At 40.1% G+C, this 230686-nt stretch carries 211 protein-coding genes, 3 pseudogenes and 1 other annotated feature (2 of these 215 cut by a window edge); of the genes and pseudogenes, 88 read left to right on the top strand and 126 right to left on the bottom strand.

All coding sequences use genetic code 11. The features are described from left to right. Window positions 1-339, bottom strand: the 5' portion of a protein-coding gene (locus tag PROVRUST_RS01540) for an anthranilate synthase component 1 (RefSeq protein ID WP_006812912.1). 1236 nt of this gene lie to the left of the window's left edge; the window shows 339 of its 1575 coding nt (coding positions 1-339); it begins with the start codon at window positions 337-339; the stop codon falls past the left edge of the window. 26 nt (window positions 340-365) lie between these two features. Next, window positions 366-467 (bottom strand) — a sequence feature (Trp leader region). 162 nt (window positions 468-629) lie between these two features. Here PROVRUST_RS01540 and rnm point away from each other — a divergent pair. From rnm to PROVRUST_RS01560, 4 genes are all read left to right on the top strand, one after another. Further along, the gene (rnm, locus tag PROVRUST_RS01545) at window positions 630-1502 is read left to right on the top strand and encodes an RNase RNM (RefSeq protein WP_006812913.1); all 873 of its coding nucleotides are present in this window, start codon (window positions 630-632) and stop codon (window positions 1500-1502) included. Window positions 1503-1696: 194 nt separating this feature from the next. Next, on the top strand, window positions 1697-2317 hold the full coding sequence (locus tag PROVRUST_RS01550) for an L-threonylcarbamoyladenylate synthase (RefSeq protein WP_006812914.1): 621 nt from the start codon (window positions 1697-1699) through the stop codon (window positions 2315-2317). A gap of 136 nt (window positions 2318-2453) precedes the next feature. Then, entirely contained in the window at window positions 2454-3371 is a 918-nt protein-coding gene (gene rluB / locus PROVRUST_RS01555; protein WP_039854032.1) for a 23S rRNA pseudouridine(2605) synthase RluB, read from the top strand. Window positions 3372-3735: 364 nt separating this feature from the next. Next, window positions 3736-4638 (top strand): hypothetical protein, encoded by a 903-nt coding sequence (locus PROVRUST_RS01560; RefSeq protein ID WP_006812916.1) that lies wholly within the window; start codon window positions 3736-3738, stop codon window positions 4636-4638. Between the two features lie 41 nt (window positions 4639-4679). On the opposite strand, the gene cobO is transcribed toward PROVRUST_RS01560, so the two are convergent. After that, window positions 4680-5270, bottom strand: coding sequence for a cob(I)yrinic acid a,c-diamide adenosyltransferase (gene cobO, locus PROVRUST_RS01565; protein WP_006812917.1), 591 nt, complete (start codon window positions 5268-5270; stop codon window positions 4680-4682). A gap of 3 nt (window positions 5271-5273) precedes the next feature. Further along, window positions 5274-6038 carry a YciK family oxidoreductase gene (locus tag PROVRUST_RS01570; protein WP_006812918.1) on the bottom strand — a complete coding sequence of 255 codons (765 nt, stop codon included), beginning with the start codon at window positions 6036-6038 and terminating at the stop codon, window positions 5274-5276. Window positions 6039-6217: 179 nt separating this feature from the next. Between PROVRUST_RS01570 and sohB the strand changes: the two genes are divergently transcribed. Further along, complete coding sequence (sohB, locus tag PROVRUST_RS01575; RefSeq protein WP_006812919.1) at window positions 6218-7264, top strand: protease SohB; 1047 nt, start codon at window positions 6218-6220, stop codon at window positions 7262-7264. Window positions 7265-7367: 103 nt separating this feature from the next. Here sohB and PROVRUST_RS01580 read toward each other — a convergent pair whose 3' ends face one another. Further along, window positions 7368-7625, bottom strand: coding sequence for a DUF2498 family protein (locus PROVRUST_RS01580; RefSeq protein ID WP_006812920.1), 258 nt, complete (start codon window positions 7623-7625; stop codon window positions 7368-7370). A gap of 286 nt (window positions 7626-7911) precedes the next feature. Here PROVRUST_RS01580 and topA point away from each other — a divergent pair, with 286 nt between their 5' ends. Beyond that, window positions 7912-10527 carry a type I DNA topoisomerase gene (gene topA / locus PROVRUST_RS01585; protein WP_006812921.1) on the top strand — a complete coding sequence of 872 codons (2616 nt, stop codon included), beginning with the start codon at window positions 7912-7914 and terminating at the stop codon, window positions 10525-10527. Between the two features lie 394 nt (window positions 10528-10921). Next, entirely contained in the window at window positions 10922-11455 is a 534-nt protein-coding gene (sodC, locus tag PROVRUST_RS01590) for a superoxide dismutase family protein (protein WP_039854371.1), read from the top strand. Between the two features lie 181 nt (window positions 11456-11636). On the opposite strand, the gene PROVRUST_RS01595 is transcribed toward sodC, so the two are convergent. Beyond that, window positions 11637-13670 carry a M13 family metallopeptidase gene (locus PROVRUST_RS01595; RefSeq protein WP_039854033.1) on the bottom strand — a complete coding sequence of 678 codons (2034 nt, stop codon included), beginning with the start codon at window positions 13668-13670 and terminating at the stop codon, window positions 11637-11639. Between the two features lie 304 nt (window positions 13671-13974). Here PROVRUST_RS01595 and cysB point away from each other — a divergent pair, with 304 nt between their 5' ends. The 3 genes from cysB (at window position 13975) to PROVRUST_RS01610 (ending at window position 18366) form a co-directional block, all read left to right on the top strand. Continuing rightward, the gene (gene cysB / locus PROVRUST_RS01600) at window positions 13975-14949 is read left to right on the top strand and encodes an HTH-type transcriptional regulator CysB (RefSeq protein ID WP_006812924.1); all 975 of its coding nucleotides are present in this window, start codon (window positions 13975-13977) and stop codon (window positions 14947-14949) included. 107 nt (window positions 14950-15056) lie between these two features. Continuing rightward, entirely contained in the window at window positions 15057-17729 is a 2673-nt protein-coding gene (gene acnA / locus PROVRUST_RS01605; protein ID WP_006812925.1) for an aconitate hydratase AcnA, read from the top strand. Between the two features lie 187 nt (window positions 17730-17916). Continuing rightward, entirely contained in the window at window positions 17917-18366 is a 450-nt protein-coding gene (locus PROVRUST_RS01610) for a hypothetical protein (protein WP_006812926.1), read from the top strand. Window positions 18367-18471: 105 nt separating this feature from the next. Here PROVRUST_RS01610 and hemB read toward each other — a convergent pair whose 3' ends face one another. Next, entirely contained in the window at window positions 18472-19449 is a 978-nt protein-coding gene (gene hemB, locus PROVRUST_RS01615; protein ID WP_039854034.1) for a porphobilinogen synthase, read from the bottom strand. 229 nt (window positions 19450-19678) lie between these two features. Continuing rightward, complete coding sequence (gene ribA, locus PROVRUST_RS01620; protein ID WP_039854372.1) at window positions 19679-20275, bottom strand: GTP cyclohydrolase II; 597 nt, start codon at window positions 20273-20275, stop codon at window positions 19679-19681. Window positions 20276-20489: 214 nt separating this feature from the next. Between ribA and PROVRUST_RS01625 the strand changes: the two genes are divergently transcribed. The 5 genes from PROVRUST_RS01625 (at window position 20490) to yciH (ending at window position 23975) form a co-directional block, all read left to right on the top strand. Continuing rightward, the gene (locus PROVRUST_RS01625) at window positions 20490-21209 is read left to right on the top strand and encodes a phosphatase PAP2 family protein (RefSeq protein ID WP_006812929.1); all 720 of its coding nucleotides are present in this window, start codon (window positions 20490-20492) and stop codon (window positions 21207-21209) included. Between the two features lie 162 nt (window positions 21210-21371). Then, on the top strand, window positions 21372-21689 hold the full coding sequence (locus tag PROVRUST_RS01630) for a LapA family protein (protein ID WP_039854374.1): 318 nt from the start codon (window positions 21372-21374) through the stop codon (window positions 21687-21689). 6 nt (window positions 21690-21695) lie between these two features. Next, the gene (gene lapB, locus PROVRUST_RS01635) at window positions 21696-22868 is read left to right on the top strand and encodes a lipopolysaccharide assembly protein LapB (RefSeq protein WP_006812931.1); all 1173 of its coding nucleotides are present in this window, start codon (window positions 21696-21698) and stop codon (window positions 22866-22868) included. A gap of 46 nt (window positions 22869-22914) precedes the next feature. After that, entirely contained in the window at window positions 22915-23652 is a 738-nt protein-coding gene (gene pyrF, locus PROVRUST_RS01640) for an orotidine-5'-phosphate decarboxylase (protein WP_039854375.1), read from the top strand. Further along, window positions 23649-23975 (top strand): stress response translation initiation inhibitor YciH, encoded by a 327-nt coding sequence (gene yciH / locus PROVRUST_RS01645; protein WP_006812933.1) that lies wholly within the window; start codon window positions 23649-23651, stop codon window positions 23973-23975. Before pyrF ends, yciH begins: the two co-directional genes overlap by 4 nt. Before the next feature lie 57 nt (window positions 23976-24032). Here yciH and osmB read toward each other — a convergent pair whose 3' ends face one another. From osmB to PROVRUST_RS01695, 10 genes are all read right to left on the bottom strand, one after another. Next, window positions 24033-24239: an osmotically-inducible lipoprotein OsmB gene (gene osmB, locus PROVRUST_RS01650; RefSeq protein WP_006812934.1), complete on the bottom strand. Its 207-nt coding sequence runs from the start codon at window positions 24237-24239 to the stop codon at window positions 24033-24035. Between the two features lie 226 nt (window positions 24240-24465). Next, the gene (locus PROVRUST_RS01655) at window positions 24466-26409 is read right to left on the bottom strand and encodes an exoribonuclease II (RefSeq protein ID WP_006812935.1); all 1944 of its coding nucleotides are present in this window, start codon (window positions 26407-26409) and stop codon (window positions 24466-24468) included. Between the two features lie 122 nt (window positions 26410-26531). After that, window positions 26532-27173 carry an endonuclease III gene (nth, locus tag PROVRUST_RS01660; protein WP_006812936.1) on the bottom strand — a complete coding sequence of 214 codons (642 nt, stop codon included), beginning with the start codon at window positions 27171-27173 and terminating at the stop codon, window positions 26532-26534. Window positions 27174-27192: 19 nt separating this feature from the next. Next, a complete protein-coding gene (locus tag PROVRUST_RS01665; RefSeq protein WP_006812937.1) occupies window positions 27193-27909 on the bottom strand; it encodes an electron transport complex subunit E in 717 nt (238 codons plus the stop codon). Next, window positions 27909-28538, bottom strand: coding sequence for an electron transport complex subunit RsxG (gene rsxG / locus PROVRUST_RS01670; RefSeq protein WP_006812938.1), 630 nt, complete (start codon window positions 28536-28538; stop codon window positions 27909-27911). The genes PROVRUST_RS01665 and rsxG overlap by 1 nt, the downstream gene beginning before the upstream one ends. A gap of 9 nt (window positions 28539-28547) precedes the next feature. Further along, entirely contained in the window at window positions 28548-29627 is a 1080-nt protein-coding gene (gene rsxD, locus PROVRUST_RS01675; protein WP_006812939.1) for an electron transport complex subunit RsxD, read from the bottom strand. A gap of 11 nt (window positions 29628-29638) precedes the next feature. After that, entirely contained in the window at window positions 29639-31978 is a 2340-nt protein-coding gene (gene rsxC / locus PROVRUST_RS01680) for an electron transport complex subunit RsxC (protein ID WP_006812940.1), read from the bottom strand. Continuing rightward, a complete protein-coding gene (gene rsxB / locus PROVRUST_RS01685) occupies window positions 31971-32585 on the bottom strand; it encodes an electron transport complex subunit RsxB (protein WP_006812941.1) in 615 nt (204 codons plus the stop codon). The genes rsxC and rsxB overlap by 8 nt, the downstream gene beginning before the upstream one ends. Beyond that, window positions 32585-33166, bottom strand: coding sequence for an electron transport complex subunit RsxA (gene rsxA, locus PROVRUST_RS01690; protein WP_006812942.1), 582 nt, complete (start codon window positions 33164-33166; stop codon window positions 32585-32587). Before rsxA ends, rsxB begins: the two co-directional genes overlap by 1 nt. Window positions 33167-33254: 88 nt before the next feature. After that, window positions 33255-33695: a DUF2569 domain-containing protein gene (locus PROVRUST_RS01695; RefSeq protein WP_006812943.1), complete on the bottom strand. Its 441-nt coding sequence runs from the start codon at window positions 33693-33695 to the stop codon at window positions 33255-33257. A gap of 130 nt (window positions 33696-33825) precedes the next feature. Here PROVRUST_RS01695 and PROVRUST_RS01700 point away from each other — a divergent pair, with 130 nt between their 5' ends. Together PROVRUST_RS01700 and PROVRUST_RS01705 are read left to right on the top strand one after the other, a co-directional pair. Continuing rightward, the gene (locus tag PROVRUST_RS01700; RefSeq protein ID WP_006812944.1) at window positions 33826-34869 is read left to right on the top strand and encodes an oxidoreductase; all 1044 of its coding nucleotides are present in this window, start codon (window positions 33826-33828) and stop codon (window positions 34867-34869) included. A 60-nt stretch (window positions 34870-34929) separates the two neighbouring features. After that, complete coding sequence (locus tag PROVRUST_RS01705) at window positions 34930-35907, top strand: bile acid:sodium symporter family protein (RefSeq protein WP_039854036.1); 978 nt, start codon at window positions 34930-34932, stop codon at window positions 35905-35907. A 171-nt stretch (window positions 35908-36078) separates the two neighbouring features. Here PROVRUST_RS01705 and add read toward each other — a convergent pair whose 3' ends face one another. The 3 genes from add to manA all read right to left on the bottom strand — a co-directional run bounded on the left by add (window position 36079) and on the right by manA (window position 40148). Then, window positions 36079-37080 carry an adenosine deaminase gene (gene add / locus PROVRUST_RS01710; RefSeq protein ID WP_006812946.1) on the bottom strand — a complete coding sequence of 334 codons (1002 nt, stop codon included), beginning with the start codon at window positions 37078-37080 and terminating at the stop codon, window positions 36079-36081. Between the two features lie 133 nt (window positions 37081-37213). Next, window positions 37214-38863 carry a YdgA family protein gene (locus PROVRUST_RS01715; RefSeq protein WP_006812947.1) on the bottom strand — a complete coding sequence of 550 codons (1650 nt, stop codon included), beginning with the start codon at window positions 38861-38863 and terminating at the stop codon, window positions 37214-37216. Between the two features lie 109 nt (window positions 38864-38972). After that, the gene (manA, locus tag PROVRUST_RS01720; RefSeq protein ID WP_039854037.1) at window positions 38973-40148 is read right to left on the bottom strand and encodes a mannose-6-phosphate isomerase; all 1176 of its coding nucleotides are present in this window, start codon (window positions 40146-40148) and stop codon (window positions 38973-38975) included. Between the two features lie 179 nt (window positions 40149-40327). Between manA and fumC the strand changes: the two genes are divergently transcribed. Continuing rightward, window positions 40328-41725: a class II fumarate hydratase gene (gene fumC, locus PROVRUST_RS01725; protein ID WP_039854038.1), complete on the top strand. Its 1398-nt coding sequence runs from the start codon at window positions 40328-40330 to the stop codon at window positions 41723-41725. A gap of 60 nt (window positions 41726-41785) precedes the next feature. Here fumC and tus read toward each other — a convergent pair whose 3' ends face one another. Both tus and PROVRUST_RS01735 read right to left on the bottom strand, forming a co-directional pair. Next, on the bottom strand, window positions 41786-42694 hold the full coding sequence (tus, locus tag PROVRUST_RS01730; RefSeq protein WP_006812950.1) for a DNA replication terminus site-binding protein: 909 nt from the start codon (window positions 42692-42694) through the stop codon (window positions 41786-41788). Between the two features lie 285 nt (window positions 42695-42979). Next, entirely contained in the window at window positions 42980-44242 is a 1263-nt protein-coding gene (locus PROVRUST_RS01735; RefSeq protein WP_039854039.1) for an MFS transporter, read from the bottom strand. A 113-nt stretch (window positions 44243-44355) separates the two neighbouring features. On the opposite strand from PROVRUST_RS01735, the gene PROVRUST_RS01740 reads away from it, so the two are divergent. From PROVRUST_RS01740 to bioD, 3 genes are all read left to right on the top strand, one after another. After that, a complete protein-coding gene (locus PROVRUST_RS01740; protein ID WP_006812952.1) occupies window positions 44356-45270 on the top strand; it encodes a LysR family transcriptional regulator in 915 nt (304 codons plus the stop codon). A gap of 101 nt (window positions 45271-45371) precedes the next feature. Beyond that, the gene (locus PROVRUST_RS01745) at window positions 45372-46583 is read left to right on the top strand and encodes an ROK family protein (protein WP_006812953.1); all 1212 of its coding nucleotides are present in this window, start codon (window positions 45372-45374) and stop codon (window positions 46581-46583) included. A 142-nt stretch (window positions 46584-46725) separates the two neighbouring features. Beyond that, window positions 46726-47403 carry a dethiobiotin synthase gene (gene bioD / locus PROVRUST_RS01750; RefSeq protein ID WP_006812954.1) on the top strand — a complete coding sequence of 226 codons (678 nt, stop codon included), beginning with the start codon at window positions 46726-46728 and terminating at the stop codon, window positions 47401-47403. Between the two features lie 75 nt (window positions 47404-47478). Here the strand turns inward: bioD and PROVRUST_RS01755 are convergent, their stop codons facing one another. From PROVRUST_RS01755 to ydfG, 3 genes are all read right to left on the bottom strand, one after another. Then, window positions 47479-47715 carry a DUF1161 domain-containing protein gene (locus PROVRUST_RS01755; protein ID WP_039854040.1) on the bottom strand — a complete coding sequence of 79 codons (237 nt, stop codon included), beginning with the start codon at window positions 47713-47715 and terminating at the stop codon, window positions 47479-47481. Between the two features lie 51 nt (window positions 47716-47766). Then, complete coding sequence (locus tag PROVRUST_RS01760; protein ID WP_039854041.1) at window positions 47767-48135, bottom strand: DUF1283 family protein; 369 nt, start codon at window positions 48133-48135, stop codon at window positions 47767-47769. Between the two features lie 90 nt (window positions 48136-48225). Then, the gene (gene ydfG / locus PROVRUST_RS01765; protein ID WP_006812957.1) at window positions 48226-48972 is read right to left on the bottom strand and encodes a bifunctional NADP-dependent 3-hydroxy acid dehydrogenase/3-hydroxypropionate dehydrogenase YdfG; all 747 of its coding nucleotides are present in this window, start codon (window positions 48970-48972) and stop codon (window positions 48226-48228) included. A 165-nt stretch (window positions 48973-49137) separates the two neighbouring features. Here ydfG and PROVRUST_RS01770 point away from each other — a divergent pair, with 165 nt between their 5' ends. Then, window positions 49138-50088 carry an SGNH/GDSL hydrolase family protein gene (locus PROVRUST_RS01770; protein WP_006812958.1) on the top strand — a complete coding sequence of 317 codons (951 nt, stop codon included), beginning with the start codon at window positions 49138-49140 and terminating at the stop codon, window positions 50086-50088. Between the two features lie 372 nt (window positions 50089-50460). Then, a complete protein-coding gene (locus tag PROVRUST_RS01780) occupies window positions 50461-50751 on the top strand; it encodes a VF530 family protein (RefSeq protein ID WP_006812960.1) in 291 nt (96 codons plus the stop codon). Between the two features lie 39 nt (window positions 50752-50790). On the opposite strand, the gene PROVRUST_RS01785 is transcribed toward PROVRUST_RS01780, so the two are convergent. Together PROVRUST_RS01785 and PROVRUST_RS01790 are read right to left on the bottom strand one after the other, a co-directional pair. Further along, the gene (locus PROVRUST_RS01785; RefSeq protein WP_006812961.1) at window positions 50791-51273 is read right to left on the bottom strand and encodes a 2-thiouracil desulfurase family protein; all 483 of its coding nucleotides are present in this window, start codon (window positions 51271-51273) and stop codon (window positions 50791-50793) included. Window position 51274: 1 nt separating this feature from the next. After that, on the bottom strand, window positions 51275-51820 hold the full coding sequence (locus PROVRUST_RS01790; protein ID WP_006812962.1) for an AAA family ATPase: 546 nt from the start codon (window positions 51818-51820) through the stop codon (window positions 51275-51277). 213 nt (window positions 51821-52033) lie between these two features. On the opposite strand from PROVRUST_RS01790, the gene PROVRUST_RS01795 reads away from it, so the two are divergent. The 4 genes from PROVRUST_RS01795 (at window position 52034) to PROVRUST_RS01810 (ending at window position 55555) form a co-directional block, all read left to right on the top strand. Next, window positions 52034-52456, top strand: coding sequence for a GNAT family N-acetyltransferase (locus PROVRUST_RS01795; protein WP_039854043.1), 423 nt, complete (start codon window positions 52034-52036; stop codon window positions 52454-52456). Beyond that, the gene (locus PROVRUST_RS01800) at window positions 52453-52875 is read left to right on the top strand and encodes a MerR family transcriptional regulator (RefSeq protein WP_006812964.1); all 423 of its coding nucleotides are present in this window, start codon (window positions 52453-52455) and stop codon (window positions 52873-52875) included. The genes PROVRUST_RS01795 and PROVRUST_RS01800 overlap by 4 nt, the downstream gene beginning before the upstream one ends. A gap of 91 nt (window positions 52876-52966) precedes the next feature. Next, the gene (locus PROVRUST_RS01805; protein ID WP_006812965.1) at window positions 52967-54145 is read left to right on the top strand and encodes an MFS transporter; all 1179 of its coding nucleotides are present in this window, start codon (window positions 52967-52969) and stop codon (window positions 54143-54145) included. A 315-nt stretch (window positions 54146-54460) separates the two neighbouring features. After that, window positions 54461-55555 (top strand): porin, encoded by a 1095-nt coding sequence (locus tag PROVRUST_RS01810; RefSeq protein WP_006812966.1) that lies wholly within the window; start codon window positions 54461-54463, stop codon window positions 55553-55555. A 56-nt stretch (window positions 55556-55611) separates the two neighbouring features. On the opposite strand, the gene gss is transcribed toward PROVRUST_RS01810, so the two are convergent. Continuing rightward, entirely contained in the window at window positions 55612-57504 is a 1893-nt protein-coding gene (gss, locus tag PROVRUST_RS01815) for a bifunctional glutathionylspermidine amidase/synthase (RefSeq protein WP_006812967.1), read from the bottom strand. A 164-nt stretch (window positions 57505-57668) separates the two neighbouring features. Beyond that, a complete protein-coding gene (locus tag PROVRUST_RS01820) occupies window positions 57669-57932 on the bottom strand; it encodes a YjbD family protein (RefSeq protein ID WP_006812968.1) in 264 nt (87 codons plus the stop codon). Between the two features lie 144 nt (window positions 57933-58076). Between PROVRUST_RS01820 and mnmH the strand changes: the two genes are divergently transcribed. Further along, window positions 58077-59174: a tRNA 2-selenouridine(34) synthase MnmH gene (gene mnmH / locus PROVRUST_RS01825; RefSeq protein ID WP_006812969.1), complete on the top strand. Its 1098-nt coding sequence runs from the start codon at window positions 58077-58079 to the stop codon at window positions 59172-59174. 53 nt (window positions 59175-59227) lie between these two features. On the opposite strand, the gene PROVRUST_RS01830 is transcribed toward mnmH, so the two are convergent. The 4 genes from PROVRUST_RS01830 to PROVRUST_RS01845 all read right to left on the bottom strand — a co-directional run bounded on the left by PROVRUST_RS01830 (window position 59228) and on the right by PROVRUST_RS01845 (window position 62597). Then, window positions 59228-59875 (bottom strand): LysE family transporter, encoded by a 648-nt coding sequence (locus PROVRUST_RS01830; RefSeq protein ID WP_006812970.1) that lies wholly within the window; start codon window positions 59873-59875, stop codon window positions 59228-59230. 86 nt (window positions 59876-59961) lie between these two features. Beyond that, window positions 59962-60429: a YaiI/YqxD family protein gene (locus PROVRUST_RS01835; protein ID WP_039854381.1), complete on the bottom strand. Its 468-nt coding sequence runs from the start codon at window positions 60427-60429 to the stop codon at window positions 59962-59964. Between the two features lie 114 nt (window positions 60430-60543). Next, on the bottom strand, window positions 60544-61569 hold the full coding sequence (locus PROVRUST_RS01840; RefSeq protein WP_006812972.1) for a threonine aldolase family protein: 1026 nt from the start codon (window positions 61567-61569) through the stop codon (window positions 60544-60546). A 149-nt stretch (window positions 61570-61718) separates the two neighbouring features. Beyond that, window positions 61719-62597, bottom strand: a complete 879-nt coding sequence (locus PROVRUST_RS01845; protein ID WP_039854045.1) for an EamA family transporter — start codon at window positions 62595-62597, stop codon at window positions 61719-61721. Between the two features lie 84 nt (window positions 62598-62681). On the opposite strand from PROVRUST_RS01845, the gene PROVRUST_RS01850 reads away from it, so the two are divergent. Next, on the top strand, window positions 62682-63167 hold the full coding sequence (locus tag PROVRUST_RS01850) for a MarR family winged helix-turn-helix transcriptional regulator (protein WP_006812974.1): 486 nt from the start codon (window positions 62682-62684) through the stop codon (window positions 63165-63167). 31 nt (window positions 63168-63198) lie between these two features. Here the strand turns inward: PROVRUST_RS01850 and PROVRUST_RS01855 are convergent, their stop codons facing one another. The 5 genes from PROVRUST_RS01855 to PROVRUST_RS01875 form a co-directional block, all read right to left on the bottom strand. Beyond that, complete coding sequence (locus tag PROVRUST_RS01855) at window positions 63199-65253, bottom strand: SWIM zinc finger family protein (RefSeq protein WP_006812975.1); 2055 nt, start codon at window positions 65251-65253, stop codon at window positions 63199-63201. Next, entirely contained in the window at window positions 65250-66413 is a 1164-nt protein-coding gene (locus PROVRUST_RS01860; RefSeq protein WP_006812976.1) for a VWA domain-containing protein, read from the bottom strand. Before PROVRUST_RS01860 ends, PROVRUST_RS01855 begins: the two co-directional genes overlap by 4 nt. Next, on the bottom strand, window positions 66406-68964 hold the full coding sequence (locus tag PROVRUST_RS01865) for a DUF5682 family protein (protein WP_006812977.1): 2559 nt from the start codon (window positions 68962-68964) through the stop codon (window positions 66406-66408). The genes PROVRUST_RS01860 and PROVRUST_RS01865 overlap by 8 nt, the downstream gene beginning before the upstream one ends. A gap of 63 nt (window positions 68965-69027) precedes the next feature. Next, the gene (locus PROVRUST_RS01870; protein WP_006812978.1) at window positions 69028-70137 is read right to left on the bottom strand and encodes an ATP-binding protein; all 1110 of its coding nucleotides are present in this window, start codon (window positions 70135-70137) and stop codon (window positions 69028-69030) included. A 34-nt stretch (window positions 70138-70171) separates the two neighbouring features. Further along, window positions 70172-73906 carry a DUF4132 domain-containing protein gene (locus PROVRUST_RS01875; RefSeq protein WP_006812979.1) on the bottom strand — a complete coding sequence of 1245 codons (3735 nt, stop codon included), beginning with the start codon at window positions 73904-73906 and terminating at the stop codon, window positions 70172-70174. A gap of 385 nt (window positions 73907-74291) precedes the next feature. On the opposite strand from PROVRUST_RS01875, the gene PROVRUST_RS01880 reads away from it, so the two are divergent. From PROVRUST_RS01880 to PROVRUST_RS01895, 4 genes are all read left to right on the top strand, one after another. Next, on the top strand, window positions 74292-74684 hold the full coding sequence (locus PROVRUST_RS01880) for a RidA family protein (protein ID WP_006812980.1): 393 nt from the start codon (window positions 74292-74294) through the stop codon (window positions 74682-74684). Between the two features lie 24 nt (window positions 74685-74708). Then, complete coding sequence (locus PROVRUST_RS01885; RefSeq protein WP_006812981.1) at window positions 74709-75677, top strand: threo-3-hydroxy-L-aspartate ammonia-lyase; 969 nt, start codon at window positions 74709-74711, stop codon at window positions 75675-75677. A gap of 83 nt (window positions 75678-75760) precedes the next feature. Further along, entirely contained in the window at window positions 75761-76405 is a 645-nt protein-coding gene (locus PROVRUST_RS01890; RefSeq protein ID WP_039854046.1) for a helix-turn-helix transcriptional regulator, read from the top strand. Between the two features lie 110 nt (window positions 76406-76515). Beyond that, window positions 76516-77400 carry an alpha/beta fold hydrolase gene (locus PROVRUST_RS01895; protein WP_006812983.1) on the top strand — a complete coding sequence of 295 codons (885 nt, stop codon included), beginning with the start codon at window positions 76516-76518 and terminating at the stop codon, window positions 77398-77400. Window positions 77401-77445: 45 nt separating this feature from the next. On the opposite strand, the gene PROVRUST_RS01900 is transcribed toward PROVRUST_RS01895, so the two are convergent. Continuing rightward, window positions 77446-78330 carry a 4Fe-4S binding protein gene (locus tag PROVRUST_RS01900; RefSeq protein ID WP_039854047.1) on the bottom strand — a complete coding sequence of 295 codons (885 nt, stop codon included), beginning with the start codon at window positions 78328-78330 and terminating at the stop codon, window positions 77446-77448. 223 nt (window positions 78331-78553) lie between these two features. Here PROVRUST_RS01900 and PROVRUST_RS01905 point away from each other — a divergent pair, with 223 nt between their 5' ends. Both PROVRUST_RS01905 and ydeE read left to right on the top strand, forming a co-directional pair. Continuing rightward, complete coding sequence (locus tag PROVRUST_RS01905) at window positions 78554-79711, top strand: iron-containing alcohol dehydrogenase (protein WP_039854048.1); 1158 nt, start codon at window positions 78554-78556, stop codon at window positions 79709-79711. Window positions 79712-80037: 326 nt separating this feature from the next. Next, window positions 80038-81225 carry an efflux MFS transporter YdeE gene (gene ydeE, locus PROVRUST_RS01910; RefSeq protein WP_039854049.1) on the top strand — a complete coding sequence of 396 codons (1188 nt, stop codon included), beginning with the start codon at window positions 80038-80040 and terminating at the stop codon, window positions 81223-81225. Between the two features lie 134 nt (window positions 81226-81359). On the opposite strand, the gene PROVRUST_RS01915 is transcribed toward ydeE, so the two are convergent. Beyond that, window positions 81360-82544, bottom strand: a complete 1185-nt coding sequence (locus PROVRUST_RS01915) for an MFS transporter (RefSeq protein WP_006812987.1) — start codon at window positions 82542-82544, stop codon at window positions 81360-81362. 108 nt (window positions 82545-82652) lie between these two features. On the opposite strand from PROVRUST_RS01915, the gene PROVRUST_RS01920 reads away from it, so the two are divergent. After that, window positions 82653-83552: a LysR family transcriptional regulator gene (locus PROVRUST_RS01920; protein ID WP_039854050.1), complete on the top strand. Its 900-nt coding sequence runs from the start codon at window positions 82653-82655 to the stop codon at window positions 83550-83552. Here PROVRUST_RS01920 and PROVRUST_RS01925 read toward each other — a convergent pair. Continuing rightward, on the bottom strand, window positions 83549-84391 hold the full coding sequence (locus PROVRUST_RS01925; RefSeq protein ID WP_039854051.1) for a helix-turn-helix domain-containing protein: 843 nt from the start codon (window positions 84389-84391) through the stop codon (window positions 83549-83551). The genes PROVRUST_RS01920 and PROVRUST_RS01925 overlap by 4 nt on opposite strands. 141 nt (window positions 84392-84532) lie before the next feature. Here PROVRUST_RS01925 and PROVRUST_RS01930 point away from each other — a divergent pair, with 141 nt between their 5' ends. From PROVRUST_RS01930 to PROVRUST_RS01940, 3 genes are all read left to right on the top strand, one after another. Further along, the gene (locus PROVRUST_RS01930; RefSeq protein ID WP_006812990.1) at window positions 84533-85081 is read left to right on the top strand and encodes a GNAT family N-acetyltransferase; all 549 of its coding nucleotides are present in this window, start codon (window positions 84533-84535) and stop codon (window positions 85079-85081) included. A 199-nt stretch (window positions 85082-85280) separates the two neighbouring features. Then, the gene (locus tag PROVRUST_RS01935; protein ID WP_006812991.1) at window positions 85281-86708 is read left to right on the top strand and encodes a Na+/H+ antiporter NhaC family protein; all 1428 of its coding nucleotides are present in this window, start codon (window positions 85281-85283) and stop codon (window positions 86706-86708) included. A gap of 15 nt (window positions 86709-86723) precedes the next feature. Beyond that, window positions 86724-87713: a D-cysteine desulfhydrase gene (locus PROVRUST_RS01940; protein WP_006812992.1), complete on the top strand. Its 990-nt coding sequence runs from the start codon at window positions 86724-86726 to the stop codon at window positions 87711-87713. Window positions 87714-87754: 41 nt separating this feature from the next. Here PROVRUST_RS01940 and PROVRUST_RS01945 read toward each other — a convergent pair whose 3' ends face one another. Then, complete coding sequence (locus tag PROVRUST_RS01945; protein ID WP_006812993.1) at window positions 87755-88678, bottom strand: DMT family transporter; 924 nt, start codon at window positions 88676-88678, stop codon at window positions 87755-87757. 102 nt (window positions 88679-88780) lie between these two features. Between PROVRUST_RS01945 and PROVRUST_RS01950 the strand changes: the two genes are divergently transcribed. Next, window positions 88781-89659, top strand: a complete 879-nt coding sequence (locus PROVRUST_RS01950; protein ID WP_006812994.1) for a LysR family transcriptional regulator — start codon at window positions 88781-88783, stop codon at window positions 89657-89659. On the opposite strand, the gene yqfB is transcribed toward PROVRUST_RS01950, so the two are convergent. Continuing rightward, window positions 89648-89977 carry a N(4)-acetylcytidine aminohydrolase gene (yqfB, locus tag PROVRUST_RS01955; RefSeq protein ID WP_006812995.1) on the bottom strand — a complete coding sequence of 110 codons (330 nt, stop codon included), beginning with the start codon at window positions 89975-89977 and terminating at the stop codon, window positions 89648-89650. The two genes, PROVRUST_RS01950 and yqfB, sit on opposite strands and share 12 nt — an antisense overlap. Window positions 89978-90070: 93 nt before the next feature. Between yqfB and PROVRUST_RS01960 the strand changes: the two genes are divergently transcribed. Next, entirely contained in the window at window positions 90071-90877 is an 807-nt protein-coding gene (locus PROVRUST_RS01960; RefSeq protein ID WP_006812996.1) for a GNAT family N-acetyltransferase, read from the top strand. A gap of 43 nt (window positions 90878-90920) precedes the next feature. Here the strand turns inward: PROVRUST_RS01960 and PROVRUST_RS01965 are convergent, their stop codons facing one another. Then, window positions 90921-91847, bottom strand: a complete 927-nt coding sequence (locus PROVRUST_RS01965) for an acyl-CoA thioester hydrolase/BAAT C-terminal domain-containing protein (RefSeq protein ID WP_006812997.1) — start codon at window positions 91845-91847, stop codon at window positions 90921-90923. A gap of 500 nt (window positions 91848-92347) precedes the next feature. Between PROVRUST_RS01965 and PROVRUST_RS01970 the strand changes: the two genes are divergently transcribed. Beyond that, window positions 92348-93133 (top strand): GNAT family N-acetyltransferase, encoded by a 786-nt coding sequence (locus tag PROVRUST_RS01970; RefSeq protein ID WP_039854054.1) that lies wholly within the window; start codon window positions 92348-92350, stop codon window positions 93131-93133. Window positions 93134-93200: 67 nt separating this feature from the next. Here the strand turns inward: PROVRUST_RS01970 and ddlA are convergent, their stop codons facing one another. Then, on the bottom strand, window positions 93201-94304 hold the full coding sequence (gene ddlA / locus PROVRUST_RS01975) for a D-alanine--D-alanine ligase (protein ID WP_006812999.1): 1104 nt from the start codon (window positions 94302-94304) through the stop codon (window positions 93201-93203). Window positions 94305-94447: 143 nt separating this feature from the next. Beyond that, the gene (locus tag PROVRUST_RS01980) at window positions 94448-95314 is read right to left on the bottom strand and encodes a LysR substrate-binding domain-containing protein (protein ID WP_006813000.1); all 867 of its coding nucleotides are present in this window, start codon (window positions 95312-95314) and stop codon (window positions 94448-94450) included. A 151-nt stretch (window positions 95315-95465) separates the two neighbouring features. On the opposite strand from PROVRUST_RS01980, the gene PROVRUST_RS01985 reads away from it, so the two are divergent. From PROVRUST_RS01985 to PROVRUST_RS01995, 3 genes are all read left to right on the top strand, one after another. After that, window positions 95466-96086 carry a LysE family translocator gene (locus PROVRUST_RS01985; RefSeq protein WP_006813001.1) on the top strand — a complete coding sequence of 207 codons (621 nt, stop codon included), beginning with the start codon at window positions 95466-95468 and terminating at the stop codon, window positions 96084-96086. Window positions 96087-96243: 157 nt separating this feature from the next. Continuing rightward, window positions 96244-97329, top strand: a complete 1086-nt coding sequence (locus PROVRUST_RS01990; RefSeq protein WP_039854055.1) for an efflux RND transporter periplasmic adaptor subunit — start codon at window positions 96244-96246, stop codon at window positions 97327-97329. Next, the gene (locus PROVRUST_RS01995) at window positions 97326-100412 is read left to right on the top strand and encodes an efflux RND transporter permease subunit (RefSeq protein ID WP_006813003.1); all 3087 of its coding nucleotides are present in this window, start codon (window positions 97326-97328) and stop codon (window positions 100410-100412) included. The genes PROVRUST_RS01990 and PROVRUST_RS01995 overlap by 4 nt, the downstream gene beginning before the upstream one ends. Before the next feature lie 74 nt (window positions 100413-100486). Here the strand turns inward: PROVRUST_RS01995 and leuE are convergent, their stop codons facing one another. Further along, window positions 100487-101128, bottom strand: coding sequence for a leucine efflux protein LeuE (gene leuE, locus PROVRUST_RS02000; RefSeq protein ID WP_006813004.1), 642 nt, complete (start codon window positions 101126-101128; stop codon window positions 100487-100489). Between the two features lie 452 nt (window positions 101129-101580). Between leuE and PROVRUST_RS02005 the strand changes: the two genes are divergently transcribed. The 3 genes from PROVRUST_RS02005 to PROVRUST_RS02010 all read left to right on the top strand — a co-directional run bounded on the left by PROVRUST_RS02005 (window position 101581) and on the right by PROVRUST_RS02010 (window position 103174). Further along, window positions 101581-102294, top strand: a complete 714-nt coding sequence (locus tag PROVRUST_RS02005; RefSeq protein ID WP_006813005.1) for an AzlC family ABC transporter permease — start codon at window positions 101581-101583, stop codon at window positions 102292-102294. Continuing rightward, window positions 102282-102593, top strand: a complete 312-nt coding sequence (locus PROVRUST_RS19085; protein WP_071599528.1) for an AzlD domain-containing protein — start codon at window positions 102282-102284, stop codon at window positions 102591-102593. The genes PROVRUST_RS02005 and PROVRUST_RS19085 overlap by 13 nt, the downstream gene beginning before the upstream one ends. 116 nt (window positions 102594-102709) lie before the next feature. After that, complete coding sequence (locus tag PROVRUST_RS02010) at window positions 102710-103174, top strand: YehS family protein (RefSeq protein WP_039854058.1); 465 nt, start codon at window positions 102710-102712, stop codon at window positions 103172-103174. A gap of 37 nt (window positions 103175-103211) precedes the next feature. Here the strand turns inward: PROVRUST_RS02010 and PROVRUST_RS02015 are convergent, their stop codons facing one another. The 4 genes from PROVRUST_RS02015 to PROVRUST_RS02030 all read right to left on the bottom strand — a co-directional run bounded on the left by PROVRUST_RS02015 (window position 103212) and on the right by PROVRUST_RS02030 (window position 107182). Then, a complete protein-coding gene (locus PROVRUST_RS02015; RefSeq protein ID WP_006813008.1) occupies window positions 103212-104102 on the bottom strand; it encodes a LysR family transcriptional regulator in 891 nt (296 codons plus the stop codon). A 42-nt stretch (window positions 104103-104144) separates the two neighbouring features. Next, window positions 104145-105104, bottom strand: coding sequence for an acetyl-CoA carboxylase carboxyl transferase subunit alpha (accA, locus tag PROVRUST_RS02020; RefSeq protein ID WP_006813009.1), 960 nt, complete (start codon window positions 105102-105104; stop codon window positions 104145-104147). 106 nt (window positions 105105-105210) lie between these two features. Next, entirely contained in the window at window positions 105211-105774 is a 564-nt protein-coding gene (locus PROVRUST_RS02025; RefSeq protein ID WP_006813010.1) for a GNAT family N-acetyltransferase, read from the bottom strand. Continuing rightward, complete coding sequence (locus PROVRUST_RS02030; protein ID WP_438667000.1) at window positions 105755-107182, bottom strand: AMP nucleosidase; 1428 nt, start codon at window positions 107180-107182, stop codon at window positions 105755-105757. The genes PROVRUST_RS02025 and PROVRUST_RS02030 overlap by 20 nt, the downstream gene beginning before the upstream one ends. A 361-nt stretch (window positions 107183-107543) precedes the next feature. Between PROVRUST_RS02030 and PROVRUST_RS02035 the strand changes: the two genes are divergently transcribed. Next, complete coding sequence (locus PROVRUST_RS02035) at window positions 107544-107876, top strand: MliC family protein (RefSeq protein WP_006813012.1); 333 nt, start codon at window positions 107544-107546, stop codon at window positions 107874-107876. Window positions 107877-108114: 238 nt separating this feature from the next. On the opposite strand, the gene PROVRUST_RS02040 is transcribed toward PROVRUST_RS02035, so the two are convergent. Beyond that, on the bottom strand, window positions 108115-108597 hold the full coding sequence (locus PROVRUST_RS02040; protein ID WP_006813013.1) for a GNAT family N-acetyltransferase: 483 nt from the start codon (window positions 108595-108597) through the stop codon (window positions 108115-108117). Between the two features lie 80 nt (window positions 108598-108677). Between PROVRUST_RS02040 and pdxR the strand changes: the two genes are divergently transcribed. From pdxR to PROVRUST_RS20090, 3 genes are all read left to right on the top strand, one after another. Continuing rightward, on the top strand, window positions 108678-110165 hold the full coding sequence (gene pdxR / locus PROVRUST_RS02045; protein WP_006813014.1) for a MocR-like pyridoxine biosynthesis transcription factor PdxR: 1488 nt from the start codon (window positions 108678-108680) through the stop codon (window positions 110163-110165). 98 nt (window positions 110166-110263) lie between these two features. Next, the gene (locus tag PROVRUST_RS02050) at window positions 110264-110845 is read left to right on the top strand and encodes a YebB family permuted papain-like enzyme (RefSeq protein ID WP_006813015.1); all 582 of its coding nucleotides are present in this window, start codon (window positions 110264-110266) and stop codon (window positions 110843-110845) included. Between the two features lie 238 nt (window positions 110846-111083). Next, window positions 111084-111380 (top strand): hypothetical protein, encoded by a 297-nt coding sequence (locus PROVRUST_RS20090; RefSeq protein ID WP_006813016.1) that lies wholly within the window; start codon window positions 111084-111086, stop codon window positions 111378-111380. A gap of 91 nt (window positions 111381-111471) precedes the next feature. Here the strand turns inward: PROVRUST_RS20090 and PROVRUST_RS02060 are convergent, their stop codons facing one another. The 3 genes from PROVRUST_RS02060 to PROVRUST_RS02070 all read right to left on the bottom strand — a co-directional run bounded on the left by PROVRUST_RS02060 (window position 111472) and on the right by PROVRUST_RS02070 (window position 114358). After that, a complete protein-coding gene (locus tag PROVRUST_RS02060; protein WP_006813017.1) occupies window positions 111472-112503 on the bottom strand; it encodes a methionine synthase in 1032 nt (343 codons plus the stop codon). 27 nt (window positions 112504-112530) lie between these two features. Further along, window positions 112531-113508 carry a DUF1852 domain-containing protein gene (locus tag PROVRUST_RS02065; RefSeq protein ID WP_039854065.1) on the bottom strand — a complete coding sequence of 326 codons (978 nt, stop codon included), beginning with the start codon at window positions 113506-113508 and terminating at the stop codon, window positions 112531-112533. A 673-nt stretch (window positions 113509-114181) separates the two neighbouring features. Then, window positions 114182-114358, bottom strand: a complete 177-nt coding sequence (locus PROVRUST_RS02070) for a hypothetical protein (protein WP_248696617.1) — start codon at window positions 114356-114358, stop codon at window positions 114182-114184. Between the two features lie 266 nt (window positions 114359-114624). Between PROVRUST_RS02070 and PROVRUST_RS02075 the strand changes: the two genes are divergently transcribed. Then, window positions 114625-114996, top strand: a complete 372-nt coding sequence (locus tag PROVRUST_RS02075; RefSeq protein WP_039854066.1) for a hypothetical protein — start codon at window positions 114625-114627, stop codon at window positions 114994-114996. A 35-nt stretch (window positions 114997-115031) separates the two neighbouring features. Here the strand turns inward: PROVRUST_RS02075 and PROVRUST_RS19090 are convergent, their stop codons facing one another. Beyond that, window positions 115032-115280, bottom strand: coding sequence for an Ogr/Delta-like zinc finger protein (locus PROVRUST_RS19090; protein WP_006813021.1), 249 nt, complete (start codon window positions 115278-115280; stop codon window positions 115032-115034). An 85-nt stretch (window positions 115281-115365) separates the two neighbouring features. On the opposite strand from PROVRUST_RS19090, the gene PROVRUST_RS02080 reads away from it, so the two are divergent. Continuing rightward, complete coding sequence (locus tag PROVRUST_RS02080; RefSeq protein ID WP_006813022.1) at window positions 115366-116616, top strand: hypothetical protein; 1251 nt, start codon at window positions 115366-115368, stop codon at window positions 116614-116616. On the opposite strand, the gene PROVRUST_RS02085 is transcribed toward PROVRUST_RS02080, so the two are convergent. Further along, the gene (locus PROVRUST_RS02085) at window positions 116588-117679 is read right to left on the bottom strand and encodes a phage late control D family protein (protein WP_006813023.1); all 1092 of its coding nucleotides are present in this window, start codon (window positions 117677-117679) and stop codon (window positions 116588-116590) included. The genes PROVRUST_RS02080 and PROVRUST_RS02085 overlap by 29 nt on opposite strands. 158 nt (window positions 117680-117837) lie before the next feature. Between PROVRUST_RS02085 and PROVRUST_RS02090 the strand changes: the two genes are divergently transcribed. The 6 genes from PROVRUST_RS02090 to PROVRUST_RS02110 are packed head-to-tail and all read left to right on the top strand — an operon-like array spanning window position 117838 to window position 123599. Next, window positions 117838-119004 (top strand): phage tail sheath subtilisin-like domain-containing protein, encoded by a 1167-nt coding sequence (locus PROVRUST_RS02090; protein WP_039854068.1) that lies wholly within the window; start codon window positions 117838-117840, stop codon window positions 119002-119004. A 12-nt stretch (window positions 119005-119016) separates the two neighbouring features. After that, window positions 119017-119529 carry a phage major tail tube protein gene (locus PROVRUST_RS02095; protein ID WP_006813025.1) on the top strand — a complete coding sequence of 171 codons (513 nt, stop codon included), beginning with the start codon at window positions 119017-119019 and terminating at the stop codon, window positions 119527-119529. Between the two features lie 21 nt (window positions 119530-119550). Further along, on the top strand, window positions 119551-119856 hold the full coding sequence (locus tag PROVRUST_RS02100) for a phage tail assembly protein (RefSeq protein ID WP_006813026.1): 306 nt from the start codon (window positions 119551-119553) through the stop codon (window positions 119854-119856). Between the two features lie 38 nt (window positions 119857-119894). Further along, window positions 119895-120002 carry a GpE family phage tail protein gene (locus tag PROVRUST_RS20305; RefSeq protein WP_256596695.1) on the top strand — a complete coding sequence of 36 codons (108 nt, stop codon included), beginning with the start codon at window positions 119895-119897 and terminating at the stop codon, window positions 120000-120002. Further along, window positions 119999-123163: a phage tail tape measure protein gene (locus tag PROVRUST_RS18955; protein WP_006813028.1), complete on the top strand. Its 3165-nt coding sequence runs from the start codon at window positions 119999-120001 to the stop codon at window positions 123161-123163. The genes PROVRUST_RS20305 and PROVRUST_RS18955 overlap by 4 nt, the downstream gene beginning before the upstream one ends. Before the next feature lie 4 nt (window positions 123164-123167). After that, entirely contained in the window at window positions 123168-123599 is a 432-nt protein-coding gene (locus tag PROVRUST_RS02110; protein ID WP_006813029.1) for a phage tail protein, read from the top strand. A 110-nt stretch (window positions 123600-123709) separates the two neighbouring features. Here PROVRUST_RS02110 and PROVRUST_RS02115 read toward each other — a convergent pair whose 3' ends face one another. From PROVRUST_RS02115 to PROVRUST_RS02200, 18 genes are all read right to left on the bottom strand, one after another. After that, window positions 123710-125011: a GTP pyrophosphokinase gene (locus PROVRUST_RS02115; RefSeq protein WP_039854070.1), complete on the bottom strand. Its 1302-nt coding sequence runs from the start codon at window positions 125009-125011 to the stop codon at window positions 123710-123712. 273 nt (window positions 125012-125284) lie between these two features. Beyond that, a complete protein-coding gene (locus PROVRUST_RS02120) occupies window positions 125285-125788 on the bottom strand; it encodes a tail fiber assembly protein (protein WP_006813031.1) in 504 nt (167 codons plus the stop codon). Continuing rightward, entirely contained in the window at window positions 125775-127196 is a 1422-nt protein-coding gene (locus PROVRUST_RS20100) for a phage tail protein (RefSeq protein WP_006813032.1), read from the bottom strand. The genes PROVRUST_RS02120 and PROVRUST_RS20100 overlap by 14 nt, the downstream gene beginning before the upstream one ends. After that, window positions 127193-127804, bottom strand: coding sequence for a phage tail protein I (locus tag PROVRUST_RS02130; RefSeq protein WP_006813033.1), 612 nt, complete (start codon window positions 127802-127804; stop codon window positions 127193-127195). The genes PROVRUST_RS20100 and PROVRUST_RS02130 overlap by 4 nt, the downstream gene beginning before the upstream one ends. Beyond that, entirely contained in the window at window positions 127797-128708 is a 912-nt protein-coding gene (locus PROVRUST_RS02135; protein ID WP_006813034.1) for a baseplate assembly protein, read from the bottom strand. The genes PROVRUST_RS02130 and PROVRUST_RS02135 overlap by 8 nt, the downstream gene beginning before the upstream one ends. Window positions 128709-128712: 4 nt before the next feature. Beyond that, window positions 128713-129054 carry a GPW/gp25 family protein gene (locus PROVRUST_RS02140; protein WP_006813035.1) on the bottom strand — a complete coding sequence of 114 codons (342 nt, stop codon included), beginning with the start codon at window positions 129052-129054 and terminating at the stop codon, window positions 128713-128715. Next, window positions 129051-129680, bottom strand: coding sequence for a phage baseplate assembly protein V (locus tag PROVRUST_RS02145; RefSeq protein ID WP_006813036.1), 630 nt, complete (start codon window positions 129678-129680; stop codon window positions 129051-129053). Before PROVRUST_RS02145 ends, PROVRUST_RS02140 begins: the two co-directional genes overlap by 4 nt. Beyond that, entirely contained in the window at window positions 129677-130315 is a 639-nt protein-coding gene (locus PROVRUST_RS02150) for a phage virion morphogenesis protein (RefSeq protein ID WP_006813037.1), read from the bottom strand. The genes PROVRUST_RS02145 and PROVRUST_RS02150 overlap by 4 nt, the downstream gene beginning before the upstream one ends. Continuing rightward, the gene (locus tag PROVRUST_RS02155; RefSeq protein ID WP_006813038.1) at window positions 130308-130769 is read right to left on the bottom strand and encodes a phage tail protein; all 462 of its coding nucleotides are present in this window, start codon (window positions 130767-130769) and stop codon (window positions 130308-130310) included. The genes PROVRUST_RS02150 and PROVRUST_RS02155 overlap by 8 nt, the downstream gene beginning before the upstream one ends. Window positions 130770-130771: 2 nt before the next feature. Continuing rightward, window positions 130772-130939 carry a hypothetical protein gene (locus tag PROVRUST_RS02160; RefSeq protein WP_006813039.1) on the bottom strand — a complete coding sequence of 56 codons (168 nt, stop codon included), beginning with the start codon at window positions 130937-130939 and terminating at the stop codon, window positions 130772-130774. Next, window positions 130936-131457, bottom strand: a complete 522-nt coding sequence (locus PROVRUST_RS02165; protein ID WP_039854071.1) for a lysis system i-spanin subunit Rz — start codon at window positions 131455-131457, stop codon at window positions 130936-130938. The genes PROVRUST_RS02160 and PROVRUST_RS02165 overlap by 4 nt, the downstream gene beginning before the upstream one ends. Beyond that, window positions 131457-131993: a lysozyme gene (locus PROVRUST_RS02170; RefSeq protein WP_006813041.1), complete on the bottom strand. Its 537-nt coding sequence runs from the start codon at window positions 131991-131993 to the stop codon at window positions 131457-131459. The genes PROVRUST_RS02165 and PROVRUST_RS02170 overlap by 1 nt, the downstream gene beginning before the upstream one ends. Window position 131994: 1 nt before the next feature. Further along, on the bottom strand, window positions 131995-132282 hold the full coding sequence (locus PROVRUST_RS20465) for a hypothetical protein (RefSeq protein WP_006813042.1): 288 nt from the start codon (window positions 132280-132282) through the stop codon (window positions 131995-131997). An 18-nt stretch (window positions 132283-132300) separates the two neighbouring features. Next, window positions 132301-132504 (bottom strand): tail protein X, encoded by a 204-nt coding sequence (locus tag PROVRUST_RS02180; RefSeq protein WP_006813043.1) that lies wholly within the window; start codon window positions 132502-132504, stop codon window positions 132301-132303. Continuing rightward, on the bottom strand, window positions 132504-132992 hold the full coding sequence (locus PROVRUST_RS02185) for a head completion/stabilization protein (RefSeq protein WP_006813044.1): 489 nt from the start codon (window positions 132990-132992) through the stop codon (window positions 132504-132506). Before PROVRUST_RS02185 ends, PROVRUST_RS02180 begins: the two co-directional genes overlap by 1 nt. A gap of 109 nt (window positions 132993-133101) precedes the next feature. Continuing rightward, window positions 133102-133878, bottom strand: coding sequence for a phage terminase small subunit (gene gpM, locus PROVRUST_RS02190; protein ID WP_006813045.1), 777 nt, complete (start codon window positions 133876-133878; stop codon window positions 133102-133104). Between the two features lie 20 nt (window positions 133879-133898). Next, window positions 133899-134948, bottom strand: coding sequence for a phage major capsid protein, P2 family (locus tag PROVRUST_RS02195; RefSeq protein ID WP_006813046.1), 1050 nt, complete (start codon window positions 134946-134948; stop codon window positions 133899-133901). Between the two features lie 46 nt (window positions 134949-134994). Beyond that, a complete protein-coding gene (locus tag PROVRUST_RS02200) occupies window positions 134995-135816 on the bottom strand; it encodes a GPO family capsid scaffolding protein (protein ID WP_006813047.1) in 822 nt (273 codons plus the stop codon). A gap of 148 nt (window positions 135817-135964) precedes the next feature. On the opposite strand from PROVRUST_RS02200, the gene PROVRUST_RS02205 reads away from it, so the two are divergent. From PROVRUST_RS02205 to PROVRUST_RS02220, 4 genes are all read left to right on the top strand, one after another. Then, window positions 135965-137689 carry a terminase large subunit domain-containing protein gene (locus PROVRUST_RS02205; protein WP_006813048.1) on the top strand — a complete coding sequence of 575 codons (1725 nt, stop codon included), beginning with the start codon at window positions 135965-135967 and terminating at the stop codon, window positions 137687-137689. Between the two features lie 2 nt (window positions 137690-137691). Further along, on the top strand, window positions 137692-138753 hold the full coding sequence (locus PROVRUST_RS02210; protein ID WP_006813049.1) for a phage portal protein: 1062 nt from the start codon (window positions 137692-137694) through the stop codon (window positions 138751-138753). A 459-nt stretch (window positions 138754-139212) separates the two neighbouring features. Then, window positions 139213-140571: a hypothetical protein gene (locus PROVRUST_RS02215; protein ID WP_006813050.1), complete on the top strand. Its 1359-nt coding sequence runs from the start codon at window positions 139213-139215 to the stop codon at window positions 140569-140571. Window position 140572: 1 nt separating this feature from the next. Beyond that, window positions 140573-141337, top strand: coding sequence for a class I SAM-dependent methyltransferase (locus PROVRUST_RS02220; protein ID WP_039854072.1), 765 nt, complete (start codon window positions 140573-140575; stop codon window positions 141335-141337). A 1071-nt stretch (window positions 141338-142408) separates the two neighbouring features. Here PROVRUST_RS02220 and PROVRUST_RS02225 read toward each other — a convergent pair. The 3 genes from PROVRUST_RS02225 to PROVRUST_RS02235 all read right to left on the bottom strand — a co-directional run bounded on the left by PROVRUST_RS02225 (window position 142409) and on the right by PROVRUST_RS02235 (window position 145589). Beyond that, the gene (locus PROVRUST_RS02225; protein WP_006813052.1) at window positions 142409-145069 is read right to left on the bottom strand and encodes a toprim domain-containing protein; all 2661 of its coding nucleotides are present in this window, start codon (window positions 145067-145069) and stop codon (window positions 142409-142411) included. Between the two features lie 84 nt (window positions 145070-145153). Continuing rightward, window positions 145154-145375 carry a TraR/DksA family transcriptional regulator gene (locus PROVRUST_RS02230; RefSeq protein ID WP_006813053.1) on the bottom strand — a complete coding sequence of 74 codons (222 nt, stop codon included), beginning with the start codon at window positions 145373-145375 and terminating at the stop codon, window positions 145154-145156. Beyond that, on the bottom strand, window positions 145368-145589 hold the full coding sequence (locus PROVRUST_RS02235; RefSeq protein ID WP_006813054.1) for a DUF2732 family protein: 222 nt from the start codon (window positions 145587-145589) through the stop codon (window positions 145368-145370). The genes PROVRUST_RS02230 and PROVRUST_RS02235 overlap by 8 nt, the downstream gene beginning before the upstream one ends. A 389-nt stretch (window positions 145590-145978) precedes the next feature. Here PROVRUST_RS02235 and PROVRUST_RS02240 point away from each other — a divergent pair, with 389 nt between their 5' ends. Next, on the top strand, window positions 145979-146464 hold the full coding sequence (locus PROVRUST_RS02240; RefSeq protein ID WP_039854073.1) for a hypothetical protein: 486 nt from the start codon (window positions 145979-145981) through the stop codon (window positions 146462-146464). Here the strand turns inward: PROVRUST_RS02240 and PROVRUST_RS02245 are convergent. After that, window positions 146461-146787 carry a hypothetical protein gene (locus PROVRUST_RS02245; protein ID WP_006813057.1) on the bottom strand — a complete coding sequence of 109 codons (327 nt, stop codon included), beginning with the start codon at window positions 146785-146787 and terminating at the stop codon, window positions 146461-146463. The two genes, PROVRUST_RS02240 and PROVRUST_RS02245, sit on opposite strands and share 4 nt — an antisense overlap. Window positions 146788-146970: 183 nt before the next feature. Further along, window positions 146971-147237: a Cox family DNA-binding protein gene (locus PROVRUST_RS02255; RefSeq protein WP_006813059.1), complete on the bottom strand. Its 267-nt coding sequence runs from the start codon at window positions 147235-147237 to the stop codon at window positions 146971-146973. A gap of 101 nt (window positions 147238-147338) precedes the next feature. On the opposite strand from PROVRUST_RS02255, the gene PROVRUST_RS02260 reads away from it, so the two are divergent. After that, complete coding sequence (locus PROVRUST_RS02260) at window positions 147339-147638, top strand: helix-turn-helix transcriptional regulator (protein WP_006813060.1); 300 nt, start codon at window positions 147339-147341, stop codon at window positions 147636-147638. A gap of 66 nt (window positions 147639-147704) precedes the next feature. Then, window positions 147705-148694 carry a phage integrase gene (locus tag PROVRUST_RS02265; RefSeq protein ID WP_006813061.1) on the top strand — a complete coding sequence of 330 codons (990 nt, stop codon included), beginning with the start codon at window positions 147705-147707 and terminating at the stop codon, window positions 148692-148694. Window positions 148695-148952: 258 nt separating this feature from the next. On the opposite strand, the gene ahpF is transcribed toward PROVRUST_RS02265, so the two are convergent. The 5 genes from ahpF to PROVRUST_RS02290 all read right to left on the bottom strand — a co-directional run bounded on the left by ahpF (window position 148953) and on the right by PROVRUST_RS02290 (window position 156357). Further along, the gene (ahpF, locus tag PROVRUST_RS02270) at window positions 148953-150527 is read right to left on the bottom strand and encodes an alkyl hydroperoxide reductase subunit F (protein ID WP_006813062.1); all 1575 of its coding nucleotides are present in this window, start codon (window positions 150525-150527) and stop codon (window positions 148953-148955) included. Window positions 150528-150655: 128 nt separating this feature from the next. After that, window positions 150656-151219 carry an alkyl hydroperoxide reductase subunit C gene (gene ahpC / locus PROVRUST_RS02275; RefSeq protein ID WP_039854074.1) on the bottom strand — a complete coding sequence of 188 codons (564 nt, stop codon included), beginning with the start codon at window positions 151217-151219 and terminating at the stop codon, window positions 150656-150658. Between the two features lie 184 nt (window positions 151220-151403). Beyond that, window positions 151404-152531, bottom strand: a complete 1128-nt coding sequence (locus tag PROVRUST_RS02280; protein WP_006813064.1) for an ABC transporter permease — start codon at window positions 152529-152531, stop codon at window positions 151404-151406. Window positions 152532-152533: 2 nt separating this feature from the next. Continuing rightward, window positions 152534-155290 (bottom strand): ribosome-associated ATPase/putative transporter RbbA, encoded by a 2757-nt coding sequence (gene rbbA, locus PROVRUST_RS02285; RefSeq protein ID WP_006813065.1) that lies wholly within the window; start codon window positions 155288-155290, stop codon window positions 152534-152536. After that, window positions 155287-156357, bottom strand: coding sequence for an HlyD family secretion protein (locus tag PROVRUST_RS02290; RefSeq protein WP_006813066.1), 1071 nt, complete (start codon window positions 156355-156357; stop codon window positions 155287-155289). The genes rbbA and PROVRUST_RS02290 overlap by 4 nt, the downstream gene beginning before the upstream one ends. Window positions 156358-157122: 765 nt before the next feature. Between PROVRUST_RS02290 and PROVRUST_RS02295 the strand changes: the two genes are divergently transcribed. Next, window positions 157123-158871, top strand: a complete 1749-nt coding sequence (locus PROVRUST_RS02295; protein WP_006813067.1) for an ABC-F family ATP-binding cassette domain-containing protein — start codon at window positions 157123-157125, stop codon at window positions 158869-158871. 166 nt (window positions 158872-159037) lie between these two features. On the opposite strand, the gene PROVRUST_RS02300 is transcribed toward PROVRUST_RS02295, so the two are convergent. The 5 genes from PROVRUST_RS02300 to PROVRUST_RS02320 form a co-directional block, all read right to left on the bottom strand. Then, complete coding sequence (locus PROVRUST_RS02300; RefSeq protein ID WP_006813068.1) at window positions 159038-159238, bottom strand: hypothetical protein; 201 nt, start codon at window positions 159236-159238, stop codon at window positions 159038-159040. 1 nt (window position 159239) lies between these two features. Continuing rightward, window positions 159240-159785: a PadR family transcriptional regulator gene (locus PROVRUST_RS02305; RefSeq protein WP_039854075.1), complete on the bottom strand. Its 546-nt coding sequence runs from the start codon at window positions 159783-159785 to the stop codon at window positions 159240-159242. Window positions 159786-160035: 250 nt separating this feature from the next. Further along, complete coding sequence (gene tyrP, locus PROVRUST_RS02310) at window positions 160036-161184, bottom strand: tyrosine transporter TyrP (protein ID WP_248696618.1); 1149 nt, start codon at window positions 161182-161184, stop codon at window positions 160036-160038. Between the two features lie 81 nt (window positions 161185-161265). Beyond that, window positions 161266-163206, bottom strand: coding sequence for a pyridoxal phosphate-dependent decarboxylase family protein (locus PROVRUST_RS02315; RefSeq protein ID WP_006813071.1), 1941 nt, complete (start codon window positions 163204-163206; stop codon window positions 161266-161268). A 404-nt stretch (window positions 163207-163610) separates the two neighbouring features. Then, on the bottom strand, window positions 163611-164621 hold the full coding sequence (locus tag PROVRUST_RS02320; RefSeq protein ID WP_154611074.1) for an NAD(P)H-quinone oxidoreductase: 1011 nt from the start codon (window positions 164619-164621) through the stop codon (window positions 163611-163613). Between the two features lie 342 nt (window positions 164622-164963). Here PROVRUST_RS02320 and PROVRUST_RS02325 point away from each other — a divergent pair, with 342 nt between their 5' ends. Together PROVRUST_RS02325 and uspE are read left to right on the top strand one after the other, a co-directional pair. After that, the gene (locus PROVRUST_RS02325; protein ID WP_006813073.1) at window positions 164964-165719 is read left to right on the top strand and encodes an FNR family transcription factor; all 756 of its coding nucleotides are present in this window, start codon (window positions 164964-164966) and stop codon (window positions 165717-165719) included. Window positions 165720-165844: 125 nt separating this feature from the next. Then, a complete protein-coding gene (gene uspE / locus PROVRUST_RS02330; RefSeq protein ID WP_006813074.1) occupies window positions 165845-166792 on the top strand; it encodes a universal stress protein UspE in 948 nt (315 codons plus the stop codon). A 170-nt stretch (window positions 166793-166962) separates the two neighbouring features. Here the strand turns inward: uspE and pntB are convergent, their stop codons facing one another. Further along, window positions 166963-168351 (bottom strand): Re/Si-specific NAD(P)(+) transhydrogenase subunit beta, encoded by a 1389-nt coding sequence (gene pntB, locus PROVRUST_RS02335; RefSeq protein ID WP_039854394.1) that lies wholly within the window; start codon window positions 168349-168351, stop codon window positions 166963-166965. Window positions 168352-168364: 13 nt separating this feature from the next. Further along, window positions 168365-169895 (bottom strand): annotated as a pseudogene (pntA, locus tag PROVRUST_RS02340) (Re/Si-specific NAD(P)(+) transhydrogenase subunit alpha). A gap of 386 nt (window positions 169896-170281) precedes the next feature. Here pntA and ydgH point away from each other — a divergent pair. Beyond that, entirely contained in the window at window positions 170282-171232 is a 951-nt protein-coding gene (gene ydgH / locus PROVRUST_RS02345; protein ID WP_006813078.1) for a DUF1471 family protein YdgH, read from the top strand. Between the two features lie 310 nt (window positions 171233-171542). Further along, window positions 171543-172934 (top strand): amino acid permease, encoded by a 1392-nt coding sequence (locus PROVRUST_RS02350; protein WP_039854080.1) that lies wholly within the window; start codon window positions 171543-171545, stop codon window positions 172932-172934. A gap of 306 nt (window positions 172935-173240) precedes the next feature. On the opposite strand, the gene hrpA is transcribed toward PROVRUST_RS02350, so the two are convergent. Further along, complete coding sequence (hrpA, locus tag PROVRUST_RS02355; RefSeq protein WP_006813080.1) at window positions 173241-177140, bottom strand: ATP-dependent RNA helicase HrpA; 3900 nt, start codon at window positions 177138-177140, stop codon at window positions 173241-173243. Window positions 177141-177363: 223 nt separating this feature from the next. On the opposite strand from hrpA, the gene PROVRUST_RS02360 reads away from it, so the two are divergent. Then, window positions 177364-177963, top strand: a complete 600-nt coding sequence (locus tag PROVRUST_RS02360) for an FMN-dependent NADH-azoreductase (protein WP_039854083.1) — start codon at window positions 177364-177366, stop codon at window positions 177961-177963. A 58-nt stretch (window positions 177964-178021) separates the two neighbouring features. Here the strand turns inward: PROVRUST_RS02360 and PROVRUST_RS02365 are convergent, their stop codons facing one another. Genes PROVRUST_RS02365 through PROVRUST_RS02375 form a run of 3 tightly spaced genes read right to left on the bottom strand, consistent with a single transcriptional unit; the run spans window position 178022 to window position 181215 of the window. Then, entirely contained in the window at window positions 178022-178351 is a 330-nt protein-coding gene (locus tag PROVRUST_RS02365) for a YdbL family probable chaperone protein (protein WP_006813082.1), read from the bottom strand. After that, window positions 178348-178560: a YnbE family lipoprotein gene (locus tag PROVRUST_RS20470; RefSeq protein ID WP_006813083.1), complete on the bottom strand. Its 213-nt coding sequence runs from the start codon at window positions 178558-178560 to the stop codon at window positions 178348-178350. Before PROVRUST_RS20470 ends, PROVRUST_RS02365 begins: the two co-directional genes overlap by 4 nt. Window positions 178561-178578: 18 nt before the next feature. After that, on the bottom strand, window positions 178579-181215 hold the full coding sequence (locus tag PROVRUST_RS02375; protein ID WP_006813084.1) for a YdbH family protein: 2637 nt from the start codon (window positions 181213-181215) through the stop codon (window positions 178579-178581). Window positions 181216-181472: 257 nt separating this feature from the next. On the opposite strand from PROVRUST_RS02375, the gene PROVRUST_RS02380 reads away from it, so the two are divergent. After that, window positions 181473-182471, top strand: coding sequence for a 2-hydroxyacid dehydrogenase (locus PROVRUST_RS02380; RefSeq protein WP_039854085.1), 999 nt, complete (start codon window positions 181473-181475; stop codon window positions 182469-182471). 14 nt (window positions 182472-182485) lie between these two features. Further along, a complete protein-coding gene (locus tag PROVRUST_RS02385) occupies window positions 182486-182923 on the top strand; it encodes an META domain-containing protein (RefSeq protein WP_006813086.1) in 438 nt (145 codons plus the stop codon). A gap of 84 nt (window positions 182924-183007) precedes the next feature. On the opposite strand, the gene grxB is transcribed toward PROVRUST_RS02385, so the two are convergent. Beyond that, window positions 183008-183649, bottom strand: a complete 642-nt coding sequence (gene grxB / locus PROVRUST_RS02390; protein ID WP_039854087.1) for a glutaredoxin 2 — start codon at window positions 183647-183649, stop codon at window positions 183008-183010. Window positions 183650-184269: 620 nt separating this feature from the next. Between grxB and PROVRUST_RS02395 the strand changes: the two genes are divergently transcribed. Beyond that, complete coding sequence (locus PROVRUST_RS02395; protein ID WP_006813088.1) at window positions 184270-184581, top strand: helix-turn-helix domain-containing protein; 312 nt, start codon at window positions 184270-184272, stop codon at window positions 184579-184581. A gap of 116 nt (window positions 184582-184697) precedes the next feature. On the opposite strand, the gene PROVRUST_RS02400 is transcribed toward PROVRUST_RS02395, so the two are convergent. From PROVRUST_RS02400 to PROVRUST_RS02435, 8 genes are all read right to left on the bottom strand, one after another. After that, window positions 184698-185714 carry a fimbrial protein gene (locus PROVRUST_RS02400; protein ID WP_006813089.1) on the bottom strand — a complete coding sequence of 339 codons (1017 nt, stop codon included), beginning with the start codon at window positions 185712-185714 and terminating at the stop codon, window positions 184698-184700. Further along, a complete protein-coding gene (locus PROVRUST_RS02405) occupies window positions 185705-188179 on the bottom strand; it encodes a fimbria/pilus outer membrane usher protein (protein ID WP_006813090.1) in 2475 nt (824 codons plus the stop codon). The genes PROVRUST_RS02400 and PROVRUST_RS02405 overlap by 10 nt, the downstream gene beginning before the upstream one ends. Window positions 188180-188188: 9 nt before the next feature. Then, window positions 188189-188890 carry a fimbrial biogenesis chaperone gene (locus PROVRUST_RS02410; RefSeq protein ID WP_039854089.1) on the bottom strand — a complete coding sequence of 234 codons (702 nt, stop codon included), beginning with the start codon at window positions 188888-188890 and terminating at the stop codon, window positions 188189-188191. Window positions 188891-188981: 91 nt separating this feature from the next. After that, entirely contained in the window at window positions 188982-189557 is a 576-nt protein-coding gene (locus tag PROVRUST_RS02415; protein WP_006813092.1) for a fimbrial protein, read from the bottom strand. A gap of 1597 nt (window positions 189558-191154) precedes the next feature. Continuing rightward, window positions 191155-191595: a YcgN family cysteine cluster protein gene (locus PROVRUST_RS02420; protein WP_006813093.1), complete on the bottom strand. Its 441-nt coding sequence runs from the start codon at window positions 191593-191595 to the stop codon at window positions 191155-191157. A 20-nt stretch (window positions 191596-191615) separates the two neighbouring features. Continuing rightward, complete coding sequence (locus tag PROVRUST_RS02425; RefSeq protein WP_006813094.1) at window positions 191616-192272, bottom strand: fumarylacetoacetate hydrolase family protein; 657 nt, start codon at window positions 192270-192272, stop codon at window positions 191616-191618. 20 nt (window positions 192273-192292) lie between these two features. Next, the gene (locus tag PROVRUST_RS02430; protein ID WP_039854094.1) at window positions 192293-193396 is read right to left on the bottom strand and encodes a lytic murein transglycosylase; all 1104 of its coding nucleotides are present in this window, start codon (window positions 193394-193396) and stop codon (window positions 192293-192295) included. 48 nt (window positions 193397-193444) lie between these two features. Then, window positions 193445-193714, bottom strand: a complete 270-nt coding sequence (locus PROVRUST_RS02435; RefSeq protein WP_006813096.1) for a YcgL domain-containing protein — start codon at window positions 193712-193714, stop codon at window positions 193445-193447. A gap of 129 nt (window positions 193715-193843) precedes the next feature. On the opposite strand from PROVRUST_RS02435, the gene minC reads away from it, so the two are divergent. Genes minC through minE form a run of 3 tightly spaced genes read left to right on the top strand, consistent with a single transcriptional unit; the run spans window position 193844 to window position 195690 of the window. After that, window positions 193844-194569: a septum site-determining protein MinC gene (gene minC, locus PROVRUST_RS02440; RefSeq protein WP_006813097.1), complete on the top strand. Its 726-nt coding sequence runs from the start codon at window positions 193844-193846 to the stop codon at window positions 194567-194569. Between the two features lie 23 nt (window positions 194570-194592). Next, window positions 194593-195408, top strand: coding sequence for a septum site-determining protein MinD (gene minD, locus PROVRUST_RS02445; RefSeq protein WP_006813098.1), 816 nt, complete (start codon window positions 194593-194595; stop codon window positions 195406-195408). Window positions 195409-195411: 3 nt separating this feature from the next. Continuing rightward, window positions 195412-195690 carry a cell division topological specificity factor MinE gene (minE, locus tag PROVRUST_RS02450; RefSeq protein WP_006813099.1) on the top strand — a complete coding sequence of 93 codons (279 nt, stop codon included), beginning with the start codon at window positions 195412-195414 and terminating at the stop codon, window positions 195688-195690. 47 nt (window positions 195691-195737) lie between these two features. Here the strand turns inward: minE and PROVRUST_RS02455 are convergent, their stop codons facing one another. From PROVRUST_RS02455 to PROVRUST_RS02495, 9 genes are all read right to left on the bottom strand, one after another. Then, a complete protein-coding gene (locus PROVRUST_RS02455) occupies window positions 195738-196496 on the bottom strand; it encodes an energy transducer TonB family protein (protein ID WP_248696619.1) in 759 nt (252 codons plus the stop codon). 68 nt (window positions 196497-196564) lie between these two features. Further along, entirely contained in the window at window positions 196565-199597 is a 3033-nt protein-coding gene (locus tag PROVRUST_RS02460) for a TonB-dependent receptor domain-containing protein (protein WP_006813101.1), read from the bottom strand. Window positions 199598-199615: 18 nt separating this feature from the next. Further along, window positions 199616-201049 (bottom strand): surface lipoprotein assembly modifier, encoded by a 1434-nt coding sequence (locus PROVRUST_RS02465; protein WP_006813102.1) that lies wholly within the window; start codon window positions 201047-201049, stop codon window positions 199616-199618. Window positions 201050-201128: 79 nt separating this feature from the next. Next, window positions 201129-201881 carry a Slam-dependent surface lipoprotein gene (locus tag PROVRUST_RS02470; protein ID WP_006813103.1) on the bottom strand — a complete coding sequence of 251 codons (753 nt, stop codon included), beginning with the start codon at window positions 201879-201881 and terminating at the stop codon, window positions 201129-201131. 478 nt (window positions 201882-202359) lie between these two features. After that, window positions 202360-203481 (bottom strand): ribonuclease D, encoded by a 1122-nt coding sequence (gene rnd, locus PROVRUST_RS02475; protein ID WP_006813105.1) that lies wholly within the window; start codon window positions 203479-203481, stop codon window positions 202360-202362. Between the two features lie 104 nt (window positions 203482-203585). Then, window positions 203586-205274 (bottom strand): long-chain-fatty-acid--CoA ligase FadD, encoded by a 1689-nt coding sequence (fadD, locus tag PROVRUST_RS02480; protein WP_006813106.1) that lies wholly within the window; start codon window positions 205272-205274, stop codon window positions 203586-203588. A gap of 282 nt (window positions 205275-205556) precedes the next feature. Next, complete coding sequence (locus PROVRUST_RS02485) at window positions 205557-206159, bottom strand: Slp family lipoprotein (RefSeq protein WP_006813107.1); 603 nt, start codon at window positions 206157-206159, stop codon at window positions 205557-205559. Window positions 206160-206375: 216 nt separating this feature from the next. Beyond that, window positions 206376-207089: a tRNA (adenosine(37)-N6)-threonylcarbamoyltransferase complex dimerization subunit type 1 TsaB gene (gene tsaB, locus PROVRUST_RS02490; protein ID WP_006813108.1), complete on the bottom strand. Its 714-nt coding sequence runs from the start codon at window positions 207087-207089 to the stop codon at window positions 206376-206378. A gap of 104 nt (window positions 207090-207193) precedes the next feature. Next, entirely contained in the window at window positions 207194-209119 is a 1926-nt protein-coding gene (locus PROVRUST_RS02495) for a DNA repair helicase YoaA (protein WP_039854096.1), read from the bottom strand. A gap of 148 nt (window positions 209120-209267) precedes the next feature. On the opposite strand from PROVRUST_RS02495, the pseudogene PROVRUST_RS02500 reads away from it, so the two are divergent. The 3 genes and pseudogenes from PROVRUST_RS02500 to PROVRUST_RS02510 all read left to right on the top strand — a co-directional run bounded on the left by PROVRUST_RS02500 (window position 209268) and on the right by PROVRUST_RS02510 (window position 210928). Continuing rightward, a pseudogene (locus tag PROVRUST_RS02500) lies at window positions 209268-209616 on the top strand (RidA family protein). Between the two features lie 459 nt (window positions 209617-210075). Continuing rightward, a complete protein-coding gene (locus PROVRUST_RS02505) occupies window positions 210076-210516 on the top strand; it encodes a hypothetical protein (protein WP_006813112.1) in 441 nt (146 codons plus the stop codon). 1 nt (window position 210517) lies between these two features. Continuing rightward, window positions 210518-210928: a TIR domain-containing protein gene (locus PROVRUST_RS02510; protein WP_006813113.1), complete on the top strand. Its 411-nt coding sequence runs from the start codon at window positions 210518-210520 to the stop codon at window positions 210926-210928. 411 nt (window positions 210929-211339) lie between these two features. On the opposite strand, the gene mdtI is transcribed toward PROVRUST_RS02510, so the two are convergent. Both mdtI and mdtJ read right to left on the bottom strand, forming a co-directional pair. Further along, a complete protein-coding gene (gene mdtI / locus PROVRUST_RS02515; protein WP_006813114.1) occupies window positions 211340-211672 on the bottom strand; it encodes a multidrug/spermidine efflux SMR transporter subunit MdtI in 333 nt (110 codons plus the stop codon). After that, window positions 211665-212102, bottom strand: a complete 438-nt coding sequence (gene mdtJ, locus PROVRUST_RS02520) for a multidrug/spermidine efflux SMR transporter subunit MdtJ (protein ID WP_039854097.1) — start codon at window positions 212100-212102, stop codon at window positions 211665-211667. Before mdtJ ends, mdtI begins: the two co-directional genes overlap by 8 nt. A gap of 643 nt (window positions 212103-212745) precedes the next feature. Between mdtJ and pdxK the strand changes: the two genes are divergently transcribed. Further along, the gene (gene pdxK, locus PROVRUST_RS02525; RefSeq protein WP_006813116.1) at window positions 212746-213594 is read left to right on the top strand and encodes a pyridoxine/pyridoxal/pyridoxamine kinase; all 849 of its coding nucleotides are present in this window, start codon (window positions 212746-212748) and stop codon (window positions 213592-213594) included. Between the two features lie 40 nt (window positions 213595-213634). On the opposite strand, the pseudogene PROVRUST_RS20105 reads toward pdxK, so the two are convergent. Then, window positions 213635-213892 (bottom strand): annotated as a pseudogene (locus PROVRUST_RS20105) (hypothetical protein); the annotation flags it as partial. A 155-nt stretch (window positions 213893-214047) separates the two neighbouring features. Between PROVRUST_RS20105 and PROVRUST_RS20475 the strand changes: the two are divergent. The 3 genes from PROVRUST_RS20475 (at window position 214048) to PROVRUST_RS02535 (ending at window position 216838) form a co-directional block, all read left to right on the top strand. Continuing rightward, the gene (locus tag PROVRUST_RS20475; RefSeq protein WP_006813117.1) at window positions 214048-214236 is read left to right on the top strand and encodes a hypothetical protein; all 189 of its coding nucleotides are present in this window, start codon (window positions 214048-214050) and stop codon (window positions 214234-214236) included. Then, entirely contained in the window at window positions 214185-215774 is a 1590-nt protein-coding gene (locus PROVRUST_RS02530) for a lipase family alpha/beta hydrolase (RefSeq protein WP_336431398.1), read from the top strand. Before PROVRUST_RS20475 ends, PROVRUST_RS02530 begins: the two co-directional genes overlap by 52 nt. Window positions 215775-215869: 95 nt before the next feature. Continuing rightward, window positions 215870-216838: a T6SS immunity protein Tli4 family protein gene (locus PROVRUST_RS02535; RefSeq protein WP_169305263.1), complete on the top strand. Its 969-nt coding sequence runs from the start codon at window positions 215870-215872 to the stop codon at window positions 216836-216838. A 484-nt stretch (window positions 216839-217322) separates the two neighbouring features. On the opposite strand, the gene zwf is transcribed toward PROVRUST_RS02535, so the two are convergent. Continuing rightward, window positions 217323-218798 carry a glucose-6-phosphate dehydrogenase gene (gene zwf, locus PROVRUST_RS02540; protein ID WP_006813121.1) on the bottom strand — a complete coding sequence of 492 codons (1476 nt, stop codon included), beginning with the start codon at window positions 218796-218798 and terminating at the stop codon, window positions 217323-217325. Between the two features lie 448 nt (window positions 218799-219246). On the opposite strand from zwf, the gene PROVRUST_RS02545 reads away from it, so the two are divergent. Further along, window positions 219247-220092 carry a MurR/RpiR family transcriptional regulator gene (locus tag PROVRUST_RS02545; RefSeq protein ID WP_006813122.1) on the top strand — a complete coding sequence of 282 codons (846 nt, stop codon included), beginning with the start codon at window positions 219247-219249 and terminating at the stop codon, window positions 220090-220092. A 194-nt stretch (window positions 220093-220286) separates the two neighbouring features. Beyond that, entirely contained in the window at window positions 220287-221729 is a 1443-nt protein-coding gene (gene pyk, locus PROVRUST_RS02550; protein ID WP_006813123.1) for a pyruvate kinase, read from the top strand. Window positions 221730-221791: 62 nt separating this feature from the next. Here pyk and PROVRUST_RS02555 read toward each other — a convergent pair whose 3' ends face one another. The 8 genes from PROVRUST_RS02555 to znuA all read right to left on the bottom strand — a co-directional run. After that, on the bottom strand, window positions 221792-222802 hold the full coding sequence (locus PROVRUST_RS02555; protein ID WP_006813124.1) for a fimbrial protein: 1011 nt from the start codon (window positions 222800-222802) through the stop codon (window positions 221792-221794). A gap of 8 nt (window positions 222803-222810) precedes the next feature. Next, a complete protein-coding gene (locus tag PROVRUST_RS02560) occupies window positions 222811-225312 on the bottom strand; it encodes a fimbria/pilus outer membrane usher protein (RefSeq protein WP_006813125.1) in 2502 nt (833 codons plus the stop codon). 15 nt (window positions 225313-225327) lie between these two features. Continuing rightward, window positions 225328-225975 (bottom strand): fimbrial biogenesis chaperone, encoded by a 648-nt coding sequence (locus PROVRUST_RS02565; protein ID WP_039854099.1) that lies wholly within the window; start codon window positions 225973-225975, stop codon window positions 225328-225330. Window positions 225976-226032: 57 nt separating this feature from the next. Continuing rightward, window positions 226033-226554: a fimbrial protein gene (locus PROVRUST_RS02570; RefSeq protein ID WP_006813127.1), complete on the bottom strand. Its 522-nt coding sequence runs from the start codon at window positions 226552-226554 to the stop codon at window positions 226033-226035. Window positions 226555-226747: 193 nt separating this feature from the next. Further along, window positions 226748-227596, bottom strand: a complete 849-nt coding sequence (locus tag PROVRUST_RS02575) for a LysR family transcriptional regulator (RefSeq protein WP_039854101.1) — start codon at window positions 227594-227596, stop codon at window positions 226748-226750. A 195-nt stretch (window positions 227597-227791) separates the two neighbouring features. After that, window positions 227792-228766 carry a lauroyl-Kdo(2)-lipid IV(A) myristoyltransferase gene (gene lpxM, locus PROVRUST_RS02580; RefSeq protein WP_006813129.1) on the bottom strand — a complete coding sequence of 325 codons (975 nt, stop codon included), beginning with the start codon at window positions 228764-228766 and terminating at the stop codon, window positions 227792-227794. Window positions 228767-228885: 119 nt separating this feature from the next. After that, window positions 228886-230205: a murein DD-endopeptidase MepM gene (mepM, locus tag PROVRUST_RS02585; RefSeq protein WP_006813130.1), complete on the bottom strand. Its 1320-nt coding sequence runs from the start codon at window positions 230203-230205 to the stop codon at window positions 228886-228888. 29 nt (window positions 230206-230234) lie between these two features. After that, window positions 230235-230686, bottom strand: the 3' portion of a protein-coding gene (gene znuA, locus PROVRUST_RS02590; protein WP_039854103.1) for a zinc ABC transporter substrate-binding protein ZnuA. 508 nt of this gene lie beyond the right edge of the window; the window shows 452 of its 960 coding nt (coding positions 509-960); the start codon falls outside the window, past its right edge — the gene reads right to left on this strand; its stop codon occupies window positions 230235-230237.

The raw sequence follows: 230686 nt of genomic DNA on the forward strand, positions 1-230686 counted from the left end.
ATCTGGTGAGGAAAATGAGACCGTCAAGTGGTCAGCACAGATTTCAGCGCTTGCCATGTGATCAGCTAATTGATCTTGGATTAATGGCAGCAATGCTTGGCCATTTTCAGTTAAGGCTTCAATTTCTACGCGTTGACCAAACGCACGGATACGTAGGGCGCTATCAACAATCAGCAAGCTTTGAAGATTCGCTTTATTTGTCACTTCTGCTGATTCTAATAACATAGAGGCAGGCTTATTCTGGCATAAGTGATTAAATAGCAACGTTGGATCCGGTTGATAGTTTATTGGGCTATCCAGATGATTAAAATGTGCTAATGTTGTGTTTTGTTTATTCATTTTCTTGCCTTAAGCTAATTTTAGACATAAAAAAACCCGTCAGTTGAGGACGGGTTAGGCACTGAGGCATTAATAATCTATGCGTGTGCGGCTTCCGCCCAATTTGGGAAGTCGCGCCACCAACGATTTGATAAATTTAATACGCTCATAGAATGCCTCACTGGATAACTAAATTGATTTTAATCTTAACTAATCTTGCGTACTAGTAAACTGGATCGCGATGATTGTGTCAACCGCTATTTGTATTTATTTTAAATTTTCGTTAATTCGAAAATGGAGACGATAAAATTATGTCGCAAGAGTCGACGTCAATACTGACTCGCTATGACTTACATAGCCATACGAACGCTTCAGATGGAGATCTAACCCCCGCTGAGCTGGTCGAGCGTGCGATACAAATGGGAGTCAACATTTTATCCATTACTGACCACGATACTTGCGACGGCTTAATTGAGGCAAGAAATTATGTCGCAGAAACTCAACGCCCGTTGACGTTGGTCAATGGTGTAGAGCTTTCCACATTGTGGGAAAATATTGAAATTCATATTGTAGGTTTAAATTTTTCACCTTCGCATACGGCGATGGCGTCTTTACTAAATGCTCAATCTCAACGCCGATTAGAGCGTGGAGTTGAAATGGGGCGTCGATTACAAAAAGCAGGTATTGAAGATGCATGGGAAAATGCCCAAGCACTTTCTGGTGGAGGGCAGGTAACACGCGCCCATTTTGCACAATATATTGTTAAAATTGGCAAAGAAAAAACCATTAATAATGTATTTAAACGCTACCTTTCCAAAGGAAAAACCGGATATGTACCTGCGCAGTGGTGCAGTATTCAAGACTCTATAGACGCTATTCATGCTGCGGGCGGGGTCGCTGTGCTCGCACATCCATCAAAATATCAGCTGTCTAATAAGTGGCTTAAACGGTTAATTGCACATTTTAAAGAGTGTGGCGGGGATGCCATGGAGGTATCTCATTGCCAACAGCCAGCGAATGAAAAACGGTTTTTAGGTGAGTTAGCCTTGTCTGCGGAGTTAAAAACATCTGTTGGTTCAGATTTCCATCGACCTTGTTCTTGGATTGAGATTGGGCGTAATTTATGGTTACCCGATGATGAACAAGCCGTTTGGACACTTTGGGATCAGATAAAAACCGCATAATCATCTGAATATCGCCTAATTTATTGATGGAACATAGATTGGGTGTAAAATAGTTCACATAAAAATTGTTTCGTTTAACCACTGCCATGATGGCAAATTGAATGTGCTGTGGTTGTATTATTTAGCAAGTAGATAGTGCCATTTTTAGGTCATTTACCGGATGATGCTGTCGATATTAAAGATCAGAGGTCACTATGAGCCAGTTTTTTTATATCCATCCGGACAATCCACAGGCGAGGTTGATCAGCCAAAGTGTTGATATCTTGAATAAAGGTGGAGTTGTCGTTTATCCAACAGATTCAGGTTACGCCATTGGTTGTCGTTTAGAAGACAAAGATGCCCTTCAACGTATTTGCCGTATCCGTCAATTGGATGCGAACCATAACTTTACATTAATGTGTCGTGACCTCTCGGAAATATCAAACTATGCCCATGTTGACAACACGGTATTTAGATTGATTAAAAATAATACGCCGGGTAACTATACGTTTATCCTGAAAGGCACAAAAGAAGTCCCTCGCCGTTTGATGAACGAAAAGAAAAAAACCATTGGTTTACGCGTACCATCCAACCCAATTGCCCGTGATTTATTAGAAGCGGTTGGTGAACCATTAATGTCGACGAGCTTAATTTTGCCGGGGGATGATTTTACGCAATCTGATCCTGAAGAAATTCGTGACTTACTCGATAAACAAGTGGATTTAGTGATCCACGGTGGTTATATCGGGCAAAAACCAACAACAGTCATTGATTTTACTGATGATGTTCCAGTTGTTGTCCGTGTCGGAACTGGGGACCCAACCCCGTTTGAATAAGCCCAGTTAAGCCGAAGATTAGTAATAGGGGATTAAGATAAACCTGTGTATAATGCGCAGGTTTTCAAATTCATCACTTTTTGCTGATTGAGCGAGAAGTTATTTGACGCCTGTGAAGGCGACAACTGAGGATCTTATGAGTTCTAAACCGCAACAAACTGAAAAATTACAAAAAATTCTTGCCCGCTCTGGGCATGGTTCCCGCCGAGAAATTGAGGGCTTCCTGAAAGAAGGCCGCATTAGTGTCGATGGTAAAATGGCCACATTAGGTGACCGAGTTGAAGTTACAACATCAACTAAAATTCGTCTTGATGGTCGCCTATTAACAATCAGAGAGCCAGAAAAAGACATTTGTCGTGTAATGGCATATTACAAACCTGAAGGGGAATTGTGTACACGCCATGACCCTGAAGGTCGTCCAACGGTATTTACGCGTTTACCAAAATTAACTGGAGCACGTTGGATTGCTGTGGGTCGTTTGGATGTGAATACAAGTGGATTACTGTTATTCACGACGGATGGTGAATTAGCTAACCGTTTAATGCATCCAAGCCGTGAAGTTGAGCGTGAATATGCAGTACGCGTATTCGGTGAAATCACGGATGCAAAAATTCGCCAGTTAACCATGGGCGTCCAGTTAGAAGATGGTCCAGCCTCATTTAAAACGGTTTCATTCCGTGGTGGTGAGGGAATGAACCAATGGTATAACGTGACATTAACTGAGGGACGTAACCGTGAAGTTCGTCGCCTATGGGAAGCGGTTGGTGTGCAAGTTAGCCGATTAATTCGTGTTCGCTATGGTGATATTGACCTACCAAAAGGCTTGCCGCGGGGTGGTTGGACAGAGTTAGGATTAGAGCAAACTAACTATTTAAGAGAGTTAGTTGGTTTGTCTGTTGAAACTGAAAGTAAAGTTGCCGTTGAGCGAGATCAACGTCGACTCAAAGCTAATCAGATTCGCCGTGCAGTAAAAAGACATACTCAAGTCGCATCGCGTCCAGCATCAAAACGACAAGCTTCTCGACCTACGGCCAAAAAACGTACTCGAGCTTAATTAAATCGTTTTTGAAATATTATGAAGGCTATGGTGATTACCATAGCTTTTTTTATGCCTTAATTTAACCTGATTAGGTTGAATAATGATCTTATTTGGCTTATGTATTCATTTGTTTTATTTAAAAACAATAAAAGAAAATAAATTACTAATACTAATTATCTGTTTCAATGAAATAAATTGAATGACTTTTTTATATATCTAATGCTGCGGAATTATACATTGTAGTTATTAGCGTTTGAATTAAATAGGGGATTGTTAATTTTAATCGGGTTTTGTCACAAAGTTGCATTTTTATTTTGTTAAAACTACGTATTTAATATATTTTTAACAAAGCTCAATTATCAAAAGGTTCTAAGACTTCATGCAATGTTTAAAATCAGCAAAATGGCTGGCATTATTCAGTCTTGGTACAACCAGTTGCGATGTACACCAACCCTCAGTATCTGAAAATGGGCGATTTTTTTACGCTAATGAATCCTCTGATAATTATAGTTTCTTACTTGATGATAAACCCGCGGTTATTCCTAAATATACAGTAGGCAGTGTGATGCTAAAGCCGGGATTACATTCAATGGCCATAAACGGAGGTAAAGTTATTCATTTTATGGTTTACCCTGGAAATAAAGGGGGAATATTAAATCCTCAAAGAAATTTTTATTACACTTATAATTTTATTTATGGAAATAATGGAATTTCATCTATCTATCATTTAACAGTTCAAGAATTAGTGGTTGGGGATTATTTATTAAAAGGCAGATTACATAGCAGCAATAGCTATGTTATCGATAATAATGTTTTTAATTGTGATTATCCCATAGGGACAAAAATTCCGGAAAATTTAGATTCATCAACTACTGTGAGTAAAGTTAAAACAAAATGTTTCTCTCGAGAAGAATTAATAAAAAATCTTACAGAAGGTGAGATATTTATATCCCAGATGCTAGCGAGAAAAGGTGTTTTTTCACGAGATGAATCCGTTACATTATCATTCGAATATCCGTTAAATCGTCCAGATTTTCGAGATGAGAATATTCAGCATTATGCGGATAATATGATGGAAATTGTTAAGGTGTATCGTGAGTCTACAAACCCAAGCCAAAAGCAGGATTTTTATAATCAATATCATACGATAGTCTTAAAAATGGTAGAGATTTATGATAAGTGGGGAAGTGACGGTGTCTGTGTTGAAGAAAAACAAAAATATGAGGATTTTATGGTACAAACACGTGCAATTTTTAGTGCAGGCACATTAATTCAACAATAATGATAGCGATTATTGTGTTATATGCCTGAACTGAGGATAAGTTACCAATCAATACCTTTTTGAGCTTTAATTCCTGCATCAAAAGCGTGTTTTACTGGGCGCATTTCTGTCACTGTATCTGCAAAATCTAGCAATTCCCGATGGCAAGCTCGGCCTGTAATAATCACTGACTGATTTTCTGGTCGAAGCGTTAATGCATTAATAACGTCAGAAATAGGAAGATAATGATAACTCACCATATACGTGAGTTCATCGAGGGCCACTAAGTCATATTGTGGGTCTTGCAGCAGCTGTAATGCATTGTGCCATGTTTCTAAACAGGCTTGTGTATCTGTTTGCTTATTTTGAGTTTCCCATGTAAACCCTGTCGCCATTACATGAAATGGTACGCCTAAAGGTTCAAGAATATTGCGCTCACCGTTATCCCAATTCCCTTTAATGAATTGGACAACGGCGGCTTTTTTTCCATGACCGATTGCACGACATACCGTACCAAATGCTGCCGTTGTTTTACCTTTACCATTTCCCGTATAGACAATGACAATGCCGCGTTCCAGTTGCGCAGCTTCAATACGTTCGTCAACTTTTTGCTTCAAACGCTGTTGACGTTCGCCATGTCGGTCTTGGCTCATTGTTTACTCCGCTTTAATTGGCTTCAGGCTAGGTTGTGCATCTACGCTTGCGCCTGTTTGACCTAAACTATCATCACCCATTAAATAAAGGTAGGTTGGCATAATATCGGCTGGTGTTTTTAATGTTGTTGGATCTTCATTAGGGGCAGCACCAGCGCGCATTGCTGTACGGGTCCGTCCTGGATTAATGCAATTAACACGTAAGGTTGAATCTTTATACTCATCCGCTAATACTTGCATTAAACCTTCTGTGGCAAACTTAGATACGGCATAAGCGCCCCAATTAGCTCGCCCTTGTTTTCCTACACTCGAACTGGTGAAAATTAATGAAGCCTGTGGTGCTTTGAGTAATAAAGGAAGCAATGCTTGCGTTAACATAAAGCCTGCATTGACGTTGATCTGCATGACATCATGCCAAATGTGGGGAGGTTGTTCTGTTATTGGTGCAATGACACCAAGTGCTCCAGCACTGTGTAATACACCATCAAGATGAGAATGTTGTTTTGCGATATTGCTGGCGATAGTTTGACAATCTTCGCTGGTCGCATTAAGTAAGTCAATCAGGTGAGTTTCAGCCGTTTTTCCTGTTAAATCAAAAATATGTTTTTTCACAGCATCTAATTTTTGTGGGTTTCTGCCCAATAAGATTACTGAGGCGCCAAAGCGTGCATAAGTTAATGCCGCTTCTTGACCTATACCATCAGTCGCGCCGGTAATTAAGATAGTTTTACCATTTAAAAGATCTTGTCTAGGCTGATAATGAGGCATATTTTTTCCTATCGTATTTATTCGCGGTGATAGTTATCATCGCTGGGATTACATAGATAGCCCAATTTAACACATTTATTTAACTTCGGTGGTCGCTCGTCATTGTTTTTTTACTGGTTGTTTGTGACTAATCATGCGATTATTTTTTAGTTAGCGTTAAATATTAGAAGGATCAACTTGTGGAGTATTTCTCTTTGTACGGACTGTTTTTAGCAAAAGTAGTCACTATCGTGGTTGCGATTGTCGTGCTAGCGGTGTTTGTTTTTGGTGTGGGCATGAGACGCCAAGGGAGTAAAGGTGCCTTAAAAATCACTGATTTGGGCGAAGGCTATCGTGAGCGTCAGCGTCAAATGCAACAGACCAAAATGAATGACTCAGAGCAAAAAGCTTGGGCTAAGGCATTTAAAAAACAGCAAAAGGCAAAATCGAAAAATGAAAAAGCAGGGGCTAAAGTCGGGCAATCATCCGTTAAAAAGCCTTGTTTATATGTCTTAGACTTTAAAGGAAGCATGGATGCCCGTGAAGTTAGCTCTTTACGTGAAGAAATCAGTGCAATTCTGGCAGTTGCAGATCAGCAAGATGAAGTTTTACTTCGATTAGAAAGCCCTGGTGGTTTAGTGCATGGTTATGGTTTGGCGGCATCACAATTAATGCGCCTTAAAGAGAAAAATATTTCTCTTACTATTGCAGTGGACAAGGTTGCTGCAAGTGGCGGTTATATGATGGCGTGTATTGCCAATAAAATTGTCGCTGCACCATTTTCTATTATTGGCTCAATTGGCGTTGTTGCTCAAGTTCCGAATATTCATCGTTTACTAAAAAAACATGATGTTGATGTTGAATTGCACACTGCGGGTGAATATAAACGTACATTAACCATGTTAGGTGAAAATACAGAACAAGGGCGTAAGAAATTTGTTGAAGATTTAAATTCAACCCACGAACTATTTAAAGATTTCGTCCATCAAAATCGTCCGTCTCTTGATATTGCTGCGGTAGCAACAGGGGAATACTGGTATGGAACTCAAGCCTTAGAAAAAGGCTTAGTGGATGAAATTGGTGTCAGTGATGATCTGATTATTAATGCTATCGAAACTAAAGAGATTATTAGTGTTCGCTATGTCTTAAGTAAAAAGATGGTTGAGCGTTTTACTAGCAGCGCGGCAGAAAGCGCAGATAAGCTTTTATTACGCTGGTGGCAAAGAGGGCAAAAGCCACTATTGTAATTATCAGAATACATTTGTCATCATCAGATAATTGTTACCAATATTTTATTTTGGACTAACATTAAAAATACCGGCTCATAATATAGCCGGTATTTTTTGGTCATTACTCTGGGTCATTGAGTCGATATTTTTCCGAGAATAGATGGGTTAGATGTTTGTACATGTTAAAAGCGGCTGCGCTTTTAAAGGAGGGGATCCCATTTTCATCGAGGAAAAACTCGCCTTTAAAAACTAAAACATCGCTATGCTGTTCAACGTTATCAACAAACATCCCATGAATGTAATCATCGTGGTTTTTAATGATATCGTTGGCTTTTTCAAGCAGTTCCTGTTTTGAAATGTATTGAATTTCATTGCTCATATTATCGCTCTCTTGAAAAAATAATTGGTTGCTTCTAGCATTTTATCAGGTAGAGTGTGTGGTTTTCAATGTGGCTAAACACCATTATATGGTTAAAATCAGTCAACTAGAGCAGTTTGTATGCTTTTTAGAATAATGTGGCTGACCTACAAAATTTGTTCAAACACAAATTATTGTACGAAAAAATATTGATATATTGTGATTATATCGCAATATAAAAAAGAGATTCTCATTTTGCGCATATGGATAGAAAATGCGCCATTGTTGATATTAGGTAAAGGTAAATATGGGTAAAGCTCTTGTTATAGTGGAGTCCCCGGCAAAAGCCAAAACGATCAATAAGTATCTTGGCAGTGGCTACGTTGTGAAAAGCAGCGTTGGTCACATTCGTGATCTGCCGAAAAGCGGCTCTGGTTCACAATCCGGCTCACAAAAGAGTACAGACTCATCTACCGATAAAGCAAAAGATAAAACAAAGAAAGTCAAAAAAGATCCTCAAGAAGCGTTAGTAAAACGCATGGGGATCGATCCTTATCATGGGTGGAAAGCGAATTATCAAATTCTACCGGGTAAGGAAAAAGTCGTTTCTGAATTACAATCTTTAGCTGAAAATGCAGACCACATCTACCTCGCGACGGATCTTGACCGCGAAGGGGAAGCGATTGCATGGCATTTACGTGAAGTTATCGGCGGTGATGACTCGCGCTTTAGTCGCGTAGTCTTTAACGAAATTACCAAAAACGCAATTACTCAGGCATTTGACAGCCCTGGCGAATTAAACATCGACAGAGTTAATGCGCAACAAGCTCGTCGCTTTATGGACCGTGTCGTCGGTTATATGGTCTCTCCATTATTATGGAAAAAAGTGGCTCGAGGTCTTTCTGCTGGGCGTGTTCAATCCGTTGCGGTGAGATTAATTGTTGAACGTGAGCGCGAAATTAAAGCTTTTGTTCCTGAAGAGTATTGGGAACTTCATGCTGATTTAGCGGATAACGCGGCAATAAACCTGCGAATGGAAGTGACTTCTCAGTCAGGTAAAGCATTCAAGCCAGTTAATAAAGTACAAACTGAATCAGCAGTTAAATTGCTAGAAAAAGCGCGTTTTCAGGTTATTGACCGTGAAGACAAGCCGACTTCAAGTAAGCCAAGCGCACCATTTATTACGTCCACACTTCAGCAGGCTGCGAGTACGCGCTTAAGCTTTGGTGTGAAGAAAACCATGATGATGGCTCAGCGTCTCTATGAAGCGGGTTATATCACCTATATGCGTACTGACTCAACTAACTTGAGCCAAGATGCAGTAAACATGGTTCGTGGGTATATTTCTGACAATTTTGGTGAGCAATATTTGCCAAAAGATGCCAACGTTTATACCAGCAAAGATAACTCTCAAGAAGCGCACGAAGCGATTCGTCCATCCAGTGTCGATGTTTTACCTGACTCACTGAAAGATATGGAAAATGATGCTAAGCGCCTGTATCAGCTGATTTGGAATCAATTTGTTGCTTGTCAAATGACACCGGCAAAATATGATTCGACGACGCTAACAGTAAAAGCTGGGGATTTTGAACTAAAAGCTAAAGGGCGCACATTACGTTTTGATGGTTGGACGAGAGTCATGCCAGCACTACGTAAAAATGATGAAGATAAAACCTTACCGCCTATTCAGGTTGGTTCTGAACTATCTCTGCTGGAATTATTACCAAGCCAGCACTTTACTAAACCACCAGCACGTTTTAGTGAAGCTTCATTAGTTAAAGAATTAGAAAAACGTGGAATTGGTCGTCCATCGACTTATGCGGCGATTATCTCAACTATCCAAGATCGTGGTTACGTTAAAGTTGAAAACCGTCGTTTCTATGCAGAAAAAATGGGTGAGATTGTCACGGATCGTTTAGAAGAAAACTTCAGCGACCTGATGAACTACGACTTTACTGCACGAATGGAAAACCAGCTGGACCACGTAGCGAATCATGAAGCTGAGTGGAAAACGGTCTTAGATGAGTTTTTCTCTGACTTTAGCAAGCAGCTAGATGTTGCAGAAAAAGATCCTGAAGAAGGTGGAATGCGTACTAACCCAATGGTTATCACATCAATTATTTGTCCTGATTGTGAGCGTCATATGGGAATTCGTACTGCATCTACAGGGGTGTTTTTAGGCTGTTCTGGTTATGCATTGCCACCAAAAGAGCGCTGCAAGAAAACGATTAATCTGATCCCAGAAGATGAAGTTCTGAATATTCTCGAGGGTGATGATGCCGAAACCAATGCATTAAGAGCGAAACGCCGTTGTCCAAAATGTGGTACAGCGATGGACAGCTATCTCATCGATAATGGTCGTAAACTCCATGTTTGTGGTAACAACCCAGCATGTGAAGGTTATGAAATCGAAGAGGGCGAGTTCCGCATCAAAGGTTACGATGGTCCGGTGATTGAGTGCGACAAATGTGGTTCTGAAATGCACCTGAAAATGGGGCGTTTTGGTAAATACATGGGTTGTACCAATGACGAGTGTAAAAATACACGTAAGATCTTAAGAAGTGGTGAGATTGCGCCGCCGAAAGAAGACCCGGTACCGCTACCAGAGTTACCTTGTGAAAAATCGGATGCATATTTCGTACTGCGCGATGGTGCAGCTGGCGTTTTCCTTGCCGCGAATACGTTCCCTAAATCACGGGAAACTCGTGCACCATTAGTTGCTGAGCTGCAACGTTTTAAAGATCGCTTACCTGAGAAATTAGCGTATTTGGCCGATGCGCCAGCGCAAGATCCGGAAGGTAATCCAACAGTGGTTCGCTTTAGTCGTAAGACGAAACAACAATATGTTTCTTCAGAGAAAGACGGTAAGGCGACAGGTTGGAGTGCGTTTTATGTTGATGGTGGATGGAAAGCCAAAGAATAGTTTTTATTCTTCATACTTTGCACTGTAGCGGCGTTGGCTACACTCGCTAACCCTAGTCACATACTTGTGTATGCTCCTAGGGATTAGCTCGATTGCCGCCTTGCTACAGTACAAATTATTTTGAATAAATATATTCGTCATATTTCACGTGATATCCGCGCTAGCCGCCTTGTTCTAACGCGAACTATTTAGAATAAATTTTGGGAATTTTGTTACGAAGTTCAAAACACGAAACTCAAAGCTAGAATCATTATAGAAGAGTCCTCAGGGCTCTTTTTTTATGCATAATCCGACAGTTATCACATAACAAAAGCAGTAATCGCCCATTGCCATTTATTTATTATGCTAACGTTTAGGTTAAGGGTAATAATCACAGTAAATGACTGGAGGCGGTATGAAGTTCAAGTTATGTTTATTAGCTGCATTATTGACGACTAGTGCGGCGTATGCGGCACAAACTACGGTAGCGCTGAAAGAAGCGACAGCTAAAGGTGACGGTAAAGCCATTGGTGAAGTCGTCATTTCTGAAACCGAGTATGGTTTGCTTTTCACCCCTACATTATTTGGCTTGCAAGCAGGTGGAGTGCATGGCTTTCATGTTCACGAAAATCCAAGTTGTGAACCGGGTGAAAAAGACGGTAAAACTGTTCCTGCACTTAAAGCAGGAGGACATTTAGATCCAGCCAAAACAGGTATACACAAAGGGCCTTATGATAAAACTGGACACCTTGGTGATTTACCGGGTTTAGTCGTTGATAGCAAAGGTAATGCGACTTACAGTGTGTTAGCGCCAAAATTAAAATCCCTGAAAGATATCCAAAATCGTGCATTGATGGTGCATGCGGGTGGGGATAATTATTCGGATCATCCAGAGGTTCTTGGCGGTGGTGGAGCAAGGATGGCTTGCGGCATTATTCCTTCGTCATAATTCGCACTGTAGCTGTGTTGGCTACACTCGCTAACCCTAGTCACATATTATGTATGCTTCTAGGGATTAGCATGCTTGCCGCCTTGTTCTAACGCGAATTATTTAGAATAAATGGTTATTCAATACGTTGTAAAAAGGCGCTGAAACTAGCGCCTTTGTTTTATATATTTGCAATTTTAAACTACCAAATCTTAATACGCTTTTCTGGGGCGAGGTAAAGAGCATTATCCTTATCAACGCCGAAAGTGGTGTACCAATCATCGATATTGCGCACAACTCCATTAGCACGGAATTGGTTTGGGCTGTGTGGATCGGTTAGGATTTTATTGCGCTCAGACTCTTTATTAGACAACTCTTGCCAAGTTCTAGCCCATGAAATGAAGAAACGCTGTAATCCTGTTGTACCGTCAATAATTGGTGGTTCACCATTAGGATAATTTTCTTTAGCGAATTGCTTATAGGCGCTCAAGGCAATATTTAACCCGCCCAAGTCACCGATATTCTCACCAAGGGTTAATTCACCATTAACTTTTTGTCCATCCACCGCAAATCCATTGTATTGGTCGACCAACTTTGCAGTTTTTTCTTTAAAGTGAGCTTTAGCACTGTTGCTCCACCAGTTACGTAACTGGCCCGTACCATCATATAAGCTACCTTGATCATCAAAACCATGTCCCATTTCATGACCAATCACTGCGCCAATTGCGCCATAGTTATAGGCAGGGTCGACATTTGGGTCAAAGAATGGTGCTTGTAAAATAGCGGCAGGGAAAACAATTTCATTCTGGACTGGATTGAAATAGGCATTGACAGTTTGTGGTGTCATTCCCCATTCCCACTGACGGACTGGTTGACCAAGTTTACTCATCGCATCGTTATAGGACCAAGCTTCAACTTGCTTATAGTTATCGAGTAGAGCATTTGGCTTCAAATTAATGCTACTAAAATCATTCCATTTTTCGGGGTAACCCACTTTAACCGTAAATTGCTCCAATTTTTTCAACGCTTCTTGGCGAGTTTGTTCATCCATCCAATCATTATCTTTCAAGCGGGAATTAAAGGTACCGCGAACATAGCTCACCAGATCGTTAATTTTCTCTTTAGACTGAGGATTGAAATATTTCTCAACATAAATTTGACCTAATGGTTCACCTTGCAAAGAATTAACCGTTTGAATAGCGCGTTCTTGGCGAGTACGTTGCTTCTCAATACCATTAAGTTTTTTCGAGTAAAAATCAAAACGGGCATCGGAAAGGGCTTGATTTAGATAGCCTGCATGGTCACTGACATATTGGAATGTAAGATAATCCTTTAAGACAGAAACAGGCGTTTTTGCGAAAATTTGCGCAGTTTTTTCGACTGCCGTATCATTTTCAACAACAACTTTAGCTAACTGTTGGTCACTTAATTTCCAATGTTGGATAAAATTATTCCACTCAAAACCCGTGGTGAATTTTTTCATCTCAGATAGAGTCATTGGGTGGTAATTTTTGATAGTATCCCGGCGCGCTTCAGGGCTCCAATGAACTTCAGCAATTGATTTTTCTAAATCGAAAATTTGTTGAGCCTTTTTCTTAACATCTTTCTCTCCTGCCAGCTTTAATATCGTCGCAATATAAGCAATATAGTTTTTGCGGATCTCTTTCATCTGTGGCGTATCATCAAGATAATAATTGCGGTTCGGTAAACCAAGCCCACCTTGCCCAATATAGAGCACATAGGTATCAGGGGCTTTTGCGTCCAAATCTACCCAATACGAAATCAATGAACTGTAACCAGGGCGAGTCATCAATTGACTAATATCATCATGGTTTTTGGCTTGAGCAATATCCTTTAAATCCCCTTTAATTGGGGATAAACCCGCCTTTTCGATACTTTTTTCATCCAGATAGCTTAGGTATAAATTACGAATATTACGTTGGTTATGGTTGAGTTGGTTATCGGGTATTTTTTGAAGTTCTTCAATGATGGCTTGAGTTTGTTTTTCTGTATTTAAATATAAATTTACGAATGAGTTAATGCGTGGCATCCCTGTTGGGATCTTGGCGTTATTAATCCAATCTTTATTCACATATTGGTAAAAATCATTTCCTGGCTGAATTGCATCAGATAACACAATTTTTTGCTGGCCGTAGGATAGCTCTTTGGCTAATAAGTGTGGTGCAAAGGATATGGTCGACATGCCAATTACCATGGCTAAGACTTTCATACGCATTGATAGAACCTCTTATTTAATCGAAATAGGGTAATTCATAACTAAAATATTAGTCTAAAGGGAAATAAAAAACGGCATATTTACCATTCAAGCATAGTTAAAGGGAAAAATAACCTGACTTTGCAATACCTTACTTGCTTATTACCTTTTTATACTCGCTAGATGAAATATTGTCATCATACTGTTTATTCCTCATAATTTAATGTTATATTGGTTATATATATATTAATCAATATTACTTTTTGTTATATGTAATGTTTTTTAGCTATAGCTAAAACGGTTTCAAGCAAGGGGTGGAGCAATAATGAAATTACAGCAACTACGTTATATCGTTGAAGTGGTCAATCATGACCTGAATGTCTCTTCGACGGCGGAAGGCTTATTTACCTCTCAACCGGGGATCAGTAAGCAAGTCAGAATGTTGGAAGATGAGCTTGGAATACAAATTTTTGCGCGTAGCGGAAAGCATTTAACCCATGTTACGCCCGCGGGTGAAGAGGTTGTTCGTATTTCCCGTGAAGTACTTTCAAAAATTGAAGCTATTCGTTCAGTTGCCGGGGAACATACTGTTCCTGATAGAGGTAGCCTTAAAATAGCTACGACTCACACACAAGCACGCTACGCATTACCGCCAGTGATTAAAAGTTTTATTGAGCGGTATCCCCATGTTTCCCTTCACATGCAACAGGGTTCTCCAACCCAAATAGCGGAAGAAGTTTGCAAAGGAAACAGTGATTTTGCGATAGCGACTGAAGCCCTACATTTATACAGTGACTTGATTATGTTGCCTTGCTACCACTGGAACCGTTGTGTGATAGTTCCTAAAGGGCACCCACTGACAGAAAAAAAGAATGTCACAATTGAAGATATTGCTCAGTATCAAATTGTCACCTATACCCACGGTTTTACCGGGCGCTCGGAGTTAGATGTGGCTTTCCAAAAAGTGGGATTAGAGCCAAAAATTATTTTTACAGCAACGGATGCGGATGTGATTAAAACCTACGTTAAATTAGGTTTGGGCATCGGGATCATTGCGAGCATGGCGGTCGATCCTGAAGTTGATAAAGATTTAGTTGTTATTGATATGCGAGATAAATTTAGCTATAGCACCACGAAAATTGGCTTTAAACGAACCAGTTTCTTGCGCAGTTATATGTATGATTTTATCTGGCGATTCGCACCACATTTAACACGGGATGTGGTAGATAAGGCAATTGCCTTGCGAAATAATGAAGATATTGAAGAGTTCTTCAAAGATATTCCGCTACCTATTTTGTAAGTAACAAAACGACATTGGCACAAAATCTATAAAGGAAATTACTAGGGAGACTATGATTAATAGTGCTTAGTAAAAAAATAAGGTGCCCAAAACGCCAAGGAGGAGTTATGTCGTTGAGTTTAAAAACAGAAAGTGCAGCAACGCTGCATGTTGGTGACAAACAGTATAATTACTTCAGCTTATCCCGCGCAGAGCAAAAACTCGGTAGCGGGGAGCGCTTACCTAAATCCCTTAAAGTCTTACTTGAAAATCTACTACGCCATATTGATGGTAAATCTGTGGTGGAAGCTGACCTACAAGCCATTATTGATTGGCAAAAAAATGCTCATGCAGATAGAGAAATTGCGTATCGACCTGCACGGGTCCTAATGCAAGATTTTACGGGTGTTCCTGCGGTTGTTGACCTCGCAGCAATGCGTGAAGCAGTTCAATCCCTCGGCGGAAACGTCAACCAAGTAAACCCATTATCCCCTGTTGATCTGGTTATCGACCACTCAGTGATGGTCGATGAATTTGGCAATCAACAGGCATTTAGCGATAACGTCGAAATTGAAATGCAGCGTAACCATGAACGTTATCTCTTTTTACGCTGGGGGCAAAAAGCTTTTAACCGCTTTAGAGTTGTTCCTCCGGGAACGGGGATTTGTCATCAGGTTAACCTTGAGTATCTTGGCAAAGCCGTATGGTATGAAGAGGTTGGTGGCCAGCTAGTGGCTTATCCGGATACCTTAGTGGGAACAGATTCGCATACCACCATGATTAATGGGTTAGGCGTACTCGGTTGGGGTGTTGGCGGAATTGAAGCGGAAGCCGCAATGTTAGGCCAGCCAGTATCGATGTTGATCCCAGATGTCGTTGGCTTCAAATTAACGGGAAAACTTGCTGAGGGCATAACCGCGACAGATTTAGTGTTGACCGTGACCCAAATGCTCCGTAAACATGGTGTGGTGGGTAAATTTGTTGAGTTTTATGGTGATGGACTCGCCGATCTGCCATTAGCTGATCGTGCAACCATTGCCAATATGGCACCAGAATATGGTGCGACATGTGGATTTTTCCCCGTGGATGAAATCACACTGGCCTATATGACATTAACAGGGCGTCATCAAGATGAGATTGCGCTGGTGGAGTCCTACAGTAAGCAGCAGGGTTTATGGCGCTATCAAGGGGATGAACCCATTTTTACCAGTACATTAGAATTGGATATGGGCACGGTAGAATCCAGCTTGGCTGGACCAAAACGTCCGCAAGATAGAGTAGAGTTAAGCCAAGTACCTCAAGCGTTTCAAGGTGCAGTGGATTTGGAACTTAACAAAAAAGATAAACATGCTCATCCACGGATAAAATATCACGATCAAGAATTTGAACTGACTGATGGCGCGGTGGTAATAGCTGCGATTACCTCTTGTACCAATACTTCTAACCCGAGCGTGTTAATGGCTGCGGGACTATTGGCGAAGAAAGCGGTAGAAAAAGGACTTATACGCCAACCGTGGGTGAAAACCTCATTAGCTCCGGGTTCTAAAGTCGTTACAGACTATCTTGCATTAGCGGGCCTATCTCCTTATCTCGACCAACTCGGTTTTAACCTTGTGGGTTATGGATGTACTACCTGTATTGGTAACTCCGGTCCATTACCAGCACCGATTGAAGACGCGATAAAACAGTCCGACCTGACCGTCGGAGCGGTACTTTCTGGTAATCGTAACTTTGAAGGGCGCATTCATCCTCTGGTAAAAACAAACTGGCTCGCGTCTCCGCCCCTAGTTGTGGCGTATGCCTTAGCTGGAAATATGCATATCAACCTGAAGACGGAGCCTCTTGGCATCGATAAACAGGGCAATCCGGTTTATCTGAAAGATATTTGGCCATCCAGTGCTGAAATTGCCTTAGCGGTAGAAAAAGTGAAAACCGATATGTTCCGCAAAGAGTACAGCGCGGTATTTGATGGAGATGAAATATGGCAAACGCTGAGTGTTGAAAGCTCGTCAACTTATCATTGGCAAAAAGATTCTACCTATATTCGACATCCACCATTCTTTGAAAATATGCCAGCAACACCTAAACCAGTTGCAGATATTCATGGTGCCAACATTTTGGCGATCCTCGGTGATTCAGTGACCACTGACCATATTTCACCTGCGGGTAATATCAAGAAAGATAGCCCTGCGGGTCGTTATCTTCAGGAACATGGCGTTGCCGTCACAGATTTTAACTCCTATGGGTCTCGTCGTGGTAACCACGAAGTGATGATGCGGGGAACCTTTGCGAATATTCGTATTCGTAATGAAATGTTATCCGGTGTTGAAGGCGGCTATACCTTGCATATTCCAACGGGTCAACAAATGGCAATTTTTGATGCTGCGATGTTGTATCAGCAACAAAATCGTCCATTGGCTATCATCGCAGGAAAAGAGTACGGTTCTGGCTCTAGCCGTGACTGGGCGGCAAAAGGGACTAACTTATTAGGCGTGCGTGTGGTGATTGCTGAATCTTATGAACGAATTCATCGTTCCAACCTGATTGGTATGGGGGTTGTTCCTCTTGAGTTTTCGGGGGGTGAGACGCGCAAAACCTTAAAACTCAAAGGGGATGAGCTGATTGATGTTACAGGATTACAATCATTAACACCGGGACAGAATATTAACGTGAAAATTACCTATGGTAATGGAGATGTAAAAGAGGTAGTGACACGTTGCCGTATTGATACCGCGACTGAGATGGAATATTACCGCCATGGCGGGATTTTACATTATGTTATCCGCCAGATGTTGCATTAAATTATTGAACCAATGCCCGCGGCGTATCACTGTGGGCATTTTTTTACTGTTAATTCTTAAACTTTGTTATTTCTCAAGTTTTTCAGCCTAATTCTAAGCTATTGTGTTAGTCAGTATTCAGAAAAAGCTCTGTAGTTTGATGGAATGAAATTACCGCATTTATCGAAATAGCGTAAAGGAAATCAATATGGCAAATATCAATGAAACTGATTTTTATAAGGGCGCACTATGGGCAGCAGATATTTTATTAAGTACCTCTCATTGCGCTGGTGCCAATGATGAAGTACGCGATATTTTAGAACATATCCCCAATTTATATTCCGTCGTGATGAGAACCCCAGAGGCTGAGGTTCATGATTTAAGATTATATGCAGATAAAGAGTTCCCATTGGGAATGAATGCAGAATACACCGCAATTGCGATTGCACCACTGAAAGACTTCTTTGATATTTTGCCAATCACTGAACAAGATCTTGATTGTGCCAGTATGGATGTGGAAACCTGGGGTGTTGTGGCCGATTTACCTGACGGTAAGAAAGATTTATTAATCGCGGGGCTATTATCACCTGAAACCGCTCAAGTTTATGCACAGCGATTGTCTGAGCAGTTAAAATTGCAGCAAAGTACGGCTAATTAACGCTCGCCTTGTATTATAAGTAAGCAGAAATGAACAAAAACGCCGATACTGTATTTATATCCAGTATCGGCGTTTTTTATGACCGCTTTTTAATGTTCCGTAAGATTACAGAATTTTATCTTCTGCCAATTGCAATGCAAAATAGGTGAAAATCAAATCTGCACCGGCACGTTTAATGGCACCAAGGCTTTCTAAAGTGACGCGAGTTTCATCAATAGCACCGGCTTGAGCTGCAAACTTGATCATGGCGTATTCACCGCTAACTTGATATGCACCAATAGGTAATTGAGTGCATTCGCGTAGGTCACGAATAATATCTAAATAAGCCCCAGCAGGTTTTACCATTAACGCATCGGCACCTTCTTGAGCATCAATTAATGACTCATGTAAGGCTTCACGACGGTTCATCGGATTCATTTGATAAGTTTTTCTGTCACCTTTTAAGCATGAACCGGCAGCGTCACGGAATGGACCATACAATGCGGAAGCAAATTTTGTAGAGTAGGACATAATTGCAGTATCCGTAAATCCGGCTTCATCCAATGCGCGACGGATTGCGGCAACTTGTCCATCCATTGCGGCAGAAGGTGCGATGAAGTCAGCACCGGCACGAGCAGCAGCAACAGCTTGTAATCCAAGATTATGGATGGTGGCATCGTTATCAACGAAATCGCCGTGCATAACGCCACAATGACCGTGGGAGGTATATTCACAGAAACAAGTATCGGACATCACCACCATTTCAGGCACGGTGTCTTTACAGATACGTGACATACGAGAGACTAAACCGTTATCTTGCCATGCATCGCTGCCAGTTTCATCGAGATGATGTGAAACCCCAAATGTCATTACTGACTTAATTCCCGCTTTAGCAATGCGCTCAATTTCATAAGCAAGGCGCTTTTCTGGAATGCGAACTACCCCGGGCATGCTAGCGATTGGTGCATAGTCATCTAAGCCTTCTTCAACGAAGATAGGCAAGCATAAGTCGTTAATAGAGAGATGGGTTTCTTGGAATAGGGAGCGGAGTTGTTCACTTTTACGCAATCTTCTCATGCGTTGGATAGAATGCAGGTTATTCACAATATCTCCTTGTTAGACGAAGAATAGGCATACAAGATTAGGATTAATATGCGGTATTTTTTCGATGTAATTTTTTGATATAAAAGTTGCGAACAGTATAAACCCTAAAAAAAGAATGTGAATATAGCAATTAGCAAATGTATTACATTCGATTGTTTTGATGAAAATAGGGGCTAAGGCAGAATGATCAAGGAAGAGTGCAAGACACTCTTCCAAGTTGCAGAAAATGTTATTGATGCTTAAATAGCAGATGACCCATTTTTTCAGCTTTTACATCTAAATAGTGTGCATTACTTGGGTTACGACCAACAATTAATGGCACTCGTTCAACCACATTTATTCCCGCTTCACGCATGATATCAATTTTTTTCGGGTTATTAGTCAGTAAACGGACTTCATTAATCCCCAGCAATTTATACATGTCTGAGCAGAGGGTGAAATCGCGTTCATCCGCTTTAAAGCCTAGTTTAAGATTGGCTTCGACAGTATCTAAGCCCTGGTCTTGTAAAGCATAAGCACGGATTTTATTCAGTAATCCAATATTTCTGCCTTCTTGACGGTGATATAATAAGACACCGCGACCAATCTCACTGATTTGCTTAAGCGCAGCTTCTAACTGAAAGCCACAGTCACAACGTAAACTAAATAATGCATCTCCCGTTAAGCATTCAGAGTGAATACGGCTAAGTACCGGCTCAGCCCCTGAAATATCGCCAAAAATTAATGCGACATGGTCTCGACCTGTTGCAATTTCTTCAAAACCTACCATTAAAAATTCACCGAAAGGTGTCGGTAATTTTGCTTCGGCAACACGTTTTAGCTGCATATTTTCTTTCATTAGTTAAAGTAACTCTTGCTTAATTAATAACGTAAATCGATATAAGACAATTATTATAATATATCGATGCTATATGACGTTTGCATATAGAGTCAGGCATTCTTTGCACACTGCCGACGCTGTACTACTATAACAGAGTAAATAGGTTGTTCATGCAAGTTTTATTAATAAGGAAATAATGAATTTTTATGGAATACATTAAATGAAAAAGACAATTTATCTTATCGCTATTTTTACATTTTTATTGATGTTACCGCCGATAATTATGATAGGCATAGGCTGGCAATGGACACCAGAGCAGCAACCGACAATGAAAGGGTTACTGTGGTTAACGGACACTGCCGGAATGCCCTATAGCATTATCACGTTTATACTGCTGACCTTACTGACTTTGTTTGTCTTTCGTCAGTCTAAAGCGCAGTGGGTTAAACTTATCGTGATTATTTTAGTTTGTATTTTGGGCCAGCAAGGCCTTAAATCATTACTAAAGAGTAGCTTCCAAGAACCAAGACCTTATGTGGTCTGGATGGGCGCAACGTATGGGATTGATGCAACCAAATTTTATGAACTTAAACGCAGTGTGCGTGCAGACGTAGTTAAGGATACGGTTAAATCAAATGACCTGATCCCTAAATGGCAACGTAAACATTGGCAAGCTGAAACAGGATATTCGTTCCCATCTGGGCATATGTTATTTGCTGCGGGTTGGGCTTTATTGTTGATCGGTTTATTTTGGCAACGTCGTCAATATACATTAGCTATATTCTTAGGTCTTTGGGCTGAAGGGATTGGGCTAAGCCGAATGTTGCTCGGTATGCATTGGCCAATTGATATCCTGACATCAACGTTTATTAGCGGTTGTTTTGCTTTGATTGGATATGCCATCTTCAAATCACATTGGTTTGAAAGACGTCAAGCATAAGGGGCACTAATAACAGTCACTGGGACTATCTTGATGAAAAAGGAGCATTTTTAGTGCTGGAAGATACGGGCTGTTAATAATTTACTTTGTCTGGAAGCGCCGAAAATGCTACCTTATCAGATAGATGTTTTGGAACGAGAAGAACTGATAACGGGAACAAATGTGAAATACTTTCTGATTTTATTACTGGCGGTCGCTATTTTTATTGTGTCGATTACGCTCGGTTCAAGCAATGATCAGGTTATTACATTTAACTACCTGATTGCAAAAGGGGATTTTTCTTTGTCCTCGTTACTTGCTACCTTATTTGGTGTCGGTTTTGTGCTGGGCTGGTTGGTCTGTGCTGTATTTTATTTACGCACGATTGTTAGCTTAAAAAATGCACGTCGTAAAATTAGACGTTTAGAATCACAATTAGGTGCTGAAGAGAAAACTATTTCTGACTCAACCGAATTAGTGACGCCTCAGAACAAGGAATAGTCCTCAATGTTCGAGTTGCTTTTTCTGCTGTTACCTGTTGCCGCCGCATATGGCTGGTACATGGGGCGCAGAAGTGCTCAACAAGATAAGCAGCAGCATGCAAATCGCTTGTCCCGTGATTACGTGACAGGCGTTAACTTTCTATTATCCAATCAACAAGATAAAGCCGTTGATTTATTCCTTGAAATGCTCAAAACGGAAGATAGTTCCGCGTTTGAAGCGCATCTTACCCTTGGTAATCTATTCCGTTCCCGTGGCGAAGTTGAACGCGCCATTCGTATTCACCAATCGCTGGTGGAAAGCGCCGCATTATCCTTTGAACAGCGCCTGTTAGCGACTCAACAATTGGGTCGTGATTATATGACTGCGGGTGTGTATGATCGCGCTGAAAATATGTTTCAACAGCTGACGGATGAAGTCGATTTTAAACAGAGTGCATTGCAATCCCTATTAACTATCTATCAACTGACTAGTGATTGGGGCAAGGCGATTGAGACTGCCACTAAATTAGTGAAATTAGGCGCCGAAGAATTACGCGAGCAAATTGCACATTTTTATTGTGAATTGGCAACCCAAGAGCTTGCAAGTGATGATATTGACGGTGCGTTAAGTTTATTAAATAAAGGCGAGCAGGTAGATAAAAATTGTGCCCGAATTTCAATAATGAAAGGGCGTATTTTTATTGAACAAGCTAATTATGAAAAAGCGATTAACGCATTAAAGCAAGTTTATTCTCAAGATCGTGAACTAGTGTCTGAAACGCTACCTCTATTATACGAGTGTTATCAACACACGGGGCATTCTGATGATTGGGAAGCTTATTTACGTCAATGTGTTGAAGGTAATTCAGGGGCAATTGCTGAGCTTTATCTTGCCGATATTATTGTTGAAAAACAAAATCATGAAGCCGCTGTCAGTTATATTAATGATCAAATTCAACGGCATCCAACCATGCGTTTATTTTACCGTCTGATGGATTACCATTTAGCGGAAGCAGAAGAGGGTCGAGCTAAAGAAAGCTTGATTTTATTACGTAAAATGGTTGGTGAGCAAATCAGAACTAAACCTGATTATCGCTGCCTCAAATGTGGTTTTACATCCCGTGCATTATATTGGCACTGTCCATCTTGCCGCTCTTGGGACACCATTAAGCCCATCCGCGGGTTAGATGGCCAGTGACAACGTCACTTTTTTAATTACGTTAACACTCAATAAAGGCTATAGAATGATTTCCTCAACTGAGAACCTCACTCGCGTTACGACTCACTCGCCAATCATTGTGGCTCTTGATTATGAAGATGCTAATGCGGCGTTAGCGTTTGTCGATAAGATTGACCCGCGCGATTGCCGCTTAAAGGTGGGTAAAGAAATGTTCACTTTTAATGGTCCTCAATTTGTTAAGTCACTCCATGATCGCGGTTTTGACGTTTTTCTTGATCTGAAATTCCATGATATTCCTAATACGGTTGCTCGTGCGGTCTCTGCGGCTGCTGAGATGGGCGTTTGGATGGTGAATGTTCATGCGAGTGGTGGCGCTCGTATGATGGAAGCTGCTCGTCAAGCGCTCGAAGTTTATGGGAAAGATGCCCCTTTATTAACAGCAGTGACCGTTCTCACCAGTATGGATGCCTCTGATTTAGCAGGTATCGGAATCAACTTAACGCCAGCGGAATATGCAGAACATTTAGCATTACTCACTAAGCAGTGTGGCTTAGATGGTGTGGTGTGTTCTGCTCACGAAGCGAAAGCATTGAAAGAGTTATGTGGGCACGATTTTAAATTAGTGACCCCAGGAATACGCCCTGTGGGAAGCGAAGTCGGTGACCAGCGTCGTATTATGACGCCACAGCAGGCTATTGAAGCGGGTGTGGATTATATGGTCATTGGGCGACCAATTACTCGCAGTGACGATCCTGCGCTAACCTTGCAACAAATTAACCAGTCAATCAGAGAATTAGTATGAGTGACGCGAATAGCCGTTTAGTTTATAGCACCGATATTGGGCGGATTGAGGAAGAAAAACCACAAATCACTCGACCCAAAGGCGATGGTATTGTGCGTATTCGTCGCGAAACATCAGGTCGTAAAGGCAAAGGTGTTTGTGTGGTTACGGGGTTAGATCTCAATGATGTGGAGCTAACAAAACTCGCCGCTGAGTTAAAGAAAAAGTGTGGTTGTGGTGGCGCCGTCAAAGAGGGTGATATTGAAATCCAAGGTGATAAACGCGACTTGCTAAAACAGCTTTTAGAAGCCAAAGGCTACCAAGTTAAATTAGCTGGTGGCTGAAATGAAATAAAGAAGGGGAAACATTACGTTTCCCCTTTTGCTAGGATATTAAAGGACTTATTTCTTCACTTGATTTCCAATAATACCACCGATAGCCGCTCCACCTACAGTGCCGAGTGCGCTTCCATCTGTTAATATAGCTCCTCCGACAGCACCGATTCCAGCTCCAATTGCTGTATTTTTATCGCGTTTTGACATATTTGAACAAGCACTCACGCTGAATGCGACAGTTGCAATAATGGCCAAAGTGAGGATGCGTTTCATGATAATGACTCCAACATGGTTGTTTCTAGTGATAACTACCTATAAAAATATAGCAGAGTTAAAATATCACGAATAAGGTGTAAATTGATCAGAATAATCAGAAATAAATGTCAAGAAGTGTGGGTTATTTAACATTAAATGCTAATGTTTGAATTATGTAGAGTTTTGGACAAAAAAAGACCACGAGACAAAATCTCGTGGTCAGATAATAACGAAATCTTAGAAATTAAGCCGCTGGGCGAGCCACAATATTTCGTGTTTCCATACGTACTTCAGCAATGTTGACATCGATAATATCATTCAGCTGATAAGCTTTTTCACCTTTAATTAATACGCTACCCGTTTCTTGGCTACATTGAATTTCATCACGTACACTGTGCAAGAATGGTGCAGGGACAAAAGCGACCGCGCCGTTATTAACGAGTCTGACACGAACTCCACCGCGAGTGATATCGATGATCTCCGCAGGGAATTTAGTATCAGTACCCTCGAAAGGTTTCAGATAACGGGAATATAGCCAATCACCTACATCTCTTTCTGCCATACGGTTAGCACGACGACGTTCAGCCAACTTAATCGATAACTCTTCACTCGGTTTCTCAGTGGCTGGCGTTCCTGCAATAATCGACTTCAGCAGACGGTGGTTTACGATATCAGTATATTTACGAATTGGTGATGTCCATGTTGCATAGGCATCAAAGCCCAAACCAAAGTGTGGACCTGGATCGGCTTTCACTTCTGCAAAAGTTTGGAAGCGACGAATACGGCTATCTAAGAACTGGGTTGGTTGAGAATCCAGTTGACGGCGTAACTGACGGAAACCTTCAAGGGTGAGTAGCTCATCGCCATTCACTTCAATACCATTATCTTTTAACGTTTGAACTACTTGCTCGATTTGTACAGGGTCAAAGCCCATATGAACGTTAAATACACCAAACCCTAATTTATTTTTCAGTACATTAGCTGCACATAAGTTAGCGGTAATCATCGCTTCTTCAACAATACGGTTAGCCGTACGGCGACTCTCGGCAACGATATCGAGGACATAGCCATTCTCATCTAAGATAAAGCGATAATCTGGTCTATCTTTAAAGACTAATGCATTGTCATTACGCCATTTCAGGCGCTTATCAGCCATCTCTTTTAATAGCAAAATTTGCTGAGTATCGGCATCTGATTTTGGCTTCCATGTGCCAGTTTCTTCTAACCAATCAGAGACTTCATCGTAGACTAATTTAGTTTTCGATTCGACCCAAGCAAGGAAAAACTCAATATTGCTATCAATAGAGCCATCTTGCAGGATTTGAGTGATACAGACTAAAGCGGGGCGACGTTCATTAGGACGTAGGGAACACAGGTCATCTGAAAGTTGGCGAGGCAACATAGGAATGTTGAAGCCCGGCAAATAGTTAGTGTATGAGCGTGCTAATGCTAACTTATCTAACTCGCTACCTTCTTTAATATAGCTGGTTGGGTCAGCGATAGCGATGTACAGCTTTAAATTACCTTCCGCTGTTTTCTCGACATACAGCGCATCATCCATATCTTCGGTACTAGCACTATCGATAGTCACAAAGTGTAGGTCGGTTAAGTCTGTACGCTCGAGACCTTCATCATCGCGCTCGCTGTCAACCATTGCTGGTTCAGTACGGTCTAATTGGTGACGGCGTAACGTTACCCACCATGGGGCATAGTGGTCATCACCATACGTAATGAATTCAGTGATATCAGCGTAAAAGCCTTTATCGCCTTTTAATGGATGACGACGCATTTCTGCGACAACCCAGTCACCTTGTTTAAATTCGTGAGTGATCCCATTGACTGGACGGCAAGATATTGCGTCTTTTAAGAGCGGATGGTCAGGAATGACGAACAGTCGATTATCGTTATCTTTTTTCTGAATTTTACCGACAAAACGGTTAAGAAAAGGCTCAATCAACGCTTCTGGTTCAGCAAATTCACGATCTTTATCGGTGTGGATCGTGGCAGAGATCCGGTCACCATGCATCACTTTTTTCATTTGAGGTGGCGGGATAAAATAGCTTTTTTGTCCGTCGACTTCTAAAAAGCCAAAGCCTTTTTCAGTACTTTTAACCAGACCTTCAGCACGAGGTGTTTGAGCGTGCAACGTTTGTTTCAGTTGCGCTAATAATGGGTTGTCTTGAAACATACTTACCGTTTATTTGAGGTTGAGTTTGGCTCTATTGTTGCGTAAGACAAAGTCTTAGAGCAAGGAAAAAATGCGAATGACATCATATCTGTGTGGTAATTCGCATCTAAGAGCAAAGGGAGTTAATCTTCTGGATAAACTTTATCTTTAAATTCACATAAATCTTCAATAATACAGGATCCACATCGCGGCTTTCGTGCAATGCAGGTATAACGACCGTGTAAGATAAACCAATGGTGGCAATCGACTTTAAATTCAGCGGGAACTACTTTGAGTAGTTTTTCCTCGACTTCTACCACATCTTTTCCTGGCGCAAACTTAGTTCGGTTACACACGCGGAAAATATGGGTGTCGACAGCAATGGTTGGCCAGCCAAATGCTGTATTGAGCACAACATTGGCTGTTTTGCGTCCTACTCCGGGTAAAGCTTCGAGGGCTTCACGATTTTCAGGCACCTGACTGTGATGTTTTTCAATGAGTAACTTACAGGTCTTATACACGTTTTCAGCTTTAGTGTTAAATAACCCGATCGTTTTGATGTACTCTTTGATGCCATCGACGCCAAGAGCTAACATTTTTTCTGGCGTATCAGCGATAGGATACAGTTTAGCTGTCGCTTTATTAACGCTAACATCGGTGGCTTGAGCTGATAACAGGACAGAGATAAGTAACTCAAAAGGGGAGTTAAATGCAAGCTCCGTCGTCGGTTTTGGGTTGTCATCGCGCAGGCGAGTGAGAATTTCAATACGTTTAGTTTTATTCATTGCTCACAAAGCTTCAGGTTTAAGAAAGATGGCTGCCACAACCTTGTTCTTTTTGATATTCACGTGCAGGTTGTTGACCTAATTTTAGAGCGGCGCGCTTTTTCATTTTTTCATCGATAAGATATTTACCTGCCAGCATTAATGCTAGACCGATAAAAGCGCCCGGAGGGAGCATAGCGAGTAAAAATGGTGAGTCAAGGTGTAAGACCTCTATACGTAATGATTTTGCCCATGAACCAAGCAATAAATCAGCGCCATCAAATAGGGTTCCATTACCCAAGATCTCCCGTATTGCTCCGAGCACAAACAGGGCAGCGGTTGCTCCTAATCCCATCGCTAATCCATCAATTGCCGATAAAGGAACGGGGTTACGAGAGGCATAAGCTTCAGCTCGCCCAATCACGATACAGTTAGTCACGATCAATGGAATAAAAATCCCCAGAGACTCGTATAAGCCAAATGCGTAGGCATTGATTAACATTTGTACTGCACTGACTACAGAAGCAATAATCATCACATAAATGGGAATACGAATTTCTGAAGGAACCCAACGGCGAAATGCGGAAACGGCCACATTGGTACATACCAGAACTAATGTGGTTGCTAGCCCAAGACCAAGGGCATTTGTAGCGGTAGAAGAGACCGCTAGCAGAGGGCATAAACCCAGTAGTTGGACTAATGCAGAGTTATTTTTCCATAACCCTTGAGCAAATAAATCTTTCGTTTCACTACTCATTATTCATCCCCACAGATAGGATAATTGGCTAATTCTTCAGGCACAGTTTGAATAAATGCGGCAGTACGTTTTGTGGCATTAACGACCGCTCTTGGTGTGATAGTTGCCCCAGTAAATTGGTCAAAATCACCACCATCTTTTTTCACTGCCCAGTGAGGGTCTTTATCAGATTCAATTTTTTTACCCGTGAAATGCGTGATCCAATCGGAAATTCGGGTTTCAATTTTATCTCCGAGCCCTGGAGTTTCATGATGTTCAGTTACTCGCACACCCAGTACAGTACCTTTAAAATCGGCCCCAACGAGTACGTGGATTGCCCCAGAATAGCCATCTGGAGCCGTACTTTCTAGCGCAGCTGCCACAGGTTGACCATTTTTACGGGCAATATAAAGATGGCGAGGTTTTTTATTTCCTAGTATAGCTTCGTTAGTGACTAGATAGCACTCTTTGGACAGCTCATTATCATATAAAGATTCAGGAACGACTTGATCGAGTAGTTTTTGCTGCACTAATGCAGCTTGCTCCGCAATGGTATCTTTAGTCAGAGTATAAACAGCAGCACTTAATGCTGTTGTCCCTGCGGCAAACAGTGCCAGAATCACTCCATGACGACGCATTGTATTTAACATTCTGGCTCCTTATTTATGTCCGTACGCACGAGGCTGCGTATAGTGGTCAATTAATGGTACGGTGATATTTGCTAATAAGACGGCAAATGCTACCGCATCTGGGTAACCGCCGTAGACACGGATAACCCAGACTAAGAAGCCGATAAGTACCCCAAAAATAATTCGACCTTTTGGGGTTGTTGATGCAGTGACGGGATCCGTCGCGATAAAGAACGCCCCTAACATCGTCGCCCCTGACAGCAACTGTACCAATGGTGGTGAATAACGGGCATCATCGATTAACCAACTGACGATGGCGAGTACTGCCAACGTACCGATAAACGCTACAGGGATATGCCAGCTGATAATTCGACGGCTGAGCATAATTAATCCCCCCAGAAGATAGGCGATATTGACCCATTGCCAACCAATACCTGCAAGGGAGCCTTGGAGAATAGGTTGCTGCAATACTTCAGAGATCGAGTGAGTGAGTAAGCCAGTTTTAAAACTATCCAATGGAGTGGCTTGGCTCATGCCATCAATACCGGTGCGTAGCTGATCAAGAGTCACGCCGGTTGATGTATGCCCACTAAAAATAACGGCTAGGCTATCTAATCCGGAAATATGTAATTGTTGTAATTCTTGTGGTGGTAGCCAGTTAGTCATTTGGACAGGGAAAGAAATAAGCAGAACTACATATCCCACCATGGCAGGGTTAAATGGATTTTGTCCCAATCCGCCGTAACACTGTTTCGCAATAATAATCGCAAAAATAGTCCCTAAGACAATCAGCCACCAAGGCGATAGCGGCGGTAAACTGACCCCTAAAAGTAATGCAGTCACAATGGCTGAATTATCTTTTAGTACTGGGAGTACAGGCTGCTTACGCAAACGGATAGATATCGCTTCTGTTAATGCGGCAGTCGCCATCGCTAATGCAATTTGGTACAGAGTACCCACGCCGAAAAAGTATGTTTGAACTGCAATTCCGGGAATTGCAGCAAGTAAGACCCAAAACATTACCTGACTGGTACTTTGTTTATCATGAGTAAATGGGGCACTGGCTATTTTTAAACGGCGAGCTTTGTTATCAAGCGGTCTAAATTTCATCTTTTTATCACTTACTCTATAGTTGACTGTTCATTTGATTGTTGCGCTTTTTTCGCTTTGACTCGCGCAATGGCGGCAGCAACGGCAGCTTTACGTGGGTCGACTTCAGCGTCGATCTGCGGTGCAGGCTCAATCACTGATTCCGTGGCTTGCTGAGCAGCGGCTTTTTTGGCTTTTGCACGGGCGATAGCGGCCGCAACGGCGGCTTTGCGTGGGTCGACTTCAGCGTCGACCTGCGGTGCAGGCTCAATCACTGATTCCGTGACCTGCTGAGCAGCGGCTTTTTTGGCTTTTGCACGGGCAATGGCGGCAGCGACGGCGGCCTTGCGTTGGTCGACTTCAGCGTCGACCTGAGGTGCAGGTTTAATCACTGATTCCGTGGCTTGCTGAGCAGCCGCTTTTTTGGCTTTTGCACGGGCGATAGCGGCAGCGACGGCGGCCTTGCGTGGGTCGACTTCAGCGTCGACCTGCGGTGCAGGCTCAATCACTGATTCCGTGACCTGCTGAGTAGCGGCTTTTTTAGCTTTTGCACGGGCAATGGCGGCCGCGACGGCAGCTTTACGTGGGTCAACTTCAGCTTCAACCGGTGGAGCAGGCTCAATGTGTAATTCTGCTTGCTGTGCAGCTTTACGCGCTTTAACTCGAGCTAAGGCTGCATTCACCGCTGCTTTTCTTGGGTCATCACTTGAGACTTCGCTATTTTGCTCTGTTAACTCAGTCGCTTTCTGTGCTTGTTTTGCGCGCAGCTGTGCTTTGCGCGCTTCTCTAGCTGCAATGACAGCGCTATTATCAGGTAATTCTCCTGAAATAATCTTAATAGGTTCAGAAGACAAACCTTGTTTTGCCTTAACTCTTGCAAGAGCAGCATTGACGGCGTCTTTATCAACGTCATCAACTTGAACAGCAGCTTTTTTATGACGCTGTTCACGCGCTAATTTTTCGCGTTCCATACGCTGTTGTTTAGCTTCAAAGCGTAACTTAGCTTCTGCGGAACGACGCTCTTCTTGAGTAATTTCACGAATTTCCGCTTTTTCCTGACGGTAATATTGAACAAGTGGAATATTACTTGGGCAAACATAAGCGCATGCACCACATTCAATGCAGTCAAACAAGTTATGTTTTTGAGCTTTTTCGTGCTCATCGCCTTTACTAAACCAATAAAGTTGCTGTGGTAATAAGCCAGCAGGACAGGCATCAACGCACAAACCACAGCGGATGCAGGCCTCTTCGATTGGTTTTTTCCCCATCTCTTCCATTGTTGGGACTAATAAACAGTTGCAGATCTTCACAACAGGAACATTAAGGTCGGGGAGGGTAAAGCCCATTAAAGGTCCCCCCATTATTACCATTTGTTCATCTTCAGGCTCAAACCCAGCTTGTTGAAGTAGATGTTTTACTGGAGTACCAAGGCGAGCCCAGAAATTTCCTGGTTGTTTAATGGCATCACCGGTCACAGTGACCACACGCTCAATGAGAGGCTGCCCATCAATTACTGCGCGTTTGATAGCGACAACCGTTCCCACGTTTTGCATCAATACCCCTATTTGGGATGAGCGAGCACCAGAAGGAACTTCTTTACCTGTCAGTATCTTTGTCAGTTGTTTTGCGCCACCTGACGGGTATTTTGTTGGGATCACACGAATAAAAATTTGTCGGTCAGTCGATGTTAATGCCAGTTTTAATGCCTTGATGGCTTCTGGCTTGTTATCTTCAATTCCAATGAGTACTTGGTCTGGATTTAAAAGATGTTGTAATACACGGCAACCCTCAATAACTTCCTGAGCATGTTCTTGCATTAATCGGTCATCGGCGGTGATATAAGGTTCACACTCAGCGGCGTTGATAATTAATGTTTTAATCGCATCTTTCCCGCCTGCTAATTTAGGAGCAGTAGGGAAACCCGCGCCACCTAAACCCGCAATTCCCGCTTGTTCAATTTTATTAAGTAATTCATCACGGGAAAGTTGATGGTAATCAGGTGCTGGGTGTAATGGATACCAAGCATCTTGCCCATCGGAGGCAATCTTGACACACAGCTCTTTTAACCCTGAAGGATGAGCGGTAACCATGGGTTCAATAGCACTAATAATGCCAGATGTTGAGGCGTGAACAGGCACGGTACGACCAGTACCTTTAGTTAAAGGTTGCCCTTTAAGGACTTGATCGCCAACTTGGACAATCAATTCACCTTCTGGTCCCAAATGTTGCTGTAAAGGAATAATTAGCTCATTCGGAACGGTAGAAACTCGCATTGGTGTCTGACTTGACTGTAATTTATTTTCCGGTGGATGGATCCCACCGTCAAAGTCCCAAATATTATCTTTTTTCAGCCAGTTAAATAAATTAAACATGTGCATTACCTCTAGTTGAGGCTTGAGACTGAGCTAGAGGCTCTACGGTAATATTTTTGACTGGGATTGTATTTAAATCCCATTTCCAGTTAGTTGTGGTTGTTTTAACAGGCACCATTTCAATACAGTCGGTTGGGCACGGAGCAACACAAAGGTCACATCCGGTACATAAATCTTCAATTACGGTATGCATTGCGCGAGTGGCACCAACAATTGCATCCACAGGGCAAGCTTGAATACATTTGGTACAACCGATGCAATTTTCTTCATCAATAACAGCAACTTTACGAACAGGATTCTGTGCGTTCTCATCACCATCAATAGGTTGCGGGTCAACGTTCATTAACTCGGCAATTTTGAGCATAACTTGCTCGCCGCCGGGGGCGCATTTATTGATCATTTCGCCATTGTTTGCCACCGCTTCAGCATAAGGACGACATCCCGGATAACTGCATTGACCACACTGGCTTTGCGGTAGAATCGCATCCAGTTTTTCAACAATAGGATCTTCTTCAACTTTAAAACGTAATGAGGCATAACCTAAAATCAGACCAAAAATGAGTCCGAAAAAGGCTAATATGCCAATCGCAATCCATAATGACATCATTAGAATTTCACCAAACCACTAAAGCCCATAAATGCGAGAGACATCAGCCCTGCAGTAATTAGGCCAATTGACGAACCCTTAAAAGGTGCAGGCACATTTGCAACGGCTAGGCGTTCACGAATAGCGGCAAATAGTACCATGACAAAAGAGAACCCGACTGCGGCACTAAAGCCATAGACAGCGGATTGCAGGAAATTGTGGGATTGATTGATATTAAGCAGTGCAACCCCTAATACCGCACAGTTGGTAGTGATTAACGGTAGAAAAATCCCCAATAGACGGTACAGCGTTGGGCTGGTTTTTCTTACCACCATCTCAGTAAATTGTACGACGACGGCAATAACAAGAATAAAACTCAATGTACGCAGGTATATGAGATCTAAAGGGATCAAAATCAACGTATCGATCAGCCACGAACTAATTGAGGCGAGCGTCATCACGAACGTGGTCGCAAACCCCATCCCAATCGCCGTTTCGAGTTTTTTTGAAACACCCATAAATGGGCATAACCCTAAGAATTTAACCAGAACGAAGTTGTTTACCAACACCGTCGCAATAAAGAGTAATAAATAGTCAGTCATTACATTGCCTGAAATGAGAATAAAAGCCCAAAAACTGACCAATGTCAGTTTAACGGAGGCTATGATAACAAAGCTATTTTTGTGATGCTTATCGATCTTGTGTGAAAGTCATTTTCACGTGTTTCGAAACTTTCAAATAAGGAACAAAAAAAGCAGCACCTAACAGGGGCCATGCGAGGATTTGAATCGCGGTTTGGTCATCAATAGGCGAAAAGGCAAATGTTTTTAAGCCAATTAAAACTAAAACGAGTAACCAAATGGTAAAACGGCGTGGGAAATTACGGGAACGTTTGAACATCAATTGAGTGACATGCAGACTGAATAAGGTCATTGTGATACTGATGGCGAATGAAAGATACCATTCAGGAGTAATATAACCGCTCCAGTTATCAATGCTCGTTACAATCTCATAAAACTTGAGGCAGTACATTACCGTCATACTACAGACAGCGAAAAGAGTCAGTAATAGATAGCTTGCAGGTACTAATAGCCAACCCGTAATACGGCCAGCGTTATAAGCAGAAGTCATAAATTAAGAGTCCATTATTACTAAACAAGATAGATAATTTATAATCCTATCATAGATTTATTTGCCAATTGATTCGTTCTGATGATACTTTTTCAGAATAGCAAAATATAGCACTTACTGTGAGGTTCAAATGTCCAAACCAATTAAAGTCGGGATCGTCGGCTACGGTTATGCGAGTAAAACATTTCATGCGCCATTTTTAGCGATGCTTGATGGCTTCGAATTAACAACGATTTCCAGTAGTGACGCCAATAAAGTCAACATTGATTTTCCTGATGTAAAGGTTGTGGCAACACCAGAACAGCTATTTGCTGACCCTGAAATTGAATTAGTCGTTATTCCAACGCCTAATGATACTCACTATCCACTTGCTAGGGATGCATTGGCGGCAGGTAAACATGTGGTGGTCGATAAGCCGTTTACGTTGAGCGTTGAAGAAGCCGTTAAATTGAAAGAGCAGGCTGAAAAAGCCGGAAAATTGCTATCGATTTATCACAATCGCCGTTGGGATTCAGGTTTTCGAACAGTGCAAAAAATCTTGCGTGATGGCTGTTTAGGGGAAATTAAATATTATGAATCTCATTTTGATCGCTACCGACCGGTTGTTAGACAACGTTGGCGTGAAGCAGATATTCCCGGTGCTGGAATTTGGTATGATCTAGGTCCACATGTTATTGACCAAGTATTACAATATTTTGGAAAGCCGACAGGGATTACTGTGGATTTGGGAATTATTCGTCCGGGGGCTCAAGCTGTGGATTATTTCCATGCAATGCTGGAATATGGCGATAAAAAAGTCGTTCTGCACTCCACCACACTCGCTGCTGCACCAATGCCAATTTATACTATCCACGGTATGCAAGGTAGCTATGTTAAGTATGGCTTAGATACACAGGAAGATGCATTGAAAGGCGGTGCTATACCTCAAGGTGAGCATTGGGGGGAAGATCCTAACCTTGGAATTGTGACGTTGTCACAAGGCGATGACATGGTCAGCAAACCGTGGCCAAACGAAAAAGGAAATTATGGCGGCTATTATGACGCTATTCACGATGCTATTCGTCTTGGGAAACCGAATCCTGTAACCCCAAATGAAGCTATCGATATTATGAAGCTGATTGAGGCAGGTATAGCGTCAGCACAACAAAAGCGTACCATTGAAAATATTTTCTAAGGTTCACCGCTGAAGATAAAGCCAGTCATTAAATACTGGCTTTTATTTATGAGAAATCGAATGAATTTATTAGCAAAACTCAAGATAGACTCTTTCTTGTTAATCATGATTGGTGTTGTAGTTGTTGCCAGTATTTTTCCTTGCGAAGGGAACGTCAAAATATTCTTTCAATACTTAACGACTGCTGCAATTGCGTTACTATTTTTTATGCACGGCGCGAAGTTATCCAGAGAATCTATCGTAGCTGGAATGGGGCACTGGCGACTGCATTTACTGGTATTTGCGAGTACATTTATTCTCTTTCCGATCATCGGTGTCGCGTTGCGGTTCATGGTTCCTGAATGGATGTCTCCAACTGTTTACATGGGATTTTTATATCTATGTGCGCTTCCTGCTACCGTACAATCAGCGATAGCGTTTACATCAGTGGCAGGTGGAAATGTTGCATCTGCCATTTGTAGTGCATCGGCATCCAGTATTTTAGGTGTTTTTTTATCGCCTATCTTGGTGGGTATTCTGATGGATACGGATGGTAGCCAAGCGATGGATACCTTGAATGCTATCGGCTCGATTATGTTACAGCTGATGCTACCGTTTGTAGTGGGGCATTTATGTCGACCACTGATTGCTAATTGGATTAACCGTCACCGTCGGTTAGTGAATACAACAGATCGGTCATCAATTCTATTGGTGGTTTATGTGGCATTTAGTGAGGCTGTAGTAGAGGGGATTTGGCAAACAATTGATGCGTATTCACTGTTTATTATTACCTTGGTCTCCTGTTTCATACTCGTTGTGGTGATGGTTATTAATGTCATGTCAGCGCGTATTTTTGGCTTTAATAAAGAGGATGAAATTACAATCCTTTTTTGTGGTTCAAAAAAGAGCTTAGCCAATGGTGTTCCAATGGCTAATGTCTTGTTTCCTGCGGCTTCAGTGGGGATCATTTTATTACCATTAATGATTTTTCATCAAATTCAATTGATGGTTTGCGCCGTTATCGCCCAGCATTACGCCAAACGTTTAGACAAACATTAGTTTACATTGAATTTAAGAAGGCAGTTTATCTGCCTTTATTAATACTGATAATTTAGTTACAACATACAGGTGGGGTAATAACAAAAAAGAACATGGGCATCAGTGCAAATTAACTATAAAAGGAAAGGTTAAACAGGGCAGAATAGGTGCTCTGCCCAAAGATCAGAAGGGTTAGCGATTAGCCGCTTTACGTGTCAATTCCGCTTTTTCACTTTCGGATAAAAATGCCATGGTTAAACCATTTCGTTGTGCTTGCTCAATTTCACTCGAGGTTAGACCAGCTTGCGGGGCAGCAACATTATACTCATAAGGAAGCTCAATGCCTTGAACGGCAGGGTCATCGGTATTAATTGAAGCCAATACACCATGAGATAAAAATGTTTTCAGCGGATGTTGAGAAAGTGAAGCTACAGTACTGGTTTGCATATTGGAGGTTAAACAGCTCTCAATGCCAATGTGATTTTTAGCCAGATACTCAATAAGTTCTGGATCTTCAATAGCTTTAACACCATGACCAATACGCTGAGCACCTAATTCTTTGATAGCATGCCATATACTTGCTGCTCCAGCCGCTTCACCTGCATGAACAGTAATATTGAGCCCGGTATTACGTGCTTTAATAAAATGTTCTTCGAATAGAGCACCGGGGAAGCCCAGTTCATCACCAGCAAGGTCAAGTGCACAAAGCTTATCACGGTGAGCCAGTAAACCTTCGAGTTCAAGAGCGCAGGCTTGTTGACCGAAAGTACGGCTTAAAATACCGATTAAATTAACTTTAATATCATACTGGCGACAGCCTGCAGCAATACCATCAATAACGGCTTCTACAACGCTTTCAACAGGAAGCTGATGTTTCATCGCCATGTAGTAGGGGGAAAAACGTAATTCTGCATAATCAATACCAGCATTAAATGCATCTTCAACGTTTTCAAATGCGACACGTTTACAGGCATCTAAGTCTGCTAATACTGCAACACCCCAATCTAATTTAGTTAAAAAACCAACCAAGTCAGCTTCTTGCCCCATAATTTGGACGTGAGGTCTTAATGCTTCAATTTCATCGGCCGGAAGTTGGATATTGTGTTGCTGTGCAAGGGAAAGAATAGTTTCAGGACGAATATTTCCATCAAGATGACGATGGATATCGGTTAAAGGGAGTTGTCTATTTATCACAATAAATGATCCTTATGAATGTTCTGCCCCCATTTTGTCTGTAATTACATAAAAAGCAATGAAAAATATAGTTAATATAAGCAAAAACGCCAGTCATAAAGACTGGCGTTTAATCAATTTATCGTAGGATAAATTATTGTGCAGCTGGCGCAGCCGGTGCTTCTGCTGGTTGCTCAACTTCTAATACTTGCTCGCTAACTTCAGCGCCTTCAGCAGGTTGAGCTTCTTCTTCGTAGCCCATAGTATCTTCTGGACCAGACATCATTTTCATCTTAGTTAAGAATTCAGCTAAGGTATATTTGTCATCGTTGAAAGTCAGGTCATTACCTGCAAATTTAACAGTCATTGTTAAATCTTTTTCGCTATCGATCATCCAAGGATGTTTTTTCTCTTTTGCTTTTTCTGCACGCTGTTCGTCAGTCATGAACATTTCTTCGAACGGGTTAGAGAACATGTCAGCAGTCAACATTTGTTGAACACCTTCAAATTCAGCAGTAACTTGTTCTTGGATGGCCTTTTTATCTTCGGCAGCCGCTGGAACACCGCCATCTAAGATCATAGCTTGAGTCATTGACTCAATAATCATTGGCTTGTTCAGTTTCATGCTGAAGTCAAAAGAGGTGATCAGCTTTTTGAATGCTTCATCAACTTTATTAGACATTGCTAATGAAGTGACTTCGTCCTGATTCCACTGGTTGAAAGTGATATTCAGGTCGATAGAGCTTTGGCCAGCTTCGTTTTTCCAGTAGAACGGGCTAACAGTCAGTACTGGTTTGCTTTTCATTAACTCTGGTAAAGTAGTGGTGAGCATTTGCATTGCGATAGCTTCGCTTGCTTCAGATGGGTTACCACTTGCTAAGCCTTCAGCTAACGCTTTGTTATATTGTTCTACAAATTTACCTAATGCTTTCGCATCTAATTTTTCGATAGCAACAGTTAATTCACCAGAACCTAAGTTTTGTTCTAATGCTTTAACATCGCTAATTTTGTAAGTCATGTTACCTTTAACGTCTTCGCCGTTAATTGAGGTATCACTAGCAACACTTAGGTTTTTGAAAGAGAACTTAGTCTCTGGGATGTTAACGTCAGTATCAGCGATAACAAACTCTTGTTTACCTGTGTAGAAACCGTATTGAGTTCTCTTCACATTAGAAAACAGTTTTAGACCTTTCATGGTAACGGCTTCTGAATTATTTGCACTGCTAACAACGACGCTATCAGTGACTAATAATGCATCAACAGTTTCTAAGTCAGTACCTGTTGAGATATCTAATTTTGCACCACTGAACGAGAATTTGCTGTCATCTTTAGCATATTCAAGAGGAATCAGTTCAATGTTAGAGTCAACATTTTTGCTGTAACCGATAACCGCAGTACCATTCATGAATGGCTTACCTTTGGTAGCTTCGAACAGCTCTTTAGTTGCTGCTGTATTGGCTAATTCAACATTTACTGCGCCTAATTTAGGCATTAAGTTGAATTTAGCAACTTGCGTTAATGGTAATGGACCATGAGCAATATCTGCTTTGAATACGATATTTTCATCAGGTTTACCTGCTGAACCAATCACGATGTCTGCTTGAGAAGAGAAAACGCCACGTTTGTAGTTTTCCATTTTAAAGCTGACGTCTGAGCTAGGGTCGTTTGCTGTAACAAACTCATTTGATTTATCAATGACTTTTTTCAGTTCAGCTTCAACTTTAGAGCCTGTATACCATGATGCACCGGTCCATGCAGCACCTAGAGCAACGATAACACCAACCGCAACTAATGACTTTTTCATTGTAGACATCCATCCTTTCAGTACGAGCGTAGCGTACCTACGTATAAATAATATAAGTTTTATTACCCGTTTTACTGTGTGTGTAAACGGCTAAATACAGAATATGACACTAAATATTAAACACTCGAGCCAACTTACCATCTCCATAAATGGAAAGGTTATCCTCATAGGCAGGTAAAAAAACAGATTCACCAGAATTCATGTTTATTTCTTGAGTACCAGTGCGTAACACTAATTCGCCTTCAATACAGAATAAAATTGAAGCACTATTATTAGTAATGGATACTCCCGAGCGGCTAATAGAATATATATTAAATGAAAAATCTTCCACTGGGATCTTATATTTCCAGACATTTCCAGATTTTTCGGGGATATTGAGCAAATCGCGAGCTTTAGTTGACTTAAAATCAATATTATCAATCAGTTCTTTTGTATCAATATGTTTACTGGTCAAACCTGCGCGCAATACATTATCAGAGTTTGCCATAACTTCTAAGCCAACACCTTCTAAATAGGCATGAGGTGTTCGGGCATACAAAAACATTGCTTCACCTGGTTGTAATTCAACGATATTTAGTAGAAGAGGGGTAAATAGCCCGTTATCATCGGGATATAAACTTGTCATCTGCTTGATTGAATTCCATGGTTCACCTTGTTTACTATTTAGCGCAGCTTTTAATACACCTAATGCGAGATCTTTTTGCTCACCAGTCAAATTAAGAATCTGTGCAAATAATTTTCCTAGTTTTTCTTCTGTTGGCTCTTGAATAAATAATTGAATATCAGGATGGGCTGCAGAGATAAAATCTAAATATTCGACAATTTCGTCGATAGGACGAAACGCATTCATGGCTTTAAATGGTGTTAAAGCATAGATCAATTCTGGCTTATGGTTATCATCTTTATAATTACGAATAGGGGAATCTAAAGGAATTCCAGCAGCATTTTCTTTAGCAAATCCCGCTTTAGCATACGCTTTATTTGGATGTACTTGCACTGATAATGGTTGTGCAGCACACAAAACTTTAAAAAGATAAGGTAGGCGACCAAAGTGTTTAGCAACTTTCGCCCCTAAAATTCGCTCTGGGTCATCATTGATCAATGATTCAAGTGAAACTTTTTGATTTGTTTGCGGTGAAATCACCTCAGAACTTGCCTTTGGGTGGGCTCCCATCCAAAGTTCTGCCATAGGTAAATTGTCCGGGTTTGGGTAACCATACAGTTGGGTCAGGGCGGTTTTACTACCCCAATCATAGTTCTGGACTTTGTTTATCATTTTCAGCATAACGAAATTCTCTTTTTTGCAAAAATCAACTAATTTCCTTTTTACTACAGTACAATAAGCTCGACCAAGTCTCATAATTGAAATTCAATTTGTGGCATTATACTGCTCGGTTATTTGCTTACCTGCAAGCAGATGATTCTAAAATCAATTATTCTGAGTATGTACCTAAGGAGCTAGTAATGGCAGCCACTCGCATTGAAAAAGACTCAATGGGACCAATTGAAGTACCTGCTGACCACTTGTGGGGCGCGCAAACGCAGCGTTCTTTAGAACATTTCCGTATCTCTGTAGAAAAAATGCCTGTTGCCTTAATTCACGCATTAGCGGTGACTAAAAAAGCAGCGGCAAGTGTGAACATGGATTTAGGTTTGCTGCCAAAAGATCGCGGTGACGCAATTATCGCTGCGGCAGATGAAGTGCTCGCTGGCAAACACCCAACAGAATTCCCTCTTGCTATCTGGCAAACCGGTTCTGGTACTCAAAGTAACATGAACATGAATGAGGTGCTAGCTAACCGTGGTAGCGAGATCCTCGGAGGTCAACGTGGTAATGACCGTCTGATTCACCCTAATGATGATGTTAACAAGAGCCAAAGCTCCAACGACGTTTTCCCAACAGCAATGCATGTCGCTGCGGTTGTGGGGATCCGTGAACATCTCCTGCCAGAACTGAAAGTTCTGCACAAAACTCTCGACGCGAAAGCTAAAGAATTCAAAGATATCGTAAAAATTGGTCGTACTCACTTACAAGATGCTACTCCATTGACTTTAGGCCAAGAAATTTCTGGCTGGGCGGCAATGCTGGCTCACAATGAAAAGCATATTGAAAACTCAGTTCCACATGTTTGTGAACTGGCGCTAGGTGGAACAGCTGTTGGTACGGGTCTAAACACGCATCCTGAATATGCGGTACGTGTGGCGAAGAAAATTGCTGAATTAACCGGTCAACCATTTGTTACTTCACCCAACAAATTTGAAGCGCTCGCGACCTGTGATGCATTAGTTCATGCTCACGGAGCCCTGAAAGGCTTAGCTGCATCATTAATGAAGATTGCTAATGATGTTAGATGGTTAGCTTCAGGTCCTCGTTGTGGTATTGGTGAAATATCAATCCCTGAAAACGAACCAGGCAGCTCAATCATGCCAGGTAAAGTTAACCCAACACAATGTGAAGCATTAACCATGCTGTGCGCACAAGTGATGGGTAACGATGTAGCTGTTAACATCGGTGGTGCTTCAGGTAATTTTGAGCTGAACGTATTCCGCCCAATGGTTATTGATAACTTCTTACAATCTATTCGTTTACTCGCGGATGGTATGCGTAGCTTTAATGAGCACTGTGCTGAAGGTATCGAACCAAACCGTGAGCGTATTGAAAAATTACTGCATGAATCTCTGATGCTGGTAACGGCTTTAAATACCCACATTGGTTATGACAAAGCAGCTGAAATTGCTAAAAAAGCTCATAAAGAAGGTCTTACCCTGAAAGAAGCCGCACTGAAATTGAACTACTTAACTGAAGCTCAATTTGATGAGTGGGTTCGTCCAGAAGACATGGTTGGAAGTATGAAATCTTAATTTATCCATCACAATAAATTGAGGTCAGCCCCGATACTAACAATAGAATCGGGGCTTTTTTTATCGTTCGATATACAAATTTAATCTTGGAATGAGTAATTCTACAGGTTTAGATCGTGGACGATGGCGTAGCGCAATCTGATCAACATGGTAATCTGATAATTCACCAACCGTAATATCTTCAAGACTTTTTTCTACGGCAAAGATAAGCAATGGTGTTGCACAAGGATACTGAACCTGTTTCTGACTCTCTTTATCCCATACTCTGGCAATGGGCTGAACTTTTACAGGGCGCTGGGTTTTTAAAATGGCATCATGAGGAAGAGAGCGGATCAAGGCTATTTCATTCTCCAATTGCAACTGCCAATGTTCCCTCTGCATATGAGAAGGTGTTCGACCACTTTCTAAACTAGCCTGTAATCTACTAAGCATCTGTTCTTGAGTGACTTTATTAATAACTTTTTTATTTGCCCACCCAAAGCGAACCGTATCCACATCTACAATCGACGTGATTGTTCGATAGGTATTAAGGGTTAATAACCCATGAAGGCTCTCGCGTATAAACTCAAAACGATGAGATTCGTCAACCTGAGTAACGATATTTTTTATGCTTAGTTTTAATTGATTTATATCGGTTATTAACGATTGAAAGAGATGGTAATCGGGTAGGGATGCTTCGATAACGATGGCACCAGGCAAACGAATTGCCGCTTTATTACTAACAGATTCAGATTTATTGTGGATAAAGAGCAACTTAAATAGCTCAATAGTATGGTTAATAGCATCGATTCCAACGTGTTTATCAACAAATATCGAGGAAACTTCGTTATGTTCATCACCTTTAAGGACTTCAGGCAAACTGAATACACAGGCCTGAATGCGGTCTTGCTTAGTTAGATGATGGCAAAACTGGTTAATGTTGAATTCTAATTGATTAAAATGAGTGATTAATTCTTGTTTTTTACTCATCACAGAGCCTTTTTAGTTACAACATTCAGATGGGTGATAAACCAAAACTAACATTAGCTACTGTGTTTATCAATTAATTTCAACCAGGAAGAGAGGAACTAGGGATACCTATGTGATTATACTCTTATTACGATTCATACTGAAAGGGCTATATTCTATAATCCAATTTAATATCAATGTATTATCTAAATTTAACCTGAACATCGTCATTATTACCGGAATATAAATAATGCCGATGCTCAGGCTATCGAGCCTATTGACTAAAAATAAGCTCGATATTAGCCGCTAGCATTTATTCTTCAGCTTATAGCCGATAGCTACACCAAGTAATAGAATTACCGAAATGAACAATGCGACGCCATTCCATCCATAAAATGACCAGAAAACCCCACCTAATGTACCTGCAATGCTGGAACCTGCATAATAGCTAAAAAGGTAAAGAGATGAAGCTTGTCCGCGGGCACGCTTGGCTCGACGACCAACCCAACTACTAGCTACCGAATGTCCTGCAAAAAAACCAGCGGTTAACACAGTCATACCCGTCAATATTATCCATATGTTTGGGTGTAACGTTAATACCACGCCAATAAGCATCATACCAATAGCAGCAATGAGCACTCTGCCATAACCGTATTTCTGAGTTAAACTACCCGTTTTTGTTGCGCTATAAGTGCCTGTTAAATAGATAATAGATAAAAATCCAACAACTGATTGGCTAAAATTATAGGGTGGCTCCAATAAACGGTAACCAATATAGTTGTACATTGTGACAAAGGCGCCCATCAGCACAAAGCCTTCAATAAACAACCAAGGCAATCCCTTATCTCGTAGATGTAAGTGTAGGTTAACCCAAAGATTTCTAGGTTTGAGAGAGGTGGCCCTAAAATGTTGGGAAGGGGGTAATAAACGCCAAAAACCAATTGCGGCAATTAACGCTAAAGTGCCTAAAATAACGACCGCAACCCGCCAAGAATAATAATCAGCTACGACACCAGTCATTAGACGCCCGCTCATTCCACCAATCGAATTACCGCTAATATACAGTCCCATGGAGAGGGCTACATAGCTAGGATGGATTTCTTCGCTTAAGTAGGTCATCGCAACCGCCGCAACACCACTTAAAGATAGACCAACTAATGCTCGAGCAATCAATATTCCTTGCCAGCTTTGCATTACTGAACTCATTAACGTAAATATTGCTGCACATGTGAGGGATATCACCATCACATTTTTACGGCCAATAGCATCTGAAATAGGCCCAGTAACCAGTAAACCCAGCGCCATCAGCCCAGTACTGAGTGAGAGTGATAAACTTGCAGTTGCCGGAGAAACATTAAAATCGGAGGATAACATCGGTAAAATTGGCTGGACAAAATATAGGAGGGCGAAGGTTGCAAAGCCCACGGTAAAAAATGAGAGTGTCACCCGCAGATAGAGAGCATCATCCCGTTGGATATAATGCTTTTTTGGATCGCTGCTGATCAAGGTTTTAGTCGTTTTATCCTCCATGATGGTGTTCGTTGAAAGGCGATTTGATGACGGTTCCATAGGTATTCCTTGACGGTGCAACTCATTTGATTTCGATCAAAGAATAGAAAGTTTCAACTTTTTTGTCTAATATATTAATTATACATAATAATATCTTTAAAGTATCAATTACCATGAATATTGAATTACGCCATTTGCGCTATTTTATTGCGGTCGCAGAAGAACTACATTTTGGACGAGCAGCCGAACGCTTGCACATATCTCAGCCTCCATTAAGTCAACAAATTCAGTTACTTGAAGAGAAAATCAATGCGAAGTTACTGGAACGAAATAATCGAAATGTTGCACTAACCCCGGCTGGGGCTATGTTCTTAAAAGAAGCTTATCAAATCTTGGGACAAGTCGATGCCGCAGCGACCAAAGCCGCTCGAATGGAAAAGGGCGAACTTGGTGAACTCTCTATTGGTTTTACATCGACGACACCCTTTATGCACAAGGTCACGATGAGCTTACGTCAATACCGTGAAGCTTATCCCGACGTATCAATTCACATGCACCAGATGAACACTAAACAGCAAATTCCGCCACTAGTAACTGGGCGAATTGATATTGGCATCATGCGTAATACAATATTGCCGGAGCAACTTGATTATCAGTTACTGTTTAAAGAGCCTTTTATGGTGGCAGTTTATGAAGGTCACCCATTGTTAGCTTATGAAGATACTGGCGTTAGTATTCAGCAACTCGCAGCTTATCCTCTGGTCTTCTTTGAGCGAGAGGTGGGCACTGCATTATATGATGAAATAAATCATTTGCTGGCTTCTGAGGGCGTTGTACCCACGATTTCTCAAGAAGCTGGTGAGGCAATGACTATTTTAGGATTAGTTTCTGCTGGGATGGGAATATCAATTATCACTGAGTCTTTCACTCGAATGAAAATTGATGGTGTGAGGTACCTCAAGTTAGCGAACAGTCAGGCCACATCAGAAGTTTGGTTAGTTTACAATACAAGACGCACCCAGCCAGCTGCAGCGAAGAAACTAACCGAATTGTTATTACACAATATTGTCGGTCAATCGAATCAATAGATTAACGAGATATATATCACATTTCGTATGTAAATGAAGTCATGAATTTCAGCGCATAGGGCATAATCACGGGTAGCGTTATAACGAATTCTGAGCTAAAAATGACAAATCAAACGGGCCACATTGATCAAATTAAACAACTGAATACAGGAATTGTGTACCGAGTTATTGCTCAGCATGGTCCAATTTCTCGTATTGCGTTGTCTAAGCAATCTCAACTCGCGCCCGCAAGTATTACTAAAATCACCCGTGAATTAATGGATGCACACCTCATTCAAGAGCGTGAGTTTCCAGTCTTGGGTTTGAGAGGACGTCCGGCCATCGGTCTGGTGACCGAAAGTGAAGGCTGGCAATTTCTTGCAATCCGAATTGAAAACAATCAACTGACACTTTCACTCAAAGAAATTAGCTCGAAGACTCTTGCAGAAAATAGTTATTCTTTTGACGTGAAAGGAAATCAACAATTTTGCCTGCAATTATCTGCGCTAATGAGTCTGTTTTTTGAACAGAATAAGAATTGCTTGGAGCGAGTTACCGCAATTAGCATTCTACTCGATGGTATTCTAGATTCATCTTCAGGTGTCATTTATAGATTACCAAATTATGATTTAGATGCGTTGCCGATTAGCAATTATTTGACAGAACAAACTGGATTACCCGTTTACTTGAATCCCTCAGTAAACGCATTAGCGCTTATGGATAATTTAAGTTATTCAACCCAGCGAAGAAACAAAAACATTATTTATTTGCAGCTACATGATGTAGTAAATATTGCCGTACTCAATCAGGAAAAATCTTTAGATTCCAGTACCCGACATCCTATTTTATTTGGTCATATTCCTGTAGAGATCTTACAGGGACTTGATTGTTATTGTGGTGGGAAAGGGTGTTTAGAAACATTGGTATCCGTTTCATCCATATTAAAACAAGCGAGAATATTGCTTGCAGATTATCCGGCGTCGATATTAAACCAAAAAGAAATAAATATTGAAGCTATTTGTCAGGGAGCAAATATTGCAGATTCATTATGCTTAAAAATACTGGATTCTGTTGCTCAGCAATTAGCACACCCGTTAGCAATGATGATAAATATACTCGGCACTCAACTTATTCTTATCAATTCCCCATTAAATAGTTCAGATGAATATTGGTATACCCAATTGCATCATTATATCAATTTATATGTAAATCCCTTGTATCGTTCAAAATTACTTATTGAAAAGTCAACATTTTCTATTAAAGAAAGTGAAACTGCGGTTATTCATCACTCATTATATGATGGTTCGTTGTTACTAAAATTATTACAAGGTTAGTACAATTCGATAAAGTTCTTATTATCTTACACAAAATTGAGCTAACGCAAACTTCTTATTTTCCCATTCCCATAAACTGAATTCATGTCATTTTTACAGCATTTTGCTGCCACACAGTCTGTCACTTCAGGATAGAAAAAACATGATGAATCTATTTATTACCGGGACAGATACAGATGTCGGGAAGACGGTATCGACACTAGCAATATTACAAGCACTAAATAATCAAGGAATTAAGGCTGTAGGATATAAACCTATTGCCGATCAATGCATCGATACGCCCGAAGGGAAGCGCAATAAAGATGCTTTATTCATTCATAGCGTATCGAAAGATCTGGTTTCTTATGATGATGTGAACCCAGTTAGGCTTGATGATAACTATAGCCATGAAAATAAAATTGATTTCAATAAAATAAAATCAGGATTAGACCGTCTTCATGAGCAATGTGATACGGTGGTTATTGAAGGTAATGGGGGATGGCGTTATCTGCTTGATGATAATACTTTCTATGCAGATTGGCTCAAAGGGCAATCTGTCGGTGTTATTTTAGTGGTAGGAATTCAGCATGGCTGTGTTAACCATGCACTATTAACCGCTGAAGCAATAAGAAATGACGGGTTGCCGTTAATTGGCTGGGTCGCAAACAGAATTAACCCTGGCTTAGCTCATTACGCTCAAATCATCAAACGTATGCAGCAGCACATCAAAGCACCATTGCTTGGTGAAATCCCATATTTATTACGTCCTGAAGAAAAAGAGTTAGGGCATTATTTAGATGGGGAAAAACTGCAAGAATTCGTTGGCGTTCCTGCTCTATAACTTATCTACGTAATCAAAATAAAAGGGCACTTGAATGAGTGCCCTTTTTTGTGGAAAAAATTAATACGAGAAGATTTACTGATGACGAGTATAAATGATTTTATAAGTATCATTCTGGCAGTGTCCAACAACTTGCCCTTTAGCAGGGTCAACTTCATCATTGGGAACCGCAACTAAACTAAAACCATCTTTGGGTACGCCATTATTTATGATTTTTTGCCTAATTTCCTCAATGACGCTTTCACATGAAGCGTGAGCAAAAGCAGGGGCTAAAAGCGCTAAAAATAAGGGTATTACAATTTTGGTTTTCATCATTTATCCTACTTTAATACGTTTATGCCACATCAAAACCATGACAACAAATTACGGATTTGCGATTGGACGACCACTATTTACATCAAGACAACGTTGAGTATTGGGCTCCCAATAGGCATTCAGATTTAAACTTTTCTCACATTTATCTTTTGCATCAAATGCGGCATCGATTTTATCGAATTCTTTCTCTGTACGACTATTCACTTTAGAACGTAGCATTTTAGTTTCATCCCACTGTTCTTTTTCTTGGCGAGCCTGTTCCTTATTAAGAGGATCATTACCGCTACCGACAGAGACACAAGTGCTGCCAGCTGTACAAGAGGTATTAGCGGCTTGTGCGGCACTCATTCCCATTAGTGGAAGGCAAAAGCAAATCGCGGTAAGGCTCTTTTTAATAAACTGCATTGACGTGCTCATGTAAGTTCCTTCTGTGATCAAGCTAAGTGTATTAACGGAGTATAGCTAAAAATCAAGGGGTTCGTCTTTATAGAATAGTACGAAAAATTATCATTGTTTATGAACGGTTAATCCTGCGAATGTTTGACATACAGGCATCAACTCTAATGTATTCACATTCATGTGTGCTGGGAGTGTTGCAACCCAAAAAACGGTTTCAGCAATATCGTCTGGTGTTAACGCCTCAGCACCTTTATACGTATTGGTAACTTTATCATCATCCCCTTTAAAGCGCACATTGGAAAACTCGGTACCCCCAACTAAGCCCGGTTCGATATCGGTAACTCGAATTTTTTTACCGTATAAGTCTGCACGTAATCCTAAAGAAAACTGTTTTACAAATGCCTTAGTCGCGCCATAGACATTACCGCCTTTATATGGCCAAGAGGCTGCAGTTGATCCGATATTAATAATATGCCCGTGGTTTTTCTCGACCATATCCTGTAATACTTCGTAAGTCATGTTCACCAACCCTTTTGTATTCGTGTTGATCATCACTTCCCAGTCATCCGGGTTGGCATCAAAAGCAGGTTCTAACCCTAAAGCCAATCCCGCATTATTGACTAATATATCAATATTTTTAAGGTGAGAAGGTAGGCTAGAAATTGCGTGCTGAATAGCTTTTCTATCTTGAATATCAAGGGTTAACGGATAAAATTTATCACCTAATTCTTGATGCAAAGCATTTAATCTTTCTGTTCTGCGCCCTGTACCAATTACCGTGAAATTATGCTGAATAAATTTACGTGCAATTGCCTCACCAAAGCCTGATGTTGCACCGGTTACTAAAATAATCATAGGGACCTCATGTTGTTATCATTGTTTATTTATTGATTCATTCTAACTCTTTCTTCAGGAGTCTTCCAAGTCCCTTTAACTGGTTAGAATATCATCATTTTTTTAAAGAAGTAGGGAGGATATATATATAGGATCTTCTGCAATATTTAAAATAAGGTAAATGATATGAAGTTATATATAGATAGCATAAATAGCAGCCACTGCAATGATAATAGATATCTGTTATTAAAAAAATGCATAGAAAAAAATAGAGTGAGTAATATAAAAATAGATAATATAACTTCAATAAAAAATACAAATGAGAAATTAAATAACTTTGATAAACTGATTGTTCTAGGTGATAGCCTTTCAGATTCAGGAAATATTTTTAAAAGATTCAAAAGGATTTTCCCCTCAGCAATTCAATATTATAAAGGCCGATTCACCAATGGATTCACTTGGGTTGACCACTTAAGCAAACCCAATTTACTCTTTAATAAATGTGTGAATTTATCTTATGGTGGTGCTGTCGCAGGGAACTATAAGCTTAAAGAGGGATTTGCCTGCCATTTTTTGTCAAGTATTAAAAAACAGTTAAAAAAGGTAAAAACAACGAAAAACGATTTAGCGATAATGATGGCAGGTGCAAATGATTATATGACATACAAGAAAGATGATGTGGATAGGGTGATAAAAGCACAAAAATCCAATATGACTAAATTAATAAAAAAAGGCACTAAAAATATTATTATTGCTGGAATACCTGATATCTCACATACGCCATCAGCTAAAAGCAAAACTAACGAACAACGAGCGAGGTTAACCTCCTTAAGTATGGAGCATAATGAAAAAGTTCGTAGCTTAGTTAATGAGATGAGTTCTAAAAATAAAGATATTAAAATTCACTTTTTCGATACCAACAAAATCTTTGAATCAGTTATTGAAAAAGCCAAAGAATTACCCGGATATGTAATCGATAAGAGCTATTACAGCGGAAGTTATGTCGAATTAAATAAAATAGATGAAATGGTCTCTGATCATAAGCATATATTTAATGATAGAGTTCACCCATCAGAAGAGGTCCATGCCATTCTTGCTTATGAGTTTGAAAATTTCATAAAGGAAAAGTTTTTATAATTTGTAATAGCATAGCCATGGATGGCTTGAAAGTTAAAAAGCAAGGTACTAAAAGCACCTTAGATAAAAGTATAAAAAATACCCAGAAAAGCGATAAACAAACCAACACGATTAACCAGCCAGAACGCTGGATTTCTTCATTTTATACTTTAGTTCGCATAATGCATATTATGTTAAATAGCATTCATGGTTATATCAGTCTTTGTTAGTTATGCGGTTTAACGTCATTCCCTACTATTTAGCCGTTATTCTTGTATAGATGAAATGCTCTCGCAAAATCTAGAGGCTGTGAGTATTGATTGCCACTAACCTTCATTTCTTGTAATCTTCGCAGGCTTTAAAAACATAAGATAATGACACAGGATAATAATAATGAGCGAGCATACTTCCAAAGACCCATTGCATGGAATCACACTTGAAATGCAAGTGACTGCATTGGTCAATCGATATGGCTGGCCAAAATTAGGTCGTATCATCAAAATCAATTGCTTCACCAAAGATCCAAGTATCAAATCGAGCTTAAAGTTTCTTCGCAGAACACCATGGGCACGAGCTGAAGTTGAAGCTCTCTATCTTGATATGTTAGAAGAGAGTTCAATTGATGAAACTGATTTATCCCCTACTTCACCATGGGGAAATCACCACAATAAAAACGAAAGCTAACGGTGCGTGATTTCAAGATAGAGATATTGTTGGCGATGACTATTTAACCCATTCGACTAACTCATCAATCTGTGAGTGAGAAAACACAGAAATCCCTGATTGGGATAATAATGTTGTTGCGACCCCCATACCTGGAACTGTCTTGCCATTAAATGTTCCATCATAAATAAGATTTACTCCACAAGTGGGACTTCCATCGGTTAAAAGTGCAGCAACGCAACCTTCCTCTTCAGCCCGTTGCAAAGCAAGCCATGCTGCCAACTGATAATGTGAAGTCACATCAGTTCCCGTACTTTCAAGCATCTTAGCGTTACCTTGCATCACCTCATAACCAGTCGCTGAAATAATTTCTACAGGTAAGCGTGGAGTTGGTAACCCAGCGGCCAACTCAGGACAAAATATCACTAAACGCTGCTCTTCCTGCCAACGTAATAAAACTGTTTGTAAATGCGCTTTTGCTGTTCCGTTGTAGCGAACGTTATGTCCCATTAGGCAAGCACTAACGAGAATCTTTTTCTTCATTCTATTGGCTCATGTTCGAAAGAATAAAATTAACTCGCTCATCAACAGACAAACAAGGTATCTCAATCAATTTATAATTGTATTGCTCATATATAGAAACCATCGCATGGTAAGTCATCACTGAATCTTCAAAGGTCTGTTTTCTTTCCACATCCTGAACATAGATTTCTTTCCATGGCGGTGCTATAAATACTGTTTTTTGATATTCAAATATGCGAATTGCTCGGTCTAAATGCTTGGGTACTGCTATTTCACATAATTGTAAATAGCCTGCAATATCAGGCAATCCACGATCAAAAAAGCTTAACCCATTATTATTGTTCGCTAAATGCCATGAGCGAATTTCCCAGCATAGCATCATTTCAGCAAACGCTTGTTTATCTAGCCATGGCAGTGCACTGCCTCCAATACGTACCTGATCCTGAATAATTGCCCTACCAGACTCAGGTAAACAGTCATATTTTTGGGCAATCAATCCCTCAATGATTGCACTTTTGCCAGCCCCTGGACCGCCTGTAATAATGACTCGTTGTTGGATATCTGACACTTAATTTCCTCAATATTTTGTTATCTTGGTTGCTGTAATAAATGACCTTTTCCACGCCCTTTCTCAATAAAGTTTACTGACAGATTAGTTAAGCATTGAAACTTTAAATAAGTCATCAATCAAACATTTATTTCAAGATACTTACCCAATAAAATGTTATTACTGTATTCAGTCATTTTTAAAATGTAACTAATGGAGAATAAAAAGAAATTTATGTTGATTCGTCTTGCAGCTACAAATGATATTGCACCATTAATCCATATTGATAGCTATGCCAAATTTGATAATACTCGTGAACAACAAATTGAAAGTTGGGTTAAAAATGGGAGTTGCTATATTGCTGAAAAAAAGGGTGAGGTGTTAGGATATGGCGTATTACATTATCATTTCTTTGGTTGTGGTTTTATCGAGATGATCATGGTTGATGAACAGTTTCCTCACCAAGGTATTGGCTTAGCATTATTGGATGCCCTCAAGGTAAACTGCCATCATTCTAAGTTGTTTACCTCTACCAATCAATCCAATCTGTTGATGCAAAAATTGCTCTTGAGGTCAGGTTTTATCCTGAGTGGGCAAATTGATAATCTTGATAAGAATGACCCTGAACTCATTTTTTATACTGGTAAAACTTTATGAAAACTCTATCCATTACTCGAGTCTCTGAGCTTACGGGACTGACGACAGCAACGATCCGTTTTTATGAGAGTAAGGGATTAATTGCTCCGATTGGTCGAAAAGGGCTCACTCGAATTTATGCCCAAGAAGTCCTCACTCAACTCTCATTAATTATTTTGGCAAAACAAGCACAATTTTCATTAGATGATATAGTCGAAATGTTAAATAATTTTCCAGAAAAAGGCATCGAACGCCCTGTCCTTCGAGTTAAAATAGATGAAATCGAACAGAAAATTCAAGAATTACAAAAGCTAAAAGAAGGGTTACTCCATGTAGAGCAATGTTCAGCTGAAAACCATTTACAGTGCCCTAAATTTCAGAAAATTTTGTCGATTAGTTTAAAAAAAAATATGACAAAACTACTCAAAAATCCCTCTTGACTTAAAGTTAACTTGAAGTTGTATCATCCGGCATATTGAATCCAATTCCATTAGATGAATTATTTATCTCAATGAACAATAAGGAATTTTTATGCCACGTTCCGTTCTTTGGCTCGCTGCGGCTTTAGCTTTATTTACGACAGGAAATTCTCTTGTACTGTCTGTTGCTGTTTTAGTTGGATCCCAACTCACAGATGACCCAGCCTATGCCACGCTTCCCCTATTAACTCAATATATTGGATTAATTGCAGCATCAGTACCTATCGCTCATTTTATGATGCGGTTTGGTCGGCGTGCTGGGTTTATTCTCGGTGATATTGGTGGATTCGCCGGCGCCCTGTTAGCCATAGCAGGAATTTATACACAAAATTTATTTATTTTTTCTATTGGAACATTTTTCACAGGTACCGCAATCGGCATCGCGAAGCAATACCGATTTGCAGCATTAGAAGAAGCCCCATCCTCCCTAAGAGCCAAAGCCATTGGTCTGGTAATGAGCGGAGGAATTGTTGCAGTCTTAATTGGCCCATCACTGGCGATCTCAACACGAACAATCGTCTCTAATTATCCATTTATTGGTACATTTGGTGCTTTATCCATTATTTATATTCTTGCATTTATTCTGTTGTTATTCTTACCATTAAAACTCAACCCAATTAAAAAAACCAGCATAACACCTTCAATAAATCGCACGTATCGACAGCTTTATTCTCAGCCACTATTAAGGTTGATTGCCGTTGTGAGTGCGGTCGGCTATGCCTTAGTTGTCTACATGGTCGGGACATTCTCATTAGCGATGAAAGCTCAGGGATTTGATTTTGCTGCCATTGCATTTGTGTTCCAGTGCCACATATTAGGCATGTTTGCCCCTTCATTTTTTACAGGGCAACTTATCAGCCGTTTTGGCGTAAAAACCTTCGTTTGGATGGGCGCAATTTGCTTAGTTATTGCCAATATTGTTGGGTTAACAGGAACTAGCTACGCACATTTTCTCGTCACGATGACATTAGTTGGATTGGCTTGGAATTTTATTTTAATTACTACAACCCATTTATTGCCTCAGACTTATCAAGAAAATGAAAAAGCAAAAATTCAAGGTGCGACAGATTTTCTAATTTTCAGTTTTGGTGCTATTGGAAGCTTAATTGCAGGATTCGCATTCTATTTGATGGGATGGCATTCAGTAAATATATTTGGATTAGTCGTGGGTGCTAGCGTGATTATTATTATGATATGGCTACGTAATAGCTTAAGTACACAGCATTCCTGATAATGCATTAACTCAATTAAATGGCAGTAATTATTTTTCACCTATTTATTACGGCCATTTAACGTTCTAATTTTCACACTACGATTCCTTTAACACAATGATCCCCTCGACCCATTCTTCTCCTATTCGCAAAACATGGTCTTCTAGATATATATTGCGAGTAATCGGTGTTAATTCAGCGCAATCAACTTATTGAATAGTTCTCATTCAATTATAAATTGCTAAAGTTAGTCACTTTCATTGATAATATCTGCGCTTTATTTCCTATGCATACACAAAATCAACTGACTTACTCGTGATTTAAAGGGTTTTTATATGAAATACAATAAATTAACAGTGCTTGTTACAACACTTATGGTCGCAGGGACAGCTAATGCGGTAGAAGTATATAACCAAAATGGTAATAAATTTGATGTTTATGGCCAAATTGATGTGCGCCACTATATTGCTGACTCAAAAAGTGGTGAAGATGGCGATGACTCACGTGTTCGCCTAGGCTTTCGTGGTGACACGCAAATTACCGATCAATTAATTGGTTATGGTCGTTTTGAGTGGGAAACACCAACAAATAAATCTGAAAGTGATAACGAAAACCAAAATCGTTTTGCGTATGCAGGGTTAAAATTCGGTGATTACGGCTCTCTGGATTATGGTCGTAACTATGGTGTGATTTACGATACTAACGCATGGACTGACGTACTACCGTTATGGGGTGCAGACACCATGGACCAAGAAGATAACTTTATGACGGGTCGTAACCGCAACTTACTGACTTACCGTAATAATAATGCATTTGGTTACGTTGATGGCTTAAGTTTTGCTTTGCAATACCAAGGCAAAAATGGCGATCAAAACCTCTCCTCTAGTGATGATGCGTTGACTAATAACGGCGATGGCTACGGTTTCTCTACAGCCTATGAATTAGGTTACGGCGTCACTTTAGGCGGTGGCTACACTAACTCAAATCGCACCCCAGCTCAAAAGAATCAATCTACAGGCGCAACCGGTAAACGAGCTGAGGCTTGGAACGTTGGCGGAAAGTTTGAGTGGGAATCACTATATTTAGCAGCAATGTATGGTCAAGCATTGAACACCACTCGTTTTGGTGGCGATGATGAAGAATCTGTCGCGAACAAGTCAGAAAACCTAGAAGTTGTAGCATTATATGAACTGGATTTTGGTTTGACCCCTTCAATTGGTTATAACCAATCTAAAGGCAAAAATCTGGGCGAATTCGGCAATAAATATTTAGTGAAATACCTTGCTGTTGGTGCGGCATATGAGTTTAACAACAATATGTCAGCAGTCATCGATTACAAAATTAACCTACTGAATAAAAACGAATTTACTCGCGAATATAATATCAATACCGATAACGTGTTGGGTCTAGGATTAGTTTACCAATTCTAATCATGGGTAAATAGAATAGGCGCTACCGTACAATTTTATCGATAGCGCCTATTTTTTTATTTAGATTGTTTTAAAAAATCTTCATCATCGAGTACCCATAACGGCTCGATATCGCTATCTTTTTTAATGACCAGAGATGGGTCTGAACGTAGACAAACGCCTCCATAATGTCCCCCGATCGTGAAAGTACAGACTTGAATATAACGACCTGAAACCTTAGGCAAGCACCACAGCTGCTGATAAACATTTTCTTGATAATTAAATTGCCCATCAGTTTCATCCAAAACTTCATCCAGATGGTCAACTAAACCAATATTATCCCCACAGCGCCCTGCTATTGGCTTAACGGCGTAACCTGTTTGGCGTAACTCATCATTGATTTCAAAATCAGTGTTCAATAAATACGGATGATGAGGAAACAATGACCAAAGGATAGGTAGAATAGCTTTATTTCCAGGTATCACCGTCCATAAAGGTTCAAACACACGAATTTCGGGACGTAATAATACATCAATTAACCGAACATCATTATGGTGAGGATGCCCTGTGCAGATAGGTAAAGCAGAAAAGGTAATGTCGCTTTCACTTTCTTGGCGCAATTGCTCAAGTACAGTTTCCCATGCCCATGTTTTCCACACGCATTCTAATACACGCCCTTCACCATCAACCACTTGCCCCGTTTCATTCCACTCTAATTCGTCTAAACCATGAATAATTTTATACTCAAATCCAGCGGCTTTAATGGATTGAGCCATAAATAAGGCATGGTAGTCTTCCTCACCATCATTATCTTGCATGATGTGAATAAACGGTTTTGCCGAAGTATGCTTCCAAGTATCCGTTAATATCTCGTTAAGACGTTCCCCTGGATTCCAACCCGTTTTTAATCCGCCAACCTGTGCCCATTTTTCGATAATTAACCCAGTCTCAGTATGGCAAGATGCAGAGTCTGCATTATATTCATAGACTTTCAGACCCCGTTCATCCATACAGAAATCAACCCTTCCTGTGACCATATCATGACGACGGTTTTGCCATGACAAACGTAAACGTGGCCATAAAATTTCAGGAATATTAAATAACTTCAATAAATTATCGTCTTTTAGTACTTTTTCTGTCGCGTGAAGATACATTAAGTGGACTTCATTGGTCGCTTGCATCAACTTATTTTCAGCGGTGCTTGAGATAGTAAAGTACTCATGGGGATCTGCATTCAGCCTATGTCCACGCTTATCTTTGACATAAGCATGCTCAATTGGGTTAGATTCATCTAACCATCCATAGTTAAAATTGATTTGGCTATCTAATTTAGAACCATGCAGCTGCATGAGCTGCGGATTGACATCTGGCTCAATATAGGCGAACTGGTCATTTTCTGTCTGGACCATCCACCCGAGAATGGTGGTATCCGTGAAAGTATCGATTACGGTATAAATACCATTATCAAACTGCAAGGGAAGTTCGCGGGTCCACTGCTGCCCCACGGGAAGTTTATGATGTAAGACATTTTGCTCAACAACACGGACTTTATCGTCAAAAACATGTGTAATAACCGCCACGTGACCCGTTTTTTGAAATTCCCCTCCTTCAGCCCAAATTAATAGACTTCCAGCAACTGGCTTAACTTGACTGCCATTTTTAAATGCCCGTAGAGGTAAAATGTCATCATCAACCACATGACGTAAAAATCTCAGAGAAAAAATCTCGTATGCCATTCCAACATCAGTAAATACAACACCATAATTGAGATACAGAAAGCGGCGTGCAAACTCAACACACTGCCACTTATATCCCATATATTCGTTACCAATATAGCTACGAAAGGATATGTCATCATGCTTATCAATATCTTCTATGGAACTGTAATCTGATGAGTAAATAGCGACCCCGCCTGGGGCATAGCCAAGTAAAGTACCAAAAGGTTCATGTTGCGAAGTAATGTTACTCATATTACAGCTCCACTGATATTAATTAAATTGCAATTATAAGACTGCTAATAATCAGTATACGCTCGTAATATTGAAAAAACCTCGGTTTTTCATAGACAAAAAAAAGCACCTAAGTTATAGGTGCTTTATGGTGTTGAATTTATGAATTCAAGAGGATACGTATTTTAACGGTGTCCCCGGGTATGGTTGTTTGATGACCAACTGAAAGTAGAGCTAGTGTCCACCACTCGATCTTTTTTCTTTTGAACTCGTAATTTTTTAGCTTCTTTTTCAACTTCAGCGGATATTTCGGTAATGATTTGCTTTTTAACTTTGTTCTCTTCGCTATTACTTAATTCACGTCCAAGACTTTTACGCTCTTGCGCTAACCGCTGCCTCACTCGCATTCGTTGAGACTCGGTCATTTCTTGTAGTGTTAGAATTTTCATATCATTACTCCCTACGCAGGTTGAAGTCCTGTATTAATATAGCACGCTGATATTTTTTAGTCCTGCACTAGGTGCCATCAATACTGTTTAGGAGTATAGTAGCCAATATCGAAATTAGAATTGATATGAATCACTTTATTTATTATGGAATTAGCCTCATCCCCTCAAAATATTCGCCAACTCTTAATCTCTGACACGCCTATTATTGATGTCCGTGCTCCTATTGAATTTCAGCAAGGCTCTATGCCGTCAGCGTTGAATTTACCGTTAATGAATGATGACGAACGTACCGAAGTCGGTATCTGCTATAAACAGAAAGGCTCCGATAAAGCAGTAGCTTTAGGTCATCAATTGGTGTCTGGGGAATTACGTGAAAATCGAATAGCTGCATGGAAAGCAGCATGTCAGCGATACCCTGAAGGGTATATCTGCTGTGCTCGTGGAGGAATGCGTTCCCATATTGTCCAACAATGGTTAAAAGATTGCGGTATCGAATACCCTTTAATTAGCGGTGGATACAAGACATTACGCCAAGCAGCAATTGATGCCATTAACGAATTATCCCAGCGCCCCGTCATTCTTATTGGTGGCTGCACTGGCAATGGAAAAACGTTATTAGTACAAAATTTAGATGATGGTATTGATCTAGAAGGAATCGCACATCATCGTGGCTCCTCTTTTGGGCGTACACTAGAAGCCCAATTTTCACAAGCCACCTTCGAAAATTATCTCGCTGTATCCATGCTAAAAAAAGCCCCTAACCATAACCGTTGGATACTTGAGGACGAAGGTCGCGCTATTGGCATCAATAGCCTACCAGAGCCTATGCGAGCAGCAATGGAAGCCGCCAATATCGCCGTCGTCGAAGATCCATTTGAATTACGTATGCAAAGGCTAAAAGAAGAGTATTTCAACCGAATGACTCATGATTTTATTGCAGCCTATGGGGAAGAAAAAGGTTGGGATGCCTATAGTGAATATCTGCATCATGGGTTATATGCCATTCGTAAACGTTTAGGTTCTCAGCGTGCCATAGAGCTAACAGTATTACTCGATAACGCATTGATTGAGCAACGAAAAACAGGTCATACGGAAGTTCATTTTTCATGGTTAAGCCCACTACTCCATGAATATTATGACCCGATGTACCGTTATCAACTGAGTAAAAAGCAGCAACGCATCGTCTTCAAGGGGACGTTTGAAGAAGTGACTGAATGGGTTAAGTCAACCGCAAATAGGTAAATACTCCATTATAAAAGGTGACAGCGTCACCTTTTACCTACCAAATAACAAAATCACTTTCTAAGTGCTAGCTCACTCACACCTTGGTAAATCAATTTAGAGGCTAATCCCCCTAAGAGCAGACCAACCGCCTTCCCTACGACTTTATGGATCCGGGAATATGTCCGCCTAACGGAAGAAAGTGAAAAAGTTTGGCATAAAATAATCCGCCAAATTAGTGACGCCAACACAATTCCTAGCCAAATAACAATTTTAGTCCATAGCGGTGTCGAGGTTGAAATAGTTGTAGAAAAAATACTGACAAAAAACAGAACCGTTTGCGGATTGGATAAATCCGTGATTAATCCGCGACGAAAGTAAATTCCGGTAGGAAAAATTTCCGTTGCATTTTCAGTGGCTAAATTAAGTTGAGTTCTATTACGAAAAATACTCACTGCATAATAAAGTAGATACAAGCCGCCTAAAATCTTAATCACTGAAAAGAGAGACTCAAACTGGGTCATCAATGTCACCAACCCAAATAGCCCTAGCCCTGAATAAATAGCATCTCCCAGCACAACACCATATCCACATGTCAGCCCTGCTTTTTTCCCTGAGCTGAGGGTGGTTTGAACGACAGTAAATAAGTTAGCGCCAGGATTGAAAAAAGTGAGTACAAATAAAAACAGCGTAATGATAATGCTATGTAGAGGATCCATCATTGTCTCTCTAATCAGTCGATGATGTTTCCATTATAGACATTGAAAATGCTAAATTCCTGAATCTGTGTTCGTATTCAGATAAAAAATTAACCTTGTTGAGAAAGTGTTTTTCTACGCTGTAGTAACCATTTATCTAGCTCATTAGCAAACTGCTGACGATCCCGTTGGTTCATACTTGCAGGCCCTCCCGTTTGTACGCCACTTGCGCGCATGGTATCCATAAAATCACGGATAGTCAGGCGTTCACGGATTGTCGCTTCACTGTACCGCTCTCCACGAGGGTTCAAGGCAACCGCCCCCTTTTCCATGACTTCTGCTGCCAATGGAATATCCGCAGTAATAATCAAATCGCCAGCTTGAGCACGTAAAACAATTTCATTATCAGCAACATCAAACCCTGCTGGAACCTGTAAAGTTTTCAAAAAAATAGACGGTGGAACGGAAAGACGTTGGTTAGCGACAAAAGTAATTTGCACTTTATCCCTATCCGCGGCTCGATATAAAATTTCTTTAATCACTTTCGGACAAGCATCCGCATCAACCCAAATCACCATCATTTTCATTTAAACCTATTAAATTATTACTTTAGCGTATCATAACATGTTATCAGTAACTTAGGAGGTACAAACCTGAGTAAGCCCAAGGATTTGAGCTTACCGACAATACAATTAGCGCAAAGAATTGAACGTGCTGATAAAAGAATCGACATCTTGCTGAGTTGTTGACCATGAGGTGCACAAGCGTATGCAGGTTTTACCCGCTTCAGGGGCCGGCATGCTGCTTAACACATAATGAGCTAACAATTTAGTAGCTAGTTCGTCAGGCAGGATCACAAACACTTGGTTTGATTCAACGGGTGCGAGGAACTCAAAGCCTTGCTGAGTAAAGAAATCGGCTAAGTTATTCGCCATTTCATTAAGATGTTTACCCAGTTTAAAATAGAGGTCATCCGCAAATAACGCGTTAAACTGTGCTGCAAGTAACCATCCTTTTGCTTGCAATCCGCCCTTTTGCTTGATGCTAAAACGAAAATCTGATTTTAAGCTTGGGTTTAAAATAACTAAAACTTCCCCCGTTAATGCCCCAATTTTTGTTCCACCAATATAAAAAATATCGGTTAATTGCGCGATATCCTCAATGGTTAAGTCACTGGCATGGGACATCAAGCCAGAGGCTAAACGAGCGCCATCCATAAATAACAACAACCCATGCTGATCACAGACTTTACGTAGTGCTATTAGCTCTTCTTTACGGTAAACAGTGCCAATCTCAGTCGAGTTACTGATATATACCAATTTAGGTTGAACACAATGTTCATCGGTATGAGCGGCTAAAACCTGTTCAATCAATGCTGGAGTTAACTTACCTGACTCAGATTTAACCGTAAAAACCTTGTGTCCAGTGGCTTCAATTGCCCCTGTTTCATGCACTGCAATATGCCCTGAATCCACAGCAATTGCGGCTTGATGGGGTCTTAATACATGAGAAATCGCTGTTAAATTGGTGATCGTACCACCATTAAAAAAATGAATATCTGCATCCGGGCGCCCAATACGTTGTTTCAGTTGCTCAGCAACGCTGGCACATAACTCATCTGTGCCATACCCTTGAAAGCGCTTACCCGCTAAGCGATTTAACTCATCCATTACTGCTGGGTGCGCAATTTCATTATAATCATTGATAAAACTGTACATGGGGGCGACCTACCGTTAGCTAGTTGACTGTGTTCGAGATTCGAAATAAGCCAATAGTTATATTCGTATAGTATTCAATGTTCAATGATATTTTTTAGCAGATCGCACTTACTGATTAGCGTGTCGCCATAAAATGTCGGTTTTTCCCTTTAAGCAACTTGCTGGGCGATTTTTAATGCCAACTTGCGTTCCGTTCTTTGGCTTACCCACACACTGAGCAAAATCACTAACATGCCAATAAACTGTAAAGGGGTTAGCTGTTGCTCCAGCCACATCCATCCCAAAATAACCGCACTCATGGGACTGAGAAAACCTAATGATGCAACTGAACTGGGCCCGAGTATTGCCAACCCACGAAACCAGAGCGCATAAGTCAGTGCCCCGCCAATCAGTGTTAGATAACTTAATCCCACAAGATTGAGCATACTTAACGAAGGTAAGGCAGGTTCAAAAAATAGCGCAAAAGGCAATAAGACCAAACCCCCCGCAGTTAATTGCCACGATGTAAACGTCAAGGCTGACACGGGCGGCTGCCAGCGGCGACTTAATACCGTCCCTGCGGCCATGGATAACGCACCAAACAATCCTGCAATCACTCCGGTTAGATCCAATCTCGCACTTGGCGTTAGCAATAAGATAGCGACACCAAAGATCCCCGTAAATGCCGCCATAATTGAAATCCTGGATAGCTGGCTGTTAAGTAACCAACGACTCAAAAATAGCACAATCAGTGGCTGAACGGCTCCGACAGTAGCGGCAACCCCGCCAGGCAAGCGGTAAGCCGAAATAAACAATAGCCACCAAAACAGCGAAAAATTAAGAACACCAAGAATAATCACTCTCAACCACCAGATACCTTGGGGTAATTGACGGAGAAAGAGCAACAGTAATAAACCGGCGGGTAATGCACGTAATACCGCTAAAGTCAGCGGCATACCAGCGGGTAACATTTCTGTGGTAATCAAATAGGTACTTCCCCAAACAATGGGGGCTAGTGCTGTTAGAAACAAAACCCAATATCTATTCATCATTAAACTCAGCTTGATTTATCTTGAGGTCAAGATAAATTCAAACAATCTTGACGTCAAGATAATTTATTGTATGATTCGCCTATGGATAGAATCGATAAAATCACTCAACAATGGGAACGTGAACGCCCAGACCTTGATATTAGTGCCATGGGGCTAATTGGTCGCTTAGGTAACGTTGCTCATCACCTGACCCGAGAAATGGAGAAGGTTTTTACGCAATTTGGTCTGAACCGATCAAGTTTCGACGTACTTGCGACTCTACGTCGTGCGGGGTCTCCTTATACGCTGACCCCCAGTGAGTTGCTGGCAACCTTAATGGTGACTTCAGGCACCATGACCAACCGGATTGATCAACTGGAAAAAGCCGGTTATGTCACTAGGCACACCAACCCTGATGATGGACGTGGCTTTCTGGTAAGTTTAACGCCTGAAGGGTTAGATTTGATAGATAGCATGGTAACAGCACACACACTAAATCAAGCTCGTTTAGTCGCTGCACTGTCTGAAGAAGAGCAGCAGGCTCTTAACCAGTTACTTCGTGGTTTTTTAGCCTCATTAGAATCCTAAGCAATAGGGGAACTCCATTTCCCCTTTTCGCTTAGTTATTTAATTCAAAAGGTAACATTTTTTGTGAGCGTTCAAATTGGTCACACAGATACACTAATTGCAGCAGACTTTCTGGCGTTTGGTTATCTATTTGCAGATAGTTATCCAGCAACTTAGCAAACCATAGCATACCGAGATCTTGCAAAGTTCGGACAACATCGCTGAGCTCATCCGATTGGTTCTCTGACAACCGTTGTCTTCCAGTACAACCTTGGGTCTCTAGTACTGAAAAAATAGGGCGCGTTATTTGCTGAGCTAAGGTGGGTTCAGGTGCAAATGCCAGATTATCACGCTGCTTTTTAGCCATATATTCCGCAATCGTTGTCATAAACTGAGAAGCCTGTTTCTTACGCGGAATAGCGTCAAAATCAAGATAAAACAGTTCAATTCCCTGCTCTTTCTTCAACCATAATGTTTTTGGTATTAATTGGAGATGTTGCTGATTTTCATTAGCTTGTAGCGAAATAGCCTGGATATCCCAGCCTTTTTGGGTGATAAACCGTAGCTCCTCAATTTGATTATTTTCACTTCCTTGCCAATTTAAGCGCAAAAATACTCGGTTTTGGTGGATATCACAAACAGGCCAAATCACACACTGCTCAATTTCGTTCCATTGCAAAGGTTCATAGCTCGCGATGTGCAGCACAATGGGTTCAAATTGCACCTCTTCACTCAGATTAGACAAATATTCCGCAGCAACTTGCCAATCAGTAAAACCCAACTGACTTTTTAAGGATTGATAATCATCAAATGAGATAAGTTTATCGCGACTTATTGCGTAGCTTTCACCACTTGCTGAGAGCTTTCCTTCATCCGATATCCGAGGGGCATGCAACTCAAATCGTCCACGCATCAAATTATCCGCAGTCTGCTTCCAAATCGCTAAGGTTTGCCACACATTACGGCGATTAAATGTGGTATCAAGAGAATTGGCTCTTGCTTGGGAACATTGCACCACATTGTTCTCTTGATGATCCCAAAAACTCAATGTTGCCCCAATCGCACCGCTCTGAGTCTGCCACCACTGCGCAGCGATAGGCATCAACGACAAAATATCTGTCTTCGTATCATAATGACGTCGACCAAAAGCCCGTAGCGTTGCTATCTGGGATTCATTGGCATGGGCTAACTGATACACATAGGCGCTAATTTGTGCAATAAACCGCAGAACTTGACCTTCATCCATCGTGAAATGGCGCTGAGCTAATAACTTAGCTTGATGGCTTAACCGCTTCAAATAATTAGCCAATCTCGGTAATCCTTCGGCACGAGCGGACATATTCAGCAGATGTAATTGTGCTGCACTACTTTGGCTGATATGGGATAAACCTTGGCGCAGCATATCGTGAATAAAACGCTGTATGGTCTCAAGCACCTTATGTTCATCATCGCTAAGTTTCTGCTGATGGGGATTGACTTGAATAAGATCTTCAGGCCAATTCCATGGCTGATGGTATTGAATAAACAGCTTAGCAATGACCGCCAAATGCAGGGCTTTTTGCTGCTTTTCAGGCAGTGAGGACAATATCCCTTGAAAGCCGTTACCACGAATATAAATAATCGGTTCTTCGTATTGTGGAATAAAGATTTTCAGTTGGTTGGACTGATCGTCAAGAATCAAGCTCCGATCTTGCCAATCCTGTACGATCTTCACGGCTAATCGGCAATCAGGTTTACTATTCTGCTTAATCAGTGCCTGTGGATCTAAGCTGAGTAGCTCAGGTAATAGAGGCTCTAGCTCGATAGAACCTGAGGATTCAAGCTCCACGTCTGCACTTTGCTCATGATTATGGCTTTGTACCCACAAAACGGCAGCAAGAATATGCTTACAGCAACCTGTCGCTGAACAGTCACAACGAGACTTTTGGATTCCTTGAGGATCTAAAGTGACCTGTTGACCATCACTAATAAAAGTTCCATCCGCTAAACTTTCGGGATCTACCTTGTTATTTTCCAGATCTTTGCGTGCTCGACGCAGCAAACCTACGTTAGCAAATACCGCTAATGCATCATCGTCATAATGTAAATAGAGGTTTTTCCAACTCATTGCATCACCTCTGCCAACCAATGGGCGAAATGCTCTGGGGTTAATGCCGCCACATTCATGCCTCGATCCGCCAGCTTTTGGGCAATTTCAGTATCATAGACCGGTAAGGCTTCATCATCTAGCGCGGCCAATCCGAGCAGTTTAACTTGTTGGCTATTCAAGCGCTCAGTGCAACTAAGCAGATTATTCAGCGCCCCACCTTCTTCAAAATCACTGATAAGGGAAATCACCGTTCGTTTAGGATTGCGGATCAGGCTTTCACAATAATTCATCGCCTTGGCAATATCCGTTCCGCCACCAAGTTGTACGGTCATCAAAACCTCCACTGGGTCATGGGCTAGATGAGAGAGGTCAACGACTTGGGTATCAAATACCACGAGAGAAACCCGTACCGTTGGCAATGCAGCTAAAATACTGGCACACACTGCCGCATACATTATCGAACTGGCCATTGAGCCACTTTGGTCCACACACAGAATAACATCCCACGGCAAGTGCTGTTGTTGCCGAGAATTAAAATAAGGCGTTTTGATGACTAATCGCTGATGTTGAAGATCATAGTTCTTTAAGTTGGCGGCAATGGTTGCTCGCCAATCGAAATTACGGCTATTGGGAATTAATGAACGCCTAAAGCGATTGCGCCTGCCGGTTAGCGCCTGCCGAAATTGGTTGCGCATTTGGCTCAAAATATCATCCACAACTTTACGAATAATATTCTTTACCGCATCGCGAGTTTCCTCACTCATTTTTCCACGTAAGCTAAGCAAGGATTTTGCCAGTGCTTTGGTCGGCTCCATGGCATTCAGGGCTTGAGGATTTTTCAATAAGCTACTGATTTCATAACGTTCTAAAGCCTGTGTTTGCATTCTTTCAAAGGTACTATTGGGAAAAAGTTTACGGGCTTGATTTAACCAATTCACTGCGGTCAGTTGAGAAGCATCTAACGATCCGTGGCGTCCATTTTCTTGGCGTAACCCACGACGCTGGTATTCACGGCGATATAAAAAATCTAATGAGCGTTCGATTTTAAGCTCATTTCCATTAAATGTAGCCTGCCCCAATGCATTATCGGCATATTGCCCCAAGATCAAACGCCAACGTTTTGCCAGCTGGATCTGTTCTTCGGTTAATTTGAGTTCTTCCGGTTGCGGGTTATCCATGGGATGGCTCCTCACTGTGTGACTTAAACCAGCCAGTTAATCCTTGGTCAGCAAGTTGTTGTTGAATTTTTTGTTCTAATTCCATGGCTTGTAGAAGCTGCTGTTGATTAAATTGAGCTTGATGCAACGTGAGGTCGTGGGTCTCGATGGACAGTTTCTGAGCGACTACCCGAGCCATATTGGCATTTTGTTTTGGTGTGAGCTGACTGAATGCAAAACGCAGATCTGGCAGAACTTGAATAAAGCGATTGTCATCCCACTGGCTTAATAGCTGGTTCAGCAACTCGATTAGCAAGGGTAAACGTACCACTAATTCTGGCGCTGTACGCATGATCCCAATAAAGTAACCGATGGCGAGTTCCGGATCGCTCCCCAAACTGAATGTGCGTTCAATCTCTTTTGTGAGTACAGACTCGTCGATCTTTCCTCCCAGATAGCGGATCGCATCCACTGCCCCTTTAATTAATGGCGCATGATTAAGCTGTCCGTCTAAGCGATCGAGCTGTGCATAAAATTCAGTGGAATAGTCACTGTGTGGGTTGATTTCAGGAATGAAGGTGATGAGCTCTCGACATGAAAGTAGCGCATTAAAATCGTGCTCTTGTCGCTGTTCATCTCCTTGGCTAATCTGATCAAGGCAATAAAATGCTTGTTGCAGCACCTTATCGAGACGCTGGCGTATCCCACTATCCTGCTCAATATCAAAGACACTGCGACCTCGCCATAAATGCACTAATTTATGGCCACACGCCACCAATGATTCAAACTTGGCATCTTGCTGAATATAGCTATCAAGCAAGTTAAACAGTGTCGGAATACGCTGATGCAACCCAATCAATGCCGCTTGCATCAATAAGGTCACGGCACTTTGGCTTGAACGACTGACACCTTGCTCCTCTAACTGTTTCTCCATTTGTAAAATCTTATTCAATGCAATGGATTTCAGCTGAGTCCCTTTCTCGGATAACGCAATTAGCTCCCCTTCCACATTGGGTGTCCACGCGTACTGCCACTCTTCGAACAATAAATCCATCTGATTAACCGATAAAAAATTGGGTCCTGCAATTAATTTTGCAAAATGGATCTCTAGAAATGCTAAAAGATGTAGAAAGCGGCTACGTAGACGATGTTGCTTATTGCGGTAGACATCTAAACGACTAACTTTGGCTAACGTATCATCCAGTTTAAAACGAAAGGCTTTTGCAATGTCATAAGTTTCCGAAACTAATGGTGGCGTGATAGTGCCTTTGGGGATCTGCCCTAAGGTAAAACCAGAAAAACAGGTTTTTATCTCATGCCATAATTCATTTTGACTTTCATCTAAACTGCCTTTGATAAATGCACTTTGTAGCCCATCCAAAAGGTCATAGCGGCCTGGCCCCGTGTGTCCACGAAAAGCCGCTAATCTTAAGCTCTGTTCTGCGGCCAATTTAACCGATAAAAATCCCGGCGCGGCATCAAATTGTTTTTCTCTCAGGGATTCAGCCACTTTAGACAAAAATCCAATGCCTTGTTGATGACGATAAATGGCTGTAGGGATCATTTTTTGTTGCAGTTGGTCAGCACGTTGCTGTAGTAAGCCTTCCCAGACTTGCTGATAAAATGCAGGTGACGGCATCCCCGATGCATAGCCATTTAGTGCATCAAGACGGTCATAACTGTAGCGGATCAGCCAAGCGCTATCCTGCTCTGCCATTTTTTGCTGTTGGGTAAATTGTTTTTGCTGTACTGGTGTCAGTGCAAAGTGATGCTCAATGGACGGAGCTAATCCTTCAATTAATGCAAGGGTATGAAATCCCCCCGTCACTACCACAATTTTTGCGTTCGGCTCTTGGGATTTAATGGTTTGGATATGGGCTTGCATATGGGATTCACGTTGGGTCGACCCCTCAGAATCAAGAACTTCAGGCTCATAATCTAAACGAGCCAAAGCACACCAAATAAAACTGTCACGGAAAAATCCCGTCCAATTGGCAACGGACTCTAATGGGCGTAATTCGAATAAATGTTCCCATAACTCATCGTGATCTCGACAACCACATTTTTTAGCTAACTGGGCAATAAACAAGCTATGCGCAAGATAACGCTCTCGTTGTAAACTCTGATTTTGATTGTCTATTTTGTGGTCGAGAGCAATTTGTGCAGCCCAAGGTAAATCAATAAATCGAAGTTTTGCATTGTGCTGGTTACCAGCCTGTAAAGCCTGCCATTCTGGGGAGTATTCACAAAAGGGGAAGTATGCAGATTTAGTGACAGCGTCACTTTCACCTTGGTCAATATCCGCTATTTTTAGCTCCGTCTGCCCCATTATGGCGATCGGTGGACGAGTCTCGCCATCCAATAGGCCGACAATCAGTGAATTAAAACTATCCGGACCTTCAACTAACACATAATCAGGCTGAACCTGCTCAATTAAGGTCAATACGCTATACGCACACGCTGGGCTATGATGGCGAACAGGTGCAAAATAGATATTTTGAGACTCAAGGGATTGCCACTGATTGAGTGCTTGTTGTAGCCGTTCGGGTAAAGTGATGGATGACAAACTCACGGATTTACTCTCTTATTGAAAATAAATGACCAAGCGACCTTGGCCATTTCTGAGTGACTAACGTTATTGCCAAAACTCTCGCGAGGCTTCAAAAAAGGCTTTCCATTCAGGGCTCTGTTTGGCTCTTTCTCGTGCAACGTTATCAATGTAATAACGCATCCGTTTGATGTCATCCGCGTTATCTTTGAGCACCACCCCAATTAATTGACGAGCCACCGCGCCTGCACTTAATGTCCCATCCCCCAAATAGTGGGCTTCTAGCGCACAAGCATAGGCAATATTGACGGCTTCCGCGGTGGACATCACTGCATCAGGGGTTTTAATGCTTCCCCCATCTTTAGTATTTCCCGAACGTAATTCTTGGAATGTAGTGACTAATAATTCAATGACATTATTCGGAACGGTTACCTCTCCATCCAACTCCCCTAATTCTGCCGCTAATTGCTTATTAATCAGCTCAATTTCAAATGCAGGGTCTTGAATCGGTTTTACAGTTTCAAAATTAAAACGACGCTTCAGTGCTGATGACATTTCATGAACACCACGGTCACGTAAGTTCGCCGTACCAATCAGATTGAATCCAGATTTAGCACTGATCCGCGCATTATCTTTCATTTCTGGGATCATCATTTGCTTTTCTGACATCATGCTCACCAACACATCTTGAATTTCCGGTGGGCAACGGGTGATCTCTTCAAAACGGACAATTTTGCCCTCTTTCATCCCTTGATACAGTGGCGAACTCACCAAGGCTTTTTCTGTCGGACCTTCTGCAAGCAATAACGCATAGTTCCACGAATACTTAATATGGTCTTCCGTTGTTCCCGCTGTTCCTTGAATGGTTAACCCAGAATCCCCGCTAATTGCCGCGGCCAATAACTCAGATAACATGGATTTTGCCGTACCCGGCTCTCCCACTAACATGAGGCCTTGTTTACCGAGTAAAGTCACTATCGCTCTATCTACCAGCGCATCATCTCCGAAAAACTTCGGTGTAATTTGCAGTGACTCATCCCCTAAAATAAATTGCCTAACCGCTCTCGGTGAACGTAGCCATCCTTGTGGTTTCGGGTTAGCTTTATCCGCTTGTGTTAATCGTTCAAGTTCATCCGCGAAGCGCACCTCTGCGCTTTCGCGCAGAACACTTCCGTCTGATTTTTTTGCTTTCGCCATGTCTGTTTCCTAAATGAATGTGCTAATTATTGAATTACCAAGGGGTTTTCTTTTCCCATTCAGGGTCAAAACCGGCACAGGCATCAGCAACTTTCAGATAATCTGCATAACTTTCTGCCAGAAGGATCGGAGGAACATTTTTCAATTCAAGATAGCTGCGATTCCATGAACTTTTTTGTGATTGGTCAAAACTCAAAGAATAAAGTACCGCTGGAATATTTTCTTCAGGCACATAACTTCCACTAAATTCGATATATACATAGCAATCTAAGCTAGCAAAATATTTCGAATAGTGGCAAAAACTTCCACCGTCTTCGGCTTGACCACGTTGATAGCCCATCTTGGTTAATACGCCGCGTAACGTATAGGTATCCGTGACCCAACCTTTTCTATCTTCAATTTCTGTGAGTGTTAACTCTAATTCAGGAATTTTATGTTCCATTTGTGAGAACAAAAATTTCACTTTGTAATCTTTAAAATGCGCCATCCACGCTTTACGATCCGCATCAGACAATAACGCCGCATGGGCCAGTTTGATTGACGAATCCGCACTTAATTCGACCTCATCATCCTCAAGATCCAACAAACTCCCATCATCGGATGGACGGAACTGATTAATCACTTGGTCATCTTTAACTTCTAGCCAAACCAGTCTTTCAATTAAGCCACGCATAATGGGATGATTTTGAATATATTCTTGCCAATCTGCTGTACTCCACAAACGCTCTGCACACATTGCTTCATACAAACGGGCGGTTTGTAACTCGATGACTTGCTTTAGTTCTTTTTTACTTGATGTGAGTAATTTTTTCGATTCTTTAATCAATTCTTCATTGTCAGTTTTACGCGCCGCAGGTAAGGCTTTGATCTCTTTACCTTCAGGGTTAAATAGCACCAATTTTTGTTGGGCATCTAACTTGGCGGTAAAGTTTCGGTCACCATATTCCAATACCAATGTCCCCGTTTCATCCATACCGGCGGTTGGAATAGTACGATCTGCCAACTCATCTGCACTCCAGCCATTACGCTGTGCAATGATGGCAACTAATCCACGGGCTTTTTCCTGTACTGAGGTTGTCCGATAGCGGCGAGACAGTGACAATAATAGTTGGATAATCAGAGGGTCATTACTGACTGCAATCGCGTCAATCATCGCTTCGATTTGAGCACGGCGTTGATAATGGTCACGCATATAGTTACGGAGCATCGTGACGGCAATATGCCCTTCAATGCCACAAATTAGCGCCAACATGCCTTTATCACTGATAGCAGAACCTAAATAACGGCGCAAAACTTCATTTTTGATATCGTTATACGTCTGCTCCAGCGTGTAATTTTCATATTGTGAATAATACTCTGGCCAGCGTTTGAGCCAATTTTGATAGTTAGCCAGCCGCTGAGGAGCATCTCGCTCAGCTTCTGCCATTGCGACTTCCAAAGATGGGCCTGCAATATCTTGGTTGATAAAACTGTTCAGAATAAAACTACCCAGTTTACGCTGGCTATCTACGGATAATAGGCTGATATAACGCTGCAACAGCCCATTACCTGCTGGCATTTTTAATTTCACCGCAAGGATGATCCACCAGCGAATAATCGCCGGATCGACTGCTTTATTATCCTGCCATTTCAGCGCAGGGATCGCGCCTAAATCAAACCACGCCATACTAGCTGGCGCTTTACCTTTCAGGCCTGTTTGGGCTTCGGATAATAAGACTTTTGGCGATAAGTAGCTGGATATATCTTCACCGAGTTGTTCCAGAGCCGTCAGTAGTGCCGCACGAACTACTTCTCGTTTTTCTTTCTTCAGTAATGCATACAGCGGTTTTAATGAATCTGGGTGTTTTAAGCGCGCTAACCATTCAATTGCCGTGACACGAATTTCTTGCTTACCGGATTCTAATCCCTCAGCGGCACTCACATGAATATTTGGCAACGTTTCTAATAATTTTTGGGCGCTTAACCGGTGGGTTTTATTTTCCCCCAAGGCAAGTTCCATGATCCGCGGAATAAAGCGCGCAGGAACCTTTGGAAATAATGCTAAGACATCAATCGCGTTGGCAGCATCATATTCTTGGTAATTTCGGTGACCTTCATGCTGAGGGATCAATCCTAATGCTTCACTTAAGAAATCAGGATATTGCATAAAGAACGGCCAGACCTGCTCCGCGTCTTTAAACATGGATAGACCATCGGTATAAGAACGCAAACACAGATCGGCAATCAAGCGATTTGGGTTTTTAAAACGACACAGCTCAAGTCCAGCCTCAAGTTGACGCAATTCTATTTGGGAAATAATCCGTTGCGGCAGCCCTCGAGTAATATGGTAACTTGAGAAATTATCGGTATCTGGACGGTTATGGTTTATCAAGCGTAATGCATGAAATAACGTGAACTCAGGAAGATTAGAGATGCGTTCTTTATGCGTAATGACGTTATATTCATGGTCAGAAATCACCCCTACGCCGGTATTTAGTTTGGTTAATATCCCCGCACACTCATCTTCGTTGTGTTTTTGAAGTTCAGCATAGTGACGTTGTGCCCACGTATATTTATGTTTTTCTTGCTTATTTTCTTCTAATTCTCGTTCCGCATTTTCTTTAGCTTTTTGCTCCATTTCACGGAAGTTAGTCACTAAAATATCAACTGCACTTTCAGGAAGTGGCGTATCTTCAAGCATAATAATTTCAGGTAACTCAACCTCTTTCACTTCATTCGCGGTATCCATCACGTCGAAGCGGGAAATAGCGCTTTCAATACTTTTTAATACGGTTTTATTGGTTTCAACGTTTAACGCAGCTTCAAGTACATCACGATCTTTACCAATACGTGCAAACAGATCCGCCGCTTGAGTTCGCTGTTTAGGGGTGCCTTCCAATAACACTTTGGTTAAATGCATTTTGACAGATTCAGCGGGTAAGACTGCCACCACCGGCTCTGCAGCTGTACGTACTGTTTTTAATGCGCTGGTGGCAAATAACACCAAACTATCAGCAAATTCGCGGCTCAGATCCTGATCTTTTTTCAGGTGATCGATGAGTTGAATTTGCCCTGCTGCTGACAATGTATTAACCAAAGTCTGCTTAACAAATTCTTGCTCTGCCAGTAAATAGGCTTTTAATCCCGGAATGGCAAAGAATAAATTTAGGTGGTCATAGTGGTAATCAGAGAGATTTTGGCGATCAAAAATACCATACAAAATGGTATTGGCAGGTTGCTCAGCCTCTGTCTCAACTAACTGACTGAGTAGCTCTAAACTCCAATGTTTACGATGCTCGTACTTTGCATTACGGGAATTATCGAATGTCGTCCCAAATGCATCACACAGTAAATACATCATCCATGACGGTAGTTCAGGCGTCAGTACTTTTATATTCGCTTCTTGGCAAATGGCTGCGAGCACCTTTGCAAAGCGGGCAATTTGGATGGGGGTAATGTCATCACCGACTTTGGAATATAATTTATGACGGGCATTTTTACTTTGGCGAATTAGCTTTGAATACGGGTTAGCATCAAAATTATTACCTGGCCACCACCAATCAACAGTACCTGGTTTATCTAATAAAACGGTCACTTTTTCTTTATCTAATTGACCCAGTTTCATCAAAATTTCAGGGGATTTCCCCTCAATAACATAGTCAAACAGCTCTTTGGGTAAGCTTTCTTCAAATGCCGCTAATGGTAAGAGGGTTTCTTGTAAATATTGTAGCCCTACCGTTGCCCCTTTTTCACCATAAATTGGAAGAAGGTCAAATGTAACTTTCGCCATGTTAATTTCCTAAATGTATTTATATAACAAATTCTTACCATTTTTTGTGGTGAGTCTCAATTTGATTATTCTTATTCCTGATTATTTAATTTTTATCCTTAAATTTTCATTTGGAATTAAATGCCAATAATTTAAATATCCTCAATTAATCCCCCTCAAAAAACTGTACTAATCTCTTAATATTGGGGGATTCAATAACAATAACGGCGCAATGACAATTAACTCCAGAAATAACAGCTATATTTATTTTTATCCATTTTTGTATCTTTAATCATTGTTTTTTGCTCATGCTATTGCTCATTTAAACACCATAAATCCATTGACTAGATCAACAGTCTAATATTAGACTGTTTGTATATTTAATCTGAAACACTGGAAAACGAAAATGAAAAACTCGATTACTTACACAAATGCTCAAGGGCTGATCCCGCCTCGCGGGCATTATTCGCATTGCGTGACAGCCAATGGGTTTATCTTTATTTCAGGACAACTGCCTGTTGATAGCCACGGTACAGTCCACACAAATGTGCCTTTTGCACAACAAGCCGAACAAGTATTGTCAAATTTAGAGGCCTGTTTAACGGCGTGTGGCGTGGGCAAGCAACATCTTGTTCAAGTTCGTGTCTATATTGCAGATATGAATGACTGGCAGGTATTTAATCAAATTTATGCTACTTGGATTGGGGAATATCGCCCTGCTCGTGCAGTAGCAGGCGTTTCAGAGCTACATTTCGGCGCTGGCTTAGAAATTGAAGCCACCGCGGTTGCAGCAAACTAAATCATGAATCAATAGGGTCACACTATGAAAGAATTAATATTACCCACTTATCAAGATGTTGAAGCTGCCTCTGCACGCATTGCTAATTTTGCGCATAAAACCCCTGTAATGACATCCTCAACGATAAATAAACAATTTGGGGCTGAATTATTTTTTAAATGTGAAAACTTTCAGCGGATGGGTGCATTTAAGTTCCGAGGTGCACTTAATGCACTCGCACAATTCACGCCACAGCAGAAAAAAGCCGGTGTAATTGCGTTTTCTTCCGGCAACCATGCACAAGGGATCGCTCTGGCGGCACAAATTTTGAACATCCCTGCAACAATATTAATGCCTCTGGATGCCCCTGAAGTCAAAGTGGCCGCTACAGAGGGATATGGTGCAAGTGTTGTCAGATTTGATCGTTATACCCAAGATAGAGAGCAATTGACTCAAGAGTTGGCAACCCAACAGGGGCTTACAATTATTCCACCTTTTGATCATCCGCATATTATTGCTGGGCAAGGTACATCAGCCAAAGAGCTATTCGAAGAAGTTGGCGAATTGGATGCCTTATTCGTTTGCCTTGGTGGTGGCGGATTACTGTCCGGTTGTGCGCTGGCAGCGCGAGCATTATCCCCTAATTGTAAAGTTTATGGCGTAGAACCGGAAGCCGGCAATGATGCCCAACAATCGTTTAGAAGTGGCAAAATCGTGCATATTGAAACCCCAAAAACGATTGCGGATGGTGCGCAAACTCAACATATTGGGCATTATACTTTTGCCCTGATCCAACAAAATGTTGATGATATTTTGACTGCCACGGATGAACAATTGGTTGACTGCATGAAATTCTACGCTGAAAGAATGAAAATGGTCGTAGAGCCAACGGGGTGTTTATCCTTTGCGGCAGCGGTAAAGATGAAAGAAGAATTACGCGGTAAACGTATCGGTATTATTGTCAGCGGCGGAAATGTGGATATTAAACGCTTCGCAGAATTAATGTTAGCTTAAGCAATTAATGCCCCTTCTCTATTAGAATTTCTACAAATAGTTTAACATTGAACAAGATATCGAAAAGATGAAGGGGTATGGTCATGGCAAAACCAAAAGAAAATAGCCTACTGGCTCAAGTCGAAGCCATTGCAAAAGGTCTCAGTGAAACTTTTGCCCCGTTTTGTGAAGTGGTTGTCCATGATTTGAAAAATCCAGAGCGATCTATTTTATCTATTCATAACAATCTATCTGGGCGCAAAGTGGGTGAACCCACGACCGAATTAGGATTAGCCAGAATAGCATCCGCTGATTTTCCAAATATTATCGCCAATTATGCAAACCAATTTCCAGATGGCCGTCCGGCAAAAAGTACGTCGATCGGTATCAAAGATGAAAATGGTCAATACGTTGCAGCACTGTGCTTAAATTTAGATATGACACAGTTTCGCAGTATGCAAAGCATGCTTTCTCAATTTACCGAAGTTGGTTGCAGCCCAATTAAAGAGCATCTTGAGCCCATTGGTAGTGAAGCTATTCGCAGCCGTATTGATCAGTTTGCCGCCTCTCTTGCTGCGACGCCACGATCACTAAAAGCGGATGAGCGTGTCGCTCTCATTGAATTACTACGCCGGGAAGGTCTTCTGGATATCAGAAAATCTATGGATACTATTGCCCAGCATCTTGGCGTTTCTCGAGCGTCTGTCTATTTATACGCAAAAAAAGATAGCGAGTTTACTAAAAGTTAACAGGAACGAGGATAGTTATTTTTGTTGGTATTGATTATCTGTTTTTAGCCATAGCCTTTTAGACAGACTTACTGCATAAATAGCCTATCGTCACAAAACATGGAAATAAAATGACAAATACTGCGCCTTTACCTCTGTATTATGATTCTTTTGGGAAACCAGAAAACCCTGCCGTTGTACTGATCCCCGGTTTAGGGGGGCATAACATTAGTTGGACCACTGAATTTTGCCAACAAATTGCCGATGCGGGGTTCTATATTCTCCGCCCTGATAACCGTGATGCGGGTCTATCACCCCATTTATCTGATTATCCGTCGATTGATATTGCTGAACTCTCGAAGAAATTACAGGCTGGAGAGCCAATTGACGTTCCCTATACGTTATTTGATATGGCTGATGACTATATTGCGTTATTAGATAATTTATCCATTGAAAAAGCGCATATTGTCGGGCGCTCCATGGGAGGGTTTATCGCTCAAATCATTGCGGCGAAAGCTAACCATCGAGTACTCTCTCTGTGCCCAATTATGTCATCTACTGGTAATCCGAACTTACCACCAAGTGAACCTGACGTTATGCAGATGCTCACCAGTTCTGGTGCTGATCCTAAACAAGATTTAGATGCCTATTTAGCCGGACAAATCGCATTTTATCGTCGAATTGGCTCAACTTGCGTCCCATTTAATGAAGAACATTGCCGCAATTATCTTTTGCAAGCTTTAGCTCGAAATTATTCTCCTGAAGGAACTAAACGCCAGCTGGTTGCCACTGTAGTGACTGGTGATCTAAGGCCTCACTTACCCAACGTGACCGCACCAACATTAGTGATCCACGGAGCGGTTGACCCGTTATTCCCAGTTACCTCAGGTCAGGATATTTTTGACAATATTCAAAATGCTGAATTAGAGATTATTGATGGTATGGGACACGACACACCGCCAGAGTTAAATCCAATCATTGCCGACATGATTATTTCGCATATGCAAGGTTGCTAAGTCTGACTGAGTGCGGATTATTGTAAGCGCTCCTCTAGGAGCGTTTTACAACCATCCTTGTTTTTGATGTTGGGTACATATAGGACAGATTTTCTTATCCTGCTCCCATGAAAAGAATGGCAATTGGCATTTCTGGCAAGTGCTATCATGATAATGATAAATCGTAGGTTCGCTATTTTTTGCAACATGGGGATGTACATGAATAGATTGTGGAAAACAGACCACCTGACAACTCATACATCCCGTGCAACGCTTCTCATCCACTTTGAATTGGTGATCTTCAATTTCAATCGCTTGCTCATCGCACACTTTGGCGCAAGCGCCACATAAAATACAGCTCGCCGCATCTAATTCAATCTGAAACCAACTATCTTCAGGATAGAATTGTTTCCTCGCGTTTAAACCGGTTTTCACCATTCCTTTATCTAGGGGTTGCAGATCCAGTTTTTGACGAAATAACATTCTACGGCGTCCACTATCTACGGGAGCAGGCTCAGTGATTGTTAATCGCCAGATAGGCTCTTGTAGTGCTTGTAACTTGAGATTTAAGGCTGCCAACGTAGGCAACCACTTATCCACGAGTGGCTCAGGAATTTGCATTCCACGGATAGCATATTGGCGGTGCCATACAATAAGCTCTTCTGTACTGGCTAACGGTTCATCATGGCTAATCACCAAATCACTATCTTGGTAGGTTCGTTCATGTGGAAGAATATTTTCAATCGCATCGACTGGGCAACTAAATAAACAGTTACCACACTGGTAACAGAGTTGGTCATCAATTTTCGCATCCATAAAACCAAAAGAAATAGCGTCTACCGGACAATTGGTTGCACAGTTTTCACAGAGGCTATTTTTCAGTCGCTTTCTCACGCACCTATCATTGATAACAGGCTCAGGAGGAAGATCTAAATGGATAAAACGACGCATAACTCTTTTCCCAATCACATCGGATATTAGTTTATTTAATTCAACTCTAATCAATATAGTAGCGAATTTATTTATAAATAAAACAATATGACAAAATCTGCATATTTTATGGCGTATACTATATCAATTCATATTATTTGATAATCAAGTAACTGTTTTTGATCTGGCGTAAATCTACAGATGCCAAATGATTTTTCCTGCAATTCCCAACAAAGGTTTGTATATGAATAATTTTGAGTTTTACAATCCAACCCGTATCGTTTTTGGTGAAGGCAAAATTGGCGAACTAGATCGCTTAGTTCCTACAAATGCAAAAGTTTTAGTGCTGTTTGGTGGCGAAAGTGCTCGAAAAAATGGCACTCTTGATGAAGTCACGGATGCATTAAAAAGTCGCCAAGTTGGCTATTTTGGTGGGATCGAAGCAAATCCACGTTATGAAACATTAATCAAAGCTGTCGCCCTAATTGAAAATGAAGGCTATGATTTTTTGCTTGCTGTCGGTGGCGGTTCAGTGATTGATGGAACCAAGTTTATTGCGGCTGCGGTGAATTATCCCGGGGATAAATGGGAAGTTGTGACCAGCGGTGGATCAACCATTAAAACTGCCCTTCCTTTTGGTACCGTACTCACCTTGCCTGCGACCGGTTCTGAAATGAATAAAGGCTCAGTGATCACCCGCGAAGAACTGCATTCTAAACTGGCGTTTATGAGTGACAAAGTATTTCCACAATTTTCTATTTTAGACCCTGTTAAAACATACACTTTGCCCCCTCGTCAAATCAGTAATGGGGTTGTAGATGCATTCGTGCATGTTATCGAGCAATATTTGACCTACCCGGTCAATGCCAATGTTCAAGATGCGTTTGCTGAAGGCTTACTAAAAACCTTAATTGAAATTGGTCCTAAAGCGCTGGAAAACCCAACGGATTATGATGTCCGAGCCAATTTAATGTGGACCGCTACGTTAGCATTAAACGGTTTAATCGGTGTTGGTGTTCCCCAAGACTGGGCTACACATATGTTAGGACACGAAATTACCGTGCTATACGGATTAGACCACGCCCAAACTTTAGCAATCATATTGCCTTCCATGATGCATGAAAAACTAGCGCAAAAGCAGGCTAAAATGGCGCAATACGCTGAGCGAGTTTGGGGTATTCATGACGGTAGCGAGAAAGAAAAAGCGTTAAAATCTATTGAGTTAACTCGCCAATTTTTTGAATCAATGCAAGTTAAAACGCGTTTCAAAGATTATCAATTAACCCAAGATGTTGTTGAACCATTAGTCGACAGCTTAGTGGCCCATAATATGGTGACATTAGGTGAGCATGGGGATATTACACCGGAAGTTAGCCGTCGCATCTTTATCGCATCATTATAATTTGTTGAGATATTGACCCAGTATAAGAGCGCAATTTATTGCGCTCTTTGTCTATTAATAATTTAAGATGGCTCTATTTTAATTAATTAGAATAATTGATTTATTTTTTAGACAGTTATGTTAGCAGCAGATAACTCTGCTAAAGATTAAAGCTCGATTCATAGCCAGATCATTGATTGGCAATGGCACAATAGCCTACTCAAAATATTGTTTTAGTTTTCACTTCCTACAAGCCATTTATTAGCGTACTAATTTTATGTATTTTATATAACTGATTTGCATAAAACATGTGTATAACAAAAATATTGTCTTCTAGGTCGTGAGTCATGTTGTCTAAATCTAATATCTCCAATACAGCGCTGTTAGTTTCCTCACTTCTCCTCACTATTGGGCGCGGTGCAACTTTACCATTTATGGCGATTTACCTCACAAGGCAGTACCACATGGCAATCGACATTGTGGGTATTGCCATGACAATCGCGTTAACGGTTGGTGTACTCTTTAGTATGGGGTTCGGAATACTCGCAGACCGTATAGATAAAAAACGCTGCATGTTAATTGCGGTCATTGCATTTATTTGTGGTTTTATCGCCATTCCATTGATGAATAGCGCACTATTGGTAACCGTTTTTTTCTCATTAATAAACTGTTCTTATTCTGTATTTTCTACCGTCTTAAAAGGCTATTTTGCGGATACACTCTCCTTAGCCCTTAAAACCAAAGTATTTTCCCTTAATTACACGTTTATTAATATTGGATGGACAGTTGGCCCACCCATCGGCACTTGGTTGCTGATGTACAGCGTTAATTTACCGTTTTGGCTCGCGGCCATTTCTGCAGCTGCGCCTATCTTTTTTATTCAACGCTTCGTTCAAAGTACGAGACCGGCCAGTTATGTCGATGGTCAACCACGGGTATGGAACCCAAAAGCGATGCTACACGACCGTGCATTAGCGTGGTTTATTCTCTCCACATTCCTCGGTTCATTGGTATTCGGTTCATTCATGACATGGATCTCCCAATATATTATTACCGTTGCGAATAGCGATTTTGCTCAAGCTGTTATTGGGGTGATTTTACCGGTGAATGCGATTGTTGTTGTTTCTTTGCAATATACGGTTGGTAAGCGAATTACGCCTGAAAATTTAAGGCGACTAATGACCATAGGCAGTATGTTCTTTGTTGCTGGTTTAGCGGTATTTATGGGGGCTGGAAACAATCTCTATCTATGGGCACTGGGCTCGTTTATTTTCACCCTCGGTGAGCTTATTTACGCCCCGGGAGAATATATGCTGATTGATAGCATTGCTCCCGAAGGCATGAAATCGAGCTATTTCTCAGCACAAGCACTGGGGTTATTGGGAGGTGCATTTAACCCAATGATGACAGGATTCGTGCTAACCGAACTACCGGCTTATTCCATCTTTATTATTCTGATGGTTGTGACGGTACTGGCTTGGCTGAGTATGTTGAATGGCATGAGGATAAAAAATAATCAAACCTTGGCTATCTAAAAGAAATCCCGCTAATGATACCCTCCTTAGCGGGATTCTCTGGTAACTACTTTCTTTTTCCAGATTGAAAAATCATTTTATGCGAACTTTTTAAGACCTACATGGTGGTCTATAACGCTTCCAACGTTTTACGTTTAATGGCAAACACAGACAACGTTGAGTTCCTGGTCGGGTCGATTTTTCTTACGAATGATAAGCAAAATAACCATGCTACCCATCAATGCTAATAAGGTTCCCGTGAAGCTAATAACGGTATAACTATATCCATGGGATAAAATACCCGCCCCAACGGCAGCACCAATGGCATTTCCAAGATTAAAAGCACCAATATTAACAGAGGATGCCAGTGCTTGCGCCCCAACAGCCGCATTCATCACTAAGATTTGAATCGGTGGTACTAATGCAAAACTACAAATACTCCAGAATAATAAACCTAATGTTGCGCCTAATGTATTAACCGCAATAAACGGAAATAGCACCATACTGCTCGCCAACAATAGAAATAATAACATTAATGTAGGGTATAAGGATTTATCTGCAAAATATCCGCCAAGATAATTACCAATACTAAATCCAACACCAATGACCACTAACATAATAGTTATTGTTTGGTCAGACGCATTAATAAAGTGCATCAGCATCGGTGTAATAAATGTATATAAGGTAAACATTGCACTTGCCCCTAATACTGTAGACAGCATGCCGAGCATCACTAATGGACGTTTTAAAATACGCAGTTCATTTTTTACATTCACAGTACTGCCTTGAAGATGACTAGGAATTGCAAAAATTAAACTCACAATCGTCACCAGCCCTAATGCTGAAATCGCATAAAAAGCCTCTCGCCAGCCTATTAACTGAGTTAATTTGGTCACTAAAGGTACCCCTCCAATTCCCGCAATAGTTAGTCCCATAAACATGGCAGCAATCGCACTGGCTTGTTTTCCCGGGGGGACCACACTGGCAGCGACTATTGCACCTAGCCCAAAGAAAGCACCATGATTTAAGCTTGTAATTAGCCTAGAAAGTGACAGTGTCACTAAGTCAGGCGATAGCCCAGAAAGAAAATTACCCACTGTAAATATTGACATTAAAAACACTAAAGCTACTTTTGGGCGCTTACTGACCAGCAACAATGTCATTATAGGCGCACCAATCATCACCCCAAGCGCATAAATCACAACCACGGCACCGACAGAAGGAATATCTTCCTGAATATTTTCAGCAATATACGGTATCATTCCCATTGGTGAAAACTCAGTGACACCAATAGCAAATGCCCCGATTGATAATGCAATAAGCGCAGTATTTATTCTCATTTTAAGATCCTAATAAAGCCATCCAAATTGACCGACGGCAATTTTTCCATATTGAATGGCGTAGAAAAACCCGTTAAGGTGGGAATAACTTTTGCGAGAATTGCAACAATGAAAATTACTTTAGATGAGTTACAAACCTTTATTAGTGTGGTCGACAGCGGGTCAATCACTCGTGCTGCTGAACAACAATGTATGACTGTATCCACGGTAAGTAGAGCGCTATTGCGATTAGAAGAAAAAGTTAAAACCACATTACTCTATCGCACCACACGCTCGATTAAATTGAGTGAAGAAGGCATTGCATTCTTGCAAAAAGCGCGAGAAATCGTCAATTTAGCCCAAGAAGCTGAAGATTTGCTTTCAGCCAGGCAATCTATCCCATCAGGTAAATTACGAATTGACGCCTCCACCCCTTTCTTGACCCATGTTATCGCCCCTCTAATTCCTCTATTTTATGAGCGATATCCTCAAGTTGAGTTAGAGATCAATAATAATGAAGGCATTACTAACTTATTAGAAAAAAAGACCGATGTCGCTTTTAGGATCGGAACATTGAAGGATTCGTCCCTAAGCGCTACGTTACTTGGCTATAGCCAAAAAAGGCTCGTAGCAAGCCCTACTTATCTCGAGAAATATGGTACTCCTCAAAATATCGAGGATCTAAACAAACATTGCCTGCTCGGGTTTACAACACCGGAATCATTGAATTATTGGCCAATAGAAGATTCTAGTGGCAACTTATTGAAAATTCATCCGAATATTGCGGGCGCTAGCGGTGAAGTTTTGTACCACTTAGCATTACAAGGCACTGGAATTTTATGTTCCGCTGACTTTGTGACTTTAGATGCCTTTGCCAGTGGCCGCCTCGTCCAAGTTCTTGAACATAAAACTATCTCGATGAAACAGCCAATCAATGCGGTTTATTATCGAAATCAGGCAGTTTCCCCTCGCCTAAGCTGCTTTATTGATTTTATCAAAAAACATACAACCAAAATCGAACCCAGCTAATCCTTAGTTGGGCGTTTTCTAAACCCACTGAGTGTGATCCCAGTTTGTCGTTTGAAATAACGGCACAAATAGGAGGTATCTTCAAAATTAAGCTCATTGGCGATGCCTTGAATAGATAAGGTACCTAAATCCAGCAATGCTTTGATCTCTAAAACAACCTGCCTATCAATTAATGCTTTAGGCGGGTCTTTAAAGAAATCTTTTGTAATCTGAGATAAGTAAAATGGCGTAATAGACAGCTGTTTAGCGTAAAATTTAACGTCTCGATGTGTTTTGCAATGCTTTGTAATCAAATCCCAAAATCGCCAACATAATTGCGATTTGCGGCTACGATCTTCCTGTAAATCAATATTTGACTGTTCAACTTGATTCGCTATTTCTAAGAAAAAATTTTGCAAATGATGACGTAATTGCAGTTTGCTAAACTCACTTTGTTGTTGAAGATAATAAAGCAGAAGTTGATGCCAATGTGTAAACAGCGTTGATTGCAGTTGTGTCATGGGTAAAACAGGATAAATATTAAAGAATGCAAATAATGGATTCGGTAAAACAAAAGCCACATCGGCTGCAAATCTTTTATCTAGCATAATGTAGTCAATTGAAAAATTTTTAGATTTTTTCTTTAACATTAAAAATGTATCGTCATACAACACTAAAATGTCATTTTTACGTACTAGATATTGTTTAAAATTAATATTAAAAACACCTCGCCCCTGCCGACAAACACACAGAGTGACATAATCCGTAGACAATAATGTATCCTGCTTTTTGTCTAAATTTGTTATTCCTGCACTAACGATATCTTGCCAATGATACTGGTGGTTTTTTAAATTTCGCATACTCATATCCTGATATTTTCCATCGCATCCTAACATAAGTTGTCAAAAGTACCCAAAATGATCGATTTTTGCGCTTATAAAACATAAATAAATACCTAAAATAAGTACCATTCTATAATGCACAAAATACAAAGGTAAAAAATGGTGTTATATACAGAACGATTAATATTGCGTCCTTGGCAACTCACTGATGCGGAAGATCTCTATCATTACGCAAAAGATGAACGTATTGGCCCTATTGCGGGATGGCCTCCTCATCAAAGTGTTGAAGAAAGTACTGAAATTATTAAAACAATTTTTATGCGCGACAATGTATTCGCCGTGGCATTAAAAGAAAATAATAGAGCTATCGGGCTCATTGGCTTATCAATTGGAAAACAGAGTAATTTCCCTATTGGTGATAATGATGCTGAATTAAGTTATTGGATTGGAGTCCCTTTTTGGGGGCAAGGTTTAATTCCTGAAGCGATTCAAGAAATTATGCGCCACGGTTTTAAAAATATAAAACTCGATAACTTATGGTGTGGCTATTTTCAAGGCAATCAGCAATCAAAAATTGCACAAGAAAAATGCGGTTTTAAATATCATTCAACGTTAAAACCTCAATTTATTGAGTTGATTGGTGAAACTAAAACCGAAGAAATTAGCCGTATTAGTTACAATGAATGGATTAATTTTATTAAAAAATAATTACTGAGACGCTATCGTTTTTTAGATGGCGTTTTTTTTGGAGGATAATTTATTGGTAGTTTTCCCCGCCTTGCTGATCAATTTGTAACAATCTGCTGCAATTTTATGAAAAGATCCCACAGCCTGCATCCATCAATGCTATGATTTCCTGACACTTATAAACAACACATCATATTATAAAAATAACCAAGGTAAACACATGCAGGACTACGGTATTTGGACAATCATCACTCCCATCGTCACCATTCTTTTGGCGATCCTAACCCGGCAAGTGATGCTCTCATTGATGTTAGGGATCTTGGTTGGCTTCACTGTTATCAACGATCACAATATTTTACTGGGTGTTCGCGGTACAGTTGACGGAATTATCGATACATTTGCTTCCGCAGGGAATACACGCACCATCGTCTTTATGGTCATGATCGGTGGGATTATGCGCTTAGTTGTTGTCACGGGCGGTGTACGCGCCCTCGTACAGCTTCTCACAAACAAAACCAGACTAATTAAAAATCGAACAGCAACACAATTATTGGCAATTCTAATCACATCATTGATCTTTATTGAAAGCTCAATTAACCAGCTGGTGGCTGGTGCATCAACTAAGAATTTGGCTAGACAATATGGCGTTGCTCCAGAAAAAATGTCCTATTTAATTCAAACTGCCTGTGTTTCGGTCTGCTCTTCCGCCATTATTAACGGTTGGGGAGCGGTCATTATGGGGTTAATTGGAGTACAGATCTCTCAAGGACTGATTTCTGGCGAACCTTTTGATATTTTAATTAAGTCTATCGGTTATAACTTAATGGCATGGTTATCTCTCGCAACCATTTTATTCTATGTTCTCACCAATATTTCGTGGGGACCGATGAAAAAAGCCGAAGACAAATACCAGCAACACTTTGTTTCAGGAAAGCTGACTAACACAACAAAACAAAGTGAAGAAGACGAAATAATCGAGCACCCAAATGCCTATTCAGTTCTGAACTTTTTTATTCCTATTCTCTCCACTGTATTGATGGTGCCTGTTGCCCTCTATATCACTGGAGATGGTGACTTTACTAAAGGTAGCGGATCAACATCAGTCTATTGGGGAGTCATGTTCGGTACCGCCGTTTCTTTCTGCTGGTTTATCGGAAGAAGGCTACTGAATATCGATAACTTTTTTAAAGAATTATTTATTGGCTACGCCAGTATGCTAAAAATCAGTTCGATTATGATCTTAGCCTTCTTAATGGGTAATGTATCTTCGGAACTTAACACCGGCGCTTATATTGCCGAAGTGACCCATGGAATAATGGCACCTGGTTTTTCTATTGGCTTCATTTTCATTATCAGCGCCATCATGTCCCTCGCAACAGGGACCTCTTGGGGAACGTTTGCGATAATGATCCCCATCGGTGTGCAATTGGGATTATCTGTGGGTATGCCAATAGAATATATGATTGGCGCCGCTATCTCTGGTTCTATTTTTGGCGATATGACTTCACCCATTTCAGCCGATGCGATCGTGGCATCAATGGCGACAGATTGTGACCATATTGAACATATTCGTACTCAAATGCCATATGCAATAGTTACCGCAAGCGTGGTTCTTGCGATTTATCTCTATTTAGGTTTTACCAATTAATACAGGGGAATTTAGATGTCACTTCAACAAAAATTAACTCAATTCGCTAAAGTTGACTTGCTTAAAGCATCGACCCCACTGAATCGACTAGATAATTTATCTCGTTTGTATGGGCGCGAAATTTATATTAAACGCGATGATATGACCCCTCTTGCTATGGGTGGCAATAAGTTACGTAAACTCGAATTTTTAATGGCTGATGCACTCGAAAAAAATGCAAAAGTTATCGTCACCGCAGGTGCCATTCAATCTAACCATGTGAGACAAACTGCAGCTGTCGCCGCAATGTATGGATTAAAATGTGTTGCGTTATTAGAGAATCCAATTCAAAGCGAAGATCATAATTTTCTAAGCAATGGAAATAAATTACTCACCGATTTATTTGATACTCAGTGCGTAATGTGCGATGAATTAACCGACCCTCAAGCTCAAATGGCAGATTTAATTGAATCATTAAATCTTAACGATGCCTATATTGTGCCCGTGGGCGGTTCGAATGATATTGGTGCATTAGGCTACGTTCAATGTGCCATTGAAATTGCACAGCAAAAGCCCACTGATATTGAATTTGATAAGATTATTGTCGCATCGGGTAGCGCAGGAACCCATGCCGGGCTCGCTATCGGACTGCAAGAGTTACTCCCTAACTCACAACTTATCGGTGTGACAGTTTCTCGTAAGCAGCAAGATCAAGCGCCAAAAGTTGAAAAACTGCAACATGATTTAGCTAAGTTACTACAGATTGAAAAAACACCAAAAATTACCTTATGGGATAACTTCTTTGCGCCTATGTATGGTATGCCAAACCGTGGTGGTTTAGATGCCATTAAATTGCTAGCGCAAAAAGAAGGCATCCTACTGGACCCCGTTTATACGGGTAAAGCGATGGCTGGTTTAATCGATTATCTCGATAACTCATCAGAAAAAACACCCGTATTGTTTGTCCATACTGGTGGCGCACAAGCACTATTTGCCTATGCTGAAATCAACAAAACGATAAACTAATTTTAGGGCTCTATGGGAGATTAATTCCCCCATAGAGCGCTTTATTTATCTGTACTTTTCCGATTCGTAATCACTAAGCCAAGTACAATTACACAGCCCCCCAATAAAACCATTGACGTGATTTTCTCATTTAAAAAGAGTGTACCGATGATGACTGCCGTTAACGGATTAAGTGCAATAAATGAGCCCGCACTGGCTGCTCCTAACTTATCGACACCTTGGTAGTACCAAACATATGCCAATGCAGAGCCTAAGATGCCTAAATAAACCAAGCTAATAAAATCATTGGAGGATAAATGTGTAATCCCTTCTATTGTTAATACACCTGTCATTCCCGAGACTAAAATAAGTAACAATGTCCCAAATAAAACAGCGTAAGTAACCGTATGCAGTGCACCAACTTCACGAATAACATGCTTGCCAGCAACCGTATAGATCCCCCAACTCACTACGCAACCCAATATCGCTAAGTCACCTTTGTTCGTCAGAAAACCTCGAGTATCTGAGGTTTGATCGGACAGTAGTATTACCGCCCCCGTAACACAAAGTAAGATACCAATCCCTTTAATCTGCGTTACTTTTTCTTTCCAAAGTAAAAAAGAAATTAAGGCAATCATCGCTGGATTAATGGCAACTAATAGTGCTGCTCGTGATGCAGGAATAACCTGCAACCCGTAGAAAAATAAAATTTGGTAAACAAATATCCCGCTCGTACCGAGTAACATGATTTGCCCTAACTGGGATAATGTGATTTTTTTCCAACCAATCTTGGTTAAGCTAAGTAGTGAAATCAGCGCTATGCTAGCAAATATAAAGCGTATTGTGGCCGATAATAATGGGGAAATATCCGTTTGTAATACCCTGCCAGCAATAAAGGTTCCTCCCCAAATTATAGAGACAAAAACCATCTGTAACATCATCAGATTAATGGGTACTTTCTGAGTGACTATTTTACCTTTTTCCATTTCTGCCTCTTAGAATAAGAAAATTTGCATTTTATTGACCCAATGCAATAAGACAGATAAGTTATTTGTTATCTACTATCATAATCAAATGAGCATTTACTCATGACACTTGGACAACTTGAGATATTTACTATTGTTGCTGAATTGAAAAGCTTTACATTGGCCGCAATGCGCTTAAATATTTCCCAATCTGCCGTTTCCCATGCGATTAAATCTCTCGAAAAAGATTTAAATATCAGTTTATTTACTCGTGAACAAAATCAAATATCACTGACTGAAATTGGGCATTCATTACTGATTCGCGCTCATCATATGCTGAGCATTCAAGAAGCAATGAAACAGGAATCACTTGCAGCTAATGGTTTAAAAAAAGGTATTTTGCGGATAGGTTCATTTGGCCCAGGATCTTCTATGACAATTCTCCCTCCACTGCTTAATACTTTTCGCCAACAATATCCTTTTATTAATATTATTGTCGATGAAGGTGATGATGAAAGTGTGGCTCGCTGGCTGCAAGAAAAACGTGTTGATATTGGATTTGTTGTATTGCCCGATGAGCGATTTGATACGTTTAAAATAAGGCAAGATCAATTTGTTGCGATATTACCATTAGGGCACCCTCTTGCAGAATATGATAGCGTAACATTGAAGCAATTATGCGATTATCCATTTAATCTGACCCAAGCAGGATCAGGGAAAACAGTCATGGATTTATTTTCTGCACAAAAACTGACGCCCCAAATCCATTTTAGAACACGCCAGTTACTGAGTACTTTTGCCTTAGTCGCCCGTGGAGAAGCGGTCTCTATTGTTGCTCAACTCGCCATACCCGAAGAGACAACGAATTTAGTCATCAAGCCTCTATTTCCGAAAGTTGAAAGAAATGTCGCATTGGCGATGAATAACCAGAATGAAGCCTCTCCAGCGGCAAAGGCATTCATCAAGCTGGTAGAAAAAATAAGTGTTCGATTACCGGACTGAATTTGTTAGGCGATAATGAATGACATACAAGCAATCTTCTGTTGGATAAATCTCGCGGATTAAATTTTTCAATGTATCTAATGCCATCGCTTCTTGTGTGGCATGATAGTCAGAAATATCGTCATAGTTGAGCGGTTCAACCGAGAGTATTTCAATATCGGTATAGTATTTTCCCGTTTCTAGCGCATAAACTTTAACAATAGAGCCAGGAACATAATGGCTTTCACTTTGGTCACGAATAGTAATCACTTTCTCGCCAGAAACTACTAATGGCAATAAACGTTCAAAAAAAGTAATTGTGTCTGGGATATTTTTCACCGTTTTTCCTTAATCTTCTCTTAATTCAATAAATGCTATCCCATGTAGTATATCAACAGCAATCTTTCGATTATCAATATTATAAGGTTTACCATGAATTTTTCAGATCACACTGCAATAACGTATAACGAAAAAAATTTTTATACACTTGAGCATCATTTTTGGTCTGCTATTTGTTTATCAACCTATGATATTACACCGACAACTGTCGCCTACTTCTCTGAGCTAAATATGCCCATATTCAACTATATTTATTTACACTCAGGGGCGACGACAGCCAGTTTTGAAGTGGCGAATGACTTATTTAAGCAGCAATCAAAGCCCTACGTTTTAGTTGTCCATTCTGCGGAATTAGCTAAATTTTCAGCGTTGATTCAAGAGTATCAACTTGTTAATGATGGTGAATCAACAGCGATGGTATTAGAACAACAGGATTTAATTAAGCAGGCGCCATGCTGTTTACCTGATTTTTATCACATTGAACAATGTAACCAAAATTTATCATGTTGGGCTGAACCATTAGTTACTGCATTTCCAGTAGACTCTGATGTTGAGGTCAAAGATGAAGAGTCTGTTATTGATCAATATATTCGCTATCATCAGCGTGCGCTGGATAAAAATATCAATATGCTGCACTTTGTCTTATTCCATCATCAGCGCCCTGTCACCAGTTTAACGCTTACGATTTATAAGGATCTGGCTCGTTTAGATGATATTGGTACTGATATTGAATATCAACGCAAAGGCCTTGCAACTATGTTAATCAAACACGCCCTTCACATATGCCATCAACACGATATAAAACGGTGTTATTTAGAAGCATCTAGCGATGGGCTCTCTGTGTATAGTAAATTAGGATTTAAGCCTATCTTTAATTATTACAGCTATATATCCGAATAAAATGTTGCCCAACCGATTTCAGTTGGGCATATTTTTATTTTATTTATTTCACTTTAATCGTTGTATACCAATGTTGAATATCATTGACTATAACTGAAGTATGATTATTCCCAGAGCTGTCTTTAAAATAATGATCTAATGTTGGATAGGTTTTATACGTTATATTCGGATTAGCAATGTCATTCATCATTTTCTCTGAACTTTCAACATCAACATTAATATCTGCTAATGTCTGGATCACTAAATGCGGTTTGTTCACTGATTCAAGCAACTTTTTATTGTCAATTGTCAGAGCTTCATACCACCAATTTTTTCCATGGTTGCTAGGAAATTGGTCATCCTCTAATTGATTCTGTAATACAGCATTCGCGAACTGTTTAAATCCTTCAGTTGATGCTTCAACTTCCTCTGATGGAACACTGTTTTTTATACTATAAATAACGTCATCAATAAAATATTGCCCACCACCATTGAGTGAAATTGATGCATCAATAAAATCAATTTTTGATGCAATAATATTTGTCACTATTGCACCTTCACTACCACCCAGTAATACAATGTTTTTATAGTCTTTTTTTATTTCATTTAAGACTGTTATGTAGTTATCAACCCTTTCATAGTAAGAATCATTTTGCATATAGACTATTGGACAATCTTCAGTTAACGCACTTTCATTTTCCTTACCAGTTTGAGGGGTTAACCCTGTTTTTTCTACTAGTAAAATATCACTATTGGGTAATATCTGGCTAAAGTTAGCCATTATATTTTGATTATTTAAGATACTTTTACAATCTGACCCTTGAATTAAAACTAACAAATTTTCAGTTTTTTTTGATGTGTTTTTCAACAAGTAATAATGGATCTCTTTTTCGCCACTCTTCAGCACTTGTTTTTCATAATTGGTAGTTTCAGATAATGTAGTCACGGGATAGCTAAATACACACATGGCTATAAAAATAATTTTTTTCATTATTGCATCTCAATAAGCTTGATATTTAACCTGAAAATACAGCGTATTATTCAACAGTATCCATGATTTCTTTTGTAGATAACTTAAACCCCAATCAAGTAGCATATTCATGCCAATACGATGATTGAATTAAAGCTACCATAACAAATAAATTAATTAGATAGTATCATCTAGCTACAGAAAAAATTATCGCTCAGCGTAAACTGACCAAATAATACAATTTAGCAAGGGGACATGTATACCGCACAAAATGACCTGTTGACCTTGCTAATATGATTTATAGATATTGAATTGAAAATCTTTACATAGGAATGCGACCTAGGCCAGAAGATGAGATAGCAATCATCGAAAGTGTTGATGATTTTGAGGGTTGATATATTATCAGTAGATATACATCAATGGCTTTAGTACCAATAAGTTAAATAACAATCTTACATGGGATCAAACACGCTATATTAACCCCATATCGATTAACACGCTTTACATCAGGTAACTGAGACATGAATATTCCGCTCTACTATTTACGACATTACCAATCGATCGAAAAGACGTTTTGGACCTCGATTTGTGAGCACAGCATACAAATTGCACAACATACAATCTGTTATTTGACCCCGCTGAATTCTCCTGCGTTTAACTTTATCTACTTACAGCCTGACTCCACACATCACGCATTTATGCAGGCTTATAATCTGTTTGTGGCACAAAAAAAGAACCACACATTGGTAATCCCTGAAGAAATGTTGCCAAAAGTGGTCAAAGATATTGAAGCTCTTAATTATAAACGTGACAGCGTCACAACCGCAATGGCACTCTCATTATCCCAGCAAAAAGACGTAAATTTACCCGACAATCAAGTTGATATTGTTTTAGCCAACCATGACCTTTCCCTCTGGGCTAAACCTTTAGTTTCTGCATTTTATCTCTCAGAAGAACATGACTTAGTTATCCAAGAATATGTTCGTTATCATGAAGATGCCCTACAACAAGGTGCTCCACAATTTCACTTTGTACTGTTAGTTGATGGTGAACCCGCCACATCAATGACGATAACCATTGAAGGCGAACTTGCTCGATTTGATGATATTGGTACAGAACCTAGGTTTCAGGGAAAAGGCTATGCTTCTCAACTGATTGATTATGCATTAGCATTTTGCCGGCAACAGCGAGTTGAGCATTGTTTCTTGGATGCTTCTGAAGCAGGATTTGATCTTTATAAGAAATTTGGTTTCGAACCACTATTCCGTTATATCAATTATGTTTGGTGTGAAAATAATGCTCAGTGATTGATTTAAAAATGGATTACTACCACACTTTGCCGATAGCTAAAAACTATCGGCAAAGTGTTAGTGATTAAATTTCATCACATGCCGTTTTTAACGACGCCGTTTGCTCGAATTTTTCCATTCCCAGCTCAATTAAACGACTAATCAGCTCTTGATATGTCATTCCGCCTTGCTGCCATAATTTAGGATACATACTAATATTCGTGAAGCCCGGTAATGTATTAATTTCATTGATAACCACATCATTAGTATCAGTTAAAAATACGTCAACACGGGACATCCCACTACAATTTAAGGCTTGATAGGCTTCTAGTGCAATTTGACGAATTTTTTCACTAACAGCTTCGTCTAAATCGGCGGGAGCAACAACAGAGGCACCGTTCTCATCAATATACTTAGTGTGGTAAGCATAAAAACTATCGTGTAAAACAATTTCACCGCATGGGCTAGCGAGTGGCTGTTCATTACCTAAAACTGCACACTCAATTTCTCGCCCTTTTACTGCACTTTCAATCAATACTTTAACGTCAAATAGGAATGCAAAATCCAGCGCAGCATAAAACTCGCTCTCATTGTTTACTTTACTGATGCCAACAGAAGAGCCTTGATTGGCAGGTTTAATAAACAATGGTAAGCCCAGTTTTTCAACGGTTGCAGCATAGCTAATTTGCTCTCGCCCACTTTTTAATATCGTGATAAATGGTGCAATATTTAAACCTGCATCACGTAATAAGCGTTTGGTAACGTCTTTATCCATGCAGGCAGAAGAGCCTAAAACACCTGGACCTACAAATGGCAGATTCGCCATACGTAATAGGCCTTGCAGTGAACCATCTTCTCCTAGATTGCCATGAACAATAGGAAAAATAACATCAATTTGTGGGAGTGGTTTCGCATCTTCCAGAGAGATAAATTGTTCTTTTTGCTTTCCAGGAACGATAGCAATGCTGCGTTTTGGAGTGTTTAATGCAATATGAGCAGGGTCATCACCGTGGACTAAAAAGTTGGCTTCATCATATTCATGCCATTGCCCCTCTTTATTAATGCCAATCAAGCACACATCAAATTTATTACGATCTAAACCATTAATAATATTTTTAGCTGACTGAAGAGAAACCTCATGTTCAGTCGATTTTCCACCAAAAATGACACCAACCCGGATTTTGCTCATTATTTACTCCAACTTGAAAACATCAAAATATATCAAGGAAATATAGCACGCAGAGAAATAGTTATGTCATAAAAACTTTGTTTCTTATGGAGGTTCGATGATTTAATAACCAAATTTGCATGCTGGTATAAATTCTCGGTCTTCTACTGAGTCAGCTGTAGGCTTTGATTCACATTCTCGATTAGCCATTCCATGAAAATCCCCCCCGCACTGTGTGTATTTAACATTTTAGGCGCAAGAATATAGTAGGCAGAACCATCTTCTATGAAACCTTCCGGAGCCATTAGCTGTCCTGATTTAATCTCATCAGCAACCATCAAAAATGAAGCCATTGCGATTCCTTGCCCTGCCAACGCGGCCTGTAGGCACAAATAAAAGTGCTCAAAATTAATCCGTTTATTGCCTTGCAGATTCACGCCAGTTCGAGACTGCCATGTTTCCCATACTGTTGGCCGAGATGACGGAGTCAGTAAATTCATTCGCTGATATGGCGTATCATCGACACGTTTGACGACTCCCATTCTCTCTGCACAAATTCGTGTTGAATGAATATTATCATTCCATTTGAAATCATTGCGCCGTAGAGCCAAATCAACCCCAGTTTTAGCAAAATCGATAGGTCCGCCAGCCGCAATTAAATGGACGGTAATATCTGGATATTGCCGATAAAAATCGGTCAATCTCGGGATCAGCCATTTCATCGCTATGGTGGGCTCACAAGATAAATTCACGACTTGTATGTCCGGTGGCTGCTCTAGTTGCTTTACTGTTTCTGCAAGTTGTTGAAACATACTAGTTGTTGTTTGAAATAACAATTTTCCTTCTAACGTCAAGAAAATAGCGCGATTTCGTCGCTCAAACAAATGAATACCGAGGTGTTCCTCAAGTAATCGGATCTGGCGGCTAATTGCGCTATGTGTAACATGCAACTCTTGTGCCGCTTTCACAAAGCTTTCGTAACGTGCGGCCACGTCAAAAAAACGTAATGATGCTAATGGAGGTAGTTTCATAAATAGGTAACGAAATCTGACAGATTTACATGAGGATAAATCGCTTTTTCAATATCTGCAATCTATTGATAATAAAACTCTCAAATTAGATTGATTGACTTATCTTTCATCAATATTTAAGTCAGTTTTCATTGTCTTTAGGATATTAACTATGAATGAAATTCTTGCTGTCGCAACTATCACGATCCTCGCTGTGATTAGTCCTGGACCTGATTTTGCTATGGTAACTAAAAATAGCTACTCTTATGGTCGTAGAATTGGGTTATTTTGTGCTCTAGGTATAGCTATAGGAGTACAAGTTCACGTGCTATATACCATTTTTGGGGTCACGTTGATTATTATGAGCTCCCCCATGCTATTTCTTGTCGTAAAGCTCCTGGGGGTTGGCTATTTGGTTTATATTGGCTATAAATCATTAACAAACAAAACGCTAATCAGTACTGAAGATAAAATTGGCGACTTTATTGAACCATCAATATTAAGCGCATTTAAAACCGGTTTTTTAACCAATGCCTTAAACCCTAAGACCATGTTTTTCGTGGTATCTGTTTATACTCAAGTTATTCAAGCCAATAACTCACAATGGCTAAATTTTGGTTATGGATTATTTATTTCTTTTGCTCATTGGATCTGGTTTAGTTTGATTGCCCTCTTTTTTGCCGCACCATTAATCCGCAATAAGATCTTAAAATATCAACTCGCTATGGATCGGGTAATTGGGGGGCTACTCATTATTTTAGGTCTCTCTTTATTATTTTTTAATATTAACTGATTTGAAAATGTATTTTTACTTATCACTAGTGCTGTTATTTTTTTATAAAACAACAGGCTAAGCTTAACGAAAAATTAAGGTTTAACTTTCGTTAATGGTAATACTTGGCGTCTTTAACTAACGTGTTCCTAACGCTACTTTAGGAATAAATTTATTTATGAGCCGTCTATGTATTACCTTGATATATTTATATTTTATATCATTCTCTTCATTTTCAGAAAATATGCGCCTCAATGTCTCTCAGCCACAGAAAACACAATATATTCAAACTCTCACCTTGCCGGGAAAGTTTATTGCTCAAAATGAAATTTCAATCGGGTCACCATTACAGCAGCAAATGGTGACTGACGTTTTTGTTGAAGAAGGTCAATGGGTAGAAAAAAACCAACTATTAGCGACATTAGAATCTCCTGTTCAAACCGCGTCAGTTAAACAATTACAAGCTGAAATAGAGAAAGCAACGGCTTATATCAAACAGCAAAAAGCCTTATCTGTTCAAGCGCAAAAAGAATTGAACCGACTCATTCCATTAGCAAAATCAGGCGTAATTTCTGCCAGTGAGTTTGAAAAAACCAAGTCGGATTCTATCGCTGCGAACGCATTATTAGAAGCCAGCCGCGCAGAGTTACGACAATTACAAGCACAATTAACCAAAGAACAGAGCCAACAGGATAAATCACGAATTATTGCGCCTGTTTCGGGTGTAATCAGTGAGCGCTTAGCCATGCGAGGAATGCTTTCTGATAATCAATTACTGTTTAAAATTATCGAAAATAATCAAATTGAGTTTGAAGGGTTAGCTCATGCTTCGGAGCTAAAGAATTTATCACGTATAGATTCAATCGCCTTGAAAACCGAAGACAATCAGCAATTATCTGGAACTCTACGTTATCTATCCCCTAAGGTGGACTCACTCTCTCAGCAAGGGAAAATACGTATCAGTTTAGAGGGAAATCAATCCCCAATTCAGGTAGGTGAATCGGGCATAGCGATGATTTCGTATGCAGCGAAGCCACAAATAACCTTGCCATACAGTGCCATTCGAACACTCAATAATGGCATACGTATTATTTTTATCGTTGAAAATAATACAGTAAAACAACAAACAGTCACTATCGGAAAACCTCACAGCGGTTTAGTTGAAATATTATCGCCGATATCCCTCGATATTGATGTAGTCACTAATGCACAAGCTTTTTTAACTGAAAATGATGCAGTGACGCCAGTCAAGGATAGTGAATGAAACTGCAATTATCGTCATGGGCAATTACTCGCCCGATTCCAACTATCGTGATTTTTCTCGCACTCACCATCGCTGGAATATTTTCATTTAACCAATTATCTGTTACTGCTAACCCAGTGATTAACTTTCCAATTGTCACCGTCACCATCACTCAAGACGGTTCATCACCGACAGAAATGGAAAATGCAATTACTAAACCCGTAGAACGTGCTGTTTCGGGCATTCCTGGAATTCGTCATATTTCATCGACAATAACCGAGGGTATTTCAACCACTGCAATCGAGTTTGATTTAAATATTGACGCTTACATTGCGACCAATGATATCCGAGAACAAATAGCTCAAATCAGGAGTGACTTACCCCAAACCATTGATGAACCGTTAATCAATCGAATTGATATTGAAGGTGGTGCAATATTACGTTACGCGATTTCTTCTGATACTCAATCTATTGCCGACCTTTCATGGTTTGTTGATGACACGATTAGTAAACAGTTAATAATGACACCCGGCGTACAAAAAGTGAGTCGTCTAGGCGGTGCGGATAGCGTGATCCGCGTAGAACCAGATGCAAATAAACTCGCATCATTACAACTGTCAATTGTTGGTATCAATGAATTACTAAGAAGTGTTCATCAAAATTCGGCTGGAGGTTCTTCAAAATACAATTCACTGCAACATACGATTCGGATTTTAGGTGAAAAAAAGAGCGTTGACGATATTAAAAATATTCAGCTTCCGATTGGTGACCAACGTTGGATAAAACTTGATGATATTGCGACCATTTACCAAGGGCAAAAAACAGCCAAGACAATTTCACAGTTAAATAATGAAGATGTCGTGGGTTTTGCTGTTTTTCGTGCGAAAAACTCTAGTGATACTGAGGTTGCTAAAGGTGTTGAACAGGCACTTGAACAACTCAGGCTTAAACACCCTGAAATGTCGATTCAGTTAGTATCATCGACAGTGAAATATACCGAATCTAGCTACCATTTAACCATTCAGACCTTATTAGAAGGTGCATTTCTTACCATCATAATTGTCTTCTTTTTCTTAAAAAGTTGGCGTGCAACTCTTATTGCAGCAGTCGCATTGCCGCTTTCTATTCTTCCAACATTCTTTATATTGACTATTTTCGATTACACACTAAATAGTATAACTCTACTCGCCCTCACCTTAGTGATTGGCATTTTAGTCGATGATGCCATCGTTGAAATTGAAAATATTCAAAAATATATCGAGCGTGGTGAACGCCCATATTTAGCCGCATTAAAAGCCTCGGATGCTATTGGGTTTGCTATAGTGGCCATTACCCTTACCATTGTTGCCGTCTTTTTACCTGTCAGCTTTATTGGTGGTTTTATCGGTAAATACTTTGTTCCTTTTGGTATTACCGTTTCCGCAGCGGTGCTTTCCTCATTACTCGTTGCCAGATTAGTCACACCATTAATGGCTGCCTATGTATTACTACCAGCAAAAAATATTAACCACCAAAACTCCATTCCTAAATGGATTAAAAAATATACGCAGTTATTATCTGCAACGTTGAGGCACAGAAAACTCGCTTTATCTTTAGCCTTAATTTTTTTAATCGGCTCAATGTCTAGCATAACTTATTTACCCGTAGGCTTTATGCCTGACGGTGATATGAGTGTTAGCCAAATTGAGGTGGAATTCCCACCCGGAACTCCCGTGGAAAAGACACAACAAGCCATTAAGAATATGGCGCTAAAACTAAAAGATCGCTCGGAAATTAAATCAATATATACCATTGCAGGGATCAGTGACGATGCTGATGGTATTGCTCAGCATAAAGGTCAATTGATACTGACATTAACGGCTCCCAATGAGCGAAAAATGTCACAAAAGCAATTTGAAAATTCGATCTCTTATTTGTTGCAACAAAATCCTGATGCTCGATATACCTTTAGCAACAGTGATGGCAATAAAGAATTTTCACTCACGTTTACTGGATCCAATCCTGATGAATTAGAAGTTGCTATGCACAAATTGCGAGATGCGGTTGCAACCGTTAAAGGAATTAATAATGCACGAGTCGTCAAACCGTTATTGCGTAAAGAACTCATCGTCTCGCCTAACTTACCGGATTTGGGAAGAACCGCGGTAAATGTCGAAGAAATAGCGAATACTCTGCGGGTTGCAACTATTGGTGAATCCAACTCACGTAGTGCAAAATTCAATTTACCAGAGCGGCAATTAGCTTTACAGGTCACTTTACCTGACTACCAAAAAGACGATGTGGATGTTTTAAATAATTTATATGTCCGCAATAATGAACAACAAACAGTTCCTATTAAATCGGTAGCTAGCATCGATTTCAGCGATGGTCCATCCCAAATAGACCGGATCAATCGTTCCAGAAAAATGTCTATCGAAGGTAACTTAGAAGGCCTGACTTTAGGTGAAGCAATAGAAAATGTGATGGCTTTGCCAGAGTATCAATCCTTACCTATAAGTGTTGAACCACTGGAATATGGCGACATGGAATATATGCTTGATATGTTTGAGCGGTTTAGTTCAACGATGATATTTAGCATATTATTGGTTTTTGCGATTCTTGTTATCCTTTTTAAGGATTTTATCCAACCAATTACCATCTTAGCAGCCCTTCCGTTCTCAATTGGCGGCGCTATTATTGCCTTAGTACTTTATGACGCCATGATCGACTTACCCGTCATTATCGGAATACTAATGCTAATGGGAATAGTCACTAAAAACTCGATTTTATTAGTTGAGTTTATTTTAGAGAAAGAGCGCGCCGGATTACCCCGTGACGCTGCAATTATTGAAGCCGGCCAAGAACGTATTCGCCCTATCATTATGACAACATTAGCTATGATTGCTGGCATGATACCATTAGTGCTGACTAGCGGTGCAGATTCAGGTTTTAGAGCACCTATGGCGGTCGCGGTTATTGGTGGGTTAATAAGCTCTACGTTGCTCAGTTTGCTATTTGTGCCTGTAATTTATAGCTTTATGGATGATTTAAAAAAGAAAATCTTACCCTTACTTGCAAGATTCACATCAGTTACTCAAGAAGATAGAGACATAAAACACAGGTAGGAATAGTAAAACAAGGCTCCCCGAAAATGAGAACTACACCAAATTTCGGGGAGTTAGAAGTATGAGGATGCTAATTAGGCGGTCAATGCTAATTTTGCACCAAACATTAAGAATACAGCGCCAATACAGCTATTTGAAAACTTGGATAATTTTTTATTATGCTTAACCATATTGGTCACTGCGACTGCACCAAATATCAGCATAGATAAATAAAACATACTGCATGCTTCCAAGATCACGCCCAATACAAAGAATGGTACGCCTGCGTTTGGATATGCAGGATCAATAAATTGGATAAAGAATGAGACATAAAAAATAATCATTTTAGGATTTAACAGACTTAGGACGACCGCCTTTTTATAGGTTCCTTTAGTTTCTAAAATGATGCTATCAACATCTGTTGCTGACTCTTTTTTATGTAATACCGAATATAGCGTTTTAATACCTAAATAAAATAAGTAGGCGGCACCAGCATATTTAATAACACTAAAAAATATTGGTGAGGTTTTGACTAAAGACGCCACACCTAAAAATGATAAAAAAATGAGCAATGCATCACCTGTAAATACACCTAATGCTGCTTTATATCCATTTTTTACACCATATTTTGCACTGCTTGTTAAAACAAATAGAGAATTAGGGCCTGGTACCAGAGTAATAAAAATCACACCGATAAGATAAGTCCATAAGTTTGTAATACCTAGATTTTCAAGCATAGGAAACCCGCTAACTCAATAAAAGTTATAACAATAAATTCACATTCATACTGAATAGAGACTATGATACACACCTTTCATTTTCAATAAAAGATATCACTATATTATTAGTGATATAACAAATTTAAATTTTAATTTATTCGAAAAACCCAGATTAAACCAATTGAATCACAGTTATAATATGAAACAAAAAACCAAATTTATGATAGCAATCAGAAGCAAGCCAAAAACAAAATTAAAGCAATATTTTATTCTGAATAAAAAATAAAACTCGATATCTAATTCCGGTTAATTACCATGAATGAGGATAGTGAATTGTTTTAGATTTCAAGATATAACATGAGTAGCTACCGGTTATTATCCAAAAATGATTTTAAGCAAATAGCTGTAGATGTGTTGTTTGCTCTCTTCCATAAAATAAATTCAGCTTCATTAATAAATAGGTATTAATAATGTCAGTTCAGCAACAAAAACCTTGGCAACAAGCCCTAATGGATGGTGCAGTCCACACTTTACCGTTAAACCTTGCCGTTATCCCTTGGGGAGTTTTAGCAGGCTCAATGGCAGTAGAAACGGGATTAACGTTTTGGCAAAGTATTGCAATGTCTGCAATGGTTTTTGCTGGTGCAGCGCAATTAGTCACTTTGGGATTGCTAAACTCAGGGGCGGGCTATATCACTATCATCATTTCTGTATTTTTTATTACCTCTCAACATCTGCTATACGGATTAACACTGCGCCCACACGTGAAAAATTTCACTGCGCCACAGAGATTAAGTATTGGATTCTTATTAACCGACGAGTTATTTGCCATCAGTGCAGCCAAACGACAAGCATTAAGTTTCCCCTACTTATTTGGTGCTGGCTTTAGCTTTTATCTTGTTTGGTTGGTTACTAGCTTATGCGGCATTGTCATGGCCAATCTCGTGGGAGATCTGAGTAAGTTGCATCTCGATTTTTCTGTTGTAGCAACTTTATTAGCTATCGTGGTGCCATTAACCAAAAAGATCAGTACGGCTTGTGGAGTATTATTTTCACTGGTTACTGCCATCACCCTCTCAATGTATTCAATTAGCAGTGCGATTGTCATTGCCGGTGTGGGTGGAATGTTTGTTTCTGTTGGGGTTGCACGTTTATTCGGAGAAGAAAAACGATCTGGATTTTGATAATTAGCTTAACCGCGGTCGTTTTTTCTTTGCGCTATGTTTTCCTTATTCCTCAATTACCTATACGGTTACCTTTAATCGTTCGACAGGCCCTAAGTTATTCAGCTCCCTGTTTACTGACTGCCATTTGTGCTCCCGTTATTTTGCTAGAAAATCATGAAATTCGTAGTTTCCCGGATAACCCTTATTTATGGGGAGCGCTATTTTGTGTGGTTGTAGCATCCATACTTAAAAATATGCTGCTAACAGTAGGATTAACATTAGTCTTTTTCTATGGGCTGATTTACTTTATGGCATAATTGTTTTCTTATATTGCGTAAATTATAAAGCATCGGTGGCTACCTTTGCTTTATAATGCCCCCTCATTTGCTATTTTAAGCTTATTTTTTGTACCATTTATTGGAAAATTTACCCCATGTTGAATAACTATGTTTTACGAAGTGTTCGCTATATGTTGGATTTGAGCGATGCTCAGATGGTTGATATCGTAAAACTTGCAGACTTAACGGTCACTAAAGAAGAAATGGTTCTTTGGCTTAAAAAAGACACAGATCCTGATTATGTCGAATGTAATGACAATGTACTTGGACATTTTCTTAATGGATTGATTTATTTTCGCCGAGGCAAAGATGAAGAGCGTCCGATGCCTGAAGTAGAGACTCGTTTGAGTAATAACATTATTATGAAAAAATTGCGGGTAGCCTTCGAGCTTAAAGATGTTGATATGACTGAACTTTATCAGTTAGTTGATTTTCGTGTATCCAAGCCAGAGCTAAATGCTATTTTCCGTAAACCAGGTCATAAAAATTACCGTGAATGCGGGGATCAATTGCTACGCTACCTGCTTAAAGGACTCACTATCCGCTTACGTGGTGCTTAAGCACTATCCGTATAAAGGGGAAAACAATCCATTTTCCCTATAAATTTTGCGTTAAATAACTAAGAAATTTATCGACTATCGGTGATAGTGAACGGCGAGTGGCATAGACTGCTCGCAACTCAATGGGAGCTGGTTGAATATTTTCAAAATGAATTTCGACTAATTTCCCTTGCTGAAGATTATCCTGACAAGCCTCTTTCGATAATATTGCGTATCCTAAGCCGTTAATTGCCCCTACACTCGCAAGCATTCCACTATTTACTCTATATTGGCTCGTCACAATAACTTTTTTCTGTTGCCCATTTTTTTCTAAAAATATCCACGGCTGCCCATGCAATGCACTTAAACTAGAAATACATGGCATCTCGGATAATTGGCTAATCGTTTTAGGGGTCCCTGTAGTTTTAATTAACTCCGGAGAAGCCACGATAACACTTTCCCATGATTTAAGAAGTTTTGAGTGGTAACGGCTATCAGCCAGATCCCCACGATGAAATGTCAGTAATAAATCGATATCATCACTGATGACATCCAAGGGAACTAATTGGGTATCACAATGGATAGCTAATTTGGGGTGTTCGATAGCAAATTTGGCCAGTAATTCTGCCAATAACAAGCTTCCAGACTCACTGGGAATAGTGAGCCTTAAGGTTCCACAGAGCTCTCTCGGATCACGAATTTGTTGCAGTGTTTCTTCTAACTCACTATATAGTTTATGGCTTTTTTTCAGCAATAAAGCCCCTTGCTCGGTTAAACGCATTTGTCTTGTTGTTCGTTCAATAAGTTGACAATTTAATTGCGCTTCTAACTGCTTTATGGCGCGACTAATATTTGATGTTGGCATAGAGAGTAACTTTGCTGCATTCGCAAAGCTACCTTGTGACGCCACTGCGACAAAAATGCGTAATAAATTCAAATCAACCCGCATTTGACTACCTAATTCGTTATGACTAATAAGGCACTAATAACATTAGCAGTAACCAAATGCCATTATTTTTTGGTAACGCTGAGTGAGCAATGAATCAATATCGAGTTGGCTTAGCTCCGCTAAATCCGCCAGTAATTGTTGTTTCAGATGTTGCGCAGCTAATTGATAATTACGATGTGCGCCGCCTAATGGTTCTGGAATAATTGTATCAATAATTGCCAACTCTTTTAATCTAGTCGCTGTCATTCCCATCGTTTCAGCCGCTATTTGGGCTTTTTGGGAATCTTTCCATAAAATAGATGCACAGCCTTCTGGTGATATTGCTGCATAGGTACTGTATTGCAGCATATTAATTCTATCGCCAACCCCAATACCTAATGCGCCGCCTGAACAACCTTCCCCTGTGATCACGCAAATAATAGGCGTTTTTAAATGGGACATTTCCATAATATTTCTTGCGATAGCTTCAGCTTGACCCCGTTCCTCGGCGCCAACTCCCGGATATGCTCCCGCAGAATCAATAAAAACCACCACAGGTAAATGAAATCGCTCCGCCATTTTCATTAATCGCAATGCTTTTCGGTATCCCTCTGGAGAAGGCATCCCAAAGTTTCTCATCACTTTTTCTTTGGTATCTCGCCCTTTTTGCTGCCCTAAAACCATTACGGGTTGTCCATCCAAACGAGCCAGTCCCCCCACAAGGGCTTTATCATCGGCAAATGCGCGATCTCCAGCCAGCTCCTCAAATTCAGTAAAAATTAATGGAATATAATCAAGAAGATAGGGACGTAATGGATGCCTAGCCAATTGCACAATTTCCCATGCGCTCAATGATGAAAATATTTTTTTTGTTAATGAAACACTTTTTTCTTCAAGAAGTTGGATCTCTTCTTCAAGTTTTATTTCAGAAGCATGACTCTGTTGCTTGTATGCAACTAATGCATCAATTTTTTCATTGAGTTCAACAATCGGTTTTTCGAAAGCAAGAGAATGAATAGACATACACACCTTAAAATTAATATATCAATTTTAACAGTGTAAATAGAGAATCAATCCTATTCTATTGATAAAAATAGGATTGATTATTATCAATAATGGGATAATGCTATTATTCGTTCAGATTTTTACGTAACAATATCGAAATACTGCCATTCATAAAGACTTCTTTATCTTGAATATAACCTAATTTATCAGCAACTCTTAATGAACGACTATTTTTCGGATCAATGAAACAGATGCTCTGTTGATGTTTTTTCTGAGATATTAGCCAAGATAACGCGGCTTGCATTGCTTCTGTTGCGTAGCCTTTTCCTTGGTATTCCGCCGCGATTACCCATCCAGCTTCTGGGATCCCTTTGATGGGTGGCTCTACCGTTCGGTGGAAATCTGCAAAACCCAGATCCCCCACATAGACGCCAGTATTTTTATCTCTTACCGCCCAATAACCGAAGCCAAGTAACGGCCATAATCCCCCATAGGCGAGCATTCTCATCCACGATTCTCGCTCCGTGGAAGGCTTACCACCAATATGTTGTACCATCGATGTGTTGGCCCATAACTGTGTCAAAGCAGTAAAATCACTCACTTCATGTTTTGACAAAATTAACCTGTCAGTTTCCAGTGTCGGGATCAATTGAGTCTCCTTACTTTCATTACCTAAATGGTGGTTCATCAAATGTTCTTAATTTTCGAGAGTGTAACTTATCCCCCTCTTGTCTTAAGAGATCGATCGCACGAATACCAATTTGTAGATGTTCTGATATAGCTCCCTCATAGAAGCTATTCGCCTGCCCCGGTAACTTAATTTCACCATGAATTGGTTTATCAGAAACACATAACAACGTCCCATATGGTACGCGAAAACGGTATCCTTGAGCGGCAATAGTGGCGCTCTCCATATCGACAGCGACAGCACGGCTTAAACTAAAACGTCGAGCTGTCGCAAAGAAACGTAACTCCCAGTTTCTATCATCTGTAGTTACCACAGTTCCGGTACGTAAGCGCTGCTTAACTAACTCTCCGGGCATATTGCTTACTTGTTTAGTTGCGTCATATAACGCCCGTTGAACTTCAGCAATACTAGGAATCGGAATATCTGGTGGTAATACGTCATCTAGAATATGGTCATCCCGTAGATATGCATGAGCTAAGACATAGTCACCAATTTTTTGGCTTTCTCTTAATCCACCACAGTGACCTATCATTAACCATGCATGAGGGCGTAATACGGCTAAATGATCACAGATATTTTTTGCATTCGATGGACCAACACCAATATTAACAAGAGTAACACCAGCCCCATCTCGAGCAATCAGATGATATGCAGGCATTTGAAATTTTTTCCACGTTAAATCTGAGGTGGCTATTTGTGGGTCTGCATTTTCAGCTGTTAGATAATTATGACCTACACAGGATAAGGCAATATAGCGACTCTCCGGATCACAAATTTGCTCACATGCCCAGTTAACAAACTCGTCGACATACCGGTTATAGTTAGTAAATAAAATATATGGCTGAACGTGTTCTGGTGGTGTTCCTGTATAATGCTTTAGTCGAGCAAGGGAAAAATCAACCCGTAGAGCATCAAAATGGGAAAGTGGCATATCATCCGTGACATGATATAAGCCATCGGTAATATCATCACTAATATGCGATAAATCAGTAATTGGGAAATGAGCGGCTAAGCTACTGCTCATGCTTCTATCGAGTATTAAGTCAGACCCATCAATCACAAATGGATAAGGTATTTCAGTTTTAGAAGGACGAACTGCAAAGGAAACATCATAATCTTGCTGAAAAATTGTCAATTGCTCAACGAGATAAGCTCTAAATAAATCAGGTTGGGTAATTGTAATACTATAATCACCCTGCTTGACAAAGCGTGCATATGCGCGAGTTTTTTCACAATGGTCGACTTTACCAATCCAAGTAACACACAATTCTGGGTAGGCGAATAAACCATTTTCTCTCGCTTTTACATCTGGAATGGTTCCTTTTTCGATGTAGGTCGCGATTGCATTTCTTAATGCTTCGATCGCATTTGAATAGAGTAATGAAAGTTTTTCTATGGTCTCTTCAATCGAGAGATTTTCATATTTTCGGTATTGTTCCAAAGACACACCCAACTCCTTATCAAATGACGTAATTTTGCTGGATCAGTGTATGTTATTCATTGTCTTCTCACAAGAAATTGCTTTTATCGTCTGATTATTTAATAGATTATCTTTCGCAATTTTTATTAATTAATATTTAGTTAAATTTACGTAATTAATTTTATAAGTATAAAAATTATTTTAAGAAAAAACTTATAGTCCATCACCATTAATTTATGATTAATTACTTATGCATTATATATTTTAAAGTGATTTCATATTACTAACAGTATATAAGTTTATTTTTATAAAAGCTGTTTCAATACTTTATAGGTATTAAGGAAATTTAATGAAAAAAACACTTTTAATTTCATCTATCACTGCTTTATCTATTCTAGCAGCCTCTTCATCTGCATTCGCAGCTAAAACAGACACCTACAATTGTGATGGACAAAAAATTAAGGTTTCTTTTCCTAATCAAGATACAGCAGTGATGCTTTATAGCGACGAATTAATTGTTATGAAAAGTAAGGAAGCCGCAAGCGGAGCTCGTTATGTGGGTGAGAACTTCCAGCTATGGAGTCATAAAGGCGGGTTAAATCTGGCAACTATTTCTGAAGATGATGCAGTCAATAACCGTGTATCAGATGATAAAGGTCGTGATTGTAAACTGGTTAAGTAATTTAAATTAAGAATTAATGTACGGCATTAACTGTAATAGTCAATGCCGTATTTTTATTTAGAATAGCCAATACTAATTATTGGCCAGTAATTTTCTATAAAATTTAATTTGTTAGTTGAAATATGAAATTTTAGCACCATTGAAAAATAGGAGTAACTAAAAGTACGATTTACTATTCCACTAAATGAAAATTGTAATTAGGTCTCTCTATTGTTTTACCAACAACGGAGAACCTATTTTATAATGGCATTCTATACTCAATAACCCCTGGTTTTTCTGCAACCCAATTATACAACTTTTGTCCTCGTAAATTGGTTTCTTGTGTATGCCAATATAAACGTCCACATTGATTTTGTTTGGCCTGATTATGAACAAATTCAATCAGCTGTTTTCCCACATGCCTTCCTCTAATTTCTGGCGTGACATAGAGGTCTTCTAAATAACAGAAATTATTTTCTGCCCATGTTGAACGATGATATAAGTAATTCACAAAACCAACCACGTTATCCCCTTCCAATGCAACAGCACAGTACATCGGTTCATCTGCATTAAAAAAGCGTTCCCAGGCTTTTAATGTGATCTCTTCACTTAAATCAACGTTATAGAATTTTTGATATTCCAACCAATAAACTAACCATTGTGGGTAATGTTCTTGAGATACAAATTCAACTGTTACTGGTAATGTTGCACTATTCATAATAACCCTTCCATTTGTAGACATATTACATAATGGGGCTATAGTACTTAGCTATCTGGTACTTCATAAGATACACTTTTGTTATTTATTTAGGATCCACTTTAATGCGCCGAAAACAGCAAGCTCAATTTCCGCTTTTATTGATTGAAAAAGGGCGAATTAATGAAGGGGTATACCATACCATTCGGAATGCAATTCTAGATGGCAGAATTATTGCGGGAATTAAATTACCTTCCACGCGCGCCCTCGCAGAAATGATGTCAATTTCTCGCAACTCTGTGATTGCTGGTTTTGATCGTTTAGTGGATGAAGGCTATCTTTATACTAAATCAGGGTCTGGGACCTATGTATCCGCACAAATTCCGGATGAGCTAGTACGCACAACAAGTCAACCACAAGTGGACGATTCACCAGAAAATCATGCGGTTTTTCTTAACCCCATAATAAATGATTTAGATCACCTATGGGAACAATCTCGCCCTAATACCGATAAACATCAGGTATTTAATATAGGTATTGGTTGTGTAGACCAATTTCCTCATGACCTTTGGGGACGTCTATTAGGTCGAGTTTGGCGTAAATCAAAACTGGCTATTACCCACTATAATCACCCTGATGGTTATGCTCCGTTAAAAAAACTACTTGTAGATTATGTGCGTTCAACCCGAGGAGTACACTGTACAGAAAAACAAATTATTATTGTTAATGGTACCCAGCAAGCTATCAATTTAGTTGCTAAAGTATTATTAAAACAGAAAGATAAAGTTTGGCTTGATGACCCCGGATATGACAGCGCCCGGGCAATATTTACTGCAGCTGGCGCCTCAATTGCCCCAATTCCATCCGATGATGAAGGAATGGATATCGCCTATGGAGCCAAGAATCATGGGGATGCTAAGCTGATTTATACCACACCATCCCATCAATTTCCTTTAGGCATTACGTTAAGTTTATCTCGCAGATTAGCGTTATTAGATTGGGCACAACAAAACAATGCATGGATATTTGAAGACGACTACAACAGTGAATTTCGTTTTCTCTCTAAACCGATCCAAGCTTTGCAAGGATTAGATAACCACCAGAGGGTTATTTACGCTGGTACATTTTCAAAAATGATGTATCCAGGATTTAGGTTGGGATTTTTAATTGTTCCAGAAAATCTGAGTGCAGCATTTACTATGATGAAGTACTACAGCGATAGTCATTGTAGTTATTTAGAACAAGCAGCCTTAGCCCAATTTATTCAAGAAGGTCATTACGCACGTCATATTCGAAAAATTCGTAAAATATGCCATGAACGGCAAAATGCTTTCTGCCAACATATTCAATTATATGTTCCTCATTTATTTGATGTGCAAATGACTGATTCTGGTATCCATACAGTTTGCTGGATAAAACAAGGTTATAGTTTGGATATTATCCTAAAACAGTGTCGAGAGCTCAATTTTGGTGCCCAACCTTTGTCTCGCTACTGTATTAATAGCCCAAATAATAATGCAATTCTGTTTGGCTATGCGGCGCATACTGAACAAGATATCATCCAGAGTATTCAAGATTTAAGTCAAAAGCTGTTGAAGATATACCCAAGATAAACAGAAGTAATTTTCGCCCTCATTCTGATTGCTGCTAAGAACGAACAGCTTATAAGATAACTTTAATGCACACTTTATCACCATATTGAGGTTATCTTATGACAAGAATAAATTACCCGTCAGAACTTGAGGTTGGAGATATTATTTTCACCAGTATTGGCACTGAGTTATTTCGTCAAATAGCCTCCGCATCACTGTGCTGGAGCAACCATGTCGGTATGATTATTGGGCATAATGGCGAAGATTACTTAATCGCTGAAAGCCGAGTTCCGCTGTCAACAACTACGACACTATCACGCTTTATCGCTCGCTCAGCTGAGCATCGTTATGGTGTTCGTCGCTTATCGACACATCTTGATGAACACCAAAAACAGGCGCTTATTGATGAAGTTCCTTCAAGATTAAATAAGTTCTATCATACGGGGTTTAATTACGATTCATCTCGTCAATTTTGCTCAAAATTTGTCTTCGATATATATCAATCTGCCCTGTCCATTCAGATCGGAGAAATCGAGACATTTCATACATTATTGTCCAAAAATCCCGATGCAAAACTTAATTTTTGGAAACTTTGGTTTATAGGCTCTATTCCGTGGGAACGTACAACGGTGACTCCCGCAAGCCTATGGCAACACCCCGAGTTATCACTCATTTATCGCAGTCATGATGATATTCACTAAGCCAGATTAGTCGATTGATTGATTATTCCCTCACGCTATTAGCCCCATTAAAGTGGGGCTTTATCTATCATTTCAAGACTTTTAGGAGCAACTTCAGCTGTATACTTGTCATTTCTTTTGACTCTCTTCATCTGTCACCATACCCTCCTTAGCACAAATGATTTTTAGTCTCTTATTTGCTTGCTCAAAGGGCTGACTGGATGAGCAAAATTTAGTGAAATAATTAGAGGGAAACTCAATGGCAAATCAATTTAGAGAAAAACAAGTTCCTTTAATGTTATTGGTTTCTTATGGTGATTCGTCTCCGAGCAGTAGCAACCTAGGCAGTTCTAGTGGAGGAAACAAAATGGAGTCAAGATTAAGTAGCCTTGAAAATGATATGAAAGCAATCAAAACTGATGTGGCGGTAATTAAATCAAATTATCTAACAATCAGTGATTTACATAAAGAGCTTGGTTCTCAAACCAAATGGATTGTTGGCATTATTCTTGCAGCTTCAGGTATTAGCTTAGCAATTGCGAAATTGATTTTTTAAGTGTCAACAAGTAGGCATAAATTAATCTTTTGAAATTTAATATAAAAAGGCACCCCTTGAGTGCCTTTTTAGTCGCTAACTCTTTGCTAGTTTATTTCGTTGAGAGTTCTCTACGAATGATCTCTGCTCCTGCGCTTAAGGCATTGAGTTTACCTCTCGCTACCTGATGAGATAAAGGAGCCATGCCACAGTTGGTCGAAGGATAAAGCTTATCTGCATCAACAAACTGAAGCGCTTTCCGCAATGTATCCGCGACTTCCTCGGGTGTTTCTATAGTATGGCTTGCCACATCAATAGCCCCAACCATCACTTTTTTTCCTCGAATCAATTCAAGCAGGTCCATAGGAACGTGCGAGTTGTGACACTCCAGCGAAATTATATCAATATTAGAAGTTTGTAGCTTAGGGAAAGCCTCTTCGTATTGCCTCCACTCCGTTCCCAAAGTTTTCTTCCAATCGGTATTAGCCTTAATGCCATACCCATAGCAGATATGCACCGCAGTTTCACATTTAAGCCCTTCAATCGCCCTTTCTAATGTGGCGATCCCCCAATCATTCACTTCATCGAAAAAAACATTAAACGCGGGTTCATCAAACTGGATAATATCGACACCTGCTGCCTCTAATTCTTTGGCTTCCTGATTGAGAATTTTGGCAAACTCCCAAGCAAGTTTCTCACGGCTTTTATAGTGATTATCATAAAGTGTATCGATCATTGTCATTGGGCCGGGCAAAGCCCATTTAATAGGCTGATTAGTTAGCTGTCGCAAAAATTTAGCATCTTCCACAAATACGGGCCTTTGACGAGCTACTGCCCCAACAACTGTAGGTACACTTGCATCATAGCGGTCACGAATTTTAACGACCTGACGCTTCTCAAAATCAACGCCACTAAGGTGTTCAATAAATGTTGTCACAAAATGTTGTCGTGTTTGCTCACCATCGCTGACGATATCAATACCGGCTCGTAACTGATCGTCCAGAGATAAACGCAAAGCATCTTGTTTACCTTGGATTAATTCTTCATTTTGTAACTTCCACGGAGACCAAAGTGTTTCAGGTTGTGCAAGCCAAGATGGTTTAGGTAAACTGCCAGCTGTCGATGTAGGTAATAATTTTTTCATAATAAATGACCTTTTATTTTTAGTTAATTAGTGTGTGTAGTTAGCAGACCATTGATCAAGAATATTCTTATAGGGCTTAATGAAGTACTCTTCAGTAAATTTCCCCTGCTCAATAGCCAACTGGCTACGCTCTTCTCGGTCATAAACAATTTTTGTTAATGAGTAATCTTGCTGATTCAGGCTTGGCTGATAACATTCACCTGCCACAGAATTTGCATTATAAATCTCAGGTCGATAAATCTTTTGGAAAGTCTCCATCGTACTTATCGTACTAATAAGCTCAATATTCGTGTAATCATTCAGTAGGTCACCTTTAAAATAAAAAGCCAAGGGAGCCGCACTATTTTGAGGCATAAAATAACGCACTTGCAGCCCCATTTTTTTAAAATATTGGTCGGTCAAGGAAGTGCCTTTCTGTTGGTACTCTATGCCTAATGTCGGGTGTTGGTTTCCTGTCCGATAATAAACATCTTTATTTGAAACGCTTAAACATATTATTGGTGATTTATTAAAGTTTTCTTTGTATTCATTTGAATTCACAAAATATTTAAATATATTGCCATGCAGATCACCAAAATTATCTGGAATGCTAAAGTTAGGTTGATTTTTATTATGATCTAACAGCAATACACTAAAATCATAATCTCGCACGTAAGAGGAGAAATTATTACCTACAACACCCTCAATACGCTGGTTTGTTTTTTGATCAATAATATTGGTTTTTAATATTTCAATTACAGGGAATGTATGACCCTGATTTTCAATCTTCATTGAAACAGAAATGATTTCAAGTTCTACTGAGTAACGATCACCTTTAGGATTATCCCAATACGCAAGTGAATTAAAACGATTATTAATCATCATCAACGTATTTTTTAAGTTCGTCTGGCGGTCTTTTCCTCTAGCTAAATTAGCAAAGTTGGTCGTTATACGAGTATTTTTAGAGGGGTTATAATTTTCATCAAAAAGACTGCTCTTAATCGTAAATGTAAAGTCTCTGTTCATCGTGGTTTTATTTCCTAAGCACTGATATGAAAATTTTATTCGCCCCTTGATTGCCGAGAATTTTCTCGTCATCTCATTTACCAATCTTCATATTCTCAATAAGTTATGAACCATTAATGCCAGAGCCTTTCGATGAGTTAAAGCGACTTAATTTCATTAGAACATGAACTATATTCATGATCAGGTATGTAATGCGTGGTTATTTAGCCATCCAGATGGCTTTAAAGCCACGGATTTACACGCTTTCCAATAAAAAATTATTCATGCCAGATTAATTGAATTGCACTATGTATCGCGCTTAAAAAAGATGAAAAAAATCTAAATATTTAAAATATGGATAGCGTGGTCTTGATAAAAATTAAAAATGGGCATCTCAAAATAGAATATTGAGTAATTTTCAATCAAGAGAATGTGAAAAAATTCAGACTATATGAATGCACAAAAAAAAGGCACTCGCCCCCGAGTGCCTTTTGACTACAACTCACTGAATTTAGAGTAAAAAACTCCTATTCAGCGGTTCTGGTACTAGTGCGGATTAGGTAGTCAAATGCGCTAAGTGCGGCGTTCTAAAAGTGACTTAGGTGATTGATATAAAAGGACTTAGTCAATAGTCAATGTCCACATATTGACCACGCTTGAAAAGCCTCTTTTGACGAGAGGCTTTTTATTCTTCTTATATTTCAATGGGTGGGAGTAGTTTTTTAGCCTGTTCAATCAAGGTTTCAATAACTGCCAGAGGAATATTTGGCTCATAACAAGTTAATGTAAATTGATGGGTAACATCCGAGTAAAAAACTTCAGCAAGTTGTAACACTGGATCAGTATTCGCAACATTCAATTCAAGGTACATCCCATCCCTAACAATGTCACTACCTCTCACAAATTCGTATACAGTACTATCAAAAATCATAGTTATCTCATTAAGTGATGTGGTCACATTTTATTAATTTTAAGTGTTACTACAGGCTCAAAGGTGTCCATCGGCTTTGACTACTGTCTCATGGCATAATACTATTTCAAAAACAAATTTCGTAAGATATAAAAAATCATTTTATTACTTAATTAGTCGTATAAAAAATAATGCATATTTATTAATTTCATCATGAGGACTTTATATTGAATGCGTATGTCCCCCCTCCGAAATATAGCTCTATTTCAATATCCATTCCTGCTAACTTGAAAGATGATTTTCTGTTAGAATGTAAGCAAGCTGGATTAGATGCTGTTGAGCCAATATTTTTATCCGTTGATCCTCCCAGCACCATAGAATTATTATTTGAAACATTAAAAAAAAGCAAAGTCATGGTGCCAAAATTAATCGAGGTGCTACACATGTTTATGAAACAACGCAATGTTAAAATTGAAGTCAGTGATAATAAAAAAATCATTGAATTATCTGGTTATTCTGAGGAGGAAGTTCGCCGTTTACTAGAAGCGAGCGAAGTGATTCAAATTTCTCATAAAGAAAATGATAATGATACCATCTAAAAAATTAGCCCTGATATGAATCAGGGCTATTTCTTCTAAAACATCTCCACCTGTTTTTCTCCCCTATGAGATCTTGGTAACTCATCTATTGGAATTTTAAAACCTTCAGGAAGTTCTTGCGGGATTGTTTTTGTGAGATAAATCTCTACTGAGGTTATAGTCGTAAAAGAACAACCACACAGCATATTCTGGCACTGATGATAGCTTCTACGGGTTTCACTACTCATGGATTTACTGGTTTTGGTATAAGTCACAGCGCCACACTGGGGACAATTGAACGCCATTTTTTAACCTTGGGTTTGGAGTATGCCTTAAGTTAGGTTAATCTATTCATCACAAAAATCAATTAAAAATCAGAAAGGAATTCCAATGAGTAATAAAGACGGGAAAATTGAATTTTTCAGTTTAATAGTTTCTATTTGTACTATGCTTGTTTTTATATCACCTATTTTATTACTTAATTACTTAAAAACATTAAATTCACAAAACATATTTCCATTTCTTTTAAGTGAAACATATATTTTCCCTTCCCTATTGTTTATATCTTTTTTTTGGGCTTTTATAATACTTTTCCTATTCATCATTCCATCATTTTTTTATCTTACAACAAGAAAAATTTCATCAAAGAGTGATATCAAAGAATTTAAATTACCATTATTTGAATATTCATCAATTATTATATTAAATCCTATATTATTATACTCATCTCTTTGTGTTTTTAATATTGACAACATTTTCGGTGCAATAATAACCGTATCAATACTAGCCATCAACACCATTCTTATTTTAGGGTCAAATATGATTTTGAAAACAAAAAATAAGAAAAACTATATATTTCAAACCATATCACTCATCACTATAACATTTTCAATATACCTCATTATATCCTTCTACATTAACCTGTATATTTCTTATATACCTTTTGTGCTTTTTTTAATATACCTTTCAGCAACCTTAATTAAAAATAGAAGTCGTGTTATTAATTCCATAAAATCAATTGATTACTTTAAATCATTGGAGTTTCATGGTGTCTTTAATATTTTATGTATCATTTCCCTGGGTTATATCGCCACTCTTGTTATTGCAGGAAATTTAAATGGTGATTTGGAAGTCAATAATGGGTTCACTGATTACCTATTAACACTAGTAGTTTTTTATATAATTCCTAATTTATTATTTTTAAATGCAAGTGGATTAATTAGATATGTTCTATTTGCCTCATACTTATTCATTGTTTCATTTCATTCAAATATTATTGAAGTTATTTCTTATCGTTCGTTTAACACTATGAATTTTATAAATGATGAAGCCATAAACATAAGCATTCAAAAGTGGCATGATGTTAAGTTACCGATACCTTTAAAAAATGATAAAATCATCATGACCTCTTTTAACGCATTTCAAACACAAAAATATTCTTTATTATGTAATTACGATGATAGTAAGTATTTAACTTATAAAATTCATTTTGAATCATTATCTGAACATTTAAATCGTAAAAATACTACACACTGTGTATTAGCTGAAAATGAAAATATTCATCTTATTCAATCCAATAAGCTTATCGAAACTATTCCAGTTTCAGCCGAACCTATCCCTCATCAATACCAACATCTTTGATCCTTATTTCTAACTCCAAACTTGTGACAAAGCCGTGACCATCGATTTGATGAACAACTCGGCTAATCACCCACTGGTGACTATCAATGGTCGGTTTAAAGCCTGTCACGGTCACTGGCATCTCAGGATAAAGGTCTGCGCGACCCTCAGCTAAGGTAATATTAAATTCTGCTACGCCCCTTTGTAATTTTGACCATTTGGCCGCGGCGGCACGTTTAGCCGATTGCTCGTTTTTAAAGGTTTGTCGCATTACAAAAACGTTACCCTCGGCGCCCTCGATGTAATCGCCCTCTTTTTTACTCGACTTCTCTTTTTTAGGCTTTTGCTTACGTTTAAGATTGGTTTTCTTTTGTTTGCCATAGTTCAAATCTAGCCAATAGGCTTGTACGCCAGTGTACGCTTGCCGGTCAGCCAATCGAAAATAATGCCGATCGCCACTTTCCCGCATGATGGTAATCACCGATAAGGCCTTTCCGCTTTGTGTGACGCCTTGATTAGGAACGATAAATAACAAACTGCCATTTTTAATGGTGGCTATCGCGCCGAGCATTTCAGCCATGCGCGTTAAGAAACTGATATCGCTCTCATTGGTCTGGTCGGCGTGATCAATTTCAATGTGCATCAATTGTTTGCTAACGGCGGGTTTAAGGTTATAGCGCCCTGCTATCGCGCTCACCACATCAGAGACTTTGATATCGTGCCAGCTATACTCCCTTTTGACGTTGAAATCTTGCCGAAAGTCCGCACTACGGGCGGTGACGGTGATTTGGTCGGGAGGGCCTGAATGGCTAATTTCATCAACGGTATACATCCCTTTATATATCAAGGCTTCACCTTGCCAGCCCAGGGAAACTGAAATTTCAGCCCTCCGCGCTGGTAACGCAATTTTGCCGTCAGTATCATCGATAGTGAGTTCTAAGGTATCAGCTTCAAAACCGCGATTATCCGTTAATGTTAATGACATTAGCCGGTCATTGACGCTCAACAGCTGCACGCCCCCGACTGTTAAATCAAATGCAGGAACTTTGACTAAATTCCCCTCAGCCCAATCCATAAAAGCCATATTCACCACCTAGCCAATTCAATATGCCTAGATTGGCGTCACGCGCGTAGGTGAGCAATCGCCCGTTGTTCTCTTGTGTCTATGAGAACGCTAAGTACATGATTTGTTATCAAACATCCCTGAGAATGAGAATAAATAGACATCAGGAGATAACAGCGATGGCCGTATATCATCACGGTGTTGAGGTCAATGAAACTACCGACCTTAGCACCCTTATTCGAGATATCGACACCTCAGTGATTGGGATTGTCTGCACCGCAGAAGATGCCGATCCCGAGGCGTTCCCACTCGACACCCCCGTGTTAGTTACGCGCATTAAAACGGTACTTAGTAAAGCAGGAAAAACCGGCACGCTTTACACCACACTCAAAGCCATTGACGACCAGTGCAGCCCAAAAGTAGTCATTGTGCGCGTTGCTGAAGCGAAAGAAGGCAGCGAAAAAACTCAAGACCAATTAGTGATTGGTGGTACCGGTGACGATGGTCGCTATACTGGCCTTTATGCCCTACTGACCGCCGAAGCCAATATCGGTGAACGCCCGCGCATATTGGCAGTACCGAAACTTGATACCAAACCGGTTGCTATGCAGCTTGCGATTTTTGCCGAGCAGATCAAAGCCTTTGCCTATATCAGCGCGAACGGCTGTAAAACTATCGCGGAAGCCAAGAAATACCGCGAAGATTTTAATCAGCGCGAAGTGATGATCATCTACCCTGAATTTATCGCCTACAACTTGCAAAGCGGTAAAAATGAAACCATTCCCGCCACCGCTTACGCCATTGGTTTACGTGCCAAGATTGATGCGGAACAAGGCTGGCATAAGTCGATTTCTAACGTGCCGGTTAATGGCGTTCTGGGTATTAGCGCCGATATTTATTGGACATTACAAGGTAAAGACACCGACGCCAACGATTTAAACAGTCACCAAATCACCACGTTAATTAAGCGCGATGGCTTTCGTATTTGGGGTAATCGCACCGGTGATAATGAAATTTATACTTTTGAAGTCTATACCCGCACCGCGCAAATATTGGCTGAAATGATCGCCGAGGCGCATTTTAGCTATATCGACAAAACTCTCACGCCATCATTGGTGAAAGATATTGTCGATGGAATCAACAGTAAAGGCGCGCAACTCGTCACGCAAGGCCGTTTATTGGGGTTCCAATGTTGGTATGACCCATCGGATAACCCGAAAGAAAATTTACGCGATGGCAAGGCGCACATACGCTACAAATATACCCCCGTACCGCCACTGGAAAACCTGTCTTTAACACAGGAATTCACTGACGAATATTTCACTGTTTTCGACCAACTGGGCTAAGGAATTTCGATTATGGGTATGCCTAAAAAACTCTTTTTGTTTGATCTGTTTATTGATGGTCAAACCTACCTTGGACAAGTAGAAGAAGTCACCCCGCCAAAGCTATCGCTGAAAACGGAAGATTATCAAGGTGCCGGTATGGTGGGTTCCGTTGCGGTCATGATGGGCTTGGATTCAGGCGCGTTAGATATGGAAGCCACTATGGGCGGCTTGCTGGCTGAATTATTGGAAAGTTGGGGCGGCACGATTGATGGTAAGCAATTTCGTTTTGCGGGCTCTTACTACAATGATTCAACTGGCGAATCCATCCCGTGTGAAATTCAAACCCGCGGGCGCTTTACTGAGCTTGATTTTGGTAGTGCAAAAGCTGGCGATAATACACAGCATAAGTACACCATCAAAAATACCTACTGCAAGATCACCATCAATAACAAAGAAGCCTTTGAGGTGGATTTGCTGAATATGGTGTGGAAAGTCAATGGCAAAGACATGTTAGAAAAACATCGCGCCAATATTGGCCACTAACTTTTAATAGGAAGATTTACTATGGCTGAAGTTATTCAATTCGACGCACCTATCAAATTAGAATCAGGGCAAGAAGTGACTGAAATCACTATCACGGACACCATGAAACAAGTTGGCGCGCTGCGTGGCTTAAAATTGTATGACGTGATGACTTCTGATGTGGATTCACTGATTAAGTTACTGCCCCGCGTCACCTCACCCCGCTTAACTGAGCGCGATGTTTCACAGCTTCCGATTCCGACATTTAATGCGTTAGCGACGGGTATTGCCAATTTTTTAGTACCGAGCTCCCCGCCAGAGATGACAGACATCGCGGACGAGTCATAGAGTGCCCCAACGTTGAAACGGATGAGTTAATCGCCGATATCGCCACCGTTTTTCACTGGGCGCCGTCTGAATATGACGCCATGACGGCCTCTGAACTCCTGTTATGGCACCAACGCGCAGCCGCCAGAACAGGAAATGAACCATGAGTAATCGCAATTTAAATATCAAAGTTTCGTTAAGTGCTGCGAATAAGCTATCTTCCCCTGTTAGTGCTGCACAGCGCAGCGCGGCAGGGTTAGCGACACAAATCAAAGCCACACAAAACACTATCCGCAACCTACAAAGCCAATCGAAAACATTCGAGCGACTTTCTAATTCCGTCAATAAAAACTCACAGGCTTACGAGACAGCTAAAAATAAAGTCAAAGCGTTACGCGACCAGTACCCGCCACTAACCCAGCAAACTGAAGAACAAAAAAGAGCTTTAGCTGCTGCTCGTTTGGAACGTGATCGCTACGGCCGCACGCTTGACAAAGAGAAACAAAAACTTAATAACGTGACAGCGTCACTCTATCGTCATGGCGTATCGGCACGTCAAAGCGGTGATGCCACAGCACAAGTGACGCGACGAACTGAAATTTATAATCGCCAGTTAGATGAGCAACGCCGACGGTTATCTGCCGTGACTCGAGCGCAAGGTCAATATGCCAAGTCAAAAGAGTTACGTAATAAGCTAGCGACGGGGGGTGCAATCGCGACCGCGGGCGGTGCCGGTGCGCTTTATGCAGGCTCGCGAATTACGGCTCCTGGTCGTGATTTTGATGAGGGTATGTCAACGGTTCAAGCCCTCACCCGATTAGATAAGAATTCTCCTCAGCTGGCGATGTTACGCCAACAAGCCCGAGAACTGGGCGCCAGTACCGCTTATACCGCCACTGATGTTGCCGCCGGTCAGAAGTTTTTGGCCATGGCCGGTTTTACACCTGATGCAATTAAGGCGGCATTGGGTGGCGTATTGAACATGGGTTTAGCCGGCGATATGGATCTTGGTGAAGCCTCCGATATTGGTTCAAACGTCCTGACTCAATTTCAATTGAAAGCCGGTGAAATGAACCGCGTCTCTGATGTACTCACCGCCACGTTTACCCGTAGTAATACCGATTTACGCCAACTCGGTGAAACCATGACCTATGCAGGCCCTATTGCCGCACAACTTGGCGTCAGTCTTGAAAGTATGGCAGCGATGGCAGGAACCATGGCTGATAACGGCATTCGAGGCAGTATGGCGGGTACATCGCTCCGCGCCGGTTTATCACGCATGGTTGCTCCTGTTGGCAAAGGTCAAGCCGCCCTCGACAAGCTAGGGATTAGCGTTAAAGATGCCAGCGGAAAACTGCGCGATGCCGACGCGATTTTAAAAGATGTTGGCAAGAGTATGCGTAAGTTTGACCAAGCCAGCCAGATTCGCATGAAAAAAGATATTTTCGGCGAAGAAGCGATGGTTGGTATGGGCGCAGTAATTGATTCGGTGATGAATGGCCGTTATGACGCGCTGAAAACGGCCAATATGGGCGCCGAGGGCGAAGCTGATAAAAACGCCAAGGTTAAGATTGATAACTTAAAAGGCGACCTGAAACAGTTGCAATCCGCGTGGGAAGATCTCGGTATTGAGATCCAAGAAAATGTTGATTCCCCTTTGCGGCGTGTGACTCAATCATTGACTGGCTTTATTGGTCAAGTTGGCCAATGGATGAAAGCACACCCTAAAATGACGCAAGCCCTTGCCGTCGGTGGGATTGCCATTGCAACATTAGTAACTGTACTCGGTACCTTAGCCCTTGCTGTAGCAGCAGTTATTGTTCCGTTTGCTGCGATGCGATTAAGTGTGTTTATGCTCACCGGTGGCCGTGGTCTCGGTGGACTTATTCCTAAATTAGGCTCATTTTCGTTTGGCTTAAAAAGTTTAATTCCTTCCATTGGTAAAACAGGTCGCAGCGTGCGTGATTGGTTGCCTATCTTTAGCAATGCTAAAGGGGCAGTTAGCCAGCTTTCATCTGGCGTGATGGCACTTGGTCGAACCGGATTTACGAGTATTTTAGCCGGCGCGGCCTCTACCGGTGGCGCCCTTTCTTTGTTATTCACCAATCCATTAGGGGCATTAACGGCTCTTGGCTCTGGAATTCAAGGACTTGCCACTGTTGGGTTTGGTAGCTTAATGACCGCCGGTAGTAACGCGATTGGTGTTATTGGGGGCGGTTTTTCCTTGTTATTGAGTCCTGTTGGGTTATTTGTCGCAGCCATTGTGGCGGCTGGCGTGTTGATTTATCAATACTGGGAACCGATTAAAGCCTTTTTCAGTGGATTTTGGGATGGTTTCACATCTGCCCTTGCCCCGATGGGTGCGGCATTCAGCGCCACCTTTACCCCATTCGCCCCGATATTCGATGGCATTTCAAATGCCGTCAGCAAGGTCTGGAACTGGTTTAAAGAATTGCTTTCACCGGTTCAACTGTCTACTGAAGAATTGAAATCCTGTACTGAAGCCGGTCAGGTATTTGGTGACGTGGTGGGTAAAGCCATCAGTGCCCTATTCTGGCCAATTCAGCAAGTCGCCAAAGGCTTAGGCTGGATATTAGAAAAGCTCGGCGTTATTCCTGATGCAGCCAGTGCCGCTGCCGATGCAGCAAGAGCCATGGGTGTTGACCCGAATGAAAAAGACCCATTTAAGGTACTCAATTCGGTTTCATCCTATGCAGGGAAAACCGCCAAAGCCAATGAGCAAGCCAAAAAACAGCAAGCCGAGGCAACCAGTAAAATCACCAGTAGCGTGATGGTTGCGGGTAAACAGTTGGAAAAAAGCAGCGAGTTACAGCAAAAAGCCAATGAAGTTAACCCGTTAGAGAATGCAGAGAAATACGGTACTTTGGTTTATGACGGCGCAGAGAAAAAGAGCAAAACCAAAGGCAGTAAATCCGCGTTAAGTGATGCGGCCGAAAGTGTCGATAGAAATAAACTCGGCGATATTGTGTTTAAAAACTTTCCTGCGGTGACGGCGGTTGATGGGTTGTATCGAGAGCCACGTATTTCCGCTCAAAAGCAGCCGTCATTGCTATCACAACTCAATGATTCCCTTATCAATACGTTTGCTCCTATTCAGCCAAAATTGAGCGCAATACCTGTGGCGGTATCCCCGACCCGACCAGAACGCCAAGTGATGCAACCTGAATACAATACCTTTGAATTACATTTCCACGGGGTTGATGTGAATAACGAGAAGAAGCTAGCCGACGTTGTGAAGCAACAATTAACCGCACTATTACGCGAACGCGATAGCCGCCGCCGTTCCAGCTTAAAGGATCAGGATTAATATTATGATGATGATTTATGGTATGTTTGTGTTTGAACTACGCACCGCCCCTTATCAGACTTTTAACCATTCACTCGACTGGCGCCACGTTAAAAATGACCGTGTTGGCCGCAGTGCCAAATGGCAGTATGTCGGCGCCGGTGAAGATAAAATCACGTTGTCCGGCACGCTTTACCCCGAAGTTACCGGCGGTGATGTGTCGCTGGAATTACTGAAAACTTCAGCCTATGTGGCTAAGCCACTGCCTTTGATTGAGGGCACAGGAACGATTTACGGTATGTATGTGATCACTAATCTGGTTATGGATAGGACAGAGTTTTTTACCGACGGTAAGGCGAAGAAAATAGATTTTACGCTGTCGTTAAGTCGAGTTAGTGAGGATGTTAGGGAGAGACTGGCTGGGGTGGATGTTGGGGAATTGATGGGGCTGTTTTGATAATATATCTATATTAAATAGGTCAAGTTTCCATAAATATATCTGTCAAAATTACAGCCTTTCATTGAATTCGAAAGGCTGTAATTAAGGTTTGCGTACATATCAAAGAATCAATTTAAAGCCAATGACTTAGACTCATAAGCTTTAAAATGAAATTTATAATTTCCTTCTTCTATGCGCCCTAATTTTTTATTAAATATATGAACGTTAAAGTTGTGAGGTTGCCCTACACCTATTTTAATCGTTAGATCCGATATATCAGTGTTAGGACAAGTTGTTTCAGTTGTTATAACTTCAACGATAGGGATAGTCTCAAAGCGTGGGTTAAAATGCCCAGTAAAGGTAGCGAATTTATTACTTCTAATAACTTCAATTTCAATATCGCCTTCATAGCAATCTTTAGTATTTGTTTTGTCAACTTGCCCTAAAACCACTACAACAGGATTTTTTTCATTACGATTGAGACGAATATTCTCACTAGTTTGTGATTTTAGCTCTTCTTTTAAACTTTCTATCTCAGAGCGTTGTACATCTATGAGTTTTTCATATTGTTCCTGTACTTCATCAATATTTTTCTCATGGGTGGACAGTTTTTTAATATTATCTTGTAATTTTTCTTTCTCTTCTAAGAATTGCTTTTCTTTTTTGCTTCTTTCTTCTTCTAGTTCATTATTTTTTTTTATTAATGCAATAAGCTCATTGACATAACTACCCATTTCATCAGCACTACCTGCCAAACGGTTAAATATTGTTAAATAGCTCATTAAATTTTCATCTTCTGAATAATCAGGGTATCTAACTTTATGGTCAATCTCACTCCAACCTTCTTCAAAAATTGTCCTTGTTTGAACTTCACAATAAATTTGTACCGAATGTATATTTGTAGCTGGGACTAAATAATGTATCGAACGATAGTTATAAAAATGTACTTTCTGCTCACAGTCAAGGTGATGAGAATATATGTCCATGACATCCCCCTCCCTGTGATATATAATTACAGGCTCATCTTCCTTAATAACCCATCTAGATAGAATATGATTATGTACTTCTTCCCAGTCACTTTTGAACAAATAAATTGCTCTAACTCCAATTAAATCAGTGATTATTGCTTTATAATTCCCAACATTGATGCTTTTATATTTTTCATTTAACTGTACTTCATTAAGCTTTCTAACTATCTTTTTTATCACATGAGATACACTTTTTATTCGCCAGCGAACTGAATGTACTGCGTTGCAACGTTGTATCTTCTTAGCTATGTATTCAGCTTCATCTAGTAAGGTCAGTTCATTTTCTTTATAATCTTCTGCAATTTCTTTCAATACATCTATAGCAATACCACTTCTTTCAACACTTTCAGCACTTACACCCATATCTTGTAAAAACTGCGAATTATTATTTTCTATACTCATAATTTTTGACCACAAAAGTTGGTGACTTATTATCAATTTATTATCTTTCACTTAAATTATTTAATGCTATTTGTTACTTAATTATCACTATAATTAGCTCTATCAAGTCTCACCCAAAAAATCACTATCATCTAATTTAAAAAATAAATCAACATTATTAATATTCATATTTCAATACTAAGATATTCATCTAAAACATGCTATTTATTTATAATTGATACATACGGTAAAGGATTCTACACAATAAATACATTAATTATCTTAATGCCTGTCTCACTTTGGGCTAACTGGCCAATTAATATCCAACCCCAACTCAACATCCACCCTATTCACCTGCACTCGATACTCTTTCCACGCCCTTAACTGCTCCCGTTCTTCATCTGTCGCAATACCAAGCTCCACCGCATCTTGCAAAGGGGTAATAGCATCAGAAATTTCACGTAGTAATGTTTGTTTTTTTGTTTTATTTTCTGAAACTACGCGTTCTTTTGGGCTTTGATATACATAAATTTCACCATTTTTAACTCGGTGAAAATCAGGGTTTATAATGGTTTTCTCATCTAGCTCCAAAACATAATATCCTTCGGGATAAAGCATAGATATATCATTGGAAATAGACGCAATTATCCCTTCATCATCATAAAGTATTTTGACGGTGTTTTGACTAAACATTGATTGTTGCTGATACCAGTCGCCGTCAATATTTTTCAGATAAACAATATTGGAATAATGTGAAGTATCAGGAAGATAACGCTCAAATTTTTTAGTTAGTGACATTTAACCATGCTCCATTAACAAGTATTTGTAGTGTGGCAACTCGAGCTTTATTGATATAGGTGTCTTGAGATCCTGCGTTGACGCGATATAAACCAACAATAAATTGGTGCATTGGAAATGAGGTCCATGCCGATATATTGACAGGAACTTCGGTATAAGCCGATATTCTGAAACTTTTATTACCTAGTGTGCCTCCAATTTTACTATCAACCTCAGCTTTCGTATAAGCTCCCACATCCCCTGCATTCAGCGAGATATCCGCACTTAAAGCCTTGTTGTTAACTTTGCGTCCACTTGGCACGCGACCATTGGCATTATTATTGGCATTGGTCGCTGCCGTATTCGCGCTATTTGCAGTTGTTTGTGCATCGGTACCGGCTTTTTTAGCATCCGCAACTTTGGTGTCAGTTTCTACCTTGGTATATGCTCCGACATCACCCGCAGTCAGTGAAATATCTGCACTTAACGCTTTGTTATTAACCTTTCGCCCGCTGGGAACCCGTCCATTGGCATTATTATTCGCATTGGTAGCGGCTGTATTGGCACTATTTGCGGACGTCTGTGCATCTGTGCCCGCTTTTTTCGCGTCCGCGACTTTAGTATCCGTTTCTACCTTGGTATATGCGCCGACATCACCCGCAGTCAGTGAAATATCGGTACTTAACGCTTTGTTATTAACCTTTCGCCCGCTGGGAACTCTCCCATTCGCATTATTATTCGCATTGGTAGCGGCGGTATTGGCACTATTCGCGGTCGTCTGCGCATCGGTGCCGGCTTTTTTCGCGTCCGCGACTTTAGTATCCGTTTCTGCCTTGGTGTACGCTCCGACATCACCAGCATTCAGAGTGATATCAACATTTAGCTGTTTATTATTCACTTTACGAGTGATTGGAACGGCACCAACGTCACTGGCCGTCAATTCAGTGATTCTTTTATCCAATACCTGAATAGCGTCATCCACGTATTGGCGTGTTGCTAATACAACAGTCGGATCAATCTTCAGTGTTACCGACTCAGTATGGCTAACAATCAGAATCATGCGGATGGTTTGCGTGCGACCAGAACCCTCAGCTAACAGTGGTTTATAGGTCTCAGGACAATTAGCCACCGCCACCAATAAACCCGATTTATCAAACAAACCGATTTCGCGTATCCACCAACCGCCCTCATTTTCGGGGATCACTTGTTCAGCAATAACTTGGTTTGTATTTATCGAGTCAATAAACAACGTGTTGATGGCTGCACGGCGTTTTTCATTGACTAATTTAGTCTGTTTAGTATCCGGTGCGGGCAATATGCCGCCGCCGTCACCCACAGCCATGTGTGTTAACTCAATTTTTGTGCCGAGAGCTGTCGCCTCTGCGAGCACTTTTTCACCGTAAGTGGTGAGCAATGCAAAATATTTCATTGGAGAGTGACCCTCATTTCATCGATAACGTGGATTGCCGCCCCTGTGGAGATAATCCCACCGGTACTGATCACATCTGGCGTATATGGGTAAACCGTAAGTTCATCACCGCCATAACTGGTCGCAGCGCAATAAATACTTCCCTTAGTTTCAAGTTGAATAGTCATTCCAATAAGATGGCGACTTGCTGGCTTAGCATCAAAAATTAATGCTTCTAACTCCCGATACATTTCTTCAGTAATACCCGTTTCAAGTACGCCAATATCAAGGCGAAATGTGCCGGCAGTTTCGTTAGTTTTCCACCACTCAATCACCCGAATCAAATAACCGAGAGGCTCTACCACACGACGCAATGCTCCGATGGTGCCCTTGTGTTTATGAATAAACATCGCGGCCTTGATAGCATCGCGTTTGGCTTTTTCTGACCAGTTTTTATCCCACCGATCAACACTGAACGCCCAGGCTAAATACGGCAGTAAATGTACTGGACATAAATCAGGGTTCCATAGAATGCGAATGGGGATTGGCACACGTTCTATTTCCGCTAAAGCCTCAGCGGCGGCAAGCTCTAGTGCTGATGAACCGACAGGCAGTAATCGGCTATTCATCTGAGCCCCCTAGCGCCACATTAATATGGGTACAAAAACTGGCCTGTGTTTTATCTAATTTGATATCTGTCGAGGGCTTTTTCAGTTCCACACGTTGCACGCCTTGAACATGTAAAGCCGCATAAATAGCACTGAGCACAATGTCACGACCTAACCGGTGTTGCTGTGTCGCATAGCGTTTCACTTGTTCCTCTGCCGTCACCATAATCGGCTCATATTCAGGCGAGGGATAACAATAAATCACCGCATCGATTTCATAGTTAACGATGGTTGCCGATTGAACGGTGACGCGGTCAGCGACAGGGCGTACATCCTCATCGTTTAAAGCCAGATCCACTTTTTCGATTAAATCAGCCGGTGCAGAACCATTCCCCTCACGGGATAACACCGTCACAGTGACATGAGCCGGTAACGGGCTGATCACCGAGGCATCAGATACCCGACCATCAGCACTGCGAGCATGATACTCATAGCTGCCTATAGGACCTGCAACACTAAGGGCTTCAAAGGCGGCAGGAATACGCAAGCGTAAGTTAGAATCTGACTCATACACCGGCGCAATCGGTGGAATAGCGCTCTCGTCACCGGCGGATAACATCAACCGCTTAACGTTATTATTGGCGGCGAGTTGATCGAGATCCGCCCCTGTAGCAAAAGCGACCATTGAAGCGCGCGCTGCTTCATTCACACGCTGGCGCCAGATTAATTCACGGTAACTATTTTCTTGTAATAACTTGGTCAATGGCTCGGATTCTAGTTCCAAGGTACGGGCGACAGCTTCCCGCTGTTCTTCAGGCATAGCAGCAATTAATGCTGTTTTTCGCGCGGTAAATATCACCTCAAAATCTAATAGTTCGACCACGTCCGGTGCGGGTAATAAACTTAAATCAATACTGGCTGCCATACTGTTACCTCACAGGAATAGAAATCGAAACTGGCTCACCCGTTGGCATAATCACACCCGATAAACTGACCGCCATTTCACCAATATCTGAACGAATATAATCAATGGTTTGTAACCTGACCCTTGGCTCCCACTGCATCAGCGCCATATAACAAGCGCTCATGATTTTAAGGCGCAGCGCAGAGTTTTGTGGCTGGTCAATCAAGTCATACAACAGTGAGCCGTATTGCCGGCGCATTACCCGCGAACCGATTGGCGTTCGCAAAATATCCGCGATACTTTGGCGAATATGCTCACTGTCAGTCAGGTTGCTCCCTGTTTTCCCATTCATGCCGCAATATTTCATTTCGGCCCATCCGTACGACTGCCGCCACGTTCAACACCGCCATGATTATGATCATCAATAACAACCCCATTTGAAGAAAACGTTCCATTTTTATGGGTAATATTTCCAGTCATTTCACCGCCCTTTTCCACTTTCAACGTGGCTGTGGTGAGGTTATTAGTACAAATGACGTTCGGTGTATCAAATTTGATTTCAACGGAGGCTTTGCAAATCACTTTTTTAGTTGTGACCGTAATTTCGTCGCTGGCTTCAATCACCGCTTTTTTAATGCCCACCGCCTTTAATGTTCCGTTTTCGGGCTCATATTCGATAACCGCACCATCAGAAAAGGTATGATTCAATGCATTAGCTGAATGTGACGGCGCGGGATTATCGTTGCTGTATAACGAACCCAAAACAAAACCGGTTGTTAACTCGCCACCAATAGCGCCAATTAACACTTGTTCTCCCACCGTTGGCGCCCAATGGCTGCGTGACTCACCGGCACGCTGAACTAACCATCTAATCCAATCCGTGACCAATTCACCCGATTGAACGCGGCAACAATCATTGTCTAAGTCCACTTCAGTGACCACACCTTGACGCAAAAGATTACTGAGTAACCGATATAGCTCTTGCGCATTCATAGTTGCCCCACTAAATCGAGATAGATTATTTCCAACAAGCCTAGGCGCTCATGCTCTGAAAGCCCCAACAACTCCCGTTTAGGATAACGCGCCCGCGCCAACTGATTCACGGCACCCTCAAGCCCATATTGATGCTCTCTGGCAATGGCAGCGGCTTTACCTTGAAAACCCACAACCGCACTGTTTTGGGTGCTACGCGCCTGTAAAAAATGCACAGCACGTAATCGCCGAAACATAGGAACATTACGCTTAGTGGTTCGTTTTACTGATGAGAAATTAATATCTAAAAAGCGTAAGATATCTTGGCGATAAAACGTTCTTACTGCGCCTCTATCCTCATCAAATCCGGTGATGGTTTTACCGCGTCGACCTTTGGAACCTTGCCAATTTCGTAGCGTACGAACATCACCACGATGGATAAAACGGATCTGCTGCTGGGCGCGTAATACTTTACGTTTACGGGGTTCATACGCTGTGCCGTCCGCATTTTTTTGGCTACGAATACGTTTTTGTTGAGCCGTTCGAATAGCCTTGGCTAATTTTGTTGTAAGTCGTTTTCGATATGCATTCGACGTCGTAGAAAGTAACCTTTTTAATTCATCATCTAATTGCGTCACCAAGGAATTATCATGCATACGTCAATATTCCTTCTTCGATTAACTTATCCCAGTCAGGCAGTGGCCTATCTGGAAAGTTAGGCTCTAAAGGACGGCCAAAAATAATTTTCTCATCTTCAATCTTGATCACCACTCGCTCAGTGGCTTTAATCGTAAAAAGCACGTCAATTTTTTCGCTATCGAGAATATCCGCATCAAAGCGAATACCAGATTTACGTTTATCAGGGTTAAACAATAAATCGGGTTGATGTTTCTTCGCCCAGGTTAAAATCGCCAATATCAAGTGATCCAACTCACCCGAGAAATCCATTGCAAAGACATTAATCTCATATTCGGTCAGATAAGAAACGGATGCCGTGCCGGTTGATTGAATATTGCCGCTAGTGACATAAACCTCTAACAATTCTGGATTTTGTTTAAAATAAGGGGCAAATTTCACTAATATTTCACGCAATAAATTAGGCTTCAGCATGATTAACCTCGGTAATAATAAAGTGATTTTTGGCAACGCATTTCAAGGCGTTCTTGTGATGATGCCACCCCACATTTAGGCTCTTGCAGTAGCACCACTCCACCGAGCAAAATTACAGTTAAGAGCGATACAAAAACAATAAATATCAATATATTAATTAACGTTTTCATTTCGCCACCTTGCACTGATTTACTATGTCGACGATATAATTTTGTAGATAGGTTATTTTTGCTCTGTCCTGCTGAATTCCGGTTCGGATATCGTGAACAATAAGTCCACCTTTTCGAGTGAGTCCGACGCTGGCAACATCGCCCACGCTGCTGGTGCTGGTAGCACTACTGATGGCGAGCTTACAGGTTGCAAGGTCGGCGCTGGCAAACCGCACCCGACGACGCTCAGTGAGTAAATCATCACGCAAACTCTGAGATACATTTTGTTCATCTGATAATCTCTGGTTATAGGTCACATCGAGCTGATGTAACTTGCCTTGCGCCTCTTGTAGCTGGGCGAGTTTCTCTGATGCATCCATAAAGGCTTGGGCGCTAATGGCATTCAATGCCATTTGATGCCCCAATACAGTTGCATCTAATTTGGATTGATAAATCAACCGAGTGGCACCAAATACCATGCTGCCACTGACTAACCCAACGGCAATGTAAGCCAGTAATGCATGGCGATTGCTGCTCATCATAGCCCCCAATCACCGCACAATAATTCGGCCTCTTGGTCACGGCGGATCACTTGGCCATAACAGCCGTTCGGCTGGCCTTTGGTTTGTCGACAATCTTTACCGCCATCCCGCGTCCATTTTGGCAGTTCTGCGCAGGCGCCTTTGATATCACCCGCATTTAACTTGCGATAAAACGTAGATGAAAAACATTTAGAGGGGCCAATGTTATAAGGGCAAAATGACGCAATACCAGCGATTTGTGGCTCAGTCAGCGGGACATGGACATGGCGTTTAACCCATCCAATCGCTTTATCCGCTTCAATTCGATTTAATTCGTCGCATTCCGCTAGTGTGAGTTTGGTACCCAGTTTAATTTTCTGGCCATCAATACGCGTTACCCCGCGACAAATGGTGACCACCCCGCCTGCATCACGATAAGCCTTGAGTAAATTACCCTCCTTTTCATCCAAAAAACTGGAAAGGATCACGCCACCACTGGCACCTGAAATAATAAGGGCAATAACTGCCTGACTTAATCGTGACTTCGTATTCATGTCATAAATCCTTTGGTGATTGCTCTGTGACTCTCACGATGTTTTGAATATCACGCTCAGTAATAGGATGGCGGGAGAAATAACGCTCCAATATCTGTGTGCGTTTTATTTGTTCACGCCGGTTTAGCCGGTAGGTCAGTACCCCTAATGAAATACTGGCAATCAACCCAGCCAAGAAACCCCATTCATACAAAGAAAAATCACCAAAAAAACCTAAAATGCCTGATCCGCTAAAGAAGCTACCAAATCCTGAAAGCGTGTAAGATAGGCGGCTGTACCAATCACTCATGCTGTTAATCCTGTTTTCTTAATCCCAAAGTTGGATTATTTCTTGCTGTGCTGCTGGTGCGATGTCAGGTAACTCTACCCATTGCCCTGCGGCTAGCTGTATGCCGCCCTCAACAAGATTCGGATTTGCCTGTAACACGTCTTCAACAATGCCTTGCGTACGCCCATAATGCCGCCAACACAATAGATCAACTGTGTCACCTTGCAGCGCCTGCACTTTCATCAAACTAGCTCCGCAAACATGCGCAATTTACCGAGAATATCCCGCACTGCATTTTGTCCATCGCGGCGTAGATCATCGATTTGGGTACTCAGTGCTTGAGCATGCTTTTCACCATCCCGCGTCGTGTCAATATCGCGATAATTTTCAATCAATAAAGCTTTCGTGAAGCTATACACCGCATGGTGATAGCGAAAAACTAATGCAGTGGTATCGTTAATCGACGATGACGGCACGGTAGATAATTGATTGAATCCGTTATCTTTCTGTTTTTTACACCACTCATCCAATAGTTGATTCACATACAGAACCGCTTCTGTCGTCATGTGCTTTAAGCGACTTGTAGACACATTGCCGGTTAGGCGCATCGATTGCCTCAATTGAGCAAGTCCAATCACAGGCCAAAAGTCGCCCGAGGTGATTTTCTCATCACCATCATTAATGCTCTCGTATTGCACGGAATGGATCTGTTTTGCGGCCACTAAGCTCATGATTTACCCTCTGAGAAAACGGAGGTGGACAGCGATAACAGAGAGGATTAGCCCTTTATCATTGCTGTGCCTCCGTGGCTTGCGGGTGCAACTCGGTTATTGCTACTGATTATTTTTTCTCAGTAACCGTTGATTTCTTTTGTGTTTTTTTATCTTTTGACGGCTCAACACCGTCTCCTTCCACAGGAATGGCGGGCTCCTCTACAGCTTCTTCTTTCTTATTGACCGCCCGTAATAACTGTTCAATCTCTTTTTTCACGCCAATGTCTTTATCAGTCAAAATGGCTTTTTGTAGGTACTCAAGCGCTAAAGTTTGTTGTTTTTCATCACCTTTCAGTGTTAAACCAATCACCTTGTACAGCTTGGCGCGTGCGCCATCAGGCATATCTGACTGTTCGGTAATGTGTTCCAGGGCAAGTAATTCTTCAAGTGACGCTGTCACTTCATCATCTTTACCACTGGCTTTGACGGCCAATGACCAATCACAAATTTCATCAACTAAAACAGTGGCTAAGGTTCGGTTATAGTTATCAGGCAATGGCAGATTAAATTGAATGGCATATTCAGCCATTTTTAAGGCTTCGGAATACAAACCGGCATCGATATGCCAAACCAAAGTACGGGTAAAAACTTCATCAGCGACACCGCTTTGGCTTTCCAACACACCCTCAATCCAGCCGCGATAATTAGGTAAAACCTTGCGCTTATAAGCTGCTTTGCGGTCATTGCCTTGAATGTTGCTTAACTGCGATTGGTCAGCGCGTAAACGATGCAAAATATTTTCATATGCCGTCATATCCGCTCGTGACATTTCGCCATTAGACTCGCCACGACGTGAGGCCATCACCCTTTGCCAGTGCTGCTGTGCTGGTGTTAAATGTTCCATAACGTTTCCCCAATATTGGCTTAGATTTCTTTGCTTTCTGCATAATTGATACCTTCAATCAGGCAGGACAAACCATAATCTTCAATCACATAGCCCTCATTACCCGACGAATAAGTCGCTATACGGTTATATTCCGGCTCATCTTTAATCACGCGGCGATATTTGCCTTTCTGCCAATACACCGACAGGTTTTTAAAAGTGGTGATTAACGTTGCACCATCAGGGAAAAATGGCACTTGTAAGGTTGGCAAATTACCCATTGAACTCAGCTTCAACAGTTCATTACCGGCAAGCATTTCCATATTTGGATTTTGCTCACTGTGCTGGTTCATAATCTTGAAATTTTTATCCGTATAAAGCTGATAACCGGTGATCGCCACTAAACCTTGCGCGCGGCGATGCCACGGATCTAACAATGAATTCACCGCATCGAATACCATGGCATCTACGTTGGCATACATCCCTTTGGCAATGATCTTTCCGCTTTCATCACGGCTGGTTAAGGTGACGTCTTTCATCACCCGCTGTGGCGCGGCATTACGGATTTTTTGCAGCCAACCAATATTGACGTCTTGCAGTAATGGGTTTTCGATTTTGTTGGACTTTTTCACCCGCTTCACACCGTTAAAACCAATCATTAAGCGGTCATTGGCTTCTTGTTGTGCAATCAGCTGGCTGATCATCGGCTGAAATTCAGGATGCCCCGCCCATGCATCTAGCCATGAGTACGGTACGAACGTATCCCAGTTGGTTTGGTCACAACGGTATTCATCACTGTTTTCATCATTCACCTGTTCGGGGTTACGACGGTCTGTGGTTGACGTGTTAGTGCTAGCAATCGGACCATTCACGGAGCCAAAAACTTTTTGTCCCTCCTGGTCGGTCACACCAAATGAGTTAATTTGTTTTAGAAATGGGCTGTTTTCCATTTTGGCTTTTTCTAAGCGCTGTTGAACCGTTGGATCAACACTAAAATTTAATGACGAGCCCTCACGGCGTATCCCGTTTAATCGGGCTTGCTGGTCAAGCCATGAGAGATAATTCGCGAGCGATTCATTACTGATACCCATAGTAAAAACCTTTTATTTATTTGAAGTTAAGAAAGTGAAGCGAGAATTAAAACTCTGCCAACTTGTTAGAGCCACCGGTCACCAGTGGACGACTTTCTCCCGACCCCTCTGTCAGCTCTAACTTTTGCTTTAATGCGTTAAAGTCGCTGGTTAGCTGCGAGAGCTCCCGCTTTTGCGTTTCATGTTCAGTTAGCAGCGTTCCGCATTGTTGTGCAGTCAATTCAATGGCTTTTTGCAGGTTGGCGGCTTCTTCTGAGTGGTGATTACGCTCAAGCCCTAGCCACTGTTTCACCGTGGATAAGAATTTTTTACCGGCTTCTTTCTCTTCTTGATGCTCCTCGCGTTGCTCGCTCAATAGGTAACACTCCGTTTCTAATGATGCTGTAAATCGATTGCCAATCTCAGGTAAGCCACGAGAGGCGGTGCTAAGCTCAATCGGTCGTGAACCTACGGCAGCGGGATAATCGGTTAACGCCACGCCCGTTAAATAAGCGCGCTTGGTTTGCGGAAATGAGGGGTAATATTCAATGCTGGAAAAAATCTTTTGACCTGTTTTATTCAGGTTAACAATGAAATCATCTTTGAAGTCGTCAATATCAATCGTCACTTCAAGCCCAAGCTTACCCTTTAACTCACCCTCAGTAAGCTCGACGGTATCCACTGCCGCAATCATGCTGTAGCTACGAAATTGGCTGTCTGGAAACAAGCTTTTAATGTGGTCTAGATTCACACGACCACAATAAAAATTAGGATCATAGTCCTTAGCCATTTGCTCAATATGTTCGCGCTCAACGGGAAAACCGTTAAGTGTCATTCCCTCGGCACAAGCAATCAGCTTTATCTGACGTGTTTTTTTACCCTGTGGCATAAATCAATCTCCATTCCTGACATGACTGTCATTTCGATAACGCTACTATCGCAATCATTCTCTTTTTGCTCAAAGGGTTACGGTTCTCAGACGGCTATGAGAACCCTTATTCATAGAGGGTTACGCGCGGGCGTGACAAAGTGACAGCATGATGAAAACAGACATTGACCCACGACAAGAAGCCAAGGAACTTTATTGGCAGGCTTACAGCGTTTCGCAGATAGCAAAACGGCTGGGCACGAGTATTCATACAATTTATTCATGGCGACGACGTGATAAGTGGGATGAGGCTTCCCCTATTCATCGCGTAAATGACCAGACTCATGTAAAAGTACTACGCATCATGGCGAAAGACACCATGACCGCCCATGACTTTAAAACGGTAGATTTTTTAAATCGTCAATTAGATCGCTTTGAACGATTAGAAGCGAAAAAACAGAGCTCAGGCGCAGCCAAAACTAAAAACCCAAAAAACCATTTCACCCCAGAACAAATTGAACAGCTGAAAACGTTAGTATTGGGTACCTTATTTGAGTATCAGCGCCAATGGTGGGATGAGCGCTCGCAACGCAACCGATTTATTCTAAAGTCACGGCAAATCGGGGCGACATGGTATTTTGCTCGCGAGGCCTTATTGACGGCATTGGAAACCGGTAATAACCAAATATTTCTCTCTGCTAGCCGCGCCCAAGCTTTTCAGTTCAAACGCTTTATTCAGTTGCTAGCAAGGCAAGTGGGGGTTGAGCTTAAAGGTGGCGATGAAATTATGTTATCCAACGGCGCTATTCTGTTTTTCCTTGGTACCGCTGCTGCAACCGCGCAATCGTATACCGGCGACCTCTATTTCGATGAGGTATTTTGGGTATCGCGTTTCTTGGAATTGCGGAAGGTTGCTTCAGCGATGGCCACACAATCGGGTTTACGTCGTACCTATTTTTCTACACCTTCCAGTGAAGATCACGAAGCCTATGAGTTTTGGACCGGGGATTTTTATAACAAAGGAAAACCTGAAAAAGAACGCAAAATCATTGAGCTATCCCATAAGGTATTAAAGTTTGGTCATTACTCTGGTGATAGTATGTGGCGACAAATCGTTAATATTCACGATGCCATAGCACGTGGACTTAACCGCGTTATCTTGGAGGAAATCAAAGACGAAAACCCGCCTGATGATTTTCGCAATTTGTACGAATGTGAGTTTGTTAAAACGGGTGAACGAGCATTCAGTTACGATGCATTGATTAATTGCGGTGTGGATGGTTACAACAGCCATATATGGTCCGATTGGAAACCTTACGCCCCTCGCCCATTAGGCAATCGCCCTGTTTGGGTTGGTGCCGACCCAACGGGTACCGGAGATAATGGCGATGGTTTAGGGCTTGTTATCGCATCACCTCCGGCAGTGAGTGGCGGTAAATTTCGCATTATTGAAACTGTTCAATTACGCGGCATGGCATTTGAAAAACAAGCGGAAGAGATTAGACGTATTACACAACGTTATAACGTGCAATCCATCACTATCGATGGCACGGGGGGTACAGGCGCCGCTGTACACGAACTTGTCGTTAAATTCTTCCCCGCGGCCAACCTACTTAACTATTCCGCCCCTATCAAACGCATGATGATCATGAAAATGCAAATGCTGATCCGTAGTGGCCGCTTTGAATACGATGCAGGACTACACAAGCCGCTTATCACCTCACTGATGACCATCAAGAAAATTCAAACCCCAAGCGGGATTATCACGTATGAATCAAGCCGTGTACGTGGATTAGACCATGGCGATCTGGCATGGGCCGCAATGAATATTTTCTCTAATGAAGCCATATCCAGTGAAACTGGCAGCACTGGCGCGCAAGTAATGGAGTTTTAAACATGGACCAATCCACTGAATTAGCAGCAACAAACGAACAAGCACAAGCACAAGCCCCTGAATTTTGCTCCTTCACCTTTGATTCACCCTCAATTGTATCGAGTGGCAGTGATCTACTCGACTGCATGGAATGCGCCCATAATGGCCGCTGGTATGAAACTCCGATTGATTTTAATGGGATTGCGCGCTCGTTTACGTCGTCTGCGGCTTATCATCAATCCCCCTTGGTATTTAAGCGTAATGTGATCACCAGTTGCTTTGAACCTACGCCCTATTTATCGCGACCTGATTTCATCTCATTTGCACAAGACTTTGTAGTTTTTGGCAATGGCTACCTTGAAAAACGCATTAATCGACTCGGCGACATACTGACGCTTAAACCCTCGTTGGCAAAATACACCCGCGCCGGTGTTAATGAGGGGCAATATTGGCAAGTGAAAAATTACCAAGATGCCTATGAGTTCCGCAAAAATAGCGTTCTTCATCTGAAAAACCCGTGTATTCATCAAGAGATTTACGGCGTTCCCGATTATTTAGCAGGGCTCATTTCAGCTAATTTGAATCACTCAGCCACTCTATTTCGAACTAATTATTATGAGAACGGTAGTCACGCCGGTGTGATGGTTTATCTCTCGACGGCTCTTGCAAATGATGAAGCCGTCGAGTCATTAAAAAAATCACTCACCGAAGCCCGCAAAGGAAAAGCATTTAAGAATATCTTTGTGTATGCCGCCAATGGTGAAAAGGATGGAATTCAGATTCTGCCATTCTCACAAATCAGCGCCAAAGATGAGTTTGTTGGTATCAAAGACACCACACGAGATGATTTGTTGGCCATGCACCGCATACCGCCACAATTGATGGGGATCATTCCGCAAGGCGCCGGTAGCCTTGGTGATATCGAAAAAGCCGCAATGGTATTTTGGTTCAATGAGTTGCTGCCGCTGATGGAAAGCATGAAGTCGATTAACGACATGCTAGGCGTTGAGGTGATCCGCTTTAAACAATATGCATTATTGGACTTTGTGACACAGGCTAAGGATAAAGAGCCTAACTATAAATAAGCCATCCAATTCACGTTAGCCATCCACATTTCCTTTCATACGCAATAGAACGGCCATAGCGCCGTTTTATCTATTCGACATATCCAAATCTATTTTTTATCTCATCTCAGCTGTACAGCCTGAATACTCACAAATAACACCACTCACAAGCTAATCACATCATAGCCAGCGCGGCTCACCTTTACCCCTTTGCGCGCGCTTGCTCCCCCGCCTCGCCCGCACACAAAAGAGGTGGGATTTTGTGCAGTTGTGCGGAGGGTTCGAATCTAGGCGGTGTATGGGCTTTGGTAGGGAATACGTTTGGGGAAGAATTGTTCAAATTTGTGTACTTTTATATTTTCTAAATAAGTTGATTGATCTAAGTATAAATTTGAATATCATAGCGTACAAAAATATGGTCCAATTGTACTTTTAAAGTACAATCTGTTAGTTGTGAATTTCTTATAAATGGTGATTTAAATGAACCTAAAAACAATTATTAAAAATAATGGAAGTAAAAATGATAGTATTTCAATAGATAAATTCTTTCAATTTATAATTGTAAAAGACCTTGATAAAAATCAAAGAGAAATAACCATTTACAATGCGGTTGTAATGAATGCAGAAACAAACAAGCCCGACATTACTTTATCATATAAATATAATTATGAAGATGCAAAAATAAAATACAACGACACTAATGATTGCCATTCATTCTTTCAAAACGAAGATATTCTTAAACAATTTTGGGGGGGTAATTCAATATTTACAAATAATACAGTAGAAAAGCTAAATGAAATCACTAAATGTACCACGCCACAAAGTGTACATAATTATCTAAATAGTAACAATCCATGCTCAGGCTGTTTTTATATAGAGCAAGATGAAAAAGATAATATTGAAAAATCCTTAATAAAACCTTTGAAGATAAAAACCAATGCTAATGGTGTTGTATTAAATGACTGTGAAACAAAATTAATACTACCAGAACCTTATAGAAAATTAATCCTTAATGGATTTTGGTTTAAAAATATAATAACTGTAAATATAGATAGAAACGAAAAGAATCTCGAATTAGATTTTTGTATTGATTTATTAGGAGCAAAGTACTCATCTCCGGATTTCAAAGTCTATTTATTAACTGATGAAAAATACTCATTAAAAAACACTAGAGCATCTATTAGCTATTCTAACACAAACATTGATCTATCTAATTGCGAAGTAATAAAAGTTTACTCCCAAAATAAAATGATATACTTTGAAGAGTGGGTTAAGTTAGGAATAAAAAGCAACTCTCTATTAAGAGTAAAAATGAATACTGCTTCTGAAAGTAAAATATTTTCAATTGGACTAAAAAAATTAGATCTTACAATAAAGTTTGAAAATAGTGATAAAATTATATCTCGGGAGAAAAATTTAATCATTTTCAGCTTATTTTTATCACTTTTTCTATCTTTTGGATTTGATATAACCAGACAGGATTCTGATAATTTTAAATTGATATTTCCCTTTCACCTAAAAAGTATATTTAATATTGATGCCTTATGGATTTTACTTTGTATTTCAATACTTACAAAATATGTATATATAAATAAAACAAGGAGTGAACACTCATTGACAGTAATATTATTTACTCCTCTAGCAGTATGGTTTATATGCTATATATTCTTCCCGCCGGTATTTTCTTTAAATAGATTTTTTTGTTGGCTCTATTACTTAGATCTTATTTTTGGAGTTTTTTTAGTGTTTTTTTATTTGAGAGTGCTATACTTAAGAAGTAAACGAAAGAAAGGGGTGATTTTGAAGTTAAATGTGATAGATAAGTTCATGGGAGCTTAAAATGAAAAGCTACAATAATATATTATATTCACCCACTCGCTCTGAAGAGCATTTGTACATTAATGACAATGAATATTATCGTTACATGGATAATCTTTATATCCCTAATGTTCCATCAGATTTAAGTTTAGAGGATGTTATTTCTTTATCTGAGATTAGAATAAAGCTTGGAAAGGAAATAATTAACTATACATATACAAAAAATACAATTAAAGTTTTATTGAATCATATAAATACGATCAATAAATTTAGACTATTAGATTTTGGATGTGGCAATGGAATATTAAGTGAAGTAATAAAAGAAGATTCTTTGTTTAACATTAGTGAGTTAATAGGCGTTGATGCGTGTGAGTATGCAACTATGCAAGCATTAAATACATATGAAATAAATTTAAATAATGATTTAAATTTAGGTATTTCAGCATCAATATTTGGAAATAAAAGAATAAACATATCCACATCACTGTTTGATAATACACGAAAATTAAATTTAGATGATAACTATATCGATGGTATAGTCTCAAGCTTTGTTATGCACTTTCGAGTCTATGATAATCAATTTTTAGAATTATTTAGAGTGTTAAAAAAGGGAGGGGTTTTTGTATATAATGATTATATTTACGATAAATATCCGTCTCATGCAAAAAAAACAATCAGAAAATTGCAAGATATTGGATTCACTTTACTCAAAGAAGAAACTGAATTTTTCCTAGAACCAAAAAGTAATACTTTAAAGCCACAAAGAATTATTATTTTTACTAAATAAAACGTGTACATGGCACTATACCTCTATAGTGCCCACTTTCGGAATCGGAAAATGGTTACAACCGTTACACCCTACAAAAACCACCTCTAACCCACTGATTAAAAAAACTCCGTTGTAACTTTTTGCTGGTTACAAAACAGGGGTTAAAAATTCATATCCTTATAAAACAATAAGTTACCTTTTTGATTTGTAACCTCTTAAAATGGTTACACGTAACCACAAAGTAACTCATTTGTAACCTTTGTCATTCCCTATATTTCTATATACTATCAATAAGATACAAGACTATTTTAATTTTGTAACCATTGTAACCGCTTTCCGACACCCTCCCACTAATTCTGATTGCTCGTCAAAGAGATTAAATAATAGTCCAGTCTGACTTCACTCTTAGCAAACGAAATTCGTATCACAAATAACAGTGAGGGTTTCGGAAAAGCGTTACAACCGTTACACCATCCAAAAACCAATCATAACCTATTGATAATAAAGCACTCTCATGTAACGTTTGAACCGTTACAAAGCATCACAAAATAGAGTCTAAAACGTTACATCCTTATAAAACAATAAGTTATATTTCTAATTTGTAACCTTTTAAAACCGTTACACGTAACGGCAAAGTAATGCTTTTGTAATGTTTTCATACATCTACATTTTGATTATTAATCAATTAGTTATAGAGTAATATTAAAATTGTAACGTTTGTAACGCCTTTCCGAACCCCTCCCACAAATTCTCTATACTTATAAAAGCGTTTAAATAATAGCCAATTATAACTCTACTGTTTATAGAGCTATCTACTCTGTGTTAATGACCATGCAAAACTGTCAATTTCCCTGACCCCTTCGGAAAACAGTTACAACGGTTACATACACAAAAAAGACTTATAACTTATTGATAGTAATATACTCCGATGTAACTTTTTTCGGTTACAACAGGTTACAGAGCGAGCCTAAAAGGTTACACCATAATAAATCAACACGTTTGCAGTTAAGCAGACTTGCAGAAGGAGGGATACTTTTAGATAAAAGAAAGGCTGCACAAGGCAGCCGATAGAAAGGAAATAGACAATAACTAGCTTTCACTGTTTTCTTGGAATACCCAACATCTGAGCACATCAGGCTTCGTTAAAGTACTCCCTACCGCAAGCGTGTTATTAAACTGGCTGTTCACCACACTTCTCACCGTCTTAACGCCCACAAACTTACGCATGCGCCCCGCTTTCAATAAGTTCTTAATATCTGTATTCAATAACATAGACTGACGGTACTCACTGGCTACCTGTGCAATATGGTTAAAGTTCACCGCATAAACACCCTTTTCACTACTATGATTCACACCAAAGGCTTCATTATCGTGTAAATAATCAAACAGCTCCCAAAACTCCATCACTTGCGGTTGGTCGAGTTGGATCGCTTGGACACGTTGTTTGGCCAACTCAATAATAAAGTCGCGGGTTTGGCGAATATGAGCCGCCTTTACAGGGAGAACTAACGATAACGTTTCCAACAATGCGATTAGCTGTGCGTGATTCTTGGCGATCCGCTCATGGTTAATCGCCTTATCTGCAAATAACTGCGCCTGTAAACCATCTACGCGCTCATTATATTGCTTTAATATCTCTGTTTCTTTCATCAGCACCGTAGGCAGAAAACCGGATAACTTTTCTATGGGATAACGTTCCAGGGCAATGGCGGCATAACGGGTTTCGACGCTCTGCTCGGCTTTATCGGTATACAGATGAATAATTCGTTCTAAAACGGCGCGTGACGCGTTAATTTCCGCATTCTGTGCAATCACAATGCTGCCTTTAAATAACGGCTCATAGGTCTCATTCCCGCTATTTTTGACGCCTAATGAACGCGTCGCGCGGCCGTTATACAGTGATTTAAGTTCTTCCCAATCAAACGCTTTTAGTTTTGCGTTATCTTGCACACGGTCACTTTCAATTAAACACACCGGCAAATTACTAATCTGCGAAAAATTTCGTCCTCGAGCTGCGGCACTGGATTTTGATGCATCGAATCCCTCGTAATCGGCGCGACCACATAAACGCCATAAAAACTCAATCAACGTACTTTTACCTGAACCAGGCTCACCGCAAATTTCTAAAAATGGGTAGCTTTTATGGGTCTTGCGTATCTGCTCTGCGAAGAACGAGCCCAGCCAGAACGCCAGCACTACATAACCTTTTGCACCGAACGCCTCCCAAAGGGATTCTAACCAACCAGTATCAAACTCATTCAGATCCGTATTGATTGCTAATGACGGACTAAGGCTTAGCGTCTTGATATCCAATTTATTAAGGGAAAAATAATCTTCTTCATTTAACGTAAAACACTTACCATCCTGCACTGCCACACTATTAAACACATACACGCCATACTCTTTGTTGTAGCCCACATAATTTTGCGTGATCACCTCTTTGATATCCGGCAATGCTTGTTTGCAAATGCGGTCCAATTGCAAAGTTGTGCCGGTATAAACCGCCCCTTTGGCCACATGCAATAAACGCTTTTTAAATTCACTGGCACTGGTTAGCTGTGAGGCAGTAAAAGTGGCTTTAACTTGGGGTTGACGAGGAAAATCGACGCGCATGTAATACCATGATTCATCGGTTTCAACGGATTTTTGGAAATATAACGGAGTGGGATAACAATTGGCGATTTCAACTACCGTACCAGACTCTTTCACCGCTTTTTGTCTAGCTTCATCTTCATCTAAATCCGGCTCGGCATCATGAATACGCTCAATGGTTTTCATCATTTTATCGATATCCAACTTAAACCAATACAAACGGTTATCGTGTTGAAAATCGAACTCTGAGCGCTCTGTCCAATTGAACATCAAACGGGCTTTTTCGAACGCGGTTGAAGCTAGCAGTAACTTGCCATAATAGCGATAACGGGCAATATCGCGTTCCGTTAGCTTGCCTTTCATATGCAAGTCATTCCAATCATTGCCAGTATCGATTTCAGCCGGTCTGGCAGCAGTGGATCGCCATCCATCATCGATACTGCGGGCAACAAATTTCTTCATGGCTCGCTCACCGGCTGCGCCATTATCCAGCGCCCAAACTAAAAGCGGCTTTTTATTGTTACCTATAGCGGCTTTCAATGCATTTAAAGCAACTTCAGGGTAATTATGGCAAGTCATTAGAGAGACAGCGGGAATACCATTTTGAATCAAGCTGAGTGCATCAAAAATACCTTCAGTTAACCAAATCTCTTTAACTTGAGTTAAATCCTGTTGCGGCAGTGTCCACCAATGCCCTTTATAGGAACCAAAGAAGTTAGCTTTGCGATCAAATCGTGACGGTCTATCAATAATCCGTTCCCAATAAGCGCCCTCCGGTAACGAAAATTTAATCGTTGCCGCCCCTAACCCATTAGCATGATAACTCGACTCAGAATACAGCCCCTTTAATGGTGCAACATCTAGCCCTCGTGCGTGCTGTAAATAAGCATCTGCGGCTGCATTCGGGGCTTGTTGCGTCTTGGGATAGTGTGCTGACCAGTCATCAAATATATCGGGGTAGATTTCTTTAACAATCAACTCAGCGCCACATTTATTTTCACGCCCACAACGCAACACAAACGGCATTTCAATGGAGGTAAATAGCTCTTTTTTCTTGCAACTTGGGCATACACCTTGGCGTAAATAACCGTTTTGTTCTTTGAATTGAAAGTCGTGTACGAGGCGAGGTAATAACGACTGAATATGATATGATTTCATGTGATAACCTTAGAGCACACAATCCACGTCCATCCCGTAGGTTGTGTGCTTTTTATTTGCAAACGAAGTACAGAGAATGATTTCTCATACGCTCCGATAATGTTTGTCTTTCAATTCGCTTAATATTTGGCAATCGATGCATAATGTGCAGCCCATTACCGCTTGGCGGCGTGCTTCCGGTATCGGATGATCGCAATTTTCACATTCAAACGCAGATACGCTATTAACTGGCTTTCTTGCCGCTTCAATATGTTGTTCCAGTACTAGTGCAGCATGGTCATTGGCACGGTCAATAACATCAGACATAGTTAAGCTCTCCGGCTTGTGACTCGAATTTGTCCGCTTCATCAACTAATAATTGATGTATTTGCGCGTAATCTAATTTTTCAGTCAGAATTTTGTCGGCTAATTGGCGTTGACGATCCGCATAGCGATTCATTAATGATTTACGTTCATCTTCCCTATTAGCCTTTATATTTTCAGCGACGGGGGTAAATACTGGTTCTGGAATATTTCTCATTTTAAAACCTCATTTTTAGGTAATAAAAATCCCTGACCGATAAAGGTCATTGTTTAAGTTTGAATACATAAATAATCAAAAATAGTTATATTTTAATAAATAGATTTAATCTCGATCTCATTATTTAATTAACTATTATCAATAGGATACGTTCCGATTTTTTAGCCATGATCGGCAACATGGTGTGTGATATATTTGCTATGCCTGTAATTTTCTTGACCAGAATCAGGCATAACAACCACCTACCTACTAAAGGAATAAAACATGTGTGATGACGAAAATAAAAAATTAGTTAACCAAGGTTCTGATGATTTAAGAGAACTCCACGTCATGTTTGAAAGAGCACCTAATGACGAGGAAAAGAAACCCGATAACGAGGAATAATTTACATGACCAATCAACAATCTGTTTCTAATAACGTTAGTTTCCATGTTCACTATTGTTACTTCATGGAAAATATGACCGCTATTTTTTACAACCGAGTAGATAAATTCTGTATTTTTATGCAATTGCTGCTTGGTTCTGCGGTTATGGCAGATTTCATGAACATGACGTTGATTGGTCTTATTATCGCTATTATTGCCGCTTACCAGTTCAGCTGTAATCCCGCAAATATCGCGAGTAACGCTAAACAACAAGCCATACGTTATAGTGAAATTATTCATGATTTACCTACTAGTAATAACTCTGAGATTCAGCAAAAACTCAAAGCATTAGAAAAAAAAGATAGCGTAATACTGCTTTCTATTCGTGATGCTAGTTATATCCAATCATCTGTTGCCACAGGAAACCTTGATACTGCAAATAATAAATTTAAAAAATTAGGCTTTTTCAAAAGATTTATCATTTTTATCGCCGGTGGTATCCAGCGCTAAACGGTATTAACTCCCTTATTTCGCCATTCACAAGACAGATCTTCTTTTATTGTTATCGTGAACAAATGTGAATGGCTATTTTGTTTCTGACTTTGCTCTATGACATATCGAAAGAAGCTTAAAAACTTGGCAAACGAAATACTTGGGCTAAAGTCAATCATTCCATCCACCGAAATCAAGACGGTATTACCAACATTACTCAAGGGAAGAAAGTGCATTAATTGTGATAATTCAAAAACAACGCTATTTATTGGTGAATACTTATCTTCAATACAAATATATACCCCGTTTTGTGTATTCTTAGCGAGTAAATTACTTTCCATCTTTCTCTCTCCACAGCCCATCGATATATTTTGTCGCCTCGGCCATTGCATCGAACTTGCCGAACGACTCCCCTACATGCCAAACGTGGTATCGCGTGATTGGTGTCCGTATCTTGCGAGGCAACGTAATAATCGTAAACCCGCGATACACGGCACAATGACGACTCACACCAATAATCCGGCTCATTGCGGCTTACCTAAGCCTAACCACACTAACCAGCCGTCGCGCATCTCCGCAGGTAACGACTCATACGCCAGCCTTAAACCACTGTTCCAAGCTGGCAAATACACATAGTTCTCAGCACGACTAGAGCCAGGCTTTTTCATCTGAATAATCGGTAACTTCCCTGCTTTTCGCATATCAGCAACCGCGCTTGTAGGTTTGCCAATCATTTCCGCGAATTTTTCCTCGGTCACACCATCTGACAGACTTACGATTTTCTCTCTCATCTGCTACCCTCTACTATCAGGCGCTTTCTAGCGCTTTAGGACTCTTTGCATCATTGCAAAGACATATCAATTACTCGATACAATATGGAGTTCTCAATATAATGTCAAGAACGCAAGGAGAGAAATTGCGATTAATGCGCAACTCCGAACAAATGACGAAAAGAGAGTTAGCTGATTTAGCAGGACTAAACTATGCGACTTATCACGGCTATGAAAGTGATAAATCTAAAATGACGTTTGAATCAGGTGTGAAAATATTCTCAGCCAATCGATTCAGAAAATACCGAGACTGGTTCATGTTCGATGAGGTGAATCCAGAGGCTGGACAAATCGCACCGGCCTTAGCACACACTGGGCACGAAAATGCAGGATCATCCCACTCAGACAAGAAAACTGGATAACAATACATTTAGCATTCTGTGAAGTTATGAATTTACAGAGTGAGCAAACCATCGGAGACACTTCTTATGGCAATTAAGAAACTCGAAGATGGTCAATATGAAGTGGACATTAGACCGGCTGGCCGCCAAGGAAAACGCGTCAGACGTCGATTTGATACAAAACACGAAGCCGTTTTGTTTGAACGTTATGCTCTATCAAACAAAATGCACAAAGACTGGCTAGATAAATCCAATGATATTCGCCCCCTACAGGACTTAATTGATTTGTGGTGGAACACATTTGGTAAAAGCAATGCTTATGGGCGAGATACATTATTTAGAGCAACGCGCATCGCAACCGCGCTAGATAATCCGCCGATGTGCCAATTAAACGATAAGCAACTGGCGTTATACCGTGAACTCCGGCTCGCTGCTGGAATTAAGCCCTCCACAATAAATCGGGATTTTTCTGCACTAAGCGGCATTTTTACCGCATTAAAACGCACCGATTTATTTATGGGACAGCATCCAATACGCGGATTGGGACGGTTAAAGCAAAAAGCGACCGAAATGTCGTATTTAACTAGTGAAGAAATCGAGCTGCTGCTTAATTTGCTGAAAGGCGACAATAAGAAAGTGGCGATCTTATGTTTGAGTACCGGCGCGCGTTGGGGGGAAGCCGTTAAATTAAAACGCGATCACGTTATTCAAAATAAAATCCGATTCACCTTTACCAAAACAGGCAAAGCGCGAATAGTGCCAATTTCTCAAGAAGTTGCGGATATGATTTGCGAGAAAAAATCGGGGATGCTATTCCCAAGAACGTCTTATCACATGTTTAGAAGACACATAAAGACTATTAAGCCGGACATGCCACTAGGTCAAGCTACCCATGCATTACGGCATACTTTCGCAACTCATTTTATGATGAATGGCGGCAGTATTATTACTTTGCAGAGAATCCTAGGTCACTCAACATTACAGCAAACATTGACCTACGCTCACTTTGCACCGGATTTTCTTCAGGATGCGATTACGTACAATCCACTAAAAGGAGGAACGGCGTTAGCACCTTAGTTATTCGTATTTGGATGATTTGAACGACATAAACCGATGCAAACTTAGCTTTTGGAATGTCCACAAATTGTCCACACTGGAATGCATTTCTTCGCTGTAAGTACCACCAAATCAGCGTTTAGATCGTCCACAAGTTGTCCACACTTGAACACTTTTAGGCACTTTTGAGCCCTTTTTGTACAGATTATGCACAAAAAAAAGGCACTCGCCCCCGAGTGCCTTTTGACTACAACTCACTGAATTTAGAGTAAAAAACTCCTATTCAGCGGTTCTGGTACTAGTGCGGATTAGGTAGTCAAATGCGCTAAGTGCGGCTTTTGCACCTTCTCCGGCTGAAATGATAATTTGTTTATATGGCACTGTAGTACAGTCGCCCGCAGCGAATACACCTTTTACATTGGTTTCGTTACGTGCATCAATTTCTATTTCGCCCATACGGTTACGAGCAACTGTATCGCCTAACCAATTTGTATTTGGTAACAAGCCAATTTGAACGAATGCCCCAGCAACCTCTAAAGAATGTACACTGTCATCGGTACGGTCTTTATACTCTAAGCTAGTCATTTTGCTGCCATCCCCTTTCACTTCAAGGGTTTGAGCATTTAAAATAATATCGATATTACCTAAGCTGCGTGCTTTTTCTTGTAACACTGAGTCAGCTTTTAATTCTGAAGCAAACTCAAGAACCGTAACATGCTCAACGATACCCGCTAAGTCGATTGCCGCCTCAATACCAGAGTTACCACCGCCGATCACAGCCACGCGTTTGCCTTTAAATAATGGGCCATCGCAGTGTGGGCAGAAAGTAATACCTTTGGTGCGGTATTCTTGCTCACCCGGTACACCCATATTTCTCCAGCGTGCTCCTGTTGCAATAATAATACTGCGTGCCTTCATCACGCCACCGGAGGCAGTTTCAATTTGATGATAGCCACCCACATGTTCTGCGGGGATTAATTTAGTCACAGACTGGCCATCAATGACATCCACATTATAACTATCTACATGATTCTTCAGGGCACCTGCTAAAATGGCCCCTTCTGTTTTCAATACCGAAATATAGTTTTCGATATCTACAGTATCCATAACTTGGCCACCAAAACGCTCACCGACCATACCCGTACGGATGCCTTTACGTGCAGTATATACCGCTGCCGAAGCGCCAGCAGGACCACTACCAATAATTAGCACTTCAAATGGTTCACGTTCACTGAGCGATTTCGCGGCGCGGGCATCAGCATTAGTATCAACTTTGCTAACAATTTCACTCAGTGTCATGCGGCCTTGGCCAAACTCTTTACCATTTAAGAAAACGGCTGGAACACCCATGATGTTGCGTTCGTCGATTTCATTTTGAAATAATGCACCATCAATTGCCGTGTGTGAGATGTTTGGATTCAGAACTGCCATCAAGTTTAGCGCCTGAACGACATCCGGACAGTTATGGCAAGATAATGAATAATAAGTCTCAAAGTGAAAATCGCCGTCTAAGCTTTTCACCTGATCCAATAATTCTTGGGCTTCTTTGGATGGATGTCCACCGACTTGCAGTAGAGCCAGAACCAAAGAGGTAAATTCATGGCCCAATGGAGAGCCTGCAAAGCGCACGCCAATATTGGTCCCTGGGTTGGTGATTAAGAATGATGGTGTTCTCAAAGCGCTATTTTGCTCTACACGCATAGACACCATCTCAGACAACGAAGCAATTTGTTCAAGTAATTGTTTTATTTCGTTAGATTTTTCGCTGTCATCTAAATTTGCAACTAATTCTACGGGTTTGGTTAATTTTTCTAGATAGGCTTTTAATTGCGCCTGTAAATTATTATCGAGCATGTAATCCCCTTGTCTATAAATTCGGGTACATTTACCCGTTGTATAGCCAGGTTGCAGGCTTATACATTATTATGTTTGGTGCCTGCAACTTGGCTTACTTTGCAATTTACTTAATCAATATTTATTGATTAGATTTTGCCGACTAAATCTAAAGATGGAGACAGTGTTGCTTCGCCTTCTTTCCATTTAGCTGGGCAAACTTCACCTGGGTGGCTTGCAACATATTGAGCAGCTTTAACTTTACGCAGTAAGTCAGAAGCATCACGACCAATACCTTCAGCGGTGATTTCAATAGCTTGAATGATACCTTGTGGGTCAACAACGAAAGTACCACGGTCAGCCAGACCTTCATTCTCACGCATATTTTCGAAGTTACGAGTCAGTGCGCCTGTTGGGTCACCGATCATTGCGTATTTGATTTTACCGATAGTTTCAGAGCTTTCGTGCCATGCTTTATGAGTAAAATGGGTGTCAGTAGAAACAGAAAAAATTTCTACGCCCATTTTTTGGAATTCAGCATAATGGTCAGCAATGTCACCTAATTCAGTTGGGCAAACAAAAGTGAAGTCAGCTGGGTAGAAAAAGAAAACGCTCCATTTACCAGCAACATCTTTCTCAGTCACTTCGATAAATTTACCGTCTTTAAAAGCTTGATTAGTGAAAGGTTTGATTTGAGTATTAATTAATGACATTTGATATTCTCCTGTTTGGTTGCCTATTAAGTTACTGTTTTCTAGTAACTTAATCCAATCAGTCGTCACTATCGATTTGATAGGTATAATCTAATCATTAATTTAAAATTAATAGGCCGGGCATTAAAACGCTTACTAAACTAATCAGCAAGCGTTTTATGATATATCGACAGAAATAATCTAGTTAAGCCATAGTGGCAATGGTTTTTCGAAAGCGCATTAAGGCAAAACTGAAGAAAACACTACCTATCACAATCAAAATAATGAATTGTGGCCAAACAATCTGGAAACCCGCCCCACGATATAAAATGGCTTGAGCTAAGTTAACAAAATGTGTGGTAGGCATCGTCAGCATCACATCTTGAACCAGTTGCGGCATACTTTCCCTCGCCGTCATTCCCCCAGAAAGCATATTTAGCGGTAATAAAACTAATATCATTAATAACCCAAACTGAGGCATCGACCGTGCTATCGTTCCCATAAAAATACCAATCGATGTTGTTGCAAATAGACTCAATGCGACCCCACACATAAACAATAAAATAGAGCCTTCAATCGGAACTTGTAGCAAAGTTTTAACTACCAATAACAATGAAACTCCCGAAGCAATCAGAACCACCAATCCCATTGACCAGATTTTTGACATCATGATTTCAAAGGGTGTTAGCGGCATTACCATCAAGTGTTCGACAGTTCCATGTTCCCGCTCACGAATCAACGCTGCTCCGGTTAATACAATGGATAACATGGTGATATTGTTGATGATCGCCATCACTGAACCGAACCATGATTGAGTTAGATTGGGGTTGAAGCGCATACGGACTTCAAGATCCACAGGTAAGCTTGTTTGACTACGATACTTCGCAAGAAATTCGTTAACTTCACCGAGGGTAATATTTTGGATATAACTGTTTCCCAAAAAAGCCTGACTCATTCGTGTTGCATCGATATTCAGTTGAATAGCAGGATGACGCCCTGCTAGGACATCACGTTGAAAATTAGGTGGAATATCAATGGCAAAAGTATAAGCCCCGCGATCAAGTAGCCCATCAATTTGATTCGGAGTGATATCCGCAGGCGCCAAGAAATACGGTTCATAAAAACTATTAATAATCCGGTTAGAGAGCTGAGATTTATCCTGATCAGCAATCGCAATCGGAGCATTATGTAATGAGCCAGGTGTCACTGTCGCCGAGGAATAAATAGAGACGGTGAAAGCAAACACAATCAATGCCAGCATCGCTTTATCACGCCCTAAGCTACGTAACTCTTTTACTCCCAGATTAAAGATATTTTGTATTTTTTGGATCATCCCTAAGACTCCTGTTTTTTCAGGAAATAGACACTTAATCCAATCACGATTGGAATGGTGATGACTAAGGGAATAAATGAGGTTTGCAAATCAAAGATACTTAATCCCTTCGAGAATATCCCTCGAGTGATCGTCAGAAAATGGGACGTTGGATATACCATTCCCACCCAACGGCCAATCCCCTCTAAAGAAGATACAGGGTCAATCATTCCTGAAAACTGCGTCGCAGGGATCAATGTGATAATTGAAGTTCCGAAAATAGCCGCAATTTGGCTTTTCATAAAGCAGGAAATCAATAGCCCCATTCCCGTAGCAATCGTGATATAGAGAAATGCCGCCAAACTCAAGGATAAGAAACTACCTTTAAACTCCACCCCAAATACGTACACAGATAAAATGCAGAGTAAAACAAAGTTAAACATTCCCAAAATAATGTAAGGAATCTGTTTACCTAGTAAAAACTCCAATTTGGTGATCGGGGTAACATATAGATTAATTATTGACCCTAACTCTTTTTCTCGTACCACACTTAATGCGCTAAGCATGGCTGGGATCATCATCAATAATAGAGGAATAACCGCAGGAACAATGGCAGGAAGGCTACGTACGTCCGGATTGTAACGGTAACGGGTTTCTATATCTACGGCAGGCACACTCGCAACACCGGCAGGTTGACGAGCCGCCATGGAGCTTAACCACGCTAAATGCATAGCTTGAACATAACCACGTACCGTTTCAGCACGATTGGGCATTGCACCGTCAATCCATACCCCGAGCTTAACTTTGTTTCCTTTCGCTATATCTCGAGCAAAATTAGGTGGAATTTCAATAGCCACCGTAATTTGCCCACTTCGCATGCCTAACTCAAGCTCTTCATAATTTTGTAGCGGAGGTTGTTCGATAAAATACCGAGATCCCGCTAAATTCAAAGTATAGCCTTGGCTCAGCCCAGTTTGGTCACGATCTAACACGGCAAAACGTAAGTTTTCAACATCCATGCTAATCCCATATCCCATGATAAACATCAGGATCACTGTGCCGAGTAACGCTAAAGTAGAACGCACAGGGTCACGACGTAATTCCATGCCTTCCCGAATGCTATAACTAAATAGTCGACGAAAGCTAAAGCGTTTTTTTAAAGATTCTGCAGTTTGCTGTTTTAATCCAGCATCAACATGGAATTCAGGTGCACTCTCTTTTCCAGCGCCACTATCCCCAACCGCATCTTGTAAGTAGGCAATGAATGTGGCTTCTAGCGTCTCTAAACCACGTTTTTTGATCAAATTTTCTGGTGTATCACAATCTAGTACCTTTCCTGCATGCATTAGTGAAATTCGATCGCAGCGCTCTGCTTCATTCATAAAGTGCGTTGAAATAAAAATAGTGACACCGTCACGTCTTGATAAATCGACCATCAAGTTCCAGAACATGTCCCGTGCAACAGGGTCTACCCCAGAAGTTGGTTCATCTAGTATCAACATTTCAGGCTGGTGGATAACAGCAACAGCTAGAGAAAGCCGCTGACGGATACCTAAAGGTAAATCATCTGGCAGCGTATTTCGCACTTCTTCAAGATCGAAACGTTGGCACATTTCATCGATGCGAGGCGCTATTTTCTCTTCTGGGATATGAAAAAGTTTGGCATGTAATACAAGGTTTTGTTCAACAGTCAATTCGCTATACAGCGAAAAAGCTTGGGACATATATCCAACCCGCTTACGGGTTTCAATATCCTTTGGATCAATCTCTTGGCCAAAGAGCCATGCTTGCCCTTCACTTGCTTGCAATAAGCCCGTCAACATTTTCATCGTCGTGGATTTACCGCAACCGTTAGAGCCTAAGAAACCAAAAATTTCTCCTTTGGGGATTTCGAAGTTAACGTGGTCGACCGCCACGAAATTGCCAAACCGCATGGTTAAATCTTGAGCTTCAATGGCAATCACATCATCTTTGCTAGTATCCCGAGGGGGAATGATGACTTTCTGGTGACCACTGCGTTTTTCCTCAGGCAGCAAGGCAATGAATGCCGCTTCAAGATCATCACAACCAGTTTGTGCTTTTAATTCAGAGGCATGTCCTGTTGCCATGACTTTGCCATCATCCATTGCTACAAGCCAGTCAAAGCGTTCCGCTTCTTCCATGTAGGCCGTTGCAACTAAAACACTCATATTTGTTTGCCGTTCTCGAATGCGGTCTATGAGATCCCAAAACTGAGCACGCGATAATGGATCCACACCCGTTGTAGGTTCATCAAGTATCAGTAAATCCGGATCATGAATCAGCGCACAACATAAACCGAGTTTTTGTTTCATTCCTCCGGATAATTTACCCGCAGGTCGGTCTTTAAAAGGAGCGAGTCCTGTGCTTTCAAGCAAATCTTGAATCCGATATTCCCGCTCTTCATTCGATTGACCGAATAGTCGCCCAAAGAAATCAACGTTTTCATATACGGATAGCGTATGGTAAAGGTTTTTCCCTAAACCTTGAGGCATATACGCAATTTTTGGGCATACATTTCTGCGGTGCTCAGCATCGTGCATATCACCATTGAGTACAATAACTTGCCCTCGCTGAATCACTCTAGCTCCAGCGATCAGTGACATTAAGCTTGATTTCCCTACGCCATCTGGACCAATTAGCCCCACCATTTTTCTGGCCGGAATGGCAAGAGTGATGTCATCCAACGCACAGTTATCACCGTAATGTTGGCTGACATGCTGTAAATCAACAATCACATCATCCATCAATTTATCGGTCATTGTGGTAGTCTCACCTCAAGTTCTGTCGGCCAAGATTCTTGCGGGTCTAAACGAATATACGCTTTACCCGGTAAACCGGTTTTGACATATTCTAAGTGTTTTTCTAGAAGTTCAGGTGAAATGCGCGCTCGTACACGGAACATGAGCTTTAATCGCTCGTTCTGGGTTTCAACTGTTTTAGGCGTGAATTGTGCAACACTGGCGACAAAAGTTGTCTTAGCTGGGATCACAATATGTGGAGCCGCATCAAGAATAATATGAACTTCACTACCTAAAGCCACTTTGCCCGCTTGCTCTGTTGGTAAGAAGAACGTCATATAAACATCGCTTAAATCCACCATATTAAGTACTCGACCACCGGAGCCGAGAACTTCACCCGGTTCAGCAACTCGGTACTGAATACGGCCATTACGAGGCGCTTTTAAAATGCTATCTTCTAAATCTGCAGTAATCCGCCTTTCGGTCGCGGTGGCAGCTTCTACGCGATTTTTTGCCTGCACAATTCCCGCTTGAGCAGAATCAATGGCGGCTATTGATGCAGCGACCTGTGCTTTCGAGGCTTCTAACGCAGCTTTTGCCCCCTGCATTTGTGCCGTATCATCATCAACTTGCTGTTGAGATACTGCATTTGTTTTCACTAATACACGAGAACGGTTTAGCCTTTTTTGTGCGGCATCTAATTCAGCTTCACGCTGACGAACAACCGCTTGTGCTGCCAATTTTTCACTTTTACGTTGCACTAATCCAGATTCAGCCGTAACTACAGCGCTAATTGCTTGACGCAATTGTGCTTGAACTTCATGAAGTTGTTCCTGTAATGCTCGGGTATCCATCCGAGCCAGCTCTTGCCCTTGCTGAACAAAATCACCTTCTTTAACTAAGATGGTATCTATTCGACCAGCAGTTTTTGTTGCGATATCAATTTCTGTCGCTTCGATTCTTCCGTTACTTTGAGCAAAACCACCAGACAAATCACTAGAATTCATACTCCAATAATAAAAGCCTCCAGCGACTATCACGAGAACCAAAATAATATAAAACACTATTTTGCGATTATTTGTTTTCATACCATCCCTTTTCTATTTATAGAATAAATGAGTAAGTTACTGTTGTTATTTTGATTATTACCCTAAAAATTAGTCACATTACAAAATAGTTTTCACTTGAAATAAATATCACGTAAATATTTATTATTTCCCAAACGAAAGACTGTAAAAACAGCACGCAAACTCTACCTATCTTATTATTTAATATAAGTTTATCAAAGTTTAGCTTAAGTTAAAGCACCCTGTATCACAAAAAGGCGACTCACGCTTAATTTAGAATGAAAAATGTAGAGTTGAATATAAAAAAGTAACAATAAAATCAATAACGTTATTTACCTCTATTACTTTAGTAAAAAAAACATTATTTTTCCGTTAATTTTATTTTTAATAAATAATTAATAAAGCATTAAATCATTTTAATTTTCATTAAAAAATGCCGTTATTAGTTATCGTTTAGTTACTTTTTCAGTATTCTCAAAACCAAATGGATCTTAATCATGAATAAGCTAACCAGATAATTACTGTTGTTCTAAAACCATCCTGTTTGCTATCATGCGGCCATTGTTCAACCAAAATAATCAAAATAAAAAGGAGGTTAATCTTATGCTGTTGTGTGATCTTATTGAATACTCACACTTCTTTGGTAATCGCCAGTGCTCAGGCTTTCACAGTTTTATACTGCGATAACCCTGCCTGAGCAAAGCAGCTAAAGAGTCTTTTCTCAGCTTACTGGGTTGTCGTGATGACAATACCATGGCGTTGTTACGCCTAAATTTCGAGTAAGCTATGAGCACATTATTATCTGTAAAATCATTAAACTACGATACATCCACCACATCACTACTTTCAGACATCAGCTTTACCCTACAGCAAGGGGATCGTATTGGGTTAATTGGCCATAATGGCAGTGGAAAAAGTACCCTACTAAAATTATTAACGTCACAATTAACACCTAACAGTGGGTATATCACCTATGCTAATCATTGTGTAACCGCCTATATTGAGCAGCATTTGCCAATTGATGTTGCACAGTCAACACTCATCGATGTTTTACTCCAAAAACTCCCAGAGCAAGAACAAGTTTCAGAACGCTGGAGAGCTGAAGTGTTGTTATCTGAATTAGGCTTTGCTCCCCATCAATGGGCGCAATCAGCTAATGAAATTAGTGGTGGACAACATACCCGTTTGTTATTAGGACGCGCACTGATCAGCCAACCTGACCTGTTACTGCTAGATGAACCGAGTAACCATTTGGATTTACCTACCTTAATTTGGTTAGGTAATTTTTTAGGAAACTGGAAAGGAAGCTTTGTATTGGTTTCCCATGACCAATCATTACTCGATAAAGTCACCAATAGCACATGGATTTTACGTGATAAAACACTGCATTTTTACCGTTTACCCTGCAGCTTAGCTCGACAAGCTTTAGCTGAAACCGATCGTGCAGATGAGCATCGCTATCAAGCTGAACAGAAGGAAATTGACCGTATTGCTACCAGTGCTAAGCGATTAGCTATCTGGGGGAAAGTTTATGACAATGAAGGGCTTGCCAGAAAAGCAAAGCAAATGGAAAAGCAAATTGACCGTTTGAAAGATGATCAAACAGATCTTTCTGAGGGTTATCACTGGCAGTTACAATTGAATGGTAAGTCTATTCCCGCCGATCGTGTTCTAGAATTGAATGGTACCAAAGTCACAACACCGGACGGTAACTTGCTATTTGCTAGTAAGTTTCATCAAATAAAAAGCGGTGACCGCATCGCAATTATTGGCGCAAATGGCTGTGGGAAATCCACGTTGTTACGTTTAATCTGGCAAAAATACCAAGAGAATTTGCGCAATGAAATGCACCTCAAATTTCATCCTGCAATTTCTGTGGGCTACTATGACCAGCAACTTGCTCAGTTGCATGGTGGGGATAGCCTGAGCGATGCACTACGAGATTTTGCACCATTAACCGATGAGCAGAGAAAAATGGCACTAATTAGTGCTGGTTTTGGATACTCACGGCACCAACAGAAAGTGGCAACACTGAGCGGAGGTGAACGAGCAAGGTTATTGTTTATCGGATTAAGTCTGGCTGAATATGAACTTATTCTGCTTGATGAACCGACAAACCACCTTGACCTTGAAGGTAAAGAAGCCTTAAGTGAGCAAATTTCGCAGTTCAACGGCGCATTATTGGTTGTCAGCCACGATAAATGGCTCATCGAAAATAGCTGCCAGCGTTATTGGTATATTCACAATAACCAGCTTGAAGAATATCTTAATCTTGAAGATATTTATCAACAGATTGAGTGTCAGTCTTATTCACCACAGCAGGACTTGACTGATCTTACTGGTACAAGCCTATTTTCTAAAAAAATAGACTTCGTAGAGTTACCCTCGCACCAAGATGTATTATTAGAACAGTTGTTGATATTAGAAGATAAGCTACAAGCCGACAAACAACGTAAAGTGGCTCATCAAAAACCGTTACTTCAGCAAGAATGGATTGATGAAATAGCTAAAATTCAATCACAGTTAGGACTTTAATAAATCCCCCCTCTGCTCATCAATGAGGTCAGAGGGGGATTTTTCTCCTGAGGCGTGTTCAGCAAAATAATTATTAATAAAGTAACGCAATGTTTTTCTGTGAGTCTAGTGATTACCCAGCATTTTAGTGGTCAATTTATGAATAACTGTTTTGCCACTATTTAGCTCAAGATTTCTGTTTTTTAGCACGCTTAAAGTAAGACATAGGAACATTAGGGCAAACAACCTCTTTAAATTTCCCTTGTTTTTTTGTTGCTAATGCTAATTTTTCTTCCGTTATTTCAGTTTGTTGAGTTTGATTCATCGATATCGTTTCTTTCATGTAAGTTTGCTCTTTTGCTTGAATAATTCGGCTTGTTTTTGCCATGTTATTTTCCTTCCCCTACTAATAGACTAGCATTTACTTGTTCAATTCGGTTAACTGCTTGGTTAATAATTTCAACTACCTTGGCAGCCTCTCCTTTTGATAGCTGTTGCAACACAATTTTATGTCTGAGTAGTGATTTAAACTTATCTACCGCAGACTCAATCTCATTTGCAAACTGATTTCCAGCCCTTAACTCTTGTGCATATTTTAGTTTAGCTTTCACTTCATTAAGAATTTCAACTTTTAGCAGCAAAAAACAACGTCCTTCCGGCGTGATCTCATAGCACTTACGCCCTTTAGCTGTTTCCTCGCCGATTGAAATAAAACCAAGTTCTTCTAATAGCGTCAACGTAGGGTAAATCACACCAGGGCTAGGACAATATAACCCTGCCGTTGACTCACTGATTTTTTTGATCAGCTCATAACCATAATTCGCTCTATCTACGAGTAAATGCAAAATATAAATGCGCAATTGCTTTGGATTAAACATTCGCCGAACACTTTTGCCATCACATAAACAGTTTTCTACAGATTGCTTGTTTTCCATGACATTTCTCAGTCGTTGAGCACGGTAAAAACCGATATATCTAATATCATAGAGGCTTTTTAGAAAAATGCTAGCTTTAGATATATCGGTTTTTTGCAATGCGTGCTAATGATAATTATTACCATTCAGATGGTAGCGAGAAAATAAGTAAAAGACAGCGCAAAAAATGTTTTTAGCCGTATAAATATAAGAAAAAAGTCAGTTCTGGGAGAGAACTGACTTTCTAAGGCAAGAATATAACTCGATTGTATTAGCCTATATTCGGCAATAAATTAAATACAATCCCAAGTTGAATGGTAATCACCGCAATACCACATAAAAAAACAATGAATAATGCGGGAGTCCCTCCCAAAACTTGATACTTACGCGGATTAGCATGACGGGATTTTAATGCCATTGCGCTTGGTAATAATAATGCCAAAACAGATAAGGCGATCGCCGCATACCCTAAGGCCATAACAAAGCCTTTTGGATAAAATAACGCAAAGATCAGTGGAGGTAAAAATGTAATTAACCCTGTCTGGATTCGCCCTGATGCATTATCTGAACGCTTAAATAAATCAGCTAAGAAATCAAATAGCCCTAATGCCACACCAAGAAATGATGTCGCCAGAGCCAAACTCATAAACATTTGGGCGACAAACTCGGTTTGACTGGATTGTGCCACTTTTTTGATGGCATCAAGTAAACCATTTAGCCCCGCATTTTCCGCAAGAATTCCTACAAATGTATGCGTTCCTATGCTGCCTAATGTGGCTATCTGCCATAAAATATAGGCAACTAATGGGATAGCACTACCTACAATAAAAATAAGGCGTAATTTTTTAACGTTTCCGCCCATATATTTTACAATACTTGGCACACTGCCATGGAAGCCAAATGAGGTAAAAAATACCGGTATCGCCGCTAAAATAAGTATTTTTTCTGTTGGTGATGATAATAAATTAACCTGTTCTACATGGGGTAACATTAATGCCAAAATAATCACTAAAAATATGATTTTTGCTGCAAACAAAATACGGTTAATAAAGTCCACCGACGAGGTACCAAAGCACACAACACCACCGCCAATAACAGTAAAAATGACAATTCCTAACCAATCTGCCATTTCAACAGAAAAACTGCCCTTTAAGTTTGACGTAATAATTTCACCAGCACCCGTTACATACGCTGCCGTTAGTGCATACATTAGAAACATCATACTGAAGCCTGTAATGAATTTACCTCCAGCCCCTAAATAACGTTGAGCAACGCTCCCAATGCCCGTTTCATGAGATTCATGTTGATAAACCTCAACAAGTAATAATGCGGTGTAGCACATCAAAGCCCATAGCCCTAATAGCATCGCCAAACTAACCATAAAACCATTGCCAGCAGCAGCAATCGGCATCGCTAACATTCCTGCACCAATCGTAGTACCTGCAACAATAAAAACACTACCAAATGTACGATTTTTCATATTGAGATCCTAGCCAATCAATTAAAGACTAACTTTTTGTAGGGAATGACTGTGTTTGTTTTCTTCATCAATGAGTTGTTGTAGTTTGTCTTCAAAGATGTTTTTCAGCTCATTCCAGTAGTTTTCAAAGTGCTGCTTGTCTCTCAAGCAATGGGTCATAATTGCGGCTCGAAGGACATAAATAGAACGAACTTTATGCCATTCTTCTTCCTTGAAGTTCGCATCTAGACACAGATTTTGAGGGTTATCACCATACTCTTCATAAGTCAGTGATGTTGATGAGGTTAAAAAATCATTAGCGTAAGTCCGCCCAGCCGCATAAGAACATAATTCGTATAAACGCTTATTAAGCTGATTTTGCTTTTCCAGCGAGATGTTTCCCGTTTCCCTGAACATAAAGTTAATCATATGGAAGTCAGGGGCTGGCATCGCAACTAGCGTAAACTCACGCCCATCAATCACAAAAGACGGGCTACTATTGATTTTATCAATCATCCAGTTGGCGGTTGTGATACCCGCGGCAATCACTTTTCCATACCCCAATAAGTTCAATGGAACTAACCGATGAGCAGCCCAAACAGCGGCGGCGGTTGCACCTGCTTTAGAACCTTCCATAATCGACGATCCCAGTAGCACATTTTGCTGTTTATCCGTTTTACGGCTGCTCTCTTTAACTTCCTCAAAAACATACGCAGCGTGGTAGGATATTAAATCCACAATGCGTTTGTCTTTCATGCAGATAGCGCCTGCAGCATAAGAAATAAATCCAACTTTATGGGGATCTACAGTAATCGAGTCGGCTTGATTAAGTGCCTTAAAACTTTCATAGACATCCTGTTTCGGCCAAACCATGTCCACAGGAAAAATACCGTCATTATGATAGCGCTTAATTAGGGCTTCATACTCAAGGAATTGATTGTTCTCATCTCGGAACATCGCACACGCATAACCCGCATAGGCTGCATCGATGTGAACATAGAAAGAAACACCAAAGCGTTGTTCACATTCTTGACGTAGCTTTATCACTTCGGCAACGTTATCAATAGCGCCAGTTTCCGTTGTGCCAACAACAGCAACCACTGCAAGAATCGGCTCACCTTGTTCAATCAATGAAAAAACGATATCACGCATTTTCATTACATCGGTACGATAATTTTTATTGACGGGTAATTGAACAATATTTTGTTGACCTAGTCCCAAAATATCCATCGCCTTCATCCATGAGTAATGTTTGGATTGAGGTACTAACAATTTTCCGAGTTTGCCCTGCTCAACGCCAGCGCCTCGGCATGTCAAATCACGAATTTCTTCGAATAATCCCAACTTTTTTAGCTCATCGATTAAATCGAGAACATCGCAAGTACGCATATTCAATAAGGCAGTTTCAGACGTCTCAGTAAGCAAAACTTTCGCTTGAGGGTGTTTAGACATTGCTAACGGTAGCGTTTTAATGTTACGTGCTACCCATAGTCCCTCATAGTTAGCGACTGTTCCGCCGGAAGTAATATGTCCCCACGATGTTTGCACGTCATACCCAAACATGGCACACAGGTCTAACCCAGCCTCAATCTCTAATACCGTTGTGGTTGGTGAGGATTCTTGGGCGCAGTTATTTGGGTTGTACATCATCGCCATAACATAGGCGAGATTTGAAATCATGAGCGTATCCGCATTCATGTGCCCCATATAACGGGGAGAAAACCACGGAACTGATGTTGATTTCAATTTAGAGGAGAGCTGATTCAGGATACCTTCCGTGCGGTATAAGGTATCTCTATACTCTGGTGCGTATCTATCGACTGTAGTTGTTAAGTCTGGATCTTCAGGATGATAACCTGACCGCCAGTGTATGTGTTCGGATATTGCATATTCCATCATTTCTCTGAAAAAAACCGCATTTTCAGATTTAGGACCGAGAAATAGTGCATCTACATTCATGTTTTTATTGTTAAAATTATTCATTATCGCTACACCTTCAAACTACAGTTGGCTAATGCCAACCGCATTTAAGTGACCAACTTATTATCATTGGAAAGTGCAATAACGGGGGAATGTCTTTGTCAAATGACAACTTGTTAATGATATCGAAGAGATATATCGCTTAACCTATATTGAAAGGTAGACAAGCCGTTAATGAGCCAACTTGTCTATAGATATAATCCATCTTCATTAAAATATTAACAAACACATCTCAATTTCGTTCGGATTTGTGGACAGGTACAAAAATTCAAAAATTAATTATCTGTAAAGAGATATTTACGCTAAAAAGACTTGATAATGTAAATTATTTGTTATAAATGAAAAATAATTTCATTCTCAATGGATTATATTGATAAATAGCTAATTCAAAAAAAACAATCATCTATTTAATTGTTTATCAAGATAATTTTACCAAAAAGATCACCTGATTCCATATGATTATGAGCATCAGTTACTTGTTCCAATCGATACACTTTGTTAATGATTGGTTTTATTTCACCTTTTTGTAACATTCCCCATACCTGCTGTTTTAGCTCCTTCGCAATATGAATTTTTTCATCAATACTACGAGAACGCATCGTCGACCCAGTATGTTGTAAGCGCTTAACCATCATCGGCATCATATTAAGGTTTGTTGGGTTACCTTTCATCATGCCAATTTGGATGATTCGACCAAATTTAGCCGCCACCATATAATTTTTAGAGACATAGTCTCCACCGATGATGTCAACGACGATATCCACACCATGAGAAGCAGTGAACTCAAGTGCGACGGAAACAAAATCCTGATTGCGATAGTTAATGACACAATCTGCACCTAAAGATTTAGCGACTGACACTTTTTCATCTGACCCCACCGTCGTAATCACGGTTGCTCCAAATGCTTTCGCTAACATGATAGCAACGCTACCAATCCCTGAAGTTCCGCCATGAATTAATACAGTTTCACCTTGCTTTAATTGACCAATTTGGAACATATTGGCCCAAACGGTAAAAAAGTTTTCAGGAACTGCAGCGCCCTCTTCAAAGGTTAAATTACCGAGAGGTAATGCAATATCTTGATGAACTAAACAATATTCTGCATAACCCCCTCCAGCAACTAATGCACATACACGGTCGCCAATCTGCCACTGTGTGACATCATCAGCCATTGCAACTACTGTTCCTGAAACTTCAAGGCCCATAATAGGTGAAGCATCTTCAGGTGGTGGGTAAGAGCCTTTTCGCTGAAAAATATCAGGCCGATTCACTCCTGCTGCCTCAACTTTTACAATCATGTAACCAGCAGAGAGTTTTGGCAGTGGAATATTTATTAATTGCAGTTTATCCGCATCGCCTGGCTCTATAATATCTACGGCTGTCATTAATGGGGGTAACGGTGAGAAAATGTTACTCATTATGTCCTCTTTTTATAGGTTAATAGGATAAAATGATATTTTTTTGTTTATTCTTGTGTTAATTTAATGCTAATAAACTGCTCAAAGAAAGTATTTACTCAATTGATGTTTTTGTGCGACTTTCTGAATGTTAAATACCTTCATTTAATATATTCCAATTTTTAGAATTAATAATATCTTTTAGATTAGCATTTAATTCTAAGCTTATTTAGTTAGCAAATTTAGCTTCTTTTGCTTTTTTATTTAATAAGCCAATTCTGCCTTATATAGCACTTACCAGTCGTCATATCTTATGCTAAAATTGACTCATATCAATAATTTTAATCTGATTGAGCTTTTAATATGATCCCAGAAAAAAGAGTTGTTCGTCGTATCCAGTCTGGTGGTTGCGCAATTCATTGCCAGGACTGCAGCATTAGCCAACTTTGCATTCCTTTTACGCTGAATGAACATGAACTGGATCAACTAGACAATATTATCGAACGTAAAAAACCGATTCAAAAAGGCCAAGCCTTATTTAAAGCGGGTGATGAATTACGTTCTTTATATGCTATCCGATCAGGCACAATAAAAAGCTATACCATCACCGAAGAAGGTGATGAACAAATTACTGGCTTCCACTTAGCTGGTGACCTTGTTGGATTTGATGCAATTATCCATACTCAGCACCCAAGTTTTGCTCAAGCTTTAGAAACTTCAATGGTTTGCGAAATTCCATTTGAAACGCTAGATGATTTATCTGGCAAAATGCCTAACCTACGTCAGCAAATTATGCGTCTGATGAGCGGTGAAATTAAGGGAGATCAAGAAATGATCCTCTTATTATCCAAGAAAAATGCGGAAGAACGTTTAGCTGCATTTATTCTTAACCTCTCACATCGCTTTGCAGAACGTGGCTTTTCACCAAGAGAGTTTCGATTGACCATGACGCGTGGTGATATCGGTAATTATCTTGGTTTAACCGTTGAAACTATCAGCCGTTTATTAGGTCGTTTCCAAAAAAGTGGCATGCTCAGCGTTAAAGGTAAATATATCACTATCGATGACATGACTAAACTGACTGATATCGCAGGAAAAGTTTATTCCGTTTCTTGCTAACCTCTTCTAGACGGATCACAAACTTGGTGATCCGTTGTTATTTTTTCAGCACACATCTTGCCTATTTATCCCCAATAACATAGTTTAATGATATGGAACTATCCGTTTATTAAGAGGATATCTGTATGGCTGACTATAAAAATCTTTTAGTAGCAATCGACCCAAATCAGGATGATCAACCTGCATTAAGACGAGCTGTTTATATCGTGCAGCGTAATGGGGGACGGATAAAGGCGTTCTTACCTATCTATGACTTATCTTATGATATGACGACCCTACTTTCTCCTGAAGAACGTAATGCAATGCGCAAAGGCGTCATCAGTCAAAAAGCAGCATGGATAAAACAGCAAGCACACTTCTATATTGAAGCCGGAATTGAAATTGAAATTAAAGTCATTTGGCATAACAAGCCTTATGAAGCCATCATTCAGGAAGTCATCAGCGGTCAACATGATTTACTATTGAAAATGGCACACCAAACTGACAATTTGGAATCCATTATTTTCACACCGTTAGATTGGCATTTGCTCAGAAAATGTCCATGTCCTGTGTGGATGGTAAAAGATAAAGTTTGGCCTGACCATGGCTCCGTGGTGGTTGCGGTTAATCTGTCGAATGAAGAATCTTACCATGATGACCTCAATATTAAATTGGTCGAAAAAACGCAAGATTTAGCTCGACGCGTTATCAAGGATCAAGATATCCATTTAGTCAGTGCGTACCCTATCGCCCCCATGAATATTGCTATCGAACTACCGGATTTTGACCCGAGTTTGTACAATAACGCGTTACGTGGTCAGCATCTGATTGCCATGAAAAGCTTACGCCAAAAATTTGGTATTGATGAGAAATTTACCCATGTTCGTGAAGGTCTGCCGGAAAAAATCATTCCCGATATGTGCGAAGAGCTACATGCAGGCGTTGTCGTTCTGGGGATTTTAGGTCGTACAGGCCTATCAGCTGCTTTTCTTGGTAATACTGCAGAACATGTCGTTGATAAACTAAAATGTGATTTATTGGCGATAAAACCGGATGGTTTTGTTTGCCCAATTAATGCATCTGAAAATGACTAATTAAAAAGATTAATTTATTAATCTGTAGAAGCTCATAAATCGACATATTTATGGGCTTTTTTATTTTCTCCTATTATTACTCGAAATCCGATTAATAATGATCATGATATTTTGATATAAAAACGCCCTGATTTCAGGGCGTTTATTCTAATCAAAACTTTTATTCACTATTACAATGCTTTTAAAATTGCATCGACACTGGCTTTTGCATCCCCAAATAACATTTGGGTATTTTCTTTAAAGAATAATGGGTTTTGTACACCCGCATATCCAGTATTCATCGAACGCTTAAAGACAATGACATTATTTGCTTTCCAAACTTCCAATACTGGCATTCCCGCAATTGGACTATTTGGATCTTCCTGCGCCGCAGGGTTCACCGTGTCATTTGCACCAATAACTAAAACCGTATCCGTTTCAGCAAAATCATCATTAATCTCGTCCATTTCTAATACAATGTCGTAAGGGACTTTGGCTTCTGCTAATAATACGTTCATATGACCGGGTAAACGCCCTGCTACAGGGTGAATACCAAAACGTACTTTGATACCGCGTTCGCGTAATTTCGCTGTGATATCGTGAACTGGGTATTGTGCTTGAGCCACTGCTAGTCCATACCCCGGAGTGATGATCACTGAAGTGGAATTTCTTAGCATTTCAGCCACTTCTTCCGCCGTTGTTTCTCGGTATTCTCCCATTTCTTCTTCTGTGCCCGTTGAAGAACCATCGGTACCGAAGCCACCGGCGATCACACTGAAAAATGAGCGATTCATCGCTTTGCACATAATGTAAGAAAGAATTGCACCAGAAGAACCAACTAATGCTCCCGTAACGATTAATAAATCGTTGCTCAGCATAAAACCTGCCGCCGCAGCTGCCCAACCTGAATAAGAGTTCAGCATCGAAACAACGACTGGCATGTCAGCCCCACCGATAGAGGCAACCAAATGCCAACCGAAAGCTAATGCAATCACTGTCATGATAAGCATCAGGAAGACTTGCAGGCCCACACTGTCAGTTTTAACAAAAATAACCAACAGAATGAATGAAACGACTAATGCAGCAAGGTTCAATTTATGACGATTTGGCAACATCATCGGTTTTGATGACATTTTTCCAGATAATTTTCCATAAGCAACAATTGAGCCAGTAAAGGTTACCGCACCAATGAAAATACCTAAAAAGACTTCCGTTAGGTGAATATTCTCCATCACCGCATTGGCATGCCCTTCACTTGCAATAAAGCTGTTAAAGCCAACAAGTACCGCAGCAAGACCCACAAAGCTATGTAGAATCGCCACTAACTCTGGCATTTCAGTCATTTCAACTTTTTTCGCTAAGCGGATACCAATCACAGCACCAATAACCATTGCAGTAATCATCCAACCCACATTAGCGCTATGGGGTCCCATGATGGTAGCAATCAATGCAATCGCCATTCCGATAACGCCGTAAGTATTCCCACGTTGGGAGCTTTCATGGCGAGATAGTCCTGCAAGGCTGAAAATAAATAGGATAGCAGCAACAATATATGCCGCTGTCACAACTCCACTCGACAACATAAGTTACCCCTTATCCTTTACGAAACATTTTTAACATGCGTTGGGTCACTGTGAACCCACCGAAAATATTGATACTGGCGATCAATATGGCAATAAAGGATAAGAAACTTACCCAACCACCACTGCCGATTTGCAATAATGCACCGACAACAATAATTCCCGAGATAGCATTAGTGACCGACATTAACGGCGTATGCAATGCATGAGTTACGTTCCATACCACGTAATAACCCACCACACAGGACAATGCAAAGACCGTAAAATGCGATAAAAACTCTGCAGGTGCGGAGTTAGCGAACCAACCAAATAGAATAATAGCTAACGCCATAAGACTAAATTTGGTCACCGGAGACATTTTTTTCTCTGGTGCTTTTACTTTTTCTACGGCTTTAGGTTTAACTTGTGGTTGCGCAGAAACTTTGATTGGAGGAGCTGGCCAGGTAATTTCTCCCTGCTTAATGACAGTGACGCCTCGGATGACTAAATCATCAAAATCAATGTCAATTTCGCCATTTTTTTTCTTTGCAGAGTAATTTCATCAAGTTAACAAGGTTTGTGCCATATAACTGTGATGATTGCGTTGGTAGGCGACTAGGTAAATCCGTATAACCAATGATTTTTACACCATTGTCAGTCACAACCAATTTGTCTGCTTGAGTTAATTCGCAGTTACCCCCTGTTTGTGCAGCAAGGTCAACAATCACACTACCCGGCTTCATAGAGGCAACCATTTCTTTGGTGATCAGCTTTGGCGCTGGTCTGCCCGGTATTAATGCCGTGGTGACGATAATATCGACATCTTTAGCTTGTGCTGCAAATAATTCCATTTCTGCTTTAATAAACGCTTCCGACATGACTTTAGCATAACCATCACCACTGCCAGCCTCTTCCTTGAAATCAAGTTCAAGGAATTCTGCGCCCATACTTTGCACTTGTTCTTTAACTTCTGGACGTGTATCAAAAGCACGAACGATCGCACCTAAACTTCCCGCTGCACCAATGGCCGCTAATCCAGCAACCCCAGCACCGATAATCATCACTTTGGCTGGTGGTACCTTTCCTGCCGCAGTAATTTGCCCCGTGAAAAAGCGACCAAATTCATGAGCTGCTTCAACAATGGCACGATAACCTGCAATATTTGCCATCGAGCTTAATGCATCCAAAGATTGCGCTCGAGAAATACGAGGAACTGCATCCATAGCCATGACATTAATATTACGTGCTTTCAAAGACTCCATTAAATCAGGATTTTGTGCCGGCCAAATAAAGCTGACTAAAGTCGCCCCTTCTTTTAATAATGAGATCTCATCGGCTTGCGGTGCATTTACTTTAAATACAATATCTGCTGCCAGTGCCGTTTCACGATCAACAATTTCAGCGCCTACTTGCTCATACGCAGCATCGTCAAAACTTGCTAGATGTCCCGCCTGTTGTTCTACACACACAGAAAAACCCAATTTCAATAATTGAGTTACCGTAGAAGGTGTAGCAGCAACACGCGCTTCATTGGCAAGTCGTTCTCTTGGTATACCAATACGCATAATGTTCCCTTTTTAAAGCATGAAGTAATCTAGTATGTAAGTTAATTAGCAAAATATGACTATCTAGTTAAAAAGAAAAGTCTTATTTTGTCGTTAAACCGTTTTAAAATGTTCTAATAACCTACTGAAATTAACTTGATTGATCCATAATTGATCACGTTTCTAAGACAGTAAATGGAATTCACCGTGAAAATCTTAGTTTTAGGTCAATAAAACACTGGATACTTAAAAAAAACTGGTAAATTTGACTAGTCAACCAATATTTGTGTCCTCGCTAAATAAAATAATGCGACAACATAGACAGTTACGTGTAATAATCTCGCCTATGTGGTACAACTATTATTCAGCATGTTTATAATAAATTACGCAAGTCGGAAGGATTTTGTATGAAGCTGAAAACTACGGTCATCGCAGCCGCGGTGTTATCATTAACAAGTATAACTGCGACTCAAGCGGCTGTTGAATTGACGCCAAAACAGGCTAAAGAATTACAACCTTATGAGCGTATAACAGTCACCGGGCGTTTTAATGCTATCTATGAAGCATCCGATGCTGTTTCCCGTAGGGCTGATAAAATGGGGGCAAATGCCTTTTACATTCAAAGCCTTGATGATATCGGTGATAGTGGCAACATGCGTGTTGTTGCGGATGTGTATGCAAAAGATGCACCTAAGATTGAAGAATCAAAACGTCGAGTATTTGATGGCATAGAAGAGATGTCCAAAGCAGACGCTAAAATATATCAACCTTTTGATACTGTCACTGTCAGTGGTTTCTACCCGTCTCAACCAGATCTATATGAAGCATTAGCTAAAAAAGCAAAAGAGAAAGGCGCTGCGTCTTTCTACTTAGTGCGTAACGTTGCCATGAATGATGGTGGTAATACGCTAGCAACGGCTTATATCTATAAAAAAGACGCTCCTGTACGCCAAATTCAAAAAGAAGATGCAGTTGTTCCTGCTGACTCTGAAGCCGGACGAGCAATGTTAGCGGAAGGTGGCGAAGCCGCTGATAAAGTATTAATTCCTGGTGTTGCCAGTTCAGATGAGCCAACCGAAGCGGTCGGTCGTTTCTTTGAGACATCATCTAGCCAACCTGGTCGCACTAGCGTGACATTGCCTAACGGTTATGTCATTGAAGAAGTGAACAAAACCGCAGCAGCAATGATGGTTCCTTTTGATTCCATCACGTTCTCTGGTTATTACACCAATACGCCAGAAGTTCGTTATCAAATAGCGAAACGTGCTGAAGCGAAAGGTGCTAAATATTATCATATTACGAGAGAATGGCAGTCTAATGGTGGCAGCGTAACCATTAGTGCGGATCTATTTAAGTAATCGTTAATAAGACTCTTCTAAAAGCCAGTTTGTGATACAAACTGGCTTTTTTGTACCCTCTATTTTAAGCAAACAATGCATTCTCCCCCGATCGTATCCACTTGTTTACCTTTAGTAACCAAAAGTGAATAAAACTTCTGCTTAAGTGCATATTTTTCCATTGCATCTGGTTCATTTCATTCGTAGAATCCACACACTAATTTAGTAGGCGATCTCACTGGATTTATCCTCAGTTATAGTGAATCTAGTTACGACAGTCTCTATCTTAACGTCATTTTAACTTTTGATTGCAGAACAACCAGGATATACATTGAAAAACACTCTAAGCCTTACCGCCCTAACCGCGCTAGTTCTCAGCTCAATGGTTGGTGCCGGTGTTTTTAGCCTTCCACAGAATATGGCTGAAGTGGCGAGTCCATTAGCATTAATCATTGGATGGTCCATCACAGGCGTCGGGATCCTATTCCTTGCATTTTCTCTTTTATTTCTTTCTAGGATACGTCCAGATCTTGATGGCGGAATATTCACTTATGCAAAAGTTGGATTTGGCGAGTTTATTGGCTTTTGTTCCGCCTGGGGCTACTGGCTGTGCGCCGTCGTTGCCAACGTATCTTACTTAGTCATTGTCTTTGCTGCGATTAGCTTCTTTACCGATACGCCAGATAACATTGTATTTGGTGATGGTAATACATGGCAGGCTTTAATTGGTGAGTCTATTTTACTGTGGGTCGTTCATTATTTGGTCTTACGTGGCGTACAAACTGCTGCGGGTATCAATAAACTTGCCACAATGGCAAAACTCATCCCCCTCGGTTTATTCATTGTTTTGGCTTTTCTTGCTTTCAAATTAGATATTTTTGATGCTGATTTTAGCGGCATAGAACTTGGAATTCCCGTCTGGCAACAAGTCAAAGATACCATGCTCATCACGTTGTGGGTTTTTATCGGTATTGAAGGTGCGGTGGTCGTTTCTGCCCGAGCTAGAAATCGCCGTGATGTGGGCCTTGCTACCATTTTTGCCGTTAGCTCTGCATTAATTATTTATATCTTAGTTACTCTACTTTCCCTGGGGATCATGCCTAGAGCTGATCTTGCTGAGATCAAAAACCCATCAATGGCAACCCTGATGGTGAGCTTGATTGGGTCTAGCGGCGATATCATTATTGCTGCGGGTTTGATTATCTCCGTTTGTGGCGCCTATTTGAGCTGGACAATTATGGCGGCGGAAGTACCGTACATTGCCGCTCAATATCAATCATTCCCAAGAATTTTCAATAAACTCAACAAAAATGACGCGCCGTCATCTTCTTTATGGCTCACCAATGGTGCAGTACAGTTGTCATTGGTTTTAATTTGGCTAAGTGGCAGCAACTACAATACATTGCTAACTATTGCCTCTGAAATGATTTTAGTTCCCTACTTTTTAGTCGGGGCATTCTTGGTTAAAGTAGCCTATAGTCGTCATAGTAAAGCATTACTTGCAGTCGGCTTAGTCGCTAGCATTTATGGTTTATGGCTATTATATGCTTCTGGTTTGATTAACTTGATGCTATCCGTTGTTTTGTATGCACCAGGCATCTTACTGTTTCTCTATGCTCGTTCCCAGCAAACATCTAAAGCCCCACTGAAACTCGCTGAGAAAATATTGATAATAGCTATCGCTGTCGCATCTGTTCCCGCTCTCTATTATCTCTTAACCTAGCTTTGAGTTTAAAAGGTACTAAGTTCTCATTTGGACTTAGTACCCTCCTATATTTCAAACGCCCTTCACTCCGGACTCTATTTAGCTGTCTTTACTTCTAGTTATTTTTCTAAACGCCCATGCTTTACTGGTTAACTTGAGATCGTAAAATCAATTACGGTGTTGCAGGTATCTTTTGTTTAAAAAACAACAAGCATGTTGTAACTAAAAAGCCGGAATGTCAGCCACAATAAATAAGTAAGCAAGAATAAAAAACGCACCTGCTTATTGAAAGCCGGTGCATTTTAATAAAATTAAATCAATGATCTATAATTGCTGGCTCAAGCTTTCCATCGTCTGGATAATCCGTTTATCGGAGATTGGATATGGCGTCCCTAATTGCTGTGCAAATAGGCTCACCCGTAGCTCTTCAATCATCCAACGCACTTCTTGAACCTCGGGTAATTTTTTCTGTAGAGGAGTTAATTTGCCCATCCATTGCTGCCACATATTTTGCACATGCTCAACTTTACTCATTTGCGCACGGTCACGATTCGGATCAATGGCCAGTTTTTCTAAACGACGTTCAATACCGTTCAAATAACGAAGGATATCTGGTAATCGTTTCCAGCCCTGCTCTGTCACAAAACCTTTAAATACTAACCCTGACATTTGTGCTTTTAGATCAGATAAGGCTAACGCCATCGAGAAATCAACACGACCTTTTAGGCGCTTATTAATAGCAAACACCGATGTTAAAATTTGTTCAACTAGCTTCGCAATGTTAACCACGACATCGTTAAGTTCAGCACGGGCATATTCCTTCAATGCTTCAAATTGCTCTTCATTCCAAACTGCGCCACCATAGTTATCAATCAGTTGGTCAACACCACAAGCAATACAATCATCAATCAGCTCCAGCACTTTACCATACGGGTTAAAATAGAGACCTAATTTTGACTTATTAGGTAATTTTTCATGGAGATATTTAATTGGTGAAGGAATATTTAATAACAGTAATCTGCGCACTCCAGCCCACATGGCTTGTTGTTGCTCAAATTCAGTTTCAAAAACACGAATACCAACGCTGTTTTTTTCATCCACCAACGCTGGATAAGCTTTCACCGAGTACCCACCTCGTTTCTGCTCATAGCGTTGGGGTAATTCACCAAAGCTCCAGATATGCAAACCGCTCTGTTCGATACCGTCATCAACCACTTCAGATAAGGTTTCTTGCACTTTTTCCTTGAGACTATCTTTTAGTGCATCAAGATCTTGCCCTTCCGCGATGGTTTTATTTTTATCGTTAACAACTCGATACGTCATTTTTAAATGCACAGGCAATTGATCTAGCTGCCAAGCTTCTCTTTCAACTGTCACACCTGTCATGCGACGCAATTCGCGTTCAAGCTTATCCAGCACACTGCCCTCTGGATTGGGTACTCGCTCTAGAAATGCTGAAGCATAGTTCGGTGCTGGAACAAAGTTACGGCGAATCGGTTTAGGTAATGATTTAATCATTGCCACAATTAATTCATGACGTAACCCCGGAACTTGCCAGTCAAAACCAATATTTTGAACCTGATTTAAAATCGCTAATGGGATATGTACCGTGACACCGTCAGCATCAGTTCCCGGCTCAAATTGGTAACTTAAGCGGAATTTTAATTCACCTTGGTACCAATAATTAGGATAGTCGAGTAATGACACATTTCCCGCATCCTCCTTAATGAGCATATTTTTCTCAAAGTTAAGCAAGTCTGGTTGCTGTTTTGAGACATCTTTCCACCATTTATCAAAGTGACGAGATGAAATCACATCATTAGGAATTCGCTGGTCATAGAACGCAAATAACGTTTCATCATCCACGAGAATATCGCGACGTCGCGATTTATGTTCTAAATCCTCAACTTCAGATAGTAACTTTAAATTCGCTTTAAAAAAGGCGTGGCGAGTATTCCAATCACCCTCAACTAGTGCATGGCGAATAAATAATTCACGACATAATAATGGATCAATCGATCCATAATTCACTTGGCGGGATGCAACAATAGGCAAGCCATACAATGTCACTTTTTCAGAAGCCGTTACCGCGCCTTCTGATTTTGACCAATGAGGTTCACTATAATGGTGCTTAACGAGATGCCCAGCAAGTGGTTCAATCCATTCAGGGTCGATCGCCGCCGCAATTCGCCCCCAAAGTTTCGAAGTTTCAACTAGCTCTGCAACCATTGTCCATTTTGGCGGTTTTTTAAATAATCCAGAACCTGGAAATATCGTAAAGCGAGCATTTCTTGCCCCAGTAAACTCATGTTTTTCCGCATCTTTTTGCCCAATATGAGATAGCAAACCAGCTAATAGAGAAACATGAATACTACGGAAGTCAGCCTCCACACTATTGATTGCAATACCTTGTTCTTTAACGACTTGTCTTAATTGAGTGTACAAGTCCTGCCACTCTCTAATTCGTAGATAGTTGAGAAAATCCTGACGGCACATTTTTCTAAACTGAGCATTGGACAATGCTTTTTGTTGTTCTTTTAGATAGTCCCATAGGTTTAAAAATGCCATGAAATCGGATTGCTTATCGTGAAAACGACGATGCTTTTCATCAGCCGCTTGCTGCTTATCAAGAGGTCTTTCACGTGGGTCTTGGATCGACAATGCCGATACAATCACCATGGTTTCTCTCACTGCACCATATTTTCTGGCTTCAATCACCATACGTGCTAAACGTGGGTCTACGGGCAGTTGCGCCAATTGGCGTCCTACATCCGTTAAACGATAACCTTTATCAGCCTCTTTATGTGGCTGAATTCCCCCTAACTCTTCCAGCAGTTTGACACCATCTTGGATATTACGTTTATCCGGTGCCTCTACGAATGGAAAAGCAGCAATATCCCCAAGACCAATCGAAGTCATCTGTAAAATGACCGATGCTAGGTTAGTTCTTAAAATTTCAGGATCGGTAAATTCAGGACGAGAAAGAAAATCCTCTTCAGAATACAATCGGATACAGATACCATCAGAAACACGTCCACAACGCCCCTTACGTTGATTCGCTGAGGCTTGAGAAATAGCTTCAACGGGTAAGCGCTGTACCTTAGTACGATAACTATAGCGGCTAATTCGAGCATAACCGGTATCAATCACATATTTGATACCTGGAACTGTTAATGAGGTTTCCGCAACGTTAGTTGCCAAAATTATGCGGCGCCCACCATGAGGATGGAAAATCCGATTTTGTTCGCTGTTAGACAGTCGCGCAAATAATGGGAGTATTTCCGTGTGACGTAATTGCAACTTAGTTAGTGCATCAGCGGTATCGCGGATCTCTCGCTCTCCGCTCATAAATATCAAAATATCGCCAGGGCTTTCTCGACCTAGCTCATTCACAGCATCGATAATGCCATCAATTTGATCCCGCTCACTGTCATTGTCATCCCCCATAATTGGGCGATAACGGACTTCCACAGGATAAGTACGCCCTGAAACCTCAACAATTGGCGCATGGCCAAAATGACGAGAAAAACGCTCAGGATCAATCGTCGCAGAAGTAATAATCACTTTAAGGTCAGGGCGTTTAGGTAATAATTGACGTAAATATCCCAATATAAAATCGATATTTAGACTACGTTCATGGGCTTCATCGATGATAATTGTATCGTATTGCAGGAGTAATTTATCATTCTGTAATTCAGCGAGTAAAATACCATCGGTCATCAACTTAACTTGAGTTGTTTCACCAACTTGGTCACTAAAACGAACTTTATAACCTACGTTAGTACCCAGCTCGCACTCTAGCTCTTGAGCTAATCGTGAGGCAACTGAACGAGCAGCGAGTCGCCTTGGTTGAGTATGCCCAATAAAGCCTTTAATTCCTCGACCTAATTCAAGACAAATTTTAGGTATCTGAGTCGTTTTACCTGAGCCAGTTTCACCTGCAATAATCACCACTTGATGATGTTGTATTGCTTCTAGAATGACTTGTTTTTTCTGGCTAACGGGCAAATTATCGGGATAAATAATTTTGGGGACATTAAGGCATTTTTTTTCAACTTTTTGCTTAGCCTTTTCAATATCCCCTTTAATGACTTCAATAACCGCCATACGCGATTTTTGATCTTGTATTTTAGCAATTCCATGGATTCTTTTTTTGAGCAGCCATTGGTCACGTATTGAAGTTTGTTCAATTTCAGCATTGAGTGTCGATAGAATGGGGTCCATTCTCTAATCCTTATATTTCAATTCATTACATCATCAGCAAGTTAAACTTCCCCTACGCTGACTAAAGATAATATTTAGTTTTATTTTGTAATTTTAGTTATTTCATGAAAATACCATCAATTTTTTTGAACCTAGTCTTCTAAAAATCTTCCTATCAATCTACCCTATGTCGAGTATCATTATCGTTAATAGATAGAGAGTTACACCGATTTCGAGGGAAACAATGAGTAACGTATTATTATTAAAATCCAGCATTTTGGCAGACTATTCGCACAGTAACAAAATGGCTGATTATTTTATTCAGCAATGGAAAGCAAAAAATCCGGCTGATGAGATTACTGTTCGAGATTTAGTTAATGACCCCGTCCCAGCCATTGATCGTGAAATTTTAGCAGCTTTTGCACCGAGTGACACTAAAACCGCTGAACAACAAGCACATTTGGAACTGTCGAATCAATTAATTGCTGAACTTAAGCAAAGTGATGTCGTTGTGATTGCCGCGCCAATGTACAATTTTACGATCCCATCTCAACTGAAACATTATTTTGATTTTATTGCTCGCTCTGGGCAAACATTTAAATATACAGAACAAGGTGCTGTCGGGCTATTAAAGGGTAAGCGTGCATATATTTTGACGAGTCGTGGTGGTATTTATAGAGATACCCCAACCGATATTATCGTGCCTTATTTAACACTGTTTTTAAATTTTATTGGGATTACTGATATTGAATTTATTTTTGCTGAAGGAACTGCATTAGGCCCGGAATCAGCGGAAACTGCTCAGTTACAAGCTAAATCTCATATTGATGCTCTGATTGCATAACAAAACGCCTTGTTAGATTTAGTCTGTTACCTATCTGCGCACAATGATGTGCGCATTTTTATTTTTTCTTTACCCACTGCCCATTAATGCCTCGTACATATTCTCCCTTGTCTGCACGATCCACCAGCTTTTGCCCTGCAAGTTTCGCAACATCGTTGGTTTTTAAGTTATTCTTTCTTGCGATTTCATCGTATTTTACTTTTCTTTCTGCGTTGATTTGTTCAATCAATACCTTCGCCTCTGGGTTATTGGGATCGACAACGGCTAAATATCCTGAGAATGTTTCTCCAATTAATCCTTGGTTTTTACCTTCGTCCACGGTCAGAGCAAATGCAGAAAATATGCTAAAGGCCGAGAATAATATAATCACTTTAATCAAATTTATCATTTGCTGTGAACCTCACCAAATAAGTCACTATTTTCTTTCAGCAGTTCCTCGACTTGTCGGTCCGCTTTGATCTGAATTTCATGTTCAATCTTAACATTCATATTGATATTAATAGGTTTATCTGGTGTTGCAACTTCTACCCGTAAACAAGCTGTCAACCCTGCAACCATTGCCATCACTGTTACTAATTTTAATGTTTTCACGTTCATCCTTTCTTTATTACAGAATCACAGATTTTTTTCCAACCACTCTTCTAAGCCACTACCAAAGCGTAAGCTACGCCATAATTGAAAAACATTTTCTTCATGGTGGTAATTTAAGTGAACTTCACGTTTCTTCGCCTCACGGGCGTTATATCCTTCAAGAATAGTCGACATTGTTAATAGCCCCAAGTTGGTTAAATTAACATCAGTGCGACTTTTTTCTATTTCTAAATATTGCAACCAACCAATCGCTGAACCCGCAGAGATATTATCTTTAGCAATAGATTCAACAAAATCTGTTTCTAAACGCAGTGTTAGTGGGCCACTATTTTCCAACCAGCCACCCCGAACAATCCATTCAGGGTTGTTCAAATAAAAAGGCAATTGTCCATTAACTCGACCGGAAACCGCAAACTGAGAAACTTTAAGCTTGGTAAATAATTCGCTGAGTTCCACGTCATGAACACTAATGGTAGCGGGTTTGTTTTGAGGCCAACGTAATAAATCTAAATTAACCTCTCCCCCCAGCATTTTAAAACCCACATTACTTAACTGTATTGGCGTTGTTTCAGTAGGTGGATAAGTTCCGGATAAATCAGCTTTAATATCTGTAAACTCAAACAAGTTAGAAACATGTTTAATCCGTAATTCAACCGGAGATTTTTCACCCAGCGTCCAAGTGCTATTGTGCAATTTCCATGGGAGGACAAAATCTAATCCATTTAATTCACCATCTTTTAACCAGAGACTGGTATTCGCAACACGCCAGTGTCCGCCTGCAATAAATCCACTCTCAGGAGCGATAGAAAATGCAGCCTGAGAGAATAGCTTTCCTTGCCGTAATTCTATTCCAAGATCTTTAGGAATTAATGTCTGAAATGCAGTGACCGATTGCTCAGGCCAACGCGCTTCCCCTCTTAGACGCTCGCCATCCCAACGCCCAAATATTACGATAGGCCCAACTTGTTGAGTACTTAAATCCCCTTTTAATTGAAAACTTGCAGGAGATTGACCTGTTAGGTCAGCATTGACCGTTGTTTTCGGTAAATAACTGTCTACGCCAAATTGCATTTTGTCGCTGGTTAATTGTAATGAACCGTGGAAATTAGCTTTACTTTCATCCCGCTGCCAAATTAGAGGTTGTGTAAGAATTAAACGTGGCGAGCTCATCGAAAGTAAGCCGTATTTGATCTGGTCAAATCCCGTTGTTAGGCTATTTAGCGTTAGTTGTGTATCTTGCCAGCTTCCATTTCCTTTGATATCCCAACGAGCAGCCAATGTCGGTAATTGCGCATTTCCCCAATAATTCCAAAACCACTTTCCTTTATCAATATTGAATCTATTTGCCGTTCCATCTAAATGAACGACAAAATCCCCCCAATACTGTTCTTTCACTTTCACAATGGCCTGTAAACGCCCTGAAATTCCCTCGGCACTCAAACGAGTGCCCGCTAGCGGTAAACGTATTTCATTGAGTAAAATTGTCGGTGTCACTTGTCCATAGGCTCTCATTAAAGAACCGGGCAAAAATGCAACCGTCGGAGAAACTATCTGACCTGCAATTTTTGCAGGTAAATTAATGTCCAGCACCATGTCATCATATTTAACTTGTCCATATAGCCTGAAGTTAATATCCGCATTGAGTAAATTAATATGGCTAGGCTCAACCGTTAGTACAACGTTAGCTTTACCTTTTTTAGCATCCGTCAGCATATTTAATCGACCCGAAACCTTCATTTCATTGATAGTTTGATTCCAGTGGTCAATTTGAAATGCAATGCCGCCATGCAACGGAATTTCCGCATCCTGCCAGTTCCATCGTCCATCTGAAACGATCAATTGAGAAGCCGATATTTGCCAAGGTAGGTAAAATAACTCTCGCTGAAACTCCACATCTGTGACTGAGAGTAAACCTTGGTCGCGTTGCCAATGAAGTTTGGCTTCTAAACGTTTACCCAGCTCCACCAATTTAAAATGTGCAGTAATATCTCCCGTTTCAGGCATTTGCTCGCTGGTTAGAGGTAACGCTAGTTGAGCTGTTAATTCAATGCGCTGAGGTTCAATATTCGATACTTTAGTTGGGTTAAGCGGATCGTTCGGGAGTGTATCTTGAGGCAAATTTATAAAAAACTCATTGGTCAAGAGTTGTCCCGACGGTGTAATTAATGAGGATAAGGATATATTTTTTCCTCGATAATCTAGCGCTAATTTAGCGTCATCTGTACGACGCAACCAAAGACTACCTTGGTATTTTTCCCATGACTGTAAATTAATACTCTCTATTACCAGTGAAAACTTTGGGATTGAATTCAATAGGTCAGAAATATTGGTGGGTTCTGTTGGTGAATTATCATCGGTTTTGATTTTATCCATGCACTCTGCTGCAAGGTTTAAACCATCAATATTTATACGTAGTGGAAAAAATGAAATACGAGTGTTGTCCAAATTGGCGATAGAACAATTGTCTACCGTTATTCTTATCTGCGGGAATTGTATTTGCCGCCCCACTAACTGAGGATCAGAAAGTGACAGCGTCACGGGATGCGGTAAAAAGTGATTTGCGACAATGGGTACCCAGCGAGAAAACGTGGTCCACAGTAAGACTAAGAGCGCAAAGCTAACTCCAAGTAAACAGAGTAGTATTTTAAGAGCCCTGATCATTAACTGCGTCCTTGTTTAAACATATACTTCACTCGTATGTTAATACTTCTTATGGCTTGGCTACTTTTAACTCAATAATAGTATTGCATTGTTAAACATAAAGCATAAACGAAAATCGAAAGTAAACAGATAGATATTTTCTGAATTTATAGATGATTTACACTACCAATTGTCTTATTCTGAACTTATCTATTAGTAGGTTTTTACTTTTACCTACCTGTTATTTATTGGTTCCTATGAATTATGGAGTCCCTCTGATGAAAATTGTTTCTTATAGTACCAAACAGTATGATCGCAAACATATGGAACAGGTTAATCGTCAATCAAAATTTGATTTTAATATTGAATACTTTGATTTCCCACTAACTGTTCAGACTGCCAAAAACGCCGTTGGTGCCGATGCAGTGTGTATTTTTGTGAATGATGAAGCTAACCGTGCTGTTTTAGAGGAGCTAGCTGCTCTCAATATTCGAATTTTGGCATTGCGCTGCGCAGGGTTTAACAACGTTGATTTAGATGCTGCTAATGAACTAGGTATTGATGTTGTTCGTGTTCCAGCATACTCCCCAGAAGCGGTAGCCGAACACGCTGTTGGTATGATGCTGTGCTTGAATCGACGAATTCACCGTGCATATCAGCGCACCCGAGATGCCAATTTCTCCTTAGAGGGTTTGACCGGGTTTAACATGCATAACCGAACAGCGGGAATTATTGGTACAGGCAAAATCGGTCAAGCAACCTTGAGAATTTTAAAAGGCTTTGGAATGCGCCTGCTTGCCCATGACCCATATCCAAACCAAGCTGTCTTGGATCTTGGTGCAGAATATGTCGATCTGGACACGCTATACCAACAATCCGATGTTATTTCCCTACACTGCCCTTTGACACCAGAAAACCATCATTTATTAGATGAAAAAGCATTTAATAAGATGAAACCAGGGGTTATGATCATTAACACTAGCCGTGGTGCATTGATTGATTCAGTCGCTGCAATTAGCGCATTAAAATCGCAAAAAATCGGTTCATTAGGCATGGACGTATACGAAAATGAACGCGACCTGTTCTTTGAAGATAAGTCAAATGACGTTATTCAAGATGATATCTTCCGTCGCTTATCATCCTGTCATAATGTTTTGTTCACTGGACATCAAGCATTTTTAACTGAAGAAGCCTTAACGAGCATCAGTTTAACAACGTTAAATAATATCCAGCAAGTCAGCCGCGGTGAGATTTGCCCAAATATTGTTAAGCCTTAGTTGGACAAGTTAGGATGAAAAGATTAATCCCTCTTACGTTATTAGGCTTACTACTTGGTGCGTGCCAGACGCACCAAGTCAATGCGGGTAATAGTCATCAATCCCTAGAGCAACAGTTAATGCACCATAATTTTGTGCTTACTGAAGTTAATGGTAAAAAAGTAAGAAATAAGCAAATAGCCCCAGCCATTTCATTTGGAGAGAAAATGTTTGTCTCTGCTTCTATGTGTAATGACTTTAATGGCATGGGGACATTTGATAATACTACGCTAAAAGTAAAGTCACTAACTAAGACAGAGTTACAATGTGTTGATGAAGATCTCTCGCGCTGGGATTCGATAATAAATCGCATGTTAACGGAGGGTGCTACAGTGGAATTAACCAAGAATCGCTTAGTTCTCCTACAAGGTCATTATAAACTTGTGTATACATTAAGTGACTATATGCAATGATTTTTAATTTATAAAAAAATAAAAAACCACATTCCAACTAAAGAATGTGGTTTTTTTTATTTTATTCTGTACTAGATAAAAATGTTACCTAGCCTGTGTAAAAAGCAAATTAATCTCTGTGGCTTTAGAAATTTTATTCATATAATTATGAATGTTTGTGCTAAATGAAATTTCTTTCACAATGCTTAAGCTACGCAGTACTGGAAAGATAATAAAGTCATTAATATCCACGGTATTTACATCTCGTTTTTCTAACCACAAATCTAATAAATCCATATGAGGTTCAAGCTCGATAAGTAATGTATGAGTTTCCTTTCTCAGCACGTCTAAATCCCCATGAAACTTACTCACGCGCTGGATATAGGTCGCTTTAGCCTCAGGGGTATTTGTCTCTGGAAATTCAGACTCAGTGAAACGTGGAGTGACTAGTTTTGATACTGTCGATGATACGGCTTTATACCAGTTATCAATTTCAGTGCTCATTTCACCGCTTGCATATTGAGGCTCTTTTAATTGATCAATGTAGCGAACGATATCTAGGCTTTCAGGCAAGTAGCTACCATCATTTTTTTGTAAAATAGGTACCATTTTACGCCCGATCATCTTAGTTGGTGTTTCTATATCACTATCGAGTAAAATAATTTCCTCAACTGCTATTTTTTTAAAACCAAAAATCATTCTCGCACGTACACAAAAAGGACAATGATCATAGATATACAATTTCATGAGAACCTCACTAATTATGTGATAAAAAACCAACGATCTCATTACAGTATACTTTATATTTACCTTTGTTGTAGCAATAAATAAAGTTTCATTCACTAATATCATTAGTTTATTTTTTAAATAACAAAAAAAATAAAAAATAAAAAATTTAATCATAATGAAAGCAACAAAATATAATTTTTATTATAAATATAACAATAGTGGTAAGACCTCATCCATTTTATAATAATTACATATGTCGTTGATTAAATTATTTTAATTTAAAAAATAAATCAGTGAAATTTGCCAATGCAATTAGTTTCAAAGTGAAACATATTATCTATATAAATAGACAAAAAACTTGTTTTTTACATGGAGAAATTCGTTTCTAATCGCTTAACAAACAGGTTTAACCTTATAATTATAGCGGTATATTCTTATTGTTAATCCCATTAAGACTATTCAAAATAACCCTGAAATAATTATGTGTTACATAATGAAACATATAATCAACAGATAGTTCCTAAAAAAAATAAAAACCGTTTTTGTTATATCTATAGCTTTTAAATTCTCTTTTAATTTAATATAATATATAACACAAACGAATAATAAAAACCTTTATAATAAGTTGAGTATGTCATATGGACATTCATAGTATCATCGGTACTAGAATTAAAAACCGAAGAAAAGAGTTAGGTTTGTCAGGTGCAAATTTAGCGAGTAAATTAAATTTAAGTCAACAGCAAATATCCCGATATGAAAATGGAATAAACAAAATCCCAATAGACCATCTACTTGATATTGCAGACATTTTAATGTGTCCTATTGAGTGGTTTTTCAAAGGATATAAGAATGAAGATAATGATAACGAACAAGTCCCTTTTGATATAACGAATAAAGAATTACAATATGCAGCAGAAAGCGTCATCGTTTCAACAAAACATCAAATATAAATAATCGAATTTAGATATTAAATTTAGAAAAAGAAATGGCCTATATTTATATAGGCCACTTTTATGGTTTTATTTAAATTGTTTATTTGAATATCTAAAAATAGAAAATAACCATATTAATCGTAAGTAATATCAAAAACCATATGAGATCTCACTTCCCCTGTTGAGACATAACTATCATATTGAAAATAGCGTGCAGCATATTCCAAAACATAGGTTCTTTCTTGAGTATTCGTTAATCTTCCAACATCATAAATTTTCCCAAAGTTAATTGGGGCATAACTTTTTCTTTCAATAACTTGAATACCGACACCTTTAGCTGCATTGGAGCCTGTTGCTTCATTTTTTAATACACCTTCCACTGCACTTACTGAATGATTACCACTAAAATCCATTTTAATATTTGCGTAGCCAGAGGCTGTTGTTCCACCACTGCATCTTAAAACAATATCAAAATTCTTTGTTCCCGCAACAGTATCTCGTCCAGTCAATTGAGATCGTTTAATTGTTTCAAGATAAACATTTTGATTTTTACCACTTTCAATCATGCAAGAAGGAGACACAATTGTAATTGCATTTGCTGTTAATGACGTTGTTAAAATAGGGCTATAACTATTTCTATCACCATACCGAGTATATTCCCCTTTCGCAATTGAGCCAGATCCTGTTACTGCTGCGGTTTTTATCAATGTTAAAGTAAATGTTGAACCCGCTAAGTAGTAGTTTGTTCCCCATCTACCACCATTAACAGTATATGTATCAGGGTATGTCATGCTTACTTGGCCAGCACGTTCAAATCTCATGCCAATCCCCGGAACACTCGATTGATAAATACGACTACCAATATCTCTTAATCCAGGCATGACAATTTCAGCATCAAGGTCATTACGACCATAGCAAGTAAGATAAACGTCATTGGAGGATGAACGTAACGACCAGCTTTTTCTCGCAATCACCCCACCTACAGCTAAATTTGGGTCAACAACAATTCGTCCCATATCCATATCCAGCTGATAGGTAGGTTCACGCGTCCTATCACAATGGCTATATCCGGTCATATGCGCAGAGGCATGACTTGCCGCAAAGAGAGCCCCCATTCCAATCAACAAACGCCATTGATTTATTAGTGGCATAAACTCTCCTGACTATTTCCAGCCTCTAGTGAAAATGAACATTGCCCATTTTCCCACTTAATCGTTGCTATTTTTGCATCTTCATTGTTAATAAAGACGGTGCCACCTTGCCCAACAATACCGATATATTCATCGTTCGCATTAACAACATTTGCACCAAAAGGCATCGGTTTATGATCGGATCTGACAACATGAAAAACAGTTGTTTTTTCAGCTTTTGTGTTAAAGGTCACTTTCACCACACTGCCTTCATAAGGGACAACTTGCTCATTCGTATTGCTGAATACGATGTCATCAGAGCTACCTTTTGGATCAATCTCAATATTATTAGTACGATAAGGTCTAACATAGGGAGCAATAGCATAACCGTGGCTATCGATTGCGGTTCCATGAGCCCCGATAACTAATGCCCCTTCAGCGCCTTTAGCTTCAATCAATGCAACTGTCGATGATGTATTTGGGGATAGCGTCACCCCCCCCGAATGGACGATCATCGAACCATTTGCTGAGACACCATATTGGCGATAACCTTGTCCTTGGCTATAGTTGGCATTTGTATTCACCAATGAAGTTTGGTAGCCAGTATTCACTGCAAAATTATTATTGCCACCATTTTCTAATGATGTATTCAGACCATAGGTCCAGTAGTTATCCGCATCAAGTGCGCCACTGACCCCAACTTGAGAGGAACCAAATTTTTCGTTATTGAAAACCGTATTTGAGGTAATTGAGGTATAGTTTCTATTACCGTAATAAAGAGGAAAGCTGAGGTTTAAACTTACTCGGTCATCTTGGCTTCTTTCTGAATTGTCTGCATACACTCTCATTAATGAAATACCGTACGAAAGACGATCAAACTGGTTGTTATAATTCAACTGAAATTGTTTTTCTATCCCTGAGCGATCCCAATAACTCGAAATACGCCCCGTAAAATAGAAACTGCCTAAATCATAAGGTAGATTTTGGTTAATTGTGTAACTGAAACCATTTTTTTCACGACCTAGTGATCTATCCTTACCATTTTTATCATAATCAATCGCATATAATGCATTTGACAGGCTGTAATAATCTTCAGTTGAATAACGGTAAGCAGCTAAAACCAGATTAGTATCTGTTTGCGAAAACATTTTGTTAAACGTAAAACGATAGCTTTGTCCCAATTCTGTTTTATTATTGAACACGATTCGAGATTGGGTAAGATCAAACGCCACTGCACCAATAACCGTATTCACCCCTGTACCAATCAAATAAGCTTGATAATCATCAAATGCGGTAACGCCACCATATAATGTGAACGTATTATTTAGTCCGTGCTGTAACGTACCTTGCATAATAAAGGGTCGATTGCTCAAACCATCGGTATCTGCTTTTCCTCCTGAAAACTGATAACGGGTATAACCTGGACGTACTAGCTGGGCTAATGAGGTATAAGGCACGCTAAATGATGATTCACTTCCATCCGCTTCTTTCACAGTCACGACTAAGTCATTACCCGACCCCGATGGGTAAACATCAGTGAGGTTAAATGGGCCTGGAGGCACCGAGGCTTGATAAAGAACGACATCATTTTGTTTTACTGTTACTAAAGCATTACTTTGGGCAATCCCTCTAATTTCCGGGATAAACGAGTTCATGCTATCGGGATACATCGTATCGTCGGTAGCAATTTTGGCACCTAATAAACTCACACTATCAAACATGTCACCATCAGTATAAAACTGACCGGCTGTCGCCTTTGACTTCAACGATGCGATAGGTCTTTGTAGATAAGTTTGGTTACTGTTCCATTGGGCGCCATTACTCCGCTGCCAACTTAAATGACCAATATGTTTAAGTAACCAACCATCGTAGCTAAAGCCTGCATTTAATCCTAGATAGGCACTTGCATCATTAGAACCATTAGAGTGACTGTTATAGTAATTGCTCATATAACCTAGATTTAACGCAGGGATCCCTGTATCCCAAAATTGTTCAGAAACATAGCCTCGAGATGATTTTTGCTCATAAATTTGAGGTACTGAAATATCAACACGCAATGTCGATGTGTGAAATGTATCCACCACATCTTGGTCACTATTCCACTCATTCAGGAATAAACATTGTTGGGTTTTCACATCTGGATTGGAGGTAAACTGCTCAACATTAATACCAAAATCAGCTAATAAGGCAGGGGTATAACATGCACCAAGCTGCCCATTTTGTTTAGCCACAAAATCGAGTTCAAAACGCCCTTTCCAATTACCATTGGTATACACATCAACAGAATATTTTCCTGGACTAATACCTGTGGCATTGAAGCGCTCTAAGTCGACATTTTCTTGGCTTCCGATGATAAAACCGCTGTTAAATTCATAGGCTGTCTCTTCTTCACCCCAAGCAGAAAAAGTCGGCAACGCACAGACTGTGACCACACTAGCCACTGAGAGTATGTTTGAATATTTATTTTTTAACTCTCTCTGAATCATTTCTTAATCCTATTTTACGGTGGTTTTTACCGTAACATCAGAACCATAGTCATTGATATTATTGATAATAATTGCCATTCCTGACCCTAAAGGCTTTTTAATCGGAACTGTTAATTGACTTTTAGGCTCTAAAAAAATTGTTTTATCATTTAATCCATTAGCACCATCTGTAGAAATTTTTGTAATAGTAATAAAGTATGGCGTTGGATTGTCGATATTAAGGTTGCTGCCAACTGATTTAACAACCAGCTGTTCTGGTGCCAGCTCGCGGCTACCAAGTCCTACTGGGCGATAAAAAAATTTAAAACGAGAACGGATCGCCAGTTGCAGTACATTTTGATTTTCTTCAGCTTTATTTTTAACCATCGGTGGAATGTCTAAAATATTCAGCCACCATAAGGATTCTCTATCCTGTGGAATGGCAGACTTATCCATCAATTTAATACGAATAGTTTGTCCACCTTTCGCTTCAACGCGTGAAATTGGTGGAGTAAGCTGAAATGGAGTTTTTATGGTGTCTGGAGTTTCAGATGCGTCACCAGTATCAAGCCATGCTTGGGCCATTGCGGGGCGGTCTGCACTGTTATTTAGCTGTACCGTAATTTCTTTTTCATCACCCGAATAAATAAAACGTGTTCCATTAACAATAATATTATTCGCAAAGACGGTCATGCTAGACAGTAAACAGACACAAAAAAGGATGGCTTTCATGTAGACCTCTAAAAAGAAAAAGCGGCTGTATATCCACCGCTTACAGACTCAACGTTTTTATCAAAAAATAAGATAAAAACTAACCTATGAATTAGTTATAAGTAATTTCGTAGGTTGCGTAGCTTTGAACTTCACCCGCAGTTGCTTCAGTTGGGGTTTCAGAGATGTAGCCGACGAAATAAGTGAAACGTGCATTTTCACCATTTTTTTCACCCGTAACAAGCGGTTGGCCAGCATCACCAGGATAGATTTTCTTGTTTGCTTTACCGTCAGTTGACAGTGCTAATTGAACTTTTTGAGCTCCATTAACAACGGTATTTGCTAAGTTACCGCCAGTATTTGCAGCTAAGTTACCACCGGTCCATCTAACGCCCAGCTTAGCGGTATCGGTCACAGCTTGAGTACCTTGTAAACATTTACCAATTTCAATAGCAAACGTTTTTGGTTTTAAAATGGTGCTTGCTGTAGTTTCTTTAATTTCTTTTAAAGAAACTGGCGCCAAATAAACGGTAGCATCGCTGCCTTGCCCATCAACAGAAACCGTACAAGATACATCCATAACTTTACCGTTGAAGTTAACTTGACCACCGCCAACTGCTGTTGCTGCGTTTGCTGTAGTAACACCAAAAACTGCTGCTGTGATAGCGGTCAGTAATACTTTTTTCATTTTTAATTCCTAATATGATTTTTTTATTTGTTTAGAAAAAATTTATTACATGGCCTTTTATCTCGTACGGTAAATGCAAAAACAGAAACCGACCGTATTTAGATACAGTCAGAAGTAAGCATATTTTTATCTTTAGTGAATAGCTTTAAATGCACGAAGACGTATGACTTAACTTATTCTATTTTTGAACCAACAATCTAAGCGACCATATAATTCGGAGCAGAGGATACATAAAAACTTAAGGAACATTAAATCGTTTTTTACTTTCATCAATCAATTGATTAATAGATAACACCTATTGTAAGTGGCTTATCGATTGAATTTTTCAATATACAATACACACCTAATAAGTCATATTGAGAGCCAAAAGCAGATGAACACTAATGCAATAACGTAACATATAGTGAATTAAACCATTATTTTACTTTATTTTAGATTTAAATAAAAAATACATATTTAACATTTAAGTCAAATTTAATTATTTTATTTACATTTAGACACTTTTTCTAGTAATTCCATTACAAAATAATATAGCTACAACAACTAAAAAAAACCGAAATTAATAAATTAAATTTATATATTTACTTGATAATCAGATTAGGGCTTTGATAAATTAATAAAATTTAATATCGAATTGTTATTCTCAACACCTATTAACTCGAGTGGAGAGTAAATTTATTTAAAAAAGATAAATACACACTTAAGATAAAATAAAAATTCAATAATATGCATTTTATCAGCGGAAGAGTCTAGGTTGGATAAGATATGGAAAACACTTTAAACGTTAGATGGAGATATAAATAATAAAAAATCACAAAAACCGCAATATAATGCTCTTATTACATAATGACTTTTTGATAATTCAACTGTATTGAACCTCTTTAACACGTAATCTAAGTAAGCGGAAATAATCATTAGACTTAGCGCAATACTAAATAAGTAGTACTTTTAACTCAAAAACTTGATCTTTATCAAAAAATCAAAATTACAATCTAACTTAGTGATATTTAAGATTATTTGAAAAAATGGGTATTTTACAAACAGAACAATTTCTCTAACAAAAAATACCATTAGGAATATTCCTAAAAACACCTAATGCGTGTTTTTCATTTGACTTAAGTTCGGATTTTGATGAAAAAAGCATTTTTTGCTACGTGTGTAGTTATTTTTTAGCTAAATACCTTACCTCATGACTAACAAATCAATCGTTAGAATAACGTTAACAGCACCTCTAATTACATAACATATCCGTACAATATCTATATTAGAACGACAATATGACAATATTGAAATGTATAGTAGAAATAATATTTTATTCTAAAACTTTAAAAATAATCGCCAAATAATAGAGTAAAAGTTAATAATGAAAATAAAAATCAACCACCAACATAAAATTACATTTCATCAACCATCTATTAACGATAAAGCAGATATTAAATTAGGTGAAAATACCTAGATGGGTGATAGAAAATTCTTCGGTAATACAGATTGAAGCTCCATAATTTGAGTCTCAAATAGATAGGAATATATTTAGATATAAAAAAACCCTCAATAGTTTACTCACTATTGAGGGTCGCTTGATAAAGCATACTTGATATCAACGGGGACTAGGCCGATTCATTATATGATCTTCCCAATCAACTACATCGATTTCTCTAACAGCAATATGCCGAACAGAGATGCCTTCATTGTGCATAGCCGTTTTTGATCCGGTTTTCAATGGATGCCATGCTGGTAATGGCTTCTCTTCCATTAATAAACGATAAGCACAAGTATTAGGTAACCATTGAAATGTTTCCAAATTATCACGAGTCAGTTTGATGCAATCATCTTCGTACTTAAAACGATCGGCATAATGCTTACACTGACAGGTTTTAATATTTAACTGATTACAAGCAACATTAGTAAAATAGATTTCATCAGTATCTTCATCCATTAACTTATGCAGGCAGCATTGCCCACAACCGTCACACAGAGATTCCCATTCTTCATCTGTCATTTCATCTAATGTCTTAACCTGCCAGAAAAACTCAGACATAATACTGCCAAATCCTATGCTTAAATTACTCGAGTGGTCAGCGAGTTATCATTAATAGATAGCTTTAACATATCACCAGAAACTAATGGACCAACACCTTCTGGCGTCCCAGTCAAAATGACATCCCCTGCACGCAAGGTAAAGAAACGGGACATATAGCTAATAAGAGGTAACACTGGCGTGATCATATCACGGGTTGAACCAGACTGACGAACTTCCCCGTTAATCTCTAAGTTTAACTGTACATTTTGGAGGTCATTAGTACTACTAACCGGGATAAAGCCAGAAATTGGACATGAACCATCAAACGCTTTACTTTTTTCCCAAGGCTGCCCTGCTTTCTTAAACTTAGCTTGTAGGTCTCTAAGCGTTAAATCTAAAGCCACAGCAAAACCCGCAATTGAACGAGACACTCGATCTTCATCCGCATTTTTCAGCGGCATGCCAATTAAAATAGCCATTTCCACTTCATGGTGAACTGAACCTAAATCTTTAGGAATAACAATCGGCTGATTCGCATCACATAATGCAGTTTCTGGCTTAATAAAAATAACAGGCTCTTCAGGATGAGCAGATCCCATTTCTTTAATATGCTTGGCATAATTACTACCAACACAAACCACCTTGTTTACCGGAAAATCTAATAAGGCACCTTGCCAATCGCGATGTTGATACATTATGGTAACTCCTATTATCGTTATTGTATTTTAGTAGCGATACTATCCGCCATCATACAAACACTGAGCGCGAAATAATATGAACGATTCCAATGCATGATAGTGCGGAAGTTTTGTGTCACTAAGAACGTTCGACCTTCTGGATCATCAGGAATAACAACCCATGTTTTCACGTCTGGCGCAAGTTGAGCAAATTGAGGTAATTTAACTCCGAGTTTTTCCCACTCTTGCACGCTCTTACCTTGCTCTGTTTTTACCCCTTCAAGATTACGATTAAAGTCAGCGGGTAACGTAACTTGATAGCCCCAAGGTAAAGCTGCCTGCCAACCTTCCGTAGATAAATAGTTGGCGATAGATGCAAAAACGTCCGCTTTATTATTCCAAATATCCATTTTCCCATCGCCATCACCATCTGCGGCATAGGATAAATAAGATGTTGGCATAAACTGACTTTGTCCCATAGCACCAGCCCAAGAACCTTTCAGTTGTTGTTCTTCAGGAATATAACCTTTATCCATGATTTCTAAGGCCGCCAATAACTGTTTACTAAATAGCGTTTCACGGCGCCCTTCAAATGATAGCGTTGCCAAGGCTGAAATGACGTCTTCTTTACCTTGAGAACGCCCAAAGCCACTTTCTAGGCCCCACAAGGAGACAATGAATTGAGGTGGAACGCCATATTTTTGGCTAGTCGCATCGAGAGTGGCTTGATTCTCTTTATATTTTTCAACTCCGGCATTAATGCGAGATTGAGGCAGTACATTCTTAAGATAACTTGCCAGCGTCACTGTGGCACGTTTTTCTGGCTGACCTTTGTCTGCTTTCACAACACGTTCAAGAAAATAGATATTGGCAAAGCCACGGTCAATGGTAGATTGCTTAATGCCTTGTACCGCAGCATGTTGTTTCAACAATTCCACATAAGCAGGAAATTGCGAAGGGTCACGTTGTTCAATCGGAAACGCTTTATCTAATGCGATAACTTCTTTTTCAATCGCCGCTTCCTGCGCCATTGTCAGTGTGTGAGTTGTATTAGTTTGTGTGGTAGTTGAATGCGGTTGCTGGGAACTACAACTTGCTAAAAATACACCAGCGACTAATGTATATAATAACGTTGGCCTCATTTTTATCCTCCTGACGATAATGGCTTTTGCGAAATATCCTAATTTGTATTAATCGTTTAACTCTCGGTATTCAGAAAGCAAATTTTCGACCGGAGGTGGGAATTGTAGATAATAACCAACTTCTTTAAGGTCAGCTTTAACGCGTTCAATGTCAGCATTTGCCAGCTTTTCACGCTTATCTAACGCAATAAGCATTGAAAACTGAGGTTTACCAAATTGCTTTAATAGTTCTTCAGGTACCCGTGAAAAATCATCTTTTTTTTCGACATACAAATAAGTTTGATCGCGGTTAGAGCTTCGATAAATTGCACAAATCATTATATTTAACTCTTTTTCTTAGTTCATGAGCTTGCTTGAAGTATACAGTAACTATAACATACTATTGTTTTACTGAGTATCTTCACCCGAGGATTGTTTCGGAAATTTTAATTTGCTGAGTCTAGATAGATGCCACAATCGCCAATAGAACTTAAAGGCAGCAGTTTTACTCTTTCAGTCATTCACTTACATAGTGAAGAGCCTAAACTCATCAAAAAAGCGCTGCAAGATAAAGTAAGTCAGGCTCCTGATTTTCTCAAAAATGCACCTGTCGTCATTAATATTGCAGAATTAACGCATCATGCGGATATGTATAGTATTCATAAAGCGATCGTTTCTGCGGGTCTGCGAATTGTAGGTGTCAGTGGCTGTACCGACCCTATTTTAAAGCAAAAAGTTAATGAAGCGGGTTTGCCGGTACTTATTGAAGGTAAAAGCAAAAAAGCAACAAATACCGTTAGTACTGACGTCACATATGCAAAATCTGACATAGCTTCTCAATCAGTTCCCGTCGAATCTGCCTATCGAAAAACACGCATTATTAATACTCCTGTACGTTCTGGTCAGCGCATTTATGCGCCAAATAGTGATCTTATCGTCACAAGTAACGTGAGTGCAGGTGCAGAATTATTAGCAGATGGTAATATTCACATATACGGCGTTATGAGAGGTCGTGCCCTTGCTGGTGCGTCTGGTGATGTTGAAAGTCAGATTTATTGTACTCATTTGCAGGCCGAATTAGTGTCTATCGCTGGTGAGTATTGGCTGAGTGATCAGATACCTACTGAATTTCTCGCCAAAGCAGCTAAACTTTGTTTAGTTGATAACAAACTTAATATTGAATACTTAAATTAGACCTTATTTACAAGGAATTATTCATGGCACGCATAATCGTTGTTACTTCTGGTAAAGGTGGTGTTGGTAAAACCACTTCAAGCGCGGCCATAGCTACTGGCCTAGCACAAAAAGGAAAAAAAACCGTTGTTATCGATTTTGATATCGGTTTGCGTAACCTTGACCTTATTATGGGATGTGAACGTCGAGTAGTTTATGACTTCGTGAACGTGATTCAAGGTGATGCAAGCTTAAATCAAGCGTTGATTAAAGATAAACGCACAGAGAATTTATATATTCTTCCTGCCTCACAGACCCGCGATAAAGATGCATTAACCCGAGAAGGCGTTGAAAAAGTTCTCGATGAGTTAGGCGATAAGCTTGGTTTTGACTTTATTGTTTGCGACTCACCCGCAGGTATTGAAAGTGGTGCGTTAATGGCGCTGTATTTTGCTGATGAAGCCATTATTACTACTAACCCTGAAGTCTCTTCCGTTCGTGACTCTGACCGAATCTTAGGTATTTTAGCGTCAAAGTCTCGCCGTGCTGAAAAAGGCCAAGAACCAATCAAAGAACACTTGCTCTTAACTCGTTATAATCCAGGCCGCGTAACTCGTGGTGATATGTTAAGCATGGAAGACGTGCTAGAGATCTTATGTATTCCTCTGATTGGGGTTATTCCGGAAGATCAATCCGTACTACGCTCATCAAACCAAGGTGAACCTGTTATTTTGGATACAGAATCCGATGCAGGACAAGCTTATAGTGACTGTGTTGATCGTATTTTAGGTGAAGATCGCCCTATCCGATTCATTGAAGAAGAGAAAAAAGGCTTCTTAAAACGCCTATTTGGGGGGTAAATAATGGCTTTATTGGATTTCTTTCTGTCGAGAAAAAAACCGACAGCAAATATCGCCAAAGAGCGATTACAGATCATCGTAGCAGAACGTCGCCGTGGTGATAGTGAACCCCCGTATCTTGCAGATATGAAGCGAGATATTTTGCAGGTTATTTGCAAGTATATTCAAGTAGATCCAGAAATGTTAACCGTCCAGTTTGAACAAAAAGGGGATGATATTTCTGTCCTTGAGTTAAACGTTACGCTTCCAGAGAACGATGACGTAAAACCTGTAGAGCAGTAATATTGAGTAAGGCCGCTATAATACGATAGCGGCTTTAATCTTCTGGCTTAATCTAAGCTGAAATTGATTTGTAAATCCATATTTCTTCCTAGCCCCTTTGGCGGAGGACCGAGAGGTTTACAACGGCGTATGGCATCCAAAATTGTACTCTCAAAAAATTGGCTTTTTTCTGAGCTAACCACCGAGGCATTGACGATCTCACCTTGTGACGTCAGTTGAAAACGTATCTGAACACCTCCCTGTATACGCATTTTTCTGGCTCTACGCGGATACTGTTTGTGGCTATCAATTTCCCGTTTGATCTTGTCTAAATAGCGTTGTTTGGTATTGGTGTTATTTTCACCATCAGAAAAATGAGAAAGATCACCTTGCAGCCCTGCTGCTAAGGAATTTACTTTGCTTTCTCCTTCTTTTGCTCTTTGGGTTTGTAAGTCATCCCAAGGGCTTTCTTTCTTGGCTTTTTCTTCTGGTTTTTCCTTATTTTTTAAAGGATTGCATTTTTCGGATTTTACCTCTTTGGGTGTTTTTTCAGCGATGGTATTTGATGCATTATTTTGATGGCTATGCTGCTTGCTAACCTTGATATTCGCGTACTCAAACTCCTCAATGGCATTGAATTCATCTCCGACTACTGATACGGTTTCTTTGGGAATGCTCACTTGTTGTTCAATTAAAAATTGGCTTAAAGCGACGGTTACTACTGGCGAAATTAACGGTGCTGTCATTTTGAATGACAATGAATTAAATGCAAAAAAAACAAAAATAAATGATGACGCAGTGTAATAAGCCGGAAAGCAGTAATCCATAATAAATTCGAGAATATTTCATGGCGATATTCCTAATCAGCCCCAGCAGAAATTACTGGGGCTGAGCCTTAGAAGTGACTGGTCACACTTAAACGAAGGGATCTCCCCGGTGCTGGCATCATGCTACGTGTCAGCGGGTCAATGTAATATTCGTTTAATACGTTAGAGGCTAACAGTTCCACTAACAGATTCTTATTCACTTGATAAGTGACATATGCATCTGTGACAAATACCGCATTCCAACTCATCGGATTATTGTTTAGTGGTGCATAAGAAGGGCCAAATCGACGAATCATATTAGCTTCATCTTTATTCTCTGTTTTGGCGTGATATCGCACACGCCCACCGACTTCCAAGCTTTCATTAAAGAAGCGCATCCCCACATTAGTGTGAATACTGTACTTAGGTTGCAACTGAGTGCGAAGGTAACCTAATGGAAATCCGCCTTCCGTACATACTGAAGCATTAAATTTATTGAGAGGGTCTAGCCGTGCCATAGAGGCGTTATCGCAAACTTCATTTTTTAATCGGTAATCAATTCCTAAATCCCCAAAGAAATGTCCATTATCATAGCGGGCTAGCACTTCTAATCCGGCAGTTCGGTGCTGATCCATTTGTGAAAAGACCAAATTGCCATCACGATCAAACGCGTTGTCAATAATATTATGGTAATAGTTGATTCTAAAATCAGCAGCATTTTCAGCGTTTAACCAACTTTGTAAATTACGCACATAACCAATTTCAAAAGTATGGCTGCGTTCTGGTTTAAATGAACGTGTTCTTATGACGCCATCACCAGCCCCTGAAAACCCAATAGTATCTTCAAAAATGCTGGGCATTCTGACGGTTTCGGCGTAGCGTGCAAACACGCGGTCATTATCAGAGAGGTAGACAGATCCTCCTATAGATGGGCTCCATGCAGAGTTAATGCGCTTACCGGGGTTTTTATACTTTTCGTTCTCGTTAACTAAAATATGCTCCAATTCTTTATGCGGGGCACGATACGCAATGATTGCCTTCACTTTTTTTTGACTAATGGGGTCAATCACCTCTTCCGAGAGATCAATCCCTCCATCATAAAATGGGTTATTCTCCGTAGTGAATTTTCCGTCTTCATCCACTCGCCATTTAATATATTCCGAACCTATAATACGAAATCCCTCATACTCTTCTTTCACTGTATAATAGTGTTCCGCACTTTTTAAGGAATACGCAGGAAGTGATAGTGCCTCAGCAACAAACCACTCTATTTTAGAAGTTCCAATGCTACTGTCTGGCCAGAACCCTATATCATTGTAGCCATCAAAAGTTCGCCCTTTGCTATCCACATACTCTCTCACTTTACGCGCTTCCTCTTCAGTGAACGGTCGAGAATATTCGAAATTCATGGCTTGCGGAATTTGATAAACGGCGAAGTTATGGTCTTTTGCTTTTAATCGACGTTCCCTTAATAAATCACGTGACCAATAGTTTTGGTACTGAATACCCGCATTTACATTCAGCCAATTTGTTGGTCGCCAATCTAATTTTATTGCTCCGCTAAACTCTTGGCGTTTACCTTCTCGTGGAATAGCTCTAAATGTATTTTTTTTAGCGACTATTGCATCTAGTGCATATATATCGTCATTACTGTTAATCTCTTCTCTAATAAAATTCCCGATTAGAGTCATATCAAAGTTCGGAGTAAACTGTGATTTGTTAGATAAAGTTAGCCCTTGCCTATTATTAATTTGATTCAGTTTTATTCCATCCACTAACGTGCCATCTATATTGGGATTTTTTCTACTTAAACTGTTAACTGACCAATCTAACTCAATAGCTTCCCTAGGTAATCCACCAGCAGTATTCGAATTTAAATCCGTTTTCGTTAGCCAGTACCCCAGCTGAAGATCAAGCAACGACTGCTTTTCAGATTTAAAACCATAATTAGCATAAAATGATCCTAAACTTATATTAGCCAAGGGCCATTGGGGAATTTCTCCTGCTAAATCATGAAAACGAATTTGTGAAGGCATAATTTCCCCGTAATGGCTTTTTGTATGCACATAGCCAAGGGATATTTTTTGTGATTCAGAAAGTTGCAAATTCATTTTTTGCAGAAAAGTTTCGCTATTACTCGAGGTATTCCCCACTTCTTTGGTTGGTAAGTACACATCCGCAACAAAAGGAATATTGGGATCCACCATTTTTTTGGAGTTATCGATATCGGTAGTAATAATAGGTTCTCGGAAATAGTCTGCGCCATGACGACCAGCCAAATAGTTTCCTTGATTTCGGTGACTATAGGCAAATAGTAGATTAAATTTTTCTTGGCGCAATCCTAGCGCCACTCGCACTGCACTGTCTTTTAAATTAAAAAAATTCGAATTTCCTGGTTGATCTGGTTCAACTGAAGCTTTTGGATCTCTATAATAAATCCGAGTTCTATAATTTTCTTTGCTTGCCAAGCTATCCTTGATAGCTGAATCATCACGATAATCTGTACCAAGGGTAAATTCGTTAATTCTTGGTTTGGTTGAATTAGTCCGTGTTTCTAATTTAAGATCTATTGCGAAACGTTCATCTGATGGAACGACATCATCAATACTGAGGGTTTTAACCGCAACACCTCCACCAACCGAAGTTCGAATATCACGGTCTAACATCGGGCTTTTTACTACGGTAATACTGCTGATCATATTGGGGTCTACATAGTTTCGATTATTCGCCCCGTTGTAGCCACGCCATACGGTGATGGCTTGCTCCGTACCATCCACTGTAACAGGTACACGTCCTTGACCTTGAATACCTCGCACATTCGGGTCTAACGCCCCGCTATTACGGGCATCGCCACTATAGACACCAACCCCGTGATTAAGAACATCCGCAGGATTAGTCCCTTTATAGCGTTCTACAGCCTCTTTGCTAATATAAATATTTGACTCATCCCTATCATATTGATCATCACTGCCTTTTTGATCCCGCAGTTTAATCGTATCCGTCTTGTCTTGTACCTGAATATTACCAACTTGCTCACGTAAACTTGAATAAGCAGAAATAGAAATAATACCCATAGATAACCCTGTAGCAATTTGTATTGCCACTATCGCTTTTACTTTCATAAACCATCTCAATACAGATTAAAACGTTTTACTAAAATTAATGCCCACTTCGCTTTTATTATAGGAATAGCTTATTTTTGCACTACTATCGTTGAATTTATAATTAATATATAGCGTTGGTGTTAATGATAAAAATGTGTGACCTAATAGCGTTATTTGGCTATTTAAAGCCCATGACTCATCGTGTCGCTTTGTATTAAGTGAACTGTCGAAATCGAAAAAATTATGATTGCTGCTTATTAATTTATTGACTAACTTGTTCGTGCCAAATACATTAATTGACCCCACGGTTAACCCTGATACTTGATAGCTGTCACTTTTATATTGCTCAATATTTTTACCACCATATAAATTTGAGAATAAACTCCATTGCGGATTAACCGAATAAATTGCCGTTATACTGTAATTAATATCATAACCTGAACGCGATTCTCGTTTTCCGAAAAAAAATTGGTTTTTATACATTATGTTAGACAGTAAATAAAGTTTACTGCTGGGAGAATATGCGCTAGTAATGCTCGCACCTACACTGTAATGGTCAAATAAATGCCCTCGCCAATTAATATCTACAATAGGTGAAAACGTGATCTTTTTATTCCCGTAAAGATACTGATAGCTTACTGATGAATAACTTGAAAAACGCCGTTTTACTGAGCGATGAGGATATTCCCATACATTTCCACCGACACTGGCTAACAGTGAATGCCCTCGATTCTGCCAAAGGATTTTATTGGCATTTCCAGAGAAGCCATACACCAAACCGGATTTGATTTTACTACCTTGCATGCACCAGATAGCACCACATTGCTGTTCATCATTACCGTGAGCCTCCGTATAGTTAGTGTCATACTTTAAGTCAGTATTGAAATTCCCTTGCCAATGAGCGCGATTTTCTAATGCTGTAATTTCATTATCTATCTGTTTTATTCGGTCTTCAGGTAAATTTACTCGATATTTATTTTTTATCTTTTTATATAAACCTAATGCTTCACGATGATAGCTATTTTTTATATAGATATGAGCTAGCTTCATTTCAGAGAACACTGAACTCGGGTTTTCAGTGACTATTTTTAAATAAAACTTCAGTGACAATGGGTAATCACCATTAAAATAAGCTCTTTCTGCTGAAATATAATCCACCATACCTTTATCGTGATTTTTATCATTCAGATAGACAGGTAATAATTCATCAATTTTTTGGAATTGCTGCCGATTGACTAAATCATAAAGAATAAAACCAAGGTCGTCGACAGTTTTATTAATTTTAAGAGGGATTATAATTGGTGATTTATTTCTTGTGTTATTTATTTCATTTAAAACTTCAATTATCTGTTCATATTGTTGATGCCCATAATTTTGTTCAGAAAATGAATTTGCAGAAAACAATAATAGAATTAATACCTCAATCTTGTTGATTATTTTTTTCATCTCACTTCTCTTTTCTTTTTTCATAAAAATACAGGTAGGCAAAATCACTTTTGCCTACCTGATAGTCACGATATTGCTAAACAAAGATTGTTAAATAAAGAAATTACTCTTCGGTTTGGCTACCAGCAAATGCAGTATCATATTGATGGTCACTATTAAACACTGCGACACCACCAACATGTTCCGCATTCTCGCCAAAGAAGCGCCCATAACTCATTCCTGAGACAGTGTCATTGGCAATTGCTGAACCCGAGAATGAACCTGCATCTTGGATTTTCCCCTCGAGAGCAATTTTTAGATCTTCGCCCTGTAATGAACCAGTGTAATCCTTATCACCAAAGTCGGCTTCAAATACACCGGCGAGCTTTTTCTCACCATCATATTGGTTGATACCAGCAATGGTATAAGTTGCTTTACCTTCGGTAGGTACTGCCGTTGTGGCGTCTAGACCAGAGAAGAATGCCGTATGTTTAGCATCGTCTGCCGCTCCAGTTTGTGACCAATCCCCATAATAGACTTCAGCATCCGCTACTTTAGCAAACTGAAATTTACCCATATTTGAATGACTTGATGGTCCGCCACTATTGACTATCGTTACATCTTCGTCTGTTTTTGTTCCCATCTTAGTCAGGCCTAATAATGAGATTGTTTTTCCTCCAGCAATACTGCGATGCCCAATACCTGGATCACCCACTTTTCCCCCATGCGGACCTCGTGCAAATTCCGTTCCACCAACACGAATATCCGATCTTTCTGTTTCATACGTTTGGCTCTGCGCAGATTCTGTTGCAGCCCCAGAAAATGAAGAGATACCCGCAAATAATATAGCTGATACTAATACATTAAATTTAAACATAATTATGTCCTTATATTAAAGATACGATGTTATTAATAAAACAATAGAATTTTATCTTTTAGATAAAAATTTGTGAGTGCCACAAATTGAAAATGAGTATATGCAAATGAGTTTCATTTACAAATGACGTAGTCATAATTCAACTAAAAATCATTGTATTCATTGATTTATTTTTATCTTTTAAATTCAATTAATTAAATAATGGATGCATTCTATTGAACGTTAAAGGGATCTATAATCGATTAGATTTACTTTTATTATGCTTAATTAATTTGTTTTTTAGGAAGAATTACAATGTTGATTTTAAATATCGTTTATATAAAAATAATTTTATTATAAAGTTTATTCATATTTTGGTGGGTAAACTTATATTGAAATAAAACTTATCAAGTAGAATAAAAAAGGATGGAATAAAAATTTACTTTAAATGTCTGTCAAAGGTACAAAAAATTCACTACTTTTTGTACCTTTGAGCATATTAGGCTTGGCTAAGTAAGGTTGTTAGTGGGCCTTCCAGTAACTTACCTCTCCAACCCGCCAGTAATTCTGGCTCACATGATTTCTCTTTCAGCCCCCAATGAACGGCTAATAGTTGGTTAATTTGGCGACGGGAGGCTAACAGCTCAGGGTTGAATTTTTCATTTTCAGCAACCTCTTTCACTAATGCCTTAATCTCTTTAAAGATGCTTTTATATTGGCTATGTTCCGTGATATTTGCCACTGGAGCTGGATATTGGCTAGCATCCAGTTTCTTAGCATCCTCAACAATACTCAATAAACGTCGGCCGTGGCAGCGAATTTCCTGCCCTGATAGCCCCAAAGCATCCAGCTCACCCAAAGAGCTTGGTAAATAACGAGCCACTTTCCACAGATTTTCTTCTCTGACGACAAAATTAATCGCCATATCACGAGCTTTAGCTTGATCTAATCGCCACGCCGCTAATATCTGTAAGCAGGCTAATTGTTCATCACGTAATTGCCACGCATTAGTGATGTTCAAATAGGCTTTTTCCGGTTTTACCACTTTCTGACGGCGTGCTACAACACGCTGGCATTCATCTTTGGCATCATCCAGATAACCCGCTTCAGTCACTTTTTCCATTAAAATTTTGGCCAGTGGTAATAAATACAGCACGTCGGCGGTCGCATAATCGCACTGTTTAGCGCTTAATGGGCGAGCAAGCCAATCTGTACGAGATTCACTTTTATCTAGCTCGATACCTAAATGTTCCACCACTAGTGTCGCAAATCCACAGGATATTGGATAACCAAGAAAGGCTGCAACGATTTGAGTATCGATCATTGGCTCAGGCACACAACCAAAATCATGGATAAAAACTTCAAGATCCTCACTACCTGCATGGAGAAACTTAAGTTGATTTGGATTGGTTAACAGCGCTTTAAATGGGCTGAAGTCAGTCATTAATAAAGGGTCAATCAATGAAACCTGATTTCCATCATACAGTTGTAGCAGACCCAGCTGAGGGTAATATGTTCTTGTGCGTACAAACTCGGTATCCAGTGCTAACCATGGAGCATCACTGGCCTCTTGGCAAACCTGAGCTAATTCGCTATCTGTAGTTACTAAACGATAATTCAAAACAAGTTTCTCTTTATTATATTTTGACTAAATATTTTTGACTGATCACAGTAACGCCGGTAAAAACCGGCGTTACACACTTTACTTTTGATACTACTCCCCCTTTATTCGGAGGTTTTTTCCTTCTTCTGTAGCTCTTCAGCACGTAAATCTTTACGTAAAATTTTGCCTACATTAGATTTTGGTAGCTCATCACGGAATTCGAAAATTTTTGGTACTTTATACGCCGTTAACGAACGGCGACTAAACGTTTTTAACTCATCCGCAGTCAAGTTTGAATTCTTCGTCACAATAAATACTTTGACTGCTTCCCCGGTGCTTTCACTGGGAATACCAATGGCAGCACACTCAATAACATCGGGATGAGCAGAAATGACATCTTCAATTTCATTAGGATAAACGTTAAAACCAGAGACTATAATCATATCTTTTTTACGATCAACAATACGAATATAGCCTTCTGTATCTATCTCAGCGATATCCCCTGTTGCTAACCAGCCGTCCACAATGGCTTCACTCGTTGCATCAGGACGATTCCAATAGCCTTTCATTACCTGTGGACCTTTCACCCACATTTCGCCTGGCTCACCAAACGGAACTTGATGACCATGGTCATCAAGGAATTTTACGTCTGTGGATGGAACAGGTAAACCGATACTACCACTATAAGCCGTCAGATTATATGGGTTCCCTGTGACTAAAGGTGAACATTCAGTTAAACCATAACCTTCTAATAAATGACGTCCCGTTAACTCTTGCCACTTTTGCGCTACCGCTTTATGCACTGGCATGCCGCCACCGACCGAAAGTCTTAAGCGGGAAAAATCCAACTTATGGAATTCTGGATTATGGAGCCATGCATTAAATAATGTATTTACACCCGTTATCGCGGTAAACGGATAGCGAGCAAGCTGTTTTATCGTATCCGGTACATCTCGCGGATTAGTGATCAACAAGTTTACGCCGCCCACATTGATGAATAATAAGCAGTTAACGGTTAGTGCAAATATATGGTACAACGGCAATGCCGTCACCACAGCTTCATTTCCAAAATGTAAAACTGGTCCATATGCCGCTCTTGCTTGGGCAATATTCGCCAACATATTACGGTGAGTCAACATCGCACCTTTAGCTACACCGGTTGTTCCGCCGGTGTACTGAAGAAAAGCCAGATCGTCACCTGTAATATTCGGTTTTATATATTGCATCCGATACCCTTGATGCATGGCACGGCGAAACGAAATCGCATCAGGTAAATTGTATTTAGGTACTAAGCGTTTCACATATTTCACCACAAAATCCACAATGGTAGCTTTTGGGCGAGAAAGTTGATCACCTAAACGGGTTAAAATAACGTGTTTAACTTTAGTGTTATAGACGATTTTTTCTAATGTCTGAGCAAAGTTAGAGACGATCACAATCGCGGTAGCCCCACTGTCATTCAGTTGGTGCTCTAACTCTCTAGGGGTATACAGAGGGTTCACATTGACGGCCACCATCCCAGCTCGCAATACGCCGAACAGGGCAATAGGATATTGCAGAAGGTTTGGCATCATTAAGGCAACTCTGTCACCTTTCTTTAGACCTAGGCCATTTTGTAGGTATGCGGCAAATGCTCGGCTTCTTTCTTCTAATTTACGATACGTCATTACCGCGCCCATATTAATGAACGCAGGCTGATCCGCATATTGAGAAACTGCATTTTCAAGTAACTCTGCTAATGAGGCGAAGTCATCAGGGCTTATTTCTTCAGGTACATCAGCAGGATAGTTTTTTAGCCAGATTTTTTCCAAAATGTTACTCCTGAATTTAGTGAGTTATTATTTTTCCACACAACCTCTTAACAAATTATTAACTCATTGTACCAGTTTGAAAAATAAACAATGTTAAGGTTGAGAGCTCTATCACTAAATTATTTTCATTCCTTCAAGATAAAAATAAGGCGGACAATGCCGCCTTATTTAACTTGGTTTCAATTTATCAGATTTTAATCTGTATAAGATTTTCAGATTATACACCGCAATACAGGTTTTTTGGAGCGTTAAGCCCGTTTTTAACGCTTAAACCTCATTCACTTAATCTTCTGTCAGATAAGTTTGCACCTGTGCGGGACCTGCTGGATAACCATAACCCCATCCCCAAGGATGGTTATAATAATATGGTGAACCATAGTAGCCATAACCCCATGGACCCGCAGGTGGCGGCATCATAACACTTTGAGCAAGGCTCCAGCGCTGATACCCTGTCACATCCATCGTAACGTAGTTATAGGGTACTTCACCTATCTTGCCTGCCTGCTCTCCTGTGATCTTACCAACCACAGTTAAGTAGCGGTTATTAAAATCGCTTGGCTCAACAAAACCATTGATGTAGGCATAAATACGCCCAACAGATGGGGAGTTAAGTTCAGGAGCCGCATCATATTTATTCAGTACCATGGTCGCAATTTCGACTCGGGTTCTTTTTGGTTCATTTAAAACTGAAAGTACTTTTCCTCCCAAACGTGCTTCCTGACCAACATACATTTCAGGCGCATTCTGTATGGATTTAAGATTATCCGCTGGGTTTGGTACTGAGCCCTTAATAGATTGTGGAATGGATACACAGCCTGTCAGTGCTAATATGCCCGCAATTAAAATACTTTTAATCACAAAGCGGTAGCTAAATTTACGTTTCATTTACCACCTCCAATTAGCCATCATTATAGAGTTAGAATATGTGCTTTAAAACTGTGAATGAATAGCATCACACGATATGTTCAGTAAATTAATATCTGGTCACATTATTAACTATAATAATAGCTTATTTGACCATCGATTCTATATCGTAGATTAAAAAAATGGCTATATGATGATTATTCATATAGCCATTGACAAAATATTTAAGGAAAGAAATTATTCCCGTCCGGGTAATTTTTTCCACGTAACTTCGTTGCGCAGATAAGTGGGCTCTACATTCTCAACTGCGGTCACTTTCCCTGCGAGCCAAAGTTGTCTTGCGATAGGCAACATATCTTGCGCATCGGGTAATGTAATTTGGCTATCGCTAATTGCTAATGAGCCAGAAAGAAGTTCAGGGTATGCCAACCAGCCAGTACCAGCATGACACCAATTCCCCATTAATGTCGAAAATTGTGCTTTAAAATCTGCGGGCATCATTACAGCTTCAGTCTCTTCACCTAGCCAAAAGCCTTGGGCATCTCGTTGGTATTGAGCACAATAGATTTCAGACATACGAGCATCAATAGCAACAAGGATCTGCGTTTGTCCCGTTGAACGGTATGCACCTTCGGCTAACGCCATCAGTGATGAGACACCAATCATTGGCAGGTCTGCACCAAGTGCGAGTCCTTGAGCAATCCCCACGCCAATTCGTACGCCCGTAAAACTCCCCGGACCACGCCCAAAGGCTAAAGCATCTAATTGATTTAATGTGATACCCGCTTCCGCTAATACCTCTTCAACCATTGGCAATACTTTTTGAGTATGCTCTCGTGGAGAGATGGCAAAACGCGAAATAATTTCAGCGTCATGTTGCCCACCCGCACAACACAGCGCAACGGAACAAGCTTCAGTTGCTGTATCAACAGCTAGAATATAACTCGACATGCCTAAACTCCGGCAAATATTAGGTTTGTTGTTACCACCGTCTTGGCGGCAACCTGAAAGATGGGCGATATATTAGCATAAACTACCCGCCCGATCGTAGAAAATTAGTCTTCTGAGTTGTGTTCAGACCGTTTTTTCTCAAGGAACTCAATGGCTTTATTTATGCTTCTTGTTCTTGGAGATGGCGGCAAGCTACGTAAAAAAACTTCACCATACGGACGGGTCACCAATCGGTTATCGCAAATCACAATAACGCCATAATCGGTGGTATCTCTAATTAAACGCCCTACACCTTGTTTCAAGGTAATCACCGCGTCAGGCAACTGCACATCTGCAAAGGGATCGCCGCCACGTAACTCACAATCTTCAATACGGGCACGTAATAAAGGGTCATCGGGGGCTGTAAAGGGTAATTTATCGATAATGACGCAACTGAGTTCATCACCCCGGACATCAACCCCTTCCCAAAAGCTGCTTGTTGCCACTAAAACCGCATTTCCCGCAGCAATAAATTGCGCCAACAATTTATTTTTACTGCTTTCCCCTTGCATCAATACTGGCAAAGTCAAGGAAGCTTTAAACTCCTCAGCCAGCTCACGCATCATTAAATGGGAAGTACAAAGGAAAAAACAGCGACCTTTATTTTTCTCAATCAACGGTCTTAGCATCGTGGCTAATTTTTGGGCACTTCCCCGTTGATTTGGTTCAGGTAGAAAACGAGGAACACACAGTAACGTCTGGGTTTCATAATCAAACGGGCTGGCTAATAGCAATGTTTTCGCGGAGTTTAGCCCTAATCGATCGGTAAAATGACTCAGTTTTTCGTTAACAGATAATGTGGCAGACGTAAAAACCCAACTGGCAGGCGTGCCAGCAATCATTTCACTGAATTTGTCCGCAACCGTTAATGGTGTTAACGCTAATAAAAAATGGCGACCGTAGCTTTCAAACCAATAGCTATAGCCCGGTATCGTCACATCTTTCAATCGATTAAGTCGATTTCGATAAATTGTCACTCGTTCAAAGATAGAATCTAACGTTTGAGAACGACCCAATGAGGTTTTGACCACTTCATAACACAGTTCAAGGGCATCATCGAGCAAGGTTAAAGAACGCTGTACTTCAGATAATTTGAGTAATTCGCGTAAATTACCCCGAAAACTGTTGTCCCCGAGATTCAATCGAAAATCTAACGTACTTTGGGTTAGCCTATCTGCGCTTTTTTGTAATTGCGCTTGGTCTTTTAGCTCAGTACGGTATGTCATGACCATATCGCGAGCCAAATCCAATAGCTGGCGACTGCTTAATTGTTGTCCAAAATATTGACTCGCAATATCTGGGATCTGATGGGCTTCATCGAAAATCATCACGTCGGCCTGGGGAATTAATTCACCAAAACCCGTGTCTTTTACCACTCTATCCGCCATAAATAAGTGGTGGTTAACGACAACAATATCCGCATCTAATGCTTTGCGGCGCGCTTTAAGTACAAAGCATTCTTGATAGCGCGGACAATCGCTGCCTAAACAGTTATCATTGGTGCTCGTGACTAATGGCCAAACTGGGCTATCTTCTGCAATATCATGGCAAGTGCTGACATCCCCTAATTCGGATTCAATTGACCAGCTACGCAGTCTAACTACCGCAGTTAAAATCTCTGGTTCAAGGCTTCCTCCACCTAAAGATTGTTGGTCTAACCGTTCCAAGCATAGATAGTTTGACCGACCTTTAAGTAATGCGGTTTTACCTTGGTAGTTCATCGCATCGATGATAGACGGTAAATCACGGTGATAAAGTTGGTCTTGTAATGCTTTCGACCCCGTGGAAACAATCACTTTTTTACCACTACGCAAAGCGGGTACTAGATACGCGTATGTTTTCCCGGTTCCTGTTCCCGCTTCTGCCACCAGCACATGTTGCTGTTCAATAGACTGAGAGACAGCCTCAGACATAGTGACCTGCGCCGCACGAGGTTGAAACCCGGGGATTGTTTTTGCTAGAAAGCCATCTGCTGAAAAGTCGTTAGACACCACAAACCTACGTTGATTAATTTTGATAAAGATACTTTAACATGAGTTCTAACTGGCTGCTGCGCTAATTATACTTTCCTTAACGAACTGATTTTCATCACTGTGCCAACCTGATATTCTTTATGCATATTGATAATAAGGAACAGTTATGACTATTGAACGTATTGACCCAGATACCCGTTGGTCTGAAGCCGTCATCCATAATGGCGTCGTTTATTACACCAGTGTCCCTGAGAAGCTGGACGGTGATATTGTTATTCAGACCACAGACACATTAGCCGCGATTGATGTGATGCTAGAGCGTGTCGGCTCAGATAAAAGCAAAATTTTAGATGCGACGTATTTTTCTCGCAGATAAAGCCGATTTTGCGGGAATGAATCAAGCGTGGGATGCATGGGTTGTTGCAGGTAGCGCCCCTGTCCGTTGCACCGTACAAGCGGCACTAATGAAGCCAGAATATAAAGTAGAGATTAAAATCGTTGCCGCGATTGATTAGTCTTGATTGATACTTGAAAAGAACATCTGCCTAATGCCGGTCACCTTACGTGAACGGCATTATTTTTAACTGGATATTTTGAGCTTTAGCTGAACACTGTCACTTAATTTTCATCTTCTGCGTTTACGGGGCTATAAGCTTTGTGCCAGAAGTGGACGTTGCAAGCACAGTAGTTTCTCATTAATACAGTAGTTTCTCATTAATGTAGCGCTAACTTTCTCTGCTAACACACTATTTATATTAGCTTATTTTTATTAATTCATTGAAATTCATTTACAATAAAGCTAGCCTAGTGGGAATCCTGAAGCAAGGTTATGAGTGACACTAATGCGCCTTTCTTATTGATATTGATACAGCTTCATTTGATTAATATTTTATTAATGAAAAAAATCTGCACGGATAATTTCAATTTTTTAGTTTTGTGACACTTTACCTATCCGAATAAAAGGGCTAAGAGCAATGGAAGAATATAAAAAAACTTGTGAAGATGAGCTTGACTGGGTGGTTGTGAATCAACTCCATGAGGCGACACTTCAAATGAGTAAGAGTTGTTTTGAATTCAAAAAGATATGCGTAGGGCTCATCGGTGCAACTTTGGCGATATTAGCAAAACTTACCGATGGTAAACTTGATCATTCTTATTTTTATATAACTTTTATCCTATGTTTTGGTTTCTGGATCGCAGATTTTTCTGCATATTATTTTCAGAGGAAAACTAGGATAGCTATGAATAACAGACTGATTGCATTAGCTAATAGAAATTTAATTAATGGCTATCCAACTGAAAACTTAGAGGTAACTTGGTTTAAAGCAGCATTTAACCATTCAATGGCTCTATACTACACTTTTGCTATCATAGAATTTATTGGATGGCTCGTTTACGTACACATGGGTAAGTAATATGAATATTTTTGTCAGCTACACGACTAGAGACGATAATGTTAATAAAAAATTATTAGAGCGTGTATCAGAGATCGTTTCGCTTTATGGCCATTGCTACATCGACCTATTACATAACACCAAAAAAGATAAACAACAACATGTCGAATTCATGTTATCACAATCTAATTTGCTAATTTTAATTGCATCGAGTTCAGTTTTTACTTCAAAATGGGTTCAATGGGAACTTGATGAGGCCAAAAGATGTTACATTCCAATTATTATGGTTGAAGCCAAGTCAGACATGAATAATATCTTAAAAAATTTGAAATCAATATTAGCAACTAATGCTTATTTACTATCTAATCACAGAAGTGAAAAATTTAAAAATTCATCTGAAAATACAATGAGTTTATTGGGTGGCAACGTTTAACAATTATTAATTACTGTAATAAAAAACAATTTCATTTTAATTTCTGGTGTATTAATAACGCATTACACGCCAATTATATTACCTAGTTACTATTAAAAATTTTATTTTTTGATGTATATTCAATTGATTGAAATACAGCGTAGTTAGTAATAGGTTCATAATACCATCAAAAAAATCATGGAGGAATTATGCGCCACAAAAAGCTATTTCTTAAGAAAAAGATATACCTTTTTAAGGGATGAACTTCCACTCATCGCTCAAAACGGACTGACAAATTTGATTATATGTCGCCCATAAAAACCGACTTTACCCATTCTGGTGAGAAATTTTCAGATGTGATTGTATATTGAAAAGCTATTAAAACTATATTATTGAATATAGTCCTAATAGCTTTAAGAATTGTATTATCGATTACGACATTTTAATCAATACCATTCCTACCAGTAGGAACACAATTCCGCCCCAACCTTTGTAGTTTAAGCGTTGATTAAATAAAATCCAGCCAGCGGCTACCGTCGCAATAATACCGAACGCGCCCCACAGTGCATAAGCGATAGACAATTCGATGCCTTTGACAGCTTGTGCTAATGCGCTAAATGCACCTAATACAGCGACAAGTGACAAAATTCCTAGCCAATAACGTTTAAACCCATTCGACATTTTTAATAAAACGTTAGCAATAATTTCCAGTACAACCGCAAGGATCAGGAATGCCGCATGCCACCATTCAAATTGGTTATCCATGTTTCACCTCTGATTTCATAGGTTTACTTGTTAATGCTCGAGCCTTCGCTGCACTCACTACTTTTTGGGTAGCATGTCTTACTTTCTGTGCCGATTGGCTGGTTGTGGCTTTCTTGGTACCGGATTTTATTAAAGCAATACCCGCGATCAGAAAGACCAGCCCACCAATTTTCATCGGTGACAAAGACTCATCAAACCAAAGCACGCTGAAGGTGGTAATCAATAAAATTCCCACACCTTCCCACATGGCGTAAGCAACACCAAGGGCGACTTTTTTGACCGCTACAGCAAGCAAAATATAGGAGGTCGCAATCATCACATACATCACCGCCATACCGGTAAAATCACCGCTGACGCTGGCATGTTTCATTGATAATGTACCTATTACTTCAGTGACAATAGCTAATGCTAAAAATATCCAATAAATCATCATATAATCCCTCACGATACAGCCACGCCATAGCCTGCTTTTTGCACAGCAAAAAATAATAATTAGCTTAGTTCTTGGGCATGAAGCTGTTAAAAATTCAAACAATAACAACGAATTGCTGTTTTTATTCAGCAGAATGAATAATCGAGAGAGACGCTATAACGCACCGCACCAGTGGTATTCACTGGACAGAATGGCAGAAAGGAAAAGTTTGTGTGTTGTTCTTCTTTGGGACTTACTGATCTTGACATTAGTCGCGATAAGCATGATATCACATTCATTTCATCAGATGGACATCCATCCAAGTTACTCCGAACCCTCATATAGTTAATTGATCGAATTCCTTTTTATCATGCCAAAAATATTAAGTCAATGAATACAAACACCTTTTCCATTGACTACTTTATTGCATAATTATTCATTAATATGCTAACCAACCCTAGTGAGCGCCCTATTTTGTCGAATAACCAACCGATTTATCCCACATTTCTTTTTAGAAAATTTGATTGAAAAAAATTTATTTTACCCTCTTTTATGCTGCGCTAAATTAACTTCATATCCATTTTCCACGTTACCATTGACAACCCTTAACAACAGGCTTCTTATAGTTAATATATGTGAAAAGAATAAATAAGAGAGATACATGGATACCTTCAGCCTAACGTCTAATAGCTTTCAAAACTCTACTGACGCAACCCCCCTTCCTTATGATGTTGTTTCCATTCAATCCCAAGTTGTCTATGGTAGCGTTGGTAATAGCATTGCAGTTCCGGCATTGACCAAACAAGGGTTGAGAGTTGCGGCAGTTCCTACTGTTATCTTGAGCAATACACCTCATTACAGCACCTGCTATGGTGGAGAACTGCCGAGCGAGTGGTTTCGTGGTTATCTGCAAGGATTCGTTGAGCGAGGTAGCTTACCGTCTGTAAGAGCAATTTTGACTGGCTATTTAGGCTCACCAAGTAAAGCGCATGACTTAGCCGATTGGTTAGCTTCAGTTCGTGAAGAACATCCAAAAATACCGGTAATTGTTGATCCTGTGATGGGAGATGAAGATAGTGGTTTTTATATTCCACCTGAAATTGCTGATGTCTATCGCCATGAAGTCATTCCGCTTGCCACAGGCATTATTCCCAACAAATTTGAGCTTTCAACGCTCAGTGGGCAACAAATTCATACCCTTGAGGATGCGACTCGAGCAGCTCGATCATTATTAAAGGGTTATACCCAGTGGGTTATTATTACTAGCGCCTTTCAGCCAGATGATGAGAGCATTGAAGTGGTGTGTGTTACCAAACAAGATGTGGCCGTCATTCGTCATAAACGTTACCCTGTCACGCCAAAGGGCACTGGTGATTTATTTGGTGCAGAACTTACCGCTCAATTATTAGCAGGTTTGTCCGTTCCTGATGCGGCTAAAATGGCATGTTTGCGTATCGAACAAGGGATCATTCATATGGCAGCGACAGGACGTAGCGAGTTAGTACTCTAGTTCTTCGTGGTGACTAGTCCTGATATAGGTTAACAACTTTTCAGGTATAAAACGCTCGATGAACTTCATTGGGCGCTTTATAATTTAATGATAAATGGGGGCACCTTTCATTATACAACTGTATTAATACTCCATTTTTAATATTCCATCGTTCCGTTCTGTCAATACATTTTGATAATAATCATAGCCATACGTCATTGAATATTATACTTTTTATGTATTTCTTAAAATTCCGCCGAGCAATACCGTAAACCACGATTTTCCGTGAATAAGCATCCGTGAACAAACTTAAGTACGTGTCCCTTTCATGGGGTCATTTCAGTCACTTCAAAAACTGCTGGCTTTTTACATAGCTCCTCTTATCAGAACCAAAAACAGATTCAACCAAACAGACAATTAAATAAAATTACGCTATTCTATTTGCCTTAAGGATAACTCAAAAGGATTAGCGTTATGTCAGAGAAAAATGATCCCGAAACAGGTGATGAATGTCAATTTGTGTCATATCATCACCCTCAATGGAAAGATGATGGAACATGCCACTGGGATGATGTTCAACTTCAGCCAAAATCCTTTAATGCGGAAGCCAAATGCGTGGTGCCCCCAACGAAGATTATTCCGGTCATTTTTTACCTGGGGTGATGGGGAGTAATTTAAAGTCATCCGGTGGTAAATTTGTAAAAGATGAAATGATTTGGCGCGGAGATAGCGATATACAGGTTTATGTCGACTGGGCTAGATTAAATGGAGAACAACGTAGAACATTGTTAAATCCCGCTGAAACGGTTGTTGATAATGGTGGGCTCATTAATTCTAACGTGTATTCATTAATTACGGATGATGGGTTGGGGAATTGTGGAACATTACTTCAACCAAGAAAAGAACGGGGTTGGGGCGAAATTCTCAATTTTAGCTATGGGAATACATTGAGTGTACTTCAAGGTGCGTTGTTAGATGATTGGCAAAAAGCGGTCAGACGACGTGCCGAGGGTAAAACGGCATTCAGTGACAATCCGAAAGAGAATGGCATTGTTCGTCAGTTATGTAATACCGTGTTAGGGACCGAAGATAAACACGAAGATTGTCTGACTGAAAAGGAAGTCGGTCATTTTTTAAATTTTCTCTATCCTTTACATGTGTTTGGGTATAACTGGTTGGAAGATAATACCATTTCTGCTGCTAAATTGGTTGAGTATATTGATAAAACCCTCCGATATTACAAAAGCCAATATGGACACGGTCATGGCCTCGCGATTGAAAAAGTGATTTTAGTCACCCACTCCATGGGAGGATTAGTAGCTCGTTATGCCATGAATCCGCCAGACGATGCAGAGTTTAAGGGGTGTCAGGATAAGGTGTTAGGTGTTGTTCATGGCGTCATACCGGATTTAGGGTCACCCGCCGCCTATCGCCGGATGAAAGTGGGTGGAAAACAAGAAGGACTGGCGGGCATTGTCATGGGGAAATCTGCCGAAGAATTGATGCCCGTATTAGCGCGTGCACCGGCACCTTTACAGTTATTACCTGCGCCAAACTATACCAGTAATGCCCATGGAATGGCGTGGTTTAGTGTTGAAAAGGGGAATGCCGATGGGCGTGATTTATCCTTACCCCAAAAAGGTGATCCGTTTGGGGAGATTTACCTGAATAAAACCTTATGGTGGCGGTTGTATGAGTCTGACATCCTCGATAAAGAGGAAGCGATTAGCCAAAATAATTGGGAAGAGTATGTTATTTTAATGAGGAAAAAAGTCCGTAGTTTTATTTCATCATTAAATATCGCTGGTTATCATCCTAATACCTATGCGTTTTATGGGCACACAATACCATCCGATGGCTCTGTGAAATGGCATATCACATCAATTACCTACCCGAAAGATACGCATGACAGTGATAAAAAAATCCCTAATAACTACCGTGAAGTACCTTTGCCGTTTAACCGCTCTCGTCTTTATGAATTAAAAGCCTCAAATTCTGCGGGGGATGGAACGGTGCCTGTCGAGTCCTTTAAAACCCTACAACGCCAAAACGGTCAATCCATTAAAAGTGTGCTAGCAACGGATGTAGACCACCAAGGCGCTTATGAAGTCAAAAACCTTAAAGATATTCATCAGCGTCCTGCACTACAATTTACCCTGCGTGCTATCGCTAAAATGGTCCAAGAGGTGCCAGCATGTTGATGACGACATCGTTGCGCGCAATATGCTTTTCTTTAGGTATGATGTTTTTTATTCCTACGTTGCATGCCGCTCCCATGGTTAAAAAGGACTCTATTATGGTTGACCCCTTATTTTCTAAAACAAAACCGCAATGTGCAGGGATTTATGTGATGGATGTTCCCGAATCGCTTAATAACGGGACACATAAAGCTAAGTACAATGATTTTAATATTGAAAGCCTATTTATTTATCCGCCCGCGTTTAAGCAACGTATTGCATTGCGTGAAGAGGCGCTCAGAAATCAAAAAACCAGTCAAAAAAATGCCCCTGTATTGAAAGAAGTCATTCAACTTTCCGACAATCAAGGAGTAATTTTTGATAAAAATCAAAGTGGAACAGATGACGCTTACCGAACATTAGAGGCACATGTGTATATCAACCATATAGCCTTTATTATAACTATCGATATTCTTGATTTGTCAGCCCCTAAATATGCCAAAGATAGAGAAGATTATTTAAGTTATGGATTTACTGAGTTTAAACTGAATGACAAACCCACTAAATTAGCCGCAATGCGCTCATTAATTTCGCGATTAAGCGGTCGATTAGATCATGATATTCCGACTGATAAAGGATGGTGTATTCCCAATGGGTTTATTGCTGATGATGGTGGGCAACCTAAGATAGAGGTCGGTTTTAGTTATGAAAACGACGATTTTATATTTGGTATCAATGCTAATAATACGATGATTGATAATAGTGATACTCTTTTTGGTCGAAGTGATGCAATTAACGATGCGTTAAAAGCATCAAGCATGAAAACCCTAAAAAAATATGCGTCTGTGGCAAATGGTATTCCATTTGAAGCATGGCTTTTTGAAGGTACTCAAAATTATGAACAGAAAACGCGACAGGTCTATGATTTCATACTCTATGCTAATGAATCTGTTGCCTCAACATCGAAGCTATTAGCAACAATAGGATTAAATAGTAAACGAAAACAAACTCGCTATAGCGAAGCTCAAATGGTTGAAATTTGGGATCGAATTGTCGGTTCGCTACGTTATAAACCGAAAGCGTTTTAATTCACGCTAGAGCGATAATTCTGTTGTTATCGCTCTGATTTAACATAAAGGTGCTACATCCGCTTAGGCACTCAACCAAAAAAGCCTATCCACGGGCTCAAAACCTCCCTTTTCTACCGTAAAAAACACCACTTATTATATTGACCATTTGTTATCAAAATGGCGATTTTGGTTTCAGCATAAAAATGACACTAAACGGCAAGGTTTTCCAGAATTGCCATGATTTTTTAGTTGGTGTAGGTTCGGGAGTTGCTGGTAACTTGGATTCGATTAACAGCATGGCATTTTATTTGCCTTTTTCTACTTGATCAACGACCGCCAATTTAAAGGCTAGAGAATAATCACGTTGAGTTCGTTTACTTGTTGGTTTCATTACACTCTCCAATTTTAAGTTAGAAAAGTGTCAACCTTATTTAGGACGGGTCAGTGGTATAAAAAAGGCCCTATATTTAACTAGGGCCTTCACAATGAAACTCAATGTATTTTATTCAAACTCGTTCCATGAACGACCATCACGAGCAATCATCGCAACAGAAGCAATCGGTCCCCATGTTCCCGCTTGGTAAGGTTTTGGCATATCGTTATCCATCGCCCAAGCCTCCATGATGGAATCAACCCATTTCCATGCTTCTTCAACTTCATCACGGCGAACGAACAATGCCTGGATACCACGCATGGCTTCTAATAATAAACGTTCGTAAGCATCAGCGAGATGAGTTTGATTAAAGGTCTCAGAGAAACTTAAATCCAGTTTGGTGGTTTGTAAGCGGTGCTTATGATCCAAGCCCGGTGCTTTGTTCATGATCTCGATATCAATCCCTTCATCTGGTTGCAGACGAATGGTTAATTTGTTCTGCGGTAAATCTTGGTAACTATCAGAGAAAATATTCAGCGCAGGCTTTTTAAAATACACCACCACTTCTGAACATTTTGCTGGTAAACGTTTCCCTGTACGCAGGTAGAAAGGAACGCCAGCCCAACGCCAGTCATCAATGTCAACACGCAGTGCGACAAAGGACTCGGTCATACTCTGCTTATTAGCACCCTCTTCCTCTAAATAGCCAGGCACTTTTTTACCTTGAACAAAACCCGCTGTATATTGACCACGAACCGCTTTTTCACGAATGTTAGTATGGTCAATACGGCGTAATGAGCGCAAAACTTTTACTTTCTCATCACGAATACGATCTGTGGTTAAATCCGCAGGAGGAGACATCGCAATCATGGTTAAAATTTGCAGTAAATGGTTTTGCACCATATCACGCATTTGGCCAGCTTGGTCAAAATAACCCCAACGCCCTTCAATACCCACTTCTTCCGCAACGGTAATCTGCACATGGTCAATCGTGCGATTATCCCAGTTGTTGATAAATAGTGAGTTCGCAAAACGTAGCGCTAACAGGTTTAATACGGTTTCTTTACCAAGATAATGGTCAATTCGGTAAACTTGGTTCTCTTCAAAATATTTAGCCACTTCATTATTAATTTCTTGAGAAGAAGCCAAGTTTGTACCCAATGGTTTTTCCATTACAACGCGGTTTGGCTGTTTATTCAGACCTGCATGACCCAGACCATGGCACACTGCGCCAAATGTATTCGGTGGCATTGCAAAATAATGGATGGCAGGTTGAGTATCCTGCTTTAACATCTCAGCGAGGCGGACAAAGTTATCTGTCTCGTTGACGTCTAGGTTACAAAAATCCAAACGCGCACTTAATCGACGCCAAAGTTCGGGGTCTAATTTTTCTTTTAAGAATTCATTTAACGCTTTTTCGACAAACTCTATATAGTCGTTCTGTTCCCATTGAGCGCGACCAACGCCGATAATGCGGGTATCTGGATGGATATAACCTGCTTTTTCCAATTGATATAGCGAAGGAAGTAACTTGCGACGGGCTAGGTCACCCTTAGTGCCGAATATAATCAAGTCACAAGCTTGAGCAGCATTATGTACCGCCATGTTGGTTCTCCTCAATTTGCGGAATTTAGAATCTATCCCATTAGCCTGCGAATTTATGTCTGTCTAATGGGATAGGCTCTGAGCATTATTGTTATGAAAAATTGACCGTTGCCCGCTAATGTACCTTTTTGCTTCTGTTCCGTAAATATTGATGATACTGGTCACAGTTTTTATGCTGAAAAATCCAGCATACCACGTTGAATTTTAGAAAACTAAATAACTGAATGGTTACAGCCTTTGTAAGAAAATAACCGATTTTGTAGTGAGTTTACTGAGCCGAAAATTAGATACGGGTCATACTTTCGTAAAAAAGCCCTTAATTGCCCTACGTGTTTAGATGGCTTACCTCTAAGAGGTAGTATATTTTCACTCTTATTGAAATAGTAACGCCACAATACCCTGATGGCATAAAAATTTCTCCTTTCGCTGAAATAGGCACTTTTGTTATATGAATATTTTAGAACAAATGAAAACCAGCCTCGATTTTTTAAGTAAATCAGAAAAAAAAGTGGCAGAAGTAATTTTAGGTATGCCCCAAAAAGCCATTCATTTGAGTATTGCGGCCTTGGCAGAATTGGCAGAAGTCAGCGAGCCTACCGTCAATCGGTTTTGCCGTAAAATGGAAACCAAGGGTTTCCCCGATTTCAAATTAAAATTGGCACAAAATATTGCTAATGGAACACCTTATGTTAATCGTCATATTGAAGAAACAGATACGGTTAATACCTATACCCATAAAATTTTTGAATCGGCGATGGCGGGATTAGACAACGTGAAACACACGTTAGATATTAGCGCCATTAACCGAGCCGTCGATTTGTTAACTCAAGCACGAAAAATTAGCTTTTTTGGCTTTGGCGCCTCCGCGGCTGTCGCCCATGATGCTATGAACAAATTTTTTCGCTTTAATATTCCAGTCATATACTTCGATGATATTGTGATGCAACGCATGAGCTGTATGAATAGTGGTGACGGAGATGTGATTGTGCTTATCTCACACACAGGAAGAACTAAAGCATTGGTTGATATGGCGCAACTTGCTCGCAGTAATGATGCAACCGTGATTGCAATTACTTCTGAAGATTCCCCTCTTTCTCTCGAAGCCACCCTATCGATTATTATCGATGTCCCTGAAGATACTGATATGTATATGCCAATGGTTTCTAGAATGGCTCAACTTGCTGTGATCGACGTCTTGACAACTGGATTTACTTTGCGAAGAGGCGAAAAATTTAGAGATAACTTGAAACGCGTCAAAGAAGCATTACGCGATTCGCGGTTTGATAACGTCTGAAAGAAATAACAATGTTGAAGAGCACGATATAAGACTGTCAGGCCAAATACTTTTGTTCGCCTGATAGCATTAACAAATTTGCTGTATATAATAGCTGTGCTCGTGTCAGCACCCTTATTTGCAGTAAATAGGTTTCGAAATGGAGTGAAATGGTTTCACTTATATTTGTACCATTACAGGTCACGGAGTAATACATGTCTAGACGGCTTAGAAGAACTAAAATTGTTACAACCCTTGGTCCAGCAACCGATCGCGATAATAATCTAGAAAAAATTATCAATGCTGGTGCTAACGTTGTGCGTCTCAACTTCTCACACGGAACTCCTGAAGACCACATGGCGCGCGCGAATAAAGTGCGAGAGATTGCAGCCCGCTTAGGTCGCCACGTAGCCATCCTCGGGGATCTACAAGGTCCAAAAATTCGTGTTTCTACTTTCAAAGACGGTAAAGTCTTCCTCAATATTGGCGATAAATTCACGTTAGATGCGTCACTCGGTAAAGGTGAAGGCGACCAACAAAAAGTGGGCATTGACTATAAAGGTCTTCCTGCTGATGTCGTTCCAGGTGATATCCTGCTTCTTGATGATGGTCGAGTTCAACTCAAAGTTCGCGAAGTCAAAGGGTTACAAGTATTTACTGAAGTCACTGTTGGTGGACAACTTTCAAATAATAAAGGCATCAATAAGCTTGGTGGCGGTCTTTCAGCTGAAGCGCTGACTGAAAAAGATAAAGAAGACATTAAAACCGCGGCTAAAATTGGTGTTGATTTCTTAGCAGTTTCATTCCCTCGTTCAGGTGAAGATTTAGATTACGCTCGTCGTTTAGCTCGTGATGCGGGTTGTGAATGTCAGATAGTGGCTAAAGTTGAACGTGCAGAAGCCGTTGCTACCGATGAAGTCATGGATGAAGTTATTCTCGCTTCCGACGTTGTCATGGTCGCCCGTGGCGATTTAGGTGTGGAAATTGGTGACCCTGAATTGGTCGCTGTACAGAAAAAACTGATCCGCCGTTCTCGCCAGCTCAACCGTGTCGTCATCACTGCCACTCAGATGATGGAATCGATGATCACTAACCCAATGCCAACTCGTGCAGAGGTTATGGACGTCGCGAACGCTGTATTAGATGGTACAGATGCCGTTATGTTATCTGCGGAAACTGCGGCAGGACAATATCCAGCGGAAACTGTAGCCGCAATGGCTCAGGTTTGTTTTGGCGCAGAAAAAATGCCGGGCTTGAATATTTCTAAACACCGTTTAGATGCTGAATTCGAAAGCTCAGAAGATGCCATTGCGATGTCAACTATGTATGCCGCTAACCACCTGAAAGGAGTCAAAGCTATTATCGCTATGACCGAATCAGGACGCACTGCACGCATAATGTCTCGTATTAGTTCTGGCTTACCTATTTTTGCTATGTCACGCCATGAAAAAACATTGAATCAATGCTCTCTGTACCGTGGTGTCACACCAGTATTTTGTAACACCCATACTGATGGTATTGCTGCGGCAAGCGAGGCTGTAACGCGTTTGCGCGATAATGGCTACCTGATGGCTGGTGATATTGTATTAGTTACCCAAGGTGACCAAATGGGAACCGTTGGAAGCACCAATACTTGTCGTATCTTAGTTGTTGAATGATTTATCAATAAATCATTCCGCACCAAAAGGGAGCAATTTGCTCCCTTTAATATTTGTATTACTTACTCGTATTGTAGATTAAATTGCAATGTCCCTTCAGCTTTACCCGCCCGTGTTGTCTGTTCAGTTTGAACATAAGCCGCTTCAAGAGGAATACTGTATTGCACCGTCTGATTTGAGCGAGTTATTAGCATCTTTTGGTTGAGTTTAATCGGTTTCCCTTTATGTTTAATCTGAATTCCAAATCCTTTCGCCGTCTCCCTATGAGAACGATTATTTAAAGCTATCGTTCCCGCGATTCCACTTAGGTCCTGGTTGCCAATAAAGGTGATTTTAATCGCGGATCCTGCGTCGCACTCCAGTTCAATCTTAAATCGTTTTCGCCCATCAGAGCTCGTCGTTCCGACACCCTTAAAAGCGCTTTTTTCTACTTTATTCAGCGAGACACTGATCAATGGATTTTTGACCTCGCAACCATTAGAGATAACATTAATCGGGCTCAACCAAATTGTCGGTTCAAAATTTCCATAGCTATCTTGTGCAATGAATTTATCATTAAATAATATCAACATAGCCGCCTTCGTACTAGGAATCCACTGTGTTTTTACTTGCGGACGGACCTTATAAAATGCGACTTTCAAACTAATATTATAGTGGCTAGTTGATAACGTTGAAGGGCATAACAATCGATTAGCTGGATTGCCATCGCGCTGGTTGCGCCCATTAACATAACCTCTCCCAGAGCAAGGGCTATTCACCACACCATGCAATGCAAAACCAATTCCTGAATCCCCAATTTCTTTAATCGCGCCAACACCAGAAATACTGTAATGGTCATCAAATATACCCGGTAAATTAATTCCAACCCGCGTTATACCCTGTTCATTCCACCATACCCATGGTGTAAACGTCCCCAAATCAACCGTCGCCAACAATGTATTTATTGGCGTATTTTTAGGTACATACAAAGTTTTAGGGATAGATACTGTATAGGAACTAAATTCAGCTCGATATTCTGCAAACACAGAAGGACAATAAAATAGTGCTGTAATATAAATTATCCATTTGTTCATGACGTTTCCTATTTACATTCCCCTTCAATAAATTGAATATTTGTATTTTCCATATCAATTGTGAGAGAAAGTTGACATTGATTTTCCGTTCCCACTCCCCATATTGCTTGGATTACGCTTTGTTCAGGTACCCCGCTGAGGTAGACTTCGCCATCATTCGCGACCATCCCCGTTGCCACCACCTGTTCACTCACTAACGCATTAACCTGTGAACCCAAGGCAACTTGGTTCCCCTTGGTCTTTAGTTTAAGTAAAATTCTCCCCCCACGTTTAACCTCAAAATCAGCAAGAACAATGGCTCCTTGAGTCGGCACGACGGTCTTGGTATTTATCGGAATATCATAGTTACCTGCGAGTGTTGAAGCGTCGATACTCACGTTATTACGCTCATAGCGACTTGCCATTGGGATCAATGCATATCCATGGGTATTGGTATAGAGCGAAGGGACATTGGTAATTTTTAAGTTGGGAATATTGGGGGCGTTAACTAATACAGCAGAGTCATAAAAATTACGGGATGCAGTGAGTCCACCGCTATGCAATAAAAGCCCACCAGAAACGGTTCCATTAATAGAACGATGGTCAGAGCTATAATCCACACCAAGCCCATATTCACCTTTGGAGCTCAGATAGTGAGTTCTAAGCCCGTAACCCACTTGCTGGTTATTATGGTTATATCGTTGAGATAAATCGTAATGTAATTGATCGTCATCGAAAGCAATTCCATTAATACTCAGAACACTGGAGGGATCACCATGTCGACTCGTTTGATAACTAGCATTTCCCCAATAATGCTGTTTCTTCCATGAAAATGGCATATTCAGATTAAAGGCTAATATCCCATCATTATCCTGTTGATCATATTGTTGTGTATAACTATAGGAAACACTTAAATTCATCCCTTGATACTGAGAACTGAAATTGGCAGTAATACTATTATCAACGCCATCATGCCCCCAGTAAGACTGCTGAAAACCATTCAGTGACAAATACCCCGTATAACCCACTGACTGGGTCATTACTGCCTGTAATCGTTGCTTTCGTCCCCGTCCTTCACGAAAACGAGAATTAGAATCCACAAAATTGACATAGTTTGCTGAAGCATAATGAAGCAATGATAAATTAATACCTGTGCCACTATTTTGCAGATATTTAGCATACTGTACTCGGTAAACCCGCCCTGCTATTTTAACCTTGTTAATAAATTCTGATGAGGAATAAGTAAAGTCCGTAGATACAGCGCCAAGTCTCCCTAAATTAAGCCCGCCACCTAATATATAGGATTGATAATCTTGGGAAATTAATACGCCACCCAGTACAGATGGATGACCATAATGTGCTAGATGATTCGGTAAACCATATGTCCCTATCAATTTGGCAAAGTACGGAAACCTTACACCTTGCTCCCCTTGATATTTCCCCATGTCGATGCTGTATTTTAGTGTTCCCGCTCTTTGCATAATAGGAAGTGCAGAAAATGGCTGAGTATAATTTCTAGTTGTGCCACTCATTTCTTCAATACTGATATTTAAGTCACCGCTATTAGCCATGGAATAAAGGTCATTAATAACAAACTCTCCCGCGGGTACATCCGTTTGATAAATTAGCTGGTTATTTTGAGTAACGGTGATATGGGCATTAGTTTGTGCAATTCCCTTGATTATCGGTGCAAATCCCCTTTGACTTTGGGCTAACATACTTTCCTCAGACATTAACTGCATACCAAGGTAAGGAAAAACCTCCATCACACCATTATCCGTTGTAATTTCTCCCATCGTAAAATGGCTATTTAGTGTGCGTATATCTCGTTCAATAAAAGTTTGTAAACTATTTAGATTTGCGTTATTTCCTCCATAGCTATAATGGCTTTGATTTCTTGCTCGCCATGCACCAAAATTTATGCCGCTATGTAGTCCCAAAAAAATATTTTGGCTCTTATTGGTTTTTCCCCAATACTGGCTGTAACGCAGACTATAATTTGTAAACAGGGTGTTTATTCCATCATCCCATTCCACAGGATCTACATACCCACGAAAGACTGAATTTATCCCAACCTGAGGAATGCTTAAATGCAGTTGATTTAGAAAAAAATCATAATAAATATTAGCGCCTACAATTACGTTTTCTATAGGATGAATATCTTCATCTAGAGATAAAGACTCAAATGAAGTACTCACTGATGATTTTATACCCCACTTGATTAGCTGTTTTTTTGTAATTTTAGGAATCAATTTAGTGGTATTTTTATCATAGAATATTTCGATTTTGTCATTGTCGATTTTATGATTGTTAATAAAAATATCGAGTTGATATGTTCCGGGAAGTTGACCTTGTGGATATGAAAAATAATCTAATGTTGACACATCAGTAACTTGATTTTCTACTCCTGTATTTATTGCATTAATGTCAAACTCTTCATTCGCTTTTGTCAAAACAGGAAATAATAATGTACTAGCAAAAACAATCCACTGATGACTCAATAAGTTAAATTTTAAATAATGTATTTCCATTCTTTATACTCTTCCTTAATTTTTTTCAATGATCGCTCCATAGTCATTAATAAATTCAATTGTTACTGATTGCTCTGTGCCAATATTTTTATTGGAAATCTGTTTTTCTTCCCATGGATATACCATCTTGGAAGTTTGGATGTTGTGGCTATCAATGAATACACTTTTAATTGATAAATGATATGGTGTATTGTTTTTAATCCATAATCTGTTTTTTTTCCTGATAATATTCACATCATCAAAATTTAACGGCTGTATATCCTTAGAGCGTAGAAATAATTTAAATTGGGAATTAATAATAATTTGCAATTCATTTTCAATATCATCACGCTTAGGAGGAATTGATTTTATATTTAGTAAATACAATTTCTCTTCATTAGAGGATAATGATTCCCCCAGATAAGCAATTCGAGCAGTCCCATGGCTATCAGGCTCAACTCTAAATAATGGGGGCGTCGCAATAAATGGCGCTTTAGTCTCATTTTCAAAACCCGTCACCCAACTTTGAATTAAAAATGGTTTTTCTTTATTACTATTCAATATAGGAATGATTATTTCCCGCTTATTATCGACATACACAAACCGTGTTCCTCCTATACTGATTCCTGAAGCAAGTACAGATAGAGAAAAACAAGATAGTAAAAATAATGTTAAAAAATGCATGAGTAGCCTGTTATGACCTATTCGAAAGGTTAGGGGTGACAGCCGCCACCCCTAATATTATTGATATTGAATACTGTATACTGTGCTACTATTCGCTTGCCCCGCAGTTGCCGCCCCTGTTGCTTTATACAAAGCAACATACTCCAAATCTACAGCTCCGCCTTTCACTGTAACTTCTTTGGTGTCTTGGTAAAGCTTAATCTGTGAAACCGCATCTTTTTCATAAAGTGCAATCCCTACATTTTTAGCCGTTCCATCACCTTGATTCAGTGCGAGAAGGTCATGATCTGCCGTATCACGAGTACCTCCAAATTTAACAGTAACTTTGCTGTCTTCAGGGCAATCAACCAGCTTGATCATAAAATTATTCAAACCAGCAACTTTCCCTTGTGCTGATAAACTTTTAGTTGAAACAGTTCCAAGATCGATATTTAAATTACGAGATTGGCTATCAACGGTACAGGCTTTCTCAGTAATTTCCCCTGTAAAATTGATCGTCCCAGAGGCAAAAGCAACTGTATTCATTGCCATAGTTAAGCTAATCCCTATAACCATTAATATTTTATTTAAAATGTACATAATATTTCCTATAGATAAATTTTAAATTATTCATAAAGCTTCCATGAATAACTGAATATGAGTAATGATGCCGGATGGAAATATAACACCAGAAGTTAATTAAGTTAAAGAATGGTTACATTGAAAATTTTCAAACTACATCAAAAAAATTTATGATTTTTGTATTTAAAATTTAAAACCTAGCCTGATTGATTTACTTACTATAGAAAAGATAATTAATTATCATGTCATTTATCGATGAATTCTTATTCATATACATATAGAATTTATAGCTCATTTTTCCAAATGTATTTTCCAAGGCTATTAATGATTTATCATTAATAGCCTCATTGATTCTATTTTTAGGTAACCAAGCATAACCAACTGAATTTTTTACCAGTGTAATTGCCGTTTCTATACTATCTACTTTAACCATCTGTATACTTTTTATTGTATCTTGAAATGAAGAAGACAATACAATCTGAGGGATATATTCAAGTTCCTGAACGACTTTATCCATTTGATGCAACTTCAGCTTATTATTAGAATCAATCACTAAAACAGCCTCAACCTCCCCTAATAAGATGGGGTTTAATGACTCTATATAATGATGTGTAATAAGAAGATCAAAATCCTTCAATGCCATGATATTTGATTTCGTTAATAATTTCTTATCTAACTCAATATCATAGTTTTTTTTACTTTTAATTAACCCCCCAACCCTCTTAATTAATTCATCATTTTTATATAATGTATCTGTAATTATTTTAATTTTGTTATTAATGTTTTTATTGAGAAATTTAGCTGTCGTTTCTAATGAAATGGCTTTATTCGTCATCTCTCTAGATAGTTCGAGTAATTGTTCACCTTGCTTAGTCAGTATCGCTCGACGTTTTTCTAATACAAATATTTTAGTATCTAATGTTTGTTCTAATTTATTTATTGTATAGCTAATCGATGATTGTGTTTTATGTAATGCTTCCGCCGCTTGAGCAAAACCACCATAGTCTACTATTGCTTGTAAGGTAAACCATTGGTCTAACGTTGTTTTTGTTTTTTCCATCATATCTCCAAGCCAACATCCCGGATGATTTTATTCCAAAAGAATATAACAATAAGATTTAAATATCATCTATGGGATATCGACCTTGAACCATATTTTATATTCAATTTATATTATTAATTAATACAAATATTAATTACGAAAAAAAACCACGATTTATTAATATCGTGGTTTTTTATTTAACAGTAATGGATGTTATCGATAGAGGTCTTTGCGTTGATAAGGCTCTATCTCCCCTTCTTTTCTCGTTTTTAATAATTTAAGTATCCACGTGTACTGTTCAGGATGTGGCTCAACTAAATACTCAAGCTCTTCATTCATACGGCGAGCGATGTATGTATCATCTTGGCCATCGATATCATCCATAGGTTCACGAATATAAATATGGAGTTGGTGATTAATATGATCGTACACCGGAAACAGCGGAACAATTTTAGCCTTACAAACTTTCATTAAGCGCCCAATAGCCGGTAATGTTGCTTTATAGGTACCAAAAAAATCCACAAATTCACTATGCTCTGCTCCATGATCTTGATCAGGCAGATAGAACCCCCAGAAACCTTGCCTAACCGAGGCAATGAATGGTTTGATACCCGCTTCCCGTGAATGTAGGCGACCGCCAAAATGATAGCGGGCTTTATTCCATAAATAATCTGCAACCGGGTTTTTTTGATGGTGGAACATCGCTGCCATATTTTGGCCCATTGCTGCCAACAACATGGCAGGAGCGTCAACCGCCCATCCATGGGGAACCATAAAAATCACATTACTTTTCTGCTCTTTCAATCGCTCAATGATCTGCATATTGTGCCACTGAGTACGTTCTAAAGTGCGTTTTGATCCTCGAATACATAATTCAGCTAGCATAACAAATGACTGTGGTGCCGTTTCAAACATCCTATCGACCAATTGCTCTCTTTGCTCTTCTGTATATTCAGGAAAACAGTAGAGTAAATTGATTTTAGCTCGACGACGGGCACTTTTTGCCAACTTTCCGACCCATTTACCGATTTTTGCTAACATTGGATCTCGTACTTTTACCGGAATATAAGAGAGCCCCACAAAGACCGCAGCACCTAGCCACACTCCCCAATATTTTGGTAATAAATACGATTTATGAAATGTTGGCACATAGCCTTTTTTGCTATCGGTATCTTTTTCTTTATTCATCTTATACCCAAAGAATTATGGCTATCTTTCATAACCTATCAGTGTCGTTATGAAAGCATTACAAAAAAAACTGGCAGACACAAGTATCTGCCAGTTATTACAATGAAAAACTAAACTTATTATTTCAATTTAAGCTGAGATTTAGTCTCTTTCACAAGCTCTAAATACTCTTTACGGTCTTTACCTGATAAGCCACCAGAGCTTGGTAATTTTGCCGTTAACGGATTCACTGCTTGTTGGTTAACCCACATTTCAAAGTGCAAATGGGGCCCTGTTGAACGCCCTGTATTACCCGATAATGCAATCCGGTCACCACGCTTAACTTTTTGACCCGGTTTTACCAATAATTGGCGTAAGTGCATATAACGAGTCGTATATTGGCGACCATGACGAATTGCAATAAAGTTACCCGCTGCACCACTGTATTTCGCCACGATGACTTCTCCATCACCGACAGCAAGAACCGGCGTACCTACAGGCATTGAGAAATCGACACCTTTGTGAGGAGCGACTCGCCCCGTCACAGGGTTCACTCGACGTGGATTAAAGTGGGAAGAAACTCTAAATTGTTTCACGGTTGGGAAGCGTAAGAAACCGCGTTCTAAACCATTACCTTCGCTGTCATAATAACGACCATCTTCCGCTCGGAATGCATAATAATTTTTGCCGCCGGTTTGTAAGCGAACCCCAACTAATTGGCTCTGCTCATGGGTACCATTAAGCATTTCACGACTCATTAGAACAGTAAATTTGTCGCCTTTTTTCAATTTGCTGAACTCAACTTGCCACTGGAGTGCTTTTGTCACTTCACGGCCTTCATTACGTGTTAAGCCTGCCTTGCTTATACTTTGAGCAAATGTGCCATTAATAGAGCCAGTCATCACACTGTTAACCCAGTCACCCGTGCGAATTTCTTTAACTTCTTCAAATTTATTCGTCGCACCGATGCGTTTAAATACGCGAGTTTCACGGCGAGAGACATCCCAAGTTAAAGATTCTAACTCTCCGTCAGCCGTCAATGTCCAGCTGAGTGTTTGACCAATTTTGAGATTACGTAATGATTTATGTTGATTAGAAAGCGTTGCAACATCCCCAGCTTCAATACCAAACTGAGTTAAAATGGAAGTTAGATTATCGCCACTTGAGACAACATATTCATGAGCGAGCGGCGTGCCATCGGCTGCATCACTATCTGCATCGGCAACCCCCTCATCAGGCAACTGTTCACTGCTATCTTGAATAAGGTCATCCCCTTCAAGTTCAGTAGCAAATTGCGAAAAAGGGATGACCGTGTCAGGTGAACTGTCACTTTCGTGGTTAGCTGGTATATGAACAGGCCGCCATATTGCGACGGCCATTGTTGCGACGGTGAGTGTGCTTAACACAATCTTATGGGTTTTGGACAGCCCGCTAAAGGCTTGTACAATACCACTTACCATTTGCTGCACTTTAAACTATTCCTCTATTCTTAATTCAGGCAGCTTGCATATTGCTCTGACAATTGAGTCAGAAATTTCATGTAGCTATCTGGACCGATTGCCAGCCCACTACCGAGCGGGTCGAGAGTACCCATTTTGACTCCCGTATTTTTCGCTACACTTTCGATAACAGCAGGCCTGAATTGTGGCTCAGCAAAAACGCATTGCGCTTTATGCTCAACCAGTTGTGTTCGTATTTGATGCAATTTTTGTGCACCGGGCTGAATCTCGGGATTTATCGTAAAATGCCCCAAAGGAGCCAGCTGATAGTGTTTTTCAAAGTAGCCATAGGCATCGTGAAAAACAAAATATCCTTTATTCTTAGCCGATACTAAAATACTAGCAATTTTTTTATCGCTTTGCGCCATGTTTTCTTTGAATTTACGAAGGTTTACGTCCAGCTTATCTTTTTGGTCAGGATAAAGCTCTACTAAACGCTCAT

It is taken from the genome of Providencia rustigianii DSM 4541, from assembly GCF_000156395.1.
In the GTDB taxonomy this organism is placed as follows: domain Bacteria; phylum Pseudomonadota; class Gammaproteobacteria; order Enterobacterales; family Enterobacteriaceae; genus Providencia; species Providencia rustigianii.

Excerpts from the sequence above, each read along its gene's own strand:
- PROVRUST_RS02380 (WP_039854085.1), top strand. The coding sequence starts at position 181,473 with ATGAAAATTGTTTCTTATAGTACCAAACAGTATGATCGCAAACATATG.
- PROVRUST_RS01560 (WP_006812916.1), top strand. The coding sequence starts at position 3,736 with ATGCAATGTTTAAAATCAGCAAAATGGCTGGCATTATTCAGTCTTGGT.
- PROVRUST_RS02085 (WP_006813023.1), bottom strand. The coding sequence starts at position 117,679 with ATGGCTTTTATGGATTGGGCTGAGGGGAATTTAGTCAAAGTTCCTGCA.
- rluB (WP_039854032.1), top strand. The coding sequence starts at position 2,454 with ATGAGTTCTAAACCGCAACAAACTGAAAAATTACAAAAAATTCTTGCC.
- PROVRUST_RS01995 (WP_006813003.1), top strand. The coding sequence starts at position 97,326 with ATGAAACTGCAATTATCGTCATGGGCAATTACTCGCCCGATTCCAACT.
- mdtJ (WP_039854097.1), bottom strand. The coding sequence starts at position 212,102 with ATGATTTATTGGATATTTTTAGCATTAGCTATTGTCACTGAAGTAATA.
- hrpA (WP_006813080.1), bottom strand. The coding sequence starts at position 177,140 with ATGGACCCCATTCTATCGACACTCAATGCTGAAATTGAACAAACTTCA.
- PROVRUST_RS02320 (WP_154611074.1), bottom strand. The coding sequence starts at position 164,621 with ATGAGTAACATTTTCTCACCGTTACCCCCATTAATGACAGCCGTAGAT.
- mdtI (WP_006813114.1), bottom strand. The coding sequence starts at position 211,672 with ATGGATAACCAATTTGAATGGTGGCATGCGGCATTCCTGATCCTTGCG.
- PROVRUST_RS01795 (WP_039854043.1), top strand. The coding sequence starts at position 52,034 with ATGTTGATTCGTCTTGCAGCTACAAATGATATTGCACCATTAATCCAT.
- PROVRUST_RS02385 (WP_006813086.1), top strand. The coding sequence starts at position 182,486 with ATGAAAAGATTAATCCCTCTTACGTTATTAGGCTTACTACTTGGTGCG.
- PROVRUST_RS02360 (WP_039854083.1), top strand. The coding sequence starts at position 177,364 with ATGAGTAACGTATTATTATTAAAATCCAGCATTTTGGCAGACTATTCG.
- PROVRUST_RS02290 (WP_006813066.1), bottom strand. The coding sequence starts at position 156,357 with ATGAAAACAAATAATCGCAAAATAGTGTTTTATATTATTTTGGTTCTC.
- PROVRUST_RS02080 (WP_006813022.1), top strand. The coding sequence starts at position 115,366 with ATGAGTAATAAAGACGGGAAAATTGAATTTTTCAGTTTAATAGTTTCT.
- PROVRUST_RS01855 (WP_006812975.1), bottom strand. The coding sequence starts at position 65,253 with ATGAGTTGGAAAAACCTCTATTTACATTATGACGATGATGCATTAGCG.
- PROVRUST_RS01760 (WP_039854041.1), bottom strand. The coding sequence starts at position 48,135 with ATGAGCACGTCAATGCAGTTTATTAAAAAGAGCCTTACCGCGATTTGC.
- accA (WP_006813009.1), bottom strand. The coding sequence starts at position 105,104 with ATGTCTATTCATTCTCTTGCTTTCGAAAAACCGATTGTTGAACTCAAT.
- PROVRUST_RS02410 (WP_039854089.1), bottom strand. The coding sequence starts at position 188,890 with ATGAAAGCCATCCTTTTTTGTGTCTGTTTACTGTCTAGCATGACCGTC.
- PROVRUST_RS02140 (WP_006813035.1), bottom strand. The coding sequence starts at position 129,054 with ATGAAATATTGCGGCATGAATGGGAAAACAGGGAGCAACCTGACTGAC.
- PROVRUST_RS02005 (WP_006813005.1), top strand. The coding sequence starts at position 101,581 with ATGTCAGTTCAGCAACAAAAACCTTGGCAACAAGCCCTAATGGATGGT.
- ydfG (WP_006812957.1), bottom strand. The coding sequence starts at position 48,972 with ATGATTATTTTAGTAACCGGTGCAACATCAGGCTTTGGTGAGGCAATT.
- PROVRUST_RS02560 (WP_006813125.1), bottom strand. The coding sequence starts at position 225,312 with ATGGAAATACATTATTTAAAATTTAACTTATTGAGTCATCAGTGGATT.
- rsxC (WP_006812940.1), bottom strand. The coding sequence starts at position 31,978 with ATGTTTAATTTATTTAACTGGCTGAAAAAAGATAATATTTGGGACTTT.
- PROVRUST_RS02115 (WP_039854070.1), bottom strand. The coding sequence starts at position 125,011 with ATGAGTATAGAAAATAATAATTCGCAGTTTTTACAAGATATGGGTGTA.
- osmB (WP_006812934.1), bottom strand. The coding sequence starts at position 24,239 with ATGAAACGCATCCTCACTTTGGCCATTATTGCAACTGTCGCATTCAGC.
- PROVRUST_RS20090 (WP_006813016.1), top strand. The coding sequence starts at position 111,084 with ATGGCAAATCAATTTAGAGAAAAACAAGTTCCTTTAATGTTATTGGTT.
- PROVRUST_RS02485 (WP_006813107.1), bottom strand. The coding sequence starts at position 206,159 with ATGAAACGTAAATTTAGCTACCGCTTTGTGATTAAAAGTATTTTAATT.
- ribA (WP_039854372.1), bottom strand. The coding sequence starts at position 20,275 with ATGCAGCTAAAACGTGTTGCCGAAGCAAAATTACCGACACCTTTCGGT.
- PROVRUST_RS02510 (WP_006813113.1), top strand. The coding sequence starts at position 210,518 with ATGAATATTTTTGTCAGCTACACGACTAGAGACGATAATGTTAATAAA.
- PROVRUST_RS01735 (WP_039854039.1), bottom strand. The coding sequence starts at position 44,242 with ATGGAACCGTCATCAAATCGCCTTTCAACGAACACCATCATGGAGGAT.
- lpxM (WP_006813129.1), bottom strand. The coding sequence starts at position 228,766 with ATGAATAAAGAAAAAGATACCGATAGCAAAAAAGGCTATGTGCCAACA.
- PROVRUST_RS01805 (WP_006812965.1), top strand. The coding sequence starts at position 52,967 with ATGCCACGTTCCGTTCTTTGGCTCGCTGCGGCTTTAGCTTTATTTACG.
- mepM (WP_006813130.1), bottom strand. The coding sequence starts at position 230,205 with ATGGTAAGTGGTATTGTACAAGCCTTTAGCGGGCTGTCCAAAACCCAT.
- PROVRUST_RS02470 (WP_006813103.1), bottom strand. The coding sequence starts at position 201,881 with ATGTTTAAATTTAATGTATTAGTATCAGCTATATTATTTGCGGGTATC.
- PROVRUST_RS02155 (WP_006813038.1), bottom strand. The coding sequence starts at position 130,769 with ATGCTGAAGCCTAATTTATTGCGTGAAATATTAGTGAAATTTGCCCCT.
- gpM (WP_006813045.1), bottom strand. The coding sequence starts at position 133,878 with ATGGAACATTTAACACCAGCACAGCAGCACTGGCAAAGGGTGATGGCC.
- PROVRUST_RS01845 (WP_039854045.1), bottom strand. The coding sequence starts at position 62,597 with ATGAATAGATATTGGGTTTTGTTTCTAACAGCACTAGCCCCCATTGTT.
- PROVRUST_RS01665 (WP_006812937.1), bottom strand. The coding sequence starts at position 27,909 with ATGAGTAGTGAAACGAAAGATTTATTTGCTCAAGGGTTATGGAAAAAT.
- PROVRUST_RS01595 (WP_039854033.1), bottom strand. The coding sequence starts at position 13,670 with ATGCGTATGAAAGTCTTAGCCATGGTAATTGGCATGTCGACCATATCC.
- PROVRUST_RS02230 (WP_006813053.1), bottom strand. The coding sequence starts at position 145,375 with ATGTCTGATGTTATTGACCGTGCCAATGACCATGCTGCACTAGTACTG.
- PROVRUST_RS02565 (WP_039854099.1), bottom strand. The coding sequence starts at position 225,975 with ATGCATTTTTTAACATTATTTTTACTATCTTGTTTTTCTCTATCTGTA.
- PROVRUST_RS02185 (WP_006813044.1), bottom strand. The coding sequence starts at position 132,992 with ATGAGCTTAGTGGCCGCAAAACAGATCCATTCCGTGCAATACGAGAGC.
- rnm (WP_006812913.1), top strand. The coding sequence starts at position 630 with ATGTCGCAAGAGTCGACGTCAATACTGACTCGCTATGACTTACATAGC.
- fumC (WP_039854038.1), top strand. The coding sequence starts at position 40,328 with ATGGCAGCCACTCGCATTGAAAAAGACTCAATGGGACCAATTGAAGTA.
- PROVRUST_RS02220 (WP_039854072.1), top strand. The coding sequence starts at position 140,573 with ATGAAAAGCTACAATAATATATTATATTCACCCACTCGCTCTGAAGAG.
- PROVRUST_RS02100 (WP_006813026.1), top strand. The coding sequence starts at position 119,551 with ATGGCTGAAGTTATTCAATTCGACGCACCTATCAAATTAGAATCAGGG.
- PROVRUST_RS02260 (WP_006813060.1), top strand. The coding sequence starts at position 147,339 with ATGTCAAGAACGCAAGGAGAGAAATTGCGATTAATGCGCAACTCCGAA.
- pyk (WP_006813123.1), top strand. The coding sequence starts at position 220,287 with ATGTCTAGACGGCTTAGAAGAACTAAAATTGTTACAACCCTTGGTCCA.
- PROVRUST_RS02170 (WP_006813041.1), bottom strand. The coding sequence starts at position 131,993 with ATGAATACGAAGTCACGATTAAGTCAGGCAGTTATTGCCCTTATTATT.
- topA (WP_006812921.1), top strand. The coding sequence starts at position 7,912 with ATGGGTAAAGCTCTTGTTATAGTGGAGTCCCCGGCAAAAGCCAAAACG.
- PROVRUST_RS02235 (WP_006813054.1), bottom strand. The coding sequence starts at position 145,589 with ATGAGAAATATTCCAGAACCAGTATTTACCCCCGTCGCTGAAAATATA.
- sodC (WP_039854371.1), top strand. The coding sequence starts at position 10,922 with ATGAAGTTCAAGTTATGTTTATTAGCTGCATTATTGACGACTAGTGCG.
- PROVRUST_RS01820 (WP_006812968.1), bottom strand. The coding sequence starts at position 57,932 with ATGAAAATTCTAACACTACAAGAAATGACCGAGTCTCAACGAATGCGA.
- PROVRUST_RS01835 (WP_039854381.1), bottom strand. The coding sequence starts at position 60,429 with ATGGTGATTTGGGTTGATGCGGATGCTTGTCCGAAAGTGATTAAAGAA.
- PROVRUST_RS02130 (WP_006813033.1), bottom strand. The coding sequence starts at position 127,804 with ATGAATAGCCGATTACTGCCTGTCGGTTCATCAGCACTAGAGCTTGCC.
- tsaB (WP_006813108.1), bottom strand. The coding sequence starts at position 207,089 with ATGTCGAGTTATATTCTAGCTGTTGATACAGCAACTGAAGCTTGTTCC.
- PROVRUST_RS01830 (WP_006812970.1), bottom strand. The coding sequence starts at position 59,875 with ATGATGGATCCTCTACATAGCATTATCATTACGCTGTTTTTATTTGTA.
- PROVRUST_RS02205 (WP_006813048.1), top strand. The coding sequence starts at position 135,965 with ATGATGAAAACAGACATTGACCCACGACAAGAAGCCAAGGAACTTTAT.
- PROVRUST_RS02405 (WP_006813090.1), bottom strand. The coding sequence starts at position 188,179 with ATGATTCAGAGAGAGTTAAAAAATAAATATTCAAACATACTCTCAGTG.
- PROVRUST_RS01990 (WP_039854055.1), top strand. The coding sequence starts at position 96,244 with ATGAGCCGTCTATGTATTACCTTGATATATTTATATTTTATATCATTC.
- PROVRUST_RS02065 (WP_039854065.1), bottom strand. The coding sequence starts at position 113,508 with ATGAACAGAGACTTTACATTTACGATTAAGAGCAGTCTTTTTGATGAA.
- cysB (WP_006812924.1), top strand. The coding sequence starts at position 13,975 with ATGAAATTACAGCAACTACGTTATATCGTTGAAGTGGTCAATCATGAC.
- PROVRUST_RS02575 (WP_039854101.1), bottom strand. The coding sequence starts at position 227,596 with ATGGAAAAAACAAAAACAACGTTAGACCAATGGTTTACCTTACAAGCA.
- PROVRUST_RS02435 (WP_006813096.1), bottom strand. The coding sequence starts at position 193,714 with ATGATTTGTGCAATTTATCGAAGCTCTAACCGCGATCAAACTTATTTG.
- PROVRUST_RS02135 (WP_006813034.1), bottom strand. The coding sequence starts at position 128,708 with ATGGCAGCCAGTATTGATTTAAGTTTATTACCCGCACCGGACGTGGTC.
- pyrF (WP_039854375.1), top strand. The coding sequence starts at position 22,915 with ATGATTTCCTCAACTGAGAACCTCACTCGCGTTACGACTCACTCGCCA.
- PROVRUST_RS02305 (WP_039854075.1), bottom strand. The coding sequence starts at position 159,785 with ATGGAAAACAAGCAATCTGTAGAAAACTGTTTATGTGATGGCAAAAGT.
- PROVRUST_RS20100 (WP_006813032.1), bottom strand. The coding sequence starts at position 127,196 with ATGAAATATTTTGCATTGCTCACCACTTACGGTGAAAAAGTGCTCGCA.
- lapB (WP_006812931.1), top strand. The coding sequence starts at position 21,696 with ATGTTCGAGTTGCTTTTTCTGCTGTTACCTGTTGCCGCCGCATATGGC.
- PROVRUST_RS01895 (WP_006812983.1), top strand. The coding sequence starts at position 76,516 with ATGACAAATACTGCGCCTTTACCTCTGTATTATGATTCTTTTGGGAAA.
- PROVRUST_RS02365 (WP_006813082.1), bottom strand. The coding sequence starts at position 178,351 with ATGATAAATTTGATTAAAGTGATTATATTATTCTCGGCCTTTAGCATA.
- PROVRUST_RS02545 (WP_006813122.1), top strand. The coding sequence starts at position 219,247 with ATGAATATTTTAGAACAAATGAAAACCAGCCTCGATTTTTTAAGTAAA.
- PROVRUST_RS01770 (WP_006812958.1), top strand. The coding sequence starts at position 49,138 with ATGAAGTTATATATAGATAGCATAAATAGCAGCCACTGCAATGATAAT.
- tus (WP_006812950.1), bottom strand. The coding sequence starts at position 42,694 with ATGAGTAAAAAACAAGAATTAATCACTCATTTTAATCAATTAGAATTC.
- PROVRUST_RS19090 (WP_006813021.1), bottom strand. The coding sequence starts at position 115,280 with ATGGCGTTCAATTGTCCCCAGTGTGGCGCTGTGACTTATACCAAAACC.
- PROVRUST_RS02395 (WP_006813088.1), top strand. The coding sequence starts at position 184,270 with ATGGACATTCATAGTATCATCGGTACTAGAATTAAAAACCGAAGAAAA.
- rsxB (WP_006812941.1), bottom strand. The coding sequence starts at position 32,585 with ATGATGTCATTATGGATTGCGATTGGCATATTAGCCTTTTTCGGACTC.
- PROVRUST_RS01930 (WP_006812990.1), top strand. The coding sequence starts at position 84,533 with ATGGTGTTATATACAGAACGATTAATATTGCGTCCTTGGCAACTCACT.
- gss (WP_006812967.1), bottom strand. The coding sequence starts at position 57,504 with ATGAGTAACATTACTTCGCAACATGAACCTTTTGGTACTTTACTTGGC.
- PROVRUST_RS02240 (WP_039854073.1), top strand. The coding sequence starts at position 145,979 with ATGACCAATCAACAATCTGTTTCTAATAACGTTAGTTTCCATGTTCAC.
- minC (WP_006813097.1), top strand. The coding sequence starts at position 193,844 with ATGCCACAATCGCCAATAGAACTTAAAGGCAGCAGTTTTACTCTTTCA.
- zwf (WP_006813121.1), bottom strand. The coding sequence starts at position 218,798 with ATGGCGGTACATAATGCTGCTCAAGCTTGTGACTTGATTATATTCGGC.
- ydeE (WP_039854049.1), top strand. The coding sequence starts at position 80,038 with ATGTTGTCTAAATCTAATATCTCCAATACAGCGCTGTTAGTTTCCTCA.
- rsxG (WP_006812938.1), bottom strand. The coding sequence starts at position 28,538 with ATGTTAAATACAATGCGTCGTCATGGAGTGATTCTGGCACTGTTTGCC.
- acnA (WP_006812925.1), top strand. The coding sequence starts at position 15,057 with ATGTCGTTGAGTTTAAAAACAGAAAGTGCAGCAACGCTGCATGTTGGT.
- pdxK (WP_006813116.1), top strand. The coding sequence starts at position 212,746 with ATGGATACCTTCAGCCTAACGTCTAATAGCTTTCAAAACTCTACTGAC.
- PROVRUST_RS01925 (WP_039854051.1), bottom strand. The coding sequence starts at position 84,391 with ATGCGAAATTTAAAAAACCACCAGTATCATTGGCAAGATATCGTTAGT.
- PROVRUST_RS02145 (WP_006813036.1), bottom strand. The coding sequence starts at position 129,680 with ATGAATGCGCAAGAGCTATATCGGTTACTCAGTAATCTTTTGCGTCAA.
- PROVRUST_RS01755 (WP_039854040.1), bottom strand. The coding sequence starts at position 47,715 with ATGAAAACCAAAATTGTAATACCCTTATTTTTAGCGCTTTTAGCCCCT.
- PROVRUST_RS20470 (WP_006813083.1), bottom strand. The coding sequence starts at position 178,560 with ATGAACGTGAAAACATTAAAATTAGTAACAGTGATGGCAATGGTTGCA.
- PROVRUST_RS01900 (WP_039854047.1), bottom strand. The coding sequence starts at position 78,330 with ATGCGTCGTTTTATCCATTTAGATCTTCCTCCTGAGCCTGTTATCAAT.
- PROVRUST_RS02295 (WP_006813067.1), top strand. The coding sequence starts at position 157,123 with ATGAGCACATTATTATCTGTAAAATCATTAAACTACGATACATCCACC.
- PROVRUST_RS02150 (WP_006813037.1), bottom strand. The coding sequence starts at position 130,315 with ATGCATGATAATTCCTTGGTGACGCAATTAGATGATGAATTAAAAAGG.
- PROVRUST_RS01985 (WP_006813001.1), top strand. The coding sequence starts at position 95,466 with ATGAATGAAATTCTTGCTGTCGCAACTATCACGATCCTCGCTGTGATT.
- PROVRUST_RS01935 (WP_006812991.1), top strand. The coding sequence starts at position 85,281 with ATGCAGGACTACGGTATTTGGACAATCATCACTCCCATCGTCACCATT.
- minD (WP_006813098.1), top strand. The coding sequence starts at position 194,593 with ATGGCACGCATAATCGTTGTTACTTCTGGTAAAGGTGGTGTTGGTAAA.
- PROVRUST_RS02460 (WP_006813101.1), bottom strand. The coding sequence starts at position 199,597 with ATGAAAGTAAAAGCGATAGTGGCAATACAAATTGCTACAGGGTTATCT.
- PROVRUST_RS02465 (WP_006813102.1), bottom strand. The coding sequence starts at position 201,049 with ATGAAAAAAGAAAAGAGAAGTGAGATGAAAAAAATAATCAACAAGATT.
- PROVRUST_RS02530 (WP_336431398.1), top strand. The coding sequence starts at position 214,185 with ATGCGTGGTGCCCCCAACGAAGATTATTCCGGTCATTTTTTACCTGGG.
- PROVRUST_RS02555 (WP_006813124.1), bottom strand. The coding sequence starts at position 222,802 with ATGAACAAATGGATAATTTATATTACAGCACTATTTTATTGTCCTTCT.
- PROVRUST_RS01570 (WP_006812918.1), bottom strand. The coding sequence starts at position 6,038 with ATGCCTCATTATCAGCCTAGACAAGATCTTTTAAATGGTAAAACTATC.
- PROVRUST_RS01610 (WP_006812926.1), top strand. The coding sequence starts at position 17,917 with ATGGCAAATATCAATGAAACTGATTTTTATAAGGGCGCACTATGGGCA.
- PROVRUST_RS02255 (WP_006813059.1), bottom strand. The coding sequence starts at position 147,237 with ATGAGAGAGAAAATCGTAAGTCTGTCAGATGGTGTGACCGAGGAAAAA.
- PROVRUST_RS01780 (WP_006812960.1), top strand. The coding sequence starts at position 50,461 with ATGAGCGAGCATACTTCCAAAGACCCATTGCATGGAATCACACTTGAA.
- PROVRUST_RS01915 (WP_006812987.1), bottom strand. The coding sequence starts at position 82,544 with ATGAGAATAAATACTGCGCTTATTGCATTATCAATCGGGGCATTTGCT.
- PROVRUST_RS02225 (WP_006813052.1), bottom strand. The coding sequence starts at position 145,069 with ATGAAATCATATCATATTCAGTCGTTATTACCTCGCCTCGTACACGAC.
- PROVRUST_RS01655 (WP_006812935.1), bottom strand. The coding sequence starts at position 26,409 with ATGTTTCAAGACAACCCATTATTAGCGCAACTGAAACAAACGTTGCAC.
- PROVRUST_RS02375 (WP_006813084.1), bottom strand. The coding sequence starts at position 181,215 with ATGATCAGGGCTCTTAAAATACTACTCTGTTTACTTGGAGTTAGCTTT.
- PROVRUST_RS01960 (WP_006812996.1), top strand. The coding sequence starts at position 90,071 with ATGAATTTTTCAGATCACACTGCAATAACGTATAACGAAAAAAATTTT.
- PROVRUST_RS02035 (WP_006813012.1), top strand. The coding sequence starts at position 107,544 with ATGAAAAAAACACTTTTAATTTCATCTATCACTGCTTTATCTATTCTA.
- PROVRUST_RS01785 (WP_006812961.1), bottom strand. The coding sequence starts at position 51,273 with ATGAAGAAAAAGATTCTCGTTAGTGCTTGCCTAATGGGACATAACGTT.
- PROVRUST_RS01945 (WP_006812993.1), bottom strand. The coding sequence starts at position 88,678 with ATGGAAAAAGGTAAAATAGTCACTCAGAAAGTACCCATTAATCTGATG.
- PROVRUST_RS02040 (WP_006813013.1), bottom strand. The coding sequence starts at position 108,597 with ATGTCTACAAATGGAAGGGTTATTATGAATAGTGCAACATTACCAGTA.
- PROVRUST_RS02200 (WP_006813047.1), bottom strand. The coding sequence starts at position 135,816 with ATGCCACAGGGTAAAAAAACACGTCAGATAAAGCTGATTGCTTGTGCC.
- rsxA (WP_006812942.1), bottom strand. The coding sequence starts at position 33,166 with ATGACTGACTATTTATTACTCTTTATTGCGACGGTGTTGGTAAACAAC.
- PROVRUST_RS02455 (WP_248696619.1), bottom strand. The coding sequence starts at position 196,496 with ATGGATTACTGCTTTCCGGCTTATTACACTGCGTCATCATTTATTTTT.
- PROVRUST_RS01705 (WP_039854036.1), top strand. The coding sequence starts at position 34,930 with ATGAATTTATTAGCAAAACTCAAGATAGACTCTTTCTTGTTAATCATG.
- PROVRUST_RS02215 (WP_006813050.1), top strand. The coding sequence starts at position 139,213 with ATGAACCTAAAAACAATTATTAAAAATAATGGAAGTAAAAATGATAGT.
- rbbA (WP_006813065.1), bottom strand. The coding sequence starts at position 155,290 with ATGACCGATAAATTGATGGATGATGTGATTGTTGATTTACAGCATGTC.
- PROVRUST_RS02315 (WP_006813071.1), bottom strand. The coding sequence starts at position 163,206 with ATGAATAATTTTAACAATAAAAACATGAATGTAGATGCACTATTTCTC.
- ddlA (WP_006812999.1), bottom strand. The coding sequence starts at position 94,304 with ATGAGCAAAATCCGGGTTGGTGTCATTTTTGGTGGAAAATCGACTGAA.
- PROVRUST_RS01875 (WP_006812979.1), bottom strand. The coding sequence starts at position 73,906 with ATGGCGAAAGTTACATTTGACCTTCTTCCAATTTATGGTGAAAAAGGG.
- nth (WP_006812936.1), bottom strand. The coding sequence starts at position 27,173 with ATGAATAAAACTAAACGTATTGAAATTCTCACTCGCCTGCGCGATGAC.
- PROVRUST_RS02090 (WP_039854068.1), top strand. The coding sequence starts at position 117,838 with ATGGCCGTATATCATCACGGTGTTGAGGTCAATGAAACTACCGACCTT.
- PROVRUST_RS02120 (WP_006813031.1), bottom strand. The coding sequence starts at position 125,788 with ATGTCACTAACTAAAAAATTTGAGCGTTATCTTCCTGATACTTCACAT.
- PROVRUST_RS01885 (WP_006812981.1), top strand. The coding sequence starts at position 74,709 with ATGAAAGAATTAATATTACCCACTTATCAAGATGTTGAAGCTGCCTCT.
- PROVRUST_RS02010 (WP_039854058.1), top strand. The coding sequence starts at position 102,710 with ATGTTGAATAACTATGTTTTACGAAGTGTTCGCTATATGTTGGATTTG.
- mnmH (WP_006812969.1), top strand. The coding sequence starts at position 58,077 with ATGGAATTAGCCTCATCCCCTCAAAATATTCGCCAACTCTTAATCTCT.
- PROVRUST_RS01950 (WP_006812994.1), top strand. The coding sequence starts at position 88,781 with ATGACACTTGGACAACTTGAGATATTTACTATTGTTGCTGAATTGAAA.
- PROVRUST_RS01715 (WP_006812947.1), bottom strand. The coding sequence starts at position 38,863 with ATGAAAAAGTCATTAGTTGCGGTTGGTGTTATCGTTGCTCTAGGTGCT.
- PROVRUST_RS01970 (WP_039854054.1), top strand. The coding sequence starts at position 92,348 with ATGAATATTCCGCTCTACTATTTACGACATTACCAATCGATCGAAAAG.
- PROVRUST_RS02110 (WP_006813029.1), top strand. The coding sequence starts at position 123,168 with ATGATGATGATTTATGGTATGTTTGTGTTTGAACTACGCACCGCCCCT.
- PROVRUST_RS02420 (WP_006813093.1), bottom strand. The coding sequence starts at position 191,595 with ATGTCTGAGTTTTTCTGGCAGGTTAAGACATTAGATGAAATGACAGAT.
- PROVRUST_RS02050 (WP_006813015.1), top strand. The coding sequence starts at position 110,264 with ATGACAAGAATAAATTACCCGTCAGAACTTGAGGTTGGAGATATTATT.
- bioD (WP_006812954.1), top strand. The coding sequence starts at position 46,726 with ATGATGAATCTATTTATTACCGGGACAGATACAGATGTCGGGAAGACG.
- PROVRUST_RS01850 (WP_006812974.1), top strand. The coding sequence starts at position 62,682 with ATGGATAGAATCGATAAAATCACTCAACAATGGGAACGTGAACGCCCA.
- PROVRUST_RS01905 (WP_039854048.1), top strand. The coding sequence starts at position 78,554 with ATGAATAATTTTGAGTTTTACAATCCAACCCGTATCGTTTTTGGTGAA.
- PROVRUST_RS02265 (WP_006813061.1), top strand. The coding sequence starts at position 147,705 with ATGGCAATTAAGAAACTCGAAGATGGTCAATATGAAGTGGACATTAGA.
- PROVRUST_RS18955 (WP_006813028.1), top strand. The coding sequence starts at position 119,999 with ATGAGTAATCGCAATTTAAATATCAAAGTTTCGTTAAGTGCTGCGAAT.
- PROVRUST_RS01745 (WP_006812953.1), top strand. The coding sequence starts at position 45,372 with ATGACAAATCAAACGGGCCACATTGATCAAATTAAACAACTGAATACA.
- PROVRUST_RS02400 (WP_006813089.1), bottom strand. The coding sequence starts at position 185,714 with ATGCCACTAATAAATCAATGGCGTTTGTTGATTGGAATGGGGGCTCTC.
- tyrP (WP_248696618.1), bottom strand. The coding sequence starts at position 161,184 with ATGTTAGCGATGCCGATTGCTGCTGCTGGCAATGGTTTTATGGTTAGT.
- PROVRUST_RS20465 (WP_006813042.1), bottom strand. The coding sequence starts at position 132,282 with ATGAGTGATTGGTACAGCCGCCTATCTTACACGCTTTCAGGATTTGGT.
- PROVRUST_RS02245 (WP_006813057.1), bottom strand. The coding sequence starts at position 146,787 with ATGGAAAGTAATTTACTCGCTAAGAATACACAAAACGGGGTATATATT.
- PROVRUST_RS02280 (WP_006813064.1), bottom strand. The coding sequence starts at position 152,531 with ATGATCCAAAAAATACAAAATATCTTTAATCTGGGAGTAAAAGAGTTA.
- cobO (WP_006812917.1), bottom strand. The coding sequence starts at position 5,270 with ATGAGCCAAGACCGACATGGCGAACGTCAACAGCGTTTGAAGCAAAAA.
- PROVRUST_RS01695 (WP_006812943.1), bottom strand. The coding sequence starts at position 33,695 with ATGACTTCTGCTTATAACGCTGGCCGTATTACGGGTTGGCTATTAGTA.
- PROVRUST_RS02015 (WP_006813008.1), bottom strand. The coding sequence starts at position 104,102 with ATGCGGGTTGATTTGAATTTATTACGCATTTTTGTCGCAGTGGCGTCA.
- PROVRUST_RS01700 (WP_006812944.1), top strand. The coding sequence starts at position 33,826 with ATGTCCAAACCAATTAAAGTCGGGATCGTCGGCTACGGTTATGCGAGT.
- PROVRUST_RS02505 (WP_006813112.1), top strand. The coding sequence starts at position 210,076 with ATGGAAGAATATAAAAAAACTTGTGAAGATGAGCTTGACTGGGTGGTT.
- leuE (WP_006813004.1), bottom strand. The coding sequence starts at position 101,128 with ATGCTTGAAAATCTAGGTATTACAAACTTATGGACTTATCTTATCGGT.
- PROVRUST_RS02210 (WP_006813049.1), top strand. The coding sequence starts at position 137,692 with ATGGACCAATCCACTGAATTAGCAGCAACAAACGAACAAGCACAAGCA.
- minE (WP_006813099.1), top strand. The coding sequence starts at position 195,412 with ATGGCTTTATTGGATTTCTTTCTGTCGAGAAAAAAACCGACAGCAAAT.
- PROVRUST_RS01870 (WP_006812978.1), bottom strand. The coding sequence starts at position 70,137 with ATGGCGAAAGCAAAAAAATCAGACGGAAGTGTTCTGCGCGAAAGCGCA.
- PROVRUST_RS01980 (WP_006813000.1), bottom strand. The coding sequence starts at position 95,314 with ATGAAACTACCTCCATTAGCATCATTACGTTTTTTTGACGTGGCCGCA.
- PROVRUST_RS01580 (WP_006812920.1), bottom strand. The coding sequence starts at position 7,625 with ATGAGCAATGAAATTCAATACATTTCAAAACAGGAACTGCTTGAAAAA.
- PROVRUST_RS02535 (WP_169305263.1), top strand. The coding sequence starts at position 215,870 with ATGGTTGACCCCTTATTTTCTAAAACAAAACCGCAATGTGCAGGGATT.
- PROVRUST_RS01860 (WP_006812976.1), bottom strand. The coding sequence starts at position 66,413 with ATGGATAACCCGCAACCGGAAGAACTCAAATTAACCGAAGAACAGATC.
- PROVRUST_RS02160 (WP_006813039.1), bottom strand. The coding sequence starts at position 130,939 with ATGAAAACGTTAATTAATATATTGATATTTATTGTTTTTGTATCGCTC.
- PROVRUST_RS01880 (WP_006812980.1), top strand. The coding sequence starts at position 74,292 with ATGAAAAACTCGATTACTTACACAAATGCTCAAGGGCTGATCCCGCCT.
- pdxR (WP_006813014.1), top strand. The coding sequence starts at position 108,678 with ATGCGCCGAAAACAGCAAGCTCAATTTCCGCTTTTATTGATTGAAAAA.
- ahpC (WP_039854074.1), bottom strand. The coding sequence starts at position 151,219 with ATGTCATTAATTAATACTCAAATCAAACCTTTCACTAATCAAGCTTTT.
- PROVRUST_RS01550 (WP_006812914.1), top strand. The coding sequence starts at position 1,697 with ATGAGCCAGTTTTTTTATATCCATCCGGACAATCCACAGGCGAGGTTG.
- PROVRUST_RS01890 (WP_039854046.1), top strand. The coding sequence starts at position 75,761 with ATGGCAAAACCAAAAGAAAATAGCCTACTGGCTCAAGTCGAAGCCATT.
- PROVRUST_RS02060 (WP_006813017.1), bottom strand. The coding sequence starts at position 112,503 with ATGAAAAAATTATTACCTACATCGACAGCTGGCAGTTTACCTAAACCA.
- PROVRUST_RS01740 (WP_006812952.1), top strand. The coding sequence starts at position 44,356 with ATGAATATTGAATTACGCCATTTGCGCTATTTTATTGCGGTCGCAGAA.
- PROVRUST_RS01965 (WP_006812997.1), bottom strand. The coding sequence starts at position 91,847 with ATGAAAAAAATTATTTTTATAGCCATGTGTGTATTTAGCTATCCCGTG.
- PROVRUST_RS02025 (WP_006813010.1), bottom strand. The coding sequence starts at position 105,774 with ATGAACCACCATTTAGGTAATGAAAGTAAGGAGACTCAATTGATCCCG.
- manA (WP_039854037.1), bottom strand. The coding sequence starts at position 40,148 with ATGCTGAAAATGATAAACAAAGTCCAGAACTATGATTGGGGTAGTAAA.
- PROVRUST_RS20475 (WP_006813117.1), top strand. The coding sequence starts at position 214,048 with ATGTCAGAGAAAAATGATCCCGAAACAGGTGATGAATGTCAATTTGTG.
- PROVRUST_RS01920 (WP_039854050.1), top strand. The coding sequence starts at position 82,653 with ATGAAAATTACTTTAGATGAGTTACAAACCTTTATTAGTGTGGTCGAC.
- PROVRUST_RS02070 (WP_248696617.1), bottom strand. The coding sequence starts at position 114,358 with ATGTACCTTGAATTGAATGTTGCGAATACTGATCCAGTGTTACAACTT.
- PROVRUST_RS02300 (WP_006813068.1), bottom strand. The coding sequence starts at position 159,238 with ATGGCAAAAACAAGCCGAATTATTCAAGCAAAAGAGCAAACTTACATG.
- PROVRUST_RS02095 (WP_006813025.1), top strand. The coding sequence starts at position 119,017 with ATGGGTATGCCTAAAAAACTCTTTTTGTTTGATCTGTTTATTGATGGT.
- PROVRUST_RS01940 (WP_006812992.1), top strand. The coding sequence starts at position 86,724 with ATGTCACTTCAACAAAAATTAACTCAATTCGCTAAAGTTGACTTGCTT.
- PROVRUST_RS02325 (WP_006813073.1), top strand. The coding sequence starts at position 164,964 with ATGATCCCAGAAAAAAGAGTTGTTCGTCGTATCCAGTCTGGTGGTTGC.
- PROVRUST_RS02165 (WP_039854071.1), bottom strand. The coding sequence starts at position 131,457 with ATGAGCAGCAATCGCCATGCATTACTGGCTTACATTGCCGTTGGGTTA.
- PROVRUST_RS02195 (WP_006813046.1), bottom strand. The coding sequence starts at position 134,948 with ATGGGTATCAGTAATGAATCGCTCGCGAATTATCTCTCATGGCTTGAC.
- PROVRUST_RS02415 (WP_006813092.1), bottom strand. The coding sequence starts at position 189,557 with ATGAAAAAAGTATTACTGACCGCTATCACAGCAGCAGTTTTTGGTGTT.
- uspE (WP_006813074.1), top strand. The coding sequence starts at position 165,845 with ATGGCTGACTATAAAAATCTTTTAGTAGCAATCGACCCAAATCAGGAT.
- yciH (WP_006812933.1), top strand. The coding sequence starts at position 23,649 with ATGAGTGACGCGAATAGCCGTTTAGTTTATAGCACCGATATTGGGCGG.
- PROVRUST_RS01840 (WP_006812972.1), bottom strand. The coding sequence starts at position 61,569 with ATGTACAGTTTTATCAATGATTATAATGAAATTGCGCACCCAGCAGTA.
- PROVRUST_RS01810 (WP_006812966.1), top strand. The coding sequence starts at position 54,461 with ATGAAATACAATAAATTAACAGTGCTTGTTACAACACTTATGGTCGCA.
- PROVRUST_RS01625 (WP_006812929.1), top strand. The coding sequence starts at position 20,490 with ATGAAAAAGACAATTTATCTTATCGCTATTTTTACATTTTTATTGATG.
- grxB (WP_039854087.1), bottom strand. The coding sequence starts at position 183,649 with ATGAAATTGTATATCTATGATCATTGTCCTTTTTGTGTACGTGCGAGA.
- PROVRUST_RS01800 (WP_006812964.1), top strand. The coding sequence starts at position 52,453 with ATGAAAACTCTATCCATTACTCGAGTCTCTGAGCTTACGGGACTGACG.
- PROVRUST_RS02430 (WP_039854094.1), bottom strand. The coding sequence starts at position 193,396 with ATGAGGCCAACGTTATTATATACATTAGTCGCTGGTGTATTTTTAGCA.
- rsxD (WP_006812939.1), bottom strand. The coding sequence starts at position 29,627 with ATGAAATTTAGACCGCTTGATAACAAAGCTCGCCGTTTAAAAATAGCC.
- ahpF (WP_006813062.1), bottom strand. The coding sequence starts at position 150,527 with ATGCTCGATAATAATTTACAGGCGCAATTAAAAGCCTATCTAGAAAAA.
- PROVRUST_RS02570 (WP_006813127.1), bottom strand. The coding sequence starts at position 226,554 with ATGTACATTTTAAATAAAATATTAATGGTTATAGGGATTAGCTTAACT.
- PROVRUST_RS02180 (WP_006813043.1), bottom strand. The coding sequence starts at position 132,504 with ATGAAAGTGCAGGCGCTGCAAGGTGACACAGTTGATCTATTGTGTTGG.
- PROVRUST_RS02425 (WP_006813094.1), bottom strand. The coding sequence starts at position 192,272 with ATGTATCAACATCGCGATTGGCAAGGTGCCTTATTAGATTTTCCGGTA.
- ydgH (WP_006813078.1), top strand. The coding sequence starts at position 170,282 with ATGAAGCTGAAAACTACGGTCATCGCAGCCGCGGTGTTATCATTAACA.